Source organism: Arthrobacter oryzae (genome assembly GCF_003634095.1).
Lineage (GTDB): Bacteria > Actinomycetota > Actinomycetes > Actinomycetales > Micrococcaceae > Arthrobacter > Arthrobacter oryzae.
The window spans coordinates 112,490-340,537 of sequence record NZ_RBIR01000003.1 but is presented as its reverse complement, the minus strand read 5'-3'; the positions used below and the strand labels follow the sequence as shown (position 1 = coordinate 340,537).

The window sequence follows — 228,048 nt, the reverse complement described above, 5'->3', positions numbered from 1 at the left end:
ATCACCTGCTCGTAGCGCGGATGCGAAAAGTCCCGCCAGCCGGCCACTCCCATGTGCGCCTTGCCGCGGGCCAGCGAGCGGACCGCGGTCAGGGACTTGGCCGTCATGCGCCACATCGCCGAGGTGCGGTAGTAGTAATAGGCGTAGCCGTTGACGGTGGGCAGCCCCACGTCGTTCTCGCGGATGGCGTTCTTGCCGATTGCGTCGGCCATCAAGGCCCGCAGAGACCGGGACACCGAGCCGTCGATGAGGTCGGCGAACAGCGGCGAGAGCGGATCGGGCAACTGCTCCACGATGCTCGCCCGGAAGTAGAGCCCCTTCGGGTAGGGCACCGTCCACGTATCCGGGGCATCTGCCGTCGGTTCAGGCAGCGCGGTGATCGGCCGGGATTGCAGGATGAAGAACTTGCCACCGGCCCGTGCCCACTCGATGTCCTGCGGCGCCCCGAAATGCTCCGCAATCCGGCTCCCGTGGCGGGCCAGCTCGGCCGCCGCCTGGTCGTCCAGTACGCGCTGGCGTCGGCGGCCCGCAGGCACCGGCTGTTCCCGGGTGCCGTGGTCCGCGTAGACGGTCATGACCTCCTTGTCGGCTGTCCGCCTCGACAGCACCCGGCTCGTACCCGCTTCGACTACGAGGTCATCAGTGGTGACAGTCCCGCTGACCACGGATTCGCCCAGGCCCCATGCCGCGCTGATCACGATCTGGTCGCGGCGTCCGTTGGCCGGATTGGCGGTGAACATGACCCCGGCGGCTTCGGCGTCGACCATCTGCTGAACCACGACGGCGAGGCGCACCGCGTCCGGGACGATGCCTTCACGGGCCCGGTAGGCCATGGCGCGTGCCGTCCACAGGGAAGCCCAGCAATTGGTCACGGCAGCGGTGAGAGCCTCCGTCCCGCGGACATTGAGGTAGGTGTCCTGCTGCCCGGCGAAGCTCGCCGACGTGAGGTCCTCGGCGGTGGCCGAGGACCTCACCGCCACGGCCGTATCCCCGTTGCCGAGAAGCCCGTAAGCGCCGGCGAGTTCTGCCGCAATCGCGGCCGGCATGGTTCCGTGGGTGAACAGGGCGCGGATCCGCTTCGACGCATCCTCGTAGTCCTGGGGTGCTGCCAGCGGTGACAGGGCGGCCAGCTCATGAATGCCGGCACCGAGGTGATTGGCTTCCATGAATTCCGCATAGGCTGCGGTGGTGAGCACAAATCCGGGAGGGACCGGCAGCCCGGCCTGAACGAGACCGCCCAGCCCGACGCCCTTGCCTCCCGCCGCGGCGACGTCGCCGGGTCCCACGTCGCCGAAGTCGCTGATGTAGGTCATGACCGCGCATCCTTTCTGCCCGGAGCCGGGGGCGCCTTCCACGAGCCTGATTTTCAACATACTGGCACTGCCGCTGGCAGGAGGCCATAGCCGCCGGAGCGAAGCCGAGGAAAAGCTCGACCGTCACCTGCAGGAGGCCCGCAAGAAGCACTGAACGCGCCGGAAGAGGAGCACGGGCGGTGGCGGCGCTGGCCGGGAACTTTCAACCGTCGGCGGCGGTGCGCCCCGGGGAGGCGATTTCTCCGCTGCTGGCGAGATGCTCGGCGACGTCCCGGAGCTTGATATTGGCCTTGGAACTGACGCGGCTGAGGAGGAGGAAGGCCTGCTCGGCGGTGATCTTGTACCGCTCCATCAGGATGCCTTCCGCCTGCCCGATCAGCTGCCGGGATATCAGGGCTTCGCCGAGCTGGCTGATTTTCTGGGAGTCGGCAAAAGCCACGGCGGCGTGCGCAGCGACGAGCAATCCGACCTGTTCCGACTCGTCGGTGAAGGCATTCGCTTCGGCTCCGTAGAGGTTCAGCGCGCCGAGCCGGTCGCCTTCGACGAACAGCTGGATGGAGAGCATGCTCCGCGCCCCGAGTTTCACGGCGCCCCGGGAGAAAGCGGGCCAGCGGTCCTCCCGGCTGAGATCGGGAACACGAACCACCCGCTCGTGGTAGGCCGCGTCCAGGCAGGGACCCTGGCCGGTGGAGTTCTGCAGGGCATCGACCAGGCGTGGCAGATCTCCCGAGGCGACTTCGGAGTCAACTTTCTTTCGACCCGTCACGAGGCTGATGGAAGCATTCGCAACCCCCGGGATCAGGTCCAGGGCGGCATGTACGATGCCGGAGAGGACTGCGTGGACGTCGTTTTCCTGCTGCAGCTCCCGGGCGAGGTCGCTTAGCTGGGTTGCCAGCACGGCACTGACACGGTGGTTCTCCGTCCGGGCCTTGCCCGCCTCGGATCGGTCCGCATTCATCAGTGGCCTCTCCTGAGCCTCTCGGCTCTCTTATCCATACGGAACACGTTACGACGAAACCGGGAAACGGCGGGAGGGTATTTGTCAGCCGGCCGATCGAAGAAGTCGCCCGGGCCGCCGCCGAAGATCAGGGAACCGATCCAGCCGCCGGGGAGAGGGCGGCCCCCGCCGCGCCACCGCGCGTCGTTGAGTGGGCTGCCGAGCCCGCGGCCGACGCTATGAGCCGGTGCTCGATGCCAAAACACCCAGGCCGAGTGCGGCGATGATGCCACTGCTGCCGCGTTCGAGCCAGCTGCTCACCCGGGGGCGCTGGAGCCAGGCCATGGCCTTCGCGGCGGCGATGGACACGGCCACCAAATAGAGGAATCCGATGATGCTTTCGATGGCACCCAGCACCATGGAGGTCTCCAAGGTGTTGCCGCCGTGCGGGATGAATTGCGGGACGACGGCGAGGTAGAACAGGCCGACCTTCGGGTTGAGGAGGGTTGAGAACGCGCCGGCGCCAAACCCTGCCCTGCGGCCGTACCTTCTGCCGGCGGTGTGCCCGGCGGTGGCGGAAGGTGCGGCTGAGCGGCGGGCCCGGATCAGCGACGAGATCCCCAAATACAGCAGGTACAGTCCGCCTGCGACCTTTAGCCAGCGGAACACTTCCGCGGAGTCCTCCAGCACGGCCGCAAGCCCCACACCGACCAGAACGGCCCACACCAGGGACGCCACGGCGGAGCCGAGCGCCGCGGCAATGCCGGCCCCGGCACTCTGCAGCGAAATCCGCAGCACCAGGAAGGTATCCGGTCCCGGGGTAACGGAGAGCAACAGGCACAGTCCGGCAAACGCCAACAGGGTCACAGCTGTCATGGGGACCATTGTCCGTGTGTTGTTCCGCAGGTGGCAATTGTGTCGCTGCCGGCCATCCCGACGTCGGCGGCCCTTGCGGTCAGGCTGGCCCCGCCGCCCCGCGAGACGCGCGCGGCCCGGACTTCATAAACCCTGTGAGTTCAGTGCCGCGCCGTCCGAGGCCTTGACCCCGCCAGCCGGGGCGGCCAAGCTGTCCTAACTGTCCAGCAGCACCGACGGGAAGGCCGACCATGCCCCGCACACCCTTTGCTTCTCGTCCCCGGATGCTGCTGGCGGCAGCTGCCTGCGCCCTGCTGATGCTTGCCGGCACGCCGGCCCAGGCAGCGGTGGCTCCAGGACCCGGCAACGACGTGTCGTGGCCTCAATGCGGCAAGACGCTGCCAAAAGGCCAGAGCTTCGGCATCGTCGGCGTGAACAAGGGCCTGGCGAACACCACCAATCCGTGCCTGGCGACGCAGCTGTCCTGGGCGGGCACCTCCACGGGCGGGACCGGCCAGCCCTTGGTCGCGCTGTATGTCAACACCGCCAACCCGGGAACCGCCGGCTCGTGGTGGCCCACGAGCAACAGCTATGGGGGAACCACGGTGGCCAACCCCTACGGCCAATGCACCGCGGGATCGGTCGACGAGGCTTGCTCGTACATGTACGGCTACGCCAAGGCTTATGACGACGCCACCATCCGCGGGATAAGCAACCCGGCCCCGTATATGTGGTGGCTGGATGTCGAGACCGGCAACAGTTGGTCAACCAGCACGGCGGCGAACCGGGCCGATCTGGAGGGGATGGCTGCCTACTTCGCGAGCATCGGGGCCCCAGTTGGCCTTTACTCCAGCAAAACGCAGTGGACCCAAATTGTGGGAGCAGTGCCGGCTTCCAGCAACCTGTACACCCGGCCCAGTTGGCTGGCCGGAGCGAACACACTCGCCCTGGCGAAACGCAAATGCTCTGACCCGCCGCTGACCGCGGGCGGGAAGGTCACCATCACCCAGTACGTGTCGGCAGGGTTCGACTACGACCATTCGTGCATCTGACGCGGGCAAATGCAGGATCGGCGGCCCGCCGGACAAGTCAGCGTCCTAGCATTTAACTTCGGCCCTGAGATCACCAATTGCGGCCTCGACGCTCGCGGCTTCGTCGCGGAGGGAATTAGTTGCCTGCGTCAAAGTGGCGTTGTTAGGGACCGCGGCGACGGCGGCATTGAACTTGGCCTCGGCCGCCTTAACGGCGTCCGCCCGTTGCTGCGCCAGGTTCCCGACGGCCTTGACGAGGTCGTCATAGGCCTTCGTAACCTGATCCTTGGCCGCACGTACCTGCTCGATAGTGGCATCCGGCTTCAGCGTGGACTTGAAATTTGCCAGGGCGGCGGCGTGCGCATCGATGGCGGCGCAGACCTCTGACGTGCTTGCAGGCGGACTCGAGACGGTCATGGTCTGACTGGGAGTGGCCGCGGGCGGAGCGGCAGGGCCGCATCCGGTGAGCAGCGCGGCGGTGGTCCCAAGTGCGATGAATGCTAGGGGGACAGCGTGGAGTTTCAACATTGGAAGTTCCTCCCGGCGGGACTGTCGGTCCGAGCGTCGTCGGCCATGTTCATCGTCTGCCTGGACACGGCGGGGAACCTCATCCGCGGCGGGTGAAATGCGGTGGAAGTGTTCCACGGCCATCCGCCTTGCCGCAGGCGTCCGGAACTGGTCTCCCGCCGGACGTTGCCGCGCCGGTCACGAGACGTGACGGAAGAAGGCATGGAAACGCCCCGATGCCATTGGGGGTTGCATCGGGGCGCCTGTAGAAAGCGTATTCCCGGCCCAAATGCGAGTCAACCGGACCAGCCGGGAGGGTGCTATGGAGTTCGCGGCCGCGGCGGTCACTGCGGTGTTCTGCCGGCGATCCGCTACGGGCACAACGGCTCTTTTGTGGCCCGGTGAACGCGGGTATAAATAGTGGTGCCACGGCGGAAGGGTCCTCCGCGACTGGTGTTGAAGCCGGGGCAGGCGGTCCAGGGCGGCACATCGCCCTGGGCCGCCGCGGAGCCACTCGTGCAGGGAAATTCGGCGCCGGCACATTGGTCGCCGCAACTGTGTCCGCGCGGACGTATGCTGAATTCATCGGTTCAGCAGTGAGCTGCATGCTTTGATCTTGAGCGTGAAACATGAACCAGGGAACTGCAACAGACAGAAGGCAGGATCTTCACGCCGCTTTCTGGGTAACCCATTTCAATAATCCGGATATCGGCGCCTTCCTCAGCGAGGCCGTGAGCGAGCTCGTGGACAGGGTCGGCGGTCCCCGCCGGGGAATCAGCTGGGCGATTACCGTTCTCGGCTCCGGGGAACCGGTAACCCTGACCGCCGGAGGCGCCCCCGCGCGAGCCGCGGACGAGGCCCAGCGCTCCTTCGACGACGGGCCTGCCCGCATGGCGGTCCGGAGCGGGGAATTCGTGTCCGTGGGAGACACCGCCCTGGAACGCCGCTGGCCCGGATATGCTGCCGCTGCCGCGGCCGAGGGAATCGGGTCGCTTATCTCCGTGCCGTTGGTTCCTGCAGAAGTTTTTCGTGCCGCCATGAACCTGTATGCGCCGTGGCCGCATGTGTTCACCAGTGCCGACATCACCGCAACGGCGCTCCTTGCCCGCCAGGTGTCCCGTACGCTGCGCTTGGTCCAGCAACTGGCCGTCAACTGGGGGGCCGGCGCAGATCTGTCCTCGGCCCAGCTCTCCCGGGTGCTGGCCGGCCTGGCCCTGCGGACGCTGGTGAGGGATTTCGGGTTCAGTGAAGAGGGGGCTCTTGACTATCTGCGCAGCGCCGCGGGCGGCCCTGCGCGGGACTCGGCCGGAGGCAAGGTCCGTGTCTTGATCACCGATTCCGGCCAGGGCCAGGAACCACCCCCGCCCGCTGCGCTGGCCCCACCTGCCCCGCTCGCCCCCGTACCCCATGCCGGGGATGCTGTGCCCCTCCGTCGGCGGCGCCGGAGGGCGGACAGCACCGCCTGAGCGTCCCGCATTCATCCTGAGCGTCCCCGGCTGATTCAGGGATGCTGGAGTGCGTCAGGCAGCGACGCCGGGCTCATTTCCGTGGACTCGTTCCGGGCGGAGGGTTTTAAGGGCCCCGGCCCAAGCGATCACCTGGTCAAAGAGGGTCTGCAGACTCGCCTCCGCGGACGCTGTCGGAATGAAGGCACGGTAGTTCTCGAACTCCGTTGCAAAGGGCAGCACCACCTGGGCCCGGACGTCCGCCATCTGTAGCTCGCCGGCCACCGACCGCAAATGCTCGACGGCGCGGATTCCGCCGCTGCTTCCGTAGCCCACGAACCCGGCGGCCTTGTTGTTCCACTCCTTGTACAGGAAGTCCAGGGCGTTCTTCAGCGCCCCGGGGATCGAATGGTTGTACTCGCCGGTGACGAAGATGTAGCCGTCGAATCCGGCGACAGCATCAGACCAGGCCTTGGTGTGCGGGTGGCTGTACCGGCCGAAGGACGGTGGCAGCGGCTCGTCGAGAAGCGGGAGACCGAAGTCGGCGACGTCGAGGACGTCAAAGGTGGCATCGCCGCGCTCTTTTGCCCGGGAGTCCACCCAGTCGGCGACGGCCTTTCCGAGCCGTCCGGGCCGGGTGCTTCCGAGCACGATAGCGATGCGAATCATGGCGGGCTCCTTTCCGGAAGTTGCTGCTGCATACAGAACAACAACCCGGCAGGCCTGAATCTTCCTCGCAAAGGGCGCGGTTGGTGCGCTAAAAGTCGGGTCTTCGCGGATTCGGCGTGGGCCGTCCTGCCGACCTGAACCGGGGTCCGCGATGAGCGCGCCGGGGGTCTTTAGTCCCTGCCCGGACCGCGCCCGCGGGCGTCTACTGGACCTATCAGCCCGCCTCGGGCACCCAAGAGCAACTCACAGGAAGTTCTGTCATGTCTGAATTGCACAAGTGGTCACCGTTTCATTCCAATCGCTGGCCGGACAGATACCGCACCAGTCCGTTTGATCTGTTCCGCCGGCCTTCGGACCTGATGGATGTGTTGGACCGGATGTTCCAGGAGGAAAACCAGCCGATGCCGATCCGCGTCGAGGAGTTTGTTGAGGGCAACACCCTTGTCATCCGGGCGGAAGCGCCCGGGCTGGATCCGGACAAGGACATCGACGTCACTGTGGTTGACGGGGCCCTGCAAATCCGCGCCGAACGCAAGGAAGAAAAAGAGGAGAAGGGCAAGGACAGCTACCGGTCCGAGTTCCGCTACGGCTCATTCCTCCGCACCCTGCCGCTGCCGCAGGATGTCAAGGAGGAAGACATCAAAGCCAGTTACAAGGACGGCGTCCTCGAAGTCCGTACGCCGCTGCCGGAGCAGGCGCTGGTTGAGTCCAAGCCGACCAAACTCCCGATCACCCGCGAGTAATTCCTTGGCCAGCCCCGGGCTCACCCGGGGCTGGCCCCTAATCCGTCCTCGGTGCCGACAGTTCGGGGCTCACTCAAACCGGGGTCACGCGGGCGCGTCCAAAATCTGGCCCCCACGCAGGACCGTCACCAGTTGGAAGTCGGGGTCGACGGCGACGACGTCCGCGCGCATGCCCGCCCGGAGGCCGCCGATCTCGGCTTCCAGGCCCAGCACACGGGCAGGGACCAGGGTCGCCGCCATGACGGCGTCGGCAGGACTCACGCCCGCCGCGATGGTGGTGCGGACAACCTCCAGCAGGGTCGCCGTGCCCCCGGCCAGGACCCCGTTGCTCCTTAGGGTGGCCACGCCGTCGTGCACCACCACATCCGAGGTGCCGAGCTGGTAGTCGCCGTCGGGCAGCCCGGTCGCCGCCATGGAGTACGTCACGAGCGCGATGCCCGCGGCCCCCACCAGTTCAAACACCATTCGGACCGTCCCCGGGTCCAGGTGGACGCCGTCGCCGACGAGCTCGACCACCACCGTGCCCGCGGCCGCCAGCCGCAGGCACGCGGCCACGGGTCCGGGATTCCGGTGGTGCAGCGGCGGCATGCCGTTGAACAGGTGGGTCACCGTGGGCCGGGCCTGCGCGCCGAATCCTCCGCCTGCTGCAGCCCTGCCAATGAGGTCCGCTGCGTCCGCCAGTGAGGCGGCAGCCAGCCGGGCATCGGCGTCGGTGTGTCCCAGCGACGGGGTGACGCCGTGGTCCGTGAGTATCCGGAGCAGTTCGTCCGAGCCCGGCAGTTCGGGGGCGTATGTCATGGTCTGCAGGGCCCCGCCGGCGGCCGCCAGCATATCCCGGAGCAGTTCAGGATCCGGGTCCCGGAGCCAACGGGGATTCTGCGCCCCGCACCGATCGCTGGAGAGGAAGGGCCCCTCGGAGTGGACGCCCGCGATCAGGCCCTCGGCGGCCAGGACCTTGAGGACGCCGAGGGACCTCAGCAGCTCATCCCCCGGGGCGGTGACCAGACTGGCCAGCAGGCTGGTGGTCCCGCTGCGGTGCAGGAAGTCCACCGCCTCCCGGCAGGCCCGGTCATCACCGGTCGGAAATCCACCGCCCGCGGCGCCATGGCAGTGGAGGTCAACAAGGCCGGGAAGCAGTGAACTTCCGGCCGGGAGCGGGACCTCCTCCGATCCCGGGAACCGGGCGGCGTCAAAACCGCTGCAGGGTCCGGCGTAAGCGATCCGGCCGTCGTGGACCGCCACGACGGCGTCGGGCGTCACAGCGCCGTCCGTGAGCAGGGTGCCCCGCAGGAGGTAGGCGGGAGCGCCGGCGGCTTCGCGGTCCTCGAAGGAAGGGATCATGGTGCCTGTTTTCTGTGTGGCCGGGCGTTAGCGGACAGGTACGGCTAGTTGAAGACTAGCGTGGCAGCGGCTCCTTCGGGCCGCCCGGCCCCGGAGCCTGCCGGACCTTAGCGCAGCACCACCGTCCTGTTGCCCTGGAGGATGACGCGTCCCTCGCAGTGCCAGCGGACGGCATTGGAGAGCGCCTTGCACTCGGTGTCGCGTCCGGCGGCCACGAGATCGTCCGGGCCGAAGGTGTGGTCCACTTCAACCACCTGCTGGGCGATGATCGGGCCCTCGTCCAGCTCCGCGTTGACATAGTGAGCGGTGGCGCCGACAGTCTTCACGCCCCGGGCGTGCGCCTGGTGGTAGGGCTTCGCGCCCTTGAAGCTGGGCAGGAAGGAGTGGTGGATGTTGATGGCGCGGCCATCCAGCTGGCGGGTGAGGTTGTCGCTGAGAACCTGCATGTAGCGGGCCAGGACCACCAGTTCGACGTCCATCCGGTCGATCAGTTCCAGGAGCCGCTGTTCGGCCGCGGGCTTGGTGTCCGCGGTGATGGGCACATGGAAGAAGGGGATTCCGTGCCACTCGACGGTCCGCCGGTGGTCCGGGTGGTTCGAGACGACGCCGACGATCTCGATGGGCAGTTCTCCGGTGCGGGCCCGGTACAGCAGATCGTTGAGGCAGTGCTCGAATTTCGAGACCATGATCAGGACCCGCCGCTTGCTGCCGTGCCGCCGCAGTTCCCAGCGCATACCGAATTTCTCGGCGACCGGAACGAAGGCCTCCCGGAGCGTGTCCAGGGTTGTTTGGTCTCCGGCCGAGGCGAAGTGGAGCCGCATGAAGAAGTGGCCGTCCAGCTGGGAGTCGAACTGCTTGCTTTCCAGGATGTCGCAGCCCTGGTCCAGCAGGAAGCCGGAGACGGCGTGGACTATCCCGCGTGTTTCCGGGCAGTCCAGGGTCAGGATGTGCTCCACCGTTTCGGGGGTCTGGTTCCCGGCCATGGTCAGCACTCCACGACGTTCACGGCGAGGCCTCCGCGGGAGGTTTCCTTGTACTTGGTTTTCATGTCTGCTCCTGTTTCGCGCATGGTCTTGATTGCTTTGTCCAGCGAGACTTTGTGGCTGCCGTCCCCGTGGAGGCAGAGGCGTGCGGCGTTGATGGCTTTGACGCTGGCGATCGCGTTGCGTTCGATGCAGGGGATCTGCACCAGCCCGCCGACGGGGTCGCAGGTCAGGCCCAGGTTGTGCTCGATTCCCACTTCGGCGGCGTTTTCCACCTGTTCCGGTGTGCCGCCCAGTACTTCGCAGAGTCCCGCCGCCGCCATGGAGCAGGCCGATCCGACTTCACCCTGGCATCCGACCTCCGCCCCGGAGATGGAGGCATTGATCTTGAACAGGATCCCGACGGCGCCCGCCGCCAGGAGGAAGCGGACCACGCCGTCGTCGTTGGCCCCCGGGACAAACTTGACGTAATAGTGCAGCACCGCCGGCACGATGCCTGCAGCGCCGTTGGTGGGAGCCGTCACGATCCGGCCCCCTGCGGCGTTTTCCTCGTTGACGGCCAGGGCAAAAAGGTTCACCCATTCCATGGCGAGCAGCGGGTCGGCGGGCACGTGGACGAGCGAAGGGTTCCGGGCGTCCGCCTCGGCGCTGAGCGCTGATGCTGCCAGCGTCCGGAACAGCGCCGGGGCACGCCGTTTGACGTTTAAACCGCCGGGCAGGATGCCCTCGGCAGCGCAGCCGTTGTCCACGCATTGGCGCATGACCGCCCACAGCGCCAGCAGCTTGTCCCGAAGTTCGGCTTCGCTGCGCCAGACGAGCTCGTTGGCCAGCATGACGTCGGCGACAGACATATTCTCAAGACGGCATATTTCCAAGAGCTCGTCGGCTGTCGTAAACGGGTAGGGCAGCACGGTGTCATCTGCCACCACGTGATCGGCGCCCTGGGCATTACCGTCGACAACGAAGCCGCCACCGATCGAGTAGTAGCTGCGCTCCCGGAGCACTGTTCCGGTGTGGTCCAGTGCCCGGAAGGTCATGCCGTTGGGGTGGGCCGGCAGGGACTTGCGGCGGTGCAGGAGCACGTCCTCGTCCCAGTTGAAGTCGACCCGGTGCTCTCCGCCGATCCGGAGTTCGGCATTGAGGGCAGCGGCTGCCACCTGGTCATCGGCGGTGCCGGTGTCCACGCTTTCGGGGTCCTGGCCCTGAAGGCCCAGTACGACGGCTTTATCCGAACCGTGGCCCCGGCCCGTGGCGCCGAGGGAACCGAACAGCTCGGCCTGCACCCTGGCGGTCGAGCTCAGCTGCCCGTCGCCTTTCAGTCCGTCCGCGAACCGTTTGGCCGCCCGCATCGGGCCGACCGTGTGGGAGGAGGACGGCCCGATGCCAACGGAAAACAGGTCAAGGACGCTGAGCGCCATCAGGGGACCTCGGTGGAGGCATATTCGCGCATGGCGTCCAGGAGCCAGCGGCCCAGGAACTCCGCAAAGGATGCCCGCGGGAGGACCCGGTAGGTCTCCTCCGCGGTTTTCCACAGAACGGCGGGGATGCCGCCGATTTCCGTGGACAGCGCCGTTCCAGGCTTGAAGACGCGGGGGTGCAGGTCCAGGGCGCAGCCCTTCTCCAGAACGGCACTGGCCCGGGGGCCGGAGAGTTCGAGCGTAGTGCGGTTGGCGGAGAGGTCCACCACTTGGCCCGGGCCGTCCGCCAGCGCTGCGATGAGCGCCCGCGGGAGCTCGCCGCCTAGGCTGTCGTGGGATTCCGCGGGGGCCACGAGCAGGAATTCTGCCGGGCCCAGCCATAGCACCGCGGTGTCGCCGCTGCCGCGGACCTCGCCGGAAGCGGCGGGCAGGCCTCCGGTCACCGCACCCACCCGTTCCCCGGCCTCGCCTGCGGGATCCACCCGGAGTCCCGCCATGGTCAGGAACGGCACCTCGCGCAGCTCCACGGTGCCCGCCACGGATCCGGCCTCAAAAGCCTTCCCCAGGAGCGACGCCGGACTCTTCCTCAGGGTCTGGATCTTCTTGGAATTTTCGAGTGCTGCAGTGTCAGCCATCTTTGCGGGTCCCTTCAGAGTCAAAAAGTACGGTTTCTGCGACGACTACGTCCACCAGCTGGTCGCCGGCGGCGGCCACCAGGGTTTCGCCGATGCGGTTGCGGCCGTTCTTGATCAGGGCCAGGGCAAACGACCGGCCCAGTGCCGCGCTGTGGTAGCTGGAGGTCACGAACCCCTGCATGGGGACGGGGCCGTAGGCGGGGTTGACGGTGATGCCCTGCTCCACCAGCTGGGTGCCTTCCGGAAGCCGGATCGTGCCGTCCACGGGGAGGACGCTGACCAGGTGTTTCCGATCGGTGCGGTCGGCGTCCTTGCGGGTGTAGGAGCGTTTGCCGATGAAGTCCTTGACCTTGGAGACAACCCATTCCATCCCGGCGTCCTGCGGGGTGACGGTGCCGTCGGTGTCCTGGCCGACGATCGGGTACCCCTTCTCGGCACGCAGCACGTGCATGGTTTCGGTGCCGTACGGGGTGATGTTGAACTCCGCGCCGGCCGCCTCCACCGCTTCCCAGGTGCTCAGTCCGTACCAGGACGGAACGTTGATTTCGTAGGCCAGTTCACCGGAGAACGAGATCCGGCAGACCCGGGCCTGCACGCCGGAAGCCAGGGTGGTCTCGCGGAACGTCATGAACGGGAAGGCCTCGGCGTCCAGGCCGCCGTCGGCTGCCAGTTCCGGGGCAACTTTGGCGAGGACTGCGCGGGATTTCGGTCCGACGACGGCGATGGTGGACCACTGTTCCGTCACGGAGGTGCAGTGCACGTCCAGTTCGGGCCACTCGGTCTGCAGCCATTCCTCCAGCCAGTCCAGGACCTTCGCTGCTCCGCCCGTGGTGGTGGTCATGAAGAACCGGTCCTCGTCCAGGCGGAGCGTGACGCCGTCGTCGAAGATCATCCCGTCCGGGGTGCACATGACGCCGTAGCGGGCCGAGCCCGGGGCCAGTTTCTTGAACGCGTTCGTGTAGATGCGGTTCAGGAATTCGCCCGCGTCCTTGCCGCGGATCTCGATCTTGCCCAGGGTGGTGGCGTCCATGAAGCCCACGGACTCCCGGACGGCGGCACATTCGCGCAGGACCGCGGTGTCCATGTCCTCACCGTTCTGCGGGTAGTACCAGGGCCGCTTCCACTGGCCGACGTCTTCGAAGAGGGCGCCGCGCGCGACGTGCCACGGGTGGATGGAAGTGAGCCGGGCGGGGTCGAACAGTTCGCCCCGCTGGCGTCCGGCCAGGGCGGCGAACGCCACGGGGGTGAAGGGCGCCCGGTACGCGGTGGTTCCGATTTCTCCGATGCCCCGGGATGCCTCGCCGGCGTGCCGCAGCGCCGCCGCAATGACACCGATCGCGTTCACCCCGGAGGTCTTGCCCTGATCGTTGGCGGTGCTGATCGAGGTGTAGCGCTTGACGTGCTCCACCGAGCGCATGCCGGCGCCGGTGGAGCGGAGCACGTCGGCCACGGACTGGTCGCGCTGGAAGTCGACGAAGTGGTGGTGCCAGTCGTCCGGGCCGCCTTCCTGACCGGGGACCAGCCAGAGCTGGCGGGTCGGGGCCGATGCCTTCGGCTCGGAAAAGACCAAGGGACCGACCGCTGCGCCGGAGTCCTCAGGGTCGAAGCCGGCGGCGGCGACCGCGGCTGCCCCGGCGGAGATGCCCTCCGCGATGCAGTCGTCGAGTTCGAAACTGCCGCGGCCGGCACCGGCCACCTGCTGGTTCGGGACCACGCTGCTGGGAACGAATGCCGCCAGGTCATCGTCCCAGCGGATCTTGCCCTGGCGCTGGGAATGCAGGTGCACCACGGGGGACCAGCCGCCGGAGACGGCCAGCAGGTCGCAGGCGAGCTGTTCGACGCCGGAGGTGAGCTCGCCGTCGTCGTTGATGCTCCGAACGGTGACGCCGGCGAGCCGGCCGTCGCCGGATTCGGCAGCGGCGGTGTTGGCGACGGCGCTGCCGATCAGCACCCGTGTCCCTGCGGCCGCGGCTGCCGCCGCGGTTTCGCTCAGCTGAGTACGGGCGTCCACGACGGCTTCGACCCGAACGCCGGCGGCCTTCAGGTCCGCGGCCAGGGCATAGGCGCTGTCGTTGGTGGTGCTGATGACCACCCGCGAACCGGCGGCCACGGCGTAGCGGTTCAGGTACGTGCGGACGGCGGAGGCGAGCATGATGCCGGGCCGGTCGTTGTTTTCGAAGACCAGCGGGCGCTCGTGTGCGCCGGGGGCCAGGACCACCTGCGCGGCGCGGATGTGCCAGATCCGCTGCCGGGACACGCCGGGCGCGGCGGGGGTCAGGAGGTGGTCTGTCCGGTTCTGGACGGCGATGACGTAGTTGGAGTCGTAGGAGCCGAAGGCGGACGTACGGTTCAGGACCGTGCACTCGGCCGCGGAGATCAGTTCGGCTTCAACGTTGGCCACCCAGTCGAGGGCAGGCATCCCTTCGATGCTCTCCGCGAGGTCCGGTGCGGTGGACCCGGACAGCAGCGAGCCGCCCAGCTCGGGCTGGTCGTCAATGAGGATGACCCGGGCGCCGGCACGGACCGCTTCGCGTGCGGCGGCCAGGCCTGCGGGGCCGCCGCCGACCACGAGGACGTCGGTGTGGACGTATTTCTTGTCGTACTCGGCGCGGTCCTCGGCCGGGTCCAGCTTGCCCAGTCCGCTGAGGTATTCGGCGCTGAGGCCGTCCACGAGGGATACCGTGGTGGCGGGGAGCATGGATTCGGCGACGTGGCCCGGGAACCGGGGGGCGATCTTGACCAGGGCGTTGGATTCCTCGACGCCGGCGGACATGATGCCGCGGGGCCGGTCCTCGTACAGGGAGTTGCCGGCGGTGAGCTGGCCGTTGGCGAGCAGGGCGGAGGCGAGGGTGTCGCCCGGGTGGCCCGTGTACTCACGGCCATCCAGGGTGAAGCGCCAGGTGACGCTGCGGTCGATCCGGCCGCCGGTGCTGAGGCGCGCGGGCTGCGGCTGAGCGGTCATTTGATTGCTCCTTCGGGGGAGACGGGGGTGGTGACGGTGGGGGCGGTGGTTCCCGTGGCTGTGTTTTCCTTGTCAGGGCGAGGCTGGCCCATCGGATACACGGCCTGGATGTCATAAGTGACGGTGTCGCGGAGCATGTTGAACCACTGCCGGCAGCCGGTGCTGTGCAGCCAGCGTTCGGCGAAGGCGCCCTTGGTGTTGTCGCGGTAGAACAGGTACTCGGCCCATTCACGGTCCGTGAGCTCTGCCGGGTTTTCGGGGTAGGCAACGTGGGCCTGGCCGCCGTAGTGGAATTCGGTTTCGTCCCGGGGGCCGCAGTTGGGGCAGGGAATCAGGAGCATGTCCGTACCTCTCTCTAGTGGGCCACGGCGGCGGCGCCGTGTTCGTCGATCAGGGCGCCGGTTTCGAAGCGCTCGAGGGCAAAGGGCTTGTTGAGTTTGTGCGGTTCACCCGTGGCGATGGTGTGCGCGAAGGTCAGCCCGGCGGCCGGCGTGCCCTTGAATCCGCCGGTTCCCCAACCGCAGTTGACGAACATGTTTTCCACCGGGGTGGTGCCGACGATCGGGGAGGCGTCGAGGGTGGTGTCCACGATCCCGCCCCAGGTCCGGAGCACGTGGGCCCGGGCGAAGATCGGGAAGAGTTCGACGGCGGCGGCCATCTGGTGCTCGATCACGTGGAAGGATCCGCGCTGGCCGTAACCGTTGTAGGAGTCCACACCGGCGCCCATGACCAGTTCGCCCTTGTGCGCCTGGGAGACGTAGACGTGGACGTGGTTGGACATGACCACGGTGGGGTGGACGGGCTCGTGGAGTTCGGACACCAGGGCCTGGAGCGGGTGGGACTGGATGGGCAACCGGAACCCGGCCATTTCCGCCAGCACGGAGCTGTGTCCCGCCGCGCAGAGGCCGACCTTTTCGGTGTTGATGGTGCCGCGGTTGGTCTTGACCCCCACCACCTTGTTCCCGTCCTTGACGAAGCCGGTGACTTCGCAGTTCTGGATGATGTCCACGCCCAGCTCATCGCATTTGCGGGCAAACGCCCACGCGACGTGGTCGTGCTTGGCGATGCCGGCGCGCGGCTGGTAGGTGGCGCCCATGACGGGGTAGCGGATGTTGTCATTGATGTTCAGGATGGGGCAGAGTTCCTTGACCTGCTGCGGGTCCAGCCACTCGGCGTCGACGCCATTGAGTTTGTTGGCTCCGACGCGGCGGACACTTTCGCGGACGTCGCCCAGGGTGTGGGCGAGGTTCATGACCCCGCGCTGGCTGAACAGGAAGTCGTATTCGAGTTCTTCCGGCAGGATTTCCCACAGCTTCAGGGCGTGCTCGTAGATCGCCGCGCTCTCGTCCCAAAGGTAGTTGGAGCGGATGATGGTGGTGTTCCGCGCCATGTTGCCGCCGGCCAGCCAGCCCTTTTCCAAGATGGCGATGTTGGTCATCCCGTGGTTCTTGGCCAGGTAATACGCCGTCGCCAGACCATGTCCGCCGCCGCCGACAATCACGGCGTCGTAGGACTTCTTCGGGTCCGGATTGCGCCACAGGAAATCCGGGTGCTCCGGCAGGTGTTCGGTGGTCATTGTGCTGCTCCAATCAGTTCTGCCTCAAGCCCGGGTGCCGCTGCGCTGGTGCCGAGATGCGGGTAAAGGGGGAATTGGTCCGCGAGGGCGCTGACGCGTCCGCGCAGTTCAGCGGCGGTCTGGTCGCTCAGGTCGTCCCCGGGGGCCTGTGAGGTGAGGGCGGAGGCGATGATGTCCGCCACTTCGGTGAACTCCGCGGCACCGAAGCCGCGGGTTGCCAGGGCGGGAGTGCCGATCCGCAGTCCCGAGGAGACCATGGGCGGGCGGGGATCGAAGGGGACGGCGTTGCGGTTGACGGTGATGCCGATCCGGTGGAGCCGGTCTTCGGCCTGCTGCCCGTCCAGTTCCGAGTCCCGCAGGTCCACCAGGACCAGGTGCACGTCGGTGCCGCCGTTGACCACAGAGATCCCGGCCGCCGCGACGTCGTCCTTCAGGAGCCTTGACGCGAGGATCCTGGCGCCTTCGAGCGTGCGTTCCTGGCGTTCCTTGAACTCGGGGGACGCGGCGATCTTGAACGCCACGGCCTTGGCCGCGATCACATGCTCCAGGGGACCGCCCTGCTGGCCGGGGAACACGGCGCTGTTGATTTTGCGCGCATACTCCGCCTTGCCCAGGATCACGCCGCCGCGCGGGCCGCCGAGGGTCTTGTGCGTGGTGGTGGTGACGACGTCGGCGTAGGGGACAGGGTTCGGATGAAGCCCCGCGGCGACCAGTCCGGCGAAGTGGGCCATGTCCACCATCAGGTAGGCGCCCACGAGGTCGGCGATGCGGCGGAACTCGGCGAAGTCCAGCTGCCGTGAGTAGGCGGACCATCCGGCCACGATCATCTTGGGCCGGTGCTCCAGGGCCAGGGCCTCGACCTCGGCCATGTCCACCAGGTGGTTGTGCTCGCTCACGTGGTACGGGACCACGTTGTAGAGCTTGCCGGAGAAGTTGATCTTCATCCCGTGGGTGAGGTGGCCGCCGTGCGCCAGGGCGAGGCCCATGATGGTGTCGCCCGGTTCCAGCAGGGCAAACATGGCGGCGGCGTTGGCCTGCGCGCCGGAGTGCGGCTGGACGTTCGCGTACTCGGCGCCGAACAGGGCCGTGACCCGGTCGATGGCGAGCTGTTCGATCACATCAACGTGCTCGCAGCCGCCGTAGTAGCGCTTGCCCGGGTAGCCCTCGGCGTATTTGTTGGTCAGCACAGAGCCCTGTGCCTCCATGACGCCGGCGGGGGCGAAGTTCTCCGACGCAATCATTTCAAGCGTGGACTGCTGGCGTTTCAGTTCCCGCGCCACGGCCTGTTCCACCTCGGGATCGACTACGGAAAGTCGCTCGTTCAACTGCTCAACCACGGTTACTCCTTTGAAATACCACTATTGCTATGACTGATATATCAGTGTGTGAACAATGGTATGATTGAGATCACACCAGAGTCAATAGCCGGAGCCAAGTGGAACAGGGCTTCCGGTTGTAATCCAGAAACGGAGCCGAGCCGTGAATGCACTCACCGTCCTGCCGCCCGCAGAGGACGAAGCCCTCTCCCAGGCGGAGGCCGCATACCGGCAGCTGCGCGACAAGCTGATCATGCTCGAAATCCGGCCGGGCGAACCCATCAACGACGGGCAGCTGGCCGCCGAGCTCGGCTTCGGCCGCACCCCCGTGCGCGAGGCGATCAAGCGGCTGGAAGTGGACCACCTGGTGGTTTCCTATCCGCGCAGGGGAACCTTTGCCACCACCGTGGATTTCACGGAACTGGCCGACGTCTCGGAAATCCGGGAACTGCTGGAACCGCTGGCGGCGCGCCGGGCGGCAACTCGGGCCAACGCCGCCATGCGCCGCGAACTGCTGGACGTCGCCAAGACCATTGCGGAACTGGCCCCGAGCCCCGCAGAGTCCCGCGAGCTGATGCGTTACGACCTGACGGTGCACCGCCTGATCTACCGGGCCGCCGCCAATCCGCACCTGGAAGACACGCTGATCCGCTACGACAACCTGGCCACGCGCATCTGGTGCCTGGTCCTGGACAAGGTCCCCTCCGTCAGCGGCCACATCACCGAGCACGTGGAGCTACTCAAGGCGGTGGCCGAGGGCGACGCGGACAGGGCCGGCGAGCTCGCCCTGCACCACGTCACCAGCTTCGAGGAGACCATCCGCAAGGTCCTCTAGACGGATCCTTGCGCCGAGGTCACCGGGAACTTGCGGGCTCGCCGTAGGCTTCCGGCGACCCCGCACGTTCCCGGCGACTTGGACGACGGCGGGAGGTCCCGGCGTCGTCAGCGCCCGCGATTGTGCATGACGTGCTTGGTGCGGGAGTAGTCGTCAAGGGCGTAGACGGACAGGTCCCGTCCGTAACCGGATCCCTTGAAGCCGCCCCAGGGCACTTCGTTGGCGAGGACGAGATGCGAATTCACCCAGACCGTTCCGGCATCGATTTTCGAGGCGACATCGTGGCTGCGCCGGGCGTCTTCGGTCCAGACGGAGGCGGCGAGGCCGAACGGCACGTCGTTGGCCCGGGCGATCGCTTCTTCTTCGTCGGTGAACGTCTCAATGGTGACGACGGGCCCGAAGATTTCCTCCCGGGAGCATTCGGCGCCGTCGGGCACGCTGACCAGTACGGTCGGAGCGACAAAGTAGCCCGGACCCTCCAGCGCTCCTCCGCCGACGGCGGCCCGGACGCCGTCGCGCTGTGCACGCTCGAGGTAGCCGACGACGCGGTCGAAGTGCCCCTTTGACGTCAAGGGCCCGATTTCGATCTCCGTTCCGGCGCCCGGCTCTCCGACGATCAAAGTGCTAACTTCGTGGACCAGCAGCTCGGTAAATTGTTCGGCCACGGATTCGTGCACCAGGATCCTGCACGCGGCCCCGCATTCCTGGCCCGAATTCCAGAAGCCGGCGGTCCTCAGCGCCGCGGCGGCAGCCGGCAGGTCGGCGTCGGGGAAGATCAGGACGGGAGCCTTTCCGCCAAGCTCGAGGTGGACCCGCTTGAGCGATTGGGCGGCTCCGCGGGCAACGGCCCGGCCGCTGTTCACCGATCCGGTGAGTGCAATCATGTCCACGTCCGGGTGTTCGGAGAGCCGGGCGCCGACGACTGATCCGCGGCCGGTGACGACATTGAACACGCCGGGCGGAAGGATGTCGGCCACAAGCTCAGCGAATTTCAGCGTGGTCAACGGCGTTTGCTCGGACGGCTTCAGCACCAGGGTGTTTCCTGCGGCGAGGATGGGCGCGATCTTCCATGCCCCCATCAGCAACGGGTAATTCCACGGGGTGACGACACCAACGACGCCTAACGGTTCCCGCAGGATCAGCGACAGGTGATCCGGAGCGTAGGTTCCGGCGGCCATCGAGGTGGTGGCGCGGAGTGCGCCCGCCATGAACCGGAAGGTATCGATGGTGCCTGCGACATCGTCTCTGGAGACCATGAGCGGCTTTCCGGTGTTCGCTGATTCAATCCGGGCAAGCAGGTCGGAGTGTTCGCTGAGGCGGTCTGCGATCCGGTGCAGGATTTCCGAGCGTTCCTTGGGGACGAGCTGCCCCCAGTGATTCCTGGCAGCAGCGGCGGCCGCCACCGCGGTGTCGACTTCCTCGACCGTGCCGTCGGCGACTGAGGTGATCCGCTCCCCGTTACAGGGGTCCACGACGTCGGTGATGGCGCCGGAGGAGCCGGCCCGGAAGGCGCCGTCAACGAAGTGCTGGCCAGGTGCCAGTTCATCGGCGGCGATGAGTTTTCCGGGTGCCTGGGACCTGAGGATCTGTGTCGGGTTGTTAACCGAGATGGACATCTGTTCTGCCTCCCTGGGCGGGTGTTGCTCGGGACTGTGCGTTTTTGAACGTTGCGCGTTTGACTGGTGCCGCACCGATGTGGCCCACCGCCTACCCCACGTTCTGGTAGAGGGAAGCCAGCGCGTGCTGAACCCGGGCGAGGTCCTGGGCATTGAGGTCCGCCGTGGGGCGCCGGGGTGACCCGGCCGGAAGCCCCTGGAGGGAAAGGCCTGCCTTGACGGCCGGGATGAACGGCACGGAGAGGAGGGCATCGATGACCGGGTACAGCTTCGTCCACAGTTGACGGGCACCGGCGAGGTCGCCGTCGGCGATCAGCCGGCTGACGGCAACGATTTCGTTCGGTACGACGTTGGCAGTGCCGGCCATCACGCCCGCCGCGCCCTCGACGAGCGCGCTGTACAGGTAAACGTCCCACCCGATGAAGGTGCCGATGACGTCCGCGTGGTGATGGATCAGCTGGAGCGCCTGTTCCCAGTTGGCGCTCGAGTCCTTGATGTACCGGATGTTGTCCACCTCTTCGGCCAACGCACGGACCGTTGCCGGATCCAGGTTGACGCCGGTGACGGCCGGGATGTTGTAAAGCATGACCGGAAGCTTGACCGACCGGGCGACGTCCTTGATGTACGTGACTGTTTCCTCCAGCGACAACGGCTCGTAGTACGGCGTGATCAGCATCAGGACGTCCGCGCCTGCCTTCTCAGCCGCCTGCGACAGCCGGATGGCTTCCGCCGTCGAGGTGGCGCCGGTCTGGGCGATGACCGGGACGCGCCCGTTCGCCTGCCTGATGACGGTGTCGATGAGCAGGAGCCGCTCCTCGGAGGACAGGGCGCCGACCTCGCCCGTTGATCCGGCAGCCACGACGCCGTCGACGCCGGCGTCGATGGAGCGGTCGACGATGCGCCGCAGCGTCTCGACGTCGATGGCGCCGTCCTGGTCAAAGGGGGTGGACAGTGCGGTCAGGACACCGCGGAGGTCGTTGGACATGAAGGGTTCCTCTTTTTCAGTACTGGTTGGGGCAGGGGGTGGTTGGTTCAGGCGACGATCGAGAGGCCGGAATGGGGCGGGGCCTGGCGGTGCGTGGCCAGCAGGCTGGCGGCCTCCTGTGCTGCCGAGAACCCGGTGGTGATGGAGCTTTCGGTGTAGAGGGTGCCGAGATAGTCTCCGGCGAGGAAGACGCGGTCGGTGCCGCGCATGAGCGTGGACTGGAGCTTGGCCCGGCCGGGGAAGCAGTAGGGGGAGGCATTCTTCCACCGGTCCGTCTTGGCCTCGACGACGCTGTCCGCGAACCCGTGGCCGAGGACCTGATCGAGGTCGGTGAGGTGGGTCTGGATGACTTCCTCGTCGCTCTTGTCCAGCAGCGCACGGCCCAGGCCGGCCGGTGAGAACGTCATGAAGCTGCCCCCGGGCTTCCGCGCAGACTCCGAACCACGGACGATGCTCGCCTGGTTCAGGGCGATCGCGAACGAACGCTTTGGGGCCGCGATGGCATAGATGTCGTCCCAAGGCCGCGCCGAGGTCTCGTTGGTCAGGAAGGCGGTGCTGACATGCGGGCCGTACTTGATCTGGCTGAGTGCGCCGCGTAGGTCCGCCGGAAGGTCGACGCCAATTTTGTGGGACACATTAGCGGTGGTTGCGAGGACGACGGTTCGGGCTTCCACTTCATGGTCGACGCCGCCCTGGCTGTACCGGACGAGGACGGAGTCCTTCTTGTGCACGACCTCCTGCACCGTGGCTCCGAGCTGGATGCGGTCGCCCAGCGAGACCGCAATCGATTCGGTGAGGGTGGACGGGCCGCCGACAATGCCCTGACTGAGTCCCTGGCCGATGCCCAGCACCAGGCTGAAATACCCGATGCCGGCGCCCGCAGAGATCTGGTCCATGTCGCCGGCTGAGCGGGTGACGGTGGTCTTGAATAGTGCCGCAGCGTCCTCCGACAGGTTTCCAATGAAGTCCAGGAACGAGCTGTCGTTCTCGAAGTCATAGATGCGCTGCTGCCGCGTAGCGCCGGATTCCCCCGCACGCTTCCTCACGACGCCCGTGTATTTGGCGACGCCGCTGACCACCTTGAGTCCGGCCCGCAGGGTGTCCACCCTGGATGAAAAGGACATCGGGATCCGGAACGGGTACGTGGCGATGTGTCCCTTGCGGATGAATTTGCCGTTCATGGACAAGGCCTGGAGGGAACCGGGGATCTGAACGGCCGTCACGCCGACCTCATTGAGCAGGGCATCTGTGGACGATCCGGCACCGGCGAAGACGTGTCCTCCCCAGTTCAGCCAGTAGGCGCCCCGGCGTTCCGAGCGGATCCGTCCGCCCACGCGGTTTCCGGATTCCAGCACCACAGTGTCCCAGTGCCGCAGGCGCCATGCTGCCGAGAGTCCGGCGAGGCCGCCACCGACGATTACTACGTCTTTCATGATCATGACTTTCTTGGTTGGTGGCGGATCCGGCCGGTGTGCGGCCGGATCCGCGGGTAGTGGTTGCGTTCGAGTTGCCTAGTTGATTCGTTCAGGCGATGGCCCTAGCGGCGGCTTTCCCCCGGACCTTTCCCTTGGGTTTTCCCGGCAGGGCTGCCGCTTCGGTCAAGGTCATTCCGCGGGTTTCCGGCGCCCAGGCCATGGAAACGGCCATGCCGATCAGGGTGACGATTCCGGCGATGATCATGGTGGTTCCGATGCCGAGCGTCGTCAGGGCGATGGGCACCAGGTAGGTTCCGGTGGCGGCTCCGATGCGGCTGAGCGACGAGGCCAGGCCGACGGCGGATCCCCGCACCTCGGTGGGGAACAGCTCGTTGGGGTAGACCCACTGCATGATCTGGGTGCCGCCGATCAGGAGGGCGTAGGCGGCGAAGAGGGACATGATGATCCACGTATCAGCCTCGGGGAAGAGTCCCAGGGCGAGGAGGGCCAGGCCGCTCCAGAGGAAGCTGTGGATGATGAGGGGGCGCCGGCCCATTTTGTTGACGAGGAACACGGCAACCAGGCAGCCGAGGAGGAACATCACGGTGATGGCGGCGGAACCAATGTGCGCCAGGTCTCCGCCGAGCTTGAGGGCTCCAAGGATTGCCGGCCCGAAGGCGTAGACGGCGAAGAGGGGGACGATTGAACAGGTCCAGAAGATGGTGATGAACGCCATGCGTTTGCCATAGCCCGACTTCAGGAGCTCACCAACGCCGACCTTGCTGCCGGCTTCCTCCGGCAGGTCGGCCAACGTGACCTCCGGACCGTAGACCCGCTTGAGCACCTGGGCGGCCTCCTCAAGCCGGCCGACCTTGACCAGCCAGCGGGGCGATTCAGGGGTACCGATGCGGAGCAGGACGATGATGAGGGCCGGGATGGCCGAGCTGGCGAGCATCCAGCGCCAGCCGTTTTCGAACGTGAGCAGGAACTGGCCGACGATGTAGGCGACGGCGGCACCGACAAACCACATAGTGACAAAGGCCCCCAGCATCGGGCCGCGCCAGCGTTTGGGGGTGAATTCGGCAAGCAAGGAGGTCGCGATCGGGTAGTCGGCCCCCACGGCGAAGCCGATGAGGAGCCGCAGGATGATCAACCAGAACGGATCGTTCACGAACGCCTGGGCGACGGAACAGGCAACCAGCGCGATGAGATCGACCGTGAAGAGCAGGTGCCGGCCGAACTTGTCGGTTAGCCAGCCGCCGAGGAACGCGCCGAAAAAGATGCCCACCAAGGCTGCTGCCCCGATCATCCCCTGTTCGGACGGTGAAAGGTTGAACTGCGGGGTGATCTGGATCATCGCGACGCCGACAATGCTGAGGATGTAGCCGTCGACGAAGGGTCCCCCGGACGAGTACAGGGCCAGTTTTTTATGGAAAGACGAGAGAGGGGCGTCATCAACTATGTGGGACATTTGCATTCCTTTCGGAACTGGGATGGGCCGGTCTTGGCGGGCCCTGGGGGAGTATTGGTGCCGTTTCCCGGCTGGACGCAGTCGTCATCGGCAACGAACGACCGGTATGCGTAGAACTTGCGAACCTTTCCCCGCCGAGTCTTAGGAGGGGGTGTCAGCAGCTTGTGTGACATAAACCACTGTAAGATGTGATCACAAATCACACAAGAGCGGATCTGAACTTTTTTCCGATCCGAATCCCGGTGGCATGGCAAGGGAGACGCCGATGGGGGAGGGGAGGCTATATTTGATCTGTGGTCATATCCAAGCGCGTAGTCCCAACCCTGTTGACTGATCAGGTCTATGCGATGATTCACGAGGCAATCCTCAACGGCGATCTTCCGGCCGGCGCCAGGTTGCGGGTGCGCGATCTTGCCGAGCAGGTTGGCACGAGTGTCATGCCTGTCCGCGAGGCGATCCGGCGTCTTGAAGAAGCGGGGCTGGCCGAGCGGGAGCCGCACAAGGGCGCCGTCGTGAAGAGCCTCTCGCTGGAGGAACTGATCCATGTCTACGACGTCCGCAGGCTGTTGGAGACGGAGGCTGCGCGGCTGGGAAGCGAGCGGATCACGGCCCAGGACTGCGACAGGATGCAGGCTGAATATGAGCTAATGCGGGCGGCCATTGCCGAGCGCAGGGTCATTGCGCTGCTGGATCATGACGAGGCCATGCTGAGCATCCTCTATGAAGCTGCGGGAAACCCGGTTCTGGTTCAGATGATCCGCACGCTTTGGCAGCACTGCCGGGCGTACAAGATCGTCGGTGCCCAGGGTTCGCTGGACACTGAGGGCGATGACTCCCTGTGGAGGTATCAGCAGGATTTGATCGCGGCCGCACGGAAGAATGACGTCCAAGCCGCCGGTTCCGTCAACGAGGCATCTCTTCTCGATGCCTCTGAACGCATCAAAGCGCGGCTGGCAGCGCAGAGCGCGGGCTAGCCGGACGCTCTTCGTGCCCGCCGATGCGCAAAATGCCTGCGGACGCCCGAATAGCCGCCGCGCCAGGTATTTTCCGCGTCGCCGAACCGAATGGGCGTCGCCGGACAGTGAGCGCGTCGAGCCTCAGCCGTTTTTCTTCCAGCGCTTCGGCCACTTCACGTGCAGCAGGAGCAGGCCAAGCAGGAGCGAGTCGACGGTCATAATTCCAGCCAGGAGATAGGCCCACCCGGCCATCACGGCTGGCCCGCTGCGCCGCGGCCGGCCGTGCGCTCTCTTGCCTGAATGCGCATGACGATCTCCTGACGTGGACCCCCCGGTCGTTCGATTGTTTTGCCCAGTGTGCCACCGCATCAGCCGGGGCGGAACCGCCATGCCGCCCGGCTCAAGCTTTTCCCAAGTTCGCCCGCGCCGGCGTATCCCAAGCAACCAAGTCACGCTGAGTGCAACCACTTCGGCCTGGTCCGGAGCATCCGCCGGGCGACGTCTGCGAGTTTTCTCAACAAACTGATGCGCAGATCCGAAGCAAAAAAGCATTGACTGTGTTCTGTGTCACGCATAATCTGGTGCAACAGCGTTGCAGTGAATGCAACTCCAAAACACTTTGGTGGACACATGAGTAACGAAACTTCCTCCCCCGCCAGTCTTGCGGGGCCGACAGGCCCGGAGTCGAATAGCGGGCATGGCAGTACTTCCTCCGGACAAACCACGTTGAGCGGCCAAGCGGCCCCAAGTGGGCACGATCCCGCAGTCAGCAAGGAAACCCGACGGCGGGTAGTCGCCGCCAGCTTCATCGGTAACTTCGTCGAATGGTTCGACTACGCCGTCTACGGCTACCTGGCCGCAACCATCGCCGCGGTCTTCTTCCCCGAGTCCAATCCCCAGACCGCGCTCCTGCTCACTTTCGCCCTGTTCGCCATCTCGTTCCTGGTGCGGCCGCTTGGCGGCTTCGTCTGGGGCCACATCGGCGACCGGGTGGGGCGCAAGACCGCGCTTTCCCTGTCAATCCTGATCATGTCCGGAGCGACCTTCAGCATCGCCCTCATCCCGGGGTTCAACTCCATCGGCATCTGGGCCCCGATCCTTCTCCTGGTGGTGCGCGTCGTCCAGGGTTTCTCCGCCTCCGGCGAATATGCCGGGGCATCCGCCTTCCTGGTGGAATACGCGCCGGCCAACAAGCGCGGCCTGTACGCGGCGGTGGTTCCGGCCAGCACCGCCGCGGGCCTCCTGCTCGGCTCCCTGCTCGCTGGCCTGCTGACCATCCTGCTCAGCGCCGAGGCGATGCAGAGCTGGGGATGGCGTCTGCCGTTCCTGCTCGCCGCCCCGATGGGCCTGATCGGACGCTACATCCGCACCAAGCTGGAGGACACCCCGGTGTTCCGCGAACTGGCCGAAGAGGACCAGGCCATCAAGGCCCCGGTATCCAGCCTCTTCCGGCGCCACTGGCGGCTGCTGCTGAAGGCGGTCGGAGCCGTGCTGCTCAACGCCGTCGGGTTTTACGTCATCCTCAGCTACATGCCGACCTATCTGTCCGCGGAACTGGGCCTTGGTGCGGCCGAATCCTTCCTGGCCACCACCATCGCGCTGGTGACCTATATCGGGTTCATCTTCCTGACCGGAATGCTCTCGGACCGCTACGGACGGAAGAAGGTCCTCATCGCCGCGTCGCTGAGCTTCATCGTGCTCACCGTGCCGGCCTTCGCCCTGCTGGGCACCGGGAACTTCCTGGTGATCGTTCTGGTCCAGATCCTGCTGGGCGGCATGCTCACGCTCAATGACGGCACGCTCCCGAGCTTCCTGGCCGAAATGTTCCCCACCCGCGTCCGTTACAGCGGCTTCGCCGTCAGCTTCAATCTCTCCAACGCACTCTTCGGCGGCACCGCGCCGTTCATGGCCACCCTGCTGATCGCCGCGACGGCCAATCCCCTGGCCCCGGCCTGGTACCTGGCCGGCGCCGCCGCCATCTCCCTGATCGCCGTCGTTCTCTCCCGGGAAACCAGCAAAGAACCACTGCGCCACGAGTAACCGCGGCCGGCGCCCACTTCTTCCCTCCTAAGAAACCGAACCGCAGAAAGGCACCACCACCATGACCATCACGACTTCCGACAACGCCTCGTCCATCGCCGAACTGGAGCGACTGAAAGTCCTGCACAACGGGCAGAAGGAAAAGCTGACCTTCTCCGACACCGAATTTGAACGCCGGCTCGGCGGACTGCGCCGGATCATGGCAGAGAAGGACCTCGACGCCGTCGTCCTGACCAGCTACCACTCCATCAAGTACTACTCCGACTTCCTGTTCACCTACTTCGGCCGGTCCTACGCCATGGTGGTCACCAAGGACGACACCGTGACCGTCACGGCCAACATCGACGCCGGGATGCCGTGGCGGCGCAGCTACGGCGACAACGTGGTCTACACGGACTGGCGCCGGGACAACTACATCTTCGCCATCCAGGAAGCGCTCCGCACCCGGGGCATCAACCCCCGCCGGCTCGGTGTCGAGGACGATTCACTCCCGCTGGACAACCGGAACAAGATCCAGGCGGCCTTCGCCGGGGCCACCCTGGTGGACGTGGCCCAGGCCGCCATGCGCCAGAGGATGATCAAGTCGGCCGAAGAGATCGAGGTCATCAAGCACGGAGCCCGGATCGGTGACCTCGGCGGCGAGGCCATCCGCAACGCCATCACCGCCGGCATCACCGAGTACGAGGTCGCCCTGATCGGCACCGAAGCCATGGTCCACGAGATCGCCCGGACCTTCCCGGACTCGGAAATCCGTGACACCTGGGTTTGGTTCCAGTCCGGCATCAACACCGACGGCGCCCACAACTGGGCCACCACGCGCAAGATCCAGGAACACGACATCCTGTCCCTGAACTGCTTCCCCATGACCTCCGGCTACTACACGGCACTGGAGCGCACCCTGTTCTACGGCGAACCCGACGCCCGTTCCCTGGAGCTGTGGAACATCAACGTGGAAGTCCACAAGCGCGGCCTCGAACTCATCAAGCCGGGAGCCGTCTGCAAGGACATCGCCGCCGAGCTGAACGAGATCTACGTGGGCCACGGCCTGCTCGCCAACCGGACATTCGGCTACGGCCACTCCTTCGGCGTCCTGAGCCACTACTACGGCCGGGAAGCCGGACTGGAACTCCGCGAGGACATCGACACCGTGCTGGAGCCCGGCATGGTGGTGTCCATGGAGCCCATGATCACGGTCCTGGACGGCCAGCCCGGCGCCGGCGGCTACCGTGAACACGACATCCTGGTGGTAGGCGAGGACGGCGCGGAGAACATCACGAAGTTCCCCTTCGGCCCCGAGTACAACATCGTGGGCGCCTGACCGGTCCACGCCACCGGCCAAGAAGCGGCGCCACGTCCCACGTGGCGCCGCTTTTTCGGCCCTCATGCGGAATGATGGTAGACACCATGACCCCAGCAGAATCTCCCGAGACCACCGGAAACGGCGACGCCAAGGGCACCTCCGTCATAGTCAACGCCATCGCCGTGCTGCGAACGTTCACCGCCGACGAACCACTGCTCGGCGTCACCGAAATCGCCAACCGGGTGGGGCTGCACAAGAGCACCGTGTCCCGGATCCTCGCCACCTTCGAACAGGAACACCTGGTGGAACGGGACCCGGAAAGCCGCCGCTTCCGGCTGGGGCTGGGACTGATCGCCGTCGCCGGGCCGCTGCTGGCTGAACTGGAAGAACGGCGTGTGGCCTACCCTGTACTGCGCGAACTCACCGAACAGACCGGCGAAACCAGCGCCCTCATGGTGTGGAACGGCGCCGAGTCGATGTGCGTGGAACAGATCGCCAGCCACCACCAGATCAAGCACACCACCCCGCTGGGCGCCCGCTACACGGATGCCATGAGCGCCTCCGTCCAGGTCTTCCTGTCCGTCCAGCCGGCCGAACGCGTCCGGACACTGCTGCGCAGCGGAGCGATCAGCTATCCGGGACTCGACGACGCCGGCCTGGACGGTTACCAGATCAAGCTCAAGGATGTGACGGGCCGCGGTTGGGCTATCAACTACGGCGAATCCTCCATCGACGAAGTGGGCGTCGCCGCTCCCGTCTACGACCACCGCGGCGACATCGTGGCGGCCGTCCTCATCTCGGCTCCCCGGTTCCGCGTCTCCCGTGAAAGGCTGCAGAGCCTGGGGGAAGCGTGCGCAACGGCGGCCCGCAGGATCACCACACGCCTGGGCGGCCGCGCCGTCCGGGGCGAGGGCTGACCCCCTTACTGCCTCACCTGAGCTGTGCCAGCCGGGCGGCCACGTGTAACGCCGCCAGCCGGCCCGTGCCCCGGGGGTCGCCGCCGCACAGCTCGAAGATCCGTTGCAGCCGTTGATGCATCGACTGCCGTTCCACATGCAGCTCCCTGGCCGCCTGGGCCGTGTTGCACCCGGAATCCAGCCACGTGGCCAGCGTGCCGAGCAGCCGGGAATTGCGGTGCGCATCGTGATCCAGGAGTGCGCCCAGCTGCTGGCGGACGAACTTTCGCCGTTGATCCGCGTCCAGGCTTCCCACCGCGAGGCGTTCGACGGCGAATGCCTCGGCATCGATGACGGGGCTGGGCTGGTCCTTTGGTCCCGCCGGCGATTGTCCCAGGGCGTCCGCTAGTTCCAGGCTGAGCCTGGCTTCTGACAAGGACCACGGAGCTTCCGAGATTCCGGCTGCCAGCGGCCCAAGGGCAACGACAGTATCCGCCAGGCCCGGAAGGCCCCGCAGGCCGTCCAGGAGTGCGCGCCGGCTTTCCCTGGGATCATCGCCGCGCAGGACGGCCACGGCCAGGAGCTCGGCGTTGTCGACATAGGTGGCGCTGGGCTGCGCCCCCCGGGACAGCAGCTGCTCCACGGGCGCCCGGAGCTGCTGGAGCATGTTCGAGCGGACCACGACAGCCACGAGCGGCGCGGCGGCCGGAATTCCGGCCGCGGACGCCAGTTGCTGGAGCCGCCAGATCTGGCTGCCGGAATCAACCGCGCGCAGCAGGGCCGCGCCCGCGACTTCCTTCAGCCCCGGAGACATCCGCTGCAGCAGTGCCAGCGCCAGAATGTCCACCGAACGGTTCCCGGCGGTGCGGGCCAGGTTCTCGTCCTCGGCCGCCGGGACCCGGAGCATCAGCTGCGCCGCAAGGATGCCGCGGATCGGCACGTCGATGTGGATCAGATGTGCCTGCTCCTGCGGCCCAAGGGCGGCGAGGTCTGTCTCGGCGCCCTCCGCCTGCCCCGGTGCTGCGCTGGCCAGGGTGGCGCCCGAAAGGGACGTCAGCGTCACTTCGGCGTGGGTGATGCCGGCCAGCACGGCGAGGATCCGGTCCAGGCCCCCGCCGTGCGCCAGCTCGACGGCCATCGCATGACTGGCCTCGTCGGCCTGCCGCAACTGGGACACCGAGTCACTGACCAGCATCGAGTTAATGGCCTGGGTGACCCCCACGAAAGGCACCACGCCGCGCAGTTCGATCAGTGGCAGGCCGGCGGCTTCGGCTGCCGCCACCATTGAGGACGGGAGCGACGGCAGGGCAGCCCCGGTTTCGATGGCCACGGCCGCCACACCCCGCTCCGCCAGCTGCCTGACATAGGTGATTCGGCGCTCCTCGGAGGCGAGAGCGAGGGCTTCGCCGCCGGTCAGCAGCAGCTCCCCGCCGGCCAGCAGGGGAGCGATGTCAATAATTTCGCTGGAGTGGATCCACCGGAGCTGCGTCCGGGCAACGGCCCGGGCCCCGGCCCGGACGACGGGATCGGCCGCCGCCAGGGTTGGGTGATTCAGCGCATCCTGAAGATGTATTGACATGACACTCCGTCGCATCGATCTGGGTTTGTTTAGACACATTGTATATAGGTTGATGTGGCATGGGCCACATAATCTTGAAGCACCCCAATCGCTCACGGAGGCTCCAATGCGTGAAAAATCCCCAGCGGCCGCAGCCGGCACGGCACCAGCGGCCAGCGTAGACCACGAAGCGTGGCTTCAGCCCATCCCCGAATCACAGCGGACCCGCAAGGTCTCCGGCCAGTTCTGGATCTGGGCCGGCGCCAACCTCGCCCCGATCAACTGGGTGCTCGGAGCGCTCGGCATCCAGCTCGGTCTCGGGTTTGCGGACACCGTCACCGTCCTTGTCCTAGGAAACCTGATCGGCATGCTGCTCTTCGGATGCTTCGTCCTGCTCGGCCAAAAGACGGGAGCCACCGGCATGGTGCTGGCCCGGGCCGCCTTTGGCCGGCGCGGCAACTACCTGCCGGCGGCCATCCAAGCCTTCCTGGTGATCGGCTGGTGCGCAGTCAACACCTGGATCATCCTGGACCTGGTCATGGCACTGTTCGGAACCCTGGGATGGGTTGATCCGGAGGCCCACAACTACGCGTGGAAGATCGGCATCGCCACCCTCATCATGGCCGCCCAGGTGGCCATCGCATGGTTCGGGTACAAGGCCATCGCGGCGTTCGAAAAGTGGACCGTCCCGCCGACAATCATCATCCTGACCGTGATGTCCGCCGTCGCCTGGTTCGGCATGAAGATCAACTGGACCTATGCGGGCCCGGCAGGCCACATTCTGGAAGGCTCCGAACGCATCGCCGCGATGAGCGCCGTCATGACGGCCATCGGCATCGGCTGGGGCATCACCTGGTTCACCTACGCCGCCGATTACTCCCGCTTCGTCAGCACCTCGGTGCCCAAGCGCAAGGTCTACCTCGCCTCGGTGCTGGGCCAGTTCATTCCGGTCGTCTGGCTGGGCATCCTGGGGGCCAGCCTGGCCACCAACACCGGTGAAATCGATCCCGGAAAACTCATCGTGCTGAACTTCGGCGCGCTGGCCCTGCCCGTGCTGCTCATGGTGCTGCACGGCCCCATCGCCACCAACATCTTGAACATCTACACCTTCTCCGTGGCCACGCAGGCACTGGACATCTCCATCAGCAGGCGCAAGTTGAACCTGTTCGTCGGCGCCTTCTCCCTTGCCGCCGTGATCTTCTTCATCTTCCAGGAGGATTTCGCCGCCGTGCTGGACGCCTGGCTGATCGGGCTGGTCGCTTGGGTGGCCGCCTGGGGTGGCGTCATGCTGGTTCACTATTTCTGGATCGAGAAGCGCTGGCCCGGCAACCCGGAGAGGCTCTTCGACGCCATCGGCACCAAGCGCCTGCCGGGCGTAAATCCGGCCGGCATCGCCTCCCTGCTCATCGGCATCTACGCCACTTGGCTGTTCATGTACGGGCTGGTGCCGGCGATGCAGGGACCCGTCGCCGTCGCGCTGGGCGGATGGGACCTGTCCTGGCTCGCCGGGGGACTCGCCAGCGCCGCGGCCTACGCCATCCTGGGCCCGCGGTTCCACCGCAAGTTCCTCGATCTTCCCGCCCCCAGGGAACAGGCCGTTGAGGTTTCCGTGCCCCAGGCCGCCGACCTTCCGGTCACGTCCACCACCCCCGCCGCCCTTTAGCAGGAGACCACTACCGTGACCTTCCCCGCCTTCGCTGACACCGCCCATCCCATCACCTGGCCCGAAGGCCACCGCGCCGCGGCGTCCTTCACCTTCGACGTCGACGCCGAATCCTGCACGATCGCCCATGATCCGCGGAGCACCAGGCGCATGTCCCTCATGACGCACCAGTCCTACGGGCCCAAGGTTGCCGTCCCGCGGATCCTGCAGATCCTGGCGCGCCAGGACATCCAGGCGACGTTCTTCATCCCGGGCTTCACCGCCGAATGCTACCCGGACGTCGTCCGCCGGATAGCCGACGGCGGCCACGAGATTGCCCACCACGGATACCTGCACGAACCGATGCAGGGCATCGACGCCGCCACCGAGGCGCGGTACCTGGACCGGGGCCTGGAGGCTCTGGCTAAAGCCGCCGGCGTCCGGCCGGCGGGCTACCGCGCCCCGTGGTGGGAGCTCAACTGGCATTCTCCTACCCTGCTGGCGGACCGCGGCTTCCTGTATGACTCAAGCCTGCTCGACGGCGACGCCCCCTACCGCTTCAGCGTTGCCGAGGGAGACCCCCGCGACCTCGTGGAGATCCCCGTCGACTGGGCCCTGGACGACTGGGAGCAATACGCCTTCTACCCCGGGGTCACCGGAAGCGGTGTCATCGAAAGCCCCGCCAAAGTCCTCGAAATGTGGACACTCGAGGCCGAGGCGCACCACGCCGCGGGGAGCTGCTTCGTCCTGACCAACCACCCCTTCATCTCCGGCAGGCCCTCCAAGGCCGTGGCTTTGGAACAGCTGATGGACCGGGTCAAATCCCTGGACGGCATGTGGGTCACCACCCTGGAAAAGATCGCCCGCCACACCCGAGACTCCGTCCAGGAAATCCACACCCATGCCCGCATTGCGGTGCCGGAATTCCCGGACACCGGCGCGCGGTTCACTCCGGCGGCCGTGCGGCAGCCGCAGGGAACACTCCCGCTGCCAGCCCGGAGCTGACGCCAGGGACTTTTCGAAAGCAGGCAGGACAGATCCTCCGCGCGGCCCTCTTCAGGAGCGGTCCGGGCGGGGGACCTTTCCGCGTCAGGCGGGTTTGGCCATCGCGTAGGCCACGGTGGCGTAGGCCAGGGCTCCGGACATTTCCTGGAGCAGCTCGGAATTGGTGTTGGCGATCGTGTCACAGGACTCGTGATAGCAGGGATCGAGGACCTTGCCGGCCGCGCCGCCAAAGGACTGGGCCTGCGCCACGGACTTTCTCTTCTCATCTCCGGTGAACAGCCCGCCGCCGGGAATGCCTGCCGAGAGGAACGCGTCGTAATCGGAGCCGCCGTCAAACGGCGTGGTCTCGGCCGTAAGCGAGTTGTCCTTGAAGTACTGGAAGAAGATGTCCTCGATCGCCTTTGACCCGGCCGGCCCGGCGTGGCCGAAATCCGAGCCGTCCCCGTCATGGACGGACCGTACGCCGTTGGGCGAGGCCGCCATGTCCACGTTGAGGTTCGCCGCTGTCTGGCTGAGCTCGGCCTGGCTCAGTGCGTCGACGTAGTGCTGGGACCCGTATAGTCCGTCTTCCTCCCCGCCCCAGAACGCGAAGCGGACCCGGTTGGCCGGGGTGATCCCGGCCTCCTTCATCCACCGCGCGGTCTCCAGGACCGCCGCCACCCCGCTGCCGTTGTCATTGATCCCCGGCCCCTCCTTGACGGAGTCCAGGTGCGCGCCCACCACGATGGTGTGCTTGGCGCTGCCCCCGGTATCCGCGAGGATGTTGAAGGACTCAACTCTCGGCTTGCCCCGGCGGCCGGCTTTGAAGGAGAAGGTCTGCCGCACCGGTGAATATCCGGCCGCGCGCAGCTGCTCCTCGACGTACTTGGCCGATTCCTCATACCCGGAAGTGCCGGAAGCGCGGGTTCCCCCGTTGGCATCGGCAATACTCTGCAGGGCCTTCAGGTGATCGGTCATGCCCCGGGACTTGAAAGTCGCCAGCACCGTCCGGGCGTCCACAGTGCTCACCGGCGCCAACGGGGGCACGGCTGCGCTGGGGGTGGCGGGCTTGGCCGGCCTGGTACCTGCGCCGTAGTGAGTGCCTGAGTCGCCGGGTAGGGCGTCGGACGGTGTTCCGGAGGTGCAGGCCGACGTCGAGAGCAGGACGATGGCGAGGACCGAGGGCAGTAGGTGCTTTCTGAGAGTGATCATCTGGGGACCCATCTGTCGTCGGTACCAGCTCGCTTGTTCCGGCTCCAATGGTCACGACGCCCGCCACGGACGCTGCAGTGAGTCGCGGCCACCCTTGCCCGGAAAATACGCCTATCAGGTCGAACCATTGTCAGCCTTTCGGGCCGATCTGCAATAGCACTCCCGGCTGTGAATCTGCTGTGCATTAGCCGTGCCGGGTGGTGCAGGCGCCGGATTGCGGGGAAGTGTGAGGCCGGAAATTCCACGGTTTCTTAAAGCAATACAACTGTTGACTAGTGAGCAACTTCACAGTTACAGTTGCGAAACCGAAAAGCCGCCGGAAAGCGGACTCGAGAGCTCCAGGTGGAATGGACGGCGTGCGCGAACCGCCGCTGTCACTTCTTCTCACTTCCCGCGCTACACAGTCACCGCACCCCGCAACTCCGGCACGTCTTCCTTCGGCGTGCCTGCGTACATGAGAGGCAATTTCCCCATGACAGCATTCCGCTCCGCCCCCTTTGACCGCCGGCAACTCCTCAAAGCCGCAGCGCTTACGCCGCTTGCGGGACTGGCCCTCTCCGGCTGCGGGGCCAAACCGGCCGAAAGTGCTGCCGCGAACAAGACGGTCACGGTCACCTCTTACGGGGGCTCCTACAACGACCAGCTGACGCAGACGATCCTGGACCCGTTCTCCAAGCAGTCCGGAATCCAGACGACGCTGCTGGCCAACACGAGCCTGGCCGCGCTCAAGGCGCAGGTGCAGTCCGGCGACGTGCAGTGGGACCTCGTGGAAATCACGGCGCCGGAGTATGAGGTGGCCGTGGCCGAGGGGCTGCTGGAGAAGTTTGACTACAACATCATCAGCGACAAGGGCCTGCCCGGATACGCGAAGGCCGACTACGGCATCAAGTACCTGAGCTTCCTGTTCGTCATGGCGTGGGACCAGAAGGTCATTTCTGACGCGCAGGCGCCGAAGGACTGGGCCCAGTTCTTCGATCAGAACAAGTACGGCACCAAGCGCTCGGTGTACAACCAGCTCTCAGACAGTTCCATCCTGGAAGCGGCACTGCTGGCCGACGGTGTTCCGTTCGACAAGATCTATCCCCTCGACGTCGACCGGGCCCTGCGGGTCCTCGGCCAGCACCCGGGCAAGGACAAGCTGATCTATCACTCCGCCAACCAGGAGCCCATCCAGCAGCTCACCTCCGGCGAGGTGTCGCTGTCCACCAGCTTCAACAACCGGATCAACGCGGCCCGCCACGACGGCGCGAAGTTGAACTTCTCGGCCCAAAATGCCGTACTGGCCGGCGACTACTTCGTGGTGCCGAAGGGTGCCAAGAACAAGGAAGCGGCCTTCAAGCTGATGAACTTTATGTCCAACGACGCCGAGGCCGGCGCCGCGTTCGACAAGGTCACGAACCTGACCCTGGCCAACACTCCGGCGCTGTCCAAGCTGCCGAAGGAGATCGCCGACTCCCTTCCCACCAGCCCCCGACTCGCGGACAAGCTGCTGGTCCGCGACGACAAATGGTGGTCGCAGAACCTGAAGCAGACCGAGCAGAAGTTCAAGCTCTGGCAGGCCAGCTGAGATGAGCAACGCAACCTTGGCGGGGCCGCGGCCCCGGGGCAGGGATTCCCCTCCTTCCGCTGATTCGACACCCCGACGGCGGCGCAGCGGGTGGTGGCTGCTGCTCGCCCCGATCCTCGCCTTCGACGTGGTGCTGTTCCTGACGCCGCTGGGCAAACTGGTCGGCGCAAGCTTCGCGGACAACGCCTACCAGCGGGTCCTCGAGGACCCGCTGGTGTTGCGGGCGCTGGTCAATACCCTGACCATCAGCCTCGTGAGCACCATCGTGACTGTGGTGCTCGGCTACGTCATCGCCATGGTCCTTTGGCGTGCCGGGAACGTCACCCGGGTGATCCTCTTCGCCGTCGTGCTCCTGCCGTTCTGGACCGGGATCCTGGTGAAAAACTTCGCCTGGGCGGTCCTGCTGCAGGACAACGGTCTGGTCAACGCGTTCCTGCAGGGGATCGGGCTGACGGACGCGCCGATCCCGCTGCTCCACAACCGGTTTGCCGTGATCGTCGGCATGGTGCACTGCCTCCTGCCGTACGCGGTGTTCCCGATTTTCTCCTCGCTGACATCCATTGATGACAGGCTCGGGCTCGCGGCCCGGTCGCTTGGCGCACGGGAAGGATCCGTCTTCCGCAGGATCACCCTCCCGCTGAGTTTGCCGGGCATCTCCGCGGCGGGGTTGTTGGTCTTCATCATCAGCACCGGTTTCTTCATCACGCCCGTGGTGATGGGCGGGCCCGGTGACATGATGATCGCCAACCAGATCGACTACTACGCCCGGCAGCTCACGGACTTCTCCGGGGCAGCGGCGCTGGCCGTGATCCTGACGGTCATGGTCAGCATCCTGGTGGCCGTCTACCAGCGTGTACTCAAGGCCGGGGGCCAACATGAAGACAACTAATCCGCAGCAGCGCGCACTCGCGCTGTTCTCCATCCCCGTTTTCCTCTTCCTCGTGATTCCGACGGCGATTGTGGTGCCGGTGGCGCTGAACGACAGCCGCTACATCACCTTCCCGCCGGAGGGAATTTCCTTCGCCGCGGTGGCGGGATTCTTTGCCGACCGGGCATGGACGTCGGCCCTGACGGCCAGCCTCCAGTCGGCGGGGATCGCCGTCGTCATCGGGGTGCTGTTGGGGGCTACCGCGGCAATCGGTCTGCACGGGCGCAAATTCCCGGGGCAGCCCGCCGTCGTGGGCCTGATCCTGGCGCCGATGATCGTGCCCACCGTGGTGCTGGCGCTGGCGTTCTACCAGTTCTTCATCTCGGTGGGCATGGTGGGCAGCATCGTTCCCATCGGCCTTGCGCATGCGGTGATCGCGACCCCGTACGTCTATCTGACCACCCGGGCAAGCTTGGCCGGGCTCAACCCTGCTCTGGTCAGGTCGGCGCAGAGCCTCGGGGCCGGTGCCCTTTCGGTTCTCCGCCACGTGTATCTGCCCGTCATCTTGCCGGGCCTGATCTCCGGGGCGCTGTTCGCGTTCTCGGTCTCCATTGACGAGACCGTGATGTCGCTCTTCATGCAGTCACCGGGGGCGACCACCCTGCCGGTCAAGATGTTCACCGACATTCAGTTCAACCTGACCCCGAAGATCGCCGTGTCCTCCGCCCTGCTGGTCAGCGTGGCCACCGTCGGGCTTCTGCTCCAAGTCATGTTTGTCCTCAAGCGCCGCTCCTCGGCTCGGATGCTGCCGCTGGCCGTGTCCGCACAAACGTAAGGAAAGTCGATGACCGCATCAGTAATTTCCGCGGGCTCAGTTCCGCGGTCCGGGCGTGCCGCGCAGGGCGCCATTGAGCTCCGCCGGGTCAGCAAACGGTACGGCGACGTCGTTGCCGTGGACGAGCTGGACCTGACGGTTCAGCCCGGCGAGTTCGTCACCCTGCTGGGCCCCAGCGGTTCCGGCAAGACAACAACGATGATGATGGTGGCCGGGTTTGAGGAGCACACCGCCGGCTCGGTCCTGATCGACGGCAGCCCGGTGGACACGCTGCCGCCGCGGGAACGGAATCTCGGCGTCGTCTTCCAGAACTATGCGCTGTTTCCGCACATGAGCGCCCTGGAAAACGTTGAGTTCGCCCTCCGGATGAGGAAGGTTCCGGGCCCGGAACGCCGCCAGCGCGCCTCGGAGGCCTTGGACCGTGTGGGGCTGGGCAAGATGGGCGACCGCAAGCCCCGTCAACTCTCCGGCGGCCAGCAGCAGCGGGTGGCGCTGGCCAGGGCGCTGGTATTCAAGCCGGCCGCTCTGCTTCTGGACGAGCCGATGGCCGCCTTGGACAAGCGGCTGCGGGAGCAGATGCAGGAGGAGATCAAGACCCTGCAAAAGAGCCTGGGCATTTCCGTGCTGTTCGTGACCCATGACCAGGACGAGGCCATGGCCATGTCCGACCGGATCGTGGTGATGCGGGACGGGAAAATCGTTCAGTCGGGGCCGCCGGAGGAAGTCTACAACCACCCCGAGACGGACTGGGTGGCCAGCTTCCTCGGCGACACCAACCTCATTCCGTGCACGATCGTGGAACGCGACGGCGAGGAAGCAGTAGTGGACCTGGGCGGGCTCGGCCTGGCAAAGGTCCGGGACCGCGGTGCAAGCGGCGAGAACTACGCCGTGTCCATCCGCCCGGAACACCTGAAGTTCAGAACGCGGACGTCGGCGGGCAACGGATGCGCCGCGACCTTGCTCTCGTCAACGAATTTGGGCGCCACGGTCCGGCACCGCCTCATGGCCGGCGGCCACGAACTGCAGCTTCGTGAGCTGAGCTCGGACCGCGGCGCGGGAATCGTGCCGGATGAGGAACTGTGGGTGGGCTGGGATGCTGACAAGGCCCAACTGCTCGTACTGGAGTCCTGATCCCGGACGGTCCCGATAAGTCAGCCCCGATGCCTCGCCGGACCCCCCGGGTCTGGCCCCCTCGTCCGGGGTGTGTGGCCTGGTCCGGCCGAGTCCGGCCTGGCCCGGCCGGGTCCGGCCCCCTCGTCGGGGTGGACATGCGCTCCTCCCGCGCCAAGGAATGGACATAGGCCCACTATGTCCATTCCTTGGCCGCCCCGGGGAACATGCTCGTTGCTGCGGGGCTGCTGCGGGGGACATGCTCGTTGCTGCGGGGCCGCGCCAGGACATGCTCGTTGCAGCGGACCGGCAGCAGTGAATATGCTCATTGCCGGGCAACGGCGGAGGGCATGTCCCTGCACGCGTGACGGCGGAGGGCGTGTTCCTGCATGCGCGAGGGCGGCCGGGCGTGTCCCGGGAAGCCTCAAGGACGGGCGCCGGGCCGGCGTATGCAGGCGCCCGTGCGGTCCCCGCCACGCGCACCGAGTCTCAAAGCCCCGGCTTAACAAGGCCGGCCCTAGAATGGTCCCAATGATGCCAGGACACATAACCGCAGCGCAGGGAAAGAACGTGCTCAGCGTCAGCGCGGGCATCATCACCTCTGTCTGGATGCCCGGTTCCGTGGTTGACGTCCATGACGCCGTGGACGCTATGCGGGCCGTCGAGCAGGTCACCGGCGGAACCCCAATGCCGATGCTCTCTGAAATGACGGACGTGGAGATCAGCGCGGCCGCCAGGTACGAGTTCGCCCAGACCACAGGGGTGTTGGCGATTGCGGTGCTCGGATCCAGCACAGTGGATCGGGTGGTGGCGGCGGCCATGAAGCGGCACACGCGGTATCCCCACGAGTTCTTCACGTCCAGGGACGCCGCGATGGCTTGGCTGAACCAGTACACCCCCGGATATACCCCCGGCGGCAGCCAGCCCGAAGGATACGCGGACGGCATTTCCGCCCTGACCTGAGAACTCCGCCTAAGAACTCCGGCCTGAGAACTCCCGCCTGGCGCCGCGGCGTGCGGTCAGGCTTTGTCAGCGGTGGCGGCAGCGGCCGCCTTGATCTGCGGATTGGTCGCGGCCCAGCTGGCCAGGAGCCGCAGCGCGTCTTCCGATCCGGAGCCGGGCTCGGCGTTGTACACGAGCAGGGACAGCCCGGTGTCGGCCGAGATGTCCAAGGCCTCGTACATCAGGTGCAGGTCCCCGACCACCGGGTGACGGATGTGTTTGATCCCGGTGTAGTGCAGGCGGACATTGTGCGCGGCCCAAAGCGTGCGGAATTCCTCGCTCCTGGTCGAAAGTTCGCCGACCAGATCGGTCAGCCCGCGGTCATAGGGGTCCCTGCCGGCCTCGGTGCGCAGGATTGCTACAGTGTCGTTCGCCGCACGCTCCCAGTCCGGGTAGAAGCTGCGCGAGCGGTCGTTCAGGAAAATGAACCGGGCATGGTTGGCCGGGCGGGCCGGACCCGTATACATGTCCGAATACAGGGCATAGCCGAGCGGATTGGCGGCGATGATGTCCATGCGCCCGTTGTGGACAAGCGCGGGCGCGTTGGTGATCGCGTTCAGCGTCAGCTGAATATTCCGTCGTACGGATTCCGCGGGACGGGGACGACGCCGGGTCCGGCTGCCCGGCGCCGCGGCCCGGGCCAGATCGAAAAGGTGCGCCCGTTCGGCGTCGTCGAGCTGCAGGGCCCTGGCCACCGCTTCCAGCACGCCCTCCGAAACGCCGGACAGGTTCCCCCGCTCCAGCCGGGTGTAATACTCGACGCTGACGCCTGCCAGCAGGGCGACCTCCCCGCGGCGCAGCCCGGGCACGCGGCGCTTTGCGCCGTAGACCGGCAGCCCCGATTGCTCGGGGGTGATTTTCGCCCGGCGCGAGGCAAGGAATTCGCGGGTCGCGTCTCGATTGTCCATGCCATCAACGTTAGGCGTTACGGCTCCCTAAGGGAGACCCTGCCAGTACCCCTATCAGCAGGGACTCCCTCAGCGCGGCGATGAGGGGTTTGATGGATGGTGTTCCGTTGAACCACCCCCAACGACGGAACAACACCCAAGACCAACAAGCAGGAGATTCATTGCTCACCGTCAACGCTTACGCATCACCGTCCGCGACCGAGCCGCTCGTCCCCACCACCGTTGAGCGCCGCGATGTGGGACCGCATGATGTCCTGATCGAGATCAAGTTCGCCGGGATCTGCCATTCGGACATCCACACCGTCCGCGGCGACTGGGGACCCCAGTCCTACCCCCTGGTCCCGGGCCACGAAATCGCCGGAATCGTCACCGAGATCGGCTCCGCCGTCACCAAGCACGCTGTCGGGGACCGCGTCGGCGTCGGCTGCATGGTCAATTCCTGCGGCGAATGCGTCAACTGCCAGGCCGGCGAGGAGCAGTACTGCCTGTCCGGCAACACCGGCACCTACGGCGCCGTGGACCGTGACGGCACCGTCACCCAGGGCGGCTACTCCACCCACGTGGTGGTGACCGAGGACTTCGTGGTCACCATCCCCGAGGGCATCGAGCTCGACGTCGCCGCGCCGCTTCTGTGCGCCGGCATCACCACCTACTCGCCGCTGCACCACTGGGGCGCCGGTCCCGGCAAGAAAGTCGCGGTTGTCGGCCTGGGCGGGCTTGGCCACATGGCCGTCAAGATCGCCCACGCCATGGGCGCCGAGGTCACGGTCCTGTCCCAGTCGCTGAAGAAGCAGGAAGACGGCCTCAAACTGGGCGCGGACCATTACTACGCCACGAGCGACGAGAACACCTTCACCGATCTCGCCGGCAGCTTCGACCTCATCATCAACACGGTCAGCGCCTCGATCGACATCAGCTCCTACCTGCAGCTGCTGGCCCTCGACGGCGCACTGGTCAACGTCGGCGCCCCCGCCGAGCCGCTCCCGGTGAACGCATTCGCGCTCATCGGCGGCCGCCGTTCCTTCGCCGGGTCGATGATCGGCGGGATCCGTGAAACCCAGGAAATGCTCAACTTCTGCGCCGAGCACGGCCTGGGTGCCGAGATCGAGGTCATCCCGGCCGACAAGATCAACGACGCCTACGAGCGCGTCCTCGCCTCGGACGTCCGGTACCGCTTCGTGATCGATACCGCGACCCTGAGCTAGGGCCGCCGGTCCGAGTTGGCCGACCCCGCCGCCGACGAGGAAAACAGCGTCAAGTAACGCGATGACTGGGCCCGGCCACGCCAAGATCCCTCATGGGACACCGGCGTGGCCGGGCCAGCACTCCCTTTGCCGGAGTGCGTGCCCGTCCTCTACTGCCCCGGAGCCCGGTAGGACGGCTTCTTCGTGGTTGCAGCGTCGACATCTTCCGCCGTCATCAGCGGCTTCAGGTGCAGGTTCACGGCACCGGTGGAATTGATCATCAGTGACAGCGCGACGGCGTCTGCCTGATCGGGGATATCAAAGATCCCTACGACGTCGGTGTCGCCGAAGGCATAGTAAAAGCTATCGAGCGAGCCGCCGACGGATTTAAGGGCCGCGACCACCGCGTCACGCCGTTTGGTGCCGCCCTCACGCATGAGGCCCTTGATGCCGTCGCCAACGTAGTTCGCTTCGAACAGATATTTGCTCATGGTTCTTCCTATCCCGTGACGCCCAGGACATCGGCCTCCCAAGCCTGCCCGATCCCAATGATGGAAGGTCCGGGGCTGGTCCCCGGAGTGGGGCCTGCCCACATGCTAGGCCCTTCCCCTTCACCCAGACAACGGTCTATTGGCGGCCCCGCGCAGCCCCTCGGGCAATCCGGCCCTACCGCCCGCCGGAGGACTGGAACATAATCGCCGTATCAACCCCGTACGGACCATGGAGGAGATCGACGTGTCTGTCTATACGCTCGGAATCTGGCTGGTGCATCCCGGCCGCGAGAACGATTTTGTGCAGGCCTGGCGGGACCTGGCCAGGAAGTCGAAAGAGGATTTTCCCAACGCCAAAGCCGTGCTGATGCACGACCGTGACGTCAAAAACCGGTTCATCAGTACCGGTCCCTGGGAATCCCTCGAACAGATTGAGCAGTGGCGGGATTCTGCCCTGTTCAAGCAGAGCGTCGAGGCAATGAAGGACATGCTGGAACATTTTGAGTCCCGCACGCTGGACGAGGCTGCCAGCATCGGCTGGGATGCCGCCGACATGTAGATAACCGGCCGGCCACGCAGCCGCCGGCCCGCGTTGGCGGGCGTTCCCGCGGACTGTTCACGGGCTACCCGGCCTGCAGCGCCTCAAACACTGCGGGCAGGAGGACATCGTTCCGGCCCCAGACAGGATCGAAGACTTCCACGTACCAGGCGTCCGCTAGGACGAGGGCCAGAGTCTCGTTGGACTCCTCCGCCCAGTCCTTAAGCTGGTCTTCCGCCACCGGCTCTTCGCTGCTTCCCAGCACGGTCACGACGTCGCCGTCCTGCACGGTCACGGGGATGGAGGCGCTGCTCGTCTCCCCGGGAGCGTGGACCACCGTCACAAGGGCCGTCCGGGTGGACAAGGCCAGGAGCGCCATCGCCGTCTCCGGGCTGCAGAAGGCTGTCACGTAGGCGCGTTGTGCAAGTTCTCCGTTCCGAACGCCCGGCTGTGATTCCTTGGTGAAGAGGCCGCTGCGGTTGAGGCGGGCGAGCTCGCCGGCGATGCCCGCGGTCTCGTCGTCGAACCCGGGGGAGAAGACTCCGGGCTGGTACTGGCTGTTGCCCTCGAGCCAGCGCGCGGTCAGTTCGCCGGCCGCCGCGATGGTGCTGGCCTGCCGCCAGACCTCGCGGTCCGCGAGGAGCCGGCCAAAGCCGTCCCGTTCCGTCGTATATCTGTCCTCGGACATTCAAACCTCCTTCGCGGTTGGCGGGGCCGGGGTTTGGGCAACGGTTCGTTCACCGGGCTGGCCCGCGGACACGTCCGCCGGCTGTCCCTGCGGGGCGTGGTGCTGCAGCAGGATGGACAGCCGTTCGCAGCTGGCCCGGAGCGCCTCGAGTTCCCGCCGGCTGTAGTCCTCGATGATTTGATTGATCTGCTCGGCGAGGTGCTCGTCGTCGACCTCGAATCCGTGACTCAGCGTGACCACCGAGAGCCCGTCCGAGAGCCGGATCTCCCAGTCGCCGCCGAGGTGCAGGAGCGGTGGCTCCAGATCCAGCTGCTGGAACTCGGCGCGGTGGCTGGCGGCATCAAAGACGCGCCAGCAATGGCTGGAACTGAGCGCACCGTTGGAAACCACCGACGTGCGGAGCTCGTGCGTGGCGTCGTCACCGCTGACGCGCTCCGAGTAGACCGTCAGGCCGTCGATGAAAGGCCAATGCGAGGCGTCGCGCAGCATGCTGAACACCAGGTCCGCCGGAGCGTTGATGCTGGTCCGGTGCGTGGTCCGGTGCGCAGTGCGCGACGTGCTCGCTGACAAGTTCACCCCTCCTGTGTCGTGCGGTCTTTCTTCAGGTCTTCTATGCAGGCTAGGCCAGTTGAGGGCCGCCGTGAACAATTCCGTCCCCCCGCGTCACGGAGGGCAATGTTCGGTAACACGGCGCCTCCCCGGGCCGTGTCCGCGGACGTCCGATGAACGGGTATTACCGCCTGTATCCTCTGGTTTCACCCGGTTTCGCGGCGCTTTGACCGGCTTTGCCTGCGCCCGGATAGTTGCTGCCACCAGCACCATCGACAACTACTCTCAAGGGGAGAACATGTCCAGTCTTTCGTTCAAATCGGGCGTCACCGTCGCCTTGGCGGCCAGCACCCTCCTGGGTCTCGCGGCCTGCTCCGACCCCGGTGCCGCCGCTGCCGGGGGCACCACGGCGGCGCCGGCGTCCTCTTCCGGCGTCAAGCAGTTCAACCTCTCGCCGCAGCAGGACCGCGTCAAGGTCACGGTGGACGCGGCGGCGGCCAAGCTTGTCCCGGATGCCATCAAAAAGGACGGGAAACTGACCGTGGCGGTGAGCCCGTTCGCGGCGCCGCTGGCCGTCTACGCCACCGATAACAAGACGCCGGTGGGCAATGAGGTGGACATCGCCGTCGCTCTGGCGGAGTCGCTGGGCCTGGAGGCGGACATTGTCCCCACCGCGTGGGCCGACTGGCCGCTCGGCGTCGATTCCGGCAAATACGAGGCAGTGCTCTCCAACGTCACCGTCACGGAGGAACGCAAGCTCAAGTTCGACTTCGCCAGCTACCGCGAGGACAAGTTGGGCTTCTACGCCACGGCCGGGAGCAGCATCACCAAAGTCGAGTCGGCCCCGGACGTTGCCGGCAAGCGCGTGATCGTCGGCTCCGGCACCAACCAGGAAGCAATCCTGCTGCGCTGGGATGAGGAGAACAAGAAAAACGGCCTCAAGCCCGTGGAGTTCCAGTATTTCGACGACGACTCCGCCTCCCAACTTGCCCTTCAGTCCGGCCGGGCGGACCTCTCTTTCGGTCCCAACGCCACGGCCGCCTACAAAGCGGCCACCGACGCCAAGACCAAACTGGTGGGCCTCGTCGACGGCGGCTGGCCCCTGAAGGCCAGCATCGCCGTCACCACCAAGAAGGGCAACGGCTTCGCCGCCGCGGCCCAGGCCGGCCTGAACCACTTGATCCAGGACGGCAGCTACGCCAAGATCCTGGACCGCTGGGGGCTGTCCGAGGAGGCCGTCACGACGTCGGAGCTGAACCCGGCGGGCCTGCCGAAGAAGTAGCCCGCCCCCGACCCGCTCAAACCAACGCGGGGTCACTTCGCGCCCATAATCCCCTCCGGGATGGGCGCGAAGTGACCCCGCGTTGCTTCAAAAGGGGCGCTCCAACGCCGTCGGCTGCAGCAGTTCGGTGCCGAAAGCCAAGAATCCCCGCCGGGAACGTCTCCGGCGGGGATTCCTTGTGTCTGCCTGCTGGGGGCTGCGCGGGCTTAGCCTGTGACCGCGCTGGTCCTGGCCGCGGCCGCGGCCGCGGCCTCGACGCCGGCTGATGTGCGGACCGGGGTGGCCAGGCCGAGGTTCGCCCGGAGCGTGCTGCCCGCGTACTGCTTCGGGTACACCCCGCGCTCCTGGAGTTCCGGGACGAGGTGGTTGACGATGTCATCGAGCCCGGAGGGGATGAGCCAGGGCGAGATGTTGAAACCGTCGACGGCGCCCGTGCGGGCGTACTCGGCCAGCCGGTCCGCGACCTCGGAGTACGAGCCCGTGAAAGTGGAGTCGCCCCGGCTGGTCTTGGCCGAGACGAACTGGCGGATGGACAGGCCCTGCTCCTTGGCCTCGGCCCGCCACTGGTCTGCCAGCTGCCGGGCCTTGGCGCCGTGGAATCCGCTGCCACGGGTCTCCGAGGTCTCTTCCACCACGGGGTCGATCTCCGGCAGCGGCCCGTCGGGATCGTAGCCCTGCAGCTCACGGCCCCAGAACTGCTCCAGGTAGGCGATGGCCTGCTGCGGGCCGATCTGCAGGCTGCGGACCCAGGCCTTCTTTTCGAGCGCTTCCCGCGGGGTGGCGGCGAGAATGAACTCGCTGGCGGGCATGATCTTCACGTCATTGGCGCCCCGGCCGGCGCGGAGCGTGCGCGCCACGATGTCCCGGCGGAAGTCCAGGGCGTCGTCCAGTTGGGGGTGCGCGGAGAAAATGACGTCCGCCTGGCGGGCGGCGAATTCCCGCCCTTCGGGCGAATCACCGGCCTGGAACAGCACCGGCCGGTACTGGGCGCTGCGCGGCAGCCGCGGGGTGACGTCCACGGTGTAGTGCCGGCCGTTGTGGCGCACCCGCCGGACCGCGCCCTCCGCCGCCCAGCGGGTCGAGGACGCCGACGCTGCGATGGGATCGTCGTCCCACGCGTCCCAGATCCGCTTGGCGGTTTGCACGAAGGCCTCGGCGTGGGTGTACCGGTCCGCATGGTCAAGGTAGCCGCCGCGGCGGAAGTTGGCGCCGGTCCACGCGTTGTCCGTGGTGACGATGTTCCAGGCTGCGCGGCCGCCGGACAGCAGGTCCAGCGAGGAGAGCCGGTGCGCCAGGTCCGCGGGGTCGTTGTACGTGGTGTTCTGGGTTGCGACCAGGCCGATGTTTGTGGTGACCGCGGCGAGGGCGGCCAGCGCCGTCTGAGCGTCCGGCCGTCCGGCGACATCGAGAGCGTGCGGGCGGCCGAGGTGCTCGCGCAGCCGCAGGCCCTCGCCGAGGAAGAATGCGGCGAACAGGCCGCGCTCGGCGGTCTGGGCGATGCGCCGGAACGATTCGAAATCCGTCTGGGAGCCGGACTCGGCCGTCTTCCAGACGGTCCCGGAGTTGACGCCCTGGAAGAAGACGCCGAGCTGGAGTTGCCCGGAGGGGGTGAACTCGGTGGCGGGGCGGGTGCTGTGATTCATGACGGACTCCTTAGTTTTCCGCGCCGGCGGTGGGGGTGACGGATGCGGCGCTGGCCGGTGTGCTGGGTGCGGTTGCGTACCGGCTGGCGGGCCGCGCCAGCCCCAGCAGTTCGCGGAAAGTGGCGCCCGGGGTGATGGGCGCCAGGAGCCCGCGCCGGCGCAGCTCGGGGAGGACCAGTTGCGAGAGTTCTTCAAGATCCGTTTCCAGCACGGCGGGGTGCAGGCGGACGCCGTCGGCCCATGCCAGAACCCCGGCGAGCAATTCAGTCAGCTCAACCGCCGACCCGACGAACCGCGCCCGCGGGCTCTGCCACGCGGTGTGGCCGTTCAGGGCGGCCAGCCTGTCCGCGGCGGTCTGGCCACGGGAGTCCAGCACGACGTCGAGCTCCGCAATCAGGGCCGGTTCGCTTCCCCCGATGGCGAGCCCGGCCCGTATCCCGGCGATCTCTGCGGCCAGGAGTTCGGGCGCCGGGGCCGAGACCAGGAGTGCATCGGCTGCTCCGGCCGCGACGTCCTCCGGGGTGAGGAGCCCGGCCGGAGCCAGCACCGGGAGCTGGCCCTGGAGCGGCCGCGGAATGATCGACGGACCCTTGACCGAATAGTTGTCGTTGTCGACGTCGACGTAGTGCAGCTTGTCGACGTCGAGGTAGCGGCCGGTGGCGACTTCACGGATCACGGCGTCGTCCTCCCAGGAGTCCCAGAGCCTGCGGCTGACCTCGATCGAATCGCCAGCCTCCCGGGCGAGCCGCGCCCCGCGCACGGTGTCCCGTCCGACGGCGCCGGCATCGGCCGCGCTGGTGGAGGCGGCCACCAGCCAGCCGGCCCGTCCGCCGGACACGTAGTCCAGGCTGGCCAGCTGGGTGGAGACGTGGAAGGGCTCGGTGTAGACGGTGTCCACTTCCGGGATCAGGGCGAGGGAGCGGGTCACGGGACCGGCGAACGCCGCGCGCTGCAGGGCGTTGAGCCGGGCCGCGGTGCCGGGATCCGGCTGGTCGGGCAGCGCAGTGTCCTGCAGGCCAGGGTCGGAAAAGGTCGCCGCGTGGAACCCGGCGGACTCGGCGGTCAGGACAGCGCCGCGGAGGTGTTCCGGGGCCAGCGAGACGGCGGGTGCCGAGCGGGTAACCCGCCACGCCGCCGGGTGGCTGCCGGCGCCGTCGAGCTCGAGCAACAGGAGGCCGCGTCCCTGCGGCCCGTGGATGGCGGGAAGAGTGCTCATGATGCGTCCTGACGTTCGTAGGGGATCTGTTCGCCGGCTTCGATGGCCACCGGCAGGCGGTTTTCGGCCGGCGGCAGCGGGCACGTCGCCAGGTCGGTGTAGGCGCACGGCAGGTTCACCGCCCGGTTGAAGTCGAGCGGGACCGTCCCGTCGGCGCCCGGAGCCGGCACGGTGAGCGAACGGTTGGCCGCATAGGTGGTCTTGCCCGACGTCGCGTCCGTGAAGAGGACGGACAGCGTCCCCGGTGCGTGGCCGTTGAAGGCGGTGAGGCTCAGGTTCTTACCGTGCAGCCGGAAGCGGATCTCGCCCGGCGCCGCGTAGACGTGCTGGATGCCTTCGACCGCGGCGCCCACCGTGGTGGGGCGGGGTTCGGCAAACGGAACGAATATTCCCTTGACGGAATATTCGGAATTGGCCGGGTATGCGGGTGTGCCGCGGTAGCCGGTGAGCAGGGGATTGAGGGGATGCCGCGGCCGCACCACATAGCGGCCGTCGCGCTTGGCGAGCTCGATCACGGTATGCCCGGCGCCGGCGTCCTCCACGCGCAGGGTGAGCCCTTCGCGCTCGGGGATCGGGCCGAGGAACACGGTGGCTTCGTTGCCGTCGGGGTTCAGTTCCTGCCCGTCGCGGAGGACGCGTTCGCCTGCCCCCAGGACCAGGCGGACGACGTCGTCCTCGACGCTCCACGTGCCGGGCGCGCCGTCCAGGCGGGCGGGCGAGGCGTCGAGCCAGTGCAGGTGGGTGACGGCGAGGAACCCGTGGGGGGCGGCGCGCTGGCGTTCATGCGCCGCATGCCAGTCCGCCCACGCTGCTTCAAATTCCCGATCGGGAATGTTCCGGCGGTCCGGCTGGCCGGCACCAGCCTGGCTGGCACCAGGCTGGCTGGCACCCTTGGCGCGGTGGTTGGTGTCAGCGGGTGTAGACATTGGGACTCCTGTGGGTGTTGTGATCGGCCGGGACTCGGGCCGCGGCGTCGGGTTCGGCGGCACCGTCGGGTTCGGCGGCACCGTCGGGGCGGCCGGCGTAGGGGTCGCCGTCGGCCCACAGTGTGGTGGGTGCGGCGGCGCGGACGGCGGGGATGACCTCGAGTGCGAACCGCTCCAGAATTTCCAGCTGCTGGTCGAAGGGCAGCGTGGTGGGCAGGGAGATGGACTGCAGGTCGTGGCCGTAGACCCCGTGGTAGCTGAGGATCTTGTCGATCACCTGCTCCGGGCTGCCCACCAGGGCCGGGCCCTCGGCGACAGCGTGGTCGATGTCCCGGTACGGGGAGTTGTTGCCGGGAACATTCCGCCCGGTCGTGAGGGCCTCGTAGACCGGACCGAACTGCGTCTTGGCCTCCTGCGTGGTGTCGGCGATGAAAACCCCGCCCGCACCGGAGCCCGAGCCCAGATACTGGCGCCGGGGATCGTGGCCGTGCCGGGCGTATTCCTCGCGGTAGTGATCGATCAGCACCTTGTAGTTTTCGCGCGGCTGGATCGCATTGGCCGTGAACAGCGGATCGCCCCACTGCGCCGCCAGCGCCGCCGAGGTCAGGCTGGTGGCCGAACCGTGCCACACCCGCGGCGGGCCGGCGAAGGGCCGCGGCGTGGTGGTGGTGGGCTCCGTCAGCGCTGCGCGGAACCTCCCGGACCAGGTGACGTTTTCCTCCGTCCAGAGCCGGCGGAGCAGGCCGTATTTTTCGGCCAGGAGGTCCCACTGGTCCGCCAGGTCCAGGCCAAACAGCGGGTACTGCAGCACCTCGTTGCCCTTGCCGATCACCAGTTCCAGCCGGCCGCGGCTGAGCTGGTCGATCGTGGCGTAGTCCTCCGCGACCCGCACCGGGTCCAGCACGGAGAGAACGGTCACCCCGCTTTGCAGCCGGATTCTGGACGTGACCGCGGCGATGGCGGCGAGCACGGTGGTGGGGGAGGAGGAGATGAACTCGCCCGCGTGGCGTTCCCCCACGGAGAAGCTGTCGAAGCCGAGTTCCTCGGCCCGGCGCGCCGTCTCCACCACCTGGTCGAGCCGGTCAGCAGTGGAAACGATCTCCCCGGTGACGGGGTTCTTCAGGTGCGGGATGATGTCGAGGACCTGGAACCTCACGGTGTTTTTCCTTCCGCTGTTTTCCCTGCGGGGGCGGTCCCGAAGTTGGCCTCGGTGAACGTCTTGGATTCCGGCAGGGCCTCCTCCGAGAGTCCCCAGCGGTCTAGGACCTTGGCGTAGGAGCCGTCCTTGATCGCGGAGTTCAGGGCGCCCGTGATGGCCGGGGCCAGGCCGTTGCCCTTGAGCGTGGTGGCGGCGACCAGGGTCTCGGACGGCCAGCCGGCATTGACCTTGCCCACCACCTTGAGGTCGTCGCGGGTGTTCTCGCGGTACGTGATGGACGGGTACGGCGCGAGGTTCAGGTCGGTGCGTCCGGAAGACAGGGCCAGGATGGTGTCCGCGTCGGAGGAGTAGTACAGCAGCTCCGCCGGCGCCTTGCCCTTGGCTTCCAGTTCCTTGTTCCAGGCGATCAGGATCTTCTCCTGGTTGGTCCCCGAGCCCACGGATATCTTCAGGCCGGAGATGTCGTCGGACCCTTTGATGTTGTAGCTGGAGCTCTTTTTGGCCTCGAAGCCCATGTACGCGGCCCGGTAGCTGGAGAAGTCGAAGAGCTTCACGCGGGCGGCGTTGATGCCCACGTTGGAGAACACGGCCTCGAAGTCGCCGGACTGGGTCTTCAGCGGCCAGTTCTCCCAGGAGGTCACCTGGACATCCAGGTCCAGGCCCAGCTTGTCCGCGACCAGCTGGGCCAGGTCAACCTCGACGCCGATCGGGGTCTTGTCGTCCGTGGCGTGGAAGGACAGTGGGATCGCTCCCGCCGTCGTGGCGACGGTGAGCTTCCCGTCCTTACTGATCAGCGCGGGGACCTTCGCGGCCAGTGCCGCGTCCTTCGCTGCCCGGATCCGCTGCTGGTCCGGCGAGGTGTTGTAGACGACGCCGTTGCGCGCCGCCGTCGTTGCCGGCTGGCCGCCTGGCGCGGCGGAGGCGCCGGGATCTGAGCAGGAGGTCAGGGCCAGCGAGCCGGACAGGGCACCGATGAGGACGACGGCGGGAAGCGCTGAACGCTTCCGCCGGGGACCCGTGCTGGGGTGGGCGGAGAGGAGGGTGGGCCGGACTGTCATGGCGTGTTCCTTAGATGTTGAAAGCGGGTTCGATCACTTTGGAGAAGAAGCTTCGGGTGCGTTCTTCCCGGGGGCTGGTGAAAATCTCCTGGGGTGTGCCTTGCTCGACGATCTGGCCCTGGTCCATGAACACCACCGTGTCCGCGACGTCGCGGGCGAAGCCCATCTCGTGCGTGACGATGATCAGCGTGGTGCCGGACTTGGCGAGCCCGCGGATGACGTCCAGGACCTCGTTGACCAGTTCCGGGTCCAGGGCCGAGGTGGGCTCGTCGAAGAGCAGGATCTTGGGGTCCAGAGCCAGCGCCTGGGCGATCGCGACGCGCTGCTGCTGGCCTCCGGAAAGCTGGCGCGGGTAGGCGCCGGCCCGGTCCTTCAAGCCCACGCGGTCCAGCAGTTCGAGCCCGCGTTCGCGGGCCTCGGCCTTGGAGAGCCGGGGTTTTCCGGCCCGCGGCGCGACGACGGGCGCCTCGGTGACGTTTTCCAGCGCGGTCAGGTGCGGGAACAGGTTGAAGTTCTGGAACACCATGCCGATCTCGGTGCGCTGCTTAAGGATCTCTTTTTCGCGCAGTTCATGGAGGCGTTGGCCCCGGACCTCGTAGCCCACCACCGTGCCGTCGATCGCGATGAACCCGGCGTCGACCTTTTCCAGGTGGTTGATGGTGCGCAGGAGGGTGGATTTGCCTGACCCGGACGGACCGACGATCACGGCGACGCCGCCGGGCTCGACGCTCAGCGTGATGCCCTTGAGGACTTCCGTGGAGCCGAACGACTTGCGGACCTTGGTGATCTCGACGAGGCCACGGGTGGTTTCCAGGGCTTCCCGGGCTCCGGTGGCGGGACGGACTGAGGTGGTCATCGGGTGCCTCTTTCCTGGGCAGTTTCCCGTGTGGCGGGCGCGTGCGTGGCCAGGAATTTCCGGGCCTTCTGCAGCGGGGTCAGGGGCACGGTGCGGACGGCTCCCTTGGAGTAGTGGCGCTCGATGTAGTACTGGAAGACGCTCAGGACCGAGGTGATGACGACGTACCAGAGGGTGGCCACCAGCAGCAGGGGCAGGACTTGCTGGGTCCGGTTGTAGATGACCTGGACGGTGTAGAACAGCTCGGAGTAGGCCAGGACGTAGACAATCGAGGTGCCCTTGACCAGTCCGATCACCTCATTGAAGGCTGTAGGCAAAATGGCCCGCATAGCCTGGGGCAGCACGATCCTGGTGGAACGCCGCCAGGCAGGGATGCCGAGCGCGGCTGCCGCCTCCAGCTGACCCTGGTCCACGGAGAGGATGCCGCCGCGGATGATCTCGGCCGAATAGGCGGCCTGGTTCAGGGTCAGGCCAAGGACCGCCGCGGCGAACTGGCTGATCAGGGTGGTGGTCTGCGCCTCGAAGAAGCGCACGTCCGTGAAGGGGATGCCCAAGCTGATCTTCTCGTACAGGTAGCCCAGGTTGTACCAGAGCAGCATCTGCACCAGCAGCGGTGTGGAGCGGAAGATCCAGGAGAAGGTCCAGGAGACGGAGACCAGCAGCGGGGACGCGGAGAGCCGCATCAGGGCCAGGACGAAGCCGAGGATGAAGCCGAGCGCCCCCGAGATTGCCGTCAGCTTAAGGGTCTCCAGCAGGCCGTTCACGATCGACTGCGCGGTGAACCATTGCGCCACCACGCCCCACTCCCAGCGCGGGTTGGTGGCCAGCGACCAGGCAATCCCGGCGACGCCGAGGCCGACGACGGCCGTTCCCACCCAGCGCCACGGGTGACGGGCGGGAACCAGCCGGTAGTCGGCGTAGTCGGTGGCGCCCCGGCGGCCCGCCGGGGCGGCCCCGGCAGCCCCGGTCGCAGCCGGGGCGGCGGTTCCCGGGCCGGCGCCGGGTGCCGGGACGTCGGTTCCAGGGACGGCGGCGACGGCCGTTCCGGAGGTTGTGGTGCCGGGTGCGGATTCGGTGCCGGCGGACGCCGGCTCCGGGGCGGAATGCGCCACCGGGGTTGCTGTTGAACTCATGTGCCACCTCGTTTCTTCCAGTTGCTGTGGGTTAGGTTGGCTGCCAATCTAGGGGCCGCCGAAAACGCCCGGCAAGGCCGGAAGTTGCATGCGTTCACGCGGGTTCGCACGGCGTCACACGACGAATTCTTGCCCCGATTTACGCCGCATTACGCGCAGTGAACGGCCGTGACCGGCGCCTCGACCGGTCCGGTTCCGGCTGCCTAGCATGAGGGCTCCGAACCAGACCCGCCAGGAGATCCCATGCCAGTGAATGCCCCGTCCGTGGTCCTCATCGGCGGCGGCCCGCGGTCGGCCGGCCTCCTTGAACGCCTCGGCGCCAACCGGCCCGAGCTCCTCGCCGGCGCGCTCCAGATCCACGTCGTGGAGCCGCACGCCCCGGGGTCCGGCAGGATCTGGCGCTACCAGCAGCATCCCGGGCTGATGCTCAACTCCGCCGCGGCGGACGTCACGATGTTCACCGACGCCTCCGTCCAGTGCGAGGGCCCGGCGGTCGAGGGTCCGGGACTGGCCGGCTGGGCCGCCGGGGTCCTGGACGGCTCCATCACGGACGTACCGGTGCTCCCGGGGGAACTTTGGGCCCAGCTCCGTTCCCTCACCGGCGCCACCTTTCCCACCCGGCAGCTGCAGAGCGTCTACCTCGAATGGTTCTTCCGCCGTTCCGTCGCCGCCCTCGGCCCGGACGCTACCGTCACGGTGCACCGGGACACGGCTTCCGCCGTCGAGCCCCTGGGTTCCGGGCCGGAAACGGGCGAACAAACGGGTGCGCAGGACGGCGGGGAACGCTACCGTGTCCGGCTCTCCGGGGGTGCGGTACTGCATGCCGACGTCGTCGTCGCTGCTCTGGGGCACACCGATTCGGTGCCGGACCGCGAGTCTGCCGCGTGGGCCGGGTTCGCCGCCCGGCACGGCGCGTTCCATGCGGCGCCCAGCTACACCACCGACGTCGACTACTCGCCGCTCGCCGCCGGCCAGGACGTCATTGTCTCCGGCATGGGCCTGGCCTTCGTGGACCTGCTGGTCCTGCTCATGGAGGGCCGCGGTGGCCGGTTCGAGGAATTGCCCGACGGCGGCCTGCGCTATCTGCCCTCCGGCGCCGAGCCGCGGCTGTGGGCGGGGTCCCGCCGTGGCGTGCCTTACCACTCCAAGATCACCGCCACCCTGCGGGGCGAAACCGCGGGGGAGCCCGCGTTCTTCACCGCGGAAGCCGTCGCGGCGCTGCTGAAGGCGCCCGGCGAGCTCGACTTCCGCGCCCAGCTGTGGCCCCTGATCGCCAAGGATGCCGGCTTCGCGTACTACCGCGAACTGTTCACCGGCTCCCCGGAACGGGTGCGGATCGGCTGGCAGGAATTCGACGAGCGCTTCTCCGCCGCGGACTGGTACAGCCAGGCCCGGGAACGGCTGGTCAGCCAATCGGTCCCGGACACGGAACTCCATTTGGATCTCGAACGGCTGGACCATCCCTTCGCGGGCCGCGTCTTCGCCGGCCACGCCGACGTTCAGGCTGCGGTGACCGCCTACGTAGGCCGCGACCTTGAGTTGCGCACCGGGCCGGACCACTCGGAGACACTCGCCCTGTTCATCTCGCTGCTGAAGTCCTACATGGACCTGGGCCGGCTGGTGCCCTCGGAGCGGCTGAACGCTCGCTCGCAGCGCGAGGTCCAGGGCTGGTGGCACGGCTTCTTTAGCTTCGTCGACTCCGGGCCGCCGCCGCGCAGGCTGCGGGAGATGCTGGCGATCCACCGGGCCGGGCTGCTGCAGTTCCTGGGCCCGGGGCTGCAGATCGAGGCGGCGGAGTACTCGGGCCGGTTTGTCGCCTGGTCGGCGCAGTCCGGGATCACCGTGTCAGCGCCGGCCCTGATCGAGGCCCGGCTCCCGGCGCCGTCCGTGGCCCGCTCCGCCAACCCGCTGCTGCGCCAGCTGCAAAGTTCAGGACTCGGCACCGAGCAGCAGCTCCTGACCGCGGACGGCACCCACGCGACCGGACGGCTTCTGGTGTCCGCCCACAACGAGCTGATCAGTCCGGTCGGGGTGCGGCGCCGCCGGCTGTTCGGCGTCGGGCCCGGCACCTCCGGCTGGGGCGCCGGGGCGTTCGCCCGGCCCGGCAGCAACGCCGCGCCGTTCCGGGAAAACGACGCCCTGGCCCGGCGCATCCTGAACCTGCTGGCCCGCGAGAACGGGGGCCCGGGCGGGACTGATCACGACGGCGACGGACTGGCCGGCACCCATCAAGCCGGCACCCATCAAGCGATCAACCATCATGCGGTGCCGCAGGCCGCCGCCGGCGGAAAGGACTAAGGTATGACCCCGTCACCACCGGACACCCGTTCATTGGCCGCCCAGCCGGCGGCTGGGCGGCCGCCGGCTAACCGGCCCTTGGACATTTCACGGCTCACCGTCCTCAACCTCCCCATGAGCGATCCCCGGGTCCGCCCGCTGCTGGACGAGCTCGCAATCGAATATGACACCCGCTACGGCAACCTCTTCGGCAGGGGAGCCGCCGCGGAGGAACTTGGCCGCTATCCGGCCGGGGAATTCGCCGCGCCGGGCGGGGCCCTCCTGATTGTCCGTGAGAACGGGGCGTCCGTCGCAGGCGGAGCGTTCCGCCGGCACGGCCCGGTGACGGCCGAGTTCAAGCGGATCTGGACCCATTCGGCGCATCGCCGCCGGGGACTGGCCCGGTTTGTCCTCGCCGAGCTGGAGGCGCTGGCCGCCCGCCGCGGCTACCGCAAGGTCCACCTGACCACCGGCCCCCGCCAGCCGGAGGCGAAACATCTCTACCTGAACACCGGGTACGCGGCGCAGTTTGATCTCTCCGCCGATCCGGAAACCATCGGACCACTGGCCTTCACCAAGGACCTCCCCCCGGCCAAACCCCAACGCGGGGTCACTTAGCGCCCATTAAGGCCCCCGGGACGGGCGCTAAGTGACCCCGCGTTGCCTGGCCGGGGGGGGTGGCCCGGACGCCGGGGAACGGTGCGTCGGGCTAAAGTTCACAGAGGGGTCCACCCCCAGACGAAGTTTTCAGGAGCCGCCACGAACCGCGGCGGAGAAGCAGCCGGGAGTCATCAGTGCGGCACGGATCCAACCCCACCATCCGGGACGTCGCGGAGGTGGCCGGGGTGTCGCTTACCACCGTTTCCTACGTGCTCTCCGGCCGCTCCGGCGGCACCACCCGGATCAGCCAGGCCACCCAGGACCGGGTGCACGCCGCCGTCCGCGAACTAGGCTACGTGGCCAACCGTGCCGCCCAGGGCATGCGGCGGGGCCGGACGGAACTGGTGGCCGTGGCCGTGACGGACCTCGAACAGCCGCGGGAGAGGGCCCTCGCGACGCTGCTGGCCGGGATTCTGCCGGAGCACGGCTACCAGGTTGTCATCCTGCTGGGCGGCAGCTGGCGGCAGTTCATGCTCTCCGGCGGCGCGGACGGCGTCATCCGCACGGGTGCCGCAGAGACGGACAACGACGCCGCGACCACGGCGGAACTCGCCGGCCGCGGCGTCGCCCAGGTGCTCATCGCGGACGACGCCGGGGACGGCAGCCTCGCCGGCCGCGGCGGCTACGATGTGCTTTCCGCCGGGTCGGACAGCCCGGAGGTCCTGGCCGGGCGCGCCGTCGCCGTGCTGCTGGGCCGGCTGCGGAGCTAGCTCCCGGCTGAGTTCAGCGCGGCGGCATCCTGCCCGGCAGCGTTCTGCCCGGCGGTGTTCTGCGCCGCGGGCGCGGGCGCCGCGACGTCCCGGAGGGGACGGCGGGCCAGCCACGCGGCCACGACCGCGCCGGAGACGTTGTGCCACAGGGAAAAAACGGCGGACGGCAGTGCCGCCAGGGCGCCGAAGTGGGCCGTGGCCAAGGTGGCGGCCAGCCCGGAATTCTGCATCCCCACCTCAAAGGCCAGGGCCCGGCGGGCCTTGTCATCCAGGCGCCCCAGTTTGCCGGCCAGGTAGCCCAGACCCAGGCCGAAGCCGTTGTGCAGCACCACCGCGAGGAACACGATCCCGCCCGCGGCGACAATCTTGCTGGCGCTGCCGGCCACCACGATCGCCACGATCAGCGAAATCACCGCCGCGGAAGCCCACGGCAGTGCCGGCAGCAGCCTGGCCACGAGCTTGCGGAGGAAGAGGCGGGCCAGCAGGCCGGCGATGACGGGCAGGAGGACGGTCTTCACGATGTCCTGGACCATGCCGCCGGCGTCGATGTTGAGGTACGAGCCGGCCAGGAACAGCACCAGCAGCGGCGTCACGATCGGCGCAATCAGGGTGGACACGGAGGCGACGGCCACGGACAGGGCGACGTCCCCCTTGGCGAGGAACGCCATCACGTTCGACGCAGTGCCCGACGGCGCGCAGCCCACCAGGATCAGGCCCACCGCAAGCTCCGGCTGGAGGTGCAGCGCGACGGCGATCAGCCAGCCGGCCCCCGGCATGATGACGTAGTGCGCCACGATTCCCAGGGCGACTGCCCATGGGCGCTTGACCACGGAGGCGAAATCGGGTGGGGTCAGGGTCAGGCCCATGCAGAACATGATGATGCCCAGCAGGAAGGGCACGCTGGGTGCGAGGGGTTTGAAGGCCCCCGGGAGCAGGAACCCGGCGAGGCCGGCCGCCACGACAAGGAGCGGGAACACCGTGACCGCGATGCGGGCGATTCTTGCCTCGGCGGCGAGGGCTGGATTGGCCGGGACGTCGGCGGCGGCGCTCGCGTCCGGGGCGGTATCGGGGGTTTTAGTTGCCTCAAGCATCCAAGCATGGTGCCACCGGCGTCCACGGGCTGGCCACTTCGTGACCACCCTGTGGACAAATATGTCAGATTTTAGGCGTCCCGCGGGGGCTCAGGCAGTCCAGCGGCCCAGCATGGCGGGGTCTGCCGCGTCGGAATTTCCCCACCTTTGGAAGTTCTGGCCGGCGTGTTGCGCCGAACCGCCGGGGCTTCCCGGCGTCGTGCCGTCAAAGGTGGGGAAACTCCGCGGCGGACCTCACGGCGCCGGGTGGCTAGTCGGCTGGCGCCGGTGCGGTGGTGTTGCGGACCACCAGGTGGGGTGTTCTGACCAGGTGTGCCGGTGCTTCGGCGCCGGCCAGCCGGTCGACCGCCCTGTCCACGGCGGCCGTGGCGAGAAGGGGTGCGTCCTGGCTGACGGAGGTCAGTTGCACGTAGCTGAGCCGGGCAAACTGGCTGTCGTCGTAGCCGACCACGGACACGTCCGAGGGCACCCGCAGCCCGGCGGTACGAAGACCCTCGATCACGCCGAGGGCGGTCCTGTCATTGAAGGCGACGACGGCGGACGGCGGGTTGTCCGGGAGAAGAGCGCAGGCCCTGAGCCCGTCTTCTTCGGTGGGACCGCCCGGAACCACTATGGGCTCGAGGCCCCGGCGGAGCATTTCGGCGCGAAAGGCGACCCGGCGCTGGGCGGCCGAGACTGCCTCGCCGCCGTCAACATGGGCGATCCGTCGGTGCCCGAGGGCGGCGAGGTGCTCAACGGCCAGCCGGATGCCGGCGTGGTCGTCGCTGCTGACGGAGTCCACGTCGTCGCCGACGTCGTCCCGCAGGAGGCTCACCACCGGCGCCCGCCGCGAAAACCCGGCGAGTTCCTCGCTGCCCAGCGTCGGGGAGATAAGGATCAGCGCCTCGCAGCCCATGTCCAGCAGTGCCTCCGCCGCGCGCGTCTCCGGCCTGCCACTGGCAACCGCGCTCAAGGCGATTTCGTAGCCCCGCTCGGCGGCGCCCGCGTAGGCGGCGTCGACGATCTCGGCGTGGAACGGCTGGGACGTGGAGAAGCTCAACCCGAGAAGCCTGGTCCGCGCGCTGCGCAACAACCGGGCCCGGCTGTCCGGCCGGTAACCAAGTTCCCGCGCGGCCTCGAGCACCCTCGCCCGGGTGGACTCGGCGGCGCCCGGGGCGCCGCGCATCACGATCGACACCAGGGCGCGTGAGACGCCGGCGGCTTTGGCGACGTCCATGAGCGTGGGGCGGCGCTGCGCTTCGGCCATTGCTCCTCCTTGCTTCCTACGGTTTCAACCAGTCTATAGAACGTTCTAGACAACGACCGGCAGCGGGTGCATCATGGATCTACTAGAACGATCTATAAACGCCACGAGGAGTTTTCATGAGCTATCTGCAGCACCCGGTCAGCGACGACCGGCCCGTCCGCATCGGACTCATCGGCGCCGGCTGGATTGGCGGTTTCCATGCCGAGTCCGTGGCGCACCGAATCCCCGGTGCCCGCCTCGAGGCCATTGCCGATCCAGCCCTCCCCGCGGTCGAAGCCCTCGCCGGCCGGCTGGGCGTGCGCAAAATCAGCGCGGACCCGGCGGACGTAATGAATGATCCCGACGTTGACGCGGTCCTCATCGCGGCGCCGGCCCGGTTCCATTCGGGCCTGCTTGCCGCCGCGGCCCGCGCCGGCAAGGACGTGTTCTGCGAGAAGCCCGGCGGCCGCACCATCGAGGAGCTGGATGGCGCCCTGGAAGCGGCCGATGCCGCCGGCGTCGTTGTTCAGTTCGGCTTCAACCGGCGCTATGCCAGCGACTTCGCCGCGGCGCGGAAGCTGATTGATGGCGGCGCCGTGGGGGTACCCCAGCTGCTTCGGTCGCTGACGCGGGATCCCGGCACCGCGGCAGGCCTCGCCGCGCCCGAGCGCATCCCGCCGGGAACCATCTTCCTGGAAACGCTGATCCACGATTTCGACACCTTGAACTGGCTGAACCCTGGGGCCGTTCCCGTCCGCGTCCACGCGGTGGCCGATGCGCTCGTTGCCCCCGATCTGAAGCCTGCCGGCCTGCTGGACACGGCGGTGGTCACGGTGACGTACAGCAACGGCGCCATCGCGGTGGCCGAGGCCAATTTCAATGCCCTGTATGGCTACGACGTGCGCGGCGAAGTCTTCGGGTCGGCGGGCATGGTCACCGCGGGCGGACCGCAGGCCTCCAGTGCGATGAGCTACACCGCGGCAGGCATCGCCGCCACCACCGTGCGGCTCAACGTGGATCTTTTCCATGACGCCTACACCGCCGAGCTGGCCCACTTCGTCGACGCCGTCAAGGCCCGCCGCGGGAGTCTGGCGGCCCCCGGAACCCCGGGCCCCGGCGGCACCGACGCCCGCAACGCCCTGGCCGTGGCACTCGCGGCGATCCGCTCGGCCGGGACCGGGCTTCCCGTGGAGGTCGCCTCGATCGCCGAGCTGCGGGCCGCCGAGCCCGCACTCCACGCCGCGGGACAGAGCAAGTGAGCTTCCGCCTGGCCGTTTGCGCCGAGATGGTCTACGGCGAGCTGGATCTCCTCGACAGGGTGCGGCGGATCCACAACCAGGGCTTCGAAGTGGAGCTCTGGGACACCCGGGGCCGCAAGGCCACTGCCCTCGCGGCCACGGGCGCCCGGTTCTCCTCCATGAGCGGCTACTTCGGCGGCAGCCTGATTGACCCCGACAGCGCCGACGCGGTGGTGGCCTCCGCGGAAAAACTGATTCCCACCGCACTGGAACTCGGCATCGAGCGGATGGTGGTCCACCCGGCCGAGCTCGGCGACGGCGGCCGGGCCGTGCGGCCCACCTACCGGTCCACCGGCCAAATGTGGCTGACCGGGTTGCGGACGCTCGAACGCCTCGCCGTGCTGGGCGAAAAACACGGCGTCACGTTTGCCCTCGAGAACCTCAACACCGTCCTGGACCACCCCGGCATCCCGCTGGCCCGGGCCAAGGACACGCTCACACTGGTCTCCGCGGTCGACCATCCGCACGTGAAGATGATGCTGGATCTCTACCATGCCCAGATCGGCGAAGGAAACCTGATCGAACTGGTCAAGGCCGCGCTGCCCTGGACGGGGGAGATCCAGGTTGCCGACGTCCCAGGCCGCTGCGAGCCCGGCACCGGGGAGATCAATTACCGCGCTGTTGCGGCGGCTCTGAGGCAGGCCGGCTACAGCGGCGTCATCGGCCTGGAGGCCGGCGCTGCCGGCGGTCAAGGACTGGCCGCCGGAGACGCCGCCCTGGCCGCGTTCCGGGCGGCGTTCGAGGACTGAGCGAGCGGCGCGTCCTACCCCTGCGTGAGGCGGTACCGCTCGATCTGCTTGAGCCGCCGCAGGAGGCTGTCGCGCCGTGGGTGCGGGACGGCGTCGGCCGGTTCGGCGGTGAGCTCGATGTGTTCGGTGCCGTACTGCCACAGCAGCAGATCATCGAGCAGCCGGTCCGGGCCGGGGGAGTAGCGGTGGTCCAGGGCCTTGCGGACCTCGGTGATGCGGTTGGCGCTGAGCAGGCCGGCGAGCTGCATGGTCTGGTTGAGGCCGTGGGCGGCCATCAGCTCCGCGGCCCAGCCCCAGTCGTCGTCAACCTTCCGGTCCACGTGCGGCAGCAGGGTCCGCCAGACGTCGCGGATCCGGTTGGGAGTCAGCGGCGCCGCACCCTCGCCGTCCAGATCCCAATAACCGCGGACTTCCTCGTAGCGCTCGTGCAGGTCCGAAAACGCGCTTTCCACAGTCTCCAGCATGGCGGCCGTGGCCGTGAACTGGCGGTCGAAGTGCGGAGTCCAGGCCCGCGGGTCCTCGGCCTTGAAGCGGATGTCGTGCTCGATCTCGCTCCACGCATGGGCGAACACCGTGCGGATCTGGCATTCGAAGAAGTAGCTGCCGTTCGGCGGGACGTCCGGGTTGAAGGCCTGCTGGTAGTCCTTGACGGCCTCGTTCTGGATGGTCCGCAGGATCAGGTGCCGGCTGGAGTAGCCGTACGTGCCGGACTCGATCGAGCCGATGTCCTTTTCCCGGTCCCCGCGGCAGTCGAAGAGCTGGCGCTGGCGCTTGATCAGATTGGCCACCACCGCGTTTTCGGCTGGCAGCTTGGTGATCACGCGGATGCCCACCATGTCGTTGAGGGTCCGGAACGGGTCCGGGAACGTCAGCAGGGGCCGCCCGCCCGGCTCCACCGGCTCTTCCGTGCGGGAAATCTTTTCGCGGAAGGACTCCACGGTCTTGGTGCGGCCGGTGACGAACAGCGGCGTCACCTCGGTGCCCTTGAGCATGGCCCGCAGGTTCAGCAGGACCTCCCGGGTGACCAGTTTCAGGGCAGGCCGGACCCGCTCGTAGAGTTCCACGTTCTCCTGCACGGATTCGCGCAGGCTCAGGTCCAAACGATCCCAGTTGCTCGCCATGCGTCCAGCTTACGGCGCACCCCCGACACCGGCCCGCAAGTCCTCCGCAAGCCCCCAGCCCGCGCCACCGGGCCGGGGCAAGGGCTTGTCCTGCGCGGCGCCGCGCCCCTCCGGCTGTAGGCTCAGCACATGGCTGATATGCGGCGCCGCGCTTTACTTGCTGCCGCAGCGACGGTGACCCTGGGGGCAGTTACCGCCGCCTGTTCACCGGGCCCCAAGGAGGACGCTGTGAAGAGGCACAAGTACCAATATGGCGAGGACCCCAGCCAGTGGGGCGAGCTCTTCCTCCCGGAGGTGTCTGCGCCCAAAGGTGTGGTGGTGGTCATCCATGGAGGTTACTGGCGCTCGCAATACGGCGCAGAACTCGGCGAACCCCTGGCCAAGGACCTCGCCGCTCACGGCATGGCGGCCTGGAACCTCGAGTACCGGCGGGCCGGCAACGGCGGTGGCTGGCCCAACACCTTCGCCGATGTCCTGGCCGGCATCGACAAGCTCGGCGAGCTCGCGGGCGAGCACGGACTCGGGCTTGACCGGGTGGTGGCCCTGGGCCACTCGGCCGGCGGCCACCTTGCGGTCTGGGCGGCGGGACGCGGCAGGCTCGCCGGTCTCGGCGCGCCCGACGCCGACCGGCAGCTGACGCGCCGTACCGACAACGACGGCGCGGTGCAGCTTACCGGCGTCGTCAGCCAGTCGGGGCTCCTGAACCTCGCGGCCGCCGAACGCCTCAACCTGAGCAACGGCGCCGTCAGCAACTTCCTTGGCGGCTCGTCGGAGAAGTATCCCAAACGCCACAAATACGCCGATCCGATGAGCGCGGTGCCTCTGGGCGTGCCCGTCTATGCCGTCCACGGCTCGGAAGATGACACCGTGCCGGCCAGCCAGTCCGAGACTTACGCCGCAGCCGCCAAGGCGGCCGGCGCGCCCGTCCAGCTGCTCAAGGTCCCGGGCGACCACTTCGCGCTCATTGACCCGAAGGCGCCCGCCTACCGGAAATGCCGCGAACTCGTGCAGCAGCTGCTGGCCTGAAATCCGGCCCTGCGGCGCGGGCCGGGCCCCCGTCGATACCGGTTGCTTCGCGGGGGATCGTGTGCCAGCCTCAAAGTGATCCCGTCGCCGGGGCGACGACGGGCGGCAGAGGAGGAAAGCGGCATGGGACTCATCCATATCGACCTGTTCACCACGCTCGACGGCGTCGCGCAGGCGCCCGGCGGCCCGCATGAGGACCTGGAGAACGGCTTCGCGTTTGGCGGTTGGCAGGCGCCCCTCCTGGACGAGGTGGTCGGCGAGCAGGTCGTTGCCGGGATGGCGGGGATGGATGCGCTGCTGCTTGGGCGCCGGACCTACGACATTTTCGCCGCGTACTGGCCGCACGCGGACGGGACCATCGCCAGGCTGTTCAACCGCCTCCCGAAGTACGTGGCCTCGCGCCAGACGCCGGCCCTCGAGTGGGCCGGCTCTTCCCTGCTCGGTCCGGATGCGGTCGCCGCCGTGCGCGAACTGCGTGACCGGCACGAGAACATCCACGTGATCGGCAGTCTCGACTTCGTCCAGACCCTGTTCGCCGAGCGGCTCTTTGACCGGCTCACGCTCTGGGTGTATCCGATCCTCCTCGGCGGCGGAAAGAAGGTCTTCGCCGCCGGGGTGGTTCCGACGAACCTCAGACTCCTCGAGCCGGTGGTCGCTTCACCGAAGGGTGCGGTGCTGCAGCGGTACGCGCTCTCCGACGGCACGCCGGGCGTCGGCGATATGACGGCCGGCGTGCAGGTGGGCTAGGGCGTGTTCCTGACCAGGGGTAGGCATGGCCGGGGGCCGGCCCGGGTTCCGGGCCTCCGTCCCCCGACGGCGAAAGCGAATAGACTGATCCAAGGTGCGCCGGGAAGTCTGGTCGGCATAGTTCCGTCGACCCTTTTTTGAGGATCCCATGAGCGCTTTGCCCCCTTCGCCCCCACCCCCCGCACCTCCGCGCCTCACCGTATTCGGCCGGGGCAGCTACGCCGAGGCCTTGCGGATCGGTGAAATCCTCCGCAAAGAAACCGTAGGCGGGGCCCTGCTGGTCGCCGCGGCTGTGGTGGCTCTCATCTGGGCGAACTCCCCGGCGTCCGAAAGCTACTTCGCGCTCCGCGACTTCACCATCGGCTACGCGCCCTGGCACCTGGACCTGAGCCTGGGGGCATGGGCCGCCGACGGCCTGCTGGCCATCTTCTTCTTCCTGGTCGGCCTCGAACTCAAGCGCGAGTTTGTCGCGGGCGACCTGCGGAAGTTCAGCAAATCCGTGGTTCCGGTGGCCGCCGCCGTGGGCGGCGTGGCCGTTCCCGCGGCGATCTACGCGGCCGTCAACCTCTCCAGCCCCGAGACCCTGCGGGGCTGGGCCATCCCCACGGCGACCGATATCGCCTTCGCCGTCGCGGTGCTGGCGCTTATCGGTTCCCACCTTCCGAGCGCGCTGCGCATCTTCCTGCTCACCCTCGCCGTCGTGGACGATCTTCTGGCCATCACCATCATCGCTGTCTTCTACACGAGCGAACTCCACCCTGTCCCGCTTCTGCTGGCCCTGATTCCGCTGGGGCTCTATACGTTCCTGGTGCAGAAATACCGCCGGTTCTTTGGCACCCACGCAATCGCCGCCTGGCTGATCCTGCTGCCGCTCGGCGCCGTTACGTGGGCGCTCGTCCATGCGTCCGGCATCCACGCCACCGTGGCCGGGGTCCTGCTCGGCTTCGCCGTTCCCGTCATCCGCTCGCGGGCCAGCGGCGGGCCCGAGGCCGGGCCGGGCCTCGCGGAGATCTTCGAACACCGCTTCCGCCCGATCTCCGCCGGAATCGCCGTCCCGGTGTTCGCGTTCTTCTCGGCCGGGGTGGCCGTCGGCGGGGTGCAGGGCCTCGGTGCCGCCCTGACAGACCCCGTGGCCATCGGCATCATCCTGGCCCTCGTGCTCGGAAAGCCGGCCGGAATCCTGGGTACCACATGGGTCATCACCAAGGCCACGCGCGCGCACCTGGACGGGTCCTTCAAATGGGTCGACGTCTTCGGCCTGTCGATCCTGGCCGGCATCGGCTTCACCGTGTCGCTGCTGGTGGCCGAACTGAGCTTCGGCCAAGGCGCCGTCCACGACGACCACGCGAAGGTGGGCATTCTCGCGGCGTCACTGCTCGCCGCGCTCCTCGCGACGACGGTACTGCGGGCACGCAACACGCACTACCGCCAGTCGGAGGAAGAGGAAAAGATCGATTCGGACCACGACGGCATCCCGGACGTCTACCAGCAGGGCCCTCCGGCAGGCCGGGTCGACAGGCTAGAGTGAGGCTGAATCGGGGGATCGGGCGGGAGGGGCCGCAACGAGCACTCCTGATACCCCAAGGGGTATCATTGTTTAGCTGGGAATATCGCGCCGGGCCGTCCGGCGCCCTCGAAAGGAACAGGCATGAAGAGCATCTCCGTCAAGGACCTGGCCGCCCTGGGCGACGCCACCGAAATCGTTGATGTCCGCGAAGAGGACGAATACGCCACGGTCCGTGTCCCCGGCGCCAGGAGCATCCCGCTCTCACGATTTGTTCAGTCCCTTGCCGAAGTTCCGGCCAGCGGCACGGTCTACGTCATGTGCGCCGCAGGCGGACGCAGCGCCCAGGCCACCACTTACCTGGAAGACCAGGGATACGACGCCGTCAACGTCACCGGCGGAATCATGCAGTGGCAGGATGAGGGACACCCCGTCAACCGGGGCTGACTCCGGGAGCGACCATGGAAGTCATTGTCATCGAGACACCGCAACTCGGGGACCGCAGCTACCTGGTCCACGACGGTTCCGTGGCGCTGGCAATCGACCCCCAGCGGGACACCGACCGCATCGAAGCGGCCGCCCGCGACGCCGGCGTCACCATCACCCACGTGGCCGAGACGCACCTGCACAATGACTACATCACCGGCGGCCTGATCCTGGCCCGCGCCCACGGCGCCAGCTACCTCGTGAACGCCGCCGACCCCGTGGCCTTCGAGCGCACGCCCGTGACCGACGGCCAGACGGTGCGGGTGGGCTCCCTCACCGTCAAAGCCGTTGCCACCCCGGGCCACACGCATACCCACATGTCGTACATCGTGGACGACGGCCGGAAGCGGGCCGTCTTCTCCGGCGGCAGCCTCCTCTACGGCTCGGTGGGCCGCACGGACCTTGTCAGCGAGGCGGACACGGTCGGCCTGACGCACGATCAGTACGCCTCGGTCCGGCGTCTCGTTGCCGAGGGCGGCCACGACGCCGCGCTCTTCCCGACCCACGGGTTCGGCTCGTTCTGTTCCTCCGGGCCGGCCACCGGCGCCCGGTCCTCCACGATCGGCGAGCAACTTGCCGCCAACCATGCCCTGACGGACCCCGACGAGGACCACTTCGTCCGCCAGCTCATCGCCAACCTCACGGACCACCCGTCCTATTACGCCCACATGGGTCCGGCCAACGTCCGGGGGCCGGGGCCCGCAGATCTGTCCGTGCCCGAATCACTCGACGCCGCCGAGCTCTCGCGGCGCCTGGAACGAGGCGATTGGGTGGTGGACCTCCGGCGGCGCGTGGCCTTCGCCAGCAGCCACCTCAAGGGCAGCGTCAGTTTTGAGTACGGCTCAGGCTCCAGTTTCACCACCTACCTGGGCTGGGTTCTCCCGTGGGGTGAAGCCTTGACCCTGGTCGGTTCGCGGGAAGACCTCGAGAACGCCATCCGCGATCTCTCCCGGATCGGCATCGAATCCCCGGACGCCGCCGTCGGAACCGAACCCCACGTCCTGGCGCCGCGGGCGCCCCTCGCCTCCTACCCGCGCGTCGGATGGGCCGGTGTGCTGGCCGGCCGGGACGCCGGGGACACAGTCCTGGACGTGCGCCGGGCCGACGAATTCGCCGCTTCGCGGGTGGTGGGCGCGGTCAACGTGCCGTTGCACGAACTGCTGCTGCGCCTGGAGGAGATCCCTGCCGGGAAGCTCTGGGTGCACTGCGGTTCCGGCTACCGCGCCGGGGTGGCCGCCAGCCTCCTTCAGCGCGCGGGCCGGGACGTGGTCCACATCGACGCCAGGTTTGCCGACGCCGCATCCGCCGGGATCCCCGTCGACACCACCGCTGCCTGACGCCTGCGGCTGAAACACGCCCCCCGCCGCCCGGGCGGGGCCCGTCACGTGCTGACCCGCTCCGGCAACACACGGCGCGGGACCGGATTCTCTGGCAGAGTATGAGCATGCTCACAGTTATAGGCGAGGGGCTGGTCGATGTCGTCCAGCGTTCCTCCGGCGTCCAGGCCCATGTCGGCGGCAGCCCCCTCAACGTCGCGGTGGGGCTGGCACGGCTGGACCATCCGGTCCAGTTCATTGGCCGATACGGCCGCGATGCCTACGGCGAGGCCCTGGCCGCGCACCTGAAGTCGAGCTCCGTGCTCCTCCCGGTGGGACCCGACGAGCTGCCCACCAGCGTGGCCGCCGCCCTGATCGACGACGCCGGCGCCGCCACCTACACCTTTGACCTCGCCTGGGAGCTTCCCGGCGTCGCGGCGCGCCTGCCGTTCCTGCTGCAGGGGACGACGCTGCTGCACACCGGATCCATTGCGACCATGTTGGCTCCGGGTGCCGCCGACGTGCTGGCCGCCGTCGAGCGCGCCCACCCGTCCGCCACCATCAGCTTCGATCCCAACTGCCGCCCCAGCATCATCCCGGACGTGGACTACGCCCGCGGCCAGGCGGAAAAGTTTGTGGCGCTCGCTGACGTCGTCAAAGCCTCCGACGAGGACCTCGAATGGCTTTATCCGGGCGTCGACCCGCTGGACTCGGCCCGGCGCTGGCTGGAGCTGGGCGGCTCGGAAGGGCCGGCCCTGGTGGTGGTGACCCGCGGGGGCAAAGGCCCGTGGGGTATCAACGCCGCCGGTGTTGCGCAGTTCGACGCTCCCAGGGTCGAGGTTGCGGATACCGTCGGGGCGGGGGATTCGTTCATGGCCGCGCTGCTTTCCGGCGTGGTGGACCTTGGCCTGGACGGGGCACAAAACCGCAAGGCCCTGCGCGAGCTCTCCGCCGAAAGCCTCGGCGACATTCTCGCCCATGCCTCCCGTGCGGCCGCCGTTACCGTGTCCCGGGCCGGCGCCAATCCGCCCACGCGTGCCGAAATGGCCAGGATGGAGCTTGGTAGCGTGGGGACCAGCAAGGCACGCCCGGCATCACAAGACGAGCAAAAAGTAGAAGAGAGGCAGCCATGACAGCCCACGATCCTTACGCACCGTTGCCCAACGTCCCCGCATTCGACGTCAGCAGCGACTCCTTCGCCGACGGCGCCACGATGCCCCCGGCTCAGCGCAGCGGCCTCATGGGCGCCGGAGGCAGGGACGAATCCCCCCAGCTGAGCTGGAGCGGCGCCCCGGCCGGCACCAAGAGCTTCGCGGTGACCGTCTTTGACCCCGATGCCCCCACGGCCAGCGGCTTCTGGCACTGGGCGGTCCTCAACATCCCCGCGAACGTGACTTCGCTGCCGGCCGGCGCCGGTTCGCGGGACGGCGCGGCGCTCCCCGCGGGGGCCTTGCAGCTGAGGAACGACGCCGGATTCGCCGGCTACATCGGCGCGGCCCCGCCCAAGGGACACGGTCCGCACCGCTACCTGATCGTGGTCCATGCTGTGGACGTCGAGAAGCTCGAGGTCGGCAAGAACGACAGCCCCGCCAGCCTCGGATTTGCGCTGTTCAGCCACACCCTGGGCCGGGCCCGGCTGACCGGGCACTACGAACAGCACTAACGCGGCTCCGCCGCCTGGCCCGGCCCTCGCCGCCGCCCAAGTCGCCGGAAGGCCCCGAACTCGCCGGAAGTTTTCGGCGAACTCGGGGCCTTCCGGCGATCTCGGCGGGGGTCCCGGGGACGCCGGCGGGGGTACCGGGGGCGCCAGGGACGCGGCCGACGTCGAGGCCCGGCGGCCAACGTAGACTGGCAGTATGCGGCTCGTAGCAAGCGATATCGACGGAACGATCCTCGGCCATGACGGCAAAATCAGCGACCGGACCGTCCGCGCGTTCCACGCCTGCCGCGACGCCGGGGTGGAATTGGTGTTCGTCACCGGCCGGCCGCCGCGCTGGCTCCACCCCCTTCAGGACCAACTCGGGCACGCCGGCACCGTCATCTGCTCCAACGGCGCCGTGGTCTGGGACCTGGAAGCGGACCGCATGCTCTCGGCGCGTGGGCTGGAGCTCGACGCCGTGTTCGAGGCCCGCCGCATCATCCGGCGGCTGCGCCCGGCCGCCCTGTTTGCCGCCGAAACCCTGACCGGCTTCCACCTGGAACCGGGATTCCTGGACCCCGGTACAAGCCGGCTGCTCGGCGAGGTCACACCCGCGCCACTGCACACCACCCTCAGCGCCGACGACTCCGTGGTGAAGTTCCTGGCCATCGTCCGGGAGGGCACGGCCGATGACTTCCTGGCCGAGGTCACCCCCGCCGTCGCCCATCTGGCCGCCGCGACACACTCGGCGCCGAACATGGCGCTGCTGGAGCTGTCCCTTCCCGGCGTGAACAAAGCCGTGACCCTCTCCGAATACGCCGCCTCGCTCGGCATCGACGCCGCGGACGTGGTGGCGTTCGGCGACATGCCCAACGACATCGAAATGCTCCGCTGGGCCGGGGACGGTTACGCGATGGCCAGCGGCCACCCGGAGGCGATCCGCGCCGCCGGCCAGCAGGCGCCGCACTTCGACGACGACGGCGTGGCCCAGATCCTCGAGGCCAAGCTCGCCGCATTGGGCGTGCGGCTGCGCTGACGCGCCAGGGCCGGACACCGGATTCTCAGCGGGCGGTCAACTGGCGTTCACTTTGGCCTCCTAGGCTGAAGGCTCGCGACAGATCGTTTGACCGATAGTGGGGAAATCATGGCCAAGTACCGCGTCAACAAGACCGACGAACAACCCCTCCGGCGCGTGGAGCCGAACGGGCACTGGAGGCAGCTGCGCCGGGGCGACCGCGTCAGCGTTCGGCTCGCCCCCGGCTTCGAGACGGGCGGCCTCGTGGACGCCGTGACGGCAGACCACAGCGTTGTCTGGGTGGACCTCGACGGCGGCCGCGGCCGCACGCTGTTGCACTGCGGCGACGGCGTCGAAATCCGCCCGCACGACTCCTGACCCCTGCCGCCCAGCTCCGGCGCCCGGGGGAGCAGTCGAGCCCAACTTCGGCCCCGCGCCGCAGAACGGGGGCTCAGGTACGCTTCAGGAGTGACTACCCCGCACCCCTACTTCGCACCTCGCCGCAGCCCTGCCAGCAACAGCGCAGAGGGCCCGGAGGGCCCCGCCGCCAGCGCCCAGGACGCCCCCCGGATGCCGTTGGCGATGGCCCACCGGGGCTTTTCGCTGGTCGGCCTGGAGAACTCGATGGCCGCGTTCCGCGCCGCCGTCGACCTCGGATTCGGGCATCTGGAGACGGACGTCCACACGACGGCCGATGGAGTACTGGTGCTCTTCCACGACGAGACGCTGGACCGTCTCACCGAGGTGAGGGGCCGGATCGCGGACCTGCCGGCGGCGGCCGTGGCCCGGGCCAGGATCGGCGGGACGGAGCCGATTCTCCGCTTTGACGAGCTCGTCGCCGCGTTCCCGGACGTCCGGCTCAATATCGACGTCAAGGACTGGAACTCCGTGGCCACCCTGGCCTCGGCGATCGAACGCCACGGACTGCACGACCGCGTGCTGGTGGCCAGCTTCTCGGACCGGCGGCGCCGCGCGGTGCTGAAGCAGTTGAGCCGGCCTGCTGCGAGCTCGGCCGGCACCGTCTCCAACGCCGTGTTCGTCCTGCTGGGACCGGCGCTGCCGGACCGGCTGATGGCCGTGGTGGTGCGCCGGGCACTGCAGGGCGTCCACGCGCTGCAAGTGCCTGTCCGCTACGGCGCGGTGCCCGTGGTGACGCCCGGATTCGTCCGGCGGGCACACCGGCACGGCCTGCAGGTCCACGTTTGGACCGTCAACGAGGCCGCGGAAATGCACCGGTTGCTCGATCTGGGCGTGGACGGGATCGTCACGGACCGCGCGGACCTGCTCAAGGCGGTCCTCCAGGAGCGCGGGACCTGGGCGTAGACGCGGCCTCCCGCAAAAGTGGCCTTGTCAGCGTGCCGGGGCCGCCGGGCTGGCAGGATAGAGCCCATGCGTATCCTCATCGCCCCGGACAAGTTCAAGGGCTCCCTGACCGCCGCCGAAGCCGCCGCCGCCATCGCCGAGGGCGCCCTGCGCGTCTATCCCGACGCCGAGGCCATTCAATTTCCCGTGGCTGACGGCGGCGAGGGAACCCTCGAGGCTGCGGTCGCCGCCGGCTATGAGGAACGGCTCAACGCGGTCGTTGGACCCATCCTGGCCCCGATCGGTGCCGCGTGGGCCATCCGCAAGGACGCCTTCGGCGGCGCAACCGCGGTGATCGAGACGGCGCAGGCCTCCGGGCTGGCGCACATGGAGCCCACGCCGGCCAACGCCCTGCGCGCCCACAGCTACGGGTGCGGTCAGCTCATCGCCGCCGCGCTGGATGCCGGTGCCACGGAAATCGTGCTCGGCGTCGGCGGTTCGGCCATGAGCGACGGCGGCAGCGGCGCGCTCCGGGCGCTCGGCCTGAAGCCGCTGGATGCCGCCGGCAACGTGGTGCCCCTCGGCGGCGGCTCGCTGGCCGACGTCGCGAGCGTGGACGTCAGCGGCCTTGACCCGCGGCTGTCCGCGGTGAAGTTCAGGATCGCCGTGGACGTGCAGAATCCGCTGTACGGCAGCGACGGCGCGGCACACGTGTTCGGGCCGCAAAAAGGCGCCGACGCCGACGCGGTGGAACTGCTCGACGCCGGCCTGCGCAACTGGGCCTCGGTCCTGCGCGGCGCGACAGGCCGGGACGTCAACGTCCCCGGCGCCGGGGCCGCCGGCGGCTTCCCGGCGTCGTTCCTGGCCTTCAGTACCGCCGCCCTGGAAGGCGGCTTCGAGCTTGTGGCCGGACTTACCGGGCTGGCCGCGAAACTCGCGGTGGCCGATCTGGTCATCACCGGGGAAGGGTCCATGGACAGCCAGTCACTGACCGGCAAGGCGCCGATTGCCCTTGCCGACGCCGCCCAGGCCCTGGGGATCCCGGTGATCGTGGTGGCCGGACGCATCCTGGTCACCCCGGAGGACCTCGCCCGGCACGGCGTGGTGGCCGCCGCCCAGCTGCTCGATGTCGCCGCGGGGCCGGACGACGCCGTCGCCAACGCCGCAAAATATCTTGCCTGGACCACCAGCCAGGTCCTCGAAGGAGCCTAGGGGCCGGGGCGCGGAGGCCTGGTTCCTGCCCGCGCCCCGTCAGGCCGCCCCTCGGCTAGTAAGTGTGCTGACTACTTTGCGGCTATGGTGGAAACTGTTTACTTCGCCGGGAAGCAGCCCGGCCTTAGCGCGCCGATGGAGCCCAAACCGGACCTGAGCCAGTTCGGCGCCGAAGACCAAGACAGTGCAGGAGAGCCGGGCGCAGGACGCTTGGGCGGAACGGAGGAACAAATGAGTTCAGAAAACGCCGGTACGGAGCGCGGCTTCGACGCGGACAGCCGGGACACCGTGGTGCCCTCGACCGACGCCGAGATGGATGCATCCAACACCGAAGAACCCGACGCCGGGCGGCCGTTCTCCTCGGAGTCCGGCCAGGACGCGGCGGGACTGCCCGACGGCTCCGGCACCGACCTGCCGGACAGCAAGTCGCCGAAGGACCGCGATGATGACAAGGACGCCTTCGACGCCGGCTAAGCCGCCGATCAGAACTAGCGACTGGTCACGTTGATAGAACCGGCGGCGAGAAACGTCGCCAGAGAGTCGCTGCTGCCGCGAAAGGCCGGCGTCCGGCCACCATACGGTGGCCGGATGCCGGCCTTAGCTGTTGAGTCTGAGACCACGACCGAGCCTGGGCTCGGCGCTGCGGCGAATGCCGCTAGCGGCGCTTCTTCGGGGCGCGCTTCGCGGCGGCCCTGACCGCCGCCGTCGCAACGGACGCCGGATCTTCCGTTTCGGGCTCCGCCACGGTGCCGCGTGCCTTCGCGATCGCCTTCATGCCGTGGTAAATCACCAGCGCGGCGGCCGAGCCGAGCGCGATGCCGTTGAACGTCAGGTCGCCGAGGGTCCACGTATAGTTCGCGATGCCGATGATCAGCGCCACGGCGGCCGTGGTCAGGTTGATCGAGTTGGAGAAGTTCACCTTGTTCTGGACCCAGATCTTCACGCCCAGCACGCCGATCATGCCGTACAGCATCGTGGCCGCGCCGCCCAGGACGCCGGCGGGGACAGTGGCGATGAGTTCGCCAAACTTCGGCGAGAAGCTCAGCACCACCGCGAAGATGCCCGCCACCCAGTAGGCTGCCGTCGAATACACCTTGGTGGCAGCCATGACGCCGATGTTCTCGGCGTAGGTGGTGGTTCCGGACCCGCCGCCAAACCCGGCCATCATGGTGGCAATGCCGTCGGCCAGCAGCGCACGGCCGGACACGCCGTCGAGGTTCTGGCCCGTCATGGCGGACACGGACTTCACGTGGCCGATGTTCTCCGCCACCAGCACCAGCACCACAGGCACGAAGAGGCCCACGACGCCGAGGTGGAACTCGGGGGTCTGGAAGTGCGGCAGGCCCACCCAGCCGGCGCTGTCCATCTTGGAGAAGTCCACCTCGCCACGGATCATGGCCACGACGTAGCCCACCAGGACGCCCACCAGGATGCTCAGCCGTCCCAGCATGCCGCGGAACAGCACGCTGACCACGATGATGACGGCCAGCGTGATGAAGGCGGTCACCGGGGCTTTGTCGAAGTTGGCCTTCGCGGCGGGCGCCAGGTTCAGCCCGATCAGGGCCACGATGGCACCGGTGACGATCGGCGGCATGACCCGGTTAATCCAGCCGGCGCCGAACTTCTGCACCACGGCGCCGACGACGGCGAGGGCCGCGCCCGCCAGTACGACGCCACCCAGCGCCCCGGGGATGCCGAACTGCTGCTGCGAGGCAAGGATCGGTGCGATGAACGCGAAGCTGGAGCCGAGGTAGCTCGGGACACGTCCCTGGGTGATGACCAGGAACAGCAGGGTGCCGATGCCGGAGAAGAACAGCGTGGTGGCCGGCGGCATGCCCGTGATGATCGGGACCAGGAAGGTCGCGCCGAACATGGCCACAACGTGCTGCATCCCGATCCCGATGGTCAGCGGCCACGTGAGCCGTTCATCCGGCCTGACGACCTCACCGGGGCGGACGGACTTGCCGGTGCCGTGGAGCTTCCATTTGGTGCCGAGCATGCTCATTGCCGGGAGCCTTTCAGAGAATGTGGGGCGGGCGCGGAAGGAATCTTCCCGAGCAACTTTACCGCGCAGGCCGGGCGCGTCCGGCGCGGAACAGGTCCGGGCGCGGGGTTTGAAGAGCGGGCCTCGGCGCCCGTTGCGTTTTCCGCGACCTCCGGCCATACTCCGGGAATACCGGTGGAAGGAGTGTTGTGTGATGTCAGAGTACTTCGGCTCCGAGATTGACCGCTTGGCCCGGGCACGCCGCGCCGAGCTGATCCGGCTCCGCCATCGGGTTCACCAGCATCCCGAGCTCTCCAATCGGGAAAGTGCGACCTCCGCCCTGGTCGCTGAGCACCTCCGTTCGGTCGGTCTCGACGAGGTCCGTACAGGCATCGCCGGGCACGGCGTCGTCGGAGTCCTTCGCGGCGGGCTGCCGGGGGAGAGGGTCGCGGCCCTGCGGGCGGACATGGATGCGCTCCCGGTGGCCGAAGCGTCTGGCGTCGAGTTTGCATCGACGACGGTCGACCACAACTATCCTGGCGGACCCTTCCCGGTCGCGCACGCGTGCGGCCATGACTGTCACACCGCGGTTGTCCTTGCCGCGGCAGGCGTCCTGGCGGACATGCGCGATCGGCTGCCCGGGACTGTGCTGTTCATCTTCCAGCCCGCAGAGGAAGGTCCGCCTCTGGATGAGACCGGCGGAGCCCGCGCCATGCTCTTGGCGGGAGCCTTGGCCGACCCCGAGCCGACCATGGTTTTCGGCATGCACGTCGGACCGCTGCCCGCCGGGGTCGTCGGCTACCGTGCCGGAACTTCATATGCGGCGTCGTGCGTCGTGCGGCTCACCGTCACGGGAAGGCAGGTGCATGCCTCCACCCCGTGGATGGGAATCGATCCGATGCCGGCGGCCGCAGGCATCATCGGCGGAGTCGGGGAACTCTACCGGCAGGTTCCCGCGCAGCACGCGACCTCCGTCAGCTTCGGCCACGTCCAGGATGTCGGCCGGTTCAACATCATCGGGCAGGCCGTCACCTTGTTCGGAACCATCCGCTGCACCGTCGACGCCGACATGGGCGTAGTCCAGCAGGGGATGCGCCGGCTGGCCGTGCACCAGGCGGAGGCCTTCGGCTGCACGACCGATGTCGACTTCCTGCAATCTGTTCCGGGGGTCATCAACCGGCGGGAGTGGATTGATGCAATGCTGCCCGCCCTCGGCAGGATTGTCGGCCGGGAAAGGATTGTCGAGGTGCCCGTGACGCTTGGCTACGACGACGTGTCCGAGTTCGTCAATGCCTACGGCGGCGCGTACCTCAGCTACGGGGTCCAGGACACCCGGATCGAGGTCGACCAGCTGCGGCCGGTGGAGGGCGGCCGCGGGCTGTTCCCCAACCACAGCCCCGGGTTCTATGCGGACGACGATTCCCTGGTTGATGCAATCCGGGTGCACGCGGGCCTCGCCGTCGGCCATCTCGCCGGAGAGATCATCGTTCGCTAAGAGGCCGCGGCAGGCTCCTGGCTGACCTTACGGGCCGTCACGCTGGGAACCGCGCAGCCCGCACCCGCTGTGGGCGACGTCACTCTGCGTGCCGGGAAGCAGGCGCCCCGGACCTCCGTTGCAACTAGGGACAGCAGAACGCCCGCCGCCGGACGGTGAGCAGGCCCAGCGAAAGGGACGCGAATGACGATCGCCCATGAAGAAGCAGTAATCGACGCCGCAGCGGTGGACGCCATCTTTGCCGAGGCTCGGACGGCGAACGTCTTCACCGGAGAGGTCACCGACGAGCAGGCGCGCGCCATCTACGAACTGACGAAGTTCGGGCCCACCGCCTTCAACTCCCAGCCGCTGCGCGTCACATACGTGCGCTCGGAAGAAGCCCGCGCCACGCTCGTGGACGCACTCGCCGCCGGAAACCGTGCCAAGACGGCGTCCGCGCCGCTCGTCGCCGTACTGAGCTACGACACCGCCTGGCAGGACCAGTGGGACGCATTCCTCCCCGGCTACAACGCTCCCAAGGCCATGTATGACGCCGCCCCGGACCTGGCCGCGACCACCGGCAACAACAACGCCCACCTGCAGGCCGGGTACTTCATCCTCGCGGTGCGCTCCCTCGGCCTCGCCGCAGGTCCCATGACCGGCGCCGACTTCGCCAAAATCGACGCCGCATTCTTCCCCGACGGGAGCCAGAAGAGCTTCCTGGTGGTCAACATCGGCCAGCCCGGGGAAGACGCCTGGGGCGCCGCCAAGCCGAAGTTCGCCTACGAGGACGTCGTCCGCACGGTCTAAGGACAAAGGCACTCCCCGGGGAGCGGCCTCCGGCGCTGTTCTTCACGCGGAGCGGCCTCCGGCGCTGTTCTTTACGCGGAGGTGCCTCCGGCACCATGGGGGACAGGCCGGAGGCACACGGGATGCGATTCTGCGGTTCAGCGCATGGCCCGCTTCCGGGGCCACTTCCCATTTTAGTCCGCACTTTGGGCTCCGGCGCAGTGCGTTCGTGCCGGCCGTCCGATGGCGGGCGCCGAAGGTTGTGGCCGCGGCGTGGCACACTTTTCCCATGCGGAACCTGATCGCGGTGGCCTTTGTGGAACCGGTAACCGAGGGGCTCGAGTTTCCCCGTGACGACTGGCCGCTGCACATCACCCTGGTGAAGTTCGACGTCGTCGAGCCCCGCCAGAGTGACACAACTGCGGCCGCCGCGGCGACTGCGGCCGCCGGGCCGGAACCTGAAGCCGGCGATGCGCCGGGTGGAGCGCCCGGGCCCGGCGATCAGCTGGCGGAGAAAATCGCCACCATCATGACCGAGCCCGTGGCCGCAGCGCTGGGATGCCAAGTGGTCGTAGGCGGAGAAGCGGGGTTCGGGCGGGCCGGGTCCATCCCGGTCAACCTGATTGAGCCCAGCGCCGGGCTGCAGTCGCTGCACGACGCCCTGGTCCGGATCGTCCAGGAACTGCCGGGCAGGATCTCCACGCCCGCCTTCACCCTGACAGGGTACCGGCCGCATGTCTCCCACCACGGGGACAAACGGCTCCATGAGGGCGACACGGTTGTGCTGGACCGGATAGCGCTCGTGGACATGGCGCCCGACGGCGGCCACGCCACCCGGCGGGTCCTCAAGCTGTGGACCCAACACCCGGCTTAGGGCCCGGAATGGCAGGGGACCTCCTGCCGCACGTCATATGGGGAACCCCCGGCGTGCTTTCCCCTCGGCGGGTGCCATACTTGGGTCAACTTCGACGGTTGTTCGTCGCTTCTGCGGCGGATACACGACGGCGAGGTGACGCATTGCGGGCAAATTAAGAGCGGACCGGGGGGCCACTAGATGATGCTTGACACGGGGACACTGCGGGTTGCCTTGGCGCTGGTCGATCTCACGCTGCTGCTGCTGTTCTACTTCATAACCTTCCGGCGCACCCGGTCTGCCTACAGCGGCTGGTGGTGCATGGCCCTCCTGCTGTTCCTCGTCGGCAACGCCGCGTACATGCTGTCCGGGACGGCATACCAGGCCTGGGCCAACCCCGCAGGCAACGTCCTGCTGGTCACCGGCGCGGCCAGCATCTGGGCCGGCGGCCGCTCGCTGCGGGCTCCCGCGCTCCCTCTCTGGCAGCTCGCGGCCGGGCCCGCCATTACAGCCGTCGCTTCCGTTCTTGACCATCCGGCCACCAACGTGTGGGCGGGCGGGCCGGTCTATCTGGCGCTCATGGCCATCCTGATCGGGCTGGGTTCCCGGGAGCTGTTCCTGCTCGAACGCGGCTACTCGCGCGTCCACCGGCCCCTCGCCGTCGGTGCCGGCATCCTGGCCGTCTTCTACCTGGGCCGCCTCGTCGCTTTCCTGGCGGACGGGCCGGACGGGGCGGTCTTTGCGGCGGCCTTCGGTTCCGCTCCGATGACCGTCTTCACGGCAGTCACGCTCGTGGTCGCCTCGTTCACGATGGCCGAGCTGAGCTACGAACAACAAACCACCGATCTGCGCGCACGCGCCACCGTGGACGGCCTCACCGGCCTGCTCAACCGCTCGGCCTTCCTGGACCTCGCGGAGAACGAACTGCGCCGCCTGCGCGGGACCGGAACCACGGCGTCGGTCATCCTCGCCGACCTGGACCATTTCAAGGCCATCAACGACCAGTTCGGCCACCCCGCCGGAGACACCGCCCTACAGGCCTTTGCCCGTGCCTGCGCGGGAACCGTCCGCTCCACGGACCTCGTCGGCCGGTACGGCGGCGAGGAATTCATCCTCCTGCTGCCCGGCGTCACACCCGAACGGGCCCGGGAAATCGCGGCCGACATCAGCACCCGGCTCCAGCAATCCGGTTCAGAAATCATTCCGCGCCTGCCCACCGTCAGCTACGGTATTGCGGCCGCCGACGCCGGACCGGGCAGCCTCGACGCTGCAGTGGCCTCGGCCGACGCGGCCCTCTACCAGGCAAAGACGCTTGGCAGGGACCGCGCCGTATTGGCGTCCGGCGGTGGAGCTAGGAAATAACGCCGTCCACCAGCGCCTTCGCCTCGGCCTGGACCTGCTTGAGGTGCTCGGCACCCTTGAAGGACTCGGCGTAGATCTTGTAGACGTCCTCCGTGCCGGAGGGCCGCGCCGCGAACCAGGCGTTTTCGGTAACCACCTTCAGGCCGCCGATCGCGGCGCCGTTACCCGGCGCCTCCGTCAGTTTGGCGGTGATAGTTTCGCCGGCCAGCTCGGTGGCGGTGACGTCCGACGGCGAGAGCTTGCCCAGTGCGGCCTTCTGCTCCCGCGTGGCGGCGGCGTCGATCCGCGCATACACAGGGTCGCCGAACCGGTCCGTGAGGCCCTTGTAGAGCTGTGAGGGCGACTGGCCCGTGACGGCCGTGATCTCCGAGGCCAGCAGCGCCAGAAGGATGCCGTCCTTGTCGGTGGTCCAGACACTGCCGTCCATCTTGTTGAAGGACGCGCCCGCGGATTCCTCTCCGCCAAAAGCCCCCTCGCCGGACAGCAGGCCCGGAACGAACCACTTGAAGCCGACGGGGACCTCCACGAGCTTGCGGCCCAGGCTCTCGGCCACCCGGTCGATGATCGAGGAGGACACGAGGGTCTTGCCGATCACGGACTGCGGGTTCCAGCCCGTGCGGTGCCGGTACAGGTAATCGATGGCGACGGCGAGGTAGTGGTTCGGGTTCATCAGCCCGCCCTGTCCGTCAACAAACGGCGTGACGATCCCGTGGCGGTCGGCGTCGGCGTCGTTGCCGGTGGCGACGTCGAAGGGTGCGGACCCGTCCGCACCAGCAGCCATCCTGTTGATCAGCGACGCCATCGCCGACGGCGAGGAGCAGTCCATCCGGATCTTCTCGTCCCAGTCCAGGGTCATGAAGGCCCACTGCGGGTCGACCGTCGGGTTCACCACGGTCAGGTTGAGGTGGTGGCGTTCGCCGATCTCACCCCAGTAGTCCACCGACGCCCCGCCCATGGGGTCCGCGCCGATGCGGACGCCGGCGTCGCGGATCGCGTTCAGGTCCAGCACGGACGGCAGGTCATCCACATAGCTGCTGAGGAAGTCGAACTTGCCGGTGGTTCCGGCCGCGAGGGCATCCGCCACGGGGATCCGCTTGACGCCGCGCAGGCCGTTTTCGAGCAGTTCGTTGGCGCGGTTGGCGATCCAGCCCGTGGCGTCGGTGTCCGCGGGGCCGCCGTGCGGAGGGTTGTACTTGAACCCGCCGTCGCCGGGAGGGTTGTGGCTGGGGGTGACGACGATCCCGTCAGCCTGCGGCGCACCAGGGGCCGCGTTGCGGTTGTGGGTCAGGATGGCGTGGCTCAGGGCAGGGGTGGGCGTGTAGCCATGGCGGGCGTCGATGAGGACGTGTACGCCGTTGGCCGCCAGCACTTCGAGCGCGGAGTTCTGCGCCGGCTCGCTCAGGCCATGGGTGTCTTTTGCCATGTACAGGGGGCCGGTGATGCCCTGGCCCGCCCGGTATTCCACGATCGCCTGCGTGATGGCGAGGATATGGGGTTCGTTGAAGGAAGCCTTCAGGCTCGATCCGCGGTGCCCGGAGGTGCCGAAGGCCACCCGCTGGCCCGGGTCCGTGAGATCCGGCGAAACGTCGTAGTACGCATCCAGGAGCGCAGTGAGGTCAACAAGGTCTTGGGGTTGGGCAACTGTGCCCGCGCGGCTAGCCATGGCACCAGCATGCCAGACGACGACGGGGTGCAACATGGTTTCGCGTCAAACCCGCTCCTGTGACGCGAGAAAGCCGCAGATCAGGGCCGTCCCATCGCAGGGCTGCGGCGGTACGCTGGACCCAGGGACTTCGTGAGGGGACATGAGATGACTGATCAGCCACAACAAGGGAAAAACGAGCCTGGCACGGGCGAGACGCCAGAGGGTTACCAGCCGACGCTTCGGCTCCCGGACTACCGGCAGGATGCGTCGCAGCAGCCGGCCCCGCCGACGCCGCCTGCGGGTCAGGACGCCGGTCAGGACGCGGGTCACCCGGCGACGGAGCACCCGGCGACGGAGCAGTTCGCGCAGTCCGAGTCCGAACCCCCGCAGCAGCCCTACCAGGGCGGGCACCCCGGCGAGCCGCAGCCGGACCGCGGCCAGTTTTCAAGCCCCTACCCCCCGGTTTACGGCGACTCCGGCCGGCCGCCGTACGGTTCCGGCGACGCGGCCTACGGCCAGCCGTACGTCCAACCGTCGCCGTACGCCCAGCCCGGCAGCCCGAACGCCTACGGCCAGCCCGCGTATTACGGTGCGCCGGCGGCGCCCAAGGCCTTGAGCATCGCCAGCATGTGTTGCGGGATCGCCGCGCTGGTGGGATTCGGGTTCTTCCTGCTCCCGCAGCTGGCCGCCGTCATCCTGGGGCATCTGGCCCTGCGGCGCGAACCGGCCGGCCGGGGCATGGCCATCGCCGGACTGGTGATGGGGTACGTGGGCATCGCCATCACGGTCCTGGTGCTGATTGTCTTCGGCATGGTCCTCGGCAGCGTGCGCAACAGCGGTTGACGCGTCCGGCCGGGCCGGGGTTTCAGTGTGTCAGCGCGGCCACGAGCGGCAGGGCGTTGGCTTCCAGCCATGCGCGCCGGCGGTTGATGAGGCCGCCCACGCCGTCTTGCCACATCCGGGCCCAGCCTCCGCCCAGGGTCGCGGCGTTGTGCCGCATCCGCTCGTAGCTCAGCGCCGCGGCCTCGATCCCGGCGCCGGGCACACGGCGTCGTTCCTCCTCCGTCCAGCCGTAGGCGTCGGCGAAGATGCGCAGCCGGCGGAACGGGTCCTGGTCCTCCCACCCGGGCCAGGCGTCGGCGGGGTCGCGGAGCGGAACCCAGTGCATGGCGGTGTTGAGTGAATCGTGCAGTGCGGTGGCGGGGCCGGCGAGATCGAAATCCACCAGCCCCGCGGCCTGGCCGTCCCGGACCACCACGTTCTGCGGTGTCACATCCAGGTGGCAGACGAGCCCGGCAGCGTCAGAGGGGTTGGGCCGGCCCGGCCTGCTCGGAAACGGCCTGCTCGGAAACGGACTGCGCGGGAACGGGTGGGCCTCCGGCACATACCCGGCCGAGGCGGTATGCAGCCGCCGCACCAGGCGGGCCACGGAGGCCAGCAGGTCCTCGGACTGCACCCAGGCTTCCGGTGAGGCCCCGGCGCACTGTCCCGGTACAAAGGTCAGGACGTCCCGGCCCTGTGCGTCGCGGCCCAGGAAACGCGGGGAACCGTGAAAGCCGGAGTCCTCCAGCCAGTCCAGGTACTCGCCCACGGCGAAAGATTGCGGCTGGTGCGGGCGGCGGATAGTTCCGCCCACCCGCACCACACCATCGGTGACATCGCCCGCCGGCATATGTTCGACGTCGGACGCCCCGCCGGGGGCGGGGGTGTAGACGCGCGAAGCAACCGGGACGCGATGTGCGGGGTTCATCGGGTCAGCGTACGCCGCCCATGAGCTTCTTGATCGCCGGCGAGGCAGCTGCCATGCCGACGGCCAGCAGGATCGCGGTTCCGCCCACACCGATGAAGTAAGGCAGCTCATCCTGCGGGTTGTACAGGCCGGACAGGATGCCGGCCAGCGTGGTGCCCAGGGACACGGACAGGAAGAACAGCGCCACCATCTGGGTGTGGAAGGCCTTCGGCGCCAGCTTGGTGGTCACCGAGAGGCCGATGGGGGACAGGAACAGTTCCGCCAGCGTGAACAGCAGCAGGATTCCGGCCAGGGCCAGCAGCGGCGTCTTGCCGTCGCCGGAGAGCGGGATGAAGGCAAGGAAGGCCAAGCCCATCACGAACAGGCCGATGGAGAACTTCAGCGCCGAGCCGGGCTGCTTGCGGCCGAGCCGGGTCCACAGCGCAGCCATGATGCCGGCGAAGATGATGATGAACACCGGGTTGATGGACTGGACCCACGCGGCCGGCATTTCCCAGCCGAAGAGGTTCCGGTCCAGCTTCTCCTCCGAGTACACGGCGATGAAGGTGAACTGCTGCTGGAACAGGGCCCAGAACGCGGCCGAGGCGATGTACAGCGGGATAAACGCCGCCACCCGTCCGCGCTCGGTGGGGGTGATCTTCTTGCTCTTGAAGATCAGGGCGAAGTACAGAACGGACGCGCCAATGGCCGCGTAGGCCATGGACATGGCCAGGTTCTTGGGGTTCACAGTGCCGGTCATGAGGAGCACGGCGATGATCACGGCGATGCCGGCGAAGATCAGGCCGTAGCGGGTGCGCTGGGCGGCGGGCAGGGGGTTCGGCACACGCTGTGCCTCTGCCGGCAGCTTCTTGCGGCCCAGGGAGTAGACGACCAGGCCAATGGCCATGCCGACGGCGGCGGCGCCGAAGCCCCAGTGGAAGCCCTGGCTTTCCTGAAGCCAGCCGGTGACCAGCGGGCCGATCAGGGCGCCGGCGTTGATGCCCATGTAGAAGATTGAGAATCCGGCGTCGCGGCGCTCATCTTTCTCGCCGTAAAGGCTGCCGACGAGGGCGGTGGCGTTGGCCTTCAGTCCGCCGGAACCGACGCCCACCAGCACCAGGCCGGCGATGAGGCCGGGGATGCCGGGCACGAGGGCCAGTGCGACGTGGCCGGCCATGATCAGGATGGCCGCGCCGAACAGCACCCGCTCGGACCCGAAGAGCCGGTCCGCGAGCCAGGCGCCGAGGATGGTGGAGAGGTAGACGCCGCCGCCGTAGGCGCCGACGAGGCCGGCCGCCAAGGCCTTGGGAATCTCGAGGCCACCCTGGGCGGCCGTGAAGTACATGTAGTAAAGCAGGATTCCCTGCATGCCGTAGAAGGAGAAGCGCTCCCACATTTCTACGGAGAAAAGGCTGGCCAGCATCTTTGGGTGGCCAAAAAAGGATGTGTCGCCCGGGGTCTTAGGGGGGGATGTTAACGATGTATCGCCCGGCGTTGTAGCGGGGGGATTGGATAAATGAGTTGTGCTCATTTACTTAATGGTGACATTGTGACGCGCGATTGTCACATTCGAGCATCGCCGAGGCAAGCAACCCGGACCGTGTTTTGCCTCTCTTTCGCCGCATTTGCGCGGCGTGCGCCGGACCGGGCGGCCGCGTCCTAGGCGGGCCCGCCGCCGGGCTCCCCGGCGGTCCCGCCGGCGTCGAACATGATGACCTGCCGGATGGCGTGGCCGTCGGCCAGCCGGTCCATGGCCCGGTTGATATCGGCGAGGCCAATGCGTTCCGAGATCAGCTCCTCGACCGGCAGCTTCCCCTCCCGCCACAGCTGGGCGTATCGCGGGATGTCCCGCGACGGGACGGCAGAGCCGAGGTAGCTTCCCACGATCGTCCTGGCCTCGGCGGTCACGGTGAGCGGCGCCAGCTGCGCGCGGGCATCGGGGGAGGGCAACCCGGCCGTGACGGTGGTCCCGCCGGGGGAAGTGGCGGCGAAGGCTGTCTCGAAGGCGCGCGGATTTCCGGCGCACTCAATCACGAACCTGGCCTTGACCCCGCCGTCGAGGACCTGCTGCGGGGTGTACGTTTCATGCGCGCCGAGGCGGCGTGCGTGATCGAGTTTCTGCTCCAGGGTGTCCACGGCGATGATCCGCGAGATCCCTTGGGAGACGGCCGTGATGAGCGCCGCCATGCCCACCCCGCCGAGGCCGACGATCATGATGCTGTCCTGCGGGCGGGGCCGGGCCGCGTTGAGCACCGCGCCGCCGCCGGTCAGCACGGCGCAGCCCAGGACCGCGGCGACGTCGGCGGGGACGTCGTCGCCCACCGGCACGGCGGAAGCGCGGTCCACCACCGCATAGGTGGCGAATCCCGAGACGCCCAGGTGGTGGTGGACGGGCTCGCCGCCGCGGCTCAAGTGCGTTGACCCGTGCAGCAGGGTGCCGGCGTTGTTGCTCTGCGACCCGGCCGTGCAGGGCAGCCGGCCGTCCTCGGCGCAGTTCGCGCAGCGCTCGCAGCGGGGCAGGAAGGACATGACCACGCGCTGCCCGGGCCGCAGGTCCGTGACCCCGGAGCCGACCTCCACGATCCGGCCGGCCGCCTCGTGGCCCAGCAGCATGGGCACTGGCCGGACCCGGTTGCCGTCGACGACGCTCAGGTCCGAATGGCAGACCCCGGCGGCCTCCATCCGGACGAGGATCTCGGTGGGCCCGGGAGCCGCCAGGTCCAGCTCGGAGATGCTGATGGGCCTGGACTCGGCGAAGGGGCGCGGGCGGCCGATTTCCTCGAGTACTGCACCGGTGATCTTCATTGACCCTCTTTCGCGGCCTGGTCGGGTTGCAGTGAACGATAGCCGCCTGCCGGAGCCAGCGTCCATTTGAAAGGGCGACCCGCGCCCGGTTCGTCTGGGCTCTCCCAGGGGACATGCTCATTCTTGGCGCCAGCGGGTGGACAGGATGGCATTGTGTCCAGTGGCCGCGGCAAGGACTGAGCATGTCCCTGACGAGCACTGGACATGTCCCCTGGCCCGGGAGAGGAAGGACATGTCCTTGGCCCGCGCACGGCCGCGCAGAGGCTAAAACCCGAGCTGGGCGGCCACCTGCAGCAACAGGCCCTCGGATCCCATCCGCCCGATCAGTTGGATGCCCATCGGCAGGCCGTTGCCCTGGGCGCCTCCCGTCCAGTGCACTGGAATACTGATGGCCGGCAGCCCGCAGACGTTCACCATGGATGACCACGGAGCGTATTCACATTGTTTGCGGTAGTCGCCGTCGGCGTCGCCCGGCCACTCCGCGGCCGGCCAGTAGCCGCCGCCGTGGGCTGCGCCGGTGAACCAGCCCACCGGCCGCGGGGTTTGTGCCAGAGCCGGCGTCATCATGAGGTCCCACCCGGAGTACTGGACGAGAGTGTCGCGCTGGAACTGCCGGAGGAACTCCAAGGACTCGTTGAGTTGGGCCGCGCTGCGGTGCTGTGCGCGCCGCCGGAACGTCCTGGTCAGCGGGGTCAGGAGCGCCTCGCGCTGGGGTGCGATTCGCGCGCTCCCGACGCCGGCCGTCCAGGCCGTGGTGAAAGCGTCCGGATAGCGGTTGTCGTAGCGAATCGCGGCCTCCGACGTCTCGTGGCCGGCCGCCTCCAGCCGGGCGACGCCGTCGGCCAGCGCATTGAGCGCCTCCCGGTCGGGGGTGAAGGGGAAAATCGCCTGCCACGGACTGTCTAGGCTCACTCCGATTCGCAACCGGCGCGGTTCTCGGGCGGTCAGTTCGAGGTAGCTGCCGGCCGGCGGCGCCGCCTCGCCGGGGCCGTCCGGAGGATGCTGGGACGCATCGGCCCGGCCCGGCCCGGGCACCAGGGAATCGAGCAGCAGGGCGGCATCGGCGGCGGAGCGTGCCAGTGGGCCGGCAACTACGAGCCGGGCGGGATCGCCGGAACTTTCGCCGGCAGGCACGAGCCCCCGGCCGGGCTTCAGGCCTACGAGCCCGCAGGCCGCGGCCGGGATCCGCACCGAACCGCCGCCGTCGGATCCTGGCGCGAACGGCACCAGGCCTGCGCCCACAGCGGCCGCGCTGCCGCCCGAGGACCCGCCCGAGCTTCGGCTGAGCGCGTGCGGATTGCGCGACGGCGGGGCGATGCGGTTCTCGCTGTAGGCGGTCAGGCCGAACTCCGGGACCTGGGTCTTCCCCAGCGAAACCACCCCGGCGGTCCTCAGTGCGGCGGGAAGGGCCCCGTCAGCCAGCGCCGGCTTGTGCTCCAAGGCGGCGCTCCCGTGCGTGGTCACCACCCCCGCCACATCCGTCAGGTCCTTGAACGCGAGCGGCATGCCATGCAACGGGGGTAGCGTTCCGCCGTGCCGGGCCCGCAGGGCGTATTGCCGGTCGGCCTCGGCTGCGTCCTTCCGCGCCTGTGCCGCCGTGACCGTGATGAAGGCCCCGAGACGGGCATTGTTGGCCTCGATCCGGTCCAGGAAGTGATTGGTCGCCTGAAGGGCGGACAGCTCGCCGGCCTGGAGGGCATCGCGCAGCTGGACGGCGGAGAGTTCGTGGATTTCAGCCAAGGGAGGCGGGCTCCAGCCGTACCCGGAGCCGGGCGACCCCCGCCACCGTGGGACATGCCCAGGCTTGGGAGCAGCGGGAGGGCACTGCGGGCTTATGCCCGGTGGTCGCGGCGGGGGGAGGGCATGTCCCGTGGACGGCGCCGCGGACGGACCGCTCCGCGGGATGTTCGGCAGCCATGAGGTCTCCTTTGCGCTCCCCAGAAGCGTAACGTGCCGCCCCCGGGGCCGCCCGGCCGGCGGTGGGGGATACGCTGGGATGAGACCTAGAAATCTGCGGAAAGGGCGAACATGAGCGACTTCCAGACCGTAAGCGTGTCCGGCATCCCCGACGGCGCCAGGATCCTTGATGTCCGCGAGGACTATGAATGGGCAGCGGGCCACGCCGAGGGCGCCTTGCACATACCCCTGGACCAGCTGCCGGCCCGGATCGAGGAGCTTGACCCGGATGAGGACGTCTATGTCATCTGCCGCACCGGCGGCCGGTCCTACCGGGCCACCCAGTGGCTCGTCGGCATGGGGTATTCCGCAATGAATGTCGCCGGCGGCATGGACCAGTGGCTCGAGACCGGCATGCCGCTGGTGTCCGACAACGGCCTCAAGCCCGTCATCCTATAACCGAAGAAGGAAGAGCCGATGTCCGCACCCACGGTCACTTACACGTTCCTCGGACCCGAGGGCACCTTTACCGAGGCGGCCCTGCTGCAAGTTCCGGGCGCGGCGGACGCCATCCGCATCCCGTCCTCGAATGTGAACACGGCGCTGGACAAGGTGCGGGATGGCTCGGCCGACGCCGCCATGGTGCCGATCGAAAACTCTGTGGAGGGCGGCGTCACCGCCACTCTTGACGCCATAGCCACCGGCCAGGAACTCAGGATCATCCGGGAGGCCCTCGTCCCCATCAGCTTCGTCCTTGTGGCCAGGCCGGGCGTGGCCATCGGGGACATCCGGCGGGTCTCCACCCACGGCCATGCATGGGCCCAGTGCCGGCTTTGGGTCGACGCTAATATTCCCAATGCGGAATACATCCCGGGGTCCTCCACCGCTGCCGCCGCCATGGGCTTGCTCGACGGCGACGGCGCCCACTACGACGCCGCAATCTGCGCCCCGATTGTGGCCGCCGAGCAACCGGGACTGAGAGTGCTTGCCGAAAACATCGGCGACAACCCCGGCGCAGTCACCCGCTTCGTGCTCGTCGGGCGCCCTGGCGAAATCCCGGCCCGCACCGGAGCGGACAAGACCACCGTGGTGGTGCCGCTGCCCGAGGACCGGCCCGGCGCGCTCATGGAGATCCTCGACCAGTTCGCCACCCGCGGCGTGAACCTGAGCCGGATCGAGTCCCGGCCGACCGGGCAGTATCTGGGCCATTACTTCTTCAGCATTGACGCCGACGGCCACGTCGCGGACGCCCGGGTGGCCGATGCGCTCGCGGGCCTGCACCGGATCAGCCCGGCCACCCGCTTTCTCGGCTCCTACCGTCGCGCCGACGGCCACCGGACGATCGTTGCGCCGCATACCTCGGACCAGGCATTCCGGTCAGCGCATGCGTGGGTGAAAGACATACTGGGCGGCGCATCTGCCGTCACGGAATATACCCCGGGGGCTTCGCCCAGAGCGTAGGCGAATGCCGCCTGGCGTACTTCCACCCCATACCAACTGTGCGTATGCTTGCCTGATCCATATTGGGGAAATCCTCTACCGGAGGGAGCGGGCCATGTCAGGCACCAGCACAGAAAATGACGGCCAGGGAATGATTGTCAATCCCAAGCCGTCAGGCGACAACCAGGACTGGGACGGCGACGACGCCGACCGTGCGGACCGCCTTCGCTTCGAAGAGGAGCAGGCCATGATCCGCGAGCAGTCCGAGGCCAGGGCCGCCAAGGCCGCCGCCGACGCGAAGAAGGCCGCAGACGCCAAGAAGGCCGCCAGCGCCTAACCCGCCGCCTCACCGGCGGCGGACCTGGCTGCTTCCGTGCCCTCCTTGACCCGGACCAGCAGGGATCCCGGCGCCACCTGAACGGTGACCTTCGTGGCCTCGCCGGAGGGATCGCCGTCGACCTGGGTGGCCATGGGTTCGGAGCACTGGATGGTGACCTTGCCGGAACGGTAATACGTCATGACCGGCAGGTCCTTTTTGTGCTTCAGCACGATCTTTGTGTACATGGCGAGCCAGCCGATCGCACTGCGCGGGCTCATCACCACGACGTCAAGCATCCCGTCATCAATCATCGCCTGCGGGATGAAATCTATTCCCCCGGGGATCAGGCCGCAGTTCGCGAACAGGATGCTGCGGATCTTCCGGGTCTGCTCGGGCTGGTCATCCAGCGCGATCGAGACCTTCTTCCGGCGCCCCGCAAGGTGCCGGACCCAGGCTTCCGTATACGCCAGCCAGCCCACGGTCTTCTTGAGGCCGTCAAGGGTGTCACCGACCACCTCGGCGTCCATGCCCATGCCCGCGATCACCAGGAACGTGTGTTGCGCCGATGCCCCGGTCCGTGAATTCTCCACCGTCATCCGCGCCGTATCGATGAACCGCTGGTGCCCGAACAAGGCCGCCTCCACGGTGCCCTGGAGGTCGTTGACCTCCAAATGCACGTTGCGGGCCAAGAGATTGCCGGTGCCGAGCGGAATGAGGCCCATGGCCGTGCCCGTCCCGGCGAGCACCTCGGCCACGACGCGCACGGTGCCGTCCCCGCCGCCGGCCAGAACGACGTCGGCTCCGCTGTCCACAGCGGCGCGCGCCTGCGAGAAACCGGGGTCCTCGGCGGTGGTTTCGAAGAATCGCGGCGGCTCCCAGCCTGCCGCGGCACACGCGGATTCAACCAGTCCCCGAGTCTCGGCCGACCTGGCCTTGATGGGATTGAGGACGACGGCGACTTTCTGACGGCCCAGGCCCGGGCTGTGCGTTTCCTCCCACACGGCGCTGCGGGTGTGCTTGGCCTTCAACCGGCGCACCCCCCACCAACTGGAGACGGCAAACGCCAGGACCCCAGCGATGACGAGGTAGAGCAGCCAGTCGCGCATTGTGCTCCAACAGTATCCCGCCAGGGCCCCGCGACCGGCTTGCCCGGCACCGGTGACCGGATTGGATACTCTTGTCTGGTGATCGACGTAAAAGACCTCAGCGAAAATCCGGACAAGTTCCGTGCCAGCCAGCGCGCCCGCGGCGCCGATGACGCCGCGGTGGACGCGATCATCGCTGCGGACTCGGCCAGGCGCGCCGCGCTGATCCGCTTCGAGAACCTGCGGGCGGAACAGAACGCGTTCGGCAAGAAAGTTGCGCAGGCCAAGGGCGAGGAGAAGCAGGCCCTCCTCGCCGAGGTCAAGGTTTTGGCTGCCTCCGTCAAGGCCGCGTCGGCCGAGGCCGACGTCGCCCAGAGCGCCCACGAAGAGCTGCTCCGGACCATCCCCAACCTGATTGAGGACGGCGTCCCGGCTGGCGGCGAGGACGATTACGTGGTCCTCAAGACGGTCGGCACGCCGCGCGAATTCCCCGACTTCGAGCCCCGGGACCACCTGGAGATCGGTGAGCTGATCGGGGCGATCGACATGGAACGCGGGGCGAAGGTTTCCGGTTCACGCTTCTACTTCCTGCGTGGCGTCGGCGCGCGGCTGGAAATGGCGCTGCTCCAGATGGCCATGGAGCAGGCCATCGACGCCGGGTTCGTGCCCATGATCACGCCCACCCTGGTCCGCCCGGAAACCATGCAGGGCACCGGTTTTGACGTCAAGCACGACGCCGAGATCTACCGTCTCGCCGAAGACGACCTCTACCTCGTGGGCACCTCGGAAGTGGCCCTCGCCGGCTACCACGCCGACGAGATCCTGGACCTAACGGGCGGCCCCATCCGCTACGCGGGCCAGAGCTCGTGCTACCGCCGCGAGGCCGGCTCGCACGGCAAGGACACCCGCGGCATCATCCGGGTCCACCAGTTCAACAAGGTCGAGATGTTCATCTACACCACGGTTGAGGAGGCGGCCGCCGAGCACGCCCGCCTGCTGGCATGGGAAGAGGAAATGCTGGCCAAGTGCGAGATCCCGTACCGCGTCATTGACACCGCGGCGGGGGACCTGGGCAACTCCGCGGCCCGGAAGTTCGACTGCGAGGCCTGGGTCCCGACCCAGGGTGCGTACCGGGAACTGACATCCACCTCCAACTGCACCACCTTCCAGGCCCGGCGCCTGAACATCCGCGAACGTGTCCTGAACGAGGACGGCGCGCCCAAGGGCACCCGGGCCGTGGCCACGCTCAACGGCACCCTGGCCACCACCCGCTGGATCGTGGCAATCCTGGAGCACCACCAAAACCCTGATGGGTCCGTCAACGTCCCGGCCGCCCTGCAGAAGTACCTGGGCGGCATGACGGTCCTCCCCGTCCTCTGACCCGGGTTCGCAGCCACCGCCTTTAACCACCGCCCAGGTCCTTGGCGGCCGCCGGGGTAAACATTCACACCGCCGACCGGGTGTTGGTGTTTACCGCAAATTCACGCACAGCTGTGGCGTGAGTCCTAGCGGCTGCCGGGGGTCTCTGCTCTACTTGTGAGATGACAACCATGACTGAATCCTCAGTCGCCGGCAACGATGACCGGCGCAGCACAAACCAGAACAACATGACTGAAAACACCGCAGCTCGGACCGCCGAGGCCCACATCCAAACCACCCGGATCCAGAGCGTCAGCAACGGCGCCGGCAGTCAGCTGATGATCGCCCTGGACGTCGACGGTACTCTCGTGGACCACGACGGCCACATGTCGGTAACTGTCCGCGAGGCCGCCCAGGCCGTCGTGGCCGCCGGCCACCACGTCATGATCGCCACGGGCCGTTCCCTAAACGCCACGCTGCCGGTGATCGAGCACATCGGGATCGAGAACGGCTACGCCGTGTGCTCCAACGGCGGCGTGATCCTGCGCGTCGACTCCGGACTGCCCGACGGCTACGAGATCCTGCATAAGGCAACCTTCGACCCCGGGCCGGCCCTGCGCGCCTTGCGCAAGCGGCTGCCCTCGGCCAAGTACGCCCTCGAGGACGCGGACGGCAACTTCCTGTCCACGGAACGCTTCCAGGATGCGAGCTTCGGCGTCGAGGCCGTCGGCGTGGACTTCCAGACCATGCTGGAGGCCGTCGCCGTGCGCGTGGTGGTCTTCAGCTCGGAGAACACCCCCGAGGAATTCAACGCCGCGATCCGCCACATCGGGCTCGCCGGCGTGACATATTCGGTGGGCTGGACGGCATGGCTGGATATTGCCGCCGCCGGTGTCACGAAGGCCAGCGCGCTGGAGCACCTCCGCGACCGGCTCAGCATCGAGGCGCACCGCACGGTCGCCGTCGGCGACGGCCGCAACGACATCGAAATGCTGACTTGGGCGCGCCGGGGCGTGGCCATGGGCCAGGCCCCTGTGGAGGTCATTGCCGCCGCCGATGAAGTGACGAAGTCGGTCTTCGACGACGGCGCCGCGCACGTGCTTCGCAGCCTCCTCTAGGGGGACGTCCCCCCGCCCGTGCTTCGCAGCCTCCTGCAGGGTCGGCTCCAGAGGACGGCGGGCGGGCGGCCCTAAACCGGGCTGTGCGGGCTAGCGGACGTCGAGGATGAGGCCCAGAAGCCGGGCCGCCGCGGGGCGTGCCGCGTGCTCTTCGTTCCACTGGGACCTGGCCACGGCCTTGCTCACGGCCTGGGTGGTGATCCCGAGCTCCATGGCCACCGCCTTCTGCTGGCCCCGGACACCCGGCGTGAGCAGGTCCAGCACCCGCCATTCAGCCTGGCTCCGGTCCTGCACTATGTGGCCCAGGAGGCGCAGGACGGCCTCCGCCTCCGCAGCGAGATCGGCCAGCGGACCCTCCACGGCCACCCGGACACGGTCCTTTCCGTTGCGCAGGCGGTCCACGGCACGCCGGGCATAGATCAGCCCGTGGCCGGAGGCGTCCTTGATCTGGTTGGGCAGCGGCTCGTTCACCGGGCCAACCCCGATTCCCACGTACCAGCTGCCGCTGCGCAGGGCAATCATGGCCGCCTCCACCGCCTGATGCGGACAGTCCAGGATGCCCTGGACCTCGTCCTCCACGGAACGGTCGAAATCGAGGCGCGCCGGAATGTGCCGCAGGTCCTTGAGGAGCTGCGGCACACGGTCGCCGTCGCGCCGGCTGTCGGTTTGATTGATGGTCAGCGTGAACATTCTGGATGCCACACTACCCGGTGCTAGTTGGGGGGCAAGTTGCGTCCCGGCCCGCAGCGCCGGGGCCGTAACAGTCGCCGGCTACGTGCCCGCGAGGGCCGGGAGCGGGCAGGCCGGCAGATGGATCCACCCCTCGCTCAGGGCCGCCGCGGCGTGGCCGGCGTCGGGACGCAGCGTGTGCCCCAGGCTGACGGCGCGGGCCGTGAGCGAGGCGATGAGGGCATCAAACATGTCATCGGACGCCGCGAGGTCATCCCGGTAGCCCGCCAGGTCCAGCCACGGGGCCTTGAGGGTGAGGTCCGCCAGGGCCTCGGACAGCCGTTCCGTTTCCGGGGCCCCGCGTCCCTTGTAGCCGCGGGCGTGGATCCCCCATCCTTTCAGGGACGCCGCCGGATACACCTCCGCGAGGCGGCCGGATCCGTCCCGGGCCTGCGGGCCCGCGTCACGGGCGATCTTGGCCTGGATCACGGCGCACCGCATGGCCGGGTGCGCCAGGCGGTCGGCGGAGACGCTGAGCGGAATCAGCCCGGTTCTGCCCGTGACGAACCGGTCGGTGTCCCGGTAGGCGAGGAGTCGGCGGCCCTCGATCCCGTCGTGCTCGAGCACCGGCCCGGCGTCGAACGCCAGGTGCGCGGCGATGAAGGGCAGGAAGGCGTCTGGCCAGCCGAGCGGGCAGTCGATCCCCGTCATGTCGCTGGTGCCGAAGAGGCGGACGATCTCCTCGTCGACGAGGTCCAGGGACAGATGCGCCAGGTGCGCCGCCCCGTCGGCCCATTCGACGACGGCCACCGCCGTCTTCTTCGCGGCCGCAGCGAGGTCAACGCCAAGGGTCCTCACCGTTGCGCCCTCCCTCGTTTAAAGAAACGCGGGGTCATTTACGGCCCATTCCGGAAGGTCGGATGGGCGGTAAATGACCCCGCGTTGGAGTGCAGGTGCGATCAGTGTCCGGCTGCCGGAACGTAGCGCTTGATGGAGGCCTCAAGTTCGGCTTCGGCCGCGGCACGGTCGCCCCATCCTTCGGCCTTGACCCACTTGCCCGGCTCCAGGTCCTTGTAGCGGGTGAAGAAGTGCTCGATTTCCCTGATCAGGAACTCGCTGACATCACTGATTTCCTGGATGTGGTCGAACCGGGCGTCGGTCGGAACGCACAGGACCTTGGCGTCTCCGCCGCCGTCGTCGGTCATGTTGAACACGCCGATCGGGCGGGACTCGACGATCACGCCGGGGTAGAGGTCGAAGTCCTGCAGGAGCACCAGCGCGTCCAGCGGATCTCCGTCCTCACCCAGGGTGTTCTCGAAGAAACCGTAGTGGGTGGGGTACTGCATCGACGTGAACAGGACGCGGTCCAGGCGGACGCGGCCCGTCTCGTGGTCGACTTCGTACTTGACGCGGGATCCCTTGGGGATCTCGATAGTCACGTCATGCTTCATGGAATGCTCCTTGACGAATTCAGGGGTGCGCGGCACGCGCGTAAAGGCTGTCGGTGCCGCCGACTACTATTGAGGATATAGCGAGAGGCGCTGGTTTCAGGAACTAGTGGGGACATTTCAGGACGAAGGACCAGGCAGCATCATGAAACCGAGCACCAGCCCCGCGGGCACCGGACCGGTGCCCGGCAGGTTCCGCGGGATCGCCGCGCTGCTGCTCCAAACCCTCCTGGTGGTGGCCGTGGCGCTGCCGGCCGGCGTCGCGATCGCCCCGGCATTCCTCGGCCCGGACCGGGCCTCGGACGCTTCGCTGACAGCGCCGCCCTGGCAGCAGGTCCCCGCCACGCTGAGCACTCCCGGCACGGGTTCCGGCGGACTCGGGCCCCTCGCCGGCACCGCGCCAGTTCCCGCCGCCGGCACCCTCGCGGCCAGGCTCAACCAGACGCTAAAGACCGACGGCGGCGGCACCTTCACCGGCATCGTCCAGGACGCTGCCACGGGGCAGGTGCTCTTCGAGCGCTCCGCCGACAAGGCCCGCGTTCCGGCGTCGAACATGAAACTCCTCACAGCCAGCGCCGCCCTGCGCGTCCTGGGCCCGGAGCGGCGCTTCAGCACCCGGGTGGTCGCCGGGCCCACGGCGGGATCGGTGGTCCTGACCGGCGGGGGCGACGTGCTCCTGGGGGCCGGCGACTCCGATCCCGGCGCCGTTCTGGGCCGTGCCGGACTCGCCACGCTGGCCCGTGCCACCGTCCGGGCCCTCCAAGACGGCGCAGGCCACGGCGCCGCCGGCACAATCACCGTCCTGCTCGATGACTCCCTCTTCAGCGGCCCGCCGCTCAGCCAGGCCTGGAGCCCCGAGGACGTCGCCGCCGGTGAAATGGCCCCGCTGTACCCGCTGGCGCTGAACTCGGCCAGGTTCGATCCCGCCAAGACCACCGGACCCCGCCCGCAGGACCCCGCCATGACCGCCGCCCAGACGTTCGCGGCCCGGCTCACCGAGGCCGCAGCGTCCGCCGGACTGTCCGTGGCGCCCGGCGTCACCCGGGTGCGGCCCGGCGCCTCGCCGGAGGGGGCCAAAGTCCTGGCCGAGGTCCAGTCCGCCACGGTGGGGGAGCAGTTGGACCTCATGCTGCAGACCTCGGACAACTACCTCGCCGAGGTCATGGGCCGGATGACCGCCCGCGGCGCCGGCCGGGCCGGCAGCGGCAAGGACGCCATTGCCGCCGTGCTGCAGCAGGTCAAGGACATGGGCGTCCCCACAGATGGCCTCCGGGCCGCGGATGTCTCCGGGCTGGCCCTGGCCAACCAGGTTTCGGCCCGGCAACTCACCGACGTCGTCCGGGCCATGACCTCGGGGCCGGACACCCGGCTGCGGGCCGCCCTCGCCGGTTTCCCTGTTGCCGGGCTCACCGGCACCCTGGAGGACCGGTACACGGACGCGGCGTCCGCCGCCGGCGCCGGGCTGGTCCGCGCCAAGACAGGCACGTTGAACACGGTCATTGCGCTGAGCGGCTACGTCGTCGACGCGGACGGCCGGCTCCTGGTCTTTTCCTTCGTCGGCAACGGGCTCACCCCCGGCGCCGCGAACAAGGCCGCACTGGACCGCTCCGCCTCCGTCCTGGCCGGCTGCGGGTGCCGCTGACGGCCAGAGGACCGCTTGGAACCCCTTAGGACCGGGTGTCCGCCGGGCCCCGTTACATTTACCGGGTCCTCGATCGGCGCGGAGGGTTCGCCGGTCAGCGAAAATTAAGGCGCATTGTCGGGCCCCTGTGATCTGATGGACCACATGGAGTCCTCTGCACGCGAGACATCAAGCCAGACATCCAGCGAGCCGTCAAGCAGGGCCTCGGGCCAGGCGCCGGGCCTCATCAACTGGGATCTGGCCGCGTCCACGGCTGCCCGGCTGACACCGGCCGGTCCCGTCTTGGGCGCCGCTGAGATCGGCGCCGCCGTCGAGAACCTGCGGCTCATGGCGGACATTGCCGTGCCGCACGTCCACGACATCACGGGCCTTGACGCCGCCCGGGACCTGCGCGACTCCGAGGTCCTGGTGGTGGACCGCGCCTCCTGGGCCAAAGCCAACACGCAAAGCTTTGCCGTCATGCTCGGGCCGGCCATGGAGAAAATGCTCGAGGGCCGCGGATCCGTCACCCCCGGAGCCGCCAGCGTCAGCGGCGCCATCACCGGCAGCCAGCTCGGCGCCATCCTGGCCTTCCTCTCCAGCAAAGTCCTCGGCCAGTACGATCCTTTCTCCGCGCTGGCAGAAAACTCCACCACCCCCGCCGCCGGCCGACTGCTGCTCGTGGCGCCGAACATCATCTCCGTGGAACGGGAACTGAACGTCGAACCCGCGGACTTCCGGCTCTGGGTCTGCCTCCACGAGCAGACCCACCGGGTGCAGTTCGCCGCCGCCCCGTGGCTGCGGCACCACATGCTGGATGAAATTGAAAACCTCAGCGGCCAGTTGCTCGGCAACGTCGACTCCCTCATGGAACGGGCCTCCGCGGCCGCGAAGTCGCTGAAGGACCGCGCGGCCCCCGGCGCGGCCCCCGGCCGGGGCGCCATCCTGGACCTGCTCCAGAACCCGGAGGAGAAGGCGGCGTTGTCCCGCCTGACTGCCCTCATGAGCCTGCTCGAAGGCCACGCCAACGTGGTCATGGATGCCGTTGACGCCAGCATTGTCCCGTCGGTGAAGACCATCCGGCAGCGTTTCAACGCCCGCGGCAAGGACCGCGGCGTGATTGAGAAATTCATCCGCAGCCTCCTCGGCCTTGACGCCAAGATGCGCCAGTACAGCGACGGTTCCAAGTTTGTCCGGGAAGTGGTCGCCGCCGCCGGCATGGAAGGCTTCAACAAAGTCTGGGAGTCCGCCGACCATCTCCCCACGGAACCCGAGATCCACGACTCCAAGCTCTGGCTTGAGCGGATGGGCCTCTAGCTGCCATGACTACCCGCACCCCCGCAGGTCCGACGTCAGTTTCCAGCGGACGACGCCGGCCCGGCCGCCTCGCGCCGGTGGTCGGCACCGCGCGGAAGATGCTGCAGGACGCCCTGGCCGGTGCCGGCTACCCGGAACGTGTCCTGGTCGCCTGCAGCGGAGGCCCGGACTCGCTGGCTCTCGCCGCCGTCGCCGCCTATTTCGGCCGCCGGGGCCATGTGGACGGCCACCCCGTGTGCATCGGCGCAGTCGTGGTGGACCATCAGCTGCAGCCGGGCTCGGCCCGGGTGGCCGCCGCCACGGCCCGAACACTCGAGGACCTGGGTCTCTCTCCGGTCCAGATCAGGACCGTCGACGTCGCCGCCACCGGCATGGGCCCCGAGGCGGCCGCCCGGGAGGCCCGCCATGCGGCCCTCGACGCCGCCGCGGAGGAGACCGGCGCGGGGGTGATCCTGCTCGGCCACACCCTCGATGACCAGGCCGAACAGGTTCTGCTGGGACTCGCGCGCGGTTCCGGCACCCGGTCGCTGGCCGGGATGCGGCCCTCCCGCGGGCGGCTCCTGCGCCCCTTCCTGGGCCTGCGCCGCGCGGACACCCTGGAGATCTGCCGGGTGGAGGCCTTGGAGCCCTGGCACGACCCTTCCAATACCGATCCCGCCTTCGCCCGCTCCCGGACCCGGGTTGAAGTGCTGCCCCTGCTGGAGGAAAAGCTCGGCCCGGGCGTCGCAGAATCCCTCGCCCGCACGGCCGCGATCCTTCAGCTGGACGCCGATTACCTGGAGGACGTGGCGAACGACACCTTTGAGGCGCTGCGGCAGCAGGACGGGGAGGCGATCAGCCTGCCGGAGGCCGCGCTGCGGGATCTTGCGCCGGCCGTGAGGTTCCGGGTGATCGCCAAGGCGGCCGCCGCCGTCGGCGGCCAGCAGCCCAGCTACCAGCGCCTGCTCGCGGCCGAAGCGTTGCTGCGCCGGCAGGGATCGGCCGGCCCGGTGGAGCTTCCCGGCGCCGTCAGCGTCTACCGGCTCTCGCTCGCGCAGCTCCTCGCGGAGGAACCGTCCGCCCCCTCCGGTGTTCCCCGCGAGGCCGCCCGCTGTGGGAAGCTTGTATTCCGGCCTCAACAGCCGCCCCGAAAATAGTCGCACCCGCATCTACACAGGAGCCATTGGTGGATTCAAACGACGTCCAGGCAGACCTTAAGCACGTTCTCTACACCAAGGAACAGATCCAGCAACGGATCACCGAACTCGCGGCGCAGATCGACGAGGACTACGCGGGCCGCGACCTCCTGATCGTCGGCGTGCTCAAGGGAGCCGTCATGGTCATGGCAGACCTGGCCCGCGCACTGCACACCCACGTCTCCATGGATTGGATGGCCGTCTCGTCCTATGGTTCCGGCACCCAGTCCTCCGGCGTGGTGCGGATCCTGAAGGACCTCGACACCGACCTCATGGGCAAAGACGTCCTGATCGTCGAGGACATCATCGACTCCGGCCTCACGCTGTCCTGGCTCAAGACCAACCTGGAATCCCGCGGCACAGCCTCGGTGGAAATCTGCACCGCCTTCCGCAAGCCCACGGCCGCGAAGGTCAAGATCGACGTCAAGTACGTCGGCTACGACATCCCCAACGAGTTCGTCGTCGGGTACGGCCTGGACTACGCCGAGAAGTACCGCAACCTGGACTTCGTCGGCACCCTGGCACCGCACGTTTACGAGTAAATCGTTCACCCGCAGGCGCCCCCGCCCCGCGGCGGGCGGCGGGACGCCTGGCCCCGCTACGCCCACAGGGAACTTTTGCCCTGCACCGTGCGTGAGTTAGTGCGACGGTGTATAGCTAGAACCTGACGCAGCACCACACGCGCGCAGAACGGTCGCCGTGCAGCACTACCAGGAGGGACGGGGCCAGCCCCGCACAGATGAAAGCTAAGAGTTTCTTCAAGGGCCCGGGCATCTGGATTGTCGTCGTAGTGGCCATGCTGCTGCTGGCCTTTGCCACTTTGGCGCCGGGCGGCGCCAGCCGGATCGACACGGACAAGGGCCTGGAGCTGCTGACTTCCGGGGGCAAGGTTGATCAGGCCAAGATCTTCGACGCCGAGAACCGCGTGGACCTGGTCCTGAAGGACAACCTGCAGGTCGACGGCCAGGACAAGGGCAAGAACGTCCAGTTCTACTACGTGAACGCCCGCGCCCAGGACGTCGTCAAAGCCGTCACGGACGCCAAGCCGTCCGGCGGCTTCACCGACCAGCCGATCGAAAACAACTGGTTCTCCGGACTCTTCTCCCTCCTGGTGCCCGTGCTCCTGCTCGGCGTCCTGTTCTGGTTCCTGCTCTCCCGGATGCAGGGCGGCGGATCCAAGGTCATGCAGTTCGGCAAATCCAAGGCCAAGCTCGTGAACAAGGACATGCCCCAGGTGACCTTCAGCGATGTCGCCGGCGCCGATGAGGCCGTCGAGGAACTCGAGGAGATCAAGGAATTCCTGCAGGAACCGGCCAAGTTCCAGGCCGTCGGGGCCAAAATCCCCAAGGGCGTGCTGCTGTACGGCCCTCCGGGCACCGGCAAGACCCTCCTGGCCCGCGCCGTCGCCGGCGAGGCCGGCGTGCCTTTCTTCTCCATCTCCGGTTCCGACTTCGTGGAAATGTTCGTCGGCGTCGGCGCCTCCCGCGTCCGCGACCTCTTCGAGCAGGCCAAGGCCAACGCCCCGGCCATCATCTTCGTCGATGAAATCGACGCCGTCGGCCGGCACCGCGGCGCCGGAATCGGCGGCGGCAACGACGAGCGCGAGCAGACCCTCAACCAGCTTCTGGTCGAGATGGACGGCTTCGACGTCAAGACGAACGTCATCCTGATTGCCGCCACCAACCGCCCCGACGTCCTGGACCCGGCCCTGCTGCGTCCCGGCCGCTTCGACCGGCAGATCTCGGTGGAGGCGCCCGACCTGATCGGCCGCGACCAGATCCTGCAGGTGCACGCCAAGGGCAAGCCGATGGCTCCCGGCGTCGACCTCAAGGCCGTTGCCAAGAAGACCCCCGGTTACACGGGCGCGGACCTGGCCAACGTCCTGAACGAGGCCGCCCTGCTGACGGCCCGCTCCAACGCGAACCTGATCGATGACCGCGCCCTCGACGAGGCGATCGACCGCGTCATGGCCGGCCCGCAGAAGCGCAGCCGGGTCATGAAGGAACACGAACGCAAGGTCACCGCCTACCACGAGGGCGGCCACGCCCTGGTCGCGGCGGCCCTGCGGAACTCCTCCCCGGTCACCAAGATCACCATCCTGCCCCGCGGCCGTGCCCTGGGCTACACCATGGTGGTCCCGGAAAACGACAAGTACTCCATCACCCGCAACGAACTCCTCGACCAGATGGCGTACGCCATGGGAGGCCGCGTCGCGGAGGAACTCGTCTTCCACGATCCGTCCACGGGCGCGTCCAACGACATCGAGAAGGCCACCGGGATCGCCCGGAAGATGGTCACCGAGTTCGGCATGAGCGAACGGGTCGGGTCCGTGCGGCTCGGCCAGGGCGGCGGCGAGCCCTTCCTCGGCCGCGACGCCGGCCACGAGCGGAACTACTCGGACCAGATCGCCTACATCGTCGATGAGGAGGTGCGCCGCCTGATCGACGGCGCGCACGATGAGGCCTACGCGATCCTGACCGAGAACCGGGACGTCCTGGACGAGCTGGCGCTGGAACTGCTCGAACGCGAAACGCTGAACCAGGCCGAAATCGCGCAGGTCTTCACCAACATCCGTAAGCGCGATTTCCGCGAAGTTTGGCTCTCCAAGGAGACCCGTCCTGTCCAGTCCGCCGGCCCGGTGGAGTCCCGCCGCGAGAAGGCGGAACGTGAAGCGCAGGAGGAAGCCACCCAGGCACGGCTCGAAGAGCCGCTGGATGCCCGGCCGCCGCATGCCCAGGGTGTCCCCGGACAGGAGTCCTTCCAGGGCGGTGCGACGGATATCGGGACTGACGGCCTTCCCGGCTAGGCTTCTTCTGTGACTTCTAACTTCGATGACGACGTTCCCGCCCCCGCTGCTGCCCCGGCGGGGGACGGGGAAGCCCAGCATGCAAAACCCAAGGTCGACCGTCCCCGGATCGAGGCGGCCGTGCGGGAAATCCTGCTGGCCATCGGCGAGGACCCGGACCGCGGCGGGCTCCTGGACACCCCGAAGCGGGTGGCCAAGGCCTACGCGGAGATGTTTGCCGGGCTGCACCACGACCCCGCCGAGATCCTGGCCACCACGTTCGACCTCGACCACGAGGAACTCGTGCTGGTCAAGGACATCCCGTTCTACTCCACCTGCGAGCACCACCTGGTGCCGTTCCACGGCGTGGCCCACGTCGGCTACATCCCCTCCCACGACGGGAAAGTTACGGGGCTGAGCAAGCTGGCCCGCGTGGTGGACATGTTCGCCCGGCGCCCGCAGGTCCAGGAGCGTTTGACCACCCAGATCGTGGAGGCCCTCGTCACCCACCTCAAACCGCGCGGCGCGATCGTCGTCGTCGAATGCGAACACCTCTGCATGTCCATGCGGGGCATCCGCAAGCCCGGCGCCAAGACCGTCACCAGCGCAGTGCGCGGGCAGCTGCACGATCCGGCCACCCGCGCCGAAGCCATGAGCCTCATCCTCGGAAGGTAACAAAACAGACTATGGACTCCCTAGCCGCGGCCCCAGGTACCGGCCCCGCAACCTCGCCCCTGCCCGTCCTGCGCAAGCCGCGCCCGGCGGCCAGGTTCCAGGACCTGCCCACGGACCGGACGCTCGTCATGGGAATCCTCAACGTCACCCCTGATTCCTTCAGCGACGGCGGGACGCACGCGACGCCGGACACCGCGATCGCGGCCGGGCTGCGGATGTTCTACGCCGGGGCGGACATCATCGACGTCGGCGGCGAATCCACCCGCCCGGGTGCCACCGCTGTCGGCGTCGACGAGGAACAGCGCCGGGTCCTGCCGGTCATCGAGGCCCTGGTCAAGGCCGGGGCCCTGATCAGCATCGACACCACCCACGCCGCCACCGCCGCCGCGGCCCTGGCAGCAGGCGCCGCGATCATCAACGACGTGTCGGGCCTGACCATGGAACCGGAAATGGCGGAACTGGCCGCCCGCACCAAAGTGCCGTACATCCTGACGCACCGCCGCGGCGACGCCAGCACCATGAACGCCCTGACGGACTACCGTGACGTCGCCCGGGACGTCGTCACGGAACTCGCCGGTGTCCGCGACAAGCTCTACGCCGCCGGCGTCGCCCCGGAGCAGATCATCGTCGATCCGGGACTCGGATTCGCCAAGAACGACGCCCAGAACTGGGAGCTGCTGCAGCGGCTGGATGTCCTGCAGGCCATGGGCCACAAGGTCCTCGTCGCCGGTTCCCGGAAGCGCTTCCTCGGCAGCCTCCTGACCGTGGCCGGCAAGGCCGCCCAGCCGGTGGAACGCGACGCGGCCACCGCGGCCGTGACTGCCATCAGCGCCTTCCGCGGCGCCTGGGCGGTGCGCGTGCACGACGTCGGCTCGAGCCTCGACGCCGTCAAGGTCGCCGCCCGCATGGCACCCCGCCCGGCGACCGCCGGTCCCGCCGCCGGCACCAACTGATCCGGCCGGCGCCATGGACCAGATCACGCTGAGCGGCGTCACCGCTGTCGGCCATCACGGGGTGTTCGACTTCGAGCGCCGCGACGGGCAGCCGTTCGTTGTCGACGCGGTGCTGCACCTGGATTTCAGCAAGGCCGCGGCCTCCGACGACGTGCTGGACACGGCGCATTACGGCCAGGTGGCCGACTGCATCCGGGACTGGATCACGGGCGCTCCGCTGAACCTGATCGAGGCCCTGGCCGTCCGGATTGCCGAGGACGTCCTGCAGAAATTCCCGGTGGCCGCCGTGGACATCACCGTGCACAAACCCAAGGCCCCGATCGAGGTGGAGTTCGGCGACGTGTCCGTCAGCGTGCACCGGAGGCAGGCATGAGCCCGAACTACACCCGCGCCGTGATTGCGCTCGGCAGCAACCTGGGGGAGCGCAGCGACACCCTGTCCGCCGCCGTCGCGGACCTCGTCGACCCGCCCGAGGTGCGCCTGCTGGCCATCTCGCCGATCGTCCAGACGAAGGCCGTGGGCGGCCCGGCGGGCCAGCCGGACTTCCTGAACATGGTGGTCGCCGTGGAGACGTCCCTGCCGCCCCGGGAGCTGCTGCAGCACTGCCACGCCGTGGAACAGAAGCACCTGCGGGTGCGCGAGGTCCGGTGGGGCCCGCGGACCCTGGACGTGGACATCATCGCGTACGGTGACGTGGTGAGTTCCGACCCCGAGCTCACCCTGCCCCACCCCCGGGCCGCGGAACGGGCGTTCGTGCTCTACCCGTGGTCCCTGATCGATCCGGCCGCGGAGCTCAACGGCGAACGTGTGGGGGACCTCGCCGCGAAGGCCGCCGACTTCGCCGACCTCGAGACGTTCGACGGTTTCCGGAACCTTGCGGCCACCGACGTCTCAGGCGTTTCCGGCGCGGCGGAGCGGCCGTGAAGCTGACCAACCCGCTGCTCCTGCTGGCCATCGCCGTGGTCCTCGCCGCGGCCGGGTGGATCGCCACCGTGCTGGCCGGCCGCTACAGCCTGGCCACCCCGGTGCTGCCGCTGACCGGGCTGCTGACCATGGGCGTGATCGTGGTGCTCACCCTGGTGCTGGGCATCCGGGTGCTGCGCTGGCGCAACGGCAAAAAGAAGAAAATCCTCAACCCCATCCTCGCGGCCTGGACCCTGGTTCTCGCCCAGGCCTGCGCGTACACCGGCACGGTCCTGCTGGGCTGGCACGCCGGAATCATCATGGAGCAGCTGCGGCTGTGGAACCTGCGGACCAACCATGACATCACCTGGCAGGCCCTGGCGCTGGCAGGCGGCGGGCTGATCATGGTGATCGTCGGGCTCGTCGTGGAGCGGTTCTGCCGCATTCCGCCCGAGGACGGCGACGCCGAATCCGGCCACGGGGTGCAGGGAAAACGCAACAAGCCCACCGCAGAAGGCGAATATGCGTACCGAGGCGATTGATCCTCCGGGCATCGACTGGCTCAGGGTGTCACCGAAGTACGTCACCGTGCGCCTCGCGGGGTGGGCGCTGGGAAACCTGGTCGCCGTAGCCCTGCTGTCGCTTCCCCTGGTGCTGGTTCTGGCCGGCGTGTGGACGTGGCCGCCGGTCTGGCTGGGGGTTGCCGTTCCCGCGCTCTGGCTGCTCCTGGCGCTGTGGCGGCTGGCGCTGATTCCCCGGCAGGTGCGCTCGATCGGCTACGCCGAGCGTGAGGACGATCTTCTGATCCGGCGGGGCATCTTCTACCAGCGCACCCTCGTGGTCCCGTACGGGCGGATGCAGTACGTGGACATCGCGGTGGGGCCCGTCGAGCGTCCCCTGGGCCTGTGCACCCTGAAACTTCACACCGCATCCCCCGGCACCAACGCCGAGATCCCCGGGTTGCCGGCCAGCGAAGGGGCCCGGCTCCGCGAACAGCTCTCTGCGCGCGGCGAAGCCCGGCTGGCCGGGCTGTGACGGGAAAGCCGTGACGGCATGGCGCTGACACCGGAGGGCGCCCGGGCGGCCCGGGACCCGGCGGCCGGCAGCGGCAATGAGACGGCAGGTCCGGACGGACCCCGTCCGGCGGCCGGTCCGGAAGCAACCGCCGACGCCGGCTGGCTTCGCGTGCACCCGGGATCGCCGTTTGTCCGCGGCTGGGTGGCGCTGGCGGCGATGCTCTTCTTTTTTGGCCGGGACACTTTCGAACGCCTGCTCCAGGGCGGGCCGGTCTTTGACGACCGGCTGGCCGGGCGGGCGCCGTGGCTGCTGGTCGGCGGCGGCACGGTGCTGCTCCTGACCGTGCTCGGCTATGTCCTGAGCTGGTACTTCACCCGCTACCAGCTGGCGGAGGGATATGTGCGGGTGAACACCGGATTTCTGTTCAAGCAGCAGCGGCAGGCCAGGCTGGACCGGGTGCAGGCCATCGACGTCGTGCAGCCCTTCCTGGCCCGCATCTTCGGGCTTGCGGAGCTTAGGTTTGAAGTCGCAGACGCCGGCGAATCCGCCGTGCACCTCGCATATCTGCGTGCGGACGAGGCCCGCCAGCTCCGGGCGAGAATTCTGGCCCAGGCTTCCGGTGCCGTAGGCGTTGCGCCGGCGCCGGGGCAGCCGGAGGCCGCCGCCGCGGAGGCCCCGGAACAGACGGTGCTGACCGTGCCGCCGTCGCGCCTGCTGGGCTCGCTGCTCCTGAGCGAACAAAGCGTGGCCATCGTCGCCGGCGGCATCGCCTCGGTGCTGCTCTCCGCCGTCACCGAAAACCGGAACTTCACGGTCTTCCTGATCCCGGCCGCGATCGGGCTCGCCGCCGCCTACTGGTCCTCGTTCAACAAGGGATACAACTTCACCGCTGCGGTGTCCCCGGACGGCATCCGGCTGCGCTACGGTCTGCTGGACACCCGGGCGCAGACCGTGCCGCCGGGCAGGATCCAGGCGCTGAAAGTCAGCCAGCCGCCGCTGTGGCGGATCTTGGGCTGGTACCGGATCCAAGTCAACGTCGCCGGTTACGGCGTGGCCGGGAACGCCAGGCAGGGCGAGGCGCGGACCACCCTGCTTCCGGTCGGATCCCTCACCGATGTCCTGAACCTCCTCGCCCTGGTGATCCCGGATCCCGGAACCCCGGATCCGGCGGCTGTCTTCACGGCAGGAATCACCGGTCTCGCGGGGGCCGACGGTACGCCGGGCGCCGCGGCTCCCGGGGCCGGCGACCCGGCCGACGCCGACGGCGGGTTCGTCACCACGCCGCGCCGGGCCCGGGTCCTGGCGCCGCTGGGCTGGCGGCGCAACGGCTTCACAGCAACGGAAACCGCCCTGCTTCTGCGGTCCGGCCGCTGGTGGCGCAGCCTGGTGGTGGTGCCGCACCAGCGCACCCAGTCCATGGCGCTCCAGCAGGGACCGCTCGCCCGGAGGTTCCGGGTGGCGGACCTGGTCCTGCACACCACGGCGGGCCCGGTCGCCCCGCGGCTCATCCAGGCCGGCCTCGACGAGGCCCGGGACCTGCTGGATGCCCAGTCCGCCCGCGCCCGCGCCGCCCGCAAACGCCAGAGAAGCGAGCACTGGAGCGAGCCGGCAGCCAGCCCGGCCCCCTCACCCGCAGACCACACTCAGGAAGGCCCGAACCATGGCTAAACCAGGACGCCTCGGCGTCGGAATCATCGGCGCAGGGAAGGTAGGGGCGGTCCTCGGGGCCGCACTGCGCGGAGCCGAGCACGCCGTCATCGGGGTGTCCGCCGTCTCGGACGCCAGCCGCGAACGCGCCGAAACACTCCTGCCCGGCGTGCCGATCCTGGACGTGCAGGACATCGTGGAGCGCGCCGAACTGGTCCTGCTCGCCGTCCCGGACGACGCCCTCGGCCCGCTCGTGGACGGTCTCGCGAAGCTCGGAGCCTGGCAGCCGGGCCAAATCGTGGCGCACACCTCCGGCCGCTTCGGCGTCGGAATCCTGCACCCGGTCCGCGCAGCCGGCGCCGTGCCGCTCGCGCTGCACCCGGCGATGACGTTCACGGGCATGAGCCTGGACCTCACGAGGCTCCTGGACTGCACCTTCGGCGTCACGGCCGACGCCGCAATGCTGCCGATCGCCCAGGCGCTCGTCGTCGAGATGGGCGCCGAGCCCGTCGCGATCGCCGAGGCGGACCGTGTCCTGTACCACGCTGCGCTCGCCCACGGCTCGAACCACCTGGTCACGCTCGTGGCGCAGGCCTCGCAGCTGCTCCGCGAGGTCGGCGTCGAAGCCCCGGACCGGATGCTGGGCCCGCTGCTGCGGGCCACCCTGGAGAACGCGCTCGCCTCCGGCGAATCGGCCCTGACCGGGCCCGTAGCCCGCGGCGACACCGGCACGGTGGCCGCGCACGCCGGCGCCCTCCGCGAGTACGATGCCGGCTCTGCCGGCGATATTCTTGAGGCGTACCTGGCCATGGCCCGGGCGACAGCCCGCCGGGCAGGAAGCCGCGGGCTGTTGAAGCCGGAACAACTCCACGGCATCGAACAGGCGCTCGGCGGTCCCGGCCAGGACGGGACGCCTGCCCCGGAAGGACCCTGACATGGCAATCCAACTCGTCACTACAGCCGCCCAGCTCCGCGCCGCCAGCGCCCGGCTGCTGGCGGAGAAGGGCGGCACGTCCCAGGGGCTGGTGCCCACCATGGGCGCCCTGCACGAGGGGCATGCCCGGCTGGCCCGGACCGCCGTCGCCCAGAACGATGTGGTGGTGGCCAGCATCTTCGTCAACCCCCTGCAGTTTGGCGAGGCCGCGGACCTGGACCGCTACCCCCGGACCCTGGATGCCGACCTCGCCCTGCTCGACGCCGAGGGCGTTGACCTGGCCTTCGCGCCCGGCGTCGAGGAGGTCTACCCCGGCGGGGCACCTTTGGTGCGGGTCACTGCGGGCCCGCTGGGCGACAAGTGGGAGGGTGCGTCCCGGCCCGGACACTTCGACGGCGCCCTGACCGTCGTCGCAAAACTGCTCCACTACGGAATCCCCGGGACCGGACTGCCCGGCGGAGGCCAGCCCGCCTACCGCGCCTACTTCGGCCAGAAAGACGCGCAGCAGCTGGCACTCGTCCAGCGCATGGTGGCGGACCTGAGTTTCCCCGTGGAGATCGTGCCCGTGCCCATTGTGCGCTCGGACGACGGGCTGGCGCTGTCCAGCCGCAACCGGTTCCTCTCCGAGGACCAGCGCACAGCCGCCCTGGTGCTCTCCCGGGCGCTGCGGCTCATCGAGGACCGTGCCGCCGCGCATGAGCCCCTGGACGTCGAGTCCGCGCAGGCCCTGGTCCGGTCCGAGCCGCTCGTGGAACTGGACTACTTCGAGGTGGTGGATCCGCAAACCCTGGAGCCCCTCGCGGAGAACTGCCGGCACACCCCGTTTCGCGGCGAGGCGCTGGCGATCATCGCTGCCAAGGTCGGCCCGGTCCGCCTCATCGACAACGCGCCCCTGAACGCCTGACCCAACCCCACCCCCAAAAAGCAACGCGGGGTCAGATACGGCCCATGCCGATGCCATCCATGGGCCGTATCTGACCCCGCGTTGCATTTCCGGGGACGGGAATGCGGCCGGCGCGTAGGATGTTGGAACCTGCAGCAGCGCCGACGCTTGCCGGACCCACACCCATCGCCCTGAGGGAATTGTCATGTCAACACGAGTCTCGTCCAACGACGCCGGCGGTCCCGCCCCTGACGCACCCGCCACCCCCGGGCCGACGCGCGCCGCACCCGGCATCCCCGGGACTCCGGCCGCACCGCCGAAGATGTCCAGGGAGTCCGTCACCATCATCGTGACGTTGCTGGTGGCCACCTTCGTGGTGATCCTCAACGAAACCATCATGAACGTGGCCCTGCAGCGGCTCATGGTTGACCTGAACATCGACGCGCCCACCGTGCAGTGGCTGTCCACCGGCTTCATGCTGACGATGGCGGTGGTGATTCCGACCACCGGGTTCATCCTGCAGCGCCTGTCCACCCGCGCCGTGTTCATGCTGGCCATGGGGCTCTTCTCCGGCGGCACGCTGCTGGCCGCCCTCGCGCCGGGCTTCGAAGTCCTGCTGCTGGCGCGGATCGTGCAGGCCGGCGGCACGGCCATCATGCTGCCGCTGCTCATGACCACCATCCTCACGCTCGTGCCGCTGGAACGCCGCGGCGCCGTCATGGGCAACGTCAGCATCGCCATTTCCGTGGCCCCGGCCCTTGGCCCGACGGTTTCCGGCCTGATCCTCCAGAATTTCTCCTGGCGGTTCATGTTCGTCTTCGTGCTGCCGATCGCCCTTGCCGCGCTGGCCATCGGGGCCAAGTACCTGACCAACATCGGCGAAACCGAGAAGACCCGGCTGGATGTCCTCTCCGTGGTCCTGACAGTGCCTGCGTTCGGGGGCATCGTGTACGGCCTGAGCCAGATCGGCGGCGGCCAGGCCGGCTCCCGCACTCCCGCGGTGCTGGCGCTCGCCGTCGGCGTGGTGGCCCTGGCGGCGTTCGTCCTGCGCCAGCTGAAGCTGCAAAAGGGCGGCGGCCCCCTTCTGGACCTGCGCGCCTTCACCTTCCGGATGTTCACGGTGTCCGTGCTGCTGCTAGTTGTGGCGATGATCGCGCTCTTCGGCGCGGTGATTCTGCTGCCCCTGTACCTCCAGGAAATCCGCGGCCTGAAGTCATTGGAGACCGGCCTGGTGCTGCTGCCCGGCGGCCTCGCCATGGGCCTGTTGGGACCCTTCATCGGCCGCGTTTTCGACAAGGTGGGGCCCCTCCCGCTGACGGTTACGGGCTCGGTCATGATGGTGCTGTCCCTCTGGCAGTTTTCCATGCTCGACGCCGGGTCACCGGTGGGGTGGATCATCGCCCTGCACGTGACCCTGAGCCTGGGCCTGGCGCTTCTGTTCACGCCCGCCTTCACCACCGGCCTGAACCCGCTGCCGCCGCACCTGTACTCCCACGGCTCCGCGATCATGAGCACGTTGCAGCAGGTGGCCGGCGCCGCCGGCACGGCCCTCCTGGTCTCGATCTACGCCTTCGTCTCCGCCGCCGAGGGAATGGTTGCCGGCATGCAGGCGGCGTTCCTGACGGCGGCCGTCATCGCCGTCGCCGCCGTCGTGCTGTCCACCATGATGCGCAAGACCGTGGGCGCGGCGCAGCCCGCCTCACACTAGCCCCAACCAACAGCAACGCGGGGTCACTTAGCGCCGGTCCGGAGGTCCGGAACGGGCGCTAAGTGACCCCGCGGTGCATTGTGGGGGGGGTGACTGGTTGAGGGTCAGCCGGCGTAAAACGCGCTGAGTTCGGCGATGAGCTTGTCCGGTGCCTTGTTGACGCCGTCGTGGCCCATGCCCGGCAGGATGGTGTAGCTGGAGCCGGAGAGCACGTCGTGGATCTGGGCGCAGGCCACGCCGAAATATGCCGGGCTCTTTTCGCCCACGATGATCAGGGTCTCAAGCGGCAGTTCCAGGAACGGTTCGGCCGGCATGTCCGCGGCGATGATCGCCTTGATCTCCCGGACGCCGGTCTGCATCAGGTCGCGCAGCTGTTTGCCGATCGGGGTGCCGGCCGAGAGCTTGTTCGCCAGCGTCAGCATGGACAGCGGCATCCGGGACAGCGCGCTGCCGGTCTCCAGGCCCTTGAGCAGGACGGCGAGGGCACGGTCGTCGTCACCGGCGGCCGTCGCCTTCTCGTATTCGGGGGTCCAGTCCGCCGTGACACTGTGGTTGACGGACACGGCGGGGTCGTACACGGCGAGCCGTTCCACCGGCAGGGTGCGGGCCGCGTGCAGGGCCACCGCCCCGCCGAAGCTGTGGCCGAAGACGTCCGTGCTGGAGGTGTGCTTCATGACGGCGTCAAGGTCGTGGATGTCCACGTCCAGGGTGTAGTCCTCCGGCTGGGGAGAGGATGAGCCGCGGCCGCGCCGGTTGAAGGTGTGCACCGGCCGGCCCAGCGAAGCGCTGAGCTTCTGCGCGAAGCGGGTGTAGTCGGCAGCCGTCACCATCGAGGCCGGCACGACGACGATGCCCGAACCCGCCGAGGCGAGCTCGGCGCCCGTGCTGAAAAGCTCGATCGTTCCGCCGTCGGGTGTTCTGATGTTCTCGCGGGTCATGCTCCGAGCCTAGCCGAGCCCGCGCCGCCATGCAGTAGACGGGGCAGCAAGTCGCCGGTGCTAGTCGCCCAGCCGGCCGCCGGAGACCTCCAGGTAGCAGGCGCCGCAGAGCGACTCGTACCAGACGTCCTGGCCGTCGATCGCCACCTGGTCGCCGTCGAACACCACGCGGTCCCCGACCCGCCGGGTGTTGAAGATGGCCTTGCGTCCGCAGCGGCAGATGGTCTTGAGCTCCTCGAGCGTGTGCGCGATCTCCAGGAGCCGCAGGGAACCCGGGAAGGCGCGGGTCCGGAAATCGGTGCGGATTCCGTACGCCAGCACGGGGACATTGTCCAGGATGGCGATGCGGAACAGGTCATCCACCTGCTCCGGCTCCAGGAACTGCGCCTCGTCCACCAGCAGGCAGGCCACCGGCGGGGTGTCCACGTGCTGGAGCAGGGCATTGGGGTCGTCGCCGTGGGCCTGGGCGGTGAAGAGTTTGCGGGCCGACGCGCCGGCGGGGATCAGGAAGTCCACGGACCGGGTCATGCCAAGGCGGGAGACGACGTCGGCGTCGCCTTTGGTGTCGACGTCCGGCTTGGCAATCAGGACCCGCTGTCCGCGTTCCTCATAGTTGAACGCCGCCTGCAGCAGCCCCGTCGACTTGCCGGAGTTCATGGCGCCGTAGCGGAAATAGAGCTTGGCCAAGGGGGTCCTTTCGAAAGGGTCGCCCCCGATTCTAGCCGCAGGCCGGGTCAACGGTCCGTCAGCGGTCCGTCAGAGGCCGGGCCCGGGCCTGCGCAGTCGGGCCGGGGCGCGCCCGGAGATGCCCGGCAGGCCCCGGGCAGCGCTGCCGGCAGTGCGGCCGCTGCCGCGAGTGGGGGCAGGGGACGCGGCGTCGGGGCCGCCGAGGAGGAACCGTGCCGTCCTGACGGCCAGCCGGGTTCCGGGGCGGATGGGGCCTTCGTGGAGCTGCCCGGGGACCACCGCGAAGGTGAGCGCGGGGACGGCAACGGCGAGTTGGCGGCCCGTCTCGGCGAAATAGGCAGGGCTCCAGCCGCCGCTGAGCATGAGCGTGGGGGTGGTGATGGCGGCGAAATCGGAGACTTCCGCGTCGGCATCCAGCACGGCGCGCATCTCGGCGACAGCCGTGGGCAGCAGTTCCCGCATCTCGGCACCCAGCCTGGTCCGGGCCGACAGGATGCTCAGCATCCGCAGCGCGCCCAAAGGCAGCCGGGAAACCGGGCCGGCCGTCTCGAGGCCCTGCACCAGATGGGCCCACGCCTCGTCGAGCTTGCCGGCGGCCACGGACCTCTCGAGTTCGGGGCGCCAGCGCCGGCTGAGGTTCCCGGAGAGGCTGACGGCCGCGTCGTAGGTCACCATCCTGCGGATCGGCACGCTCCGGGCGGCCTGCAGGGCCACAAACCCGCCGTAGCTGTGAGCCACGACGTCGCTGGCGCCGGTCTCGCGGAGGACGGCCGCCAGATCGGCCACCTCGGTGGCAGCTGAATAGCCGGCGGGCTGCGGCGATGAGCCGGCGCGCCCCCGCCGGTTGTAGCAGTGCACCGGCTGGCCCAGCAGCCGGCTGACCCTTCGGGCGAAGGCCAGGTAGAGCGCATCGGTGACCAGCGTCCCATGGACAATCACGACGCCGGATCCCGCCCCGCCCGGTCCGTGCCCCCGGGCGGCCGCGCCGGCCGCGGCTGAACCGCCCGGCCCCGGCGCCCCGGGACGAACGGTGTGCACCTCAAGGTGCCCCTCGCCGTCGTCGGTCCTCACAGTCCACATCTCCACAGCCCTGAGTCTATTCCCGCACCCCGCCAGGCCGGGCGCCGCCCGTGCTGAACCGGCCCGGGAGCAGCCGCCACATAAAACGACGGTAAACTTGGGGATTGTGACTTCCCAAAACACCCCCGCCCCGATCAACGCCGCCGAGCCGCACGACGCCAGCGAACAGACGCGCATCCGCATGGAGAAGCGCGCCAAGCTGATCGAACGCGGCGTCGAGGCTTATCCGGTGGGTGTTGAACGGACCAACTCGCTCACGGAAATCCGCGAGAAATACGCCCACCTCCAGCCCGACGAAACCACGGGCGACGTCGTGGGCGTGACCGGACGCATTGTGTTCATCCGCAACACGGGCAAGCTCTGCTTCGCCACCCTCCAGGAGGGCGGCCTGGACGGCAAAGCCGTCCGGCTGCAGGTCATGCTGAGCCTGGCCAACATCGGTGAGGAAGCGCTCGCCGAATGGAAGTCCCTCGTGGACCTGGGCGACCACGTCTTCATCACCGGCGAGGTCATCTCCTCCCGCCGTGGCGAGCTGTCCGTCATGGCCGACTCCTGGACCATGGCCTCGAAGGCGCTGCGCCCGCTGCCCGTGCTGCACGCCGGGCTCAACGAGGAAACCCGCGTCCGCCAGCGCTACGTGGACCTCATCGTCCGCGACGAAGCCCGCGAGATGGTCTACACCCGCGCCGCGATCACCCGCTCCATCCGCGAGACCCTGCACCGCCAGGGCTACGTCGAGGTGGAAACACCCATGCTGCAGCTGGTTCACGGCGGTGCCACGGCCCGCCCCTTCGAGACGCACATGAACGCCTTCGACCAGAAGATGACGCTGCGCATCGCCACCGAGCTCTACCTCAAGCGCACCGTGGTCGGCGGGATCGACCGTGTCTATGACATGGGCCGGGTCTTCCGCAACGAAGGCGTGGACTCCACACACAGCCCGGAGTTCACCACTTTGGAGTCCTACGAGGCGTGGGCGGACCAGTTCGTCATGGCGGACCGGATCAAGGAGATCATCCTGGACGCGGCCGACGCCGCCGGCGTGGGCCGGGTCCTGCAGACCGAGGCGGGGGAGATCAACCTCGACGGCGACTGGGCCTGGATGGCGGTCTACCCCGGGCTCTCCGAATTCGTAGGCCAGGAAGTCACCCCCGACACTCCGGTGGCGGACCTGTTGGAACTGGCGGCCAAGCACGAGGTCAAGGTCGACGCCGGCTGGGAGGCCGAGAAGCTCGTCGTCGAGCTCTTCGGCGAGCTGGTCGAGCCCACGCTGCTCAACCCCACGTTCGTCTACGACTATCCGCCGTCCGCCCAGCCGCTGGCCCGCCAGCACCGCACGGACGGCCGCCTGATCGAGGCCTGGGACCTGATCATCGGCGGCATGGAGCGCGGCACGGCGTTCTCGGAACTGATCGACCCGGTGATCCAGCGCGAACGCCTCACCGAGCAGTCCCGCCGCTCCGCCGCCGGTGATGTGGAGGCCATGCAGCTGGATGAAGACTTCCTCCGTGCGCTTGAATACGGCGCGCCGCCCATGGGCGGGATCGGCCTGGGCATCGACCGCCTCGTCATGCTCTTCACCGGCGTCGGCATCCGCGAAACGATCCTCTTCCCGCTGCTGAAGCCCGAAGGACACTGAGCATGGACTACATCGCCGTATTGCTGCCCCCCATCGTGGTGGGCCTGCTTTTCTGGTTTGCCATGAAATCCATATTCAATGCGGACAAATCAGAACGTCAGGCGGAAGCACGCGCACAAGCCGAGGCGGACGCTCGAGCGGGAACTCAAACCCCCGAGCAGGATTCCGGACCGGTCGCGGGGTAATTCCCTGCCAGGAGAAGTAATAGCCGCCTATTACTGCCGGCGGGTTTCCTTTGACCAGAGTTTTACGCTTTGACTCCCTGCTGTAACCCGGAGGATACTTTTTACAGATACATCCTGCTTTTCTAAATCCTCGTCCTTTTGGAAAGAGAGTCATTTATGGCACAGAAAGTAAAAATCATCCTCGTTGATGATCTGGATGGGGGATCCGCGGACGAAACTGTCCGGTTTGGCCTGGACGGCGTGAGCTATGAAATAGACCTGTCGTCGGGCAATGCTTCAGAACTGCGTTCCGCTTTGGAGCGATTTGTGGGGCACGCACGCAAGACGTCAAGTGGACGCGCCACGCGCACCAAAATTTCCAGCGGACGGAATCAGGACTCTGCCCAGATCCGTCAGTGGGCGCGGGACAACGGCTACGCGGTAAACAGCCGCGGACGTATCCAGGCTGAAATTCAGGAAGCATACCAAAAGGCGAATTCCTAGGGTAGTTCGGCCCTGCGTCAAGCGGCAGTCAAAGCCTGCATCAAGTTTCACCGTCAATTACCAATGCCCCCGCTATGTGTCGGGGGCATTGGTGTGCCGTGCGCAGGCCGCCGGCACATCGCGGCCGCATGCCGCCATCACCCCGCCCCGGCCGTGGGTGCCGCGCACTGCCCTGGCGGGATGTTGTCCCTCCGGCGGCGCCCGGGCTGCGGCAGGTCCCTGGTGCCAGGCTCGGCACCGGTTCCCGCCCGGGTTCCCGGCCGGCGGCGGGCGGGCTCGGAAGGGCATCGGGGCGGGATGCGCAACCCCCGGGTTTCCCCTGTGGCGAACAAGCCCCAAATCTGGAACCCGGCCACGTAGCATCAAAGTACGTCGTAGCTAGGAGTGTGGCGAAATGTTTGAGCGATTTACGGACCGTGCCCGTCGCGTAGTTGTGCTTGCCCAAGAAGAGGCACGCATGCTGAACCACAATTACATTGGTACCGAACACATCCTCTTGGGTCTGATCCATGAGGGAGAAGGTGTTGCTGCCAAAGCCCTTGAATCCTTGAGCATTTCGCTCGACGGTGTCCGCGAGCAGGTGCAGGAGATCATCGGGCAGGGCCAGCAGGCCCCGTCCGGCCACATCCCCTTCACCCCGCGCGCCAAGAAGGTGCTGGAACTCTCGCTGCGCGAGGCCCTGCAGCTGGGCCACAACTACATCGGCACCGAGCACATCCTCCTCGGCCTCATCCGTGAGGGTGAGGGCGTGGCCGCCCAGGTGCTGGTCAAGCTCGGCGCCGACCTCAACCGGGTCCGCCAGCAGGTCATCCAGCTGCTTTCGGGCTACCAGGGCAAGGAAAGCTCGGGCGCCGGCGTCGGCCCCGGCCAGGCCGAGGGAACCCCCGCCGGTTCCGTCGTCCTGGACCAGTTCGGCCGCAACCTGACCCAGGCTGCCCGGGAGAACAAGCTGGATCCCGTGATTGGGCGTGAGTCGGAAATGGAACGCGTCATGCAGGTCCTTTCCCGCCGCACCAAGAACAACCCGGTGCTGATTGGCGAGCCCGGCGTCGGCAAGACCGCCGTCGTCGAGGGCCTGGCCCAGGCGATCGTTCGCGGCGATGTCCCGGAGACCATCAAGGACAAGCAGCTGTACACGCTGGACCTGGGGTCCCTCGTGGCCGGCTCCCGCTACCGCGGTGACTTCGAGGAGCGCCTGAAGAAGGTCCTGAAGGAGATCCGCACCCGCGGCGACATCATCTTGTTCATCGATGAAATCCACACCCTGGTGGGTGCCGGTGCCGCTGAGGGCGCCATCGATGCGGCTTCGATCCTGAAGCCCATGCTGGCCCGCGGCGAGCTGCAGACTATCGGTGCCACCACGCTGGACGAGTACCGCAAGCACATCGAGAAGGATGCTGCCCTGGAACGCCGCTTCCAGCCGATCCAGGTCAAGGAGCCCTCCGTCGCGCACGCGATTGAGATCCTCAAGGGCCTCCGCGACCGCTACGAGGCGCACCACCGGGTCACCATCACCGACGGCGCCCTCGCCTCGGCGGCCAGCCTGTCCGAACGCTACATCTCGGACCGCTTCCTGCCGGACAAGGCGATCGACCTGATCGATGAGGCCGGCGCGCGGCTGCGCATCCGCCGGATGACCGCCCCGCCGGAACTCAAGGTCATGGACGAGAAGATCGCCGCCATGAAGCTGGAGAAGGAATCCGCGATTGACGCGCAGGACTTCGAAGGTGCCGCCTCGCTGCGCGACAAGGAGCAGAAGCTCATTGCCGAGCGCGCCGAGAAGGAACGCCAGTGGAAGACCGGCGGCATGGACGACATCTCCGAGGTGGATGAGGATCTCATCGCCGAAGTGCTGGCGAACTCCACCGGCATCCCGGTCTTCAAGCTGACCGAGGAGGAGTCCTCGCGACTGCTGAAGATGGAAGACGAGCTGCACAAGCGCGTCGTCGGCCAGGACGAGGCCATCAGGTCCCTGTCCCAGGCGATCCGCCGCACCCGTGCAGGCCTGAAGGACCCCAAGCGTCCGGGCGGTTCGTTCATCTTCGCCGGCCCCACCGGCGTCGGCAAGACCGAGCTCGCGAAGGCCCTGGCCGAGTTCCTCTTCGGCGAAGAGGACGCCCTGATCACGCTGGACATGTCCGAGTACTCGGAGAAGCACACAGTGTCCAGGCTCTTCGGTGCCCCTCCGGGCTACGTGGGCTATGAGGAGGGCGGGCAGCTGACCGAAAAGGTCCGCCGTCGTCCGTTCTCCGTGGTCCTGTTCGACGAAGTGGAGAAGGCGCACGCCGATCTCTTCAACTCGCTGCTGCAGATCCTGGAAGACGGCCGCCTGACCGACTCCCAGGGCCGCGTGGTGGACTTCAAGAACACCGTGATCATCATGACCACCAACCTTGGTACCCGGGACATCTCTAAGAGCGTTGCCACCGGCTTCCAGTCGGGCACGGACACGCAGACCGGCTACAACCGGATGCGCGCCCGCGTCACGGAGGAGCTCAAGCAGCACTTCCGCCCCGAGTTCCTGAACCGTGTTGACGACGTTGTGGTCTTCCCGCAGCTGACCCAGGACGAGATCATCGAGATCGTGGACATGTTCGTTGGACGGCTGGAGAAGCGCCTCAAGGACAAGGACATGGGCATCGAGCTCACGGCCGCGGCCAAGGTCCTCCTGGCAACCCGCGGCTACGACCCCGCGATGGGTGCCCGGCCGTTGCGCCGGACCATCCAGCGCGAGATCGAGGACCAGCTCTCCGAGAAGATCCTCTTCGGTGAGCTGCACTCCGGCGACATCGTGGTGGTGGACGTCGAGGGTGAAGGCGACAACGCGAAGTTCACCTTCGCCGGCAACGCCAAGCCGCGCATCCCGGAGATCGCTCCGAGCGTCTAAACACGCAATGCCAAGGCCCCGTCCGCTTCCGAAAGGGAGCGGGCGGGGCCTTTTGGCGTGCCGGTGGGGCGGCGGATCCTAGGCCGTGACGGTGATCCATTCCCCGTCGATGGCTGCGGTCAGGGGCGCGAGGGGGCTGCGGGCCGGCCCGGTGATGACGCTGCCGTCGGATCCCTTGAATGTGGAGCCGTGGCACGGGCAGGTGAAGCCCTGGCCGGCCGGGGCCACCGGGCAGCCGGCGTGCGTGCATGTCGCGTCATAGGCCAGGACCTTCTTGTCCGAGGGCCGGAAAATGACGACAGTCTTCCCGTTGGCATTTCCGGTGGCGGTGTCGCCCACCTTGACCTCGCTGAGCTTGCCGATCCGGACGGGGGTGCCGGCCGGCGCTGAAGCGCCGGCGGCCGCCGGGGCGGTCGAGGTGTCTGAGGGTGAGGCGGCGCAGGCCGACAGGGCGATGGCGCCGCCGGCGGCGGCTGCCGCGCCGAGCAGCATTGAGCGTCTGGGCAGGGACTTTTCAGGGTTCATGGAGCTATCATGCCAACTCCCCCTGAAAGGATGCTGCGATCCGGCCCGCCGGACGGTCCGGCCTCGTGTCGCCCGGCCGGGAACCGGGATGGTCTGAAAGTATCGTTTCACTCTTAGAGAACGTTTTGTGATCGGGGCCACATACGGTGTTGAATCGGTGCATGGCTGCCAAGGACTCAGCGATCCTGAGTGAACAACCCGAGACCCCCTTCCACGATCTGGACCACTACCTCGCAGTCCCCAGGGTGAGCGGTCTGGCGCTGAGCCCCGACGGCACGCGGCTGGTCACCTCTGTGGCGACGCTCAGCGCCAAGGGCACCGAATACTGCACCGCCCTCTGGGAGGTGGACCCCGGCGGGGCCAGGCAGGCCCGCAGGATCACGCGCAGCGCCAAGGGGGAGGCGGGTGCGGTGTTCGCGGCCAACGGCGATCTCTACTTCACGTCCGCCCGCCCCGATCCGGACAGCCCCGACGCGGACCCCGTCAATGCCCTCTGGATGCTCCCGCCCGGCGCCGGCGAAGCCCGGGTGGTGCTGTCCCGCGCCGGCGGCGTCAATGGCGTCCTGGCCGCCAAGGACGCCGATGCCCTGGTGGTGAACGCGGCTGTCCTGGCCGGCTCCACGGACGAGGACAATGACGAGGAACGCCGCAAGGCACGCAAAGAAAACAAGGTCGCAGCCATCCTGCACAGCGGCTATCCCGTCCGGTACTGGGACGCAGACCTCGGGCCGGCGCAGCCGCGGCTGTTCGCCGTCGAACCCGGAGAGCAGCCGGAGGGCGCAAAGCCGACGACGGTCGACGCCGCGCCGCCACGCAGGCTCCGCAACCTGACCCCCGACGCCGGCGACAGGCTCAGGGATGCCACGTCAGTGATCAGCCCCGACGGCAGGACGATTTACAGCAGCCTCACCAAGCCGCTGGCGAATGCGGATTCACGCTCCGTGCTGGTTGCCATCGACGTCGCCACCGGAACCCGCACGGTGCTGCTGGACACGGAGGGCATGAGCTATTTCCCGGGCCCGGTCAGCCCGGACAACAGGAGCCTGGTAGTGGCAAGCGAAAGCGACACCACACCGTTAGTGGCCCCGCAGATCAAACTCCACCTTCTTGACGTCACTGCCCCGGCCGGCGAAGGTGCGCTGACGCCGCTTGCCCACGACTGGGACCGCTGGGCCCACCCCGCCGCCTGGCTGCCGGACGGCTCTGCGGTGCTTGTCACCGCCGACGAGGACGGCGCATCGCCGGTCTTCCGGATCGCCGTGGCGGTAGAACCCGGCGGGACGGCCCAGGTCACCCGCCTGACGGACGACGCCGCCGCGTACAGCGACGTCGTCGTCGCACCGGACGGGCGCAGCGCCTACGCCCTGCGCAGCTCCTACGAATTCCCTGCCGAACCGGTGCGGATCGACCTTGGCGGCGGCGGAACCGTCCGCCTGCCCGCGCCGGCCGAGCGCCCGCAGTACAAGGGGACGCTCGAGCGCGTGGAGACGACGGCGGCCGACGGCACCCGGGTGCCGGCGTACCTGGCTCTCCCGGACGGTGCTTCCGCGGCGAGCCCGGCGCCCCTGCTGCTTTGGATCCACGGCGGGCCCCTGGGTTCCTGGAACGCCTGGACCTGGCGCTGGAACCCGTGGCTGCTGGTGGCCCGCGGCTATGCCGTGCTGCTGCCGGACCCTGCCCTGTCCACCGGCTACGGCCAGGACCACATCCAGCGGGGGTGGGGGGAATGGGGCAAGGCTCCGTTCACCGACCTGATGGCCATCACCGACGCGGTGGTGCAGCGGCCGGACATCGACGAGACGCGCACGGCGGCCATGGGCGGCTCCTTCGGCGGCTACATGGCCAACTGGGTGGCCGGCCACACGGATCGCTTCAAGGCAATCGTCACGCATGCCAGCCTTTGGGCCCTGGACCAGTTCGGGCCCACCACGGACGCCGCGCAGTACTGGCTCAAGGAGATGACGGCCGAGATGGCGCTGGAGAACTCGCCGCATCTGCACGTGGAGAACATCCGCACTCCCATGCTGGTCATCCACGGCGACAAGGACTACCGCGTGCCGATCGGCGAGGGGCTGCGGCTTTGGTACGAGCTGCTCGCCAAGTCGCAGCTGGCGGCCGACGCGAACGGCGAAACGGACCACCGTTTCCTGTACTTCCCGGACGAGAACCACTGGATCCTGCAGCCGCAGCATGCCAAGGTCTGGTACGGGGTGGTGGAGCACTTCCTCGCCAGGAACCTGCTGGACAAGGACATTCCCGTCCCTGACGAACTGGGACTCTGAGCCCCCGCCGTCCCGGCCTCCCGCGCGATGTGCGTCGGGCGCCGTTCCCGGAACCAAGGTGGGTGGTCCCCGTAGGATTGGGCTGTGACCCAGACGATCCGCATCCGCCCTGCCCGCACCGGTGACGTTGCCGCCATCAAGACCCTCGTGGCGCCGCTGGCCGACCAGCGGATCCTCATGGCCAAGGAAACCGTGGCCTACTACGAGAGCCTGCAGGAATTCCGGATCGCCGAATCGGACGACGGCGAGGTGATCGGCTGCGGGGCCCTGCACGTCATGTGGGAGGATCTGGCCGAGGTCCGCACCCTGGCGGCCTCGGATGCCTGGCGCGGCAAGGGCGTGGGCCATGCGCTCGTGGAACGCCTGCTCGCGGACGCCCGGGATCTGGGTGTATCGCGCGTCTTCTGCTTGACGTTCGAGGTGGACTTCTTCAAGAAGCACGGCTTCGAAGTCATGGCTGACCAGACCGCCGTCGATCCGGTGGTCTACTCCGAACTCCTGCGCTCACATGATGAAGGAGTGGCCGAGTTCCTGGATCTGGCGCGGGTCAAGCCGAACACCCTGGGAAACACGCGGATGATCAAAGAGCTGTAAGGTGCGCTGAATAGCTCCGAGGATCGGATCCCGCCGCACGGATCCCTGCCCGGGATATTCCGAGTGAACGGTTTTCCAGGAGTCAACGGTTTTCCAGGAGTGAACCCGGGGGCTTCCTTTCAATAAATTTGATGGATAAACTGATCCCGGCTCAGGGGGTGGGCCACCGTACTTCCGGAGGCAAAAAATTGCACAACGACGTGATTTCCACCGATTTTTCCGCTTTCCACAGCCCGGTCCCCAGCGCCCCTGAACCGCCGCCCGTCCGGGCACCCGAGTCGGCCGGCGCCACCGGGTCCCCGGGGGCGCCAGTGCCGGAACCCGCCAACCGCTCGTCGCCGGATACAGGCGCCCCCTTCACGGGACAGGCCGCCGGACCGGGAGCCACCGCCGCGCCGGGACCCCCGGCCGCTGCCCGTGCCCGCAAGGGCCAGCTCGCCGCGCCGCCGTTCTCCTGGCTGGGCGGCGACGCCTGGCCGCACTTTCCCGCATGCGCCGACCACCAGGCATGAGATCTGCAGGACCCGCAACGCCGCATCGCAATCCCGCAGTCCCGGCCGTTCGGCCAGGGCAACCGGGAGCCTACCGCCGGCAGTGCCCCGGTAGTAGGGTCTAAACAAGCAGCCAGGACACCATCCAGGGAGCACCGCCATGAAGAAACTCATCAATGATCCCAAAGCCGTGGTCGACGAGTCAGTGGAAGGGTTCGGGCTCGCACACGCCGATCTTGTGACTGTCTTCCCGGACCCGAAGTACATCGTGCGCAAGGACGCGCCGGTGGCAGGAAAGGTCGGCCTCGTCTCCGGAGGCGGCAGCGGACACGAGCCGCTGCATGGCGGCTATGTGGGCATGGGCATGCTCGACGCCGCCGTGCCGGGCGCCGTGTTCACCTCGCCCACCCCGGACCAGATTCTGCCGGCCACGCTGGCCGTGAACTCCGGCGCCGGCGTCGTGCACATCGTGAAGAACTACACCGGCGACGTCCTGAACTTCGAAACCGCCGCCGAACTCGCGCAAGCCGAAGGCGTCGAGATCCGCACCGTCCTGGTCAACGACGACGTCGCCGTGCAGGATTCGCTGTACACGGCCGGCCGGCGCGGCGTCGGCGGAACCGTTCTGGTCGAGAAGATCGCCGGTGCGGCGGCCGAGCGCGGGGACAACCTTGACGCCGTGGCCGCGATCGGTGACCGCGTGAACCAGAACGTGCGCAGCATGGGCGTGGCATTGTCCGCCTGCACCGTTCCGCACGCCGGCGTCCCCAGCTTTGACCTCGAGGAGAACGAGATCGAGATCGGGATCGGCATTCACGGCGAGCCGGGACGGCAAAAAATTCCCATGGAGAACGCCGACGGCATCACCGACCGCCTGTTGGATCCGGTAGTCAGTGACCTCGGCCTCGGCGCCGGGGACAAGGTGCTCCTGTTCGTCAACGGCATGGGCGGAACCCCGGCGAGCGAGCTGTACATCGTGTACCGCCGGGCCGCGCAGAGGCTGGCGGAGCAGGGCGTCACCGTGGCACGCTCCCTCGTGGGCAACTACATCACGTCCCTGGAAATGCAGGGCTGCTCCATCACGATCCTGCGGCTGGATGACGAGATGACCTCGCTCTGGGACGCTCCCGTGCACACTCCCGCCCTTCGTTGGGGCGTCTGACCGTGGGGCTGGATGTCGGCTGGGCCGTGCGCTGGCTAACCCTTTCAGCGCAGGCCATGGCGGAGCACCGGGTGGAGCTGATTGAGCTCGACCGGCCCATCGGCGACTCGGACCACGGCGAGAACATGGACCGCGGCTTCAAAGCCGTCATGGACAAACTCGCCGAGGCTCCGCCGGAAACCCCGGGCGCGGCCCTGAAACTCACGGCCATGACGCTGATGTCCAAGGTGGGCGGGGCGGCCGGCCCGCTGTACGGCACAGCATTTCTGCGGGCCGCCACAGCGCTCGGCAGCACCTCAGACATCGACGCCGCCACTCTGGCCACCGCCCTGCAGGCTGCCCGCGACGGCATCGTCGCCCGCGGCAAGGCCGAATCCGGGGACAAGACCATGGTGGACGCGTGGACGCCCGCCATCGAGGCCGCCGCCGCCACGGCAGGCGACGGCGACGTCCGGAAGGTGCTTCTGGCTGCGGCGGAGGCGGCCGAGGCCGGCGCCGTGTCCACGGATCCGATGCTCGCCCGCAAGGGCCGTGCCAGCTACCTGGGGGAGCGCAGCATCGGCCACCGCGACCCCGGCGCCGTTTCCAGCGCACTGATCCTGCGGGCCGCGGCCGGAGCAGCCGAATGACAGTCCGGCTGGTGGTGGTCTCGCACAGTGCCAAGATCGCTGACGGCGCCGCCGAACTCGCCGCGCAGATGGCGCCGGACGTCCTGATCCTCCCCGCCGGAGGAACTGACGACGGCCGGATCGGCACCAGCCTGGAGAAGGTCATGGCCGCTCTTGAGCAGGCCTCGGGTGACGGCGTCGTGGTGCTGACCGACCTCGGATCCGCGGTGATGACGGCCGAGTCCGCGGCGGAGTTCGCGGCCGACCCGGATTCCGTGCTGCTCGCGGACGCGCCGCTGGTGGAAGGGCTCGTGGCGGCCGCGGTGGCCGCCCAGACGGGAGCCGATGCCGCGGCCGTGAAAGACGCGGCCGAGGCCGTCTACCGGCCCCCGGTCCACCCCGCCGAGGCCGAACACGTGCACCAGCAGCCGCCGGACGCGACGGGGGACTTCGAGCTCGTCAACCAGGCCGGCATGCACGCCCGGCCGGCAGCCAAAATTGCCGGCGGGCTGTCCGCCATGGACGCCGATGTGACGGTCAATGGCGCAGACGGCGCCTCCATGACGGAACTCATGATGCTTGCCGCCGGCAAGGGAACCGTCCTGCACGTGGAGGCCAGCGGCCCGGACGCCGCCAAAGCGGTGGGCTACCTGGAACGGCTGGTCGGCTCGGGGTTCGGAGAGCCGTAGGCGATCAGTGGAGTTCCGGCAGCACAGGAATGCGCCTGCGTGCTCCGGCGGAGTTTCCTCAGGCCGGAAGCCGGACGCCGCCCAGATGCAGTTCGGCGAGGCCGTCCCCGAGCAGGCCGGCCAGCGCGCGTTCCAGCTGCTCCGGAGCCGCGTTGAGCCGGTGCAGGGCCGCGAGCGGGATCGCGATTCCCTGCGGTTCGAAGCCCAGGTCCGCGGGGGCCCGGTAGAACAGCTCCGGCGCCACAGGGTCTTCCGCCAGCCGCAGGACGGCCATCACGGCGCCTCGCACCTGCCGGTCTGTGCCGTGCCAGGCCTGTCCCTTGGGCGTGTATGTCGGCGCCGGCTCGCCGGCGGCAAGCCAGGCGCACGACTCACGGACCGGGCACTGCCCGCACTTGGGGGCCCGCGCGGTGCAGACCGTTGCACCTAGTTCCATGACGGAGGCATTCCAGCGCACCGAGGCGCCGGGGTCCGCGGGGAGCAGCGATGCCGCCAGCCGCATTTCGGCCGCTGTCAGTGCCTGCGAGGGCAGGGCCGAGCCAAGGACCAGGCGCGCGTGGACCCGGCGGATGTTGGTGTCCACCACTGTTTCTCGGCGCCCGAACGCGAAGGCCGCAACCGCCGCCGCCGTGTAGCTGCCAACCCCCGGCAGTTCCAGGAGTTCGGCGTAGGCGCCGGGAACAAGCCCGCCGTGGCCGTCCCGGATGGCGGCGGCGGCCGCATGCAGACGCAGGGCGCGCCGGGGGTATCCAAGCCGGCCCCAGGACCGGACGGCCTCGCCGGCTGGCTCCCCGGCCAGATCGGAGGGCTCCGGCCAGCGGCGCAGCCATTCCTCCCAGACCGGCAGGACCCTGACTACCGGGGTCTGCTGGAGCATGACCTCGCTGACCAGCACGCCCCAGGGCGTGCACTCCGGCGCCCGCCACGGCAGATCCCTGGCGTTGGCCGCGAACCAGTCATCCAGGGCGGCATGCAGCGCGGGCAGTTCGGCGGCGCCGGGAAGCGGCGCGGCGGGCAAGGGTTCCGGCAATGCCGCGGCGGAGGGGGTGTGGGCTAGAGTTTCGATCCATTCAGCGTAATAGATCTGGCTAGGAGAACGTTCCGGCTGCGCGTTCAGCGGCGTGGTCGGCCGCCATAGCCCGCGCGGTTCTCTAGGCTAGAGGAATGGTTAGGCAAGGCAGTTCAGGCAGGGGCGGTTCACGGCCGTTGGGTTCCGGCGGAAAGCAATCCGCGCGTACACCCGGCCGGCCCCCGCTCAGCCCGGTGTACCGCCGTCGACGGCTGATTGCGGGCGTGGTTCTGCTGCTCCTCATCGCACTGGTCTTCGGCGGCTTTGCCGCCGTCTCGAGCGCCATGAGCGCCGGGCAGCCCGCCGGCAGCCAGCCGGCCGATGCCGGAACCGCGGCGGCGAGCCAGCCGACCGACTCTGCGCCGCCCAGCCCGGAGGCATCCGGGGACCCGTCGGCCACATCCTCGGCCACAGCTGGCGAGGGCTGCGAGCAGAATCTGGTGACTGTTACCGCCGCCACCGACCAGCAGGTCTACGCCGCGGGTGAGAAGCCGCTGCTCAGCCTCAAGGTCACCAATAACAACAAGGTCCCGTGCGAGGTCAACATCGGTACCTCCCAGATGGAATACATGATCACCAGCGGCTCGGACCGGATCTTCTCCTCCATGGACTGCCAGGCGGCGAGCACGGACCTGATGAAGACCATTGCCCCGGGCAAGAGCGAGACCGCGAACTTCCTCTGGCAGCGCAACCGCACGGTGCAGGGCTGCGAAGCGGTTGAGGCCAAACCCGGCACCGGCGGCGCCTACTACGTCTTCACGGCCCGGCTGGCGAACAAGACCAGTCCCAAGGCCGTGTTCCAGCTCAACTAGATCCCTTCGAAGAAACCCCGTCGACTTCCGCAAGTGCCCTTTGGGCCCGCGAAAGGGCGGTTACGGGGCAACCGGCGGGTAGTAGGGGCCCAGGGAGCCCGGGCGTAGCTTCTGACGGCGGCCCGGACCTATGCTGGGCGCATGACGCTCCGGCGGTCCCTTGCCTGGCTGACAGTCCTGCTGCCGGCGCTCGCGCCGGTTTCCGGGTGCGCGAGGGTTTGCCCGGCCATTGCGTGGACGCACTTCGTTACCGTGGTCCTGGACGGAGATCCCCGGAACGTATCTTGGGTGCAGCTGTGCACTCCGGCCGCGTGTTCCCGGCCAGGGGAGAGCCCTGTACCGCAGACCGTACTCCCGTCCGCGGCCCCATCCGGGGCCAACGGGCTGGGATTCCCGCCGGGTGGTGGTCCCACGGTGCGTCGCATCACGGTCGAGAAGATGGGCCCGGAGCGCTGGCGGTTTGGGTTCGACGTCGATGCTCCCGGGTCAGTGACCCTCCGTGCCCTGGACGCGAGAGGAAAGACCCTCACGGAGCAGAAGATGTCCCTGGTCTGGCAGCGGACCGGCGGAACCGACGAATGTGGCGGGCCGGAGACAGCATCACCTGTCACCCTGACCGTCAAGGCCCAGCGCTGACAGCCGCCGGATAGACGGAACTCCCGTGCCGCAGCCCCAAACCGGTGGAGGTTAACGGCGGGATCAGAGGAAACGGTCCAGCAGGCTGGCCTCGGCCATGCGGCTCAGGCCCTCCCGCACGGTCCTGGCGCGCTGGTCACCGATCCCGTCCACGGTCATGAGGTCATCGATCGTGGCGGCCATCAGGAACTGCAGGCCGCCGAAGTGGTCCACGAGCCGGTCGGCGACCGCCTTCGGGACGGCTTTGAGACCGGAGAGCAGGCGGTAGCCGCGCGGCTGTACGACGGCGTCGAGGTTGGCCTCGCCGCCGGCGAAGCCGACGATCCCGGCAATCTTGCCGAGGTCGATCAGCTCGGTCGGGCCCAGGCTGACGAGCGCTTTTACCGCGTTGTCGATGTCCTCAGCGGTTGCGTGCGGGCCCGAGTAGTCGCGGATGATGACGTCGCTGCCCGGGCCGCGGCCCACGGTGAGCTCGTCCAGCTGCAGCGACAGCAGGCGGCCGTCCTCGCCCAGTTCCAGGACGTACTGGGAGATTTCCTCGGAGATCCTGCGCACCATCTCCTGGCGCTGAAGCGTCACCGCGACGTCGCGGACCGTGACCATGGCCTCGATTTCCAGGGCGGACAGCGAGCTGGTCACCTGGTCCAGGCGCGAGCGGTAGCGTTCCAGGGTTGCCAGGGCCTGGTTGGCGCGGGCCAGGACCTTCTCCGATCCCTCCAAGACGTGGCGCAGCCCGTTCACATACAGCGCGATGATCTGCATCGACTGGCTTACCGAAATGACCGGTACGCCCGTCTGGATTGCCACGCGCTCGGCGGTGCGGTGCCGGGTGCCCGATTCCTGCGTTTCGATGCTCGAGTCCGGGACGAGCTGGACTGCTGCCCGGAGGATGTTGCTGGCATCCTTGTCGCAGATAATGGCCCCATCCATCTTGGCCAGTTCCCGGAGCCTGGTGGGGGAGAAATCGATGCCGATCTCGAAGCCGCCGGAACAGATGGATTCGATGGTCCGGTCGATGCCCAGCACGATCAGCGCCCCGGTCCGTCCGCGGAGAATGCGTTCCAGTCCGTCGCGGAGGGCGGTGCCCGGTGCCACTCTTCCCAGAGTCGCCTTGAGCGAATCTTCAGGGCTCCGAGCCATAGATATCCCTTCAAAGGTGCAGGCGCGTGCCTGCAGGTGCGCCGGTTTCCAGGGTCCACCGGCAGGATCAAAGTACTCAGTTCCCCGCTCTCCCAATGATAGGGGTAAAGCGGGGCCACTTCCGCACAGGCAAGCCCCAAAGTGGTCCATTTCGACGTGCCGCGGGAAGCCTCCGAAAGGGCCGCAGCGGGGCGTGCCCGGGACTGCACTTTTGGCAGTGCCTGGGTGGTGTTTGGCCGGTGTTTGGCCGGTGCCCCGCGCGGCGCGCGGCCGGGCCGCGGCCGCCGCTTCGTGCGGGGTTTGCGGCCTGCGATAAACTTGGATCCATGGGTGTTCCGCGGGTTCTCCGCGCCGTGACCCGTCCACAGCCGCAGCGAAAGTAGCAACGTGTCTCAAGAAGTCCTCAGCCCGGCCCGAGTCCAGGAGATTCACAAGCAGGCGGCCCGGCGCCGGACTTTCGCGGTCATTTCGCACCCTGACGCCGGAAAATCCACCCTCACGGAGGCCCTCGCGCTGCACGCCAAGGTGATCGGCACTGCCGGCGCCTCCAGCGGCAAGGCCAACCGCAAGGAGACGGTCTCGGACTGGATGCAGATGGAAAAGGATCGCGGCATCTCCATCAGCTCCGCCGCGCTCCAGTTCGCCTACCGGGACACCGTCATCAACCTTCTGGACACCCCGGGCCACGCGGACTTCTCCGAGGACACCTACCGCGTGCTCGCGGCAGTGGACTGCGCCGTCATGCTGGTCGACGCCGCCAAGGGCCTGGAAACCCAGACCATGAAGCTCTTCGAGGTCTGCAAACAGCGCAACCTGCCCATCATCACCGTCATCAACAAGTGGGACCGGCCGGGCCTGGACGCCCTGGCGCTCATGGACGAGATCACCGAACGCACTGGACTGCAGCCGATGCCGCTGACGTGGGCCGTGGGGATCTCCGGCGATTTCCGCGGCGTCTGGGACCTGCGCAACGACCGTTTCGCGCAGTTCAAGCGCAACAACGCGGGCGCCAACATTGCCCTCACCGAGTACTTCACCCCGGATGAGGCCGCGGCCAGCCAGGGTGTTGACTGGTCCAATGCCATGGACGAGGCCGGACTGGTCATCGAATCCAACCTGGCCTTCGACGTTGAGGCCTTCCACGCCGGCGAGGCGACGCCCATCCTCTTCAGCTCGGCCGCGCTCAACTTCGGCGTGAAGGAAATCCTCGACGCCCTCGTCGATTTCGCCCCGCCGGCTGCCCCGCGGCCCGACGTCGACGGCGATCCCCGCCCTGTCGACGCCCCGTTCGCAGGCTTCGTCTTCAAGGTCCAGGCCGGCATGAACAAGGCCCATCGCGACCACGTCGCCTTCATCCGCGTCTGCTCCGGCATGTTTGAGCGCGGCATGGTGGTCACCCAGGGACGGACCGGCAAATCCTTTGCCACCAAGTACGCCCAGCAGGTCTTCGGCCGCGAACGCGAGGTGATCGACGAGGCATTCCCGGGCGACGTGGTGGGTCTGGTGAACGCCTCCTCCCTCCGCGTGGGCGACAGCCTGTTCCTGGACCAGCCGGTCGAGTTTCCCGCGATCCCGCTGTTCGCCCCGGAACACTTCCAGGTGGCGCGTTCCAAGGACCCAAGCCGCTTCAAGCAGTTCCGCCGCGGCATCGAGCAACTCGAGCACGAGGGCGTCATCCAGGTGCTCCGCTCCGACATCCGCGGTGACCAGGCGCCCGTCCTGGCCGCGGTCGGCCCGATGCAGTTCGAGGTGGTCGAAGACCGCATGGCCCACGACTTCAGCGCGCCCATGCGGCTGGAGCGCCTGCCGTACTCCATCGCCCGGATCTCGACGGCGGACGCCATGCCGGCGCTGGCCAACGTGCCCGGCGCCGAGGTCCTCTTGCGCTCCGACGGGGAATACTTGGCCCTCTTCAACGACGTCTGGGCCCTGCGACGGATCGAAAAGAACCACCCGGATCTCACCTTGGTCCCGATCGGTACCAACAACCCCGCCAAATAGGGGCCCAAGGTCCGGCAGGAAGACCGCCCGAAGGTCTTCCTGAATCCCGATTCCGCGTTATCATAAGTAACCTTGCTTATTTCGCGGGCGCCGGTTCAGTTTTCCGGCTTGGACTGATCCGCCCGATTCCAGCGGCGGGCCCCATTCGAGGGACCACGTAAAACTCTTGACAACTATGGACTCCGGGTACCTGCTTAGCGGGCGCTACCGGATCGAAGAACTCATTGGCCGGGGCAGCCAATCGAGTGTGTACCGTGCCACGGACGAGGTCCTGGGACGCGATGTGGCCGTCAAGATCTTCCGGGACGGGGCCGTGGACGAGGAACGCACTCGCAGGCAAAGCGACGAAGTGCGGATCCTCGCAGGTATGGCCCACCATGCCCTCGTGACGCTGTTCGATGCCGGGGCCGACCTGAGCGACCCGAACCGCCGGCTGAGCTATCTCGTCATGGAACTCGTCCGTGGCCCCGACCTCCGCCGCCGCGCGGCCGAGGGTCCGCTGTCGGCGGCCCACATGGCGCTGATCGGACACGATCTCGCCGACGGCCTGGCACACATCCACCACCACGGCATCGTCCACCGGGACATCAAACCGGCCAACATCCTGCTCGTGGACTACAGCGCCGAGGACCGGCGCCCGCGCGCCAAACTCAGCGACTTCGGTGTCGCCATCACCATCCGCGAAGGCCACCACGGCGACCCGGACGACAGTTCCGGCACCCCGGCCTACCTCAGTCCAGAACAAGCCGCCGGCGAACCGGCCGGCCCCGCCAGCGACGTCTATTCGCTAGGGCTGGTCCTCCTCGAAGGCTTGACCGGGAAAATGGCGTACCCCGGCGCCCCGATTCAGTCCGCCCTGGCCCGGCTGCTTGGCGACCCGGACATTCCCGAAGGGCTTGCGCCCATGTGGGTGGCCCTGCTGACGTCCATGCTGGACAGGAACCCGGCGGCCCGGCCGCCGGCCAGAGAAGTGTCCCTGGCGCTGCGCCAGGAAGCCATCAACGGTGCCGGACGCCACCGTCGGGACGCGGCCCCGCTGCTGACCGATGAAGAAGGCCGCATGCAGGCGGTGCAGCGGTACAAAATATTGGATACCCCGGAGGACGGCGCTTTCAACCGCATTGCTGCGCTGGCTGCGCGCATCTTCTCGGTGCCCATGGCGATCGTCAGTGTGGTGGACCATGACCGCATCTGGTTCAAGGCCCACCATGGCCTGGACGTCACGGAGATTGGCCGCGACCCCGGGTTGTGCGCCTCCGCCATCATGCAGGGTGAGACCTGGATTATCCGGGATGCCACCCATGATGCCCGGACGCTGACCAACCCGCTCGTGGCCGGCGAGTTCGGCCTGCAGTTCTATGCCGGGGTGCCGTTGCGAACGCGGGACGGCTACAACCTGGGCACCTTCTGCATCCTGGACCGTGAGCCCCGCGAGTTCAGCGAGGAGGACACTTCCGCGCTGGAGGACCTGGCGGCCCTCGTGATGCATGACCTGGAACTGAGGCTCCACAGCCGGCAAGTGCTCGCCGGCTAGTTTGCGGCGGTGCCGCCGGTCACCTGGTTCGACGCCGGCCCACCGCCCCCCGTCACCGGTTGCGGCGCGGGTCCGGCCTACCGCCGGCCGGCGTGCAGCGCCAGCTCGAGTTCAAAGCGCGCCGTCGGGTCCTCGAGGGCCTCGCCGAAGAGTTCGCGCAGCTGCGCCGCCCGGTAGCCCACGGTCTGCGGGTGGATCCCGAGCTCGGCGGCCACCGGGGCCCGTTGGCCCCAGTGCCGCAGCCAGGACAGCAGGGTTTCGGCCAGCCGCTCCCGCTGGGCCGGGCGGAGCCCTTCCAGCGGCGCCAGCCGGCGGTTGGCCAGCTCGGTGATGGCCGAGGGTTCCGCTCCCAGAATCACCTGCGCCAGATGCTCGTCGGCCCAGATCGGAGGATCGTCCGGGCCCTCGCGCGGAGGCAGCGCCGCGGCCGCCAGCACGGCCAGCCGCAGTGAATCCGGAACCCTTTCCCAGCCGCCATAGGGCCCCACAGAAGCTCCGCGGCCCTTCAGTGCGCGGTCCAGCTCCTCCCGGGCGGACCGCGACTTCCGCGCCGGGACCAGGGCGACGACGTCGGTCTCGCGCTCAATCACCAGGGTTCCGGGACCGAGCCGCAGCCGCAGCCCGACAGCCCGGTCCAGCGGGAGGATCACCACCGCCATGCGCTGCGGCAGGTTCCAGTCCGCCATCGCCGCCGTCTGGCGCAGGGCGGCCTCGTCGGCCTGGCCCCGCAGGAGGAGGTCCAGCAATTCGGTGCGCCGCCGGTCAACGGCTCCGGCGCGCTCGGACTGTTCAAAGGCGTAGGCCTCGGCGCTGACGGCGGACAGCTCGTCAATGTAGGCCAGGATCGATTCCCCCAGGTCCACCACGACGCCCTGGCCCAGGTGATGCTCCACGGAGACCCGGGACATCTCCCGGAACGTCACCCGGGCGCCCATCCGGTAGGCGCTCAGCAGGGCGTCCATACTCCGGCCCTGCCGGAACTCGCCGCTGCCCAACCCGGCCACCAGTTCCCGGCTTTCCTCGGACAATGCCGGCAGCCGGGTCCCCGGCAGTTGCAAGAACCGATCCAGGGCTGCGGCCACGCCCCGCCTCAGGCCCCGGCCGAAGCGGCCCTCGATGGGCCTTGCGTACGCGGGCACCAGCTGCGGGACGGCCTCGATGATCGCTTCGACAATGCCGGGCATCCTGGGGCGCAGCATGTCGCTGACTTCACGGGGCAGGGCCAGCCACGGAGGATCGTAGGCGGGAACGGAGCCGGAGGGCTCCCGGGAGGGGGAAGAGGTCATGGACAATCCAAGGAGTTGTTGCGGTGGGATAGTTTTCTTGAGTCGATCGTATGCCTTGGGTGAAGAAGTATGGCGCAAACTGACATAAGCTTATTGAATGATCCGGCTCCGTAAGCTGGCGCGCGCCGCATCTCTACTGACCACCCCCCTAGCTCCAGAAGACATTCTGTCGCTGTTCAATCCCGTGTTCTCCGCCCGCCAGTTGCGCGGCGTGGTCACCCGGGTGGTTCCAGAAACGGCCGATTCCGCCACCATTTTCTTCCGTCCCGGCCGCGGCTGGCAAGCACATCTTGCCGGTCAGTGGGCCCGAATTGGCGTCGAGCTCGACGGCGTCCGCCACTGGCGGTCGTATTCGCTCAGCGCCCCCGCCGGGCAGGACCCGGCAATCACCGTCACCGACATGGGTGCCGTCTCCGGTGCCCTCGTGCGCGGCACCAAACCCGGAGACGTCCTGTTCCTGGCGCCTCCGCAGGGCGATTTCGTCCTGCCGGAGCACCCGCGCCCGCTGCTTATGCTCACCGCCGGCAGCGGCATCACCCCGGTGATGTCGATGATCCGCACCCTCGTGCCGCACCGCCCCGACTCCGACGTCGTGCTCATTCACACCGCCCGCACCGCCGCGGACGCTATCTTCCGTGAGGAACTCGCCGAGCTCGCCGACCAGTTCCCCAACTTCAGGGTCACGCACTGGTTCACCGGAGACCGTGGCCGGCTGGACTTCGCTTCCGCCGCCGATCTGGACCGGCTTTGCCCGGACTGGCGCCAGCGCGCCGCCTACGCCTGCGGCCCGGAGGAATTCCTCAACGACACCGAAGCGCTGTGGGAAGCCGAGGCCCTCGATGCCCCGCCGGCCCCGGCCGCACAGGCAGCCACCCTGACCATCGAGCGCTTCACCACGAGCCTCGCCGCCGGTGCCGGGCACGACGGCGGACTGGTCACCTTCGAGGCCTCCGACCGCGAGGTCGAGGCCGACGGCGACACCCCGCTGCTCGACGTCGGCGAGGACGCCGGTGTCCTGATGCCCAGCGGCTGCCGCATGGGCATCTGCCACAGCTGCCTCATCCCGCTGCGCGCCGGCCATGTCCGGGACCTTCGCACGGGCGAAGTGCACGGCGAGCCGGGCCAACTAATCCAGACGTGCGTGTCGGCAGCCGCCGGCCCCGTTAACCTCGACCTCTGAGGAGTACCCGCATGACGATTATTTCCAACAAACCGGATCTATCCGGCGTCGACACCCCCGCGGACGCTGCCGCCGCAAGCGGCTCCACCGCAAACGGTTCACCCGCAGACGCGTCCCCGGCCAAGCCGGGCACGGCCGCGAAGAGGCGGCCCGGTGCCCTCGCCGAGACCGGCAGCCCGCTGCTGCGCCCGCCCGCGGCCGCCCACCTCTCTGACGAGCAGGTTGCCGAGCTGGGCCGCGAACTCGACGCGATCAAGGACGACATCCTCGCCAAGCGCGGCTCCTCCGACGCCGCCTACATCCGCCGCATGATCAAGATCCAGCGCGCGCTGGAGATCTCCGGCCGTGCCGCGCTCCTGATCAGCAAGAACAAGCCCGCCTGGATCGCCGGCACCACGCTGCTGAGCTTCGCGAAGATCCTGGAAAACATGGAACTCGGGCACAACATCCTGCACGGTCAGTGGGACTGGATGCGGGACCCGGACATCCACTCCACCACGTGGGAGTGGGACTTCGTCACCCCGGCGCGCTCCTGGCAGCACACCCACAACGATCTCCACCACCGCTGGACGAATGTGGTCGGCAAGGACAACGACGTTGGATACAACCTCCTGCGCATGGACCCCCAGCAGGAATGGAAGCCCTTCAACCTGGGCAACCCGCTCTACAACGCCCTGCTGGCGCCCGTCTTCGAGTGGGGCATCGCGATCTACGACCTCGAACTCGTCGACTATCAGGAGGGCCGGAAGTCCAAGGAGGCCCTGACCAAGGACCTGAAGGCCCTCGGCCGCAAGGCCCTGAAGCAGTTCACCAAGGACTACGCCGCCACGCCCGCCGTCGCAATGCTGACCGGTTCCGGCAAGCAGGCCCTCTACGGCACGCTGACCGCCAACGCCGTCCGCAACGTGTGGGCCCACGCCGTAATCTTCTGCGGCCACTTCCCCGAGGGCACTGACACCTTCACCGAGGAAATGGTCGAAGGCGAGACCCGCGGCGACTGGTACGTGCGGCAGATGATCGGCTCCGCCAACATCTCCGGCTCCAAGTTCATGCACCTCATGACCGGCAACCTCTCGCACCAGATCGAGCACCACCTGTTCCCGGACCTGCCGTCGAACCGTTACGCCGAGGTGGCGCCGAAGGTGCAGGAGATCTGCAAGCGGTACGGACTGCCGTACACCACGGGTCCGCTGCTGAAGCAGGTCGGCTCCACCTGGGCCAAGGTCTTCAAGCTGGCCCTGCCTTCCAAGAAGGCCTAGCACCCAGACCTAGCACTCAGACCTGGCGCCCAGACCCGGCGCCTGGTTCGAATGACTGAAGAAGGGGTGCCTGCCATTGCGGCAGGCGCCCCTTTTGCATGTGGCGGAGCGGGCGGCGGCCGGTACTCGGTTCGGCCCGACGCTCCATCCCGGTTGCCTGCGCCGGTTCGGTCCGGCGGGAACGGGCAGCCCCGGTTTTCCGGGCGGCCCCAGGCCCCGGCGGAGAAGCAACCGGGCAGGAACGCCACGCCAGGGGTCAGGACTTGCTCGCGACACCGAGAACGTGCGCCAGCGGCGGGTTACCGCGAAGGGCCGAGAACCCGAAGCGCTCCAGGCCCTGCACGGCCAGACCCGCCCTGGCGATCACGGCGGCGGTGTCGCGGTTCGGGTGGCACCCGCCCGCCACCCGGCTCCAGAGCGGGGTAACCAGATCTTCGGCCACGCCCAGGATGCGGTGTGCGGAGCGGACGTGTTCATAGAACAGCAGCAAGCCGCCGGGCCGCAGGACCCTGACCACTTCCGCCAGGACGACGGACTGTTCTGCCACGCTGCACAGCACCAAACTGGAGACGACGACGTCGACCGAGGCGTCCGCGACCGGCAGGGACTCCGCCACGCCGTCTTTCACCGTGACCGGAACCGGTGCCGTGCGGGCGGCGGCCAGGGCAAGTCCGCGGAGCGTGGGATCGGGTTCGAGGGCCAGCACGCCCGTCACCGCGGCGGGGTAGAACGGGAAAGTGGCACCGTAACCCGCCCCGATTTCGACGACCGCACCGTGCGCCGGTTCCACCAGACGCCGGCGGTGCTCCGCCGCGCCGCGGGCGTCCATCCGCGGACCCGCGCGGGCAAAGGCTCTCCCGAATGCGGGCACGCGGCGGTTGGTTTCCGGCATGGGGGCCTCCAGCCGGTCAGCTGGCCGCTGCCGGATTGAGCCTGAGCCTGCGCAGCAGCTGGGCGTTCAGGGCAACAATAACGGTCGAGGCCGACATCATCACGGCGCCCGCGGCAGGGGAGAGGACGATTCCCGCGAAGGCGAGGACCCCGGCCGCCAACGGCACCGAGACGACGTTGTAGCCTGTGGCCCAGACGAGGTTCTGCCACATCTTCCGGTAGCTCGCCTTGGACAGATCAAGCATCGACAGGACGGCCCGGGGATCGTTGCCGGCCAGGACCACGCCGGCGGATTCCACCGCCACATCCGTGCCCCCGCCAATCGCAATCCCCACCTCGGCACGTGCCAGCGCGGGGGAGTCGTTGACGCCGTCGCCCACCATGGCCACTTTCAGTCCGCGGCCCTGCAGTTCCGCCACTTTCTTGTCCTTGTCGGCCGGGAGGACCTCGGCGAAGACCTCATCGATATTGAGCTCTTCCGCCACTGCCCGGGCCACCTGCCAGGCATCGCCGGTGATCATGGCCACTTTGATGCCGCGCGCCTGGAGGGCCCGGACGGCCTGACGGGACTCGGGCCGGACGGCGTCCTCGAGACTGACCGCGCCCAGGACCGTGCCGTTGTCCACGACGTGGAGCACTGCGGCTCCTCGCTCAAGCCAGGCCCCGGTGGCGGCGGCCAAGGCCGGGGGTTCGTGCAGTCCGAGTTCGCGGAGCAGCGCCGGGCCGCCCACCTGGACGGTGCGGCCACGGACCGTGGCGCGGACGCCGCGCCCGGTCAGCGAGGTGAAGCCCTCCGCAGCCGGGATGTCCAGCCCCCGGTCCCGGGCGGCGGCAACGATCGAACGGGCCAGGGGATGCTCGCTGTCCGCCTCCACGGCGGCGGCGAGTCCGAGAACTGCGTCCCGGGCGTCCCGGCCGGCGGCTGTGCCTGTGCCGTCGGCGGCCGCGACCTCCTTGAGTTCCGGCTCGCCCTTGGTCAGGGTTCCGGTCTTATCGAACAGCACGACGTCCACTGTCCGCATGCGTTCGAGCGCCATCCGGTTCTTGATCAGCACGCCTGCCCGGGCTGCCCGTTCGGTGGAGATCGCGATGACCAGCGGGATGGCGAGCCCCAGGGCATGCGGGCAGGCGATCACCAGCACCGTAACCGTGCGCTCAACGGCGTCGGGCATGCTGCCGAGCAGGGTCCAGACGACAAAGGTGATAACACCGGCCCCGGCGGCGAAGTAGAACAAGAATGCGGCGGCACGGTCCGCGAGGGCCTGGGCACGCGAGGAGGAGGCCTGGGCCTCGGCCACGAGCCGCTGGATCCCGGCGAGGGCGGTGTCCTCGCCGATGGCCGTCACCCGGACGCGGATGCTGTTGTCCGTGGCGATGGTCCCGGCGACCACCGGGTCGCCGGGGGAGCGAAGGACGGTCTTCGACTCGCCCGTGATCATCGATTCATCGAATTCGGCCTGCCCCTCGATCACGGCTCCGTCCGCGGGCATCCGCCCGCCGGAACGGACCAGGATGGTGTCGCCGCTGCGGAGTTCGGACACGCTGACCGCCTCGGTGCCGGACCCGGTAATGCGTTCCGCCTCGTCCGGAAGCAGCGCAGCGAGGGCGTCCAGGGCGCCCCGGGCCGAGCCGAGCGCGCGCATCTCGATCCAATGGCCCAGGAGCATGATGTCCACCAGCAGGGCCAGTTCCCACCAGAAGTCGAGGTCGAAGCCGCCGATCCCCAGCGTGGTCACCCACGAGGCCGTGAATGCGACGGTGATGGCCATGGCGATCAGCAGCATCATCCCAGGCTTGCGGGTTTTCAGCTCATCCAGGCCGCCTTTGAGGAACGGCTGCCCGCCGTAGAAGAAGATGACAGTGCCCAAGGCAGGGGGAATCCAGGCGGAGCCGGGAAAAACCGGCGGCTGGTAGCCGAGAAGCTCCCCGAACATCGGGCTGAAGAAGACCACCGGTACGGCCAGGGCGAGGGTCAGCCAGAACCTGTTCTTGAACATCGCGACGCTGTGGCCGGCGTGCTGGCCATGGCTGTGCACCATGTGGTCATCGTCGGTGTGACCCGCAGCGGCCGGGACGGCCGGGTGCGGGGCGGGGCTGGCATGCGCCGGCCCGTGCGGGTGCTGGGGGACCATGCCCCGGGTGACGTCCGGACTGCCGTGCCGGTGTTCCATGATGCGTACTCCTGCAGGGTGGTGGGTCATATGCGGCTATTGCCACTCAAGATACCCCCGGGGGGTATCTTCCGCAAGGGGTTGCGTGCGTTAGTGGACCTCGATGGCGCCCATCATCCCGAGGTCCTCGTGGTCCAGGATGTGGCAGTGGTAGGCGGACCTTCCGGTGAAGTCCTTGAACGCGACCCTGACGCTCACCTGTCCGTTCGCCGGCACATTGACCACGTCCTGCCAGAGCGGAGAAACGGGGGCCACGCCATTGACCGCGATGATCTGCATCGGCCATACATGCAGATGAAACGGGTGGTCCATGGAGCTGGTATTGACCACGGTCCATTCCTCCACGCTGCCGGCTGCCACGGTGGTGTCGGTCCGGTCCGGGTTGAATGAGCGGCCGTTGATGGTGAAGGCCGCCATCCCGGTGCCGCCTCCGCCCATGCTGCCCATGCCGGCCGCCAGCAGGAACTGCCGGTGCGCGGCGACCGGGATGCGGCGCAGGTCCGCAGGGGCCGGCCGGGGCGGCAGACCGGCGGGGCCGGCTCCGGGCTGGCCCGCCACCTGGAGCGTTGCCAGGGAGACCTCCCCGGGCCGGTCCGCCGGGACCCGGCCGGCCGGTGCCCGGCGCATCATTCCTGGCATGCTGCCGCGGTCGTAGTAGGCGGCCCGGAGCACCGACTCGCCGGCCGCCATGGTTATGAGCAGGTCGGCCCGGTTCCCCGGTGCCAGGAGCACCTCGTCCACCGGTGCTGGAGCCTGGAAGTGCCCGGAGTCCATGCCGAGCAGCTGCATGCCCTGCCCGTCCAGCTGCAGCCGCAGGTAGCGGGCAACGCAGGCGTTGACCAGGCGCCAGCGCTCGCGTTGCCCGGGGTATGCGCTCAGCCGGGGATTGCTTTGGCCGTTGACGAGCACGATTGCGCCCTCCCGGCCTGCCATGCGTTCCGTCGGCGCGACCTTCCGGACGTTTCCCGCGGCGTCCAGATCCGTATCGGATACCACCAGGACACGGTCCATGGCGGCCGGAATGGGGATGGTGTCCTCGACGACGATGGCCCCGAAGAGGCCGCCGAAGATCTGGTCCGCGACCATGCCGTGGTGGTGTGGGTGATACCAGTAGACGCCGGGCGGGTGGTCGGCCGGCAGCCGGTATTCATAGTCGAAGGTTTCGCCGGAATCGACCCTGACAAACACATTGTCCCCGTTACCCTGCGGGGACACGTGGAGCCCGTGTACGTGGAGGTTGGTGGGTCCGGCCAGGCGGTTCGTTAGCCGGATGCTGAGCTCGTCCCCGGCGCGCAGGCGCAGGGTGGGGCCGGGGATGGCTCCGTTGTAGCCGAGGGCCGTCGCCTGACGGCCGGCAAGTTCCAGAAGGCCCCGGCCCGCCTGCAGTTCCAGTGCCAGGCGGCCGCCGGCGCTGCGCAGTTCGACCGGGTGCGTAAGCGCGGCTCCGGTCGCCGGTGCGCCGCGGGATGTCAGGGTCCAGGCGAGGCCCGCCGCGCCGGCCGCGGTTCCGGCCAGTCCAAGTGCGCCCACAAGCAGGGCCTCGCGGCGGCTGACGGGCTGCACTAGGACTCCTCGTCCAGCACCTTCAGGTTTTCGCGGTATTGCTCCACGGTGAGCTCGCCCCGGGCAAAGCGTTCGTCAAGGATCAGGCGGGCCGGAGAACGCCCGGGAGGAGAATCCGGCGCCGCGTTCGGCGGCGGGTAGGAGCCGGGCACGCCGCCCTGTCCGGGGGGAGGATACTGCCCCGGAGCATGCGGCCCCGTGCCCGGCGGAGCGCCCGGACGGTCATGGCGAAGACCGCCGGTGAGAAGCCGGACGGCCAGGATTACCAGGACAACAATCCCGGCCAGCATGAACACGCCCCAGAGCCACATCCAGCCGACCTGGTACCCGTAGTCCCACATCATGACGCATCCCTTCGCCGCGGCGGGCCCGGCCGAATCCTGCGGCCGGAACCTGCCCCTACGATCCCATCCTGCGCCCGCCGGGACCGCGGCGTAAGGGTCCTAAGTCGCTTCTGGCCCCGGCAGGTCCCGGCTTCCGGCGCCTCTTAGCTGATCAGCAGTCCCAGTGCCTCGGCCAGGTGGCCGACCTCCCGGACCGAGAAGCCCGCGGGAACCGGGCCGTGCCCGTTAGGGCTCGACGGAACCACAGCATGGGTGAAGCCGAGCCGATGCGCCTCCATGATGCGCTGGTTGATACCGGGGACCGGGCGGACTTCGCCCGCGAGGCCTACCTCCCCGAAGGCGATCAACCGCTGGGGGAGCGGCTTCCTGGCTTTCGCGGAGGCCACAGCCAGGGCCACTGCCAGGTCCGTCGCGGGCTCGCTGAGCTTGACCCCGCCGACCGTTGCCACATAGGAGTCGTCCTTGTTGAGCAGGCAGCCGGCCCGCTGCTGCAGCACGGCCAGCAGCATCGCCACCCGCGAGCTGTCCAGCCCGCTGGTAGCCCGGCGGGGTTGCGAGCTGGCACTCTCGGCGAGCAGGGCCTGGACCTCGGCCAGCAGCGGCCGTCGGCCTTCCAGGGTGACCGTGATGCAGGTCCCGGAGACGGGTTCCTTCGTCCGTGAGACGAACAACCCGCTGGGATCGGCGAGGCCCGCGATCCCGTCCTCGTTCAAGTCGAAGCAGCCGACGTCGTCGGTGGGTCCGTAACGATTCTTGACGGCGCGCAGCAGCCGCAGCCGCGAGTGCCGTTCGCCCTCGAACTGGCAGACGACGTCCACGAGGTGTTCGAGCAGGCGGGGCCCGGCAATGGAGCCGTCCTTGGTCACGTGCCCCACCAGCAGCGTGGTCATGTTGCGGCGCTTGGCCGCGGCGATCAGGGAGGCCGCAACCTCGCGCACCTGGGACACGCCTCCCGCGCTTCCCTCGACGTCGGCGCTGCTCAGGGTTTGAACGGAGTCCACGATCAGCAGCCGCGGCTCAAGCTTCTCCACCTGCCCCAGCGCCTGTCCCAGATCCGTTTCGGCGGAGAGGTACAGGGATTCGGCCACGGCGTCGATCCGGTCCGCACGGAGTTTGACCTGGGCGGCGGATTCCTCGCCGGTGATGTACAGGACATCCTGGGCGGTGCGGGCGAACTTGGCGGCGACGTCCAGCAGCAGCGTGGACTTGCCCACGCCGGGTTCGCCCGCGAGCAGGATGACGGCGCCGGGGACCAGGCCGCCGCCGAGCACCCGGTCCAGCTCGTCCACCCCGGTGGGCAGGAAGGCCGCCGTAGTGGCGTCGACCTCGGCGATCCGGCGGGCCGGTTCCAGGACAGTGGTGGCCGCCGTCGTCCGGGCGACGGCGGTGCCGGTCTCCTCGACGCTGCCCCACGCCTGGCATTCGCCGCAGCGGCCCACCCACTTGGCCGTTGTCCAGCCGCATTCGGCGCATTTATAGCCCGGTGCCTTCGGCCCCCGGGAAGTCTTCGTAGCCATTGGTCCACACTATCGGTGGCCGCCGACAAGAAAGGGCACCCGCGGGTCGCGGGGGGAGGGGGAGGGCCGGGGTGGAAGGACCGGCCCGCCCCTTCAGGTCGCCTAGAGCGGGGGAAGGATGTCCCGGGCTTCGCCGGAATCCACGCCGGCGGCCTCGAGCAGGTCCACCATGAGCGGGCGGAACAGCATGACCACCGTTTCGCCCTCGAGCCGGTGGACGTCCAGTATCCGGGGGTGCAGGCGGCCGGCGATTTCCCGTAGCTCGGACCTGGCCGTCCGCAGGTGGGCGCGGCGGGTGCCGTCGTGCACCTCGGCCAGGCCCAGCGAGAGCTCGTCGACGGCCGCGGCGGTCTCCCGCAGCACCTCGGCGATGTTCTGGGTGGCCTCGTCCGAGAGCGCGGCATGGTTAATGGCGCTGGTCAGGCGGCGGGCGAAGACCCGGCTGTTCCGCAGCGCGAGGTCCAGGTAGTCCAGCGACTGATCCATCCGGTCCAGCTCGTCCCGGTGCCGCCGGTAGGCCGGTGCCAGTGTGGCCACTTCGCCGGAGGCGCGCAGGGACTGGCGCATGGCGTCGATGAGGGGCTGGCAGTTCCGGCCGCGGATCAGCGCGTGCCAGGCCTGGGTCGCGTCGCTGTAGCTCAGCGCCGAGGCGCATTCCCGCAGCACCTCGGCGAGCTCGTGGAGGAGCTTTTTCACGTCGCTGCGGGGCTCCCGCCGGGGGTCCTTGGGCACGAGGACGGTCATCAGGAGCGCGAATACCCCGCCCACCACGGCGTCGATGCTGCGGGTGAAGGGACCGCCCACCGGGGCGGGCAGGAGCACCACCAGCACCGACTGCAGGCCCAGTTGGGTGGTGAAGATGGTCCCGCTGTCCAGGAACCGGGCCAGCAGGATGGAGAACAGGAGAACGACGGCGGCCTGCCAGATGCCGGAGCCCAGCCAGTGCAGCAGCAGGTCTCCCACCACGATGCCGAGCGTGCAGCCCAGCCCCACCTCGATGACGCGGCGCAGCCTGGGGTCGCGGGAAAACCCGAGGGCAATCAGGGAAGACGTGGCCGCGAACAACGGCCCGGTGTGGCCGAGGACGTATTCGGCGAACGCGTAGGCGCCGACGGCGCAGGTAGTCATCTGAATGGCCGGGACCAGGGAGTTCCGGCTCCGGACAATGCCGGTGCGGACCCGGCCGCGCAGGAATCGTGCGCTTGCGGAGAGTCCAGTCGCGGAGGCCATGTCCTCCAGTCTATTTGCTGCCCCATGGGCTGGCCGTTCACGGCAGGACGGACCGGCCGAAACAGCGGGTCCCTACCACGGGCAGGCCTCAGTACCCGGTTGCGCTCTACGTCTGTGACGCGCCGAGCGCAATGGCGGCATGGCAGTTGTAAGCCAATGGTCCGGCGTCGTTAACCCGCCGTTCACCTTGGACCGCAATTCTCTTCACCTGGGGCACCTACCTTCAGTAAAGGTACAAACCGTACGCATCCCTGCTGGCCTTCTCCGGCCCGGCACGCACAGCCCTGAAAGGGGTATATAAGTGAAGGCACTTCGCTTCGGCCGCAACGCGGCTATCGCTGTAATCGCCGCCGGCGCACTCGCGCTGACTGCTTGCGGTTCGGACAACGCAACCAACTCGACCCAGCCCGCAGCGCCGGCCGCCTCGGGTCCCAAGGTCACCGGCACCCTGACCGGCGTTGGTTCCACCGCCCAGGGCGCGGCCATGGATGTGTGGAAGACCAACTTCGCGTCCGCGAACCCGGGCGCCACTGTGCAGTACTCCCCGGACGGCTCCGGCGCCGGACGCAAGGCGATCCTCGACGGCTCGGCCCAGTTCGCCGGTTCCGACGCCTACCTCAAGGATGAAGAGCTCGCCAGCTCCAAAGACAAGTGCGGCCCCGGCGGAGCCATCGACCTCCCGGTCTACATTTCCCCGATCGCCGTGGCGTTCAACCTGCCGGGCATTACGGATCTGAAGCTCGATGCTGCCACCGTTGCCAAGATCTTCCGCGGCCAGATCGCCAACTGGAACGACCCCGCCATCGCGGCCCTGAACCCGGGCGTCCAGCTGCCGGACCTCAAGGTAACGCCCGTCAACCGCTCGGATGACTCCGGCACCACCAGCAACTTCACCGACTACCTGTCGGCCGTTGCGCCCCAGGTTTGGACCGACAAGGCTTCCGGCGTCTGGCCCTCGAGCCTGAAGGGCGAGAACGCCAAGGGCACGTCCGGCGTCGTCAAGACCGTCACCGACACCCCCGGTGCCGTGACCTACGCTGACGACTCCGCTGTGAGCGGCAAACTGGGCACCGCGCAGATCAAGGTCGGCGACTCCTTCACGAAGATCTCCCCGGAGGCTGCTTCCAAGGCAGTCGACCAGGGCAAGCCGGTTGAGGGCCGCAACGCCAACGACCTCGCCATCAAGCTGGACCGCAAGACCACGGTCGCCGGCGCCTACCCGATCGTTCTGGTGTCCTACCACATCGTCTGCACCACCTACGACACGCAGGCCACCGCTGACCTGGTCAAGGCCTTTGTCAGCTACGCAGCTTCCGACGCCGGGCAGAAGGCCGCCGCCGACTCCGCCAAGTCGGCACCGCTGTCCGCGACCCTGCAGGGCAAGGTCAAGACGGCCCTCGAGGCCGTCAAGGGCAAGGCCTAGGGATACATTGCGCCGCAAGGCATAGTGGAAACACCAGCCTGACCAAGGTTCCCTGTTCCGAGAAGGCGGTCACCGACCGTCCAACCGGGGCAGGGAACTGACGCATTTGTTCCATACATCTGGATTTGCCGGGCACCGGCCGCGGAGGCCTCCGCCGCCGGTGCCCGGGTTACCACCCAAACCGAAGGACCGTGAAGTGACCACCACCTCCCTGACCAAGTCCCGGGGCGCAGGCCACACCGGCGACAAAGTCTTTTCCGCAGCCACCCTGGCAGCAGGGTGTCTGATCCTCGCCGTGCTCTTCGGTGTTGCCTTGTTCCTGGTCGTCCAGGCCCTCCCGGCCCTCACGGCTCCGGCCGACCAGATCCAGGGCGGAGCGGGCTTCCTTAGTTACATCTGGCCGCTGGTCATCGGCACGCTCATTGCCGCCGTGATTGCCCTTGCGATTGCCACTCCGGTCGCGATCGGCGTCGCCCTGTTCATCTCGCACTACGCCCCGCGTCAGCTCGCCGCCGGCCTCGGCTACGTAGTGGACCTGCTCGCCGCCATCCCTTCCGTGATCTATGGCGCCTGGGGCGTTGCGTTCCTCGCCAAGGAAATCTCCCCGGCCTACGACTGGCTGGCCAAATACGTTGGCTGGCTGCCGATCTTCCAAGGTCCAGCTTCCGCTACCGGCAAGACCATCCTCACGGCCGGAATCGTCCTCGCCGTCATGGTCCTGCCGATCATCACGTCCCTGACCCGCGAGATCTTCCTGCAGACCCCCAAGCTGCACGAAGAGGCCGCATTGGCCCTCGGCGCCACCCGCTGGGAGATGATTCGGATGACCGTGCTGCCCTTCGGCCGGCCCGGAATCATCAGCGCCGTAATGCTGGGACTCGGCCGTGCCCTTGGCGAGACGATGGCCGTCGCGCTGGTCCTTTCGTCAGGCGCCCTGACGGCCAGCCTGATCCAAACCGGCAACCAAACCATCGCCGCCGAAATTGCACTGAACTTCCCCGAGGCCAGCGGCGTGAAAGTCAACACTCTTATCGCTGCCGGCCTGGTCCTGTTCGTCATCACCCTCGGGGTAAACATGATCGCCCGCTGGGTCATCACCCGGCACAAAGAATTCTCGGGAGCCAACTAAATGACCTCCACCCTGACGCCGGTCCGGAAACGGTCGGCCCTCACTAAAGGCCAACTGCCCAAGGCCGCGCCCTATATCGTCCTGGCCGTTGCCCTCGTCCTCGCCGCCGCGATCCTGGCGCTGATCGGCTTCAACCCCTTCGGCTGGGCGGTTGTCTCCGCCATCCTCTTCACCGCCGGCCTGACCGGTTGGAGCGCCGCGGTGGAAGGGTCCCGGCGCGCAAAGGACAGGATGGTCACCTGCCTTGTAGTGGGTGCGTTCCTGATCGCGCTGCTGCCCCTCGTTTCAGTTATCTGGACCGTCCTGGTGAAGGGCCTTCCCGGTCTAATGGATCCCGGTTTCCTCTCCACTTCCATGAACGGCGTCACAGGGGCCTTTGACAACAAGGCCGTCGAGCAAGGCGCTCCCATAGTCGGCGGCATCTACCACGCGATCATCGGTACCGTCCTGATGACGGTTCTCGCGACCCTGATTTCCGTGCCCGTGGGCTTGATGACAGCGATCTACCTCGTCGAGTACGGCGGGGACCGTCCGCTGGCCCGTGCCATCACCTTCTTCGTGGACGTCATGACGGGCATCCCCTCGATCGTTGCCGGTCTGTTCGCCGCGGCCTTCTTCTTCGCGGTCGTCGGCCCGGGCACCAAGACGGGCGCCGTCGCCGCCGTCGCGCTGTCCGTGCTGATGATTCCGGTGGTGGTCCGCTCCAGCGAGGAAATGCTGAGGATTGTCCCCAACGAACTCCGGGAGGCGGCCTACGCCCTCGGTGTCCGCAAGTGGCGGACCATCCTCAAAGTGGTCCTTCCGACGGCGATCTCCGGCATCGCTTCCGGCATCACCCTGGCGATCGCCCGCGTGATCGGCGAGACGGCGCCAATCCTGGTTGCCGCGGGCTTCGCCACGTCGATCAACAACAACGTCTTCAGCGGCTGGATGGCCTCGCTTCCGACGTTCATCTACACCCAGATCCTGAACCCGACCTCGCCGTCCAACCCGGACCCGTCCAACCAACGTGCGTGGGGCGCCGCACTGGTCCTCATTATCCTGGTGATGCTGCTCAACCTCGTGGCCCGCTTGATCGCCCGCAGGTTCGCCCCCAAGGCCGGCCGCTAGGCCCCGCCGCCCCCGCCGTTCATACCTCCAGCAAGCGAAGGAACACCATGTCTAAGCGCATCGACGTCAAAGACCTGAACGTCTACTACGGCAATTTCCTGGCCGTCGAAGACGTCAACATCAACATCGACGCCAAGTCGGTCACGGCCTTCATCGGCCCCTCGGGCTGCGGCAAGTCCACCTTCTTGCGCACCCTGAACCGCATGCACGAGGTCATTCCCGGCGCCCGGGTTGAAGGCGAGGTGCTGCTGGACGGTGACAACCTGTACGGCCCCGGCGTTGATCCGGTGACCGTCCGCTCGCAGATCGGCATGGTGTTCCAGCGGCCCAACCCGTTCCCCACTATGTCCATCCGGGACAATGTGCTGGCCGGCGTGAAGTTGAACAACAAGAAGATCTCCAAGGGCGAGGCCGATGTCCTGGTGGAGCGCTCCCTCCAGGGGGCGAACCTCTGGACCGAGGTCAAAGACCGCCTGGGCAAGCCCGGCTCGGGCCTGTCCGGCGGCCAGCAGCAGCGCCTGTGCATTGCCCGTGCCATCGCCGTAGAGCCCCAGGTAATCCTCATGGACGAGCCCTGCTCCGCCTTGGACCCGATCTCGACGCTGGCCATTGAGGACCTCATCAACGAGCTCAAGGACCAGTACACCGTGGTGATCGTGACCCACAACATGCAGCAGGCGGCCCGCGTGTCGGACAAGACCGCTTTCTTCAACATTGCCGGCACCGGCAAGCCGGGCAAGCTGATCGAGTTCGGCGACACCCCGACGATCTTCAGCAACCCGACCGAGAAGGCCACCGAGGACTACGTCTCCGGCCGCTTCGGATAGCCCCCAACGCTTCCGGGCCGGCCATCGGCGAGCTGAGTGGTTTTGCGGGCGCCCAGTGGTCCTGGTCCGAGCTCGATTCGGTAAAGGAAATCCTCGTAAAGAAGTACATGGGGACGGGCCAAGAGGCCATCCGGTCCGTAGGCCTAAACACCGCCCTGGACGCAGTTGTCGTGGGAGTTCTTGGACGGCCTGATAGCCCGCTAAGGGACAACCCGACCGTGGTGGAAATAACCCACCTTTACGGGGACGTCGTCGTATTCAGGGAAACATCCCGGACAGGCGACGCGGTTGGCGGCTGAACGGCACTCTAGGAACCGGTCCTACAGCCCCGCCAACGGCGAGAGCGCCAGCTGCAGCACGAACGCTGCGGCGGCGGTGGCAACCGGGGTCAGGACCCAGAATGCCAGGATGCGGATGACCAGCCGGCGGTTGGTGACCGGGAAGCTCTGGTTGGCGCCGGCGCCCAGGGTTGCCGACGTCACGGTGTGGGTCGTAGAGATGGGCCAGTGCAGCCCGATCGCGCCCACGAGCAGAATCACCGAGCTATACATCTGCGCCACAAATCCGCGCAGGGGGTCGATTCGGGTCAGGCGGTAGCCGATGGTGTAGGAAATCCGCCAGCCGCCCGCCAGGGTCCCCGCGGCCAACAACACGGCTGTCAGCAGCGCCACCCACCCGGGCACGGACCCGCCGTCGGAAAACCCGGCCGCCAGAAGCGCCAGCACCACCACCGCGCTGGTGCGCTGGCCGTCCTGCAGCCCGTGGCCGAAGGCAACTGCGCCGGCAGCAATGGCCTGGGCGCGCCTCGACCGGGTGTTGACGACGTTGGGCGGCGTGTAGCGGGCTGCCCAGCTGGCGGGCCACACCAGCAGGTACGCGCCGGCAAAGGCGATCACCGGTGAGACCAGCAGCGGGAGCGCCACCTGGGACAGGAGCGAGGCGTCAACGCCGGTGACGGGATGGCCGCCGACGGCGACGCTCGCGACCCCGGCCCCGGCGAGCCCGCCGACCAGGGCATGAGTGGAGGAAGTCGGGATTCCGCGCCACCACATGTACACGCCCCAAAGGATGGCGCTGAGCAGCCCGGCCAACAGGATTGTGAGGCCGTTCGTGCCCGGCGGCAGCGACAGCCACGCCTGGCTGACCGCTAGGGCCAGCGCTGCGCTGAGCCCGGCGCCGATGAAGTTGAACAGGCTGGCCAGCAGCACTGCCACAGTCGGTGTCAGCGCACGTGTGCGCACGGCCAGGGCCACCGACGAGGACGCGTCCCTGAAGCCGTTGAGGAACGCGAATGCCCCGGCGCAGACCATCACCAGGGCAAAGAAGAAGATCATCAATTCAGGATTCCTTGACGATGATGCTGCCTACCTGGGTGGCGATCCGGCGCATGTCCTTCGTGACTTCCACCAGCTGGTTCGCGATGTCGCGGTTGCGTGCGTACTGAGCGGACTTCATTTCGCGCAGCATGTCCGCGACCCAGACCCGGTGGGTGCGTTCGGCACGCTTGGCCAGGCGCAGGATTTCGATCCAGTAGTCCTCGAGGTCATCCAGATTGTTCAGCTGCCGCATGGCCTCGACCGTGAGTTCGGCCTGCCGGCTGATGATTTCGAGCTGGTCCGCAGCGCGCCTGGGGAGCCGTTCCAGCTGGTAGAGGGACACGAGCTCGGCGGCGGCGTCGAGCTTCTCGATCGCCTCGTTGAGGTACCGGGATAGCGCGTACATGTCCTCGCGGGGCAACGGGTTCACGAAGCTGGTCCGCATATGCGTCAGGAGGGCGAAGTGCAGCTCCGCCGATTTGGCCTCGTGATTGTGCATGTCCTCCACCAGCCGGGCATGTTCGCTGGCCGGTGCGCCGAGAATTTCCGAGAGGGTTCCGGTTGCCAGCACAATCTGGCGCGCCATTTGGGCGAGCAGGGTCAGCCCGGCGGATTCCTGCGGAAACAGGCGCAGCTTCACGTGGTGTCACCGGTCTTCCGTGGAGAGTTTCGCGGGTGTCGTCGGCCAGCCGTGTGACTTGACGGAGACCAGCGCATACGCATCACTTTACCGTCCGTCCCCGGCCGGGAGCGGACGGGGACGCGGCATGGGACGTCGCAGGCAAAAACTCGGTCAAAGTCAGCAGTCAAAGGCGCAAGCCAGACGCAGGCAAAGGGCATGAAAATGGTGCCGAACCGGATACGCCTCTCGGCGGTAGGCCGCTCTAGGCGGCTAAATGTTGAAGCCCGGGGGTTTCGCGGTTCGGCACCGCTTTTAGTTTTCTACGTAGGCTCATTCAAGTCAACATTGACAGCTTGCGGGCGCCGTGCGTGCCCTGGGTATGGCTGCCTAGTCCAGTTCGCCCAGGCGCCACGCATTGGCGGCGTGCTCAAGGTCCTCTGCCGTCTTGACCAGAAGGTGGGAATTGCGGGTGAGCTTGCTGGCATGGCTCTCGTTGCTGTGTTCGGCGCCGTCGGCAAGGGTGGCCTGGCCAAGGGCCACCACCCGGCAGAACGCGGCGGACCGTTCGAGCGCGACGTCGAAGTCGCCGTCGAACGCCCCTGAGAGGATGGCGTCCGCCATGGACTTCATTTCATCCGCCCCCGGGGGTTCGGCGGCGCCGGCCACCACATGGGAGACCTGGGCCGTGTCCTTGCCTGCCTTGAAATAGACGGAGATCCGCTCGGGATCCTGGATGGTGGCGGCCCGCAGGGCGTACAGGCGCCACAGGGCGCCGGGAAGGGACCGGGCGGGGCTTTCGGCCCACATTTCGGCGATTGCCTCCAGGCCTTGCTCGTCGGCGAGCTTCACGAGCCGCCTGGTGACTTTGGGGTCGTCGCTGTCGCGGCCGCGGCGCACGAGGGCCTGGGCCGCCAGATGGGCCGCTTCCGAGACACGGGCGGGATCGGCCCCGCCGGCGAACGGTTCAAAGTCGATGGGCGCGAAGGGTTTCGGCTTGTGGTGCCGCGGTCCGGGGGCGCTTGCTCCTGCTTGCTCGCTCATGCCACCACGCTACTCCAGTGCCGCCGGGGAATCGAGGATCGGCCGGCGCCGCTGCGGGCGGCGGGCACGTGCTGTCGAAGCCGGTCGGGCGGGGTGAAAGATCCGGCCCGGGTGTGGGGTACAGTGTTAACGTCCAGAAATGGACTGGGCTGAAACGCGCCGCAGCCACGGATTTATCCGCTGGTTCGGAGCTGTCAGCTGGGGCCTTTAGCTCAGTTGGTAGAGCATCGGACTTTTAATCCGTGGGTCGTGGGTTCGATCCCCACAGGGCCCACTCTTTTATGAGAGTGGAAACCCCCGACTTCCTGGCAACAGGGAGCCGGGGGTTTTTTGTGTCCGGGAGCGCCGGGAGCGCCGGGAGCCCTGGGGCGCCTGGTTCAGTCGAGCTGTCCCGGACGCTGGACTGCAGCGGGCGAGATAGTACGGCGGCCTAGTTACCAGTTCCGCTAGGCTTGGCGGATGGACTCCCATGGCGCCCCGGACTCAGGGTATTGGTACGGCCCCGATGACCGGCTGGACCCACCTGCGGCCATCCTGCAGGCCCTCCGCGACTACAGGACCTCGGAAGTGGCAACCCGGCGTTCCACCCGTGACTCGATGGGAATGGGCGAGACCGACCTGCTGGCTTTGCGCTACCTGCTGCGGGCCAAGTCAACCGGTGAGGGCGTGGGACCCAAGGATCTCAGTCGCGTCTTGGGGATCACCACCGCTTCGACCACATCACTCATTGACCGGCTCGTGGCCAGCGGGCACGTCCGGCGCGAGCCGCACCCTACTGACCGGCGTTCACTCGTGATCGTACCGACGCCCGAGACGGACTCGGAAGTCCGCGCCACCCTCGGCGACATGCACCGGCGGATGATGACCGTGGCCGAGTCCATGACCGCTGAAGAGGCCCGGGTGGTCATTACCTTCCTGCGCCGGATGAGTGCGGCCATCAGCGAGGAGCGGCACTGATCCCGGCGTGCACCGCCGGATATCCAGCTCGTTTAACTAGTTAGCTGGTCTAGTTATATGTATGCTTACTACTTGTATCCCGCTATTGAACGAGAGTAGGCGACGTGACTGAATCCGCAACCCTTCCCGGGGGCCCCGGCCGCAGTCCCCTCCGCGCGTGGCAAGCTCCGGATGACGCCCGTTTGGCGGTGACGCTGCCGGGAACGACGCTCTCAGAAACGCCACCGCACGACGCGACGCTGCCGGGCTCGAGCCTTCCGGATGCGATGCTGACGGACGCCATCCTGACAGGCCGGACGCCGGACAGGCCGCGGCCCCGGGCCTCTGACAGCCCCGCCCCTCGGCACTGTGGCACACCCATGGAATGGCGCTCGCCGGAACCGGCCGCAATGTCCTCCTACTCGTTCGGACCCGCCGACCGTTCCATGACTCTGCCCGCCGTCTGGCGCTGCCGCTGCGGGTTCCAGCTGGACGGGATCGAACAGCGCGGGGTCGAACAGCCCGGGGTCGAACAGGGCGCCGCCGGCCCGGTGGCACACTACCCGCACAGCCGTTGAGGGCCCAGGCGGCGGCCCGGCCGGGCTTCGCAGGCAGCGTCCTTCCGGCACGACGACCCGCAGGCGGTGAGGGGTCCTTCCTGATCCACGAACTTCTGGGCCGGGGCGCCACCGCCACCGTTTACCGCGGCACGGATCTTGCCGCCCAGCGTCCCGTGGCCGTCAAGGTGGCCGAGGGGCCCGATGACCGGCATTCGCGCCGGATCCACGACGAAGCCCGGATACTGTCCGGGCTGAACCACCCGGCGATTGTGGCCTTCGTAGGCGAGGGGCACGTTCCGGACGGCTATCCGTGGGCGGGCCGCCCCTTCCTCGTGGAGGAATTCGCCTTTGGCGGGAGCCTGGCCGAACGGATCCACGGCGGTCCGGGAGACCCCCAGGAAGTTGCGGGCTGGGCCGCGGCTGCCCTTTCCGGGCTTAGTCACGTGCACGCACAAGGCTTTGTGCACCAGGACATCAAGCCCGCCAACGTTCTGCTCAGCTCGCTGCGCAGGTCCCCGGTCCGGATCGCGGATTTCGGCATTGCCGCTCCCGCGGGGAGTGCGCTCGAGCCAGGTTCTTCGTCGGGCACCGCGCATTACATGAGTCCGCAGCAGGCCAGCGGGGGACCTGCCGAACCGGCGACCGACGTTTACGCCCTGGGCCTGGTTCTCCTCGAATGCCTGACCGCAACCAAGGCCTTTCCAGGGACGCCTGTGGAGTCGTTGGTGGCACGAACTTTGCGGGGGCCGGTGATTCCCCGCGAACTGGGCCCCCGTTGGGTGTCCCTGTTGGCGGCGATGACGGCCATGGAGGCTGCCGACCGGCCCCTGGCAGCAGAAGCCTCCGCGGAGGCCGCGGGGATGGTGCGCCGCCCTGCGCCGCCCCTGCGGGACGTCGCCGCCGGGCTTCTCTTCGGCGCCCTGAAGTCGGCGCCCTCCGGCGCCGGGCGCCGGCCACTCAAACCTGTGGTGTGAGCCCGGCACGTGCCGGCACCAGCGCGGTGGGGGAGGGCACGTCCTGCCGGCCCGCGGCGATGCCCGGCAGCCCCGACGCCGGATCCAGCGGAAACGTGACGATGTCCCCGGAGCGTTCGTGGGCGACGTGCAGCCATCCGTCCCGGACCAGGTGATGCCGGGGCCAGTTGCCGCCGCTTGGGACATCGGCCACTGGACGCAGCGCCGCGCCGTCCTCGTCCACCTCCAGCACGCCGACCCGGTTCGAGCCCCGCACGCCCACATAGGCGTGCCGGCCCTCGGCCCCCAGCGCGATCTCGGCCGCCGAATCTCCGGGCTGTGACCCGCCGACGGTGGCAGGGCCGACGAAGCCGAGCCGAAAGTCCCCGGACTCCGGTGACATCACGGCCACGGCCACCTCAATTGAATACTCGGTCACCACAAAGACGTGCCCGCCCGGGTGCTGGACGAGGTGGCGGGGGCCGCTGCCCCGGGGCAGGACTACCTCGTGATCCAGGGCCAACGCCGGCGCCGGCGTCGATCGGACGTTCCAGATCCGCAGGAGGTCATGCCCCAGGTCGGTGGTCATCACGCGGCCGTCGGCAAGCATGAGCGCGGCATGGGCGCGGCTGGGCCGGCCTTCGCCGTCGGGAGCGTCGCCGTCGGGTGCGTCCCCGTCGGGTGCGTCCCCGTACGGGTCGCGGGACGGGGCGGCGGCGGTGCGGTCCACGATCAAGCCGCCGGCGTCGAGTTCGTAGGACAGTACCTGGCCGTCGCCCCAGCAGCAGACCACCAGGAAGCGGCCGGAAGGCTCGACGGCGGCATGGCACGCGGCGTCGCCGGCTGGCCATGCCGGGCCCGCGGGCTCCAAGCCGAACGATCCGGCGCGGCGGTAGGCCCTGACCGTCCGGGCGTGCTCGGCCACGGCATAAACGACGGGGAGCGAGGGGTGGACTGCAAGGAAGGACGGAGAATCGGCCGCCGCTGCGACACCCAGCCAGTGCAGGGTCCCGTCGGCTGCCGCGGAAACGGCGCCGATCCCGGTGCCGCTGCCGCCGGAATCCGCCGTGTGGGAGCCGGTCCAGATGAGGTCGTGTGCAGGGAGGGAATCCATGATGACATCCTGCCAGCCAAGCCCGGCATGACGTGGCCAACAGGCCACGCGAACAGCAATTGGCCGCGCGGTTCACCACGGCCCGGCGGTCCGCCTTCGCTAGCATGGGTAGTCCGAGCAGCTGCGGCAGAAGGAAGTGGGGCCGCTCCCATGCCAGCAATCCGTCCAAACTCCCACGAGGCCCTCACGTCCCGGCTCCGGGCAGCCGGCTGCGTGTTCGCCGAGGATGAAGCGCGCCTGCTGATCGCCGCCGCCCCTACGCCGGAGGCCCTCGAATCGATGGCCAGCCGCAGGGTCGCCGGCCTGCCGCTGGAACACCTTCTAGGCTGGGCGGAGTTCTGCGGCCTCCGCATCGCCGTTGACACCGGCGTCTTTGTGCCGCGGCGCCGGACGGAGTTCCTGGTGCGGCAGGCGGCAGCACTCCTGGACGCATGGCGCCGGGAATCGAGCGCCGCCGTCCCGTCGCCGGTCGTGATCGATCTGTGCTGCGGGTCCGGTGCGGTGGGCGCCGCGCTCGCCGCGCTGGCCGGTCCTGTCGAGCTGCACGGCGCCGACATAGACTCCGCGGCCGTGGCGTGTGCGCGCACCAATGTCGCGCCGCTGGGCGGCGAAGTCCACGAAGGTGACCTCTATGCCCCGCTCCCGGCGGAACTCCGTGGACGCGTGCGGGTGTTGGCCGTCAATGCCCCGTACGTTCCGTCAGCGGACATCGAAACCATGCCGCAGGAGGCGCGCCTCCACGAGCCACGGGCCTGCCTCGATGGTGGCGTGGACGGACTGGAAGTGCAGCGCCGGGTCGCCGCCGGGGCGCGGCAATGGCTGGCGCCCGGCGGCCACGTGCTCATTGAGACGAGCCGCAGGCAGGCCGGCCAGACGGCTCGGATCTTGCGCCGGCACGGCCTGGCGGCCGGCATACTGCGCTCTGAGGAACTGGGAGCTACGGTGGTGGCCGGGGTGCACCGGCCTTCCTCCTGAGCGCGGCAGGCAGAAGGCCCGGCTGCACTCCCCAGACCTAGGGCAGCTTGTCCGCCTCGACGCTGGTGGCGGGTCCGGCGGGTGTGGCGCCGCCTTCGCCCGACCAATCCTGTCCGTCCTGGTCGCTGAGCGCCGGGTCCGAGTGGACATCGGGGGCCGCGGCCGATTCCGGAGCTTCGCCGCCGGAGGTCTGTGCAGGCATGTTCCCGGCCGTGTGCTCCGGACCGGCATCGCGGCGGACGGCGGAACTCATGATGGTGCCCGCGCGCCGGGCGGCTTCGCCGAACTGTTCAGAGACTTCCGGTGCTTTGTCCTTCACCGCGTCAGCTGTCGCCGTGAGCTTGTCCTGCACCGGTTTGCTGTGCCAAAGGTCTGCGGTGCGGGCCCTGAGATTTTCGTAGGCTGCACGGCCGGACCGCGAGCCAAGGACGTAGCCTGCCGCCATACCGGCGCCGAAAAGAAGTTTGCCTTTCATGCTGTGCTCCTGTTCCTTGAAGACGTACGTAAGAAGATCAGTCGAAAAAACCGTCAAGAGGGGGCGCGTCAGAAAGTAGCCGAACGGCGACAGTTAGCCCGGATGCCCCCGCGGCGGGCAAAAATTATGCGAAAAAACCGGCCCCGGGAAAACCCGGGACCGGCTTCCGGTCACACCCCGCTTTAGCGGGCTGAACGCTTGCTGATCATGCCGTAAACGAGCAGGACGATGATCGCACCGCCGATGGCCAGCAGCCAGGTCGACAGCGAGAAGAACTCATTGATGCCCACGCCGAACAGTGCGCCGCCGATGAATCCGCCCAGGAGGGCGCCGACGACACCCAGGATCAGAGTGATCAGGATGCCACCGCCCTGACGTCCGGGGAGGATTGCCTTAGCGATGGCTCCGGCGATGAGGCCCAGAATCAGAAATGCGAAAAAACCCATTTTGTCGTTCCTTCTTCTTCATTGAGGAGGCACCCGGATCGCCGGGTGCGCTTCATCCTTCTGCCCTAATACTAATCATGCTTAGTATAAAAGGGCCACCCGGCACCGTGGGGTGCCGCCGGGCCGCGCCCCGGGACCGGGCGCTTTCCGCCGCATAGATCAAGCCGATTCACGCCGCGGGCGGCCGCATTTCCGGGACTGTTGTCGGAGCCGGAGGCTTACCACGCGTAGTCTTCGGGGGCCGTGCGGTGGCCCGGGAAAATCTCGTCGAGACGCTTGAGGGCGCCCGCGTCAAGCTTCAGCTTGTGGGCCCTGATGGCGCCGTGGAGCTGTTCGAGGGTTCGCGGGCCGACGATCGCAGCAGAGACTGCCGGCTGATGAAGCAACCACGCCAGCGCCACGTCCGCGGGTTCGTGCCCCAGTTCCTCGGCAAAGTCCTCGTATCTCCGGATCTGTTTCTGGTGCGCCTTGAGCGCCTCAAGGGCCCGTCCGGTGGTGCGGCGCACGCCGTCGCGCTCCTGCTTGAGGACGCCGCCCAGCACGCCGCCGTGCAGCGGTGACCACGGCAGGATCCCGAGGCCGTACTGCTGGGCGGCGGGGATCACCTCTAGTTCAACGTCCCGGGTCAGCAGGTTATAGATGGATTGCTCGCTGATCAGCCCGTTGTAATTGCGGCGGGCCGCCGATTCCTGGGCGCGTGCAATGTGCCAGCCCGCGAAGTTGCTGCTGCCGGTGTAGAGGATTTTGCCCTGCTGGACGGCAACCTCTATTGCTTGCCAGATCTCCTCCCACGGCGTATTCCGGTCCACGTGATGGAACTGGTAGAGGTCGATGTAGTCCGTCTGCAGCCGCTTGAGGCTGGCATCGAGCGCCCGGCGGATGTGCAGGGCCGAGAGCTTGGACTCATTGGGCTTGTCCGTCATGGTGCCGTACAGCTTGGTGGCAAGCACCGTCCGCTCGCGGCGCTCGGCTCCCTGGGCGAACCAGCGGCCGAGGATTTCCTCCGTCCAGCCGCGGTGGCTCGATCCGCCATACACATTGGCGGTGTCGAAGAAATTGATGCCGGCGGCCTGCGCGGTGTCCATGATTGCGAAAGCCTGCGTCTCCTCGGTCTGCTGGCCGAAGTTCATGGTGCCCAGGCACAGGCGTGAGATGGTCAGGCCGGAGCGGCCCAAATGCGTGTAGCGCATGACGCGCTCCTCTCCGTCCTGACCTCCTCCGTCGTGACGCGTTGCGGATGATGTCCGCCCACGCCGGGGCCGGCGCATGCCGTCCCCGGCGTGGGCGGGGGGCTAGCGCTCCAGGCGGAACCCGAGCTTGATGGTGACCTGCCAGTCGGCGATCTGCCCGTTTTCCAAGTGGCCGCGGATCTCCTTCACTTCAAACCAGTCAAGGTTGCGCAGGGTCTTGGCGGCCTCGGCGATGCCGTTCCGGACGGCCGCATCGACGCCCTCATTCGAGGTTCCGACAATTTCAGAAATGCTGTAGGTGTGATTAGACAACTTCGCTCCTCGTGATCGCCATCGATGTCGGCTGTGGGCCGTTCCTGCAGACTAGCCGACCGAGCCCGGCCGGACTAGGGGCGTGGGCCCGGGACCGGCGAACCCCGGGGGTGGCCCCGGCAGCGGACGCTTGGCCTGCCGGGGCAGGGTGTCGGCCCTGGGCCTGATCCGGCTCACCATCCAAGGCAGCATGTAGTGCGCGATCCAGGCGAGGTCGCTGGCCCGGGTTTCGCGCCAGTTGCCGGGCGGCATGGGCTTGGGCACCAGCGGCTGCAGCCTGTGCGGCACGCTGAGCGTGTCCAGGACCATGGCAGCTATGGTGTGGTGGCCCAGCGGTGAGAAGTGCAGCCGGTCCGGGTCCCACATCCGCGCGTCGCTCAGTTGCCGCAGCGCCCACAAATCAGCGATGACGGCGTCGTGCCGGGCGGCGATGACGCGGATATTCTCGTTGAAGACGGCGACTTTCCCCCGGATGTGCCCGAACACGGCGGTCTCGCCCCAGTCCGGCCCGGTGAACAGGACCACCGTGGCGCCGGCAGCCGAGAGGGTCACCACGGCGTCGTCGAGGGCGGCGGCCATCCGGTCCGGATCTCCGCGGTGGAAAACGAGGTCGTTCCCGCCGGCCGAGAGCGTGACGAGATCCGGCTTCAGGCTCAGGGCAGGGCCGAGCTGCTGGTCGATGATGTCGCGCAGGACCATTCCGCTGATGGCCAGATTGGCATAGCCGAACTCGCCGCGGCCCTCGCCGAGCTCCTCCGCGATGCGGTCCGCCCACCCCCGCATGCCGCCCGGGCTCAGCGGCTCAGGGTCGCCCACGCCGGCGGTGAACGAATCCCCGATGGCCACGTAACGGCTCCAGCTCTGCGGACGCCGGCCGCCGGGGCGCCCGGATGCGGTGCTTTGCTCCCCGGGGTGCCACAGCCCCGCGGCAGGGAGGTTGGCGCCGGTATGGCCGGCGCCCGGCTCGAGGGACCTGGCGGCGTTCACATCACCAGCAATACGCTGATAATTCATGCCGCGCTAGGTACTTAGGCCCCTTGCAGGACGGCGGCGGGGCGTCCGGTTTCGGTTTTGGAGCGTCCCTGGCCGGCCCCCTGCCGAGGCAGGCCAAATACTCAGGGGGGTATGATGTCAATCAAGTGCACCGATCCCGGAGGAGCCCATGGAACTCGATCCCACCGACATGAAGCCTGTCCTTAACCGGCTTCGCCGCGCCCAGGGGCAGCTCGCCGCGGTTACCCGGATGATCGAAGAGGGCCGTGACTGCAAGAGCGTGGTGACCCAGCTGGCCGCCGTCTCAAGAGCCCTGGACAGGGCTGGATTCTCGATCATCGCCACGGGGCTGCAGCAGTGCATGCAACAGGAGGACCCCAGCCTGGACCGGGCCGAACTCGAGAAGCTCTTCCTCTCGCTCGCCTGAGCACCGTCCGGCCGGCCCGGCAGTCTTGAGGCGCCTACGCGCGCGGCCGGCCCGGCAGGTCAGGCGGCGCCGTCGGCCAGCACGTAGGTCTTCAGGTCATCAAGAGTCTGCTGCATGTGCGCGTCCATGGCGTCACGGGCGCGGTGCGGGTCCCGTGATGCCAGGGCATCCAGGATGTTCTGGTGGTGTCCGATGGCGTGCTCCTGGATGTCCGGCACCTGGGACGTTTCGGTCCGCCGTTTTTCCAGGATGCGGTGCAGCGGCTCAAACAGCACCGCGACAAAGACGTTTTCCGAGGCCTGCAGGATGAGGTCGTGGAAGGCGAGGTCCGCCTCCACGAATGCGGCCAAATCGTCGGCCCCGTGCGCCCGCCTCATCTTTTCCACCTGCGCGGCGAGCATCTCGAGGTCGGAGTCCGTCATCCGCCCGGCGGCCAGTTCGCAGGCGCCGGTCTCCAGCATCCGGCGCAGCTCGATGAGCTGAACCGCTGCCGAGGCGTCGTTTGTGCCCTCCGACGCGGCCCGCAGCACGGCGTCCAGGGAGCCCCAGCGGTTCACCGGATTAACAAATGTGCCGCGCCCGCGTTCCACGCTGAGAATCCGCTGGGCTTCGAGGGTCTTCATGGCCTCGCGCACGGTCATTCGGCTGACCTCGTGACGGGAGCTGAGCTCGAGTTCGCCGGGGACGCTCGCGCCGGGCGGAAACTCCCCGGCAATGATCCGGTCCAGCAGTTCGTCGGCCACTACGCCGACCAGCGATTTCCTAGCCAATTCTCCCCGTCCAGCGACTCCGCTTTGCTTGAAGCCCTGCCTGAGGTCTTCCCTCCCGGCGTGCTTCTGATGGCCAAGTCTACTTGCGCGTCGTTGTGCCGTATGCCACACTAGCATTCATCCATAAGATGTCTGACATCTTACATTTGTACCTTTCTGCGGTTCCCGGCGAACCGCGGCTTTCCACCGATCGATCCCACACAATGGAGTGCATAGTGCCCCTCGAAGCAGACGTGCTGGCCGCTTTCCCCGCGGAAGTACAGATCCCCGCCCGGCTAGTGGCGGACAGCGTGGCAGCCTCGTCCGAGGTTTCCCGCCGTGTCCTGGTAGTGCTCGACGACGACCCCACCGGCACGCAGTCCGTAGCGAACCTTCCCGTCCTCACCCGCTGGGACGTGGCCGACTTCGCCTGGGCCTTCGCCTACGAAGTCGACGGCCAGCGCCAGCGCGCGGTCTACGTGCTGACCAACACCCGCAGCCTTGACCCGGCAGAGGCGGCGTCCCGCAATGAGGAAATCGTCCGCAATGCCCTGGCGGCCGCGTCGGCTGACCCGGCCCTGCGGCTCAGCTTCGTCAGCCGCAGCGATTCCACCCTCCGCGGCCACTACCCGCTCGAGCCGGACGTCATTGCGGCCACCGTCACGGCCGTCAGCGGCGAGGCGACGGACGGCGTCGTGATTGTTCCGGCGTTCCCGGACGCCGGCCGCGTGACGATCGGCGGGGTGCACTTCACGCGCGGCACGGGCGCTGACGCCGGGCAGCTTACCCCCGTCGCGGAGACCGAATTTGCCAGGGACGCCAGCTTCGGCTTCGCCAATTCGGAGATGGCCAAGTACGTGGAGGAGAAGTCGAAGGGCCGGTTCCCCGCGGATTCGGTGATCGTGCTGGACCTGAACGTCATTCGGGCCTCCGCCGATCCGCTGATCTCCGCCAAGGCCATTGCCGATGCCGTCGACGCCGCCACCGGATCAACTCCGATCGTCGCGGACATTGTCACCGAAAACGATCTCCGCGCCCTGGCCCTGGGCCTGGAGGAAGCCGAACGCCGCGGCAAGAAGCTGCTCTACCGGGTGGGACCGCCGTTTGTCCGGGCACGGATCGGCCAGGAAATCCGCGCCGAGCTCAGCGGTGAGGAAGCATATGCCGGCAACACCCCGTCGGCTGCCGGCGGCCTGATCGTCGTCGGCTCGCATGTCGGGGTCACCACCCGCCAGCTCAAGGCCCTCACCGAACAGCACAGCGCGGCACGGATCGTGGAGATCGACGTCGAAAAACTCCTCGGCCACGACGCGGGGGAATACCTGGACGACACCGTTGGCACGGTGGTTACGGCCCTCCGCGGCGGCGACGTAATCGTGCACACGAGCCGGCTGCTGATCAAGACCGCCGACGCCGCCGAGAGCCTGCGGATCGCCCGCACCGTGTCGGCCGCCGTCGTGGCCGTGGTGAACCGCACGCTCAAGACCTTCCCGCCCCGCTTCGTGATCGCCAAGGGCGGCATCACGTCCTCGGACGTCGCCGCCCACGGCCTGGAAATCCGGCACGCGATCGTCCGCGGCCCCATGCTGCCGGGCATCGTCAGCCTGTGGGAACCGGTGGACGGGCCCGCCAAGGGCATCCCGTACATCGTCTTCGCCGGCAACGTGGGAGATGACCAGTCCCTGGCCCAGGTCACCCGCAAGCTCAGCAACACTTTCTCCCCAGCGGCCCCCTGACCGCGCACATCCCCACCGCACGCCACAACACCTCATTCGATGGAGAACACCATGACCAGCAACTACACCGTCACCGTCCTGGGCCTCGGCGCCATGGGCCTGCCCATGGCCACGCGCCTGGCAAGCCAGCTCACCGTCCACGGCTTCGACATCGCCGAGCCGCGCCTGAAGCTGGCCGAAGAGGCCGGCATCCGCACCTTCGCCTCCGCCCGGAAAGCCTCGGAAGGCGCCGACGCGCTGCTGCTGGCAGTGCGCAACGGTGAGCAGCTCAACGACGTCCTCTTCGGCGAGAACGGCGTGGCCTCCGTGCTGAAGCCGGGCGCCGTCGTGATCCTGGGCAGCACCGTGGGCACCGACGCCATCCCGGCCACCGTTGACCGCCTGGCCGGATACGGCGTCGAGCTGGTTGATGCCCCGCTGTCCGGCGGCCCCAAGCGTGCCGGTGAGGGCGACCTGCTGATCGTGGTGGGCGCATCACCCGAGGCCCGGGAGAAGGCCCGCCCGGCCCTTGACCTGCTCGCCTCCACCCTGACCGTGGTGGGCGACAAGCCCGGCGACGGCCAGGCCCTCAAGACGGTCAACCAGCTGCTCTGCGGCATCCACATCGCCGCCGCAGCCGAGGCCATGGCGCTGGCCGACGCCCTGGGCCTGGACCAGGCCAAGACCCTGGCCGCCCTCGAAGCCGGCGCCGCGGGCTCCTTCATGCTCTCCAACCGCGGCCCGCGCATCCTGGAGGCCTACACCGGGAACGGCGCCGAGGTCCTCAGCCGGCTGGACATCTTCGTCAAGGACATGGGGATCGTCGGCAAGGCCACCCGCGCCGCCGGCCTTGCCGCCCCCGTGGCCGCCGCCGCGGAACAGCTCTACCTCCTGGGCCAGGCGCAAGGCCTCGCCGCCGCCGATGACTCCGCCGTCATCAAGGTGCTCGCGCCCACCAAGCGCACCGCCTAGCCAGCCACCCCCCGTCCCCGACGACGGCGGTCCCCCCTCCGCCGTCGTCGGACCCTCCCCTCCGCTGTTCCCCTCCACTGTTTACCGCGACTGACTCGCCGGACAATATTCCTGTCAAAGGAGACACCCTTCATGACCCCCCTGCTCAATTCCCTGATGGTGCGCGCGGCCGACGCGCCCGTCATCAAGCCGGCCGTGGAGCTGGGAACTCCGCTGCTGCTGACCATCGCAGTTGCCGGCGTCGCCCTGCTGCTGCTCATGATCATCCGCTTCAAAATCCAGGCCTTCGTGGCCCTCCTGACCGTCAGCGTCCTGGTGGCCGTGGCCGCACAGATCCCGCTCAAGGACGTCTTCACCGTGGTGGCCGCCGGGGTGGGTAGCACCATGGGCAAGGTGGCCCTGCTGATCGGCCTCGGCGCGATCCTGGGGCGCATGATCGAGGTCTCGGGCGGCGTGCAGTCCCTCGCCGACCACTTCACCGCCAAGCTCGGCGCCCGGCGGGTGGCCGTGGCCCTCACTGCCGTCGGCTTCCTCGTCGCTATTCCGGTGTTCTTCGAGGTCGGCGTCATCGTCCTGGTGCCGGTCGTCTACGCCTTCTCCAAGATCGCCAATGTCCACCCGGTGAAGTTCGGCCTGCCCATGGCCGGCATCATGCTGGCCATCCACGTCGCCGTCCCCCCGCACCCGGGAATTGTCGCCGGCGCCGGTGTGCTCGGCGCCGACATCGGCCTGATCGCCCTGATCTCCCTGACGATCTGCGTGCCGCTGGGCTTCCTGTCCTACTGGGTCGCGTCCATCATGAACCGCACGAACTACGATCTTCTGCCCACCGTAAAGGCCCAGGTGGACGAGTTCGGCTCCGGCACCATGGTCCGTGTTGGCCACGAGGGCCCGGGCAGCAAAGCCCTGGCCCCGCCCCGCCCGGCCCTGATCATCTTCCTCATCGCCACCCCGATCGCCCTGATCCTCCTCGGCACGATCGGCACCCTCGTGATCGACAAGAACGACTTCTGGTACGGCGTCGCAGCCTTCGTCGGCAACCCCGTCTTCGCCCTTCTGGTGGCCGTTGGGCTTTCCTTCGTCCTGCTCGCCGTCCGCCGCCGCTGGTCGCTGACTGAAACCGGGGAAATCTTCGAAGGCGCCCTGCCCCCGATCGCCTCCATCCTCATGGTCGTCGCGGCCGGCGGCGTGTTCGGCAGCGTCCTGCAGGTGAGCGGGATCGGCAAGGCTCTCTCCGAATCCCTCGACACGCTGGGCGTGCCGCTGCTGCTCCTGGGCTTCATCATCTCGCTGGCCCTCCGCGCCGCCCAGGGCTCCGCCACCGTCGCGATCGTCACCACGGCCGGGCTGCTCTCCTCCGCCGTTGCCGGCGGCGGCTACACGCCGGCGCAGATTGCCGTGATCGTGATCGCCATCGGCTTTGGCGCCCTCGGCCTGTCCCACGTGACCGACGCCGGCTTCTGGGTGGTGGTCCGGTACTACGGCCTGACCGTTGCCGACGGTCTCAGGACCTGGACCGTACTGACCACTGTGCTGGGGCTGGCGGGCTTCGCCCTGACGTTCGTGGCCTGGATCCTGGTGGGAGGCCTGAGCGCCTGATGCGTACCCAACTCGACACCGTGGTCGGCGCCGCCCTGCAGCAGGGCTCGGCGGTACCGGCGTTCACCTGCTACGACTTCACCACCGCGCTTGCCGTTGTGGGCGCGGCCGAGGAATCCGGCCGCGGCGCCATCCTGCTCGTCGCGCCCAAGACCGCGGCCACGCCCAACGGGCTGCGGCTGATCGCCGCCCTCCGCGGACTCGCCGACGCGGCCGGCGTGCCGGTTGCGGTGCAGCTGGACCACGCCAGCGACCCGCAGGTAATCGCCGACGCCGTCAGCGCCGGGGCGGACTCGGTGCTGGTGGACGGGTCCTCGCTGCCGTACGAGGACAACATCGCCCTGGTCCGGGGCGTGCGTGCGGCCCTGGCGGCGCAGGGGAGGGCCGACGTCGTGATTGAAGCCGAACTCGGCGGACTCGCCGGCGACGAGGACCGGGCCTTCGGGACCGGCGCCGCGGACAGCGCAGGCAGCACGGCCGCCGACGGGCCCGCCGGCCTCACGGACTCCGCCCTGGTGGAGGACTTCGTGTCCCGCACCGGAGCCCAGCTGCTCGCCGTGGCGGTGGGCAACGTCCATGGAAAGTACAAGGGGGAGCCCCGGCTGCGCTGGGACGTGCTCCAGGACATCGCGGTGCGGACCCGGATCCCGCTGGTCCTGCACGGCGCCTCAGGCATTCCGCCGGAGGAACTGGTCAAGGCGGCGGCCATGAATGTGGGAAAGGTCAACTTCAATACCGAGCTGCGCACCGGCGTCCTGGCGGTCCTTGAGGAACAGACCACCGCCCACCGGGCAGACGGTGAGAACCTCCAGGCGTTGCTCGGCCGCTGGGATTCCTCCGCCAGAGCGTTCGCGGCAACGGCACTGGCCACGCTGTCCCGCTGACCGCGCCAGCCTGGGGCCGGTCCCGACGGGAATCGCCGCCGGGACCGGCCCTAGCGGGAGGAGCCGCGCCAGCGCGGACGGGCCGTAATACCCCTCGCCCTAAACGCCCCCGAGGAAGACAATGGAGGCAACACGGCAGGGCTTCCTAGGGGGCGCCATGGTTTCACCGCAGCGGGCAGCCGGCAGGCCGGCACTAATGCCGGACCGCGACCCGGTGATCGACCTTGCCCGGTTCTTCTGCCTGCTCCTGGTGGTAGTGGGGCACACCATGATGGTCAGCCCGGTCCTGCACCCTGACGGCACCGTGACTTCGGAAAACACCCTCGGCAATCAACGCTGGTTTGAGCCTGTCGTGTGGGTCCTGCAGATCATGCCGCTGTTCTTCGTGGCCGGCGGGATCACCGGCCTACAGTCCTGGCGGCGGCTGCGGGCCAGGGGCGGCAATGCTTTTGACTTCATGCAGGGCCGGCTGCTGCGCCTGATCCGCCCGGCGACCGTCCTGCTGGCGGTCATGTTCGCCGGCCTGTCACTTGCCCTGCTCTCCGGGGTTGACCCGCAGGTCATCCAGCTGCTCACCAGCGGAGCCGGCATGCCGCTATGGTTCCTCGCCGCGTACCTCGCCGCGCAACTGAATCTTCCGTGGTTGGCTGCCTTGCACGGCCGGGCGCCATGGCTGACCCTCGCCGGGCTCACGTCCCTGGTGGTGGCGGTCGATTGCCTGCGGGGCGTGCTGCCGATGCTGGCCTACCTCAACATGGTGTTCCTGTGGTGCGCCGTGCAGCAGATCGGATTTATCGTCGCCGACAGCCGCCCCCTGCACCCGAGCCGGCCGGCGCTCTTCGGCATCATCGTGGCCAGCAACGCCCTGCTGGGGCTGCTGGTCCTGTTGGGGCTGTACTCCGGGAACATGCTGGTGAACCTCAACCCGCCCAATGTGACGCTGCTGCTCCTGGCCATCTCGCAGGCGGCCGTCCTCGAACTCCTCCGGCCGCTGCTGGCCCGCACCGCGTCCCTGGCCTGGGTACGCCGGGTGGTGGGCGTGGCCGGGCGGCGATCCATGACCGTCTATTTGTGGCACCTGCCCCTGCTGGCGGCGATGTCCGGGCTGCTGCTGCTGACAGACCTGCCCAAACCGGCCGGAGGAACCGCCGAGTGGTGGTGGGCGCGGCCGGTGGTGCTGCTGGGCGTCATCGCGCTGCTGCTGCCGGTGCTGGCGCTGTTCGGCAGGCTCGAAGAGCGGCCTATGGCGCCCGGCCCCGCGCCGAGCCGGCCGGCGGCCGCGGTGCTGCTGGCCGCCGTCGCCGTCTTTGTCCCCGCCGTCCAGGCGGCGCTCAACGGACTCACGCTCGGACTCCTGGGCGGGGGCGCTGCCTGTTTCGCGCTCGCGGTGGTGCTGCTGGGCCGGATTCCGGCCCGCCTCACAGCATCAGCTGACCGGCCCGGCGGATCGGAACCGCCATTGCCACGCCCGCCATTAAGTGCCAATGTCGAACCATGACGGAGAACTCGGCAGCCACGGAAGACACCTTCAGCCCGGACGTCTCCACCACAAGAAACGACGAATTGCACCGCTACGAACTCCATGTCGGCGGCAAGCTTGCCGTCCAGGTGCGTTTCATCGACAGGCCGGGCCATATCGACTTCATCCATACGGACACGGCAGAGCAGTTCCAGGGCCAGGGGCTCGCCAAGGTCCTGGCGCACTTCGCGCTCGATGACGTGGTGGCGGCCGGCAAGCGGATCATCCCGCATTGCCCCTTCATGTACCGCTACCTGCGCAGGCACGAGTCGTATCATCAGTATGTGGACTGGCCCGAACGGGTACCGGAGGGCGCCTGAGCCCCGCGCGACGGCGGCCCGGAGACACCGCGGATGAGCCCCCGCTTGTGAGCCGAACAACAACCTCGTAATGTTTGACCAGAGTTATGCAGCTGGCTCTTGGACAGGTCCCTTTGGAGAACCCATGAACCACAAACTGCGTGTGCTTGTCCGTGTGGACGTTGATCCCGGACAGGTCACCCTAGAAATTACCGGCTGTGTCACCCCGTCTGATTCAGCGCCCTTGATGCATATTGTGCGCCGCGCCGGCCGCCTCGGAGCGGGGGCCGCGGTGGTTATCGACCTGCACGGCACCTCGCACCTGGACCCGGAAGTGCTGCTGGACCTTCGTCGGCTCGCGGCTGCCGGATCGGCTGCTGGGTCCTTGCCGGGCCCCGAAGCCGGAGGTCCTGGCGCGCCGGTGCCGTTCGTCCTCACGCTGGACGAGCCCGCTGAACTGCCGCTCTGCCTCCTGCACGTCGGCGCCGACGCTGACGTCCTCGCCGGACTCGAAACGGATCACCGCCCGGCCCCCCTCGCCGTCGCCGCGGACGACGGCGGCGGCCCCTCCGGACTGCTCGACCTCGGGCTCGGCTCCGGGCCCGACTCGGGACTGGGGGAGTCCAATGCCCCTTTGGCGGCTGAGGCCGGGACCGTCGCGGAGTTTGAGACCTTCAACGGTCTGGCACTTTCGGAGTGCTTCGAGGGCACCCTCGATCCCGCGGCCACCGTCCGGGCCCTGTCCGACACTGCGCTCTGCCAGCTCGCGGATGCCCTGTACCGCCACCTCGACACCAGCAGCCCTTCATTTGGAGCGCACACCTGGTACGAGCTCGCGACCGAAGAGATTCAAACCCGCCACCTCACCGACGGGGGCGACGGCCCGGCCGGGGAAGAATTGGAGCCGGACACGGCCCTGGCCTGAGTCGGCACGGTTAGGCTGTCGCTATGAACCCACACACAGCCTCCACACCGGGCAGTACCGCCCTCGTTACGGGCGGAACTGCGGGCCTCGGCGCCGAGTTCGCCCGCCAGCTTGCCGAGCAGGGACATCGCGTGGTGCTCGTGGCCCGCGATGCGGGCCGCCTCGCCGCCACGGCGGCGGAGCTGGAGAACCGGTACGGGGCCGCGACCGAGACGATTGCCGCGGACTTGACCGAGGACGCCGGGATTGCCGACGTCGTCGCGCGCCTGAGCGATCCTGCCCGGCCGGTGGAAATCCTGGTCAACAATGCGGGGATCGGCCTGCTGCGGTCCTTTGAGGACAATGACATCGCCGCGGAAAAGAAGCACCTGAAACTTCACGTCGAAGCCGCCATGGAGCTCACCCACGCCGCCCTGCAGGGCATGCTCGCGCGGCAGTCGGGCAGGATCATCAACGTCGCCAGCGTGGCGGCCTTCCTGCCCCGCGGAACGTACTCGGCGGCGAAGGCCTGGCTGCTGAGCTTCTCGCGCTGGGCCAACATGGCGTACGCGGCCCGCGGGATCAGGGTCACCGCCGTGTGCCCCGGCTTCACGCACACCGAGTTCCACGACCGGATGGGGATGGACAAGGCGGTGGCGCCGCGCTGGATGTGGCTGGAGGCCCGGCAGGTGGTCAGTGAGTCCCTGGCGGACAACGCCAAGGGCAAGGCCGTCTCGATCCCCAGCAAGCGCTACAAGGTCCTGACGTCCGTTTCGCGGGTGCTCCCGCCGCGGCTCGTCGCCGGGCCGCCGCGGCGCGCCAAGTAGCCGGGGCGGTCAGGCACTGCCGGGCGCCTCAAGGGCCGGGCGCCTGCGCCGGATCAGCACCACCACAAGGATCCCGACGGCGGCGCCCACCAGCGTTTCGGCGGCCCGTTCGGCCACCAGGACGCGGGGATCCGCGGGGGCGGCAAGCTGCCCCACCAGCAGGATGACCGGGGTGAAGGAGACCATGGCGAGGCCGTAGTGCCGGGTCATGAACAGCTCCGTGCTGAACTGCAGGACTATCACCAGGCAGACCAGGACGGCCGCTTCGTGTCCGGGCAGGGCCAGTAGCGGTGATCCGGGCCAGGGGAACAGGATGGCCGCGACCACCACGAGCCCCAGGAGCGTGCCGACAATGCGGTGGATGCCTCGGTAGACGCTGCTGGGCAGATCGGCCCCCGCAAGCGGCACAGCGGCCGCGGCCATGGCCCAATGCGGGTGGCCGCTGCCGCTGAGGACCCCAATGGTCCCCGCGGTCCCCACGGCGGCGAGGTAGCGGGCGGCATGAAGCCACGCCGCCCGTCGGCGCGCCCCGCGCAGCACTGTGACGTCCCGCCGCCAGCCGCGCCGCCAGTCGCGGCCCAGGAACCAGCCGCCAAAACCCACGATGAGTGAAAACCCGGCCGATGCCGCGGCGATCAGGACAGCGGCGTGCCAGGGGACGTTGGCGGGAACAGACGCGCAGGCGCCCAACGCCAGAATTCCGAAAAAGGGCCCGGCCGGTTTCAGGGCCGTCCTGTCCGTGAACAGCGATCCCGCGCCGGCAAACAGGGCCTCCGTGATCACCAGCGCCCACGAATGGATGTGCTGGACCGAGAGGAAAACGCCCACCCCGACGCCGGTAATCAGAAGGACAGCCGCCTGGCCCTGGTGGCGGAGCCGCAGCTGATGGGGCTCGGTACGGCCGTACATGCCCGTCAGGGCACCGAATACGGCGTAGCCGATCAGCTCGGGGCGCCCGGCGGCCAACAGCGCCAGGGACGGCACGGCAACGCTGGTCGCCACCCGCCACGCCGAGGCGTGGTCCTTGTTGGCCGGGGCCAGGCTGTGCAGCGAGCGGACGTGACGCAGCAGGGACATCAGAACTGCCTCTCCGTTTCTCGGGATAGACCCGAAAGTTGATGGTGGGCCAGGACATGCCTAAGGCCTGTTCCGGGATGCTTCCCCAGGGGGTAAGCATCCGGAACAGGCCTCAAAGGGCGGGGCTGTGGCTACGGAGTCCGGACTAGCGCTGCCAGGACCGGCAGGCTCAGGCCGTGGCCGGGACCTTCTCGGCGTCGCCGTGTCCTGCAGCGGGCTCGGCAGCTGATGCGACCATCGGCATGTCCATGTGCTCGAGGTCGATCAGCGGGTTCTCGTCCTGGTTTGCGACCAGCTCGCGGGCCTCGGACTGGGTGTCCACGCTGGGCATGGAGCCCGGCAGCGGCATCTGGGCCGATTCCTTGAGGAAGTAGATCGCGACGGCGCCGATCGCCGAGGTTGCCATCAGGTAGTAGGCCGGCATCATGTCATTGCCGGTGGCCGTGATGAGCGCCGCAACGATGAACGGGGTGGTGCCGCCGAAGATGGCAACCGCGAAGTTGTACGCGATGCCCATGGCGCCGTAGCGGCTGGCCGTCGGGAACTGGGCCGGCAGGGCGGAGGCCAGGTTGGCCACGTAGAACGTCACCGGGAAGGCAATCAGGGAAAGGCCGGCCAGCGTGGACCAGACTTCGCCGACGCCGATCAGCAGGAACGCCGGGGTGGCCAGGACGACGGTGCTGATGGCACCGATCCAGAGCACCGGCCGGCGGCCGATCCGGTCGGAGAGCTTGCCGGTCAGCGGGATGCAGAGGCTCATGATGACCAGCACGGGGATGGTCAGCAAGGTGCCGTGCAGCTCATCGTAGCCCTTGGACTCGGTGAGGTAGGTCGGCATGTAAGACGTCAGGGCGTAGCCGGCGGTGTTTGCGGCCGCCACCAGGATCATCGCGACGATGATGGAGCGCCAGTAGGCCTTCACGATGCCCACCGGGCCCTTGGAGGCTGCGGCGTCCGAGGCGGTTGCATCCTTGGCGAGGTTCGCCTGGGCATCCAGGGTTGCTTGGAACTGCGGCGATTCCTCGATCTTGCTGCGGAAGTAAACGGCGATCAGGCCGAGCGGTCCGGCAACGAGGAACGGGATGCGCCAGCCCCACTGCTCCATGGTGTCCTGGCCGAGGGTCAGCTGCAGCACCGAAACGAGGGCTGCGCCCAGGGCGAAGCCGAGGTAGCTGCCCATGTCCAGGAAGCTGGCGAAGAACCCGCGGCGTTTGTCCGGGGCGTACTCGCTCACGAATGTGGTGGCACCGGCGTACTCGCCGCCTGTGGAGAAGCCCTGGATGACCTTGAACAGGACCAGCAGCACGGCGGCCCAGATCCCGATCTGTGCATAACCGGGCAGGAGCCCGACGGCGAAGGTGCTGGCCGCCATGATCATGAGTGTCGCGGCGAGTACCTTCTGGCGGCCGATCTTGTCGCCAAGCCAGCCGAACACGACTCCGCCGAGGGGGCGGGCGATGAAGGTGGCGGCGAAGGTTCCCAGCAGGAACAGGGTTTGCACGGACTTGTCCGCGTCCGGCAGGAATACCGGTCCCATGGTGGTGATCAGGTAGCCGAACACGCCGACGTCGTACCACTCCATGGTGTTACCCACGATGGTTCCGCCGAGCGCCTTCTTAAGCATCGGCTGGTCGACAACGTTGACGTCGGACTCACGGAGTCGACGGCGGCGCAGCTTTGGTTTCTTCACACCCGGGGGCGTGCTTTTGTTGGTTCCGCTGGCGTTCAAAACGCCTGCTGAAGAGTCGGTCGTGCTTCGGTCTGTGGGCATTTGGGCCACTCCTATGGAGGTCATTTGCTTGCGACTTGTAGCTGCCCCGCTCTGGGCAGGCTTTCAATTTTACGGGATTTCTCTGGAGTTTCCGAGTTCGGTGCCGTATGATCCCGCATTTCAGGTGTTGTTTGGGGGCAAACCGCTAAATTCTTTTGCCCTGTTTCGCCGCGCGGGCGCTGGGAACCGGCGTTCTCCGCGGCGCCGCCGACAAAATTTCCGCGCGGACCCGGAAAGACGGGCTATTTTGGGTCGGTTTCGGGCTGCAGGGGAGTCCGCCGGAGGCCACTACAGACATCTCATCCCTACGGTCCTACGATTGATGAACACTTCATTTCACAGCGGTTATTTCCAGCGGAAAGGAAGATCAATGGCGGATCATCAGTTTGGCGAAGAAATCCAGCCCGAGGTCGCGAGTCACCTGGCCCAGTCCATGGACGAGGCCCCCGGGCCGGAGTCCCAGCCGCACGTTCCCCCGGCGGCGCAGGGACAGCAATGGCCGGACGGCAGCGGCAAGCACCGTCACCCCAAGGATCGCGAGGCCGGCCGCGGGCGGCAGGGCCAGCAGGTGGCGGCTTCGGCCATGCACCGGCAGAGCCGTCCGCAGATGCCGCACCACGACTAGGGGCCGGCACCAGCTTCCACCACGACGTCGGCTGGCGCCTTATCCAGGCGCCAGCCGCGCCACACCGGGTGCCGTAGCTTCCCGGCGCCGGTCCATTCCCCGAAAGTGACCTCGCCGACAAGTTTCGCGCTCACCCAGTGAGCGTCTGCGGCGTCAGCATCCGGCACGTCCCGGAACGGGGACGTCTTCCGGGGCAGGGCGTCCAACTGTTGTCTGAGTTCCTTGAGTTCGCTGGTGCTGAAGCCGCTGCCCACGCGCCCCACGTAGCGTAGTTTCGGCCCGTCCGGGATGCCCACCAGCAGTGAGCCCACCGAGTCCCGGCGCTCGCCCTTCCCGGGCCGCCAGCCGCCGACCACCACCTCCTGGGTCCGCTCCACCTTGAGCTTGAGCCAGGACCGGCTTCGCTGGCCTACATAGCGGCCGTCAGTGCGCTTGGCCATGACACCCTCCAGCCCCAGTTCCGCGGCGCTTTCCAGGATGTGAGCGACGTCGAGGCTCCGCGCGGCGTCGCCGTCGATCACGCCGGAGAGGTCCACCGGGGCGCCGGAGGGGCGGAAGAAGCGCTCGAGGCGCCGGCGGCGCTCGCTGAGCGGCAGTCGCCGCAGGTCCCCGCCGGCGTCGAAGAGAAGATCGAACAGCACCAGCCGCACCGGCGTCGACGCCTGGGCCTTTGCGACGTCGGCGGCCTTGCTGAGCTTCATGCGGCCCTGCAGCAGGCCGAAGTCGGGCCGGCCGTTGCGCCCGACGGCGATGATCTCGCCGTCGGCGACGAAGTCATGTTCCGGCCAGCAGGACCGGTCCGTGAGTTCGGGGTAGCTTGCGGACATGTCGTTGCCGTTGCGGCTGATGAGCCGGATCTGCGCGGCGTCGCCGACAACCAGCGCCCGGACGCCGTCCCATTTCAGTTCGAGCTGCCAGTCCTTGCCCGCCAGATCGGCCGCGGTCCCGGCGCTGGCCAGCATCGGGCTGAAACCGGAGGCCTGAAGGGCGGCCCCGGAGCCGGTTTCCGCGCCGGCCTCGCCGTCGTCGTCGTCGCGCGCGCTATCCGCATCGTCGTCGCCCGCTGTCCCGTGCGGGCGCCGCGCGCGCGAGTGTCCTTCGGGCGTGCCCGGCGGGTCCATCAGGTGGATGAGCCACTGGTCGCTGGCCTGTCCCGTGTGGATCAGGGCGAACCTTCGGGCCCCGCCGAGGCCGCCGTCGTCCGCGCCGGTCAGGGTGGCGATGACCTCCTTGCCGGCAATCCACTTTTCGCATTCGTAGTAACCGCGGTCCCAGATGCTGACCGTCCCGGCGCCGTACTGATCTTTGGGAATGACACCCTCGAAGTCGGCATAGTCCAGCGGGTGGTCCTCGGTCTGGACCGCGAGGTGATTCTGTGTCTTGCTGGTCGGGACGCCCTTGGGCAGAGCCCAGGAAACCAGCACGCCGTCGCGTTCCAGCCGGAAGTCGTAGTGCAGCCGCCGGGCTCGGTGCTCCTGGATGACGAACTTCTCCCGGAGTGTCCCGCCGTCGCTCTCCGCCTGGTGCCGTTCCGCCGTGAAGGGTTCGGGCGTGCCTGCCCTGTCCCGTTTGCTCCGGTACATCTCCAGCCGTGGGTCCGTGTCGCCGCCGTCCCCGGCTTGCCCGGTCGCCGGTTCAGCCCCGCCGCCGATCCGTCGATCCGTGCGGTTATCTGCCGCGTGGGCCGACGCGGCCCCGGCCTCCTTCCGGCCGCCGGAAACCGGAGCAAACGGATCCTTGCCGGCCGCGACGCGCTTCATCACCTCCCGAAAGTCCAGCTGGTGCAGGGAAGGGGACGCGAGTTCCCGCCACGTCCGCGGAGCGGCCACCGTAGGCCGGAGCCGGCCCCGCAGCGAGTACGGCACGATGGTGGTCTTGGCGGCGCTGTTCTGGCTCCAGTCCACGAGCACCTTGCCGGTGCGCAAAGTCTTTTTCATGTCGCTGACGGCAATATCCGGGTGGTCTGCTTCGAGCGAGCGGGCCAGTTCGTGGGCGAATTCGGAAACCTGGTCCGAGCTCTGGGACCCGTCCAGGGCAGCGTAGAGGTGGATTCCCTTGCTGCCGCTGGTCACGGGCACGGGCTCAAGGCCCACGTCTTCCAGGATGGCGCGGGCCAGCCGGGCCACCTCCACGCACTCCGCCAGTCCCGCACCCTCGCCGGGATCCAGGTCCAGCACCAGCCGGTCCGGCGGCAGCGCATTGCCGTGGGAGTCCACCCGCCACTGCGGCACGTGGATCTCCAGCGCTGCGATCTGGGCCAGCCAGGTGAGGGTGGCCGGATCATTGACCAGGGGATACTGGATGGTCCGGTCCTTGTGCGTGATGGACGCCCGGGGCACCCAGCCGGGCGTTGAATGGTCCAGGTTCTTCTGGAAGAACATTTCTCCGGGGGCGCCGGCGGTCCCGACGCCGTGGACCCACCGCTTCCGGGTGGCCGGCCGGTTGCGGGCGGCCGGGATCAGCACCGGCGCGACAGCGGCGTAGTACGCCAGGACGTCCGCCTTGGTGGTGCCCGTCTCGGGGTACATGATTTTTTCCAGGTTGGTGAGCACCAGTTCGCGCCCGTCCACCCGGACGCGTTCCTTACCGTTGGGCAAAACCCTTCACCTCCGCGCATCTGTGATGTTCACTTGATCCATGAGAGCCATCTGGAAAGGCGCAATAGCGTTTGGGCTGGTCAACGTGCCGGTCAAGGTCTACAGCGCCACCGAGGACCACGACATCAGCCTCCACCAGGTCCACAACGCTGACGGCGGCCGGATCCGCTACCAGCGCCGGTGCGAGGTCTGCAGCAAGGTCATCGACTACGAGGACATCGACAAGGCATATGAGGACGACGGCCGCACGGTGGTCCTGACCCGGGAGGAACTCAAGTCCATCCCGGCGGAAAACAGCCACGAAATCGAGGTGGTTCAGTTCGTTCCGGCTGACCAGCTCGATCCCATGATGTTTGAAAAGAGCTACTACCTTGAACCCGATTCCAAGTCGCCCAAGGCTTATGTGCTGCTGCGGCGCGCCCTGGAGGATACGGACCGGGTGGCAATTGTGCAGTTCGCGCTCCGTGACAAGACCCGGCTCGGCGCGCTGAGGATTCGCGACGAGGTCCTGGTGCTGCAGTCGCTGTTGTGGGCCGACGAAGTCCGGGAGGCCAGTTTCCCCGCACTCGAGACCTCCATCCGGATCTCGGCGCAGGAGCGCGAGATGTCTGCCGCTCTGGTCGATTCGATGGCCGCCGACTTTGAGCCGGACCAGTTCACGGACGAATACCAGCAGCAGTTGCGCCAGCTGATCGAGGCGAAACTGGACAAGGGGGAGTCGCTGGATACCGAGGAGACCTTCGGCGCCCCTGCCGAGGCGGGCGAGGGCGAAGTGATCGACCTGATGGAAGCCCTCAAGCGCAGCATCGAGAAAAAGCGCGGCGGAGGAGCAGGGGCCGCGGGGACTCCGGCGAGGGGCTCCGGCCCTGCCCCCAAGGCCGCACCCAAGGCGGCCGCCAAGACGACGGCGTCCGAGTCCGCAGCTACCAAGGCCGCAGCCAGCAGGACCGCGTCCACCAAGACAACATCCACCAGGACAGGGGCTTCCAAGACCGCGTCCACCAGGACAGGGGCTTCCAAGACCGCGGCGGCTCCCAAGACGACGGCCGCGAAGACTGCCCGGAAGGGTGCCTGAGCCCGGAAGCCGGCTGGCGCCGTCGCCCACCCTGATCAGGAGTTCCGCAGGGCGGAAATGAGCTCGCTCTTCTTCTTGGCCGAGTACCCTTTGAGGCCGATCTCTTTGGCGCGTTCCTTTAGCTGCGGTACCGTCCAGTCCTCGTAGTCCCCGGCGCTGCCGCCCTTGCGGCCGACGGCGGAACGGCCCCGCTTTGCGGCGGCGTTGGATATTCTGGCGGCCTTTTGCTTGGAAGCGCCGTCCTCGAGCAGCTTTTCGTAGAGCTCGGGGTCCTTGATGCTGGGGCTTTCTGAGCCGCGGGGCTCGCCCTTCTTCGTTGGCATGGCTGCGCGATCATCTCCTTCGGCCAGGAACCACTTGGGTGGCGGCCCACGGAGGGTGCCGCCGGGGATTCCAAACTAGCCGCGCCGCCGGGCGGTGACAAGCATTTGCTAAGGCCACTTATGGAAGTTGTCCAGACGGCCCGCCGCCAGAGCAACGCGGGGTCACTTAGCGCCCAAGATCCCCAACGGAATGGGCCGCAAGTGACCCCGCCTTGCTTCTGAATAAGGCGCCGACCGGCAACGCGAAGGCCCGGCCGGCCCCTGGTCGGGGGCAGGCCGGGCCTTCTGATGCTGCCGGCACCCGGTTAGTGCCGGGTCTCCATGCGCGGGCGCCGGAGGGTGAGGCTATTCGGCGTCGTGATCCGTCTCGAGGATCTGCACGAGACGGTCCAGGGCGGCGTCGGCGCCTTCGCCTTCGGCACGCAACACCACAACCTCGCCGTGCGAGGCGCCCAGGCTCATCAGCGACAGGATGCTGGCGGCGTCCATGGCCTCGTCCTCCGGCTCGCCCAGGCGGGCGATCGTGATCTCGAGGTTGTCGAACTCGCCCGCAGCCTCGGCGAAGATGGCGGCCGGACGGGCGTGAAGCCCAACGCGGCTGGCAATGGTGGCGTTACGTTCGGTCATTTCTGCTCCTTGAAGTCAGCTTGTGAATATCAGCTGTGGATATCTGCTTGGAAAAATCGTCTGGAACTGTCGGCGACGACTGGCTCAGGCGGCTACGGGAACCGATTCCACCGTACCAACCGGCTTCTTCACTGCCCAGCGCTTGAGCCCGATCACGGCGAACGCACTCACGACCGTACCGGCCGCGATCGCGACGACGAACATCAGGAAGTTATCGATCGCGAAGAAGACGAAGATTCCGCCGTGCGGGGCCTTGGAACCCACCCCTGCCGCCATCGATATTGCACCGGTCACCGCACCGCCGAGCATGCTGGCGGGAATGACCCGCAGCGGGTCCGCGGCGGCGAAGGGAATAGCGCCTTCTGAGATGAAGGAGGCACCCAGCAGCCACGCGGCCTTGCCGTTTTCAATTTCGGCCAGGCTGAAGAGCCGCCTGTTCAGTACGGTTGCGGCCAGTGCCATGGCCAGCGGCGGGACCATGCCGGAGGCCATGACGGCCGCCATGATCTGGTACGGCGCCTGGTTGGTGAGGGAAGCTGCTCCCAGGCCGGCGACGGCGAACGAGTAGGCAACCTTGTTCACGGGGCCGCCGAGGTCGAAGCACATCATCAGGCCGAGGACAATGCCCAGGGCGATGGCGCTGGCACCGGTGAGGCTGGACAGCCAGTTGTTGAGCCCGACGGTGACCGCCGCGACGTACCTGCCCAGGAACGCGAAGAGCAGGCCGGAAGCAACGATGGACGCCACGAGCGGGATAATGACCACCGGCATCAGGCCGCGCAGCCAGCGGGGCACCTGGAGCTTGCCAATCGAATGTGCCACGTAGCCGGCGAGCAGGCCGCCTACGATGCCGCCAAGGAACCCTGCACCCATAAAGACGGCAACGGCGCCGGACACGAAACCCGGGGCGATGCCCGGCCGGTCAGCGATGGCGTAGGCGATGTAGCCGGCCAGGGCGGGCACGAGGAAGCCGAGGGACAGGGCGCCGATCTTGAAGAACACGGCACCCAGGAAGGCGCCCAGCGGGCCCCAGGCCAGCGCCGGGTACACCGTCGGCAGGTTGAACAGGCTGTTCTCCGCCAGGATCTTGTCCGCGAAGGCGGTGATGTCGTAGCCGCCCATCAGGAAGCCGAGGGCGATCAGCAGGCCGCCGCCGGCGACGAACGGGATCATGTAGCTGACACCGGTGAGGAGTGCCTTTTTCAGCTTCGTGCCGATGTGCTCGCCCTTTTCCTCGGCGTTGTGTTCGGCCTGGTCCTCAGCGAAGTGCGGGACGCGGCGGGCGTTCGGGTTGTCCGCGGCCGCCAGTGCTTCCGCAACCATCTTGTCCGGTTCGTCGATGCCGCGCTTGACCGGCGCGTTGATTACCGGCATGCCGGCGAAGCGCTCCTTGCCGCGCACATCCACGTCCACGGCGAAGATCACAGCGTCGGCGGCGGCGATCACGGCGGGGTCAAGGGCCTTGGCGCCGGAGGACCCCTGGGTTTCCACCTGCAGGTCCACGCCGACTTCCTTGGCCGCGGCAACAAGGGAGTCGGCGGCCATGTAGGTGTGGGCGATGCCGGTGGGGCAGGCCGTCACCGCGACGAGGCGCTTGGGGCCCTTGGGCTTCGCGGCGCCGGCGGCTTCTCCGCCGGTGTCAGCCGCTGCCGCGGCGGCGGCCGCCGCGGCAACCGGTGCCCCGGCGGCGTGGGTGGCGGGCTTGTCCGCCAGTGCGGCTTCGACGAGTTCCACGATCTCCGCCTGGGAGGTCGCGGCGCGCAGGCTGGCCGTGAAGTCCTTTTTGATCAGGGACCGGGCCAGCTTCGACAGCAGCTTCAGGTGCTCCTGGTCCGCGCCCTCAGGGGCGGCGATGAAGAAGATCAGGTCCGCGGGGCCGTCCTTGGCGCCGAAATCGACCGGCTGGGAAAGCCGTGCCATCGCCAGGGTGGGCTCGGTGACCGCCGTCGAGCGGCAGTGCGGGATTGCGATCCCGCCTGGAACGCCTGTGGCGGTCTTGGACTCCCGGGCGAAGGCGTCGGTGAAGAGGCCTTCAACCTCGGTGGCGCGTCCGTTGGCCGCAACCCTGCCTGCCAGGTGCCGGATCACGTCCTCGGGCGTGGTGCCCAGATTCTGGTCGAGCTCGACCAGTTCGGTAGTAATGAGCTGTGTCACTGTCAATCCTTCCGGAGGGCCGTGATGGTTACGGCATCAGGGGTGGTTTGGTTGACTGCCGGGACAGTGGAGCCAGGCAGGGAAGCGGCGGCGGCACCATGGGCCACCGCCTGACGGAGGCAATCAACCGGGGCGGCGCCCTGGCTGGAGGCGAGCAGGTATCCGGCCAGCGAGGAATCGCCGGCGCCGACAGTGCTGACCGCGGTGACCGGCGGATGCGTGGCCAGCCACGCGCCGTCGGCCGTCACAAGAACGGCACCCTTGGAGCCGAGGGTGGCCAGTACAGCACCCACCCCGGAGCGCACGACGGCGGAGGCGGCCGCTGCTGCAGCCTCCGGGTCCGCTTCGAGCTCCTCGGCGGATTTGTTCGTGGCGAATCCGGCTGCGGCAGCCAGTTCCACCAGTTCCTCGGCGTTGGGTTTCAAGAGGTCCGGCTTGCCCGAGGCGCCGCCGGAGACCGCTGCGGCGAGGGGTTCGCCTGAGGAGTCGACGGCGACCCGTGGTGCGGCCTCGCCGTCGAACTTCGAACGCAGCCGCCGGGTGACGGTCGCGTAGAAGTCGGCCGGAACTCCGGGTGGGAGCGAGCCGGCCAGGACGACCCAGGCGGCACCGCGGGCGTGGTCCAGCAGCAGGCTGATCAGGGCCTCCTGCTGCTCCTCGCTGAGCGCCGGTCCGGGTTCGTTGATCTTGGTGGTGACGCCGCCGGGCTCGGTGAGGGCCACGTTGCTGCGCAGCGGCTCGCCGATGGGGAGCGCCGCGAACGGGACGTCCGTGTCCCGCAGGCCGGCGAGGACAGGATCGGCCTCGGCGCCGGGCAGAACCGCGACGGTCTTGAGCCCCGAGGCCACGAGGGCACGGGAGACATTGACTCCTTTGCCTCCGGATTCCTGCCGGACGGAGACGGCGCGCTGGACTTCGCCGCGGAGGAGGGGGCCGGGTAGGGCTACGGTGCGGTCCAGGCTGGGGTTGGCGGTGAGGGTGACAATCACGCGACCACCACCTCCACTCCAGCTTCCGCGAGGGCGGTGGCGAGTTCCCGGCTGGGTTGCGTGTCTGTGATCAAGGTGTCCAGATCTTTCAACGAGGCGAACTGGACCAGCGTCTCCGCGTCCAGCTTGGAGGAATCAGCCAGCACCACAATGCGGCGCGCTGATTGGACGAAGGCCGCTTTGACCGCGGCTTCTTCAGGATCGGGTGTGCTCAGCCCGAAGGCCGCATGGATGCCATTGGTGCCGATGAAGGCGATGTCCGGGCGGATCCGGCGGGCGGCCTCCACCGTGGACTGGCCGACCGCGGCCTGGGTCAGGCCGCGCACCTTGCCGCCGAGCAGGTGCAGGGCGATGCCGGGTTCGCCGGACAGCCTGGAGGCGATGGGCAGGGAGTGCGTGATGACGACGAGTTCGGCGTCGGCCCCGGATGCCGGCAGGCTCCCCGATGCCCCGGCTCCGGCGCGGGCCGCCAGGAGCTCGGCCAGTGCCTCGGTGCTGGATCCGGCGTCGATCAGGATGCTGCCGGTGAGGCCGTCCGGGATGAGGGCCAGGGCCGCCTCCGCGATGCGGGTCTTCTCGGACTTCCGCTGGACGGTGCGCTCGAGGATGCTTTCTTCTGTGGTGCTGAAGCGGTCCGGGGAGACCGCGCCGCCGTGCACCCGCCGGACGCTGCCGGCGGCTTCCAGTGCGGCGAGGTCCCGGCGGACGGTCTCGGTGGTGATGCTGAAGCGCTCGGCCAGGTCCGTGACGCTGGCCCGGCCGCTGGCGTAGATGAGTCCCACGATCAGCTGCTGGCGTTCTTCGGCGAACACTTACCCTCCATTGCGTACTGCGTCTGTTCCGGTGTCTGTCCTGGTGCTGCTCCGGCGTTTGCCCCGGTGCTTGTCGGGCGTCTGTCGGGTCGGCGGTCCTGCGGATTCGTCCTGCCGCCTCAGTGACTCCCATCACATGAAGTGGAATTGTTTGACTTTATCTTTGTTCTTGTTGGTTTGTCAATGAAAAACAACATGAACGCAGAAGCGGTGGCCTGGCGGCGCGGGACATGCCCATTGGTGGGGCCGCTGAGGGGGACATGTCCAGTGGCCGGGCCCGGCGGCGTGGGACATGTCCATTGGTGGGGCCGGGGAGTGGGCAGGGTGGGATTATGTCCACGGTTCCTCCGCGGGGCGGGGCATGTCCAGTGCGCGGACCTGGCGCCGTGGGGCATGTCCAATGGTCGGGGCCGGCGGTAGGAACATGCCCAGCGGGCGGGCCAAGGAGGAGTATGTCCAGTGGCCGGGTCGGCGGAGGGGAGCATGTCCATTGGTCGGGTCTGGCAGCGTGGGACATGTCCATTGGTGGAGCCGGGGAGTGGGCAGGGTGGGATTATGTCCCCGGTTCCTCCGCGGGGAGGGGCATGTCCAGTGGTCGGATCCGGCAGCGTGGGGCACGTCCGGTGGGCGGGCCCGAAACGGCGGAAGCCGGGCCAAACCCGAAGGTCCGGCCCGGCTTCCGGGTCGTTGGATTCCGCGCTGTGAAGGGCGCGCGGGTGATACTCAGATGCCCGCGTCGCGGCTCTCATTCCGGGTGATCGTCTCGCCGGTGTTGGGGTCCACAACGGTGCGGCTTTCGCTGACCCGTCGCGTGCGGCCGCGTCCCGGGGAGGCTAGGACGAGGGAGGCGATGAGGCCAATCACGCCGACCGCCATGAGGATGTAGCCGATCATGGTCTGGTCGACATTGGGGATCAGCCCCGGGGTGACTGCCCAGGCCAGGATGGCGCCGATGGCGATGAGGAAGATTGCGGAACCGATTCTCATTAATTGCTCCTTGGTGTCCTGTGACACGAATTGATGATGCTAAGCATGCTGTCCAGCGTCACGCTACAACGCCGCCCGGGCTGTTTCAATGAATCGCATTCCGCCCCGCCGGGAAATTTCCGCGTCGTTTCCGGACAGTCGCGCCAGTTCAGGACGGTCGCACCGAGGATCCGGGGGGCGGAAATCCAGTTTCGTGGCGAAAATCCGGTTTCGTGGCGGAAACCGGTGCGCGGCCAAGCTGGTCGCGGCCACGCAGGTGTGCGGCCAGGTCGATGTGGGGTCACTTGTCGGTCGCGGAGTGGCAGAGAACGAGGCGGCCGCTGGATAGGCTGGGCCGATGGAGACGGTTGTCTGGTCCAAGCCCGAACACGAACGCGCCGGGACGCCCCTGCTGGTGATGCTGCACGGCTACGGCACCGACGAGCACCGCATGTCCAAGCTGTTCGGTTCCCTGCCGCCGGAGTTCAGTTGCGCAGCCCTGCGAGGCCCCAAAGCGATCGGCGACCACTACGGCTGGTTCCTACTGGACTACTTCCTCACCCACGACTTCGCCGACGTCATCGCCTCCACGAACGCGGTTTTCAGCTGGATCGAGTCGGTCAAGGCCGGGCACAGCAGTGTCAGCCTGCTCGGATTTTCGCAGGGGATGGCCATGGCCAGCACGCTGCTGCGGCTCCGGCCGGCCCAGTTCCGCGCCGTCGTCGGGCTCTCGGGCTTCGTCCTGGACAACGAACTACTGGCCATGAGCGAATCCTTCACCTCCCGTCCGCCGTTCTTCTGGGGCCGGGACCGGGACGACGTCGTCATTAACGACGCCGCCACCGAGCACACGGAGGAGTGGTTGCACCGGAACACCGCGCTCACGGCCAGGACCTACCCCGGCATGGGTCATTCCATTTCAAAGGCCGAACTGGTGGACGTCAGTGCTTTCCTGCGCCACTACGTCCTGCGCTGACCGGAAGCTGACCGAACGACTTCCATGCACCGGCGTGCGCCGGCCCGGCACCGACCATGCACCGGCCCAGCACCGGCTCAGCGCCGACCATGCACCGGCGTGCGCCGGCCCAGCACCGGCCAGGCCCCGCGAGGAGCCAGCGCGGCGCCGAACCGGGGTCCTGATCCTCCAGTTGCATGCCAAATTTGTAAGCGTTTACAATCGACCTCGGCCATAAAACCGGGCCCAACACTTCAGGGGGAAGAAAGGGCTGAGCCCGTGCCGCAGGCCAACACCCCCCGCGTGAGAATCCAGGACGTCGCCGCGCTCTCCGGGCTCTCCATCTGCACCGTCTCCCGCGCTCTTCGGCAGCTGCCCAATGTCTCCGAACACGCGAGGGGCAGAGCCAGGGACGCGGCGGCCAAGCTCGGCTACAAAGCCTCGTCGGCGGCGTCCCGGCTCGCCGGCGGGAGCACGGGTTCCGTGGCCATCATCGCCCCGACGGCCACGGCGTGGTTTTTTGCCCGGGCGGTGGAAGCTGCCGAGGAAGTCTTTGCCGACGGTGGCTATGACACCGTCCTGATCAGTCTCCGGAACCGGTCCGGCGTCCAGCCAAAGCTCTTCGGCGACCTCGCCGGCCTGGCGCAGCGCGTGGACGGCGTGCTGCTGCTCAACATCGCCCTCGGCGAGACCGAAATGGCGGCGCTCGCCGAGTCGGGCCTGGCCGTGGCCAGCGTCGGGATGCACGGTGTCCCGTGGGACAACGTTGGCATCGACAACGCGGAGGCCGCCCGCGCGGCCGCGACCCACCTGCTGGAGTTGGGCCACCGGGACTTAGCCATCCTCGCCGGCAGCGAAACCGGTGCGCCCACGGTCGTGACGGCCAGCGAACGCCGCCGGGGCTTCGAACTGGCCCTGGCTGACCACGGCCTCACGGTGGATCCGGACCGCGTGATCGATGCCGGTTCCAGCATCGAGGGCGGTCGGCTGGCCATGGTGAAGCTCATCGAAAGTGGCCGGATGCCGTCCGCGGTCTTCGCCGGCTGCGACGAAACGGCCTTCGGTGCGCTCATGGCATTGCGGGAGTCCGGTTTGTCAGCGCCGGAAAACGTGTCCATCATAGGAATAGACGATCATCAGATGAGTTGGTTCCTGGGTCTGACCACAATGGCCCAGCCCGTGGCCGACCAGGGCGCTTTCGCGGCCACCCTGCTCATTGACAGACTTCATCGCTCGGGCCTTCCTAACCCGCCGTTCGCCGGGCCGCCGTCGAACCATCTGCTGGAAACGAAACTGGTAGAGCGGAACAGCACGCGTGGCCGCTGAACCCCATGATCGAGACGAACCGGAGGGCGTTCGCCGCCGGAACGCCCCGCCCGAGCAATAGCGGCCGCCGCCGCGCGGGGCCTCGAACCAGCCCCGAACCGGCACGGAACCCGTTGCCCTGTACCAGTTGCCGTGAAGCGGCCGCCCGAAAAATTCGTTTTGAACAAAACCGTTTTGCCTGACCGTCCTCTGAAAGGACTTCCACCCATGACTGCAGTTCCCGACACTTCCGGACTGGCCGGCGCGCTCTCCGGCGCCTCTGCCATCCTTTTTGACCTCGACGGCGTCCTGACCCCCACCGCGGTGGTGCACGAGCACGCCTGGCAGCAACTCTTCGATGGCTTCCTGGCCTCCGTCCCCGACGCCGCGCCGTACCGGGAGAGCGACTACTTCGACCACATCGACGGCAAACCGCGGTTCGACGGCGTCCGGGACTTCCTGGCCTCCCGCGGCATTGTGCTGCCGGAGGGCCCGGCCGACGACGACCCCGCGCACGACACCGTCCACGGGCTCGGCAACCGCAAGAACAAGGTCTTCAACGACATCGTCGAGGCCGGCGGAGTCCAGCCGTACGAGGGCTCAGTCCGCTTTGTTGACGCCGCGCTGGCCCGCGGACTCAAGCTCGCCGTCGTCTCCTCCTCCCGCAATTCCCCGGCCGTGCTCAAGGCCGCCGGGCTGTCCGACTACTTCCCGGTGGTGGTCGACGGCGTCGTCGCCGTCACCGAGGGGCTGCCCGGCAAGCCCAGCCCGGCCACCTACGAATACGCCGCGCGGCTGCTGGGCCTGCCCAGCGAAGAATGCGTCGTGGTCGAGGACGCTGTCTCCGGCGTCCAGGCCGGCAGCGCGGGGAACTTCCTTTCGGTCATCGGCGTCGACCGCGGCGCCGGCCGGCAGACCCTGCTCGACGCCGGTGCCACGGTAGTCGTCAACGACCTCGCCGAACTGCTCTAGCCCGGCGCCCGCCTCCGGCGCTCACCCCGGCCGCTGACCAAGCCCCGACGCCAGCAGCGCCCTCCAGCAGCGCCCTCCAGCACTGCCCTCCAGCACCGCCACCCCCACCGCTCATCCCCGCTGAAAGAATCCCTAACCCATGGCCCTCATCACTTCGGACCGCGCCCGGTTTCCCAACGATCCCTGGCAGCTGGTCGAGACCGTCCACCTTCCCGGCAATGCCGGGACCCTGGAGACCCTGTTCAGCCTCGGCAACGGGCACCTGGGCATCCGCGGCGCGCACTGGGGCGCCGCTGACGCCGAACTGCCCGGCAGCTTCATCAACGGCTTCCACGAGACCTGGGACATCAAGCACGCGGAGAACGCGTTCGGCTTCGCCCGGACCGGGCAGCGGATCCTCTACGTCCCGGACGCCAACAACTTCACCGTCATCATCGACGGCGAGCAGCTGAGCCTGGAGGAGTCCACCGTGCTGGACTACCGCCGCAGCGTGGACTTCGTCACCGGCGTCTACGAGTGCCGGATCACCTGGCAGTGCCGTTCCGGCGCGGCCGTGACCACCACCGAACGCCGCGCCGTGGGCTACGAATCCCGCGGGGCGCTGGGCATCAGCTTGGAGCTGGCGGCGGACCGTGACATCTCCGCGGACGTCACGTCCTCCGTCATCAACCGCCAAGACCAGCCGGTGGAGGACCATTCCGCCCACGATCCCCGCCGCGCCGGACGCCACGCCGGGCGCGTGCTGCTGCCGTTGCGGCTCGACGGCGGCGACGGCTCCCTGCGCCTCTCCTGGGAAGCGTCCGAATCCAAGCAGCGGCTCGGGATGGCGGTGGACCACTGGACCTCGGCCGGGGTGCAGCCGTTCGACACCCTGGTGGACCAGGATGACAGCAGCGTCCGCTACGTGCTCGCTGTCAGCGCGGACCAGCCGTTCGTCCTGGAAAAGAGCGTCAGCTACGCCGTGGGCCAGGGCGCCGAGGACCTCGCGGACAACGCCGAGGCCGGCCTCAAGCCCGTCAGTGAGATCTTCGCCCAGAGCGAAGCCCACTACCGCGCCTACTGGACCACGAGCGACATCGTGGTGGCAGGCCAGACCGAGCTCCAGCAGGGCGTCCGCTGGAACCTCTTCCAGCTCGCCCAGGCCACGGCCTGCGCCGATGTGGCCGGCATCCCGGCCAAGGGCGTCTCGGGCTCCGGCTATGACGGCCACTACTTCTGGGACCAGGAGGTGTACCTGCTGCCGTACCTGACGTACACCAACCCGGGCAACGCACGCCAGGTCCTCGAATTCCGCCACGATCTCCTGCCCGAGGCGAAGATCCGCGCCAAGGAACTCAGCGTCGACGGCGCCCTGTTCCCCTGGCGCACCATCAACGGCCTCGAGGCCAGTGCCTACTACGCGGCCGGCACCGCACAGTTCCACATCGCCGCCGCGATCGCCTTCGCGACCAACCGGTACATCTGGGCGAGCGGGGACCAGGAATTCCGGGAAACCCTCGGCTCCGACCTGCTGATCGAAACCGCGCGGATGTGGGTGTCCCTGGGCTTCTTCGGCAAGGACGGACTCTTCCACATCCACGGCGTCACGGGCCCGGACGAATACACCGCGGTGGTCAACGACAACCTCTACACCAACGTCATGGCCCGTTTTAACCTCCGTGCCGCTGCGGCGCTGGACCACGCCGCGATCGGCGACGCCGAGCGCCAGCTCTGGGAGCAGGCCGCCAACCGCATGCAGCTGCCCTACGACGAGGACCTCCAGGTCCACTCCCAGGACAACGACTTCATGACCCTGGAGCCGTGGGACTGGACCACGCCCCGGTCCAAGTACCCGCTCCTGCTGCACTTCCACCCGCTGGTGATCTACCGGCACCAGGTCCTCAAGCAGGCCGACACCGTGCTGGCCATGTTCTTGCAGTGGCAGGACTTCACGGCCGAGGAAAAGCGCCGCGCCTTCGATTTCTACGATCCCATCACCACCGGCGACTCCACCCTGTCCGCCTGCGTCCAGGGCATCATGGCGGCCGAGGTCGGCTACGGCCAGGCCGCGCTGGACCACTTCACCCACGCGCTGTTCATCGACCTCGATGACACGCACGGCAACACGATCGACGGCGTCCACATCGCCTCCACCGGCGGGGTGTGGAGCTCGCTGGTCAGCGGCTTCGCCGGGCTCCGGGACCAGGGCGCCGTGCCGTACTTCGACCCGCGGCTGCCCGCGGAATGGGACGGGCTCGAGTTCCACCTGAAGATCCAGGGCCGGCTCTTGCACATCGGCCTGGTCCAGGACTCGATCAGCCTGACCGTCCGCGACGGCGCGCCCCTGGAGATCGACGTGCGCGGCGAACTGTTCACTGTCGCCGGAGACACCGTCCGGGTCCCGCTGGCGCCCGTCGCGGCTCCCGAGCCCACCATCTTCCCCAGCGGCCTGCCGACCGCATCGATCCCGGTGGTGCGCGCCGTCGTCTGATCTGCCGCGCAAGGCAGCGCGGGGTCACTTACCGCCCATAATCCCCCCGGACATGGGCGCTAGGTGACCCCGCGTTGTCTGGGGGAGGGAATAGGTCGGGGCAGGGGCCGGTTGCCGTCTAGCGGGGACCGGTCTTGCTCCGCAGGACAAGGCGGCCCCGTGCACTGGGCGGGGACTGCCGCTGGCGCCGCACCCGGCGCCGCCGCCGGCTCGCGCCCGATTCGGCTCGATTAGCCACGAAACGGAGATGGTGGATCAATGACTGCCTACAAGACAGTGAACCCCGCAACCGGAGAAACGTTGAAGGAATTCCCGGTCGCAACCGCGGCCGAGGTGGAGCAGGCGCTCGCGGCCTCGCAGGAGGCGTTCCGCGCCTGGCGCTCGGGCCCCGTCGAAGACCGGGCGAAGGTTATGGCGCGCGTCGCTGAACTGTACCTGGAGCGCCAGGATGAGCTTGCCCGGCTGATCAGCACCGAAATGGGTAAGCCGCTGGCCCAGTCCCGCGGAGAGGTGAAGCTTGTCGCCGATATCTTCGCCTATTACGCCACCGAGGGCCCCGGATTCCTCAAGGACGAGCCGCTGAACGTCAGGGGCGGCGGCGAGGCCGTGGTCCGTTCGGCTCCGGTCGGACCGCTCCTGGGCATCATGCCTTGGAACTACCCCTACTACCAGGTGGCACGGTTCGCCGCCCCGAACCTGGTTCTGGGCAACACGATCCTGCTCAAGCACGCCGGAAGCTGCCCGCAGTCCGCCCTGGCGATCGAACAGATCTTCAAGGACGCCGGCCTCCCGGACGGCGCCTACATCAACCTGTTCCTGACCAACGAGCAGGTCGCCGATGTTATTGCCGACGACCGTCTCCAGGGCGTCTCGCTCACCGGAAGCGAGCGGGCTGGTTCCGCCGTTGCCGAAGTGGCCGGGCGGAACCTGAAGAAGTACGTTCTGGAGCTCGGCGGCAGCGATCCGTTCATCGTGCTCGACTCCGAGGACCTGGACGCCACCGTCAAGGCGGCAGTCGGCGGACGCATGGGCAATGCCGGGCAGGCCTGCACGGCCTCCAAACGGTTCATCGTGGTGGAGGACCTCTACGAAGCCTTCGTCGAGAAGTTCACCGCGCGCATGGCAAAGATCAAGCCGGGGGACCCGCTCCGGTCCGAGACGACGTTCGGCCCCCTGTCCTCCCAGAGCGCGGCCGATGGCCTCGTGGAACAGATCCAGGACGCGGTGGACAAGGGCGCCAACCTCCGGACGGGCGGCCACCACGTGGACGGTCCGGGCGCCTTCGTTGAACCGACCGTGCTGACCGACGTGACTCCGGACATGCGCGCGTTCTCCGAAGAGCTCTTCGGCCCGGCCGCCGTCATCTACAAGGTGGCGAACGCGGCGGAAGCAGTCGAGCTGGCCAACGGCTCGCCCTACGGCCTCGGCGGCTCGGTGTTCAGCGCAGACGTGGCCAAGGCCCAGGAGATCGCGGATCAGCTGGACACCGGCATGGTGTTCATCAACTCCGTGGCGCAGACCCAGGCCGACATGCCGTTCGGGGGCGTCAAGCGCTCCGGCGTCGGCCGGGAACTCGGCCGGTTCGGCATGGATGAGTTCGTCAACAAGAAACTCATCCGCACCCCGCGCTAGCCGACCCCGCACGTCCGCGGCCGCCGTATCGAACCCGCGGCCGCATCCAACTCGCCGCCGCATCGGCTCACCGCCGGTGCGGCGGCGGTCGTGCGGTGGCGGTTGTGCGGTGGCGGACAGTGTGCGACGGCGGCCGCCGCAGCGCAGCAGGGGCTTAGTCTGCCCGGGCCGTGCCCTAGTGTTAAGTGAACTTACTTTTATGGTTCCGACGAGAGGCGATCATGGCCAAGCGCAGCAATCCGGCAATGAAGATTGCCCAGCAAACAGCCCACAGCGCGATGTTCGACGCCGCCGGGCAGCCCCGGCCGGGCCTGCACAACGTGCTCCTGCGGGCCGTTGAAGTCCAGCGTCCGCTGGTGCTGGCCAACATCCGCAGGCTCCAGCGCAAACACCCGCGCGCCTCGGCGGCGCAGCTTGCCGCCATCCTGGAGCGCGACTACCTGCTCGCCGTCACCGGCGGCGGGGCGCTGGTGGGCGGGGCGGCCGTGATTCCGGGCGTCGGAACAGCCGCGGCCCTGGGTCTTTCGGCTGCCGCGGCCGTCGGGTTCCTCGAAGCCACCGCCCTGTACTCCACGGCGCTGGCAGAACTGCACGGCGTGCGGATGGTGGACCCGGACCGGGCCAGCACCCTGGTGATGGCGGTCATGCTGGGCGAAGAAGGCACCGAGCTGCTGAGCTCGCTCAGCGGACAAGCCGCCGGCCGGGGCAAGGGGCCGTCCCAGGCCTGGACCGCTGCCTTCACCCGCCGCGTCCCGCTGGCCGGCTTCGGCACGGTGCGCGCCAAGATCCAGACGATGTTCCTCCGGACCCTGATGAAACAGCAGGGCACGGCGTGGCTGGGCCGCGCCCTGCCCTTCGGCATCGGCGCCGTCGTCGGCGGCGTCGGCAACCGGCTGATGGCCCGCGCCGTCGTCGCGAATGCCAAGGAAGCGTTCGGGCCCCTCCCGGACACGATTCCGGGAGAACTGCTGGCCCTTGCGCACACCACCGGGCCGGGCCCGCTCTACGACTCCACGGCGGACACTGCCCTGGACCTGCCCCCGGGCGGCGCCCCGGTGAGCGCCACGAAAGCTTCAGCGAAGGACGGCGGCACGTTTTGGATCTGAACGCTGACCTGGGGGAGTCCTTCGGGACCTGGACCATGGGAGACGACGCGGCCATGTTCCCGCTCGTCACCAGCGCCAGCGTGGCCTGCGGGCTGCACGCCGGCGACCCCGTAACCATGCTGGACACCTGCCGGGCGGCGTACGAGCTCGACGTCAAGGTCGGCGCCCACCTGGGCTATCCGGATCTGGCCGGCTTCGGCATGCGGTCCCTGGACATGACCTTCGATGATCTCTTCGGCGCGGTGCTGTACCAGCTCGGCGCGCTCGACGGCGTCGCCCACGCAGTGGGCGCGTCGGTGGACTACGTCAAAATGCACGGGGCGCTCTACGACCGCACCGTGCGCGACGCCGAACAGTCATCAGCCGTGATCGCGGCCATCCAGGCCTACGATCCGGGCCTTCCCGTCCTCGGGTTCCCCTGCTCCGCGTTGCTGGGAATCGCCCAGGACGCCGGGCACCCCGTCTTCACCGAGGCCTTCGCCGACCGCGCCTACCTCCCGGACGGCACGCTCGTGCCGCGTTCGCAGGACGGCGCGGTGCTGCACGACGCCGGCCAGATCGCCGAGCGGGCGGTGCGCCTCGCCACGAAGGGCGAGGTCGAGGCGGTAGACGGGAGCGTTCTCCGGATCGAGCCGCACTCGCTGTGCCTGCACGGCGACACCCCCGGGTCCATTGCCACGGCCACCGCGATCCGTGCGGCCCTGGAAGCCGCCGGCGTCGAGCTGGAGAGTTTCGCCTAACAGGCGGCATTGACCGAGCTGTACTCTCCCTGGCTCTGACCGGGCTGTCATCGTGCGTCCAGTGCCCTAAGGCCCTATGCCGCCCAGAAAGCGCCACCTAGCTTGAGGGCATGACTGCCGGAGGCTCCGCGGGGTTAGACGGACCCGCCTCGGATGCAATGTTGAAGCTGGGCCGTTTTTTCACGAAATGGGACCAGACCGGCGACGGCAGGGCGGTGTTCCGTGAGGGTGGGCGCAAGGGCGACATCTTCTACCGGGACCGGTGGAGCCACGACAAGGTGGTGCGCTCCACCCACGGGGTGAACTGCACCGGCTCGTGTTCCTGGAAGGTGTACGTCAAGGACGGCATCATCACCTGGGAATCCCAGCAGACCGACTACCCCTCGGTGGGCCCGGACAGCCCGGAATACGAACCGCGCGGCTGCCCGCGCGGGGCTGCCTTCTCCTGGTACACGTACTCGCCCACCCGCGTCCGGTTCCCCTACGCGCGCGGTGTCCTGGTCGAGATGTACCGCGAGGCCAAGGCCCGGCTGGGCGACCCGGTGCTGGCCTTTGCCGACGTCGCGGGGGACCCGGAGCGGCGCCGCCGCTACCAGCAGGCCCGCGGCAAGGGCGGCTTGGTGCGCGTCTCCTGGCAGGAAGCGATCGAAATCGCCGCCGCCGCGCACGTCAACACGATCAAGAACTACGGGCCGGACCGCTGCGCCGGCTTCTCGCCCATCCCGGCGATGTCCATGGTCTCGCACGCCGTCGGCACCCGCTTCATCCAGCTGATCGGCGGGGTGATGACGTCCTTCTACGACTGGTACGCCGACCTCCCCGTGGCCAGCCCGCAGGTTTTCGGCGACCAGACCGACGTCCCGGAATCGGGGGACTGGTGGGACGCGGGCTACCTGATGATGTGGGGCTCCAACGTGCCGGTGACCCGCACCCCGGACGCGCACTGGATGGCCGAGGTGCGGTACCGCGGCACCAAAGTGGTCACGGTCAGCCCGGACTACGCGGACAACACCAAATTCGCCGACGAATGGCTGCCCGCCCAGGCCGGAACGGACGCCGCGCTGGCCATGGCGATGGGGCACGTCATGCTCAAGGAATTCTTCGTCGACCGTGACGTGCCGTTCTTCTCCGAGTACGTCCGCCAGTACACCGACCTGCCGTTCCTGGTCAGGCTGGAACGGCGTGACGACGGTTCCCTCACCCCGTCGAAGTTCCTCACCGCCAAGGATCTCCCGCTGGAGTCGGGAGCCGAGGACGCCGCGTTCCGCACGGTCCTGTTCGACAAGAAGACCGGCCTGCCGGCGGTCCCCAACGGCTCCATGGGGTTCCGCTATTCAGGCAGCGGCGAGGGTAAATGGAACCTGGACCTCGAAGGGATCGACCCGGCGCTGTCCCTCCGGGAGGTCTCCGCGGAGAGCGCCGAGATCCTGCTGCCGTGCTTCGAGGACGCCGGCGGGGCCGGCAGCGTGCTGCGGCGCGGCGTGCCCGTCCTGGCGGTGGACGGCCACCTGGTCACCACTGTGTTCGATCTGATGCTGGCCCAGTACGGGGTGGGCCGCGAGGGGCTTCCGGGGGACTGGGCCGCAGGCTATGAGGACGTCTCGACGCCCTATACCCCGGCCTGGCAGGAGGAGATCACCTCCGTTCCGGCGCAGGCCTGCATCCGGGTTGCCCGCGAGTTTGCCCGCAACGCCGAAGAGTCCAGGGGCCGGTCCATGATCATCATGGGCGCCGGGATCTGCCAGTGGTTCCACGGGGATGCCACCTACCGGGCCGTGCTGGCCCTCGTGATGCTGACCGGCTGCATGGGCCGCAACGGCGGCGGCTGGGCGCACTACGTCGGCCAGGAAAAGACCCGGCCCGCCACCGGCTGGGTGTCCCTGGCCAACGCGCTGGACTGGGCCCGGCCGCCGCGGACCATGATCGGCACCGGCTACTGGTACATGCACACGGACCAGTGGCGCCAGGACGGCTACTCCGCGGACGCGCTCAAATCCCCGCTGTCCACCGGGGCCTTGGACGGGATGCACACCGCGGATGCGCTGGCGCAGTCCGCCCGGCTCGGCTGGATGCCGTTCTACCCGCAGTTCGGCCGGAACCCGCTGGACGTCGCGGACGAGGCGGAGGCCGCCGTCGCCGCCGGAACGGCCACGGACACCCCAGGCTACATCGCGGACGCGCTGAAGAACGGCACCCTGACCCCGGCGATCGAGGACGTGGATGCCCCGGAGAACTGGCCGCGGACGCTTGTGCTGTGGCGCTCCAACCTGTTCGGCTCCTCGGCCAAGGGCAACGAGTACTTCCTCCGGAACCTGCTGGGCACCCACAACAACGTCCTGGGCCAGGACCACGCCGAGGGCCTCAAGCCCCGGGACGTGAAATGGCACGAGCAGGCGCCGGAGGGGAAACTGGACCTGCTGGTCTCCGCCGACTTCCGGATGACCTCCACCACCCTGCTGTCCGACGTCGTGTTCCCGGCGGCCACCTGGTACGAAAAGCACGACCTGTCCTCCACCGACATGCACCCGTTTGTGCATGCCTTCACCCCGGCGATCGACCCGCCGTGGGAGACCAAGACCGACTTCGACATGTTCCACCTGCTGGCCCGGGAGTTCTCCCGGCAGGCCGGGACCCATCTGGGAGTCCGCCGGGACCTGGTGAGCGTGCCGCTGCAGCACGACACCCCCGGCCAGCTCGCGCAGCCCGGCGGGATTGTGCGGGACTGGCGGGACACGTCCATTCCCGCGGTCCCGGGGCAGAACATGCCCATTTTTTCGGTCGTGGAGCGCGACTACACGGCCATCGCGGACAAACTGGCCGCCGTCGGGCCGCTGGCCGACAAGCTTGGCTTCACCGTCAAGAACGTCACCTACAAACTCGCCGGGCCGCTGGAGAGGCTGAGCCGCTCCAACGGCGTGATGCTCGGCGGGGCCGCGGACGGCCGCCCCGCGATCGACACGGACGCGAAAATGGCCGAGGCCATCCTGGCGTTCTCCGGCACCACCAACGGCGCCCTGTCCGTGCAGGGTTTCAAGGACCTGGAAATCCGTACCGGCCGGAAACTGGCGGACCTCTCCGAGGGTTCCGAGGAAAAGTTCATCACCTTCGCCCAGACCCAGGCCGGCCCGGTCCCCGTGATCACCTCGCCGGAGTGGTCCGGTTCCGAGACCGGGGGCCGGCGCTACGCCCCGTTCACCATCAACGTCGAGCGGCTCAAACCGTGGCACACCCTGACCGGAAGAATGCACTTTTTCCTCGACCACGACTGGATGATCGATATCGGCGAGGCGCTGCCGATCTACCGGCCGCCGCTGGACATGCACCGCCTGTTCGGCGAACCCAAGCTTGGCCGGGACGGGAAACTGGAAGTCGTGGTCCGCTACCTGACCCCGCACTCCAAGTGGTCCATCCACTCCGAGTACCAGGACAACCTGCTGATGCTCTCGCTCTCCCGGGGCGGCCCGACCGTCTGGATGAGCCCGGCCGACGCGGCGGCCATTGAGGTCAAGGACAACGACTGGGTGGAATGCCTGAACATCAACGGCGTCCTGGTGGCCCGGGCCATTGTCAGCCACCGGATGCCGGCGGGCGTGGTCTACGTCCACCATGCGCAGGAACGCACCATCGACGTGCCGAAGTCCGAGGCGACAGGCCGGCGCGGCGGCATCCACAACTCCGTCACCCGGCTGCTGGTCAAACCCTCGCACCTGATCGGCGGCTACGCCCAGCTGGCCTACGCGTTCAACTACCTGGGGCCCACCGGAAACCAGCGCGACATGGTTGCCACCGTCCGCCGTCGTTCCCAGGAGGTGCAGTACTGATGCGTGTTATGGCTCAAATGGGCATGGTCATGAACCTGGACAAATGCATCGGCTGCCACACCTGTTCCGTGACCTGCAAACAGGCCTGGACCAACCGTGCGGGCACCGAATACGTCTGGTTCAACAACGTCGAGACCCGCCCCGGGCAGGGGTACCCGCGCCGCTACGAGGACCAGGAGAAGTGGCACGGCGGCTGGGTGCTGAACAAGCGCGGCAAGCTGGTTCTCAAGGCCGGCGGCCGGGTCAAGAAGCTCCTCGGGATCTTCGCCAGCCCGGTCCAGCCCGAGCTCAAGGACTACTACGAGCCGTGGACCTACGACTACAAGACCCTCGTGGACGCGCCGCTCGGCGATGACTTTCCCGTGGCCCGGCCCAAGTCCCTCATCACCGGCGAGGACACCAAGATCACGTGGTCCGCGAACTGGGACGATGACCTGGGCGGCTCCGCCGAGCACGGCCACCTGGACCCGATCGTGGAGAAGGTCCGGCGCGAATCCGAGGACAAGATCAAGTTCGCGTACGAACAGACCTTCATGTTCTACCTGCCGCGGATCTGCGAACACTGCCTGAACCCGTCCTGCATGGCCTCGTGCCCCTCCGGCGCGATCTACAAGCGGGTGGAGGACGGGATTGTCCTGGTGGACCAGGACAAGTGCCGCGGCTGGCGGCAGTGCGTCACGGGCTGCCCGTACAAGAAGATCTACTTCAATCACAAGACCGGCAAGGCCGAGAAATGTACCTTCTGCTACCCACGGGTGGAAGTGGGGCTGCCGACGGTCTGCTCGGAGACCTGCGTGGGCCGGCTGCGGTACCTGGGGCTGTTCCTCTACGACGCCGACGCCGTCACCGCGGCTGCCGCCGTCACGGACCCCCAGGAACTCTACGACGCCCAGATGGACGTGCTGCTGGACCCGAACGATCCCGCTGTCCAGACGGACGCCCGGGCCCAGGGGATCCCGGAGGACTGGATCGACGCCGCCCGGCGCTCGCCGGTCTACGCCCTGGCCAAGGTCTACAAGGTGGCGCTGCCGCTGCACCCGGAATACCGGACCATGCCGATGGTCTGGTACGTGCCGCCGCTCTCACCCGTGGTGGACCTGCTCCGGGACCAGGGGCACGACGGCGAGGACGCCGGCAACCTGTTCGGCGCCATAGACGCGCTGCGCATCCCGGTGGAATACCTCGCGGAGCTTTTCACCGCCGGCGACGCGGACCGGGTGGCGGCGGTGCTGAGAAAACTCGCGGCCATGCGCTCCTACATGCGCGGCATCAGCATGGGCAACGACCCCGACGACTCCATCCCCGAGGCCGTGGGCATGGACGGGCAGAGCATGTACGAGATGTACCGGCTGATGGCGATCGCGAAGTACGAGGAGCGCTACGTGATCCCCAAGGCCCACGTGGAGCAGGCCCACGACCTTGAAGAGATGGGCTGCTCGCTGGACTTCGAGGGCGGACCGGGGATGCAGGATTCGTCGCCGTTCGGGGAGGCCAGCGGCCGGCCCGTCCCGGTGGCGGTCGAAACCTTCAATGCTTTGCGGGACCGGCAGACCTCCGGCTCCGCGCCCGGCGAAGCCACCCTGCGCGGCAGGGTGAACCTGCTGAACTGGGACGGGACGGGGGCCCCTCCGGGCCTTTTTCCGGAGAGGGCGCAGTCTCCGGAGAAAGCGCAGTCTCCGGAGACGGCTCTCCCCGGGGCGCCGACCGACCCCACTCCTGCTCCCGGCAGCCGGCCGGGAGACCAGCCATGAGCCGGCGCGAGCAGGTGGTCTACCTCGCGGCGGCCTGGTGCCTGTCCTACCCGGACGAGGAACTGATCGGCCGGGTGCCGCTCATGCGCGCCGCGCTCGGCGAGTTCTCCGGCGCCGTCGAGGACTTCCGGGAGGTGCTGGAGGCGCTGGAATCCACGCCGCCGATGGACAGCCAGGCCCTCTACGTGCGCGAGTTCGACCTCGGCAAACGCCACGCCCTGCACCTGTCCTACTGGACCGACGGGGATACCCGGCGCCGCGGCGAAGTCCTGGGCAACTTCAAGAAGACCTACCGGCAAAGCGATACCCTGGTGGACACGCGCGGGGAACTGCCCGACTACCTGCCGATGGTCCTCGAATATGCCGCCCGGGTGGACCTGACTGCCGGCCGCGAACTGCTGACCCGCTTCCGGGCGAGCCTTGAGATGCTGCGGTTCGGGCTGCTCCGGGACAAGCTTCCGCACGCCCGGATCCTGCAGGCGGTCTGTTCCACGCTGCCGGGGAAGTCCCCGGCCGACGAGCAGGCCGTGATGCGGATGGCCGGTTACGGCCCACCCACCGAGGCCGTGGGCCTGGACCCCTACGATCCGCGCCTGCTGCCCGTGAAGGGGGCCTGACCATGCTGGCATCCGAAGCCGGGACCGGATCCGCCGTCGACATCTCCGCGATGGACATCGTGCTCTGGGGCGTGCTGCCCTACGTGATGGTCGTCGTCCTGGTGGGCGGGCTGCTCTGGCGCTACAGATACGACCAGTTCGGCTGGACCACACGGTCCTCCCAGCTCTACGAGTCCAGGCTGCTGCGCATCGCCTCGCCGCTGTTCCATTTCGGACTGCTCGCCGTGATCGCCGGCCACTTCTTCGGGCTGGTCATCCCGATGGCTTGGACCCAGGCGGCGGGGATGAGCCAAGAGTTCTACCACTTCAATGCCCTGCTGGTGGGCGGGATCGCCGGGGTGGGAACCCTGGGCGGGATCCTGTTGCTGATTTATCGGCGCCGGACCACGGGGCCGGTGTTCATGGCCACCACCAAGAACGACAAGACGATGTACGTGGTGCTCACCGCGGCCATCGTGTTCGGGCTGTGGACCACCCTCGCCAGTGTCTTCGAAGGCGAACACGGCCATAACTACCGCGAGACCGTCGCCCCGTGGTTCCGGTCCCTGTTCATCTTCCAGCCGGACATCGCCGCCATGGCCGCGGCCCCCTTCTCCTTCCACCTGCACACCCTCGTGGGCATGGCGCTGTTCGTCATCTGGCCGTTCACCCGTCTGGTCCATGCCTTCACAGCGCCGTTCCACTATCTCTTCCGCCCCTACATCGTCTACCGGTCGCGGGACCGGGACACCGGCGGGGCCGGAGCCAAGGGAACAGCCGGCGCCGTCGGCGCCCGGAGCTCCACGGTCGCCGCGCGGCGGGGCTGGTCCGCCGTCGGAACCCGGGACCGGGACACAAAGAACAGGTAAGAACTGGCAAAAATAGCTGCCAACCCGGTCCGTATTGCCAAACCGGCGTTGCTGATTTGAGAAGGAGGCCACCGTGGCCGGAGCAGCTTCCCCGTCCGCCGCCCCTGCGGGCCGGGCGCTCAACCTGGCGCTCGCCACCTCGACTTCGGTGGCGTGTTTCTGGGCGTGGAACTCCATCGCCACGCTGAGCGCGTTCTACACCCAGCACCTGCACCTCAACCCGGCCACCACCGGCGTGCTCGTTGCCATGCCCGTCTTTGTCGGCTCGCTGGGGCGGGTCGTCGTCGGCGCCTTGACGGACAAGTACGGCGGGCGCGCCATGTTCACGTTTGTCCTGCTGGCCTCAATCGTCCCGATCCTGCTGGTGGCCGTCGGCGGCAGCCTCGACTCCTTCGCCCTGGTGCTGGGTGCCGGGGTGCTGCTGGGGGTCGCCGGAACCGTCTTCGCCGTCGGGATCCCCTTTGTCAGCGCCTGGTACGAGCCCGCACGGCGGGGCTTCGCTACCGGCGTGTTCGGCGCGGGCATGGGCGGAACGGCCCTGGCGGCCTTCCTGAACCCCCGGCTTGTCGCCGGAATCGGCTACGTTCCCACCCACTTGCTGATCGCCGCGATCCTGGCGGTCATGGCCACCCTCATCTGGTTCCTGATGAAGGAGGCGCCGGGCTGGACCCGCAGCAACGCGCCGGTGATGCCCAAGCTCCTCGACGCCGCGAAGACCCTGGTCACCTGGAAGTTGTGCTTCCTCTACGCCGTCCTGTTCGGGGGGTTCGTTTCCTTCGCCACGTATCTGCCCACGTACCTGCGCGATGTCTATGCCTTCGACCCCAGCGCGGCCGGCGCCCGCACCGCGGGGTTTGCGCTCGCCGCCGTGCTGGCCCGGCCTGTGGGCGGGGTGCTCGCGGACAAGGTCGGCCCCAAGCCTGTCGTGATCGTCGCGCTCGCCGGCGTCGCGGTGCTCGCCTGGGTAGTGAACCTGCAGCCCGACGGCGACGTCCCCGCCGGCCTGACGTTCGTCGCCATGGCGGCGGCCCTGGGCCTGGGCACGGGCGGGGTGTTCGCCTGGGTGGGCGTGCTCGCGCCGCAGGGCAAGGTCGGCAGCATCAGCGGTGTGGTCAGTGCGGCCGGGGGCCTGGGCGGCTACTTCCCGCCGCTGATCATGGGTGCCACCTACGACGCCGCGACTCACAGCTACTCGATCGGGCTGCTGCTGCTCGTGGCCACAGCGCTCGCGGCGCTGGTCTTCACGATCTTCGCCATGCAGGGCCGGCCCAAGGCGAAGGTCGCGCCGGCCTAGCCCGGGCCACGGTCCGGGGGCGCTGCGCCAGGCGGTGGCTAGCCGAACATCAGGCTCGCCACCGTGAAGATGGCCAACCCGGCCAGTGCCCCCACCACCGTGCCGTTGATCCGGATGAACTGCAGGTCCCGGCCCACCTGGAGCTCGATCTTCTGGGACGTTTCCTCGGCATCCCAGCGGGCCACGGTGTCCGTGATGACCCCGGCGATGTCCGAGCGGTAGGTCTTCACCAGATAGCCGGCGGCGTCGCCGATCCAGGCGTTCACCTTGCCGGCGAGCTCGGGATCGACCAGCAGCCGGGTGCCGAAGTCATGCACGGCCGCCTTGAATTTGATGGTCAGTTCGCTGTGCGGATCATCGACGGCGCCGAGCAGGGCCGTCTTGATGGTGTCCCAGGTGCGGGAGGCGAGCTCCCGGACCTCGGGGTCGCCGAGCACCTGGGCCTTGACGCCCTCGGCGCGGGCGATCATGACGGGGTCGTGCTGCAGGTCCTGCGCGAGTTCCTTGAGGTATTTGTCGATCGACTGGCGGACCTGGTGCTGCGGATCCGACTGCACGGCGCGGGTGAACTTCAGGATCTCCACATACACCTTGTCGCCCACGAGGCCGTCCACAAATGACGGCACCCACGTCGGCGAACGGTCGGTGACCAGCCTGTTGACCGTCTCCTGGTTGTCACGCACCCAGTCCACGGCGCGGTCCACGAGCAGGTCCACCAGTGCGTGGTGGTGCCCGTCGGCGAAGATCCGCTCGGCGAGCCGGCCCGCCGGCGGCCCCCACGGCGGGGCGAGCAGGTGCTTGCGGACCATGGTCTCGATCACGGCCTGGACGTCGTCGTCGTTGAGGACCTTGAACGCGCCGCGGATGACGGCGGCGCCTTCCTTGGCAACCCGGTCCGGGCCGCCGGGGCTGGACAGCCAGGCGCCGGCCTTGCGCGCGATGTCCGCGGACGCCAGCTTCTCCTGCACCACCTGCTCGGAGAGGAAGTTGGTTTCCACGAATTCTCCCAGCGAGGCGCCGATCTGGTCCTTCCGGCGCGGGATGATCGCGGTGTGCGGGATCTTGATGCCCATGGGGTACTTGAACAGGGCCGTGACGGCGAACCAATCGGCGAGGGCGCCCACCATGCCGCCCTCCGCGGCAGCGCGGACGTATTCGAGCCCCGGGTAGTGCTTCTGCAGCGCGAACGCGACGACGAAGATCACGGCCATGACGATCAGCAGCGACAGGGCCAGGAGTTTCATCCGGCGCAGCGCCGCGGCCTTCTCGGCGTCGTTGGTTGCCGGGGGCCGCCGGCCGGAACCGCCGGGAGCGCCGCCGGGCACGTCTGCGTCACCGGTCACGGTAGTTGGCTCAGTGTTCACCTGCATAAGCCCAGCCTAGCCCCGGGGTGGAACCGGCAGTCGGCTAACGTGGCATCATGACGACTGACGTGTCCGCCGCCGCCCGTCCTCTGGTCTACGCCCACCGGGGCGCCAGCGGAGCCTTCGCCGAGCACACCCGGGCCGCGTACCTGCAGGCTATCGCCGACGGCGCCGACGGCGTCGAGTGCGACGTCCACCTGACCCGCGACCAGCATGTGGTGCTGCTGCACGACTCCACCCTGGACCGCACTTCGGACGGCACCGGTCAGGTCGCGGACCGGATGTTGGAAGAGCTCCGGCTGCTGGACTTCTCCTCCTGGAAGGGTGCACGGATCCCCGAAGCCTACGGCGCCAAGTCCGAGCAGTTCCTGACCCTGCCGGACTTGCTCGACATCCTGCGCGCGGCGGGCCGCCGGATAGGCCTGGCGATTGAGCTTAAACACCCCAGCCCGTTCCACCTCGGTCTGGAGGACCGTGTCCTGGAGGTCCTGAGGGCCGAGGGCTGGGATCCGGCGACGTCCATGCTGGAGAACATCAAGGTTTCCTTCATGAGTTTTAGCCCCGACGCCGTGAGGCATCTGCTCGAGTCGGTGCCGGCAGAGGCCGTCTGCCAGCTCGTGGACGACGTCAACGTGACCGAAATCCGGGAGGAACTGGGGCTGGGTGTCCTGACCGGCGGTGCCCTGGCCAACGTCATGAAGGCCGCCCAGACGGAGGGCGAAAGGATCCTGGCCGCCGGCGAGGCCGGTATTGCCGGCCCCGGCATCGGGTACGTCCGCGCGCACCCCGGGACCATTGAGCGCTGGCTCGGCTCGGGACGAAAGTTCCGGGTGTGGACGGTCGACGCGGCGGACGACGTCGAGCGGTGCAGGGAACTCGGAATCCACGAGATCACCACCAATTGCCCGGCCCGGGTCCTGGCCCAGCTCATGGCGGACAGCAGGCCCCTCCCGTAGACCTCCGGCCGCGTTCTGCCGCGGGCCGGCGCACGATGCGGACCCGCTCCGTCCCCGGCGAATTACGGCCGGCGGGGCCGCTGTGGTTGAGTGGTTCCATGCCATTTCGCTCGTCCGGCCGGGACCTCCAGACGCTGTCCGCGGCGGCGATGAGCGCGCTGCTGCTCGCCAGCGCCGCCAAGCACTTCAGTGAACCCGAATTCTTCCACCCCGTGGTCCCGGACATACTGTGCCGCGACGACTCCGGCGCGCAGCCGAACGGCCCCCTTGCCGTGCTGTCCCGTGATGAATGGGTGGCGGCGAGCGGACTGCTGGAAGCCGCCGCCGCCGTCGGGCTCCTGGTCCCGGCCACACGGCCGGCCGCCGCCGGCTGCGTCACGGCCATGTTCACGGCGTTCCTCGCCGGCCACGTCGGTGCCCTGCGCGCCGCGTACGGGCCCTCAGGCACGCCGCTCCAGCGCCGGGTGCACACCCTGCGCCTCCCGCTCCAGGCCCCGCTCATCGCTTGGGCCTGGACCCTGACACGGCGGAACCGGCACCCGTGAAGATCCTGCAGTCGCCTGCCGTGCGGATCGGATTGTCGATCAGCATTGCCACCGGGCTCTACGGCGTCTCCTTCGGCGCATTGTCCGTCACCTCCGGCCTCGACTTCTGGCAGACCATGGCCCTGAGCCTGCTGCTGTTCAGCGGCGGCTCGCAGTTCGCGTTCATCGGCGTAGTGGCCGGCGGCGGCTCCGGCATCGCCGCGATGGGCGCCGCGACGCTGCTGGGCATGCGCAACGGCATCTACGGCATGCAGATCAACGCCCTGCTGCGGCCCCGCGGCTGGCGCAGGTTCGCCGCCGCCCAGCTGACCATCGACGAGTCGACCGCCACCAGCACCGGGCAGACAGACCCCGCGGAGCAAAAGCGCGGATTCTGGACCGCCGGGATCGGCGTGTTCGTCCTGTGGAATCTGTTCACGGCCCTGGGCGCGCTGGCCGGCGGGGCCCTCGGGGATCCCAAACAGTGGGGACTCGACGGCGCCGCCGTGGCAGCGTTCCTGGGCCTGCTCTGGCCGCGGCTCAAAGGCCGGGAACCGGTGGCCATCGCCGTGGTCTGTGCGCTGGCCACAGTCCTGGCCGTACCGTTCGTGCCGCCGGGCGTGCCCATCCTCGTCGCCGCCATCGTCGCAGCAGGGATCGGCTGGTTCAGCCACGGCCGCAGCGACGAGGGCCTCGAACCGGACGTTGACCCCTACGCCGAGCAGCACCCGCAACACCGCCACCACCTTGAAGAGCGTCCCGGGGACCCCGCATGAACCTCTGGATGTGGCTGCTGCTCTCCTGCCTGCTCGCCTACGCCTGGAAGCTGCTCGGATACCTGGTGCCCGCCAGCCTGCTCCGCAACCCGCGGATGTCAAGGGTGGCCGGCACCATGACGATCGGCCTGCTGGCGTCCCTGACCGTGGTCAACGCGGTGGCTTCCGGCCAGTCCCTCACGCTGGACGCCCGGCTGGGCGCCTTGGCCGCTGCGGCCATCGCCCTGTGGTTCCGGGCTCCGTTCCTGGTGGTGGTGATCGCCGGCGCGGCGGCGGCCGCCGGGCTGCGGCTGCTGGGCTGGAACTGACACACCCGCCCGGCCCTGCCTACGCGGCTCCGGCCGCGACGGGAACGGTCTTTAGTCCCTACTTGCGGCACCGACCGCATGGGAGCATTCGAACATGAGTGAACATGACGACCCGGCGGCTGAGGTGCCACGCAAGCACCCTCATGCCAAGCCGCATGAGCCGTTTGTTTCTGCCGGCGCCGAATCCACCCGGGAACTGCGCGAGATGGCCCGCCGCCGTAGGGATGCCGAAGAGAAGCTGCAGCAACACCTGCTTGAGGCTGAGGCCAAAGAGAAACCGGTCGAGGACTAATGCCGGGATCCAGGCTGTCGGAGCACCTGCAGGACCTGGTGCTTGAAAATGCCAGTATCGATGAGTTTCTCCAGGAATTGTCCGGCGCAATCGCCGAGTTTGGCACGTCCGCGGCCGGCGGCCGGATACTGAGTTCGGTCCGTCTCGTCCGCAGCGGAAAGCCAGCCGTCACGGCCGGCAGCGATCCCGCGGCGCTGGCCCTGGAGCGGCTGCAGGACCAGGCGGCGGGACCCGCCGTGGAGGCCCTGGAGACCGGCCGCGCCGCCCTAATGGACGGCGGCCCGGTAAAGCCGCCGCTGGACCGCTACCGGCGCACTGCAGCCCAGTGGGGCATCCGGAGCGCCCTGAGTATCCCGGTGGCCCTCGACGAGGGAGCCGCAGGGGCCCTGACGTATCTGGCGGCCGGCCCGGATGCCTTCGACGGCGGAACGGCCGCAAGCTGCGAGGCGTTTGCCGCCACGGCCGGGAAATCCATGCGGCTGGCCGTTCGCCTCGGATCGGTCCAGGACATGAACCGGGACCTGCTCCAGGCCATGAAGTCGCGGACCACCATTAACCTTGCGTCCGGGATCCTCATGGCCCAGAGCAGGTGCTCACAGGCCGAGGCCTTCACCCTGCTCAGCAAGGTGTCGAACAACCGCAACATCAAGCTCCGGCTCGTCGCGGAGGAGATCCTGCGCAGGTTCGAGTCAGGGCCTTGTTCCGCAGACTTCGGCACCCGGGCCTGACCGGGCCGGACTCCCCGCCGCAATCCCTCACCCGCGTTTCCCGGGCACGCGGCTGCCCCGCCCAGCGGTCAGCCGGCGTCGTCGACTGTCACGGCGATATCTTGTGCGACATATTCACTCTGAAACCTTCACGATGATTTTGCCCCGGGTGTGGCCGTCCATGTTCAGCCGGAAAGCCTCCGCGGCCTCCTCCAGCGGAAACGTCCGGGCCACCTCGACCTTGAGCCGGCGTTCGTCCACCAGCCGCGACAAACGCTCCAGGTCCGCCCCCACGGGATTTACCCACATCCAGGTGCCGCCGTGCTGCTCCACCGAACTGTCAGCGATGGAGGCATGCCGGCCTCCCTCGGCAAGGACCGCGAGGGTGGTGTCCAGGTTGTCGCCCGCGAAGTCTGCGACGACGTCGGCGCCGGCCGGTGCCAGTTCCCGGACACGCTCCGCGAGGCCCTCCCCGTAGCTGACCGGTTCCGCGCCGAGGGCACGAAGGAAGTCATGGTTCTTCGCGGAGGCGGTTGCGATCACCCTGGCGCCGAGCGCCACCGCGATCTGGATTCCCAGCGAACCCACGCCGCCGGCGCCGCCATGGATCAGCAGGGTGTCAGCCGCCGTGACGCCCAGCCGGGTCAGGACCTGATACGCGGTCAGTCCGGCCAGCGGAAGGCCGGCTGACTGGTCCCAGTCCAGCGTTTCCGGCTTCCGGGCCAGGAGCCGCTCCGGCAAGGCAATGTACTCGGCGAAGCTGCCGCCATGGACGAAGTCTTTGCGGGCGTAGGAGATCACCTCATCGCCGGGCTGGAACTGCGGGGCGTCGATGCCCACGGACTCCACGACGCCCGCGACGTCCCAGCCTGGGATGGCCGGAAACTGGAGGTCCATCAGCGAATCGAGGTGGCCCGCCATGATTTTCCAGTCGACCGGGTTCACGGACGCTGCGCGGACCTTCACCAGGACCATTCCGGGCCCCACTTTCGGCAGGGGCTGCTCGGTCAGTTCAAGGACGTCGGGGTTTCCGTACTGGCTGTAAGTCATCGCTTTCATGACTTAGGACAACCGCCGCCCCGCCCATCGTATTCCAGTGCTCAGGCCGGTGCCCCGAGCCCGGCGAGCCGCAGGATGACGGCCAGGCCCTCCGGGGTGCCGGGCCAGTGGCGCCGGACGGCGTCGTCCCCGGCGCGGGCGATTACCGAGCGCAGCACCAGCGCCACGATCACGACGTCGTCTGCGTATCCGATCACCGGGATAAAGTCCGGGACGAGGTCGATCGGGGAGGCCAGGTAGACGAGCAGGAGTGCCAGGCGCACGCGGACGCCCACTGCCACCGAGCGGTCGGCCAGCAGGCGGCGGATGAGCCGGAGAAGGTCCGGCAGCAGCCGCAACGCGTCCTTCATGGTGACGGTCTCGGGGTGCCGCCGGGCATAGGCCCACAGCAGCAACAACAGGACGGCATAGACCGCCAGTACGCCGCCGACGACCCCGGCAAGAGTTTCCCATCCCATGGCTAGATCATACGGACGTGGCCCGGAACGGGGCCGAGAGGGAGCCCCTAGCCAAGAACGGCGTCGAACGCGGTGCCCGGCAGCGGAGCCTGCGGAGGCAGTGCCCGCTCCGGCCGTTCCGTCCGGATGGCATCTTCAACCAGCGCCACGGGGCGCCGCCACGCGTCGGAGCCCGGCTCCATGGTGTCAACAACACCGATCAGCATGGCCAGCAGCCGGATCATGTCCGTCATGGAAATGTCGCTGCGAAGGGTCCCTTGGCCCTGCCCCCGGCCCAGCAGCACGGCGATGGACTCTATGAGGCCTCCGGTGATCCCGGTCAGCAGCCCGCGCCGTCCTGCGACAGCACCCAGCAGGTTGGCCTCCTCGCTGGCAACACGCATCGTGGCGTCGATGACCCGAAAGAGCCCGGCGGCCGCGTCCGGGTCGGCCAGGGCCTCATCGATGGCCGGATCCACCTGCAGCCGGAGCTGCCGGTTCAAGGCGGCGAGCACCAGTTCTTCCTTGTCCGCGAAGTTCCGGAAGAGGGTGGCCGGACCCACCCCGGCGGTGTTGGCGATGGTCTGCAGCGGCACTTCGGGGCCGTGCTCGCGGAAGCACTGCCGGGCCGCGGAGATGATTTTGTCCACGTTGCGCGCGGCGTCTGCGCGGAGCGGCCTGCGGTCTACTGCCCGGTTCATTTGCTTAGGGTAGCAACGCGCGGGGTGAGTGGAGCGCTTACCGCCCGAGGAGTCCCTTTTATGACGGTTTCCCCGAGCCAATCCGGGCCGATCAGGGCAAATCCCGCCGGTCCGTTGGCCGGATCCCGTGAAAGACTGATGCGGGACAGCTCCGATCCTCCGCCGCACTGTCTGGAATAAGTGAAGGGAACCATCACATGCTGGTCGCATTCTCCATAGCACCCTCCGGTGACCCCGCCAACGGCCTGGCGCCGGGCGACGCGTCGGTCCACGACGCCGTCGCCGCCGCGGTCCGGATTGTCAGGGAATCCGGCCTGCCCAACCGGACGAGTTCCATGTTCACGGAGATCGAGGGCGACTGGGACGAGGTCATGGACGTCGTCAAGCGCGCCACGGAGGCCGTCGGCGCGTATGGATCCCGCGTCTCGCTGGTCCTGAAGGCGGACATCCGGCCGGGATACGCGGGCGAGCTGACGGGCAAGGTGGAGCGGCTTGAGCAGGCCCTCGGCACTCAGGCGGCAGGGCAGGGGAGCGTCGGAACCGCGCCGCAGGCCTGAACCCGCGAACGCGGCGGTGATCCGATGATCCGGCACCGGGGAGGCTACCGCCGGGCCGGTGCGGCTGGGACACTGGGGACATGATCGAGCATCAGTCCGCTCCAGGCTGGGTCGCCGTCGAGAACTTCCTCTCCGACGTCGTGGTCCGGCCGGACAATGCGCTGCAGCACGCCGTGGCCAGCGCCGTTGAGGCCGGAATGCCGGCTATCGAAGTGGCGCCGACCGCCGGCAAGCTCCTGAAACTGCTGATCCAGCTCTCCGGCGCCCGCCGCGTCCTGGAAATCGGCACACTGGCCGGCTTCAGCACCATCTGGATGGCCCAGGGGCTGCCCGACGACGGCCGGCTGGTCACCTGCGAGTATCTCCCCAGGCACGCCCGCGTTGCGCGCGCGAACATTGACGACGCCGGCCTGGGTCACAAGGTGGACATCAGGGTCGGCGCGGCGCTGGACACCCTGCGCGAGCTGGAAAGCGAGGCGGGACCGCCGTTCGATTTCGTGTTTATCGACGCCGACAAGGAAAACAACCCGCACTATCTGGACTGGGCCATCCGGCTTGGCCGGCCCGGCACCACGATCGTGATGGACAACGTGGTGTGGGAAGGCGCCGTGCTGGACGCCTCGATGGACACGGTGAACGCGCCGGGAATCATCAGCGCGCTCCAGATGCTGGGAGACGACCCAAGGCTGGACGGCACCGTCATCCAGACCGTGGGATCGAAGGGGTGGGACGGCTTCGCCCTCGCGATCGTCCGCTAGGCAGGGGAGGCTAGCGGGACGCAGCCGCCGAGTGGGCGCGGCCGGCAGCAAGTGCTAAGTATGCTTAGATTGCTTGGCAGTGGCGCCGATGCCCGCGGCGGACGTGCAGGTGCCAGCCCTGCCGGCCGCCCGCAGCCCGATCCGCCCCTCCAGGTCCGCACTTCCAGATCCGCCCAGCCCGAAGGAACACAGGCAGCCGAATGAACGGGACCTCCTCCTCCCACCGCCCCCTCCCTTCCGTGATCAGCCCGGTCAGGATCAGCTCCCGGCCCGCAGACCTGGCCGCCATCGGCCCCTTGCTGACCGAGGCCCAGGCCGCCGTCGGCGATGTCCCTGCCTTGTTGGACCTGGCCAAAACGGCGGCAGCGACGGCGCCAAAACCCTGCGAAGGCCGCACCGCTTTCCTCTGGGAGATCCTGGCCTCCGTGACTGCCGTCGACGTCGCCGCCGGACGCGTGCTGGAACCGCACCTGGACGCGGCCGCGATTCTGGGACAAGCGGCGGCCCTGCCCGCGATGGACGGCCGGGACTACCCGGACTTTGACGGTATCCACTTCGACGGCGCCTGGGGAGTGTTCGCCGCCGAGGCGCCCGGCCTCCGGCTTGAGGCAAAAGCGACCGACGGGTGTTTCCTGCTCCATGGCGCCAAACCCTGGTGCTCGCTGGCTGCGCAACTGGACCATGCGGTGCTGACCGCGCACGTCGAGGGCGGCGGCCGTGCCGCGTTCGCCGTCGACCTCCATGCGGACGGGGTGAGCTTTGCGGACCCGGCGTGGACCAGCCGGGGGCTGCGGGAAATCCGCAGCGGCACGGTGCATTTCGACGCCGTCCCGGCCGTTCCACTGGGCGGACCGGGCTGGTACTACCAGCGCCCCGGTTTCGCCTGGGGAGGCATGGGCGTGGCCGCCTGCTGGCTGGGCGGCACCGTCGCGGTGGCGCGCAACTTCACCGCATCCCTGCAGAGGGCCGCCGACGCCGGGCGGGAACCGGATCAGATCGCGCTGGCCCACGTGGGCGAGATTGACCGCACGCTGGCCGCCCTGACCGGGTACCTCGCGCAGACGGCCGCGCGGATCGACGCGGGGGAGCTTTGCGACGGCGGCGCATGGCGCGAGGCCCTGCGTGTGCGGGGGAGTGTGGCCACGGCCGCGGAGCGCATCCAAACGCTTGTGAGCCAGAACCTGGGGCCGGCCCCGCTTGCTTTCGATGAGGCCTACGGCAAGCGGATGGCGGACCTCGCCCTGTACATCCGCCAGCACCACGCCATGCGCGACGACGCGCAGCTCGGCTCCCTGACGCTGGGAAGTGACAGCCAGTGGTGAGCTTCACCCACAACGATCCCGGCACCAGCGAGGCCGCCTGGGCTGCCGGCGGCGCGGCGGATCTGCCGGAGCTGCCGCTGGATGACGCGGAGCTCGCCGGCCGGGCCTTCATAGTCCTGGCGGCCCACCCCGACGACGAATCACTCGGCGCCGGCGGCCTGCTGGCCCGGCTCCACGCCGCCGGCGCCACGGTCCGCGTGCTGCTCTGCACGGCGGGGGAGGCCTCCCATCCCGGCTCGCCAACGATGACGCCGGAGCAGCTCGCCGCGGTCCGGTTGCGGGAATTCGGCGCCGCCCTGACGCACCTGCTCGGGGACCCGGAGTGGCAGTGCCTGGGCCTGCCCGACGGGAAACTCGGCACGCACCGGGAACAGATCCGCGCCGCGGTCCTCGACGCCGCAGCCGATTGCGGGCCCGCCGCCGGCGGGATCGTTCTCGTGGCGCCCCTCCGCTCGGACGGGCACACCGACCACGACGTCCTCGGATCCGTCGCGGCCGAGCTCAGCGCCGCGGCGGGCTACGCGCTTCTCGAATACCCCATCTGGTACTGGCTGTGGGCCGCGCCCGGCGCGCCTGACACAGCTGAAGAGCCGGCTGCACCTGATGCCCCAGCCGACAGGGCCGGGGCCTGGCGCGGCTGGTTCCGGCTGCCGCTGCGCCCCGCCGAGCAAAGGGCCAAAGCTGCGGCCATGGCGGCGCATGTGTCCCAGGTGGCCCCACTCTCCGGGCTGCCAGGTGACGAAGTGCTCTTGCCTGCGGACTTCCTGGCGCACTTTGAACGGGCGTGGGAGACGTTCGCCTGGCACCCGGCGCATCTCCCGTCGGTCAATGTCCCGGCGGCCGAAGCCCGTTCCCACGACTCCAGCGACGGCGACGACCGCGGCGCGCGCCGCCCCTACGCCGCGGGCGACGCTGAGCACCTCTTCGATGCCGTCCACGCCCGGGAGGAGGATCCCTGGGGCTACACCTCGAGCTGGTACGAGCAACGCAAGCGCTCCCTCACCCTCGCCGCCCTTCCAGCCGGCAGTTACGCGGCCGGGCTGGAGATCGGCTGCTCGATCGGAACCCTGAGCGCGGAACTCGCGCCGCGGTGCGGGAGCTTCCTCGCCGTTGATGCCAGCAGTACAGCCCTGGACCGCGCCGCCAAGCGGCTGGCCCACCTGCCCGCTGCACGGACACTTCACCTGACTGTCCCGAACGAGTGGCCGGACGGATCATTTGACCTGATCGTGGTCTCAGAGGTGGGCTACTACCTCTCACCGGCGGAGCTCGGGCGGCTGTTGGACCGGATCGAGGCCTCGCTCCTGCCCGGCGGCACCCTCGTCCTGTGCCACTGGCGGCACCCCGTTTCCGGCTGGGAACTCGACGGCGACGCGGTCCACGCCGCAACCCGGAAGCAACTGGGCTGGGCCGGCGGCGGGTTCTACCGGGAACGAGACTTTGTCCTTGAGGTGCTTCTTGCGCCGGACACTGCGCAGGGCGCTGCCCCAGGCGCTGCGCCGGACCGCCGCACCCTGGAACGGGGGCGGTGACCGGGATGGCGGCACTGCCGTTGCCGTTGCCGCGCGGGCACCGCATCGAGCGGGTCGCCGTCGTCATGCCCGCGCACGACGAGGAAGAACACCTTGAACGGGCGCTCCGGGCCCTGCAGCGGGCCGCGGACTCCCTGCACACGCTACGGCCGGGCGTCGACGTTGGCGTGACGGTGGTGCTGGATAGCTGCACGGACGGCTCAGCCGCCGTCGTGGCGGGCTACGCTGCCGCGGATCCTCGCTTCAATGCCCTGGAGGTCAGCTTCCGCAGCGCCGGCGCGAGCCGTGCCGCCGGCGTCCGCGCCTCGGGCATCGGCGTGCCGCGGCTGCGGTCGCCGGCCCAGCGCTGGACGCAGCCGCCCTCGGCCGGCCGGACCTGGCTGGCAAACACCGACGCCGATTCCCGGGTGCCGGAGAACTGGCTGGTGCGTCAGCTTGAGTTCGCCGAGGCAGGGGCCGACGCCGTTCTAGGATCCGTGGAACCGGACCCGGAGGGCATGGACCCGGACCTGCTCCGGCGCTGGCGCGAACGCCATCCCTTCGACGAGGACCATCCCCACATCTATGGCGCCAATTTCGGCGTCCGGGCTTCCGCGTACCTGGCCGCCGGAGGGTTCGCGCGGATTACGTCCGAAGAGGACCGGACCCTGGTCCACAACCTCCGCAGCCGGGCCTTTACGGTCACGGCAACGGACAGCGCCCGGGTCATGACCTCCGGCCGCGTCCACGCCCGGGCACCCCACGGCTTCGGCACCTACCTCCGGAGCCTGGCCCAGTTGCTGCCGCCGCCTGCCGGCTGACTGTTCCCTGCGGCATCCATTTCCTGTGTCGTCCATTCCCTGCGGCGTCCCTTCATTGACGCCCGGGCCGGCCGGCTCCACACTGAAGAAATGACCGGAGCTGCGAAAGAACCCAGCATCGACCAGGTTGTTGACCGCCTGGCGGCCCGCTTTCCGCACGTTCCGCGGCTGCACGTCGCCTGGATCGTCAGCGAGGAGTTCCAGGCCCTGGAAGCAGGCCGGATCAGGACCTTCATCCCCACCCTGGTTGAACGCGGCGCCCGCGTGCGGATCCAGAACGAGTTCGGGACGGGCGACGTCGGCGACTGACTCCCCCGCAGCCGGCAGCGATCCGAGTTCGCCTGAACCGCCCCACATCGCCGTAAAATTCCGGCGAGCCCGCACCGTTCCGGCGATTTCGACGGCGGCGGCCCGAGACAGCCGGCGGACGGCGGCCGCGGGCCCGCGAAATGACCTTTGGCCCTTACTGGCCCGGGCAACGGGCAGCATGCTCGATCCATGAGGTTCCTGGTCAGAGCCGGCGGCCGGCGGTGCCCGTGAGGGGCGGAGCGCGCGGGTGAATCCGGGGCCGGGGCAGGACTCGCTGTCAGCCGTCGCCGGCCTCAGCGCGGACGACGCTGCCCGGCGGCTGCAGCAATTCGGTGCCAACAAGCTGCCCGAGCCCCGTCCGGTCCCCGGCTGGCGCAGGCTCCTGGCCGAGCTGACCCACTTCTTCGCGATCATGCTCTGGGTGGCGGCCGTCTTCGCGTTCATTGCCGGCATGCCCGAACTCGGTGTCGCCATCGTGGTGGTGATCGTGGTCAACGGAGTATTCGCCTATATCCAGCAGGAGCGCGCCCAGCACGCCGCCGCCAAGCTCCGCGAACTGCTCCCGGCCCTGGTGTCCGTCCGCCGAGACCACCGGGTCATCAAGGTCCACACCACCGAACTAGTGCCGGACGACGTCGTGGTGCTGGTGGCCGGCGACCGCGTTCCGGCGGACCTGCTGCTGGCCCTGGCCGTCGGCTGCGAGGTGGACGAGTCGATGCTGACCGGCGAAAGCGAGGCCGTCACCAAGTCTCCGGGCGACACGGTTTACGGCGGGACCTTCATGGTCAACGGACAGGCCGAAGGCGTGGTCTCAGTGACCGGGGCGCATACCAGGCTCGCGGAGATCGCAGCCCTGACCGGAAAGGTCGAGGCACCGCCGAGCCCGCTGGCACAGGAACTGCAAAGGATCGTCCGCATTACCGCCAGCATGGCGCTGGGCATCGGCGCCCTCTTCTTCCTGCTCTCCCTACTGATCGGGATTTCCTGGCGCGATGCTTTCCTGTTCGCCATCGGCGTCGCCGTCGCGCTCGTCCCCGAAGGGCTGCTCCCGACCGTCACCCTTTCCTTGGCCGTCGGCGCCCAGCGGATGGCCAAGCGCAACGCCCTTGTGCGCAACCTCCAAGCCGTGGAGACCCTCGGGTCCACCACCTTCATCTGCACGGACAAGACCGGAACCCTGACGCAGAACCGCATGAACGTCGTCGAGGTCTGGACCCCGGCCGGGCGGCTGACCATCAACGGTCAGGGCTACGATCCCGACGCCGACATCACGGGCGGCGGCCTGGAAGAGGCCCGGCAGCTCAGCACCGCCGCACGCACCGCCTCGGTGGGGCGGGCCGTCCTGCACGAAGGCCGGTGGATAGCCGAGGGGGACCCAATGGAGGCCGCCATCGATGCGCTCGCCGTCCGCCTCGCCACCCGCGCCGCACCTGCGGGCGAGCAGCCGGAGTGGCCGACGCCGTCGCACCGTTTCGCGTTCGACCCCCGCCGGTTGCGGGAATCGGCAATCGCCGGCACCACCCTCTACGTCAAGGGGGCGCCGGAGTCCGTGATTCCGCTCTGTACAGGGTCAGGTACGGGGGCCCGGACATGGGCTTCGGGCCCGGGCGCGGACCAGGCGCGGGAGATGGTCGATGAAATGGCGGCCCGCGGCCTGCGGGTGCTCGCCGTCGCCCGGCGCAGCCTGCCGGGCCCGCCCGGGGCCGCCTTCCGGCTCGAAGACGCGGAGTCAGGGCTGACCCTGCTGGGCCTGCTTGGCCTGCATGACCCGCCCCGGGCCGAGGTGAAAGTGGCCCTCGCGGCCGCCCGCGCCGCCGGCGTCAAAGTGGCCATGGTGACCGGCGACCACGCCTTCACGGCCGCCGCCATCGCCCGGGAGACGGGACTGCTCGGCCCTACCGAGACCGTGCTGCAGGGAGGCAACCTGCCGGAGGACGACGCCGTCCTGGCGGCGCTGCTGGACCGTGACGGAGTGGTGGTCAGCCGGGTGACGCCGGAACAAAAACTCCGGGTGGCCCGGCTGCTGCAGGGCCGCGGGCACGTCCTGGCCATGACCGGCGACGGCGTCAACGACGGCCCGGCCCTGCAGCAGGCCGACATCGGCGTCGCCATGGGTCTCAGCGGCACCGACGTCGCCCGCGAGGCCGCGGACCTCGTGCTTCTCGATGATGACTTCGCCACGATCATCGCCGCGGTGGAGCAGGGCCGCGCCACGTACGCGAACATCCGGCGCTTCCTGACGTACCACCTGACGGACAACGTCGCCGAGCTCACGCCCTTCGTCATCTGGGCCTTGTCCGGCGGCCACTTTCCCCTGGCACTGGGCGTACTGCAGATCCTGGCCCTGGACATCGGAACCGACCTGCTGCCGGCCCTGGCCCTGGGCAGCGAGGCGCCCAGCAAGGGGACGCTGAAGCGGCCGCCCGAGCGGCGGCACCTGATGGACCGTGCCCTGATTTTCCGGGTGTTTGGGCTGCTGGGCCCGGTGGAGGCAGTGATGGAGATGACGGCGTTCACCGTGGTGCTGCTCGGCGCGGGATGGCGTCCTGGCGGGGACCTGCCTCCGGCGGACGTACTCATGGCGGCGTCGGGGGCGGCCTTCACCACGGTGGTCCTGGCTCAGCTGGCCAACGCGTTCGCCTGCCGCAGTGCCACGGTCCCGCCGTGGCGGCTGGGCTGGTTCACCAACAGGCTGTTGCTGTGGGCGGTGCTGGCCGAGCTGGGACTGCTGTGCGTGTTCCTGTTCCTCGGGCCGGTGGCGGCGCTGCTTGGCCAGGCCCCGCCGACACCGGCCGGGCTGGCGGTGGCCGTGGCCGCAATCCCCGTCCTGCTGCTGGCCGACTGGCTGTACAAGATCGTCCGCCACCGCCGGACCGGGTCCGCCGGCGGAACCGCCACGGGCGGCACGCGGGTCCAAAGCCCCTGACCCCGGGACGCGGGTCCCACGCAGTATGGGTCCACCTACAATGCACAGGAGTGCTGACATGGCTGAATCGCCCGTGATGTGGTTTGACGAGATCGGCATGGCCGACGTCCCGCTGGTGGGCGGGAAGAACGCCTCGCTCGGCGAGCTCATCCGGACTCTCGAAGGCGCGGGGGTGCGGGTCCCTGACGGGTTTGCCACCACGGCCGCGGCCTACCGTTCGTTCATCGCGGCCAACGGGATCGACGCCGCCATGCGGGCGCGCATCGCGGCCTACCGTTCCGGGGACGCGACGCTGCGCGCCACCGGCGAGGCCGTCCGGGAGATGTTCCTGGCCAGTGAGTTCCCCGACGACATTGCCGCATCAATCCGTGACCACTACCGCAGCCTGGGCGAACGGGCCGGGCTGGAGCGGCTCTCCGTCGCGGTGCGCAGCAGTGCGACCGCAGAGGACCTGCCCGACGCAAGCTTTGCCGGCCAGCAGGAGACCTTCCTGAACGTCACGGGGGAGCGGGACCTGCTGGACGCCTGCCGCCGCTGCTACGCCTCCCTCTTCACGGACCGGGCCATCAGCTACCGCGAGGTCAAGGGCTTCGACCACATGGACGTCGCCCTCTCGATCGGCATCCAGCGGATGGTGCGGTCCGACGTCGGAGCGTCCGGGGTGATGTTCTCCATCGACACCGACTCCGGCTTTCCCCGTGCCGCCGTCATCAGTGCGGCCTGGGGCCTCGGCGAAACCGTCGTCCAGGGCACCATTAACCCGGACAAGTACCTGGTCTTCAAACCGCTCCTCACAGAATCGGCGGCGGCGGAAGGCATCACGCCCATCATCGAAAAATCCCTCGGCTCGAAGGCCCGCAAGATGGTCTACGCCCGTGGCGGGAGTGCCCGCACCCGGATGGTGGACACCTCGGAATCCGAGCGGCGGGCTTTCGTCCTGGGCGACGCAGAGATCCTCGCCCTGGCCCGCTGGGCCGTCACGGTGGAAGACCACTACGGCCGGCCCATGGACATGGAATGGGCCCGCGACGGCGAGACCGGTGAGCTCTTCATGGTCCAGGCCCGTCCCGAGACAGTGCAATCACGCCGGACCGGGCCGCACTTCACCATCCACCATTTGCTCGAACAGGGGCAGGTGCTCGCCACCGGATCAGCGATCGGCGACTCGATCGCGCACGGCACGGCCTGCGTTATCAGGACGGCGGCGGACATCGCGAGATTCCGCGACGGGGCCATCCTCGTCACCGAAATGACGGACCCCGACTGGGTGCCCATCATGAAAAGGGCGGCCGGCATCGTCACGGACCACGGCGGCCCCACCAGCCACGCGGCAATTGTGAGCCGCGAACTAGGCGTGCCCGCCGTCGTCGGGGCCGGCAACGCGACGTCCGTGCTGGCCGAGGGCCGGGCCGTGACCATCTCCTGCGCCGAGGGCGATCTGGGCCGCGTCTATGACGGCACCCTGGCGTTCGAAACGGAGGACGTCGATCTCGGCGCGCTGCCCCGGACGCGCACCGCCGTCATGGTCAACATCGCCAGCCCGGCCGCGGCCTTCCAGTGGTGGCGGCTGCCGGCCGACGGTGTGGGGCTCGCCCGGATGGAGTTCATCATCAGCAGCCTGATCCGCGTGCATCCCATGGCGCTGGTCCATCCCGAGAGGGTCACCGACCCGGCCGAGGCGCAGCAGATCCGCGAGCTGGCGCAGGCGTACGCGGATCCCGCCGAGTACTTTGTGGATGCCCTGTCGCTGGGCATCGCCAAGATTGCCGCGCCGTACTATCCCCGCCCCGTCATTGTCCGGCTCAGCGACTTCAAGACCAACGAATACGCCCACTTGCTCGGCGGAGCCGCCTTCGAGGAGGCGGAAGAGAACCCCATGCTCGGCTTCCGCGGCGCCTCGCGCTACTACGACGCCCGCTACCGCGAGGGGTTCGCGCTCGAATGCGCAGCCCTCAAACGGGTCCGCGAGAAGCTCGGGTTCAGCAATGTGATTGTCATGGTGCCGTTTTGCCGCACGCCGCAGGAGGCGGACAAAGTCCTGGCCGTGATGGCCGAGCACGGCCTGGTCCGCGGAAGCAACGGGCTGCAGGTCTATATGATGTGCGAAATCCCGTCCAACGTGGTCCTGGCCGAGAAATTCGCCACCCGCTTCGACGGGTTCTCGATCGGCTCCAACGACCTCACGCAGCTGGTCCTGGGCGTGGACCGCGACTCCGGCCAGCTCGCGGCGCTCTTCGACGAGCGGGACGAGGCCGTGATGACCATGATCAGCGAGGCCATCCGCAAGGCCCACGCCGCCGGCATCAAGATCGGCATCTGCGGGCAGGGCCCCAGCAATCACCCGGAATTCGCCGCGTTCCTGGTGCGGGAGGGGATCGACTCGATCTCCCTGAATCCGGACAGCTACCTCAAGACGGTGCCCCGGATCGCGGAAGCGGAAAAGACAGTGTCAGCCACGGCGGCGTCAGCCCCGTAGCGGGGCGCGCCGCGCGTCGTCCCTCGGCCGCACCATGCTCCCCGGGCTGCGGCGGCCGGGGCCGAGGGCACGCAGGGCGTTGAGGATCGTGGCGAGGTCCACCAGTTCCTGCGTCAGGGCGCCTGCGATGGCCGGCACATATCCCGCGGCTGCGGCCAGCATGAGGGCCACGCTCAGCCCTATGCCGATCCAGATGCTCTGAAGGGCCACTTGCACGGTGCGTTGTCCGATCCGGACGGCCGACGCCACCTTGGAAAGATCGTCCAGGATGATCACGACGTCGGCCGACTCGCCGGCCGCCGTCGAGCCCCGGGCACCCATGGCGATTCCGACGTCGGCGACCGCCAAGACGGGGGCGTCGTTGACGCCGTCGCCGACCATCATGACAGGACGGTCCGGCAGTGATCGGACGGCCTCGACTTTGTCCGGCGGGAGGCACTCCGCCCGGACGTCGGTGAGCCCTGCCTCGTCTGCGATGTGCCGGGCCGTGGCCAGCGCGTCGCCGGTGAGCATTACCGTCTGGCCCACGCCCAGAGCCTCGAGCTCGGCGAGCGTTCGGCGCGTCTCTTTGCGGATCGGATCACTCATCACCAGGGAGCCCACGAATTCGCCGGCCGTACCGACATAGATGGCAAGCTCACCGCTGGCCAGGTCCGTCTCCGTCACACCGGATGCCCACTCCGCGACGAACGCTGGCTTGCCCACCACCACGTCCTGTCCGTCGAACCAGGCCCGCACCCCGTGGGTGGCGAATTCCGTGGCCTCGGTGGCGGAGTCAAAAGGCAGGGCCCGGGAACGTGCCGCGTCCATCACAGAGGCGGCCAACACATGCGAGGAGTACTGTTCCGCGGACGCCGCCAAGGCCAGGACCTCGTCCTCAGAACGAGTCCCGGCGGTCCGGATGGCTACCAAGGCCGGACGGCCATAGGTTAGGGTTCCCGTCTTGTCGAACGCGACAGTCTTAATCCGGCTCAGCTGTTCCAGCACGCCGGCGTATTTGACGATGACGCCGGAGCGCGCGGCCCGGCTCATGCCGCCCAGGAACGCCACCGGCGCGGCGATCAGCAGCGGGCACGGGGTGGCCACCACGAGGACCTCGGCGAAGCGTACCGGGCTGCCGCTGATGATCCAGCCCACGGCGCCGAGCACGTAGGCCAGGGCCGTGAAGGGCACGGCATAGCGGTCGGCCAGCCGGACCATGGGTGCCTTGCTTTCCGCCGCCTCCTTCACGAGCGCCACGATCCGGCTGTACTGCGAATCCTCCATGCGCGCCGTGACCCGCATCCGGACGGCGGCCTCACCGTTCAGCGAGCCGCTCATGAGGCCTTCCCCGGCGGACCGCTCCACCGGCAGGCTTTCCCCGGTGAGTGACGATTCATCGAACGTCCCGGAATCCGAGAGCAGGACGCCGTCCAACGGGACCACCTCGCCGGGCCTGACCAGCAGGATGTCCCCGATTTCTACGTCGGTGGCCGCCACGTCCTCGTGCTGGCCGTCCGTAGTGGGTCCGGCCGCTGGAGTTCCGGAGCCGGCATTGCCGTTACGCTCCCGGTGGGCCGTCTGCGGGACGCGTTCCAGCAGCGCCGTCAGTTCACTCTTGGCGCGGCCGGCCGCGTAGTCCTCAAGGGCCGTGCCGCCGGCGAGCATGAGCACGATGATCATCGAGGCGACGTATTCACCCACGAGCACGGTGCTGACGATTGCGGTGACGGCAAGGATGTCGATGCCCCACTGTCCGCCTGCGAGCCGGCGCACCATTCCCACGGCGAGGTAGGCCGCCACGGCCAGGGCGTAGATGCTCGCGGCAGCCCGGGCTAGGCCTTCCTGCCCGGAGAACAGCAAGGCCAGCACCGCCAGCAGGACAAGGAGGGTCCCGGCCACGAGCGGATACCGGAGCACGAATTTCACGGATGTTCCGCCTTAAGAACTCGTATCAGTTTTGGCGTCTCTCTGAATCCTACTGCGCGGCTGCGACCGGCTTGCCGTGGATACCTCCCGGACCGGCTCCGGGCCATGGCAACGCACGTCGGCCCGGCCGGCGCGGCTGGCGCAGCCGTCCGGCGGAAAGTCTGGGCGTGAGAGGCTGGAGGGGACCAGCCCCGGCCAAGCGGGACGGCGGCAGCGGCCAGCGGGCCGGGACGCAGGGGTTGGCGGGGCAGCACCAGGCGCAGCGGAAGAAACGCGCGCAGCAGAAACATCAAGCGCAGCAGAAGCGATACCAGGAGGAATGACGTGCAAAGCAGTTCAGATACCGTCGACACCCGGACCGCCCTCGTGGTGGGGGCCAGCGGAATTGCCGGATCCGCCCTGGTAGACAGGCTTGCGGCGGAAGGCTGGGACGTGGTGGGCCTATCCCGCAACCCCCTGCGCCGCCGCGACGTACGCCATGTGAGCGCGGACCTGACCTCCGTGGAGGACCTGCGCGCGGCCCTGGCGGGTGAATCACCCACCCACGTGTTCTACACCGCCTGGTCCAGGCGGCAGACCGAACAAGAGAACATCGACACCAACGCGGGCATGCTTCGGAACGTCCTCGCCAGCCTCAATGGCAAGCCCGTGCAACACGTCGCCCTCATGACCGGGCTGAAGCACTATCTGGGCCCGTTTGAGGCGTATGCGGCCGGGGAAATGCCGGACACCCCCTTCCGGGAAAACGAGCCGAGGCTCCAGACGCCCAACTTCTACTACGCCCAAGAAGACGAATTATGGGCCGCGGCCGGGAAGCAGGGCTTTGGCTGGTCCGTACACCGGGCCCATACGGTGATCGGGCATGCAGTCGGGAACGCCATGAACATGGGGCTCACCCTCGCCGTCCAGGCATCCCTCTGCCGGGAACTCGGCCGGCCGTTCATTTTCCCGGGCTCCGAGACGCAGTGGAACAGCCTCACGGACATGACCGACAGCGGGCTGCTGGCGGACCACATGATCTGGGCGGCCACCGCAGACAAGGCGGGGGACGAGGCTTACAACGTCGTCAACGGGGACATCTTCCGCTGGCGACGCATGTGGCCTGCGCTGGCTGACTATTTCGGGGTGGAGGCCGTGGGATACAGCAACGAACCCCGGCCCCTGGAGCAGCAAATGCGCGGCATGGACGGCGTATGGGCGGACATCGCTGACCGCCACGGCCTTGCCGAACCCGACCTCGCGCGGGTGGCCTCCTGGTGGCACACGGACGGCGACCTGGGCCGGAACCTCGAGGTGGTCACAGACATGAGCAAGAGCCGGCTGGCCGGCTTCACCGGGTACCGCCGGACAGAAGACGCCTTCCTGCGGCTGTTCGACCGGTACCGGGCGGACGGCCTGATTCCGGCGGCCTCCTAGGGTCCCGAGCCGGCACGGCAGCGCGGGCCTTTAAGCGCGCGGGCCTTTATGCGCTGGACCGGCCGGGGCGTGTGGGGCCACAGTGAGCCATGCGGTTCATGATTGCGGGCGGCCGGCGCCGGCTGATGGTGATCGCCGCCGTGACTGCGCTGGGGCTGCTGGCCGCCGGCGTCGCGCTCCTGCTGTTGCGGGGGCTACCGACGGCGTCCCCGCCCGTCCCGCGAGCCTCCGGATCCGTCCCCGCGACTGCCTCGGCCTCCGCGGGCCCACCCACCACCTCGCCGGCACCGGCACCCGCGCCAGTCACGAGCCAGCCGGTTCCCGCCCCGCCGCCCGTCATCCCGCCGGCCCCCGTTCCAACGGGTGCCGCTCCGGTACCGCCCGCGGTGCCATTCCCCGTTGCGCTCGCCGGCCGTGACCTGGAGGCCATCCCGGGGGCGGGGGCCGCTGTCGCCCTGACCTTCGACGCCGGCGCCAACGCCGCCGGACTGCCCAGCATCCTGCAGAGCCTCGCCGCCGCAGGCGTGCGGGCGACCTTCTTCCTCACCGGCAGCTGGGCTGCCGCGAACCCGGGAGGCGTGGCGGCAATCGTCGCCGGCGGGCACCGGGTGGGCAACCATTCCATGACGCATCCGGCATTCACCGGGCTGTCCGACGCCGGGATCGCGGACCAGATCAAATCGGCCGAAAGGGCCATCCGGGCGGCCGGCGCGGACCCGCGGCCGTTCTTCCGGTTTCCCTTCGGCGACCGCGACGCCAGGACCATCGCCGCCGTCAACAATCTCGGCTACCTTCCGGTGCGCTGGAGCGTCGACTCGCTGGGCTGGAAAGGCACTAGCGGCGGGGTGACGGCGCAGCTCGTGGTGACCCGGGTCCTGGCGGGTTTGCGGCCGGGGGAAATTGTCCTGATGCATGTCGGGTCCAACCCCGACGACCGCACCACCCTGGACGCCGATGCCCTGCCCCGGCTGATCAGCCGCATCCGCCAGGCCGGCTATGGCTTCACCACCCTCGACGCACTCTTGGGCTGAGGGCGGCTCACGGGCCCAACGCCACTATCGCCCCGCCCCGAACGCTGATAGTACTGGGCCATGACGGAGTCGCCCACACTTGCGGCCGCGGTGGCGCCCGTCGACGCCGTGATCTTTGAGCTCGACGGCGTCGTGACCGACACGGACGAGCTCCGCGCCGCAGCCTGGAAACAGCTCGTCGACGACGTCATGAAGGACCCCCGGCTGCCCGCCGACGCCCGGCGCGGACCCCTCACGGACGGCGACTTCACGGGCAGCATCGAGGGCCGGACCGGGGAAACAGGCGTGGCCGGATTCCTGGCCTCGCGCGGCGTCGACATCCCCCGCGGCTCGCCGGCCGACGGGCCCGCGGAGTGGACGGCATTCGGGCTCGCGCAGCACCTGAACGGAATTTTCGAAGGCATGCTCGCGGGCCGGGCCGTTTCCGTCTTCCCCGGTACCCTGGCGCTGCTCCAACGGCTCCGGGCAGGGCGGATCCCGGTGGTTCTCGCCACCTCCAGCCGGAGCGCCGCCGCGGTCCTTGCCGCCGCGGGCCTGGGCGACGTCTTTGACCACGTCGTGGACGGCCAGACGGCCCTGGACTACGACGTCGCCGGAATGCCCGCACCGGCGCTGGTCCTTGAATCCGTCCGCCGGCTGGGCATCGTCCCGGCCCGGGCCATGGTGATTGCCGGCGCCGAGGCCGGTGTGGAAGCGGGGCGGCGCGGCGGGTTCGGGCTCGTCGTCGGCATCGACCGGACCGGGGAACGGCGGGCTGCGCTGGAAGCCGCGGGCGCCGACGTCGTGCTTGAAGATCTCAGCGAACTGGACATCGGGCTGGTCATCACGCACCCATGGTTGCTGGTCTACGAAGGATTCGACCCGGCCCATGAGGGGCACCGGGAGGCCCTGACCACCCTCGGCAACGGCTACCTGGCCACCCGCGGCGCCGCCCCGGAACACCGCGCGGGGGAGATTCACTATCCGGGCAGTTACCTTGCGGGCGTCTACAACAGCCTCGTCACCGTGGTCCAGGACCACGAATCCGTGGACGAGCATATGGTCAACATCCCGGACTGGCTGCCGCTGGATGTCCGGATCGGCGGCGGCACGTGGTGGTCCGAGGGCGGGCTGACGCTCCGCAGCGAGCGCCGCACCCTGGACCTGAAGCGCGCCCTGTTGAGCCGGGAAGCGCTCGTGGAGGACGGCGCCGGGCGGCAGCTCCGGCTCCTCCAGCGCCGGGTCGTGTCCATGGCCGAGCCGCACCTGGCGGCCCTGGAAACCACGCTGACCGCCGTCGGCTGGAGCGGGACGCTCAGCGTCCGCAGCGGCTGCGACGCCGGGGTCACCAACTCCAACGTGCCCGAGGACGCCCAACTTGCCCGGCGGCACCTAACCGCGGTGGCGGTTTCCTCGGCCGAGATCAGCCCGGACACCGCGGAACTGACAGTCCAGGCGCAGACGAGCACCAGCGGAATCGGGATCGCACTGGCGCTGCGGACCCGGATCTCCCGCGGCGCCCCGCAGCAGCAAGATGCAGGGGGCGGAGGGATTTCCGGCGGGGTTCCCGAGTCGGCCGGGAGCATGCACGCCCACCGCTTCGACCTTCCGGTCACGGACGCCGTCCCCGTCACGGTGACCAAGACCGTGGCCTTCGCGACGTCGCGTGATCACGCCATCGCCTCGCCCGTCTCGGCCGCCCGCGCTGTGCTGGCGCGCGCACCCATGGACTTCGAAGCGCTGCTGGCCGAGCATGAGGCCGCGTGGGGCCTCCTGCTGGCGCCCTTCATCATCGAATCGGACGCGCCGTCCCAGGCCCAGCTGATTCTGAACCTCCACGTCTTCCACCTGCTCCAGACCCTCACCACCCACACGGCCGAACTCGACGCCGGCGTCCCGGCCCGCGGGCTCCACGGCGAAGGCTACCGGGGACACATCTTTTGGGATGAACTGTTCGTCCTGCCGGTCCTGAACTCCCGGCTGCCGGCGGTGGCCCGCGAGCTGATTGACTACCGCTGGCGCCGGCTGGGGACGGCGCGGGACGCGGCGCGGAAGGCCGGGCTGGGCGGCGCGCTCTTTCCCTGGCAGAGCGGCAGCGACGGCACCGAGCAGACCCCCAAGTTCCTGTTCAACAAGCTGTCCGGGCACTGGGTGCCCGACTACTCGCACCTTCAGCGCCACGTGGGCCTGGCCGTCGCCTACAACGCCTGGCAGTACTTCGAAGCGACCCAGGACCGGGGCTGGCTGACCCGGCACGGCGCCGAGATTGTGGTGGAGGTCGCCAGGGCGTTCGCCTCCCTGGCGGAGCACGACCCGGCGGAGGACCGCTTCCATATCAGGGGCGTCATGGGTCCCGACGAGTACCACACCGGCTATCCGGGCAATCCCGGCGGCGGCCTGGACGACAACGCCTACACCAACATCATGGCGGCCTGGGTGTTCGACCAGGCCGTGTGGATCATGCATTCCGTGCAGGGCTTCGACATGGAGGAACTGCGGTCACGGCTGGGGATCACGCGAACGGAAATCGATGACTGGGCGCACCTGAGCCGGCGGATGTTCGTGCCCTTCCACGACGACGGCGGCATCATCAGCCAGTTCGACGGCTACGGCGCACTCCGGGAACTCGACTGGAAGCACTACCGCCGCTCCTACCAAAACATCGAGCGGCTCGACCTGATCCTCGAAGCCGAAGGGGACAGCGCCAACCACTACCGGCTGGCCAAGCAGGCCGACGTCCTTATGCTCCTGTATGTCCTGGGCGAGGACCAGCTGCTGGGATTCCTGCGCCGGATGGGCTACGCCGTCGAGCCGGCACAGATCGCTACCACCGTGGACTTCTACCTGGCCCGGACCGCGCACGGTTCCACCCTGAGCCGGGTCACCCATGCCTCCGTCCTGGCGCAGCATGATCCGGAGCGCGCGTGGGCGACCTTCCGGGAAGCCCTGGACACGGACCTGGACGACACGCAGGGCGGCACCACCAGGGCGGGCATCCACCTCGGCGCCATGGCGGGATCGATCGACGTGGTTCAGCGCAGCTTCGCCGGGCTTCGGGTGACCCGCGACGCCTTGGATTTCACCCCGCGGCTGCCGGCCGAACTGTCCCGGGTGGAGTTCCAGGTCCGCTACCGCGACCAGTTGCTGTCCGTGCACCTCGGGGCGGACCGGCTGCGCGTCTGCGCCTCCCCGGGGGATGCCGCTCCCGTGCTGGTGCGGGTCGGTGCGGAGAAAGTGCTGCTCCGGGCGGGCCAAGAGTACGAGTTTCTCCGCGGCGGCGGGGCGCCCGGCTGACGCGCGAGACCGGGCTAGGTCGCGTCCATGTGCAGCACAGCCGCGCCCGTGATCCGGTCTTCCGCCAGATCCCGCAGGGCCTGATCCGCGGCCTCGAACGGGTAGGGCACCGTGGTGGGGCGGAGCGGGATCTCGGCGGCCACCCGGAAGAACTCCTCGCCGTCGGCCCTGGTGTTGGCTGTGACGCTGCGCAGCTGGCGCTCGTGGAAGAGCTCCTTGCTGTAGCGCAGGGGCGGGATGTCGCTCAGGTGGATGCCGGCGATGGCGAGCGTCCCGCCGCGGTCCAGAGCGCGCAGCCCAACCGGCACCAGGCCGCCGGCGGGGGCGAAGAGAATCGCGGCATCGAGCGGATCCGGCGGCTGCTCCTCAGCGCCGCCGGCGAAAGTGGCGCCCAGATCCAGGGCCAGCCGGCGGGCCTCCGCGGAGCGCGTCATGACGTAGACGCGCGCGCCCCGGTAGAGGGCGATCTGCGCGGCCAGGTGCGCCGAGCCGCCGAAGCCGTAAATGCCCAGCCGGCCGCCGATCGGGAGGTCGGCCCGGCTCAGCGCGCGGAAGCCGATAATGCCCGCGCACAGCAACGGCGCGGCCTGCTCGTCGCTGAACGTCTCCGGAATCCGGTATGCGAAGTTCTCGGCCACCGTGATGAGTTCGGCGTACCCGCCGTCGCGGTCCCAGCCGGTGAATGTGGGGGACAGGCACAGGTTCTCCTGGCCGCGCAGGCAGAACCGGCAGGCGCCGCACGTGCCGCCCAGCCAGGCCACGCCCACGCGTTCGCCGAGGCCAAACCGGGCCGCGCCCGGGCCCAGCCCGATCACCTCGCCCACCACCTCGTGGCCCGGGATGGTCCCCGGGTGCCGTGGCTCGAGGTCACCCTCCGCAAGGTGCAAGTCCGTGCGGCACACGCCGCACACCCGCACCTTGAGCAGGATCTCCCCGCGCTCCGGCCGGGGGTCCGGGCAGTCGCCGGCCACCAGGGGGCCGCTGGGCATCGGCCCCGGACGTTCAACCCGCCAGGCTCGCACCGCGGCCTCCTTCCCTGCAGTCTCTGCGCTTTCGGCTGTCCCGGACCAGTGCTGCGGCTAACGGCTGACCAGCACGTTGCAGTGTGCCTTGTGCAGCACGGCGGAGACCGTATTGCCGGGGCCGGCGGAGGGGTCGTGGGTCCCGAGCACCAGGGCGTCGGCTTCGGCTGCGGCGTCGAGCAGCTCCCGGGCCGCATGGCCGCCGCGCAGGACCCCGGACACCTCCAGCCCTGATGACAGCTGCCGGGCGTCGCCGACGGCTTGGTCCAGCAGGTCCTGGCCGTGGTGCCTGGCGTGGCGGCCGTGTTCCTCCCGCGGGCCGCCCCGCTGCTGCTCCACGTGGACCAGCAGCAAGGGGTCGCCGAGAACTTCGGCCAGCCGGATCGCCCGGGTCACGGTGCCGGGGCTGCGGGGCGAGTCGTCGACTCCCACCACCACCGGGCGCCCCGGGCTGCGCGGGCGCCGGATGACCATGAGCGGGCATGGTGCGGTGCCGGCCAAATCGAGGCAGACCGAGCCCGCCACTTGGCCCAGCACGGCGCCAAGTCCCCGGCTGCCGACCACCAGCAGGCGCGCGGATTGGGCGGCATCGCGCAGCACGGGGGCCGGGAGTCCTGCCTCGATGACGCCGTCAACCGCCGGGACTCCGGGGGGCGCTTCGCGGGCTGCTGCCTGCCGGACTTCCGCGTCGAGGGATCCGGCGTCCGATGCTGTGGCGGGTGCGCCGCCGGCTGCCTCCAGAAGCGTGCTGCGGGCGAGCTCGAGGCCCTCAGCGAGGATGGCCTCGGCGGAATGCCGCAGCCCGCTGCCGGCCACTCCTTTGACGGGGCCCAGGTTTTTGGTGAAGACCGGCCACACCCACGCGTGGACCACCCGAAGACTGAGTCCGGCCGCGGCCGCGTAGCCGGCGGCCCAGCGGACGGCAAGCTGGGCGGCCTCGGACCCGCCGTAGCCGACCGCCACCACGCCGTCCTCGTGCCCTGCGGGTGACGTCATGGTTCCTCCCGGCTAGGCGGACGCCTCCCTTTCGCCCGGCTGTTCGTGCAGCCCCAGTAGAACGCCGGGGTCCGGGAATGGGCTAGGGGCTTTGGTCCCGCGGGCCGCCATGCCGCTCGCGCAGTTCGCGTCCGCGCCGGATATCCTCTTCCTGCCTGGCCTGCAGCTTCTCGCTCTGTTTGGTGTCCCGGGGCGGCAGCTGGATGGTCTCCTCGGCCGCGATCCCGGCCTGCAGCTGGCGGCCGCGCTCCATCTCGGCGTCGAACTCGGCCCCGAACAGCAGCGACATGTTCAGGATCCAGAGCCACAGGAGCGAGATGATGACGCCGCCGATTGCGCCGTAGGTCTTCTCGTAGCTGTTGAAGTTGGCCACGTAGAAGGCGAAGGCCGCCGAGGCCAGCAGGAAGATCACCAGGGCGATTGCTGAACCAAGGCTCATCCAGCGGAACCTGGGCTGCTTCACGTTCGGGGTGGCGTAGTAGAGGATGGCGATCGTAAGGATCACGAGCAGCAGCATCACCGGCCATTTAAGAATGTTCCACGCTGTCAGCACGGCCCCGCCCAGGCCAATCGCGTTGCCGACGGTCTCGGCCACCGGCCCGCTCAGGACAAGCATGGCTGAGAGCACGAGAACGATCAGCAGGGTGGCAATAGTGACGAGGAGCATCGTGCCGCGAAGTTTGATGAACGGCCGTCCTTCGTCGGTTTCGTAAATCCGGTTCATCGCCCGGCCAAAGGCCCCGACGTAGCCGGAGGCGGACCAGAGGGCCGTGAGGATGCCGATCACGAGTGCAAACCCGGCCGTGGAGGAGCTGCTGAGCTGTTCGACCGGCTGGCGGATGGCAGCCACAGTTTCAGCGGGCGCGAAACCCCGGACGATTTCCAGAAGCGCAGACGTGGTCTTCCCGGCCTGGCCGAAGATGCCCAGCAAGGACACGAAGGCCAACAGCGCCGGGAAGATCGACAGGACCGAGTAGTAGGTCAGGGCTGCAGCGAGATCAGGGCACTGGTCCTTGGTGAATTCGCGCAGGGTCTTTTTCGCGATGTACTTCCACGAGGGCTTGGTGACGTCGGCGGGGCTGCCCGGTTTGCGGGAGTCGTCCGGCGCGGGCGCGGTGCGGGCCTTGGCGGTGCTGCTCATGTCCGTCTCGGCGTCGGTCGAGGATTCATTGTCTGCCTTAGCAGGGTACTTGGCCATGGAAAGTCCTTCTGGGGTTACGTGCAAACGGCCGGCCGTCCGGCGCGT

General features: G+C 68.4%; 208 protein-coding genes and 1 tRNA gene (1 of these 209 running past the window's edge). 126 read left to right on the top strand and 83 right to left on the bottom strand.

Features of this window, described 5'->3' with window-relative positions; translation table 11 throughout:
* On the bottom strand, positions 1–1,313 hold the 5' end (the start) of the coding sequence (locus tag C8D78_RS09220) for a PEP/pyruvate-binding domain-containing protein (RefSeq protein WP_120952722.1). The gene continues 1,354 nt to the left of window position 1, outside the view; 1,313 of the gene's 2,667 nt are visible here — the first part of the coding sequence; the start codon lies at positions 1,311–1,313; the stop codon falls past the left edge of the window.
* On the opposite strand from C8D78_RS09220, the gene C8D78_RS19685 reads away from it, so the two are divergent.
* On the top strand, positions 1,312–1,467 hold the full coding sequence (locus C8D78_RS19685) for a hypothetical protein (RefSeq protein ID WP_167467885.1): 156 nt from the start codon (positions 1,312–1,314) through the stop codon (positions 1,465–1,467). The genes C8D78_RS09220 and C8D78_RS19685 overlap by 2 nt on opposite strands.
* Positions 1,468–1,515: 48 nt before the next feature.
* On the opposite strand, the gene C8D78_RS09215 is transcribed toward C8D78_RS19685, so the two are convergent.
* Together C8D78_RS09215 and C8D78_RS09210 are read right to left on the bottom strand one after the other, a co-directional pair.
* A complete protein-coding gene (locus C8D78_RS09215; RefSeq protein WP_120952719.1) occupies positions 1,516–2,271 on the bottom strand; it encodes a GAF and ANTAR domain-containing protein in 756 nt (251 codons plus the stop codon).
* 216 nt (positions 2,272–2,487) lie between these two features.
* Positions 2,488–3,126, bottom strand: coding sequence for a LysE family translocator (locus C8D78_RS09210; protein ID WP_120952716.1), 639 nt, complete (start codon positions 3,124–3,126; stop codon positions 2,488–2,490).
* Positions 3,127–3,356: 230 nt separating this feature from the next.
* On the opposite strand from C8D78_RS09210, the gene C8D78_RS09205 reads away from it, so the two are divergent.
* The gene (locus tag C8D78_RS09205; protein ID WP_120952713.1) at positions 3,357–4,157 is read left to right on the top strand and encodes a glycoside hydrolase family 25 domain-containing protein; all 801 of its coding nucleotides are present in this window, start codon (positions 3,357–3,359) and stop codon (positions 4,155–4,157) included.
* A gap of 45 nt (positions 4,158–4,202) precedes the next feature.
* Here C8D78_RS09205 and C8D78_RS09200 read toward each other — a convergent pair whose 3' ends face one another.
* The gene (locus C8D78_RS09200) at positions 4,203–4,553 is read right to left on the bottom strand and encodes a hypothetical protein (protein ID WP_244208321.1); all 351 of its coding nucleotides are present in this window, start codon (positions 4,551–4,553) and stop codon (positions 4,203–4,205) included.
* 719 nt (positions 4,554–5,272) lie between these two features.
* On the opposite strand from C8D78_RS09200, the gene C8D78_RS09195 reads away from it, so the two are divergent.
* A complete protein-coding gene (locus C8D78_RS09195; RefSeq protein ID WP_120952707.1) occupies positions 5,273–6,109 on the top strand; it encodes a GAF domain-containing protein in 837 nt (278 codons plus the stop codon).
* 54 nt (positions 6,110–6,163) lie between these two features.
* Here C8D78_RS09195 and C8D78_RS09190 read toward each other — a convergent pair whose 3' ends face one another.
* On the bottom strand, positions 6,164–6,757 hold the full coding sequence (locus C8D78_RS09190) for an NADPH-dependent FMN reductase (protein WP_120952704.1): 594 nt from the start codon (positions 6,755–6,757) through the stop codon (positions 6,164–6,166).
* 377 nt (positions 6,758–7,134) lie between these two features.
* On the opposite strand from C8D78_RS09190, the gene C8D78_RS09185 reads away from it, so the two are divergent.
* Entirely contained in the window at positions 7,135–7,500 is a 366-nt protein-coding gene (locus C8D78_RS09185; RefSeq protein ID WP_341867114.1) for an Hsp20/alpha crystallin family protein, read from the top strand.
* A gap of 84 nt (positions 7,501–7,584) precedes the next feature.
* Here the strand turns inward: C8D78_RS09185 and nagA are convergent, their stop codons facing one another.
* From nagA to glyA, 8 genes are all read right to left on the bottom strand, one after another.
* A complete protein-coding gene (nagA, locus tag C8D78_RS09180; protein ID WP_120952698.1) occupies positions 7,585–8,841 on the bottom strand; it encodes an N-acetylglucosamine-6-phosphate deacetylase in 1,257 nt (418 codons plus the stop codon).
* A gap of 107 nt (positions 8,842–8,948) precedes the next feature.
* Complete coding sequence (gene purU, locus C8D78_RS09175) at positions 8,949–9,824, bottom strand: formyltetrahydrofolate deformylase (RefSeq protein WP_120952695.1); 876 nt, start codon at positions 9,822–9,824, stop codon at positions 8,949–8,951.
* 2 nt (positions 9,825–9,826) lie between these two features.
* Positions 9,827–11,242, bottom strand: a complete 1,416-nt coding sequence (locus C8D78_RS09170) for an L-serine ammonia-lyase (RefSeq protein WP_120952693.1) — start codon at positions 11,240–11,242, stop codon at positions 9,827–9,829.
* A complete protein-coding gene (locus C8D78_RS09165; protein WP_120952690.1) occupies positions 11,242–11,877 on the bottom strand; it encodes a sarcosine oxidase subunit gamma in 636 nt (211 codons plus the stop codon). Before C8D78_RS09165 ends, C8D78_RS09170 begins: the two co-directional genes overlap by 1 nt.
* Complete coding sequence (locus C8D78_RS09160) at positions 11,870–14,839, bottom strand: 2Fe-2S iron-sulfur cluster-binding protein (protein WP_120952687.1); 2,970 nt, start codon at positions 14,837–14,839, stop codon at positions 11,870–11,872. The genes C8D78_RS09165 and C8D78_RS09160 overlap by 8 nt, the downstream gene beginning before the upstream one ends.
* Positions 14,836–15,180 (bottom strand): sarcosine oxidase subunit delta, encoded by a 345-nt coding sequence (locus tag C8D78_RS09155; protein WP_120952684.1) that lies wholly within the window; start codon positions 15,178–15,180, stop codon positions 14,836–14,838. The genes C8D78_RS09160 and C8D78_RS09155 overlap by 4 nt, the downstream gene beginning before the upstream one ends.
* Positions 15,181–15,194: 14 nt before the next feature.
* A complete protein-coding gene (locus C8D78_RS09150; RefSeq protein WP_120952681.1) occupies positions 15,195–16,415 on the bottom strand; it encodes a sarcosine oxidase subunit beta family protein in 1,221 nt (406 codons plus the stop codon).
* Positions 16,412–17,752, bottom strand: a complete 1,341-nt coding sequence (glyA, locus tag C8D78_RS09145) for a serine hydroxymethyltransferase (RefSeq protein ID WP_120952678.1) — start codon at positions 17,750–17,752, stop codon at positions 16,412–16,414. Before glyA ends, C8D78_RS09150 begins: the two co-directional genes overlap by 4 nt.
* Before the next feature lie 142 nt (positions 17,753–17,894).
* On the opposite strand from glyA, the gene C8D78_RS09140 reads away from it, so the two are divergent.
* Complete coding sequence (locus tag C8D78_RS09140; RefSeq protein WP_091560947.1) at positions 17,895–18,566, top strand: GntR family transcriptional regulator; 672 nt, start codon at positions 17,895–17,897, stop codon at positions 18,564–18,566.
* Positions 18,567–18,673: 107 nt separating this feature from the next.
* Here the strand turns inward: C8D78_RS09140 and C8D78_RS09135 are convergent, their stop codons facing one another.
* The 4 genes from C8D78_RS09135 to C8D78_RS09120 form a co-directional block, all read right to left on the bottom strand.
* On the bottom strand, positions 18,674–20,182 hold the full coding sequence (locus C8D78_RS09135; RefSeq protein WP_120952675.1) for an aldehyde dehydrogenase family protein: 1,509 nt from the start codon (positions 20,180–20,182) through the stop codon (positions 18,674–18,676).
* 91 nt (positions 20,183–20,273) lie between these two features.
* The gene (gene dapA / locus C8D78_RS09130) at positions 20,274–21,167 is read right to left on the bottom strand and encodes a 4-hydroxy-tetrahydrodipicolinate synthase (protein ID WP_120952672.1); all 894 of its coding nucleotides are present in this window, start codon (positions 21,165–21,167) and stop codon (positions 20,274–20,276) included.
* 47 nt (positions 21,168–21,214) lie between these two features.
* Positions 21,215–22,600, bottom strand: coding sequence for a protoporphyrinogen/coproporphyrinogen oxidase (locus tag C8D78_RS09125; protein ID WP_120953284.1), 1,386 nt, complete (start codon positions 22,598–22,600; stop codon positions 21,215–21,217).
* 91 nt (positions 22,601–22,691) lie between these two features.
* Positions 22,692–24,053 carry an MFS transporter gene (locus C8D78_RS09120; protein ID WP_120952669.1) on the bottom strand — a complete coding sequence of 454 codons (1,362 nt, stop codon included), beginning with the start codon at positions 24,051–24,053 and terminating at the stop codon, positions 22,692–22,694.
* Between the two features lie 293 nt (positions 24,054–24,346).
* On the opposite strand from C8D78_RS09120, the gene C8D78_RS09115 reads away from it, so the two are divergent.
* The 4 genes from C8D78_RS09115 to C8D78_RS09100 all read left to right on the top strand — a co-directional run bounded on the left by C8D78_RS09115 (position 24,347) and on the right by C8D78_RS09100 (position 29,266).
* Positions 24,347–25,027 carry a GntR family transcriptional regulator gene (locus C8D78_RS09115; RefSeq protein ID WP_208641914.1) on the top strand — a complete coding sequence of 227 codons (681 nt, stop codon included), beginning with the start codon at positions 24,347–24,349 and terminating at the stop codon, positions 25,025–25,027.
* Between the two features lie 612 nt (positions 25,028–25,639).
* Entirely contained in the window at positions 25,640–27,049 is a 1,410-nt protein-coding gene (locus C8D78_RS09110; RefSeq protein ID WP_120952666.1) for an MFS transporter, read from the top strand.
* A gap of 61 nt (positions 27,050–27,110) precedes the next feature.
* The gene (locus C8D78_RS09105) at positions 27,111–28,367 is read left to right on the top strand and encodes an aminopeptidase P family protein (RefSeq protein ID WP_120952663.1); all 1,257 of its coding nucleotides are present in this window, start codon (positions 27,111–27,113) and stop codon (positions 28,365–28,367) included.
* An 86-nt stretch (positions 28,368–28,453) separates the two neighbouring features.
* Positions 28,454–29,266 (top strand): IclR family transcriptional regulator, encoded by an 813-nt coding sequence (locus tag C8D78_RS09100; protein ID WP_244208320.1) that lies wholly within the window; start codon positions 28,454–28,456, stop codon positions 29,264–29,266.
* Between the two features lie 13 nt (positions 29,267–29,279).
* On the opposite strand, the gene C8D78_RS09095 is transcribed toward C8D78_RS09100, so the two are convergent.
* Complete coding sequence (locus tag C8D78_RS09095) at positions 29,280–30,824, bottom strand: PucR family transcriptional regulator (RefSeq protein ID WP_120952657.1); 1,545 nt, start codon at positions 30,822–30,824, stop codon at positions 29,280–29,282.
* 106 nt (positions 30,825–30,930) lie between these two features.
* Between C8D78_RS09095 and C8D78_RS09090 the strand changes: the two genes are divergently transcribed.
* Together C8D78_RS09090 and C8D78_RS09085 are read left to right on the top strand one after the other, a co-directional pair.
* Positions 30,931–32,466 carry a purine-cytosine permease family protein gene (locus tag C8D78_RS09090; protein WP_120952654.1) on the top strand — a complete coding sequence of 512 codons (1,536 nt, stop codon included), beginning with the start codon at positions 30,931–30,933 and terminating at the stop codon, positions 32,464–32,466.
* A gap of 15 nt (positions 32,467–32,481) precedes the next feature.
* On the top strand, positions 32,482–33,450 hold the full coding sequence (locus tag C8D78_RS09085; RefSeq protein ID WP_120952651.1) for a polysaccharide deacetylase family protein: 969 nt from the start codon (positions 32,482–32,484) through the stop codon (positions 33,448–33,450).
* Between the two features lie 84 nt (positions 33,451–33,534).
* Here the strand turns inward: C8D78_RS09085 and C8D78_RS09080 are convergent, their stop codons facing one another.
* Entirely contained in the window at positions 33,535–34,641 is a 1,107-nt protein-coding gene (locus tag C8D78_RS09080; protein ID WP_244208319.1) for a M20/M25/M40 family metallo-hydrolase, read from the bottom strand.
* 472 nt (positions 34,642–35,113) lie between these two features.
* Here C8D78_RS09080 and C8D78_RS09075 point away from each other — a divergent pair, with 472 nt between their 5' ends.
* The 5 genes from C8D78_RS09075 to C8D78_RS09055 all read left to right on the top strand — a co-directional run bounded on the left by C8D78_RS09075 (position 35,114) and on the right by C8D78_RS09055 (position 39,984).
* The gene (locus C8D78_RS09075; protein ID WP_167467884.1) at positions 35,114–36,208 is read left to right on the top strand and encodes an extracellular solute-binding protein; all 1,095 of its coding nucleotides are present in this window, start codon (positions 35,114–35,116) and stop codon (positions 36,206–36,208) included.
* Position 36,209: 1 nt separating this feature from the next.
* Positions 36,210–37,097, top strand: coding sequence for an ABC transporter permease (locus C8D78_RS09070; RefSeq protein ID WP_120952642.1), 888 nt, complete (start codon positions 36,210–36,212; stop codon positions 37,095–37,097).
* On the top strand, positions 37,084–37,911 hold the full coding sequence (locus C8D78_RS09065) for an ABC transporter permease (protein WP_120952639.1): 828 nt from the start codon (positions 37,084–37,086) through the stop codon (positions 37,909–37,911). The genes C8D78_RS09070 and C8D78_RS09065 overlap by 14 nt, the downstream gene beginning before the upstream one ends.
* 9 nt (positions 37,912–37,920) lie before the next feature.
* Positions 37,921–39,042, top strand: coding sequence for an ABC transporter ATP-binding protein (locus C8D78_RS09060; RefSeq protein ID WP_120952636.1), 1,122 nt, complete (start codon positions 37,921–37,923; stop codon positions 39,040–39,042).
* 510 nt (positions 39,043–39,552) lie between these two features.
* On the top strand, positions 39,553–39,984 hold the full coding sequence (locus C8D78_RS09055; RefSeq protein ID WP_167467883.1) for a DUF7793 family protein: 432 nt from the start codon (positions 39,553–39,555) through the stop codon (positions 39,982–39,984).
* A 56-nt stretch (positions 39,985–40,040) separates the two neighbouring features.
* Here C8D78_RS09055 and C8D78_RS09050 read toward each other — a convergent pair whose 3' ends face one another.
* Positions 40,041–40,931: a helix-turn-helix transcriptional regulator gene (locus C8D78_RS09050; RefSeq protein ID WP_120952630.1), complete on the bottom strand. Its 891-nt coding sequence runs from the start codon at positions 40,929–40,931 to the stop codon at positions 40,041–40,043.
* A 161-nt stretch (positions 40,932–41,092) separates the two neighbouring features.
* Between C8D78_RS09050 and C8D78_RS09045 the strand changes: the two genes are divergently transcribed.
* Complete coding sequence (locus C8D78_RS09045) at positions 41,093–42,136, top strand: NAD(P)-dependent alcohol dehydrogenase (RefSeq protein ID WP_120952627.1); 1,044 nt, start codon at positions 41,093–41,095, stop codon at positions 42,134–42,136.
* Between the two features lie 149 nt (positions 42,137–42,285).
* On the opposite strand, the gene C8D78_RS09040 is transcribed toward C8D78_RS09045, so the two are convergent.
* Positions 42,286–42,606: a GYD domain-containing protein gene (locus C8D78_RS09040; RefSeq protein ID WP_120952624.1), complete on the bottom strand. Its 321-nt coding sequence runs from the start codon at positions 42,604–42,606 to the stop codon at positions 42,286–42,288.
* 229 nt (positions 42,607–42,835) lie between these two features.
* Between C8D78_RS09040 and C8D78_RS09035 the strand changes: the two genes are divergently transcribed.
* Positions 42,836–43,165 carry an antibiotic biosynthesis monooxygenase gene (locus tag C8D78_RS09035; protein WP_120952621.1) on the top strand — a complete coding sequence of 110 codons (330 nt, stop codon included), beginning with the start codon at positions 42,836–42,838 and terminating at the stop codon, positions 43,163–43,165.
* 64 nt (positions 43,166–43,229) lie between these two features.
* On the opposite strand, the gene C8D78_RS09030 is transcribed toward C8D78_RS09035, so the two are convergent.
* A complete protein-coding gene (locus C8D78_RS09030; protein WP_120952618.1) occupies positions 43,230–43,832 on the bottom strand; it encodes a DUF6919 domain-containing protein in 603 nt (200 codons plus the stop codon).
* On the bottom strand, positions 43,833–44,402 hold the full coding sequence (locus C8D78_RS09025; protein WP_120953278.1) for an SRPBCC family protein: 570 nt from the start codon (positions 44,400–44,402) through the stop codon (positions 43,833–43,835).
* Between the two features lie 277 nt (positions 44,403–44,679).
* Here C8D78_RS09025 and C8D78_RS09020 point away from each other — a divergent pair, with 277 nt between their 5' ends.
* Positions 44,680–45,663, top strand: a complete 984-nt coding sequence (locus C8D78_RS09020) for an ABC transporter substrate-binding protein (protein WP_120952615.1) — start codon at positions 44,680–44,682, stop codon at positions 45,661–45,663.
* A gap of 206 nt (positions 45,664–45,869) precedes the next feature.
* Here C8D78_RS09020 and C8D78_RS09015 read toward each other — a convergent pair whose 3' ends face one another.
* Genes C8D78_RS09015 through C8D78_RS08985 form a run of 7 tightly spaced genes read right to left on the bottom strand, consistent with a single transcriptional unit; the run spans position 45,870 to position 53,654 of the window.
* Positions 45,870–47,306 (bottom strand): NtaA/DmoA family FMN-dependent monooxygenase, encoded by a 1,437-nt coding sequence (locus tag C8D78_RS09015; RefSeq protein ID WP_120952612.1) that lies wholly within the window; start codon positions 47,304–47,306, stop codon positions 45,870–45,872.
* A gap of 10 nt (positions 47,307–47,316) precedes the next feature.
* Positions 47,317–48,522 (bottom strand): LLM class flavin-dependent oxidoreductase, encoded by a 1,206-nt coding sequence (locus C8D78_RS09010; protein ID WP_120952609.1) that lies wholly within the window; start codon positions 48,520–48,522, stop codon positions 47,317–47,319.
* Positions 48,519–49,448, bottom strand: a complete 930-nt coding sequence (locus C8D78_RS09005) for a DUF1684 domain-containing protein (RefSeq protein WP_120952606.1) — start codon at positions 49,446–49,448, stop codon at positions 48,519–48,521. Before C8D78_RS09005 ends, C8D78_RS09010 begins: the two co-directional genes overlap by 4 nt.
* Entirely contained in the window at positions 49,432–50,604 is a 1,173-nt protein-coding gene (locus C8D78_RS09000; protein ID WP_120952603.1) for an LLM class flavin-dependent oxidoreductase, read from the bottom strand. The genes C8D78_RS09005 and C8D78_RS09000 overlap by 17 nt, the downstream gene beginning before the upstream one ends.
* The gene (locus tag C8D78_RS08995) at positions 50,601–51,665 is read right to left on the bottom strand and encodes an ABC transporter substrate-binding protein (protein ID WP_120952600.1); all 1,065 of its coding nucleotides are present in this window, start codon (positions 51,663–51,665) and stop codon (positions 50,601–50,603) included. The genes C8D78_RS09000 and C8D78_RS08995 overlap by 4 nt, the downstream gene beginning before the upstream one ends.
* A gap of 10 nt (positions 51,666–51,675) precedes the next feature.
* A complete protein-coding gene (locus tag C8D78_RS08990) occupies positions 51,676–52,521 on the bottom strand; it encodes an amino acid ABC transporter ATP-binding protein (protein ID WP_120952597.1) in 846 nt (281 codons plus the stop codon).
* Complete coding sequence (locus C8D78_RS08985; RefSeq protein WP_120952594.1) at positions 52,518–53,654, bottom strand: amino acid ABC transporter permease; 1,137 nt, start codon at positions 53,652–53,654, stop codon at positions 52,518–52,520. The genes C8D78_RS08990 and C8D78_RS08985 overlap by 4 nt, the downstream gene beginning before the upstream one ends.
* A gap of 243 nt (positions 53,655–53,897) precedes the next feature.
* On the opposite strand from C8D78_RS08985, the gene C8D78_RS08980 reads away from it, so the two are divergent.
* The 3 genes from C8D78_RS08980 (at position 53,898) to C8D78_RS08970 (ending at position 57,301) form a co-directional block, all read left to right on the top strand.
* Positions 53,898–55,952 carry an FAD/NAD(P)-binding protein gene (locus C8D78_RS08980; RefSeq protein ID WP_120952591.1) on the top strand — a complete coding sequence of 685 codons (2,055 nt, stop codon included), beginning with the start codon at positions 53,898–53,900 and terminating at the stop codon, positions 55,950–55,952.
* Positions 55,953–56,066: 114 nt separating this feature from the next.
* Entirely contained in the window at positions 56,067–56,549 is a 483-nt protein-coding gene (locus tag C8D78_RS08975; protein ID WP_244208338.1) for a GNAT family N-acetyltransferase, read from the top strand.
* A gap of 176 nt (positions 56,550–56,725) precedes the next feature.
* Positions 56,726–57,301, top strand: coding sequence for a LacI family DNA-binding transcriptional regulator (locus tag C8D78_RS08970; RefSeq protein ID WP_120952588.1), 576 nt, complete (start codon positions 56,726–56,728; stop codon positions 57,299–57,301).
* On the opposite strand, the gene C8D78_RS08965 is transcribed toward C8D78_RS08970, so the two are convergent.
* The gene (locus tag C8D78_RS08965; RefSeq protein WP_120952585.1) at positions 57,298–58,392 is read right to left on the bottom strand and encodes a bile acid:sodium symporter family protein; all 1,095 of its coding nucleotides are present in this window, start codon (positions 58,390–58,392) and stop codon (positions 57,298–57,300) included. The two genes, C8D78_RS08970 and C8D78_RS08965, sit on opposite strands and share 4 nt — an antisense overlap.
* 250 nt (positions 58,393–58,642) lie before the next feature.
* On the bottom strand, positions 58,643–59,638 hold the full coding sequence (locus tag C8D78_RS08960) for a LacI family DNA-binding transcriptional regulator (RefSeq protein ID WP_120952582.1): 996 nt from the start codon (positions 59,636–59,638) through the stop codon (positions 58,643–58,645).
* A 116-nt stretch (positions 59,639–59,754) separates the two neighbouring features.
* Between C8D78_RS08960 and C8D78_RS08955 the strand changes: the two genes are divergently transcribed.
* Complete coding sequence (locus C8D78_RS08955; protein ID WP_120952579.1) at positions 59,755–60,876, top strand: Gfo/Idh/MocA family oxidoreductase; 1,122 nt, start codon at positions 59,755–59,757, stop codon at positions 60,874–60,876.
* A complete protein-coding gene (locus C8D78_RS08950; RefSeq protein ID WP_120952576.1) occupies positions 60,873–61,664 on the top strand; it encodes a TIM barrel protein in 792 nt (263 codons plus the stop codon). Before C8D78_RS08955 ends, C8D78_RS08950 begins: the two co-directional genes overlap by 4 nt.
* Positions 61,665–61,678: 14 nt before the next feature.
* On the opposite strand, the gene C8D78_RS08945 is transcribed toward C8D78_RS08950, so the two are convergent.
* Complete coding sequence (locus tag C8D78_RS08945) at positions 61,679–62,785, bottom strand: GTP pyrophosphokinase (RefSeq protein WP_120952573.1); 1,107 nt, start codon at positions 62,783–62,785, stop codon at positions 61,679–61,681.
* Positions 62,786–63,013: 228 nt separating this feature from the next.
* Here C8D78_RS08945 and C8D78_RS08940 point away from each other — a divergent pair, with 228 nt between their 5' ends.
* The 12 genes from C8D78_RS08940 to C8D78_RS08885 all read left to right on the top strand — a co-directional run bounded on the left by C8D78_RS08940 (position 63,014) and on the right by C8D78_RS08885 (position 73,506).
* Positions 63,014–63,811 (top strand): alpha/beta hydrolase, encoded by a 798-nt coding sequence (locus C8D78_RS08940; RefSeq protein WP_120952570.1) that lies wholly within the window; start codon positions 63,014–63,016, stop codon positions 63,809–63,811.
* A 123-nt stretch (positions 63,812–63,934) separates the two neighbouring features.
* Complete coding sequence (locus tag C8D78_RS08935) at positions 63,935–64,558, top strand: dihydrofolate reductase family protein (RefSeq protein WP_120952567.1); 624 nt, start codon at positions 63,935–63,937, stop codon at positions 64,556–64,558.
* 148 nt (positions 64,559–64,706) lie between these two features.
* Entirely contained in the window at positions 64,707–66,086 is a 1,380-nt protein-coding gene (nhaA, locus tag C8D78_RS08930; RefSeq protein WP_120952564.1) for a Na+/H+ antiporter NhaA, read from the top strand.
* Positions 66,087–66,206: 120 nt separating this feature from the next.
* Positions 66,207–66,509 carry a rhodanese-like domain-containing protein gene (locus C8D78_RS08925; protein WP_120952561.1) on the top strand — a complete coding sequence of 101 codons (303 nt, stop codon included), beginning with the start codon at positions 66,207–66,209 and terminating at the stop codon, positions 66,507–66,509.
* Positions 66,510–66,523: 14 nt separating this feature from the next.
* Positions 66,524–67,885 (top strand): MBL fold metallo-hydrolase, encoded by a 1,362-nt coding sequence (locus tag C8D78_RS08920; RefSeq protein ID WP_120952558.1) that lies wholly within the window; start codon positions 66,524–66,526, stop codon positions 67,883–67,885.
* Between the two features lie 107 nt (positions 67,886–67,992).
* The gene (locus C8D78_RS08915; RefSeq protein WP_244208318.1) at positions 67,993–68,997 is read left to right on the top strand and encodes a carbohydrate kinase family protein; all 1,005 of its coding nucleotides are present in this window, start codon (positions 67,993–67,995) and stop codon (positions 68,995–68,997) included.
* Positions 68,994–69,527, top strand: a complete 534-nt coding sequence (locus tag C8D78_RS08910; protein WP_120952555.1) for a YbhB/YbcL family Raf kinase inhibitor-like protein — start codon at positions 68,994–68,996, stop codon at positions 69,525–69,527. Before C8D78_RS08915 ends, C8D78_RS08910 begins: the two co-directional genes overlap by 4 nt.
* Positions 69,528–69,720: 193 nt before the next feature.
* Positions 69,721–70,539: an HAD family hydrolase gene (locus C8D78_RS08905; protein ID WP_120952552.1), complete on the top strand. Its 819-nt coding sequence runs from the start codon at positions 69,721–69,723 to the stop codon at positions 70,537–70,539.
* A gap of 108 nt (positions 70,540–70,647) precedes the next feature.
* A complete protein-coding gene (locus C8D78_RS08900; protein ID WP_120952549.1) occupies positions 70,648–70,896 on the top strand; it encodes a hypothetical protein in 249 nt (82 codons plus the stop codon).
* A 204-nt stretch (positions 70,897–71,100) separates the two neighbouring features.
* Entirely contained in the window at positions 71,101–71,841 is a 741-nt protein-coding gene (locus C8D78_RS08895; protein WP_208641927.1) for a glycerophosphodiester phosphodiesterase family protein, read from the top strand.
* A 66-nt stretch (positions 71,842–71,907) separates the two neighbouring features.
* Positions 71,908–73,032: a glycerate kinase gene (locus tag C8D78_RS08890; protein WP_120952543.1), complete on the top strand. Its 1,125-nt coding sequence runs from the start codon at positions 71,908–71,910 to the stop codon at positions 73,030–73,032.
* An 84-nt stretch (positions 73,033–73,116) separates the two neighbouring features.
* A complete protein-coding gene (locus C8D78_RS08885) occupies positions 73,117–73,506 on the top strand; it encodes a hypothetical protein (protein WP_244208317.1) in 390 nt (129 codons plus the stop codon).
* 181 nt (positions 73,507–73,687) lie between these two features.
* On the opposite strand, the gene C8D78_RS08880 is transcribed toward C8D78_RS08885, so the two are convergent.
* The gene (locus C8D78_RS08880) at positions 73,688–75,037 is read right to left on the bottom strand and encodes a uracil-xanthine permease family protein (protein ID WP_120952540.1); all 1,350 of its coding nucleotides are present in this window, start codon (positions 75,035–75,037) and stop codon (positions 73,688–73,690) included.
* Between the two features lie 193 nt (positions 75,038–75,230).
* Here C8D78_RS08880 and C8D78_RS08875 point away from each other — a divergent pair, with 193 nt between their 5' ends.
* The 4 genes from C8D78_RS08875 (at position 75,231) to C8D78_RS08860 (ending at position 79,494) form a co-directional block, all read left to right on the top strand.
* Entirely contained in the window at positions 75,231–76,511 is a 1,281-nt protein-coding gene (locus tag C8D78_RS08875) for a M20 metallopeptidase family protein (protein ID WP_120952537.1), read from the top strand.
* A gap of 183 nt (positions 76,512–76,694) precedes the next feature.
* The gene (locus C8D78_RS08870) at positions 76,695–77,300 is read left to right on the top strand and encodes a malonic semialdehyde reductase (RefSeq protein ID WP_120952534.1); all 606 of its coding nucleotides are present in this window, start codon (positions 76,695–76,697) and stop codon (positions 77,298–77,300) included.
* Between the two features lie 268 nt (positions 77,301–77,568).
* Positions 77,569–78,153, top strand: coding sequence for a 2'-5' RNA ligase family protein (locus C8D78_RS08865; protein ID WP_120952531.1), 585 nt, complete (start codon positions 77,569–77,571; stop codon positions 78,151–78,153).
* A gap of 180 nt (positions 78,154–78,333) precedes the next feature.
* Complete coding sequence (locus C8D78_RS08860; protein ID WP_120952528.1) at positions 78,334–79,494, top strand: GGDEF domain-containing protein; 1,161 nt, start codon at positions 78,334–78,336, stop codon at positions 79,492–79,494.
* Here the strand turns inward: C8D78_RS08860 and pgm are convergent.
* Entirely contained in the window at positions 79,484–81,157 is a 1,674-nt protein-coding gene (gene pgm / locus C8D78_RS08855) for a phosphoglucomutase (alpha-D-glucose-1,6-bisphosphate-dependent) (protein ID WP_120953272.1), read from the bottom strand. The two genes, C8D78_RS08860 and pgm, sit on opposite strands and share 11 nt — an antisense overlap.
* A gap of 147 nt (positions 81,158–81,304) precedes the next feature.
* On the opposite strand from pgm, the gene C8D78_RS08850 reads away from it, so the two are divergent.
* Positions 81,305–81,982, top strand: a complete 678-nt coding sequence (locus tag C8D78_RS08850; protein ID WP_120952525.1) for a DUF4190 domain-containing protein — start codon at positions 81,305–81,307, stop codon at positions 81,980–81,982.
* Between the two features lie 22 nt (positions 81,983–82,004).
* On the opposite strand, the gene C8D78_RS08845 is transcribed toward C8D78_RS08850, so the two are convergent.
* The 4 genes from C8D78_RS08845 to C8D78_RS08830 all read right to left on the bottom strand — a co-directional run bounded on the left by C8D78_RS08845 (position 82,005) and on the right by C8D78_RS08830 (position 87,413).
* Positions 82,005–82,889 carry a phosphotransferase gene (locus C8D78_RS08845; protein WP_120952522.1) on the bottom strand — a complete coding sequence of 295 codons (885 nt, stop codon included), beginning with the start codon at positions 82,887–82,889 and terminating at the stop codon, positions 82,005–82,007.
* Between the two features lie 4 nt (positions 82,890–82,893).
* Positions 82,894–84,399: a peptide MFS transporter gene (locus tag C8D78_RS08840; protein ID WP_120952519.1), complete on the bottom strand. Its 1,506-nt coding sequence runs from the start codon at positions 84,397–84,399 to the stop codon at positions 82,894–82,896.
* Positions 84,400–84,527: 128 nt separating this feature from the next.
* Positions 84,528–85,673: an alcohol dehydrogenase catalytic domain-containing protein gene (locus C8D78_RS08835; RefSeq protein ID WP_120952516.1), complete on the bottom strand. Its 1,146-nt coding sequence runs from the start codon at positions 85,671–85,673 to the stop codon at positions 84,528–84,530.
* Positions 85,674–85,937: 264 nt separating this feature from the next.
* Positions 85,938–87,413 carry an amidase gene (locus tag C8D78_RS08830; RefSeq protein ID WP_120952513.1) on the bottom strand — a complete coding sequence of 492 codons (1,476 nt, stop codon included), beginning with the start codon at positions 87,411–87,413 and terminating at the stop codon, positions 85,938–85,940.
* Between the two features lie 288 nt (positions 87,414–87,701).
* On the opposite strand from C8D78_RS08830, the gene C8D78_RS08825 reads away from it, so the two are divergent.
* From C8D78_RS08825 to C8D78_RS08815, 3 genes are all read left to right on the top strand, one after another.
* Entirely contained in the window at positions 87,702–88,028 is a 327-nt protein-coding gene (locus C8D78_RS08825) for a rhodanese-like domain-containing protein (protein ID WP_120952510.1), read from the top strand.
* A gap of 18 nt (positions 88,029–88,046) precedes the next feature.
* Positions 88,047–89,030: a prephenate dehydratase gene (pheA, locus tag C8D78_RS08820; protein WP_120952507.1), complete on the top strand. Its 984-nt coding sequence runs from the start codon at positions 88,047–88,049 to the stop codon at positions 89,028–89,030.
* Between the two features lie 94 nt (positions 89,031–89,124).
* Complete coding sequence (locus tag C8D78_RS08815) at positions 89,125–89,346, top strand: hypothetical protein (RefSeq protein ID WP_120952504.1); 222 nt, start codon at positions 89,125–89,127, stop codon at positions 89,344–89,346.
* On the opposite strand, the gene C8D78_RS08810 is transcribed toward C8D78_RS08815, so the two are convergent.
* Complete coding sequence (locus C8D78_RS08810; protein ID WP_120952501.1) at positions 89,343–90,434, bottom strand: diacylglycerol/lipid kinase family protein; 1,092 nt, start codon at positions 90,432–90,434, stop codon at positions 89,343–89,345. The two genes, C8D78_RS08815 and C8D78_RS08810, sit on opposite strands and share 4 nt — an antisense overlap.
* 78 nt (positions 90,435–90,512) lie before the next feature.
* On the opposite strand from C8D78_RS08810, the gene serS reads away from it, so the two are divergent.
* On the top strand, positions 90,513–91,793 hold the full coding sequence (gene serS, locus C8D78_RS08805) for a serine--tRNA ligase (RefSeq protein ID WP_120952498.1): 1,281 nt from the start codon (positions 90,513–90,515) through the stop codon (positions 91,791–91,793).
* A 161-nt stretch (positions 91,794–91,954) separates the two neighbouring features.
* Positions 91,955–92,890, top strand: a complete 936-nt coding sequence (locus C8D78_RS08800) for an HAD family hydrolase (RefSeq protein WP_120952496.1) — start codon at positions 91,955–91,957, stop codon at positions 92,888–92,890.
* 90 nt (positions 92,891–92,980) lie between these two features.
* On the opposite strand, the gene C8D78_RS08795 is transcribed toward C8D78_RS08800, so the two are convergent.
* From C8D78_RS08795 to C8D78_RS08785, 3 genes are all read right to left on the bottom strand, one after another.
* Positions 92,981–93,580 (bottom strand): hypothetical protein, encoded by a 600-nt coding sequence (locus C8D78_RS08795; protein WP_120952493.1) that lies wholly within the window; start codon positions 93,578–93,580, stop codon positions 92,981–92,983.
* A gap of 81 nt (positions 93,581–93,661) precedes the next feature.
* Positions 93,662–94,417, bottom strand: a complete 756-nt coding sequence (locus tag C8D78_RS08790) for a DUF429 domain-containing protein (RefSeq protein ID WP_120952491.1) — start codon at positions 94,415–94,417, stop codon at positions 93,662–93,664.
* A 101-nt stretch (positions 94,418–94,518) separates the two neighbouring features.
* On the bottom strand, positions 94,519–95,010 hold the full coding sequence (locus C8D78_RS08785) for an inorganic diphosphatase (RefSeq protein ID WP_120952488.1): 492 nt from the start codon (positions 95,008–95,010) through the stop codon (positions 94,519–94,521).
* Between the two features lie 142 nt (positions 95,011–95,152).
* Between C8D78_RS08785 and dacB the strand changes: the two genes are divergently transcribed.
* The 15 genes from dacB (at position 95,153) to C8D78_RS08710 (ending at position 110,625) form a co-directional block, all read left to right on the top strand.
* On the top strand, positions 95,153–96,649 hold the full coding sequence (dacB, locus tag C8D78_RS08780) for a D-alanyl-D-alanine carboxypeptidase/D-alanyl-D-alanine endopeptidase (protein ID WP_120952485.1): 1,497 nt from the start codon (positions 95,153–95,155) through the stop codon (positions 96,647–96,649).
* Positions 96,650–96,793: 144 nt separating this feature from the next.
* Complete coding sequence (locus C8D78_RS08775) at positions 96,794–97,945, top strand: zinc-dependent metalloprotease (protein ID WP_120953269.1); 1,152 nt, start codon at positions 96,794–96,796, stop codon at positions 97,943–97,945.
* A gap of 98 nt (positions 97,946–98,043) precedes the next feature.
* Positions 98,044–99,081 (top strand): tRNA lysidine(34) synthetase TilS, encoded by a 1,038-nt coding sequence (gene tilS, locus C8D78_RS08770; RefSeq protein ID WP_208641926.1) that lies wholly within the window; start codon positions 98,044–98,046, stop codon positions 99,079–99,081.
* A gap of 29 nt (positions 99,082–99,110) precedes the next feature.
* Positions 99,111–99,662 carry a hypoxanthine phosphoribosyltransferase gene (hpt, locus tag C8D78_RS08765; protein WP_120952481.1) on the top strand — a complete coding sequence of 184 codons (552 nt, stop codon included), beginning with the start codon at positions 99,111–99,113 and terminating at the stop codon, positions 99,660–99,662.
* A 197-nt stretch (positions 99,663–99,859) separates the two neighbouring features.
* Positions 99,860–101,926 (top strand): ATP-dependent zinc metalloprotease FtsH, encoded by a 2,067-nt coding sequence (ftsH, locus tag C8D78_RS08760; protein WP_120952478.1) that lies wholly within the window; start codon positions 99,860–99,862, stop codon positions 101,924–101,926.
* Positions 101,927–101,935: 9 nt separating this feature from the next.
* On the top strand, positions 101,936–102,580 hold the full coding sequence (gene folE / locus C8D78_RS08755; RefSeq protein ID WP_120952475.1) for a GTP cyclohydrolase I FolE: 645 nt from the start codon (positions 101,936–101,938) through the stop codon (positions 102,578–102,580).
* 11 nt (positions 102,581–102,591) lie between these two features.
* Positions 102,592–103,533 carry a dihydropteroate synthase gene (gene folP / locus C8D78_RS08750; RefSeq protein ID WP_120952472.1) on the top strand — a complete coding sequence of 314 codons (942 nt, stop codon included), beginning with the start codon at positions 102,592–102,594 and terminating at the stop codon, positions 103,531–103,533.
* 13 nt (positions 103,534–103,546) lie between these two features.
* Positions 103,547–103,906, top strand: coding sequence for a dihydroneopterin aldolase (folB, locus tag C8D78_RS08745; protein WP_120952469.1), 360 nt, complete (start codon positions 103,547–103,549; stop codon positions 103,904–103,906).
* The gene (folK, locus tag C8D78_RS08740; protein ID WP_120952466.1) at positions 103,903–104,457 is read left to right on the top strand and encodes a 2-amino-4-hydroxy-6-hydroxymethyldihydropteridine diphosphokinase; all 555 of its coding nucleotides are present in this window, start codon (positions 103,903–103,905) and stop codon (positions 104,455–104,457) included. Before folB ends, folK begins: the two co-directional genes overlap by 4 nt.
* Positions 104,454–104,978: a DUF3180 domain-containing protein gene (locus tag C8D78_RS08735; RefSeq protein WP_120952463.1), complete on the top strand. Its 525-nt coding sequence runs from the start codon at positions 104,454–104,456 to the stop codon at positions 104,976–104,978. The genes folK and C8D78_RS08735 overlap by 4 nt, the downstream gene beginning before the upstream one ends.
* A complete protein-coding gene (locus C8D78_RS08730) occupies positions 104,959–105,471 on the top strand; it encodes a PH domain-containing protein (protein ID WP_120952460.1) in 513 nt (170 codons plus the stop codon). Before C8D78_RS08735 ends, C8D78_RS08730 begins: the two co-directional genes overlap by 20 nt.
* Positions 105,472–105,489: 18 nt before the next feature.
* Positions 105,490–107,121, top strand: a complete 1,632-nt coding sequence (locus tag C8D78_RS08725) for a PH domain-containing protein (protein WP_120952457.1) — start codon at positions 105,490–105,492, stop codon at positions 107,119–107,121.
* Entirely contained in the window at positions 107,114–108,034 is a 921-nt protein-coding gene (locus C8D78_RS08720) for a Rossmann-like and DUF2520 domain-containing protein (RefSeq protein WP_120952454.1), read from the top strand. Before C8D78_RS08725 ends, C8D78_RS08720 begins: the two co-directional genes overlap by 8 nt.
* A gap of 1 nt (position 108,035) precedes the next feature.
* On the top strand, positions 108,036–108,938 hold the full coding sequence (gene panC, locus C8D78_RS08715; RefSeq protein WP_120952451.1) for a pantoate--beta-alanine ligase: 903 nt from the start codon (positions 108,036–108,038) through the stop codon (positions 108,936–108,938).
* 184 nt (positions 108,939–109,122) lie between these two features.
* Positions 109,123–110,625, top strand: coding sequence for an MDR family MFS transporter (locus C8D78_RS08710; protein WP_120952448.1), 1,503 nt, complete (start codon positions 109,123–109,125; stop codon positions 110,623–110,625).
* Between the two features lie 104 nt (positions 110,626–110,729).
* Here C8D78_RS08710 and C8D78_RS08705 read toward each other — a convergent pair whose 3' ends face one another.
* The 3 genes from C8D78_RS08705 to C8D78_RS08695 form a co-directional block, all read right to left on the bottom strand.
* Positions 110,730–111,563, bottom strand: a complete 834-nt coding sequence (locus C8D78_RS08705) for an alpha/beta fold hydrolase (RefSeq protein WP_120952445.1) — start codon at positions 111,561–111,563, stop codon at positions 110,730–110,732.
* Positions 111,564–111,623: 60 nt separating this feature from the next.
* Positions 111,624–112,250: a thymidine kinase gene (locus tag C8D78_RS08700; protein WP_120952442.1), complete on the bottom strand. Its 627-nt coding sequence runs from the start codon at positions 112,248–112,250 to the stop codon at positions 111,624–111,626.
* A 69-nt stretch (positions 112,251–112,319) separates the two neighbouring features.
* Positions 112,320–113,336 carry an alpha/beta fold hydrolase gene (locus C8D78_RS08695; protein ID WP_120952439.1) on the bottom strand — a complete coding sequence of 339 codons (1,017 nt, stop codon included), beginning with the start codon at positions 113,334–113,336 and terminating at the stop codon, positions 112,320–112,322.
* A 100-nt stretch (positions 113,337–113,436) separates the two neighbouring features.
* On the opposite strand from C8D78_RS08695, the gene lysS reads away from it, so the two are divergent.
* The 4 genes from lysS (at position 113,437) to C8D78_RS08675 (ending at position 118,524) form a co-directional block, all read left to right on the top strand.
* Positions 113,437–114,969, top strand: coding sequence for a lysine--tRNA ligase (gene lysS, locus C8D78_RS08690; protein ID WP_120953264.1), 1,533 nt, complete (start codon positions 113,437–113,439; stop codon positions 114,967–114,969).
* A gap of 2 nt (positions 114,970–114,971) precedes the next feature.
* On the top strand, positions 114,972–115,154 hold the full coding sequence (locus C8D78_RS08685) for a hypothetical protein (protein ID WP_120952436.1): 183 nt from the start codon (positions 114,972–114,974) through the stop codon (positions 115,152–115,154).
* A gap of 156 nt (positions 115,155–115,310) precedes the next feature.
* Positions 115,311–115,637, top strand: a complete 327-nt coding sequence (locus C8D78_RS08680; RefSeq protein ID WP_120952433.1) for a histone-like nucleoid-structuring protein Lsr2 — start codon at positions 115,311–115,313, stop codon at positions 115,635–115,637.
* Positions 115,638–116,031: 394 nt separating this feature from the next.
* The gene (locus C8D78_RS08675) at positions 116,032–118,524 is read left to right on the top strand and encodes an ATP-dependent Clp protease ATP-binding subunit (RefSeq protein ID WP_120952430.1); all 2,493 of its coding nucleotides are present in this window, start codon (positions 116,032–116,034) and stop codon (positions 118,522–118,524) included.
* Between the two features lie 78 nt (positions 118,525–118,602).
* Here C8D78_RS08675 and C8D78_RS08670 read toward each other — a convergent pair whose 3' ends face one another.
* A complete protein-coding gene (locus C8D78_RS08670) occupies positions 118,603–119,049 on the bottom strand; it encodes a Rieske (2Fe-2S) protein (protein ID WP_147429575.1) in 447 nt (148 codons plus the stop codon).
* Between the two features lie 161 nt (positions 119,050–119,210).
* Between C8D78_RS08670 and C8D78_RS08665 the strand changes: the two genes are divergently transcribed.
* From C8D78_RS08665 to dhaM, 6 genes are all read left to right on the top strand, one after another.
* Positions 119,211–121,331 (top strand): S9 family peptidase, encoded by a 2,121-nt coding sequence (locus tag C8D78_RS08665; protein WP_208641911.1) that lies wholly within the window; start codon positions 119,211–119,213, stop codon positions 121,329–121,331.
* 84 nt (positions 121,332–121,415) lie between these two features.
* Entirely contained in the window at positions 121,416–121,925 is a 510-nt protein-coding gene (locus C8D78_RS08660) for an amino-acid N-acetyltransferase (protein WP_120952421.1), read from the top strand.
* Between the two features lie 200 nt (positions 121,926–122,125).
* On the top strand, positions 122,126–122,437 hold the full coding sequence (locus C8D78_RS08655; protein ID WP_147429573.1) for a hypothetical protein: 312 nt from the start codon (positions 122,126–122,128) through the stop codon (positions 122,435–122,437).
* Between the two features lie 139 nt (positions 122,438–122,576).
* Positions 122,577–123,578: a dihydroxyacetone kinase subunit DhaK gene (gene dhaK, locus C8D78_RS08650; RefSeq protein ID WP_120952415.1), complete on the top strand. Its 1,002-nt coding sequence runs from the start codon at positions 122,577–122,579 to the stop codon at positions 123,576–123,578.
* Positions 123,579–123,580: 2 nt separating this feature from the next.
* Positions 123,581–124,207: a dihydroxyacetone kinase subunit DhaL gene (dhaL, locus tag C8D78_RS08645; RefSeq protein WP_120952412.1), complete on the top strand. Its 627-nt coding sequence runs from the start codon at positions 123,581–123,583 to the stop codon at positions 124,205–124,207.
* On the top strand, positions 124,204–124,875 hold the full coding sequence (gene dhaM, locus C8D78_RS08640) for a dihydroxyacetone kinase phosphoryl donor subunit DhaM (RefSeq protein ID WP_120952409.1): 672 nt from the start codon (positions 124,204–124,206) through the stop codon (positions 124,873–124,875). Before dhaL ends, dhaM begins: the two co-directional genes overlap by 4 nt.
* 58 nt (positions 124,876–124,933) lie before the next feature.
* Here dhaM and C8D78_RS08635 read toward each other — a convergent pair whose 3' ends face one another.
* Positions 124,934–125,770 (bottom strand): A/G-specific adenine glycosylase, encoded by an 837-nt coding sequence (locus C8D78_RS08635; protein ID WP_341867117.1) that lies wholly within the window; start codon positions 125,768–125,770, stop codon positions 124,934–124,936.
* A 398-nt stretch (positions 125,771–126,168) separates the two neighbouring features.
* Here C8D78_RS08635 and C8D78_RS08630 point away from each other — a divergent pair, with 398 nt between their 5' ends.
* Together C8D78_RS08630 and C8D78_RS08625 are read left to right on the top strand one after the other, a co-directional pair.
* Positions 126,169–126,756, top strand: a complete 588-nt coding sequence (locus tag C8D78_RS08630) for a hypothetical protein (RefSeq protein ID WP_120952402.1) — start codon at positions 126,169–126,171, stop codon at positions 126,754–126,756.
* Between the two features lie 414 nt (positions 126,757–127,170).
* Complete coding sequence (locus C8D78_RS08625; protein WP_120952399.1) at positions 127,171–127,392, top strand: hypothetical protein; 222 nt, start codon at positions 127,171–127,173, stop codon at positions 127,390–127,392.
* Between the two features lie 63 nt (positions 127,393–127,455).
* Here C8D78_RS08625 and disA read toward each other — a convergent pair whose 3' ends face one another.
* Positions 127,456–128,532 (bottom strand): DNA integrity scanning diadenylate cyclase DisA, encoded by a 1,077-nt coding sequence (gene disA / locus C8D78_RS08620; protein WP_120952396.1) that lies wholly within the window; start codon positions 128,530–128,532, stop codon positions 127,456–127,458.
* Between the two features lie 387 nt (positions 128,533–128,919).
* Between disA and C8D78_RS08615 the strand changes: the two genes are divergently transcribed.
* Both C8D78_RS08615 and C8D78_RS08610 read left to right on the top strand, forming a co-directional pair.
* On the top strand, positions 128,920–130,533 hold the full coding sequence (locus C8D78_RS08615) for a peptide chain release factor 3 (RefSeq protein ID WP_120952393.1): 1,614 nt from the start codon (positions 128,920–128,922) through the stop codon (positions 130,531–130,533).
* A 175-nt stretch (positions 130,534–130,708) separates the two neighbouring features.
* Positions 130,709–132,067, top strand: a complete 1,359-nt coding sequence (locus C8D78_RS08610) for a GAF domain-containing serine/threonine-protein kinase (protein WP_120952390.1) — start codon at positions 130,709–130,711, stop codon at positions 132,065–132,067.
* Positions 132,068–132,144: 77 nt separating this feature from the next.
* On the opposite strand, the gene C8D78_RS08605 is transcribed toward C8D78_RS08610, so the two are convergent.
* A complete protein-coding gene (locus tag C8D78_RS08605) occupies positions 132,145–133,353 on the bottom strand; it encodes a PucR family transcriptional regulator (protein WP_120952387.1) in 1,209 nt (402 codons plus the stop codon).
* A 97-nt stretch (positions 133,354–133,450) separates the two neighbouring features.
* Here C8D78_RS08605 and C8D78_RS08600 point away from each other — a divergent pair, with 97 nt between their 5' ends.
* Together C8D78_RS08600 and C8D78_RS08595 are read left to right on the top strand one after the other, a co-directional pair.
* Positions 133,451–134,533 carry a ferredoxin reductase gene (locus C8D78_RS08600; RefSeq protein WP_120952384.1) on the top strand — a complete coding sequence of 361 codons (1,083 nt, stop codon included), beginning with the start codon at positions 133,451–133,453 and terminating at the stop codon, positions 134,531–134,533.
* Between the two features lie 11 nt (positions 134,534–134,544).
* On the top strand, positions 134,545–135,792 hold the full coding sequence (locus C8D78_RS08595) for a fatty acid desaturase family protein (RefSeq protein ID WP_120952381.1): 1,248 nt from the start codon (positions 134,545–134,547) through the stop codon (positions 135,790–135,792).
* Between the two features lie 256 nt (positions 135,793–136,048).
* On the opposite strand, the gene C8D78_RS08590 is transcribed toward C8D78_RS08595, so the two are convergent.
* From C8D78_RS08590 to C8D78_RS08565, 6 genes are all read right to left on the bottom strand, one after another.
* The gene (locus C8D78_RS08590) at positions 136,049–136,684 is read right to left on the bottom strand and encodes a class I SAM-dependent methyltransferase (RefSeq protein WP_120952378.1); all 636 of its coding nucleotides are present in this window, start codon (positions 136,682–136,684) and stop codon (positions 136,049–136,051) included.
* A gap of 16 nt (positions 136,685–136,700) precedes the next feature.
* Complete coding sequence (locus tag C8D78_RS08585) at positions 136,701–138,854, bottom strand: copper-translocating P-type ATPase (protein WP_120952375.1); 2,154 nt, start codon at positions 138,852–138,854, stop codon at positions 136,701–136,703.
* 90 nt (positions 138,855–138,944) lie between these two features.
* Entirely contained in the window at positions 138,945–140,417 is a 1,473-nt protein-coding gene (locus tag C8D78_RS08580; RefSeq protein ID WP_120952372.1) for a multicopper oxidase family protein, read from the bottom strand.
* Positions 140,417–140,761, bottom strand: coding sequence for an SHOCT domain-containing protein (locus tag C8D78_RS08575; protein ID WP_120952369.1), 345 nt, complete (start codon positions 140,759–140,761; stop codon positions 140,417–140,419). Before C8D78_RS08575 ends, C8D78_RS08580 begins: the two co-directional genes overlap by 1 nt.
* Positions 140,762–140,904: 143 nt before the next feature.
* Positions 140,905–142,278, bottom strand: coding sequence for a DNA repair protein RadA (gene radA / locus C8D78_RS08570; protein WP_120952366.1), 1,374 nt, complete (start codon positions 142,276–142,278; stop codon positions 140,905–140,907).
* A gap of 102 nt (positions 142,279–142,380) precedes the next feature.
* Positions 142,381–143,508 (bottom strand): FUSC family protein, encoded by a 1,128-nt coding sequence (locus C8D78_RS08565; protein WP_120952363.1) that lies wholly within the window; start codon positions 143,506–143,508, stop codon positions 142,381–142,383.
* 301 nt (positions 143,509–143,809) lie between these two features.
* On the opposite strand from C8D78_RS08565, the gene pstS reads away from it, so the two are divergent.
* From pstS to pstB, 4 genes are all read left to right on the top strand, one after another.
* Positions 143,810–144,931, top strand: coding sequence for a phosphate ABC transporter substrate-binding protein PstS (gene pstS / locus C8D78_RS08560; RefSeq protein WP_120952360.1), 1,122 nt, complete (start codon positions 143,810–143,812; stop codon positions 144,929–144,931).
* A gap of 196 nt (positions 144,932–145,127) precedes the next feature.
* Positions 145,128–146,060, top strand: coding sequence for a phosphate ABC transporter permease subunit PstC (gene pstC, locus C8D78_RS08555; RefSeq protein WP_120952357.1), 933 nt, complete (start codon positions 145,128–145,130; stop codon positions 146,058–146,060).
* Positions 146,061–147,170: a phosphate ABC transporter permease PstA gene (gene pstA, locus C8D78_RS08550; RefSeq protein WP_120952354.1), complete on the top strand. Its 1,110-nt coding sequence runs from the start codon at positions 146,061–146,063 to the stop codon at positions 147,168–147,170.
* Positions 147,171–147,217: 47 nt separating this feature from the next.
* Positions 147,218–147,997: a phosphate ABC transporter ATP-binding protein PstB gene (pstB, locus tag C8D78_RS08545; RefSeq protein WP_120952351.1), complete on the top strand. Its 780-nt coding sequence runs from the start codon at positions 147,218–147,220 to the stop codon at positions 147,995–147,997.
* A gap of 320 nt (positions 147,998–148,317) precedes the next feature.
* On the opposite strand, the gene C8D78_RS08535 is transcribed toward pstB, so the two are convergent.
* The 3 genes from C8D78_RS08535 to C8D78_RS08525 form a co-directional block, all read right to left on the bottom strand.
* Positions 148,318–149,331, bottom strand: a complete 1,014-nt coding sequence (locus C8D78_RS08535; protein WP_120953261.1) for an inorganic phosphate transporter — start codon at positions 149,329–149,331, stop codon at positions 148,318–148,320.
* Between the two features lie 4 nt (positions 149,332–149,335).
* The gene (locus tag C8D78_RS08530) at positions 149,336–149,953 is read right to left on the bottom strand and encodes a DUF47 domain-containing protein (RefSeq protein WP_120952345.1); all 618 of its coding nucleotides are present in this window, start codon (positions 149,951–149,953) and stop codon (positions 149,336–149,338) included.
* Between the two features lie 369 nt (positions 149,954–150,322).
* Positions 150,323–150,976, bottom strand: coding sequence for a hypothetical protein (locus C8D78_RS08525; RefSeq protein ID WP_120952342.1), 654 nt, complete (start codon positions 150,974–150,976; stop codon positions 150,323–150,325).
* 201 nt (positions 150,977–151,177) lie between these two features.
* Between C8D78_RS08525 and C8D78_RS08520 the strand changes: the two genes are divergently transcribed.
* The 4 genes from C8D78_RS08520 (at position 151,178) to C8D78_RS08510 (ending at position 153,446) form a co-directional block, all read left to right on the top strand.
* Positions 151,178–151,250: transfer RNA gene (locus tag C8D78_RS08520), tRNA-Lys, on the top strand.
* Between the two features lie 185 nt (positions 151,251–151,435).
* On the top strand, positions 151,436–151,933 hold the full coding sequence (locus C8D78_RS08515) for a MarR family winged helix-turn-helix transcriptional regulator (RefSeq protein WP_120952339.1): 498 nt from the start codon (positions 151,436–151,438) through the stop codon (positions 151,931–151,933).
* A gap of 359 nt (positions 151,934–152,292) precedes the next feature.
* Positions 152,293–152,490, top strand: a complete 198-nt coding sequence (locus tag C8D78_RS19955; protein ID WP_244208316.1) for a hypothetical protein — start codon at positions 152,293–152,295, stop codon at positions 152,488–152,490.
* Entirely contained in the window at positions 152,487–153,446 is a 960-nt protein-coding gene (locus C8D78_RS08510) for a serine/threonine-protein kinase (protein ID WP_244208315.1), read from the top strand. Before C8D78_RS19955 ends, C8D78_RS08510 begins: the two co-directional genes overlap by 4 nt.
* Here the strand turns inward: C8D78_RS08510 and C8D78_RS08505 are convergent.
* Positions 153,430–154,539, bottom strand: coding sequence for a lactonase family protein (locus C8D78_RS08505; RefSeq protein WP_208641910.1), 1,110 nt, complete (start codon positions 154,537–154,539; stop codon positions 153,430–153,432). The genes C8D78_RS08510 and C8D78_RS08505 overlap by 17 nt on opposite strands.
* A 150-nt stretch (positions 154,540–154,689) precedes the next feature.
* Here C8D78_RS08505 and C8D78_RS08500 point away from each other — a divergent pair, with 150 nt between their 5' ends.
* Positions 154,690–155,514: a putative protein N(5)-glutamine methyltransferase gene (locus C8D78_RS08500; RefSeq protein WP_120952333.1), complete on the top strand. Its 825-nt coding sequence runs from the start codon at positions 154,690–154,692 to the stop codon at positions 155,512–155,514.
* A 37-nt stretch (positions 155,515–155,551) separates the two neighbouring features.
* Here the strand turns inward: C8D78_RS08500 and C8D78_RS08495 are convergent, their stop codons facing one another.
* The 5 genes from C8D78_RS08495 to C8D78_RS08475 all read right to left on the bottom strand — a co-directional run bounded on the left by C8D78_RS08495 (position 155,552) and on the right by C8D78_RS08475 (position 158,951).
* Positions 155,552–155,989 (bottom strand): hypothetical protein, encoded by a 438-nt coding sequence (locus tag C8D78_RS08495; RefSeq protein ID WP_120952330.1) that lies wholly within the window; start codon positions 155,987–155,989, stop codon positions 155,552–155,554.
* Between the two features lie 182 nt (positions 155,990–156,171).
* A complete protein-coding gene (locus tag C8D78_RS08490) occupies positions 156,172–156,435 on the bottom strand; it encodes a GlsB/YeaQ/YmgE family stress response membrane protein (protein WP_120952327.1) in 264 nt (87 codons plus the stop codon).
* A 218-nt stretch (positions 156,436–156,653) separates the two neighbouring features.
* Entirely contained in the window at positions 156,654–157,625 is a 972-nt protein-coding gene (locus C8D78_RS08485; protein WP_120952324.1) for an aldo/keto reductase, read from the bottom strand.
* Between the two features lie 102 nt (positions 157,626–157,727).
* A complete protein-coding gene (locus C8D78_RS08480; RefSeq protein WP_120952321.1) occupies positions 157,728–157,937 on the bottom strand; it encodes a dodecin in 210 nt (69 codons plus the stop codon).
* A gap of 51 nt (positions 157,938–157,988) precedes the next feature.
* Positions 157,989–158,951, bottom strand: coding sequence for an SGNH/GDSL hydrolase family protein (locus tag C8D78_RS08475; protein ID WP_120952318.1), 963 nt, complete (start codon positions 158,949–158,951; stop codon positions 157,989–157,991).
* Between the two features lie 148 nt (positions 158,952–159,099).
* Here C8D78_RS08475 and C8D78_RS08470 point away from each other — a divergent pair, with 148 nt between their 5' ends.
* Positions 159,100–159,357, top strand: a complete 258-nt coding sequence (locus tag C8D78_RS08470) for a metal-sensitive transcriptional regulator (protein WP_120952315.1) — start codon at positions 159,100–159,102, stop codon at positions 159,355–159,357.
* Between the two features lie 59 nt (positions 159,358–159,416).
* Here C8D78_RS08470 and C8D78_RS08465 read toward each other — a convergent pair whose 3' ends face one another.
* Positions 159,417–160,127, bottom strand: coding sequence for a FadR/GntR family transcriptional regulator (locus C8D78_RS08465; RefSeq protein ID WP_120952312.1), 711 nt, complete (start codon positions 160,125–160,127; stop codon positions 159,417–159,419).
* Positions 160,128–160,342: 215 nt separating this feature from the next.
* On the opposite strand from C8D78_RS08465, the gene C8D78_RS08460 reads away from it, so the two are divergent.
* From C8D78_RS08460 to C8D78_RS08425, 8 genes are all read left to right on the top strand, one after another.
* Complete coding sequence (locus tag C8D78_RS08460) at positions 160,343–161,842, top strand: four-carbon acid sugar kinase family protein (protein ID WP_120952309.1); 1,500 nt, start codon at positions 160,343–160,345, stop codon at positions 161,840–161,842.
* Positions 161,843–161,893: 51 nt separating this feature from the next.
* Positions 161,894–162,793, top strand: coding sequence for an NAD(P)-dependent oxidoreductase (locus C8D78_RS08455; RefSeq protein WP_120952306.1), 900 nt, complete (start codon positions 161,894–161,896; stop codon positions 162,791–162,793).
* A 132-nt stretch (positions 162,794–162,925) separates the two neighbouring features.
* Positions 162,926–164,392 carry a GntP family transporter gene (locus C8D78_RS08450; RefSeq protein ID WP_120952303.1) on the top strand — a complete coding sequence of 489 codons (1,467 nt, stop codon included), beginning with the start codon at positions 162,926–162,928 and terminating at the stop codon, positions 164,390–164,392.
* Positions 164,392–165,276, top strand: a complete 885-nt coding sequence (locus C8D78_RS08445; RefSeq protein ID WP_120952300.1) for a class II fructose-bisphosphate aldolase — start codon at positions 164,392–164,394, stop codon at positions 165,274–165,276. Before C8D78_RS08450 ends, C8D78_RS08445 begins: the two co-directional genes overlap by 1 nt.
* 157 nt (positions 165,277–165,433) lie before the next feature.
* On the top strand, positions 165,434–166,774 hold the full coding sequence (locus C8D78_RS08440; protein ID WP_120952297.1) for an acyltransferase family protein: 1,341 nt from the start codon (positions 165,434–165,436) through the stop codon (positions 166,772–166,774).
* Complete coding sequence (locus tag C8D78_RS08435) at positions 166,771–167,115, top strand: GNAT family N-acetyltransferase (RefSeq protein ID WP_120952294.1); 345 nt, start codon at positions 166,771–166,773, stop codon at positions 167,113–167,115. Before C8D78_RS08440 ends, C8D78_RS08435 begins: the two co-directional genes overlap by 4 nt.
* A gap of 124 nt (positions 167,116–167,239) precedes the next feature.
* Positions 167,240–168,019, top strand: coding sequence for a hypothetical protein (locus C8D78_RS08430; protein ID WP_120952291.1), 780 nt, complete (start codon positions 167,240–167,242; stop codon positions 168,017–168,019).
* 23 nt (positions 168,020–168,042) lie between these two features.
* Complete coding sequence (locus C8D78_RS08425) at positions 168,043–168,825, top strand: SDR family NAD(P)-dependent oxidoreductase (protein ID WP_120952287.1); 783 nt, start codon at positions 168,043–168,045, stop codon at positions 168,823–168,825.
* 9 nt (positions 168,826–168,834) lie between these two features.
* Here the strand turns inward: C8D78_RS08425 and C8D78_RS08420 are convergent, their stop codons facing one another.
* Together C8D78_RS08420 and C8D78_RS08415 are read right to left on the bottom strand one after the other, a co-directional pair.
* Positions 168,835–169,902, bottom strand: a complete 1,068-nt coding sequence (locus C8D78_RS08420) for an FUSC family protein (protein ID WP_120952284.1) — start codon at positions 169,900–169,902, stop codon at positions 168,835–168,837.
* Between the two features lie 169 nt (positions 169,903–170,071).
* Positions 170,072–171,673 (bottom strand): MFS transporter, encoded by a 1,602-nt coding sequence (locus tag C8D78_RS08415; RefSeq protein ID WP_120952281.1) that lies wholly within the window; start codon positions 171,671–171,673, stop codon positions 170,072–170,074.
* A 370-nt stretch (positions 171,674–172,043) separates the two neighbouring features.
* Between C8D78_RS08415 and C8D78_RS08410 the strand changes: the two genes are divergently transcribed.
* Positions 172,044–172,298: a hypothetical protein gene (locus C8D78_RS08410; protein ID WP_120952278.1), complete on the top strand. Its 255-nt coding sequence runs from the start codon at positions 172,044–172,046 to the stop codon at positions 172,296–172,298.
* Here C8D78_RS08410 and C8D78_RS08405 read toward each other — a convergent pair.
* Positions 172,295–174,826: an ATP-dependent DNA ligase gene (locus C8D78_RS08405; RefSeq protein WP_425266684.1), complete on the bottom strand. Its 2,532-nt coding sequence runs from the start codon at positions 174,824–174,826 to the stop codon at positions 172,295–172,297. The two genes, C8D78_RS08410 and C8D78_RS08405, sit on opposite strands and share 4 nt — an antisense overlap.
* Positions 174,827–174,935: 109 nt before the next feature.
* Between C8D78_RS08405 and ku the strand changes: the two genes are divergently transcribed.
* Complete coding sequence (ku, locus tag C8D78_RS08400) at positions 174,936–175,970, top strand: non-homologous end joining protein Ku (protein ID WP_120952272.1); 1,035 nt, start codon at positions 174,936–174,938, stop codon at positions 175,968–175,970.
* A gap of 35 nt (positions 175,971–176,005) precedes the next feature.
* On the opposite strand, the gene C8D78_RS08395 is transcribed toward ku, so the two are convergent.
* The 6 genes from C8D78_RS08395 to C8D78_RS08370 form a co-directional block, all read right to left on the bottom strand.
* Positions 176,006–176,293: a DUF7218 family protein gene (locus tag C8D78_RS08395; protein WP_120952269.1), complete on the bottom strand. Its 288-nt coding sequence runs from the start codon at positions 176,291–176,293 to the stop codon at positions 176,006–176,008.
* A 345-nt stretch (positions 176,294–176,638) separates the two neighbouring features.
* Positions 176,639–176,920, bottom strand: a complete 282-nt coding sequence (locus C8D78_RS08390) for an HPr family phosphocarrier protein (protein ID WP_018774864.1) — start codon at positions 176,918–176,920, stop codon at positions 176,639–176,641.
* An 84-nt stretch (positions 176,921–177,004) separates the two neighbouring features.
* A complete protein-coding gene (locus C8D78_RS08385) occupies positions 177,005–179,074 on the bottom strand; it encodes a PTS fructose transporter subunit IIABC (protein ID WP_120952266.1) in 2,070 nt (689 codons plus the stop codon).
* A 2-nt stretch (positions 179,075–179,076) separates the two neighbouring features.
* Positions 179,077–180,063: a 1-phosphofructokinase family hexose kinase gene (locus C8D78_RS08380; RefSeq protein ID WP_120952263.1), complete on the bottom strand. Its 987-nt coding sequence runs from the start codon at positions 180,061–180,063 to the stop codon at positions 179,077–179,079.
* Complete coding sequence (locus C8D78_RS08375) at positions 180,060–180,875, bottom strand: DeoR/GlpR family DNA-binding transcription regulator (RefSeq protein ID WP_120952261.1); 816 nt, start codon at positions 180,873–180,875, stop codon at positions 180,060–180,062. The genes C8D78_RS08380 and C8D78_RS08375 overlap by 4 nt, the downstream gene beginning before the upstream one ends.
* A 723-nt stretch (positions 180,876–181,598) precedes the next feature.
* On the bottom strand, positions 181,599–181,862 hold the full coding sequence (locus tag C8D78_RS08370) for a DUF6458 family protein (protein ID WP_120952258.1): 264 nt from the start codon (positions 181,860–181,862) through the stop codon (positions 181,599–181,601).
* A 337-nt stretch (positions 181,863–182,199) separates the two neighbouring features.
* On the opposite strand from C8D78_RS08370, the gene C8D78_RS08365 reads away from it, so the two are divergent.
* From C8D78_RS08365 to C8D78_RS08310, 12 genes are all read left to right on the top strand, one after another.
* Positions 182,200–182,817 carry an alpha/beta hydrolase gene (locus tag C8D78_RS08365; RefSeq protein ID WP_120952255.1) on the top strand — a complete coding sequence of 206 codons (618 nt, stop codon included), beginning with the start codon at positions 182,200–182,202 and terminating at the stop codon, positions 182,815–182,817.
* A 282-nt stretch (positions 182,818–183,099) separates the two neighbouring features.
* A complete protein-coding gene (locus C8D78_RS08360; RefSeq protein WP_244208313.1) occupies positions 183,100–184,122 on the top strand; it encodes a LacI family DNA-binding transcriptional regulator in 1,023 nt (340 codons plus the stop codon).
* Between the two features lie 207 nt (positions 184,123–184,329).
* Positions 184,330–185,073 (top strand): HAD family hydrolase, encoded by a 744-nt coding sequence (locus tag C8D78_RS08355; protein ID WP_120952249.1) that lies wholly within the window; start codon positions 184,330–184,332, stop codon positions 185,071–185,073.
* A gap of 139 nt (positions 185,074–185,212) precedes the next feature.
* Positions 185,213–187,543, top strand: coding sequence for a glycoside hydrolase family 65 protein (locus C8D78_RS08350; RefSeq protein ID WP_120952246.1), 2,331 nt, complete (start codon positions 185,213–185,215; stop codon positions 187,541–187,543).
* Positions 187,544–187,801: 258 nt separating this feature from the next.
* Positions 187,802–189,175, top strand: a complete 1,374-nt coding sequence (locus tag C8D78_RS08345) for an NAD-dependent succinate-semialdehyde dehydrogenase (RefSeq protein WP_120952243.1) — start codon at positions 187,802–187,804, stop codon at positions 189,173–189,175.
* A 221-nt stretch (positions 189,176–189,396) separates the two neighbouring features.
* Positions 189,397–190,281, top strand: coding sequence for a hypothetical protein (locus tag C8D78_RS08340; RefSeq protein ID WP_120952240.1), 885 nt, complete (start codon positions 189,397–189,399; stop codon positions 190,279–190,281).
* Positions 190,272–191,021: a LamB/YcsF family protein gene (locus C8D78_RS08335; RefSeq protein WP_120952237.1), complete on the top strand. Its 750-nt coding sequence runs from the start codon at positions 190,272–190,274 to the stop codon at positions 191,019–191,021. Before C8D78_RS08340 ends, C8D78_RS08335 begins: the two co-directional genes overlap by 10 nt.
* 110 nt (positions 191,022–191,131) lie before the next feature.
* Positions 191,132–194,842 carry a nitrate reductase subunit alpha gene (locus C8D78_RS08330; protein WP_120952235.1) on the top strand — a complete coding sequence of 1,237 codons (3,711 nt, stop codon included), beginning with the start codon at positions 191,132–191,134 and terminating at the stop codon, positions 194,840–194,842.
* A complete protein-coding gene (gene narH, locus C8D78_RS08325; RefSeq protein ID WP_120952232.1) occupies positions 194,842–196,593 on the top strand; it encodes a nitrate reductase subunit beta in 1,752 nt (583 codons plus the stop codon). Before C8D78_RS08330 ends, narH begins: the two co-directional genes overlap by 1 nt.
* Positions 196,590–197,210: a nitrate reductase molybdenum cofactor assembly chaperone gene (gene narJ, locus C8D78_RS08320; protein WP_120952229.1), complete on the top strand. Its 621-nt coding sequence runs from the start codon at positions 196,590–196,592 to the stop codon at positions 197,208–197,210. The genes narH and narJ overlap by 4 nt, the downstream gene beginning before the upstream one ends.
* 2 nt (positions 197,211–197,212) lie before the next feature.
* A complete protein-coding gene (narI, locus tag C8D78_RS08315; RefSeq protein WP_120952226.1) occupies positions 197,213–198,058 on the top strand; it encodes a respiratory nitrate reductase subunit gamma in 846 nt (281 codons plus the stop codon).
* Between the two features lie 73 nt (positions 198,059–198,131).
* Positions 198,132–199,352 (top strand): MFS transporter, encoded by a 1,221-nt coding sequence (locus tag C8D78_RS08310; protein ID WP_120952223.1) that lies wholly within the window; start codon positions 198,132–198,134, stop codon positions 199,350–199,352.
* A gap of 38 nt (positions 199,353–199,390) precedes the next feature.
* Here C8D78_RS08310 and C8D78_RS08305 read toward each other — a convergent pair whose 3' ends face one another.
* Positions 199,391–200,722 carry a DUF445 domain-containing protein gene (locus C8D78_RS08305; protein ID WP_120952220.1) on the bottom strand — a complete coding sequence of 444 codons (1,332 nt, stop codon included), beginning with the start codon at positions 200,720–200,722 and terminating at the stop codon, positions 199,391–199,393.
* 50 nt (positions 200,723–200,772) lie between these two features.
* On the opposite strand from C8D78_RS08305, the gene C8D78_RS08300 reads away from it, so the two are divergent.
* The 6 genes from C8D78_RS08300 to C8D78_RS08275 all read left to right on the top strand — a co-directional run bounded on the left by C8D78_RS08300 (position 200,773) and on the right by C8D78_RS08275 (position 204,300).
* Positions 200,773–201,672, top strand: a complete 900-nt coding sequence (locus C8D78_RS08300) for a glycerophosphodiester phosphodiesterase (protein ID WP_120952217.1) — start codon at positions 200,773–200,775, stop codon at positions 201,670–201,672.
* Between the two features lie 98 nt (positions 201,673–201,770).
* Positions 201,771–202,217: a DoxX family protein gene (locus C8D78_RS08295; protein WP_120952214.1), complete on the top strand. Its 447-nt coding sequence runs from the start codon at positions 201,771–201,773 to the stop codon at positions 202,215–202,217.
* Positions 202,214–202,972 carry an AzlC family ABC transporter permease gene (locus C8D78_RS08290; RefSeq protein ID WP_208641909.1) on the top strand — a complete coding sequence of 253 codons (759 nt, stop codon included), beginning with the start codon at positions 202,214–202,216 and terminating at the stop codon, positions 202,970–202,972. The genes C8D78_RS08295 and C8D78_RS08290 overlap by 4 nt, the downstream gene beginning before the upstream one ends.
* Complete coding sequence (locus C8D78_RS08285; protein ID WP_120952207.1) at positions 202,969–203,280, top strand: AzlD domain-containing protein; 312 nt, start codon at positions 202,969–202,971, stop codon at positions 203,278–203,280. Before C8D78_RS08290 ends, C8D78_RS08285 begins: the two co-directional genes overlap by 4 nt.
* A gap of 94 nt (positions 203,281–203,374) precedes the next feature.
* Complete coding sequence (locus C8D78_RS08280; protein ID WP_120952204.1) at positions 203,375–203,572, top strand: hypothetical protein; 198 nt, start codon at positions 203,375–203,377, stop codon at positions 203,570–203,572.
* Complete coding sequence (locus C8D78_RS08275) at positions 203,572–204,300, top strand: GAF and ANTAR domain-containing protein (RefSeq protein WP_120952201.1); 729 nt, start codon at positions 203,572–203,574, stop codon at positions 204,298–204,300. The genes C8D78_RS08280 and C8D78_RS08275 overlap by 1 nt, the downstream gene beginning before the upstream one ends.
* Positions 204,301–204,414: 114 nt before the next feature.
* Here the strand turns inward: C8D78_RS08275 and C8D78_RS08270 are convergent, their stop codons facing one another.
* Genes C8D78_RS08270 through C8D78_RS08260 form a run of 3 tightly spaced genes read right to left on the bottom strand, consistent with a single transcriptional unit; the run spans position 204,415 to position 206,476 of the window.
* Positions 204,415–205,338, bottom strand: a complete 924-nt coding sequence (locus C8D78_RS08270; protein WP_120952198.1) for an NADP-dependent oxidoreductase — start codon at positions 205,336–205,338, stop codon at positions 204,415–204,417.
* Positions 205,339–205,379: 41 nt separating this feature from the next.
* Positions 205,380–205,796, bottom strand: a complete 417-nt coding sequence (locus C8D78_RS08265) for a YkvA family protein (RefSeq protein WP_120952195.1) — start codon at positions 205,794–205,796, stop codon at positions 205,380–205,382.
* Between the two features lie 47 nt (positions 205,797–205,843).
* Positions 205,844–206,476 carry a TetR/AcrR family transcriptional regulator gene (locus tag C8D78_RS08260; RefSeq protein WP_120952192.1) on the bottom strand — a complete coding sequence of 211 codons (633 nt, stop codon included), beginning with the start codon at positions 206,474–206,476 and terminating at the stop codon, positions 205,844–205,846.
* Between the two features lie 197 nt (positions 206,477–206,673).
* Here C8D78_RS08260 and C8D78_RS08255 point away from each other — a divergent pair, with 197 nt between their 5' ends.
* The 8 genes from C8D78_RS08255 (at position 206,674) to ppsA (ending at position 217,156) form a co-directional block, all read left to right on the top strand.
* Positions 206,674–207,033, top strand: coding sequence for a thiamine-binding protein (locus C8D78_RS08255; protein ID WP_120952189.1), 360 nt, complete (start codon positions 206,674–206,676; stop codon positions 207,031–207,033).
* Positions 207,034–207,113: 80 nt separating this feature from the next.
* Positions 207,114–207,791 carry an O-methyltransferase gene (locus tag C8D78_RS08250; protein ID WP_120952186.1) on the top strand — a complete coding sequence of 226 codons (678 nt, stop codon included), beginning with the start codon at positions 207,114–207,116 and terminating at the stop codon, positions 207,789–207,791.
* Between the two features lie 200 nt (positions 207,792–207,991).
* Positions 207,992–209,113, top strand: a complete 1,122-nt coding sequence (locus tag C8D78_RS08245; protein WP_120952183.1) for an acyl-CoA dehydrogenase family protein — start codon at positions 207,992–207,994, stop codon at positions 209,111–209,113.
* Positions 209,107–210,645 carry a bifunctional PIG-L family deacetylase/class I SAM-dependent methyltransferase gene (locus C8D78_RS08240; protein WP_120952180.1) on the top strand — a complete coding sequence of 513 codons (1,539 nt, stop codon included), beginning with the start codon at positions 209,107–209,109 and terminating at the stop codon, positions 210,643–210,645. Before C8D78_RS08245 ends, C8D78_RS08240 begins: the two co-directional genes overlap by 7 nt.
* Before the next feature lie 5 nt (positions 210,646–210,650).
* Positions 210,651–211,445 carry a glycosyltransferase family 2 protein gene (locus C8D78_RS08235; RefSeq protein ID WP_120953255.1) on the top strand — a complete coding sequence of 265 codons (795 nt, stop codon included), beginning with the start codon at positions 210,651–210,653 and terminating at the stop codon, positions 211,443–211,445.
* A 90-nt stretch (positions 211,446–211,535) separates the two neighbouring features.
* Positions 211,536–211,754: a three-helix bundle dimerization domain-containing protein gene (locus C8D78_RS08230; protein WP_120952177.1), complete on the top strand. Its 219-nt coding sequence runs from the start codon at positions 211,536–211,538 to the stop codon at positions 211,752–211,754.
* A 247-nt stretch (positions 211,755–212,001) separates the two neighbouring features.
* Positions 212,002–214,680, top strand: coding sequence for a cation-translocating P-type ATPase (locus C8D78_RS08225; RefSeq protein WP_120952174.1), 2,679 nt, complete (start codon positions 212,002–212,004; stop codon positions 214,678–214,680).
* A gap of 58 nt (positions 214,681–214,738) precedes the next feature.
* Positions 214,739–217,156 carry a phosphoenolpyruvate synthase gene (gene ppsA, locus C8D78_RS08220; protein ID WP_120952172.1) on the top strand — a complete coding sequence of 806 codons (2,418 nt, stop codon included), beginning with the start codon at positions 214,739–214,741 and terminating at the stop codon, positions 217,154–217,156.
* Here ppsA and C8D78_RS08215 read toward each other — a convergent pair.
* On the bottom strand, positions 217,145–219,064 hold the full coding sequence (locus C8D78_RS08215; protein WP_120952169.1) for a heavy metal translocating P-type ATPase: 1,920 nt from the start codon (positions 219,062–219,064) through the stop codon (positions 217,145–217,147). The genes ppsA and C8D78_RS08215 overlap by 12 nt on opposite strands.
* 324 nt (positions 219,065–219,388) lie before the next feature.
* Between C8D78_RS08215 and C8D78_RS08210 the strand changes: the two genes are divergently transcribed.
* From C8D78_RS08210 to C8D78_RS08200, 3 genes are all read left to right on the top strand, one after another.
* A complete protein-coding gene (locus C8D78_RS08210) occupies positions 219,389–220,480 on the top strand; it encodes an SDR family oxidoreductase (protein WP_120952165.1) in 1,092 nt (363 codons plus the stop codon).
* Between the two features lie 89 nt (positions 220,481–220,569).
* On the top strand, positions 220,570–221,511 hold the full coding sequence (locus tag C8D78_RS08205; RefSeq protein ID WP_120952162.1) for a polysaccharide deacetylase family protein: 942 nt from the start codon (positions 220,570–220,572) through the stop codon (positions 221,509–221,511).
* Between the two features lie 60 nt (positions 221,512–221,571).
* Complete coding sequence (locus C8D78_RS08200) at positions 221,572–224,784, top strand: HAD family hydrolase (RefSeq protein WP_120952159.1); 3,213 nt, start codon at positions 221,572–221,574, stop codon at positions 224,782–224,784.
* A 14-nt stretch (positions 224,785–224,798) separates the two neighbouring features.
* On the opposite strand, the gene C8D78_RS08195 is transcribed toward C8D78_RS08200, so the two are convergent.
* The 3 genes from C8D78_RS08195 to C8D78_RS08185 all read right to left on the bottom strand — a co-directional run bounded on the left by C8D78_RS08195 (position 224,799) and on the right by C8D78_RS08185 (position 228,000).
* Positions 224,799–225,806: a zinc-dependent alcohol dehydrogenase family protein gene (locus C8D78_RS08195; RefSeq protein ID WP_120952156.1), complete on the bottom strand. Its 1,008-nt coding sequence runs from the start codon at positions 225,804–225,806 to the stop codon at positions 224,799–224,801.
* 57 nt (positions 225,807–225,863) lie between these two features.
* A complete protein-coding gene (locus tag C8D78_RS08190; RefSeq protein ID WP_120952153.1) occupies positions 225,864–226,802 on the bottom strand; it encodes a universal stress protein in 939 nt (312 codons plus the stop codon).
* Between the two features lie 82 nt (positions 226,803–226,884).
* Complete coding sequence (locus C8D78_RS08185) at positions 226,885–228,000, bottom strand: YihY/virulence factor BrkB family protein (RefSeq protein WP_120952150.1); 1,116 nt, start codon at positions 227,998–228,000, stop codon at positions 226,885–226,887.
* Between the last annotated feature and the right edge of the window lie 48 nt (positions 228,001–228,048).

Excerpts from the sequence above, each read along its gene's own strand:
- C8D78_RS19685 (WP_167467885.1), top strand. The coding sequence starts at position 1,312 with ATGACCGCGCATCCTTTCTGCCCGGAGCCGGGGGCGCCTTCCACGAGC.
- C8D78_RS09215 (WP_120952719.1), bottom strand. The coding sequence starts at position 2,271 with ATGAATGCGGACCGATCCGAGGCGGGCAAGGCCCGGACGGAGAACCAC.
- C8D78_RS09210 (WP_120952716.1), bottom strand. The coding sequence starts at position 3,126 with ATGACAGCTGTGACCCTGTTGGCGTTTGCCGGACTGTGCCTGTTGCTC.
- C8D78_RS09205 (WP_120952713.1), top strand. The coding sequence starts at position 3,357 with ATGCCCCGCACACCCTTTGCTTCTCGTCCCCGGATGCTGCTGGCGGCA.
- C8D78_RS09200 (WP_244208321.1), bottom strand. The coding sequence starts at position 4,553 with ATGACCGTCTCGAGTCCGCCTGCAAGCACGTCAGAGGTCTGCGCCGCC.
- C8D78_RS09195 (WP_120952707.1), top strand. The coding sequence starts at position 5,273 with ATGAACCAGGGAACTGCAACAGACAGAAGGCAGGATCTTCACGCCGCT.
- C8D78_RS09190 (WP_120952704.1), bottom strand. The coding sequence starts at position 6,757 with ATGATTCGCATCGCTATCGTGCTCGGAAGCACCCGGCCCGGACGGCTC.
- C8D78_RS09185 (WP_341867114.1), top strand. The coding sequence starts at position 7,135 with ATGTTCCAGGAGGAAAACCAGCCGATGCCGATCCGCGTCGAGGAGTTT.
- nagA (WP_120952698.1), bottom strand. The coding sequence starts at position 8,841 with ATGATCCCTTCCTTCGAGGACCGCGAAGCCGCCGGCGCTCCCGCCTAC.
- purU (WP_120952695.1), bottom strand. The coding sequence starts at position 9,824 with ATGGCCGGGAACCAGACCCCCGAAACGGTGGAGCACATCCTGACCCTG.
- C8D78_RS09170 (WP_120952693.1), bottom strand. The coding sequence starts at position 11,242 with ATGGCGCTCAGCGTCCTTGACCTGTTTTCCGTTGGCATCGGGCCGTCC.
- C8D78_RS09165 (WP_120952690.1), bottom strand. The coding sequence starts at position 11,877 with ATGGCTGACACTGCAGCACTCGAAAATTCCAAGAAGATCCAGACCCTG.
- C8D78_RS09160 (WP_120952687.1), bottom strand. The coding sequence starts at position 14,839 with ATGACCGCTCAGCCGCAGCCCGCGCGCCTCAGCACCGGCGGCCGGATC.
- C8D78_RS09155 (WP_120952684.1), bottom strand. The coding sequence starts at position 15,180 with ATGCTCCTGATTCCCTGCCCCAACTGCGGCCCCCGGGACGAAACCGAA.
- C8D78_RS09150 (WP_120952681.1), bottom strand. The coding sequence starts at position 16,415 with ATGACCACCGAACACCTGCCGGAGCACCCGGATTTCCTGTGGCGCAAT.
- C8D78_RS09135 (WP_120952675.1), bottom strand. The coding sequence starts at position 20,182 with ATGTCCATCTCGGTTAACAACCCGACACAGATCCTCAGGTCCCAGGCA.
- dapA (WP_120952672.1), bottom strand. The coding sequence starts at position 21,167 with ATGTCCAACGACCTCCGCGGTGTCCTGACCGCACTGTCCACCCCCTTT.
- C8D78_RS09125 (WP_120953284.1), bottom strand. The coding sequence starts at position 22,600 with ATGAAAGACGTAGTAATCGTCGGTGGCGGCCTCGCCGGACTCTCGGCA.
- C8D78_RS09120 (WP_120952669.1), bottom strand. The coding sequence starts at position 24,053 with ATGTCCCACATAGTTGATGACGCCCCTCTCTCGTCTTTCCATAAAAAA.
- C8D78_RS09110 (WP_120952666.1), top strand. The coding sequence starts at position 25,640 with ATGAGTAACGAAACTTCCTCCCCCGCCAGTCTTGCGGGGCCGACAGGC.
- C8D78_RS09105 (WP_120952663.1), top strand. The coding sequence starts at position 27,111 with ATGACCATCACGACTTCCGACAACGCCTCGTCCATCGCCGAACTGGAG.
- C8D78_RS09100 (WP_244208320.1), top strand. The coding sequence starts at position 28,454 with ATGACCCCAGCAGAATCTCCCGAGACCACCGGAAACGGCGACGCCAAG.
- C8D78_RS09095 (WP_120952657.1), bottom strand. The coding sequence starts at position 30,824 with ATGTCAATACATCTTCAGGATGCGCTGAATCACCCAACCCTGGCGGCG.
- C8D78_RS09090 (WP_120952654.1), top strand. The coding sequence starts at position 30,931 with ATGCGTGAAAAATCCCCAGCGGCCGCAGCCGGCACGGCACCAGCGGCC.
- C8D78_RS09080 (WP_244208319.1), bottom strand. The coding sequence starts at position 34,641 with ATGATCACTCTCAGAAAGCACCTACTGCCCTCGGTCCTCGCCATCGTC.
- C8D78_RS09075 (WP_167467884.1), top strand. The coding sequence starts at position 35,114 with ATGACAGCATTCCGCTCCGCCCCCTTTGACCGCCGGCAACTCCTCAAA.
- C8D78_RS09070 (WP_120952642.1), top strand. The coding sequence starts at position 36,210 with ATGAGCAACGCAACCTTGGCGGGGCCGCGGCCCCGGGGCAGGGATTCC.
- C8D78_RS09065 (WP_120952639.1), top strand. The coding sequence starts at position 37,084 with ATGAAGACAACTAATCCGCAGCAGCGCGCACTCGCGCTGTTCTCCATC.
- C8D78_RS09060 (WP_120952636.1), top strand. The coding sequence starts at position 37,921 with ATGACCGCATCAGTAATTTCCGCGGGCTCAGTTCCGCGGTCCGGGCGT.
- C8D78_RS09055 (WP_167467883.1), top strand. The coding sequence starts at position 39,553 with ATGATGCCAGGACACATAACCGCAGCGCAGGGAAAGAACGTGCTCAGC.
- C8D78_RS09050 (WP_120952630.1), bottom strand. The coding sequence starts at position 40,931 with ATGGACAATCGAGACGCGACCCGCGAATTCCTTGCCTCGCGCCGGGCG.
- C8D78_RS09040 (WP_120952624.1), bottom strand. The coding sequence starts at position 42,606 with ATGAGCAAATATCTGTTCGAAGCGAACTACGTTGGCGACGGCATCAAG.
- C8D78_RS09035 (WP_120952621.1), top strand. The coding sequence starts at position 42,836 with ATGGAGGAGATCGACGTGTCTGTCTATACGCTCGGAATCTGGCTGGTG.
- C8D78_RS09030 (WP_120952618.1), bottom strand. The coding sequence starts at position 43,832 with ATGTCCGAGGACAGATATACGACGGAACGGGACGGCTTTGGCCGGCTC.
- C8D78_RS09020 (WP_120952615.1), top strand. The coding sequence starts at position 44,680 with ATGTCCAGTCTTTCGTTCAAATCGGGCGTCACCGTCGCCTTGGCGGCC.
- C8D78_RS09015 (WP_120952612.1), bottom strand. The coding sequence starts at position 47,306 with ATGAATCACAGCACCCGCCCCGCCACCGAGTTCACCCCCTCCGGGCAA.
- C8D78_RS09010 (WP_120952609.1), bottom strand. The coding sequence starts at position 48,522 with ATGAGCACTCTTCCCGCCATCCACGGGCCGCAGGGACGCGGCCTCCTG.
- C8D78_RS09005 (WP_120952606.1), bottom strand. The coding sequence starts at position 49,448 with ATGTCTACACCCGCTGACACCAACCACCGCGCCAAGGGTGCCAGCCAG.
- C8D78_RS08995 (WP_120952600.1), bottom strand. The coding sequence starts at position 51,665 with ATGACAGTCCGGCCCACCCTCCTCTCCGCCCACCCCAGCACGGGTCCC.
- C8D78_RS08990 (WP_120952597.1), bottom strand. The coding sequence starts at position 52,521 with ATGACCACCTCAGTCCGTCCCGCCACCGGAGCCCGGGAAGCCCTGGAA.
- C8D78_RS08985 (WP_120952594.1), bottom strand. The coding sequence starts at position 53,654 with ATGAGTTCAACAGCAACCCCGGTGGCGCATTCCGCCCCGGAGCCGGCG.
- C8D78_RS08980 (WP_120952591.1), top strand. The coding sequence starts at position 53,898 with ATGCCAGTGAATGCCCCGTCCGTGGTCCTCATCGGCGGCGGCCCGCGG.
- C8D78_RS08975 (WP_244208338.1), top strand. The coding sequence starts at position 56,067 with ATGAGCGATCCCCGGGTCCGCCCGCTGCTGGACGAGCTCGCAATCGAA.
- C8D78_RS08965 (WP_120952585.1), bottom strand. The coding sequence starts at position 58,392 with ATGCTTGAGGCAACTAAAACCCCCGATACCGCCCCGGACGCGAGCGCC.
- C8D78_RS08960 (WP_120952582.1), bottom strand. The coding sequence starts at position 59,638 with ATGGCCGAAGCGCAGCGCCGCCCCACGCTCATGGACGTCGCCAAAGCC.
- C8D78_RS08955 (WP_120952579.1), top strand. The coding sequence starts at position 59,755 with ATGAGCTATCTGCAGCACCCGGTCAGCGACGACCGGCCCGTCCGCATC.
- C8D78_RS08945 (WP_120952573.1), bottom strand. The coding sequence starts at position 62,785 with ATGGCGAGCAACTGGGATCGTTTGGACCTGAGCCTGCGCGAATCCGTG.
- C8D78_RS08935 (WP_120952567.1), top strand. The coding sequence starts at position 63,935 with ATGGGACTCATCCATATCGACCTGTTCACCACGCTCGACGGCGTCGCG.
- nhaA (WP_120952564.1), top strand. The coding sequence starts at position 64,707 with ATGAGCGCTTTGCCCCCTTCGCCCCCACCCCCCGCACCTCCGCGCCTC.
- C8D78_RS08925 (WP_120952561.1), top strand. The coding sequence starts at position 66,207 with ATGAAGAGCATCTCCGTCAAGGACCTGGCCGCCCTGGGCGACGCCACC.
- C8D78_RS08920 (WP_120952558.1), top strand. The coding sequence starts at position 66,524 with ATGGAAGTCATTGTCATCGAGACACCGCAACTCGGGGACCGCAGCTAC.
- C8D78_RS08915 (WP_244208318.1), top strand. The coding sequence starts at position 67,993 with ATGCTCACAGTTATAGGCGAGGGGCTGGTCGATGTCGTCCAGCGTTCC.
- C8D78_RS08910 (WP_120952555.1), top strand. The coding sequence starts at position 68,994 with ATGACAGCCCACGATCCTTACGCACCGTTGCCCAACGTCCCCGCATTC.
- C8D78_RS08905 (WP_120952552.1), top strand. The coding sequence starts at position 69,721 with ATGCGGCTCGTAGCAAGCGATATCGACGGAACGATCCTCGGCCATGAC.
- C8D78_RS08900 (WP_120952549.1), top strand. The coding sequence starts at position 70,648 with ATGGCCAAGTACCGCGTCAACAAGACCGACGAACAACCCCTCCGGCGC.
- C8D78_RS08895 (WP_208641927.1), top strand. The coding sequence starts at position 71,101 with ATGGCCCACCGGGGCTTTTCGCTGGTCGGCCTGGAGAACTCGATGGCC.
- C8D78_RS08890 (WP_120952543.1), top strand. The coding sequence starts at position 71,908 with ATGCGTATCCTCATCGCCCCGGACAAGTTCAAGGGCTCCCTGACCGCC.
- C8D78_RS08885 (WP_244208317.1), top strand. The coding sequence starts at position 73,117 with ATGGTGGAAACTGTTTACTTCGCCGGGAAGCAGCCCGGCCTTAGCGCG.
- C8D78_RS08880 (WP_120952540.1), bottom strand. The coding sequence starts at position 75,037 with ATGAGCATGCTCGGCACCAAATGGAAGCTCCACGGCACCGGCAAGTCC.
- C8D78_RS08875 (WP_120952537.1), top strand. The coding sequence starts at position 75,231 with ATGTCAGAGTACTTCGGCTCCGAGATTGACCGCTTGGCCCGGGCACGC.
- C8D78_RS08870 (WP_120952534.1), top strand. The coding sequence starts at position 76,695 with ATGACGATCGCCCATGAAGAAGCAGTAATCGACGCCGCAGCGGTGGAC.
- C8D78_RS08865 (WP_120952531.1), top strand. The coding sequence starts at position 77,569 with ATGCGGAACCTGATCGCGGTGGCCTTTGTGGAACCGGTAACCGAGGGG.
- C8D78_RS08860 (WP_120952528.1), top strand. The coding sequence starts at position 78,334 with ATGATGCTTGACACGGGGACACTGCGGGTTGCCTTGGCGCTGGTCGAT.
- pgm (WP_120953272.1), bottom strand. The coding sequence starts at position 81,157 with ATGGCTAGCCGCGCGGGCACAGTTGCCCAACCCCAAGACCTTGTTGAC.
- C8D78_RS08850 (WP_120952525.1), top strand. The coding sequence starts at position 81,305 with ATGACTGATCAGCCACAACAAGGGAAAAACGAGCCTGGCACGGGCGAG.
- C8D78_RS08845 (WP_120952522.1), bottom strand. The coding sequence starts at position 82,889 with ATGAACCCCGCACATCGCGTCCCGGTTGCTTCGCGCGTCTACACCCCC.
- C8D78_RS08840 (WP_120952519.1), bottom strand. The coding sequence starts at position 84,399 with ATGAGCACAACTCATTTATCCAATCCCCCCGCTACAACGCCGGGCGAT.
- C8D78_RS08835 (WP_120952516.1), bottom strand. The coding sequence starts at position 85,673 with ATGAAGATCACCGGTGCAGTACTCGAGGAAATCGGCCGCCCGCGCCCC.
- C8D78_RS08825 (WP_120952510.1), top strand. The coding sequence starts at position 87,702 with ATGAGCGACTTCCAGACCGTAAGCGTGTCCGGCATCCCCGACGGCGCC.
- pheA (WP_120952507.1), top strand. The coding sequence starts at position 88,047 with ATGTCCGCACCCACGGTCACTTACACGTTCCTCGGACCCGAGGGCACC.
- C8D78_RS08815 (WP_120952504.1), top strand. The coding sequence starts at position 89,125 with ATGTCAGGCACCAGCACAGAAAATGACGGCCAGGGAATGATTGTCAAT.
- C8D78_RS08810 (WP_120952501.1), bottom strand. The coding sequence starts at position 90,434 with ATGCGCGACTGGCTGCTCTACCTCGTCATCGCTGGGGTCCTGGCGTTT.
- C8D78_RS08800 (WP_120952496.1), top strand. The coding sequence starts at position 91,955 with ATGACAACCATGACTGAATCCTCAGTCGCCGGCAACGATGACCGGCGC.
- C8D78_RS08795 (WP_120952493.1), bottom strand. The coding sequence starts at position 93,580 with ATGTTCACGCTGACCATCAATCAAACCGACAGCCGGCGCGACGGCGAC.
- C8D78_RS08785 (WP_120952488.1), bottom strand. The coding sequence starts at position 95,010 with ATGAAGCATGACGTGACTATCGAGATCCCCAAGGGATCCCGCGTCAAG.
- dacB (WP_120952485.1), top strand. The coding sequence starts at position 95,153 with ATGAAACCGAGCACCAGCCCCGCGGGCACCGGACCGGTGCCCGGCAGG.
- C8D78_RS08775 (WP_120953269.1), top strand. The coding sequence starts at position 96,794 with ATGGAGTCCTCTGCACGCGAGACATCAAGCCAGACATCCAGCGAGCCG.
- tilS (WP_208641926.1), top strand. The coding sequence starts at position 98,044 with ATGCTGCAGGACGCCCTGGCCGGTGCCGGCTACCCGGAACGTGTCCTG.
- ftsH (WP_120952478.1), top strand. The coding sequence starts at position 99,860 with ATGAAAGCTAAGAGTTTCTTCAAGGGCCCGGGCATCTGGATTGTCGTC.
- folP (WP_120952472.1), top strand. The coding sequence starts at position 102,592 with ATGGACTCCCTAGCCGCGGCCCCAGGTACCGGCCCCGCAACCTCGCCC.
- folB (WP_120952469.1), top strand. The coding sequence starts at position 103,547 with ATGGACCAGATCACGCTGAGCGGCGTCACCGCTGTCGGCCATCACGGG.
- folK (WP_120952466.1), top strand. The coding sequence starts at position 103,903 with ATGAGCCCGAACTACACCCGCGCCGTGATTGCGCTCGGCAGCAACCTG.
- C8D78_RS08730 (WP_120952460.1), top strand. The coding sequence starts at position 104,959 with ATGCGTACCGAGGCGATTGATCCTCCGGGCATCGACTGGCTCAGGGTG.
- C8D78_RS08725 (WP_120952457.1), top strand. The coding sequence starts at position 105,490 with ATGGCGCTGACACCGGAGGGCGCCCGGGCGGCCCGGGACCCGGCGGCC.
- C8D78_RS08720 (WP_120952454.1), top strand. The coding sequence starts at position 107,114 with ATGGCTAAACCAGGACGCCTCGGCGTCGGAATCATCGGCGCAGGGAAG.
- panC (WP_120952451.1), top strand. The coding sequence starts at position 108,036 with ATGGCAATCCAACTCGTCACTACAGCCGCCCAGCTCCGCGCCGCCAGC.
- C8D78_RS08710 (WP_120952448.1), top strand. The coding sequence starts at position 109,123 with ATGTCAACACGAGTCTCGTCCAACGACGCCGGCGGTCCCGCCCCTGAC.
- C8D78_RS08705 (WP_120952445.1), bottom strand. The coding sequence starts at position 111,563 with ATGACCCGCGAGAACATCAGAACACCCGACGGCGGAACGATCGAGCTT.
- C8D78_RS08685 (WP_120952436.1), top strand. The coding sequence starts at position 114,972 with ATGGACTACATCGCCGTATTGCTGCCCCCCATCGTGGTGGGCCTGCTT.
- C8D78_RS08680 (WP_120952433.1), top strand. The coding sequence starts at position 115,311 with ATGGCACAGAAAGTAAAAATCATCCTCGTTGATGATCTGGATGGGGGA.
- C8D78_RS08675 (WP_120952430.1), top strand. The coding sequence starts at position 116,032 with ATGTTTGAGCGATTTACGGACCGTGCCCGTCGCGTAGTTGTGCTTGCC.
- C8D78_RS08670 (WP_147429575.1), bottom strand. The coding sequence starts at position 119,049 with ATGAACCCTGAAAAGTCCCTGCCCAGACGCTCAATGCTGCTCGGCGCG.
- C8D78_RS08665 (WP_208641911.1), top strand. The coding sequence starts at position 119,211 with ATGGCTGCCAAGGACTCAGCGATCCTGAGTGAACAACCCGAGACCCCC.
- dhaK (WP_120952415.1), top strand. The coding sequence starts at position 122,577 with ATGAAGAAACTCATCAATGATCCCAAAGCCGTGGTCGACGAGTCAGTG.
- dhaM (WP_120952409.1), top strand. The coding sequence starts at position 124,204 with ATGACAGTCCGGCTGGTGGTGGTCTCGCACAGTGCCAAGATCGCTGAC.
- disA (WP_120952396.1), bottom strand. The coding sequence starts at position 128,532 with ATGGCTCGGAGCCCTGAAGATTCGCTCAAGGCGACTCTGGGAAGAGTG.
- C8D78_RS08610 (WP_120952390.1), top strand. The coding sequence starts at position 130,709 with ATGGACTCCGGGTACCTGCTTAGCGGGCGCTACCGGATCGAAGAACTC.
- C8D78_RS08605 (WP_120952387.1), bottom strand. The coding sequence starts at position 133,353 with ATGACCTCTTCCCCCTCCCGGGAGCCCTCCGGCTCCGTTCCCGCCTAC.
- C8D78_RS08600 (WP_120952384.1), top strand. The coding sequence starts at position 133,451 with ATGATCCGGCTCCGTAAGCTGGCGCGCGCCGCATCTCTACTGACCACC.
- C8D78_RS08595 (WP_120952381.1), top strand. The coding sequence starts at position 134,545 with ATGACGATTATTTCCAACAAACCGGATCTATCCGGCGTCGACACCCCC.
- C8D78_RS08590 (WP_120952378.1), bottom strand. The coding sequence starts at position 136,684 with ATGCCGGAAACCAACCGCCGCGTGCCCGCATTCGGGAGAGCCTTTGCC.
- C8D78_RS08585 (WP_120952375.1), bottom strand. The coding sequence starts at position 138,854 with ATGGAACACCGGCACGGCAGTCCGGACGTCACCCGGGGCATGGTCCCC.
- C8D78_RS08575 (WP_120952369.1), bottom strand. The coding sequence starts at position 140,761 with ATGATGTGGGACTACGGGTACCAGGTCGGCTGGATGTGGCTCTGGGGC.
- radA (WP_120952366.1), bottom strand. The coding sequence starts at position 142,278 with ATGGCTACGAAGACTTCCCGGGGGCCGAAGGCACCGGGCTATAAATGC.
- C8D78_RS08565 (WP_120952363.1), bottom strand. The coding sequence starts at position 143,508 with ATGGCCTCCGCGACTGGACTCTCCGCAAGCGCACGATTCCTGCGCGGC.
- pstA (WP_120952354.1), top strand. The coding sequence starts at position 146,061 with ATGACCTCCACCCTGACGCCGGTCCGGAAACGGTCGGCCCTCACTAAA.
- pstB (WP_120952351.1), top strand. The coding sequence starts at position 147,218 with ATGTCTAAGCGCATCGACGTCAAAGACCTGAACGTCTACTACGGCAAT.
- C8D78_RS08535 (WP_120953261.1), bottom strand. The coding sequence starts at position 149,331 with ATGATCTTCTTCTTTGCCCTGGTGATGGTCTGCGCCGGGGCATTCGCG.
- C8D78_RS08525 (WP_120952342.1), bottom strand. The coding sequence starts at position 150,976 with ATGAGCGAGCAAGCAGGAGCAAGCGCCCCCGGACCGCGGCACCACAAG.
- C8D78_RS08515 (WP_120952339.1), top strand. The coding sequence starts at position 151,436 with ATGGACTCCCATGGCGCCCCGGACTCAGGGTATTGGTACGGCCCCGAT.
- C8D78_RS19955 (WP_244208316.1), top strand. The coding sequence starts at position 152,293 with ATGGAATGGCGCTCGCCGGAACCGGCCGCAATGTCCTCCTACTCGTTC.
- C8D78_RS08505 (WP_208641910.1), bottom strand. The coding sequence starts at position 154,539 with ATGGATTCCCTCCCTGCACACGACCTCATCTGGACCGGCTCCCACACG.
- C8D78_RS08500 (WP_120952333.1), top strand. The coding sequence starts at position 154,690 with ATGCCAGCAATCCGTCCAAACTCCCACGAGGCCCTCACGTCCCGGCTC.
- C8D78_RS08495 (WP_120952330.1), bottom strand. The coding sequence starts at position 155,989 with ATGAAAGGCAAACTTCTTTTCGGCGCCGGTATGGCGGCAGGCTACGTC.
- C8D78_RS08490 (WP_120952327.1), bottom strand. The coding sequence starts at position 156,435 with ATGGGTTTTTTCGCATTTCTGATTCTGGGCCTCATCGCCGGAGCCATC.
- C8D78_RS08485 (WP_120952324.1), bottom strand. The coding sequence starts at position 157,625 with ATGCGCTACACGCATTTGGGCCGCTCCGGCCTGACCATCTCACGCCTG.
- C8D78_RS08475 (WP_120952318.1), bottom strand. The coding sequence starts at position 158,951 with ATGAATTATCAGCGTATTGCTGGTGATGTGAACGCCGCCAGGTCCCTC.
- C8D78_RS08470 (WP_120952315.1), top strand. The coding sequence starts at position 159,100 with ATGGAACTCGATCCCACCGACATGAAGCCTGTCCTTAACCGGCTTCGC.
- C8D78_RS08455 (WP_120952306.1), top strand. The coding sequence starts at position 161,894 with ATGACCAGCAACTACACCGTCACCGTCCTGGGCCTCGGCGCCATGGGC.
- C8D78_RS08450 (WP_120952303.1), top strand. The coding sequence starts at position 162,926 with ATGACCCCCCTGCTCAATTCCCTGATGGTGCGCGCGGCCGACGCGCCC.
- C8D78_RS08445 (WP_120952300.1), top strand. The coding sequence starts at position 164,392 with ATGCGTACCCAACTCGACACCGTGGTCGGCGCCGCCCTGCAGCAGGGC.
- C8D78_RS08440 (WP_120952297.1), top strand. The coding sequence starts at position 165,434 with ATGGTTTCACCGCAGCGGGCAGCCGGCAGGCCGGCACTAATGCCGGAC.
- C8D78_RS08435 (WP_120952294.1), top strand. The coding sequence starts at position 166,771 with ATGACGGAGAACTCGGCAGCCACGGAAGACACCTTCAGCCCGGACGTC.
- C8D78_RS08430 (WP_120952291.1), top strand. The coding sequence starts at position 167,240 with ATGAACCACAAACTGCGTGTGCTTGTCCGTGTGGACGTTGATCCCGGA.
- C8D78_RS08425 (WP_120952287.1), top strand. The coding sequence starts at position 168,043 with ATGAACCCACACACAGCCTCCACACCGGGCAGTACCGCCCTCGTTACG.
- C8D78_RS08420 (WP_120952284.1), bottom strand. The coding sequence starts at position 169,902 with ATGTCCCTGCTGCGTCACGTCCGCTCGCTGCACAGCCTGGCCCCGGCC.
- C8D78_RS08415 (WP_120952281.1), bottom strand. The coding sequence starts at position 171,673 with ATGCCCACAGACCGAAGCACGACCGACTCTTCAGCAGGCGTTTTGAAC.
- C8D78_RS08410 (WP_120952278.1), top strand. The coding sequence starts at position 172,044 with ATGGCGGATCATCAGTTTGGCGAAGAAATCCAGCCCGAGGTCGCGAGT.
- C8D78_RS08405 (WP_425266684.1), bottom strand. The coding sequence starts at position 174,826 with ATGTACCCCGAGACGGGCACCACCAAGGCGGACGTCCTGGCGTACTAC.
- ku (WP_120952272.1), top strand. The coding sequence starts at position 174,936 with ATGAGAGCCATCTGGAAAGGCGCAATAGCGTTTGGGCTGGTCAACGTG.
- C8D78_RS08395 (WP_120952269.1), bottom strand. The coding sequence starts at position 176,293 with ATGCCAACGAAGAAGGGCGAGCCCCGCGGCTCAGAAAGCCCCAGCATC.
- C8D78_RS08390 (WP_018774864.1), bottom strand. The coding sequence starts at position 176,920 with ATGACCGAACGTAACGCCACCATTGCCAGCCGCGTTGGGCTTCACGCC.
- C8D78_RS08370 (WP_120952258.1), bottom strand. The coding sequence starts at position 181,862 with ATGAGAATCGGTTCCGCAATCTTCCTCATCGCCATCGGCGCCATCCTG.
- C8D78_RS08365 (WP_120952255.1), top strand. The coding sequence starts at position 182,200 with ATGGAGACGGTTGTCTGGTCCAAGCCCGAACACGAACGCGCCGGGACG.
- C8D78_RS08355 (WP_120952249.1), top strand. The coding sequence starts at position 184,330 with ATGACTGCAGTTCCCGACACTTCCGGACTGGCCGGCGCGCTCTCCGGC.
- C8D78_RS08350 (WP_120952246.1), top strand. The coding sequence starts at position 185,213 with ATGGCCCTCATCACTTCGGACCGCGCCCGGTTTCCCAACGATCCCTGG.
- C8D78_RS08345 (WP_120952243.1), top strand. The coding sequence starts at position 187,802 with ATGACTGCCTACAAGACAGTGAACCCCGCAACCGGAGAAACGTTGAAG.
- C8D78_RS08340 (WP_120952240.1), top strand. The coding sequence starts at position 189,397 with ATGGCCAAGCGCAGCAATCCGGCAATGAAGATTGCCCAGCAAACAGCC.
- C8D78_RS08330 (WP_120952235.1), top strand. The coding sequence starts at position 191,132 with ATGACTGCCGGAGGCTCCGCGGGGTTAGACGGACCCGCCTCGGATGCA.
- narH (WP_120952232.1), top strand. The coding sequence starts at position 194,842 with ATGCGTGTTATGGCTCAAATGGGCATGGTCATGAACCTGGACAAATGC.
- narJ (WP_120952229.1), top strand. The coding sequence starts at position 196,590 with ATGAGCCGGCGCGAGCAGGTGGTCTACCTCGCGGCGGCCTGGTGCCTG.
- narI (WP_120952226.1), top strand. The coding sequence starts at position 197,213 with ATGCTGGCATCCGAAGCCGGGACCGGATCCGCCGTCGACATCTCCGCG.
- C8D78_RS08305 (WP_120952220.1), bottom strand. The coding sequence starts at position 200,722 with ATGCAGGTGAACACTGAGCCAACTACCGTGACCGGTGACGCAGACGTG.
- C8D78_RS08300 (WP_120952217.1), top strand. The coding sequence starts at position 200,773 with ATGACGACTGACGTGTCCGCCGCCGCCCGTCCTCTGGTCTACGCCCAC.
- C8D78_RS08295 (WP_120952214.1), top strand. The coding sequence starts at position 201,771 with ATGCCATTTCGCTCGTCCGGCCGGGACCTCCAGACGCTGTCCGCGGCG.
- C8D78_RS08285 (WP_120952207.1), top strand. The coding sequence starts at position 202,969 with ATGAACCTCTGGATGTGGCTGCTGCTCTCCTGCCTGCTCGCCTACGCC.
- C8D78_RS08280 (WP_120952204.1), top strand. The coding sequence starts at position 203,375 with ATGAGTGAACATGACGACCCGGCGGCTGAGGTGCCACGCAAGCACCCT.
- C8D78_RS08275 (WP_120952201.1), top strand. The coding sequence starts at position 203,572 with ATGCCGGGATCCAGGCTGTCGGAGCACCTGCAGGACCTGGTGCTTGAA.
- C8D78_RS08270 (WP_120952198.1), bottom strand. The coding sequence starts at position 205,338 with ATGAAAGCGATGACTTACAGCCAGTACGGAAACCCCGACGTCCTTGAA.
- C8D78_RS08265 (WP_120952195.1), bottom strand. The coding sequence starts at position 205,796 with ATGGGATGGGAAACTCTTGCCGGGGTCGTCGGCGGCGTACTGGCGGTC.
- C8D78_RS08260 (WP_120952192.1), bottom strand. The coding sequence starts at position 206,476 with ATGAACCGGGCAGTAGACCGCAGGCCGCTCCGCGCAGACGCCGCGCGC.
- C8D78_RS08255 (WP_120952189.1), top strand. The coding sequence starts at position 206,674 with ATGCTGGTCGCATTCTCCATAGCACCCTCCGGTGACCCCGCCAACGGC.
- C8D78_RS08250 (WP_120952186.1), top strand. The coding sequence starts at position 207,114 with ATGATCGAGCATCAGTCCGCTCCAGGCTGGGTCGCCGTCGAGAACTTC.
- C8D78_RS08245 (WP_120952183.1), top strand. The coding sequence starts at position 207,992 with ATGAACGGGACCTCCTCCTCCCACCGCCCCCTCCCTTCCGTGATCAGC.
- C8D78_RS08235 (WP_120953255.1), top strand. The coding sequence starts at position 210,651 with ATGGCGGCACTGCCGTTGCCGTTGCCGCGCGGGCACCGCATCGAGCGG.
- C8D78_RS08230 (WP_120952177.1), top strand. The coding sequence starts at position 211,536 with ATGACCGGAGCTGCGAAAGAACCCAGCATCGACCAGGTTGTTGACCGC.
- ppsA (WP_120952172.1), top strand. The coding sequence starts at position 214,739 with ATGGCTGAATCGCCCGTGATGTGGTTTGACGAGATCGGCATGGCCGAC.
- C8D78_RS08205 (WP_120952162.1), top strand. The coding sequence starts at position 220,570 with ATGCGGTTCATGATTGCGGGCGGCCGGCGCCGGCTGATGGTGATCGCC.
- C8D78_RS08200 (WP_120952159.1), top strand. The coding sequence starts at position 221,572 with ATGACGGAGTCGCCCACACTTGCGGCCGCGGTGGCGCCCGTCGACGCC.
- C8D78_RS08190 (WP_120952153.1), bottom strand. The coding sequence starts at position 226,802 with ATGACGTCACCCGCAGGGCACGAGGACGGCGTGGTGGCGGTCGGCTAC.
- C8D78_RS08185 (WP_120952150.1), bottom strand. The coding sequence starts at position 228,000 with ATGGCCAAGTACCCTGCTAAGGCAGACAATGAATCCTCGACCGACGCC.